This is a genomic window from Curtobacterium sp. MCBD17_026, from assembly GCF_003234895.2.
Lineage (GTDB): Bacteria > Actinomycetota > Actinomycetes > Actinomycetales > Microbacteriaceae > Curtobacterium > Curtobacterium flaccumfaciens.
In genome coordinates this window covers 1,880,175-2,110,860 of record NZ_CP126281.1, presented here as the reverse complement: position 1 = coordinate 2,110,860, position 230,686 = coordinate 1,880,175, and the positions used below count along the sequence as shown (strand labels likewise).

Sequence of the window (230,686 nt, the reverse complement as noted above, 5' to 3'; positions counted from 1 at the left end):
CGAGCGTCTTCCAGACGATCGCGAACGACGGTGTCCGGATCCCGCTGCACTTCGTCAAGGGCTGCACCACGGCGGACGGCAAGACGATCGACGCGCCCGACGTGCAGAAGCAGCGGGTCGTCTCCGCAGCCGCCGCCACGCAGGTCACCGGCATGCTGCAGAGCGTCGTCACGGGTGGCACGCTGGTGGGCATGAAGCCGATCTCCGGCTACAACATCGCCGCGAAGACGGGGACCGCCGAGGTGGCCGAGGGGTCGCAGGGATACGGCGGTCAGCGCATCACGTCGGTGGCCGGAATGGCACCCGCCGAAGACCCCCAGTATGTTGTCACGGTGACGTTCACGAAGCCGCAGACCAACAAGTGGTCCAGCGGAGCGGCTCCGGCGTTCCGCACACTCATGTCCCAGGTGCTCGAGAAGTACCGAGTAGCCCCCTCCGCGTCCGAGGCGAAGCTCTACCCGTCCACGTGGTGAGGAAGAAGGAACACTTGTCCGCACGGATCCCCCCGGTCCTCCGACCCGAACACCCGACCCCGAGGGCCGTCTCCGAACTCGCCAACGCGTTCGGTCTGCGAGTCGTCGGCTCGGTCGACAGCATCGAGACCGCCGGGGTCACCCTGAGCGCCACCGAGGTGCAGCCGGGTGACCTGTTCGTCGGCGTGCACGGTGCGAACCGGCACGGCGCACAGTTCGCGACGGAGGCCGCCGAGCGCGGCGCCGTCGCCGTCCTGACCGACCAGGACGGCGTCGCACTGGTCGAGCCGTCCGGGCTGCCGGTGCTCGTGGTCGACGACCCCCGCGCCGCCCTCGGTGACGTCGCGGCGTGGGTCTACCGCACCCACCCCGACGAGGCCACCGACCTGCCGCAGCTGTTCGCCGTCACCGGCACGAACGGCAAGACGAGCACGTCGTACATCCTCGAGGGCATCCTCAAGCAGCTCGGCCTGGTCACCGGCCTGAGCTCGACCGCGGAGCGCCACATCGGTTCGCTCAGCGTGACGAGCCGCCTGACCACGCCCGAGGCCAGCGAGATGCACGCGCTCCTCGCCCGCATGCGCGAGAGCGAGGTCCGTGCGGTCGCCGTCGAGGTCAGCGCCCAGGCCCTCAGCCGGCACCGCGTCGACGGCATCGTCTTCGACGTCGCAGCCTTCACGAACCTGTCGCACGACCACCTCGACGACTACGCCGACATGGAGGAGTACTACCAGGCGAAGCTCCCGCTGTTCCAGCCCGAGCACGCCCGTCGCGGCGTCGTCTCGCTGGACACTGACTGGGGCCACCGCGTGGTGCAGGACTCCCGCATCCCGGTCACCACGATCACGGTGCACCCCGACGTCGAGGCCGAGTGGCACGTCGACATCGTCGAGGCGCACGCCGCGTACACCGAGTTCCGCCTGACCGGCCCCGAGGGCCGCGAGCTGACCACCCGTGTGCCGCTGATCGGCTGGCACATGGCGGCGAACGCGGCACTCGCGATCGTCATGCTCGTCGAGGGCGGGTTCGAGCTCGGTGCCATCGCGCACGCGCTGGAGAGCAACCACCGCCGCTACCCCGACGAGGACGACGCGAGCGAGCGCGACGGCGAGACGCACCGCGTCTCCGCCATCGAGTGCTACCTGCCCGGCCGCACCGAGCGGGTCTCCGGCGAGCAGGGCCCGAGCGTCTACGTCGACTTCGGACACAGCGCCGACGCCTTCGAGAACACCCTCGCGGCGGTCCGGCAGTTCACCTCCGGCAAGGTCCTCATGCTGTTCGGCGCCGACGGCGACCGGGACACCACGAAGCGCGGGGACATGGCCCGCGTGGCTGCGGCCGGCAGCGACATCCTCGTCGTCACCGACCACCACCCGCGCTTCGAGGACGCCGCGTCGATCCGGAAGACCCTGGTCGACGCCGCACGTGCCGCCTACCCCGACCACGAGATCCACGAGGTCAGCCCGCCCGAGGCCGCGATCCGCACGGCCGTGGGCCTGGTCGGCGAGGGGGACTCGATCCTCTGGGCCGGTCCGGGGCACCAGGACTACCGCGACATCCAGGGCGTCCGCACCCCGTACTCCGCCCGCGACGAGGCCCGTGCGGCCCTGCGCGAGGCCGGCTGGGAGCCGAACTCCGGTCCGGCGGAGGACGTCCGATGATCGCCATGACCCTCGCCGAGATCGCCGCCGCGATCGGCGGCGAGCTGATCGGCGGCGCCCAGGCCACCGACGTCTCCGAGCCCGGCGACCTGGTCGTCGACGGCTCGGTCGAGACCGACTCGCGCCTGGTCCGCCCCGGCAGCGTCTTCTTCGCCCTGCCCGGCGAGGTCACCGACGGCCGACGCTTCGTGCCCGCGGCCGTCGACGCCGGGGCTGCCCTGGTCATCACGCCCGAGCGTGTGGACACCACCGCGCCGCAGATCGTCGTCACCGACGGGTACGAGGCCCTCGCCGCGCTCGCGCACGAGGTGGTCACGCGCGTCCGGATGAGCACCGCGGACCGCGTCGACGCCGACGGGCGCCCGGCACCCCTGCGGGTCGTCGGCATCACCGGCTCGAACGGCAAGACGAGCACGAAGAACATGCTCCGCACGATCCTCGAGCAGCACGGCGCGACCGTCGCGCCCGAGGGCTCGTTCAACAACCACGTCGGCGCACCGATCTCGATGCTCCGCGTGACGTACGACACCCGGTACCTGGTGGTCGAGATGGGCGCGAGCGGCGTCGGCCACATCGCCAAGCTCGTCTCGATCGCCGAGCCCGACGTCGGCGTCGTCCTCAAGGTGGGCCTCGCGCACGCCGGCGAGTTCGGCGGCATCGAGGCGACGCAGCGCGCGAAGTCCGAGATGGTCACCGACCTCCCCGCCTCCGTGACCGCCCTCCTCAACGTCGACGACGACCGGGTCGCGTCGATGCGCGACCTGACGGCCGCCCACGTGGTCGGCTTCGGCACGTCGGCGGACGCCGACTACCGCATCACCGGCATCGAGACGGACCGCAGCGGCACCCGCTTCACCCTCACCGCGCCTCCCGCCCGCACCGAAGGCGAGCGTCCGACGGACGCGAACCTGTCTGGAGGCCCGGATCACGTCGACGTCCGCCTCGCGATCCTGGGTGAGCACCACGCCATGAACGCGTCCGCCGCGCTCACGGTGGCCCACCTGTGGGGCGTCCCGCTCGCCGACGGCGCCGCGGCGCTCGCGTCGATGACGCGCGCCGAGCGCTGGCGCATGGAGCTGCTCCAGGGCGGCCCCGAGGGCGTCACCGTCATCAACGACGCGTACAACGCGTCGCCCGACTCCACCGCGGCGGCGCTGCGGACCCTGGCGCAGATCGTGCGCCCGGGGGAGCGGACCGTCGCGGTGCTCGGTGAGATGGCCGAGCTCGGTGAGTTCTCCGTCGAGGAGCACGACCGCATCGGTCGGCTCGTCGTCCGCCTCGGCATCGGACAGCTCGTGGTCGTCGGCCGCGGCGCGATGCCCATCCACCAGGCCGCCACCCTCGAGGGATCGTGGGACGGCGAGTCCGTGTACATCGAGGACGTCGACGACGCCGTCCGTGCCATGCAGGAGATGCTCCGCCCCGGCGACGTCGTCCTCGTCAAGTCCTCGAAGTCTGCCGAACTGCGATTCCTCGGCGACCGCCTCGGAGGTGTCACCGAATGATCGCGCTCCTCGTCGCCGGCGCCACGTCGCTGGTGTTCACGTTGCTGCTCACCCCGTTCTTCATCAAGCTCTTCCACCGTCTCGGGTGGGGGCAGTTCATCCGCGACGACGGTCCGCAGTCCCACCACACCAAGCGCGGGACCGCCACCATGGGCGGCATCGTCCTGATCATCGGTGCGGTGATCGGGTACTTCGTCGGCCACCTGGTCGGGCGTGACTCGATCACGCTGTCCGGGCTGCTCGTGCTGTTCCTGATGGTCGGACTCGGGTTCGTCGGCTTCATCGACGACTTCCTCAAGGTGCGGCGTCAGCGGAGCCTCGGGCTCGGCGGCTGGGCCAAGGTCCTCGGTCAGGTCATCGTCGGCGTCATCTTCGCCACGATCGCCCTGGTCGTGCCGACGTCGAACGGCAAGCCGCCGGCATCGACGATGATCTCGGCGATCCGCGACGTGCCGTGGCTCGACTTCATGGCGCTCGGCACGGTCATCGGCACCGTGCTGTTCCTCGCCTGGATCGTCCTGCTGACGGTGTCCACGTCGAACGGTGTGAACGTGGCCGACGGGCTCGACGGCCTGGCCACGGGGTCGAGCATCCTGGCGATCGGCTCGTACGTCATCATCGGGTTCTGGCAGTCGAACCAGATCTGCGGCGGCGCCCGGCTCGACTCGAGCACCGCACACGCCTGCTACACCGTGTCGAACCCGCTCGACCTCGCCGTGGTCGCGGCCGCGGTCTGCGGTGGACTCATCGGGTTCCTCTGGTACAACACCTCGCCCGCGCAGATCTTCCTCGGTGACACCGGTTCGCTCGGCCTCGGCGGTGCCCTGGCCGGCCTCGCGATCCTCAGCCGCACCGAGCTGCTGCTCATCCTCATCGGTGGTCTGTTCTTCATCGTCACCGGCTCCGTCATCCTGCAGCGTGCGTACTTCAAGATCACCCACGGCAAGCGCATCTTCCTGATGAGTCCGCTGCACCACCACTTCGAACTGAAGGGGTGGGCCGAGGTGACCGTCGTCGTCCGCTTCTGGATCATCGCCGGGCTCTTCGTCGCGGCGGGGGTCGGACTCTTCTACCTCGAATGGATCGCACGCGTTGGTTGACCCGGTGTCCTCGCCGTCCCGCCTGAACTCCCTCGACAGCTGGTACTCCGAGGGGTGGAAGGGGCTCAACGTCGCCGTCCTCGGCCTCGGTGCCACCGGCTTCTCGGTCGCCGACACGCTCGTGGAGCTCGGCAGCGAGGTGACGGTCTACTCGACCGACGCCCCCGCCGACAGCGTCGAGCTGCTCGACGTGATCGGTGCCCGGTTCCTGCAGACGCCGCTCGACACCGTCCCGGACGCACTCGTCCAGCAGGCACCCGACGTCGTCATCGTGTCGCCGGGGCTGCCCCCGCACAACGCCACCGTGCGGTGGTCGGCGACGAACAGCACCGTCTGGGGCGACATCGAGCTCGCTTGGCGCGTGCGCGACAAGGTCGTCCGCGGCCCGGTCGCGGCCCCCTGGATCACGATCACGGGCACGAACGGCAAGACCACGACGACACAGCTCACGACCGCGATGTACGAGGCCGGCGGCCTGCGTGCCGTCGCGTGCGGGAACATCGGCGTGCCGGTGCTCGACGTCGTCCGCGACCCGGTCGGCTACGACGTGCTCGTCGTCGAGCTCTCGAGCCACCAGCTGCACTACGCGGCGACGTCCGGCGACGGTGCCGTGGTGCCGCTCGCGAGCGCCTGCCTGAACATCGCCGACGACCACCTGGAGTGGCACGGCTCGGCCGAGGCGTACCGCGCGGCGAAGGCCAAGGTCTACGAGCGCACCGTGATGGCGTGCGTCTACAACACCTCGGACGAGGCCACCCGGCGGATGGTGCAGGAGGCCGACGTGGTGGAGGGCTGCCGTGCGGTCGGCTTCACCCCCGGCGTCCCCGCTCCCGGTGACGTCGGCATCGTCGAGGACGTCCTGTGCGACCGGGCGTTCAACGACGACCGCCGCAACAGCGCGCTCGAGCTGTCGACGCTCGCCGACCTCGAGGCCGCCGGGCTCGCCAGCCCGCACATGACCATGAACGTCCTGGCCGCCGCCGCGCTGGCCCGTGCCGGCACCGTCCAGCCGAGCGCCATCCGGTCGGCCGTCCGGGCGTTCCGCGCCGACCACCACCGCACCGAGCTCGTGGCCCGGGCGGACGGCATCACGTGGGTCGACGACTCCAAGGCCACGAACCCGCATGCCGCCACCGCGTCGCTCGCGTCGTTCGACACCGTCGTGTGGATCGTCGGCGGCCTGTTCAAGGGCGTCGACGTCGACGGTCTGGTCGAGCGCTTCGGCCCCGGCGTCCGCGCCGTCGTGGTGATCGGCACCGACCGGACCCCCGTCCTCGAGGCATTCGCGCGACACGCGTCCACGGTCCCGGTGCTCCAGGTGGAGACGACGGACACTGATCAGGTCATGCGCGAGGCGGTCCGGCATGCCGCATCGGTCGCGAGGCCGGGCGACACCGTCCTCCTCGCCCCGGCGGCGGCGTCGTTCGACCAGTTCGGCTCCTACGCCGACCGGGGGCAGCGTTTCGCGGCCGCGGTCAACGAGCACCTGGGAGGAGAAGTCGATGGCGACGACACCGACGGATCTTCCGAACAGCCGTAACGGCCGGACCGCGTCGACCCCACGACGGACGAACGGCGCGATCGTCGCCGTCAAGAACGTCTTCGTCGCGGAGTCCAGCACCTTCTACACGATCCTCGGCGTCACGCTGTTCCTCGTCGTCTTCGGCGTCGTGATGGTGCTGTCCTCGTCGAGCGTCGAGGAGTACGCGGCGACCCACGACTTCTTCGGGGCGGCGTCCCGCCAGGGCCTGTACGCCGTGCTCGGTGTGCCGCTCATGCTCATCGCCAGCCGGGTCCCGACCCGGGTCTGGCGGAAGTGGGCGATGCGGCTGCTCGGTGCTGCGCTCGTGCTGCAGCTGCTCGTGTTCACCCCGCTCGGCATCGACATCCAGGGCAACCGGAACTGGATCGAGCTCGGGTCGTTCACCGCGCAGCCGTCCGAGGTCGTGAAGCTCGGGCTGGTGCTCGGCATCGGCGCCATCATCTACGTCAAGCGGGACAAGCTCGACGACTGGAAAGAGGTGTTCATCCCGATCGGGATCGCCTCGATGCTCTCGCTCGGGCTCGTCGTCCTCGGTGGTGACCAGGGCACCGCGATGGTCATGCTCATCCTGGTGTTCGGCGCGCTGTACATCGGCGGCGTCCGCGCTCGGCACCTGCTCGTCGGCCTCGGTGCGTTCGCCGTGATGCTGCCCTTCGTGACGATGGCCTCGGCCTCGCGCTCGACCCGCATCAGCGCCTGGCTGTCCGGGTGCACCGACACCAGCCAGTACCAGGACATCTGCTGGCAGCCCGTGCACGGCATGTGGGCGCTCGCGTCCGGCGGCGTGTTCGGCGTCGGCCTCGGCAACTCGAAGGCGAAGTGGTCGTGGCTGCCTGAGGCGGACAACGACTACATCTTCGCGATCATCGGCGAGGAGCTCGGCCTGATCGGCGCCGTCGTGGTGCTCAGCCTGTTCGTGGTGCTCGCCGTCGGCATGATCAAGATCATCCGGCAGTCCCGCGACCCCTTCGTGAAGACGGTCACCGGTGGCATCCTCGCGTGGATCATCGGCCAGGCGCTCATCAACATCGCCGTCGTGCTCGGCCTGCTGCCCGTGCTCGGTGTGCCCCTGCCGCTCATCTCGGCCGGTGGTTCTGCCCTCATCATGACCCTGGTGGCGATCGGCGTCGTGCTCTCCTTCGCGCGTGACCTGCCCGGTAAGAACGACCCCGGCCTGACGAACGCCCCACTCGGCCGGACCTCCACGAACGGATCACTGCGGTGAGCAAGTACCTCTTCGCCGGCGGCGGCACCGCCGGCCACGTCAACCCCCTGCTCGCGGTCGCCGACCGGTTGACCGAGCGGGAGCCGGGCGCCGAGGTGCTCGTGCTGGGCACCGCCGAGGGGCTGGAGTCCCGCCTCGTCCCGATGCGCGGCTACGAGCTGCTGACGATCCCGCGCCTGCCGTTCCCCCGGAAGCTCAACGGCGCGGCCCTGCGCTTCCCGCAGCGCTTCGCGGCGGCGGTCAAGCGGACCGAGCAGATCATCCGCGACCACGAGATCGAGGTGGTCCTCGGCGTCGGTGGCTACGCGGCCGCTCCGGCGTACATCGCCGCGCGCCGCACCGGCACCCCGATCGTCGTGCACGAGCAGAACGCCAAGCCCGGGCTGGCGAACCGCCTCGCAGCGTTCCTCACCGAGCACGTCGGCCTGACCTTCTCGAACACGCGCCTGCGCCACGGCCGCGTTGTCGGCATGCCGCTCCGTCGCGAGATCGAGTCACTCGACCGCCGCGCTGTCCGGGCCGAGGGGCTCGCCGAGTTCGGGCTCGACCCGGACCAACCCGTGCTGCTCGTGACCGGCGGCTCCTCGGGTGCGCGGAGCATCAACCGGACGATCAACAAGTCCGCCGCCGCCATCGTGGGTGCCGGCTGGCAGGTCCTGCACGTCGTGGGTGCCGCCTCGGACATCGGCCCCAGCGACCTCGACGGCTACCACGTGCTGCCCTACTGCGACCGGATGGACCTGGCGTACGCGGCGAGTGACTTCGTCGTGTCGCGCTCCGGCGCCGGCATGGTGTGCGAGCTGACGGCCGTCGGGCTGCCGAGCGTGCTCGTGCCGTACCCGGTGGGCAACGGTGAGCAGCGTCACAACGCGAAGGACGTCGTCGACGCCGGGGGAGCCGTCCTGGTGGCCGACGGGGAATTCGACCAGGACTGGGTGACGTTCCAGCTGCTGAGCATCCTGCAGGACCGCTCCCGCATCGCGGACATGACCGTGCGGGCGGGCAGCGTCGGCCACCGCGACGGCGCCGACCGGATGACCGACCTGGTCCTCGACGCCGCGAAGCAGGCCCCCAGCACCACGGAGGAACGATGACCATCAAGCCGGACCTGACCCAGCCGATCCCGGACGACCTGGGCACGGTGCACTTCGTCGGCATCGGCGGCGCGGGCATGAGCGGGATCGCCCGGATGTTCCTCGCCGCCGGGCACCGCGTGACGGGCAGCGACTCCCGCGAGACGGAGACGACCGGCACGATGCGCGACCTCGGCGCGACCGTGCAGATCGGTCACGACGCTGCGAACGTCGGCCAGGCCGACACCATCGTCGTCACGAGCGCCCTCTGGCCCGACAACCCCGAGCTCCTCGAGGCGCAGCGCCGCGGTCTGCCGGTGCTCCACCGCTCGCAGGCCCTCGCCGCCCTGATCGCCGAGCACCGCCTCGTCGCGGTCGCCGGTGCGCACGGCAAGACCACCTCGACCGGCATGATCGTCACCGCGATGGTCGAGCTCGGCCTCGACCCGAGCTTCGTCAACGGCGGCGTCATCCAGTCCCTCGGCACGAGTTCGGCCCCGGGGTCGAGCGACCTGTTCGTGGTCGAGGCCGACGAGTCCGACGGCTCGTTCCTGCTCTACGACGTCGCCGTGGCCCTGGTCACCAACGTCGACGCCGACCACCTGGACCACTACGGCAGCGAGGAGGCCTTCACCGAGGCCTTCGTCGAGTTCGCCGCGAAGGCGAGCGAGCGCGTCGTGATCTCGAGCGACGACGCCGGTGCGAAGACGGTCACGGCCGGCATCCGCCAGCGCCCGGACGCGCCCGAGATCGTCACGTTCGGCGAGGCGGTCGACGCGGACGTCCGCATCGAGGGCATCACCGAGTCGGCCGGCGTCGAGGTCGACTTCCGTGCCGATGGTGAGGCGTACCACCTGACCCTCCGCGTGCCCGGCCGGCACAACGCGATCAACGCCGTCGGCGCCTTCGCGGTCCTCACCGGTCTCGGCGTCGCCCCGGCCGACGCGATCCGCGGGCTCGAGGCGTTCGGCGGCACCCAGCGCCGCTTTGAGCTGCACGGTGTCGAGCGCGGGGTCTCGGTCTACGACGACTACGCCCACCACCCGACCGAGGTCGCCGCGGCGCTCAAGGCCGCCCGCAACGTCGTCGGCGACGGCCGCATCATCGCGATTCACCAGCCGCACCTGTACTCACGCACCCGTCTGATGGCCGGCGACTTCGCCGAGGTGTACGAGGAACTCGCCGACCACACGGTCGTGCTCGACGTCTACGGCGCCCGCGAGGACCCGGAGCCCGGCGTGACCGGCGCCCTGGTGCAGGAGCGCTTCGCCGACCAGTCGCGCGTCGAGTTCCTGCCCGACTGGGACGAGGCCGCGGCACGCGCGGCCGCGGTCGCCCGTGACGGCGACATCATCATGACGCTCAGCTGCGGCGACGTGTACCGGATCATCCCGCAGGTGCTCGGGGCCCTGGGCGCCGATGGAGCGTCGTCCCGGTGAAGCGCCCCGAGGGGTTCGACGAGGGGGACGCCCGCAGGGACGCCCCGGCCGAGGCCGCGGAAGCGCCCCGGCAGCGTCGTGGTCCCTCGAAGCCGCGGCTGCCGTTCCGCGGACGCGTCGCCGACGACCGGGAGGCCCGTCCCACGTCCGCCCCGGAAGCCCCGGTCGACGGAACGGTCGACCCCAACCCCGCGGACCAGCCCGACGCCGACGCCTCCGGTTCCCAGCGGGACCGCGTCGGCGCCTTCGCCGGTGCGGCCGGACGCCGGTTCGGCGCCGGACTCTCCACCGTGGCGGATCGCCTGCGCGAGTACACGCCGAACGAGGACCACCGGGACCCGGAGGCCGACCGCCGCGACGCGGAACGCCGAGCCGCCACGAGCGGTGCAGCCGACCACGACGCGACCGTGACCGACGTGCTCGACGCGACCGGTGCCTCCCGGACCGACCAGCACGCCGAGGCGCCCATCGGGGCGCGGGTGCGCGCTGCCGAGACCGCGCGTGAGGCACGCATCGCGAAGCGTCGACGCCGGTTGCTCGAGCGTGCCGAGGTCCGCCGGTTCACCCGGCGCAGCCGGCACCGTCGCGCCGCGTGGATCACGGCGGCGAGCGTCGTCCTCGTGCTCGGGGTCTCGATCCTCGTCGCGGTGTTCTCACCGCTGATGGCGCTCCGCACGATCGAGATCAAGGGCACCAACCGCGTCGACGAGTCCGCGCTGCGCCAGGCGCTGTCCGACCAGATCGGCACGCCCCTGGCCCGGCTCGACTTCGACGCGGTCAAGCGGGACGTCGCCGGCTTCCCGCTCATCGAGAGCTACGTGACCGAAGAGGCCCCGCCGCACACGCTCGTCGTCACGGTGACCGAGCGCACGCCGGTGGTCGCGGTGCAGTCCGGCAGCACGTTCGACCTCGTCGACCCCGCGGGCATCGTCGTGCAGTCGTCGCCGAAGCGTCCCGCCACGATGCCGCTCGCCGACATCGGCCGGGCGCGCCTCGGTTCGGCGAGCTTCCGCACGATGACCGAGGTCGTGCTGGCGCTGCCGTCGACCGTGCGGTCCCAGGTGACACGTGTCGCCGGGTCGACGGCCGACGACGTCACCCTGACCCTCAAGGACGGCTCGACCGTCGTGTGGGGGAGCCCGGACGACTCGGACGCGAAGGCCGAACTGCTCGCCGCGCTGGTCAAGGACCACGCGGCCCGGAACCCGGGCGTCGTCGTCGAGTACGACGTCTCGGCACCGGACAACGGCGTCATCCGCGCCAAGGACTGAATTGCCGGACCTGATCGGCGACACGCGGCGTGGCGGGGCGACAGTGCGCCGAACGCACCCGTAGCGTCGAAGCCAGCACCACATCTACCAGCATTGCCCCTGAACTTCAAGTAGAGGTTGAGGGTTCGACCGGAGGCCTGACTGACGTGACCACGAACCACAACTACCTCGCCGTCATCAAGGTCGTCGGTGTCGGCGGCGGCGGCGTCAACGCCGTCAACCGCATGATCGAGCTCGGTCTCCGTGGCGTCGAGTTCATCGCGATCAACACCGACGCCCAGGCCCTGCTGCTCAGCGACGCCGACGTCAAGCTCGACGTCGGCCGCGAGATCACCCGCGGCCTCGGTGCCGGCGCCGACCCGGAGGTCGGCCGTCGCGCCGCCGAGGACCACGCCGAGGAGATCGAAGAGGCCCTGGCCGGCGCCGACATGGTGTTCGTCACCGCGGGCGAGGGCGGCGGCACCGGCACCGGTGGCGCACCGGTCGTCGCACGCATCGCGAAGTCCATCGGCGCACTGACCATCGGTGTCGTCACGAAGCCCTTCAGCTTCGAGGGCAAGCGCCGCCAGTCCCAGGCCGAGAACGGCGTCGCGGGCCTCAAGGACGAGGTCGACACGCTCATCGTCGTCCCGAACGACCGCCTGCTCGAGATCAGCGACCGCGGCATCTCCATGGTCGAGGCCTTCGCCACGGCCGACCAGGTGCTCCTGGCCGGTGTGCAGGGCATCACCGACCTCATCACCACCCCGGGCCTGATCAACCTCGACTTCGCCGACGTCAAGAGTGTCATGCAGGGTGCGGGTTCCGCGCTCATGGGCATCGGGTCGTCCCGCGGGGCCGACCGTGCGATCAAGGCGGCCGAACTCGCCGTCGCGTCGCCGCTGCTCGAGGCCTCGATCGACGGTGCGCACGGCGTGCTGCTGTCGATCCAGGGTGGGTCGAACCTCGGCATCTTCGAGATCAACGACGCCGCGCGCCTGGTGCAGGAAGCCGTGCACCCCGAGGCGAACATCATCTTCGGTGCGGTCATCGACGACACCCTGGGCGACGAGGTCCGCGTGACCGTCATCGCCGCGGGCTTCGACGGCGGCGAGCCGGCGCAGCAGCAGAAGGAACGTCGCTCGAGCTACGTCGACCCGGAGTCGAGCGCCGCGGCGCCCGTCGCCGCCTCGACCGGCGCGATCGAGGACTCCACCACGTCGAGCCCGTCCTGGGCCTCGCAGGAGCACCAGCCGCCGGTGCAGCGCGCCGCCGACCCGGCGTTCGACGACGACGACGAGCTCGACGTCCCCGACTTCCTGAAGTAACCCACCCTTGGTAGCCGACACGCGCCTCCAGGCCTCGTCTCACGACGACGGACTGGAGGCGCGCGTTGCGTCCGTCAGGGGCGGCATCGCCGACGCGGCGCGCGCCGCAGGGCGGTCACCGGACGAGCTGACGCTCGTCGTCGTGACGAAGTACCACCCAGCGTCGCTCGTCCGTGAGCTCGCCGCGCTCGGCGTGACCGACGTGGGGGAGAACCGCCACCAGGAGGCGCAGGCGAAGGCCGCGGAACTGGCGGACCTCGGCCTGACCTGGCACTTCGTCGGGCAGCTGCAGTCGAAGAAGGCCCGGCAGGCCCGGCGGTACGCCCACGTCGTGCAGTCGCTCGACCGTGGCTCCGTCGTCGACGCGTTCGCCCCGACCGAGGCCGAACCGGACCCGCCGGTGATCGACGGGTTCGTGCAGGTGAACCTCACCGACGACCCCGGACGTGGCGGGGTGCAGCCGGACGACGTCGACGCCATGGTGTCGCGTGTGCTGGCCACCGGGACGATCCGGCTGCGGGGTGTCATGGCGGTCGCACCCCTGGACGAGGAGCCCCGAGCCGCCTTCGCCCGACTCCGCTCGATCTCCGAACGGGTCGTGGCGCTCGAGCCCGCTGCGACCGACATCTCGGCCGGCATGAGCGGGGACTACGCCGAGGCGATCCTCGAGGGCGCGACACACCTGCGGATCGGCACCGCAATCACGGGAAACCGGCCGCCCGCACCCTAGCCTCGTTGCAGGGCACCACGAGCACGAACCCCGGAGGAACCATGGCCAACCCGCTGAAGAAGACGATGGTCTACCTCGGCCTCGCCGATGAGGAACTCGACTACGAGGACGAGCAGCAGCCCGAGCCCGCGCGCCAGCAGGCAGCCCCTGCCCGCCAGGCCGCAGCGGCTGCTCCGGCGCCCGCCGAACAGCAGGAGACCCCCGCCGCGGCAGCAGCCCCCGCGGCCGCTCCCGCAGCCGTCCCGGCTCCCACCAAGACGCACACCCACCAGCGCGGCGCCCAGGTCACTCCGCTCCGCCGCTCGCACACGACCGCACAGAAGGCGACCCCGGTCCAGGAAATGAACGAGATCCTCACCGTCCACCCGCGCGAGTACAAGGACGCCCAGTCCATCGCCGAGAGCTTCCGCGACGGCATCCCCGTCATCATCAACCTCTCGCAGATGACCGAGGGTGACGCCCGACGCATGATCGACTTCGCCTCGGGCCTGTCGCTCGGTCTGTTCGGCAAGATCGAGCGCGTCACGAACAAGGTCTTCCTCCTGTCGCCGGCGCACGTCGCAGTGAGCGGTGAGCCTGCTGAGGTAGAGTCCGACATCGAGGCGAACTTCTTCGCCCAGTCCTGAGCCGTACCCGGCACACCCGCCCCTGAGCGTCGTCTGACGACGCTCGCCCGAGACGAGCGAGCCCCATCGTGTCCGTGATCCTAGGGATCATCTCCCTCGCGTTGCTCCTGTACTTCTTCGTGATGTGGGGGCGTTTCGCGCTCGACCTCGTGCAGAGCTTCAACCGTTCCTGGCGTCCGCGCGGGGGCATGCTCGTGGTGTCCGAGTTTGTCTACACGATCACGGATCCGCCCATCCGAGCGGTGCGACGGGTGCTCCCGCCGCTCCGCCTGGGGCCGGTCGCGCTCGACTTCGGCTGGACGATCGTGATGCTCGTCGTCATCATCGCCCGGTTCGTGGTCGCCGCTCTGGCACGCGGTATCTGAGCGGACTCCCGTCCGCGACACGCGCCACGCCAGGCGCGCGGCACGGTTCCGCCCCATCGTCGGTGTACGGTGGTCGGGATCGATGCCCGCTCCGGTGGCGCATCCGCACCGCACGGTACGACTGGTACATTCGGTCGCACCGCACGCGGTTCCACACGTTCAGCAGTTCTATTGAGGTGACGGCAATGGCTTTGACGCCGGAAGACGTAGTCAACAAGCGGTTCCAGCCGACGAAGTTCCGCGAGGGCTACGACCAGGACGAGGTCGACGACTTCCTCGACGAGGTCGTGGTCGAGCTCCGTCGCCTGACCGCGGAGAACGACGAGCTCCGCCAGCGCCTGCAGGCGGCCGAGTCGGCCCCGCAGCCGGCGCAGGCCGAGCAGCCTGCTCCCGCAGCCGAGCCGGAGCCCACCCCGGCCCCGGTCGAGGCAGCACCGGAGCCCGCTCCGGTCGCCGCGGCGGCACCGACCACCACGGTCCCCGCCGACGAGGACACCGAGGGCACCACGAACCTCCTGACCCTGGCGCGTCGTCTCCACGAGGAGCACGTCCGCGAGGGCATCGAGAAGCGCGACGCGCTCATCGCCGAGGGCACGGCCCAGGCCGCTCGCCTGGTCTCCGAGGCCGAGGCGAAGCAGCGCCAGATCATCGCCGACACCGAGAACACGAACCGTCAGCGTGTTGCGGTGCTCGAGCAGGAGCAGCGCCAGCTCGAGGGCAAGATCGACGAGCTCCGGACCTTCGAGCGCGACTACCGTGCGCAGCTCAAGAGCTACATCCAGGGGCAGCTCTCCGAGCTCGACTCGGGCGAGCAGTCCGGTCTCACCCCGGCGCCGGCTTCGGCGCAGGGCTTCGGCAACTGACGTTGTCGCGACCAGCATCACGAGCGAAGGTCAGTGTCCGCGCGATCGCGGCACTGGCCTTCGCCGCTGTCGTGGTGGTGGCGGTCGACCAGGTCGCCAAGACGCTGGTCGTCGCGAACCTGCCGTACGGCACCCCCGTCCCGGTCCTCGGCGGGGCGTTGCAGTTCCTGTACGTCCGGAACCCCGGGGCAGCGTTCTCGTTCGCGGTGAACATGACCTGGGTCTTCTCGGTCATCTCGGCCGCGGTCGTCGTCGCGATCATCGTGTACTCGCGTCGCATCCGGTCGATGTGGTGGGCCATCGTGCTCGGCATGCTGCTCGGTGGCGCGCTGGGCAACCTGCTCGACCGGCTCTTCCGTGAGCCCGGCTTCGGTCGTGGCCACGTCGTGGACTTCATCTCGACGCCGTGGATGATGCCGGCGATCTACAACGTCGCCGACTCCTTCATCTGCATCAGCATGGTGGTCTTCGTGCTGCTCGTGATCCTCGGGGTGAACCTCGACGGCACCCGCACGCTCTCGGCCAAGCGCCAGGCGCAGCTCGACGCGGCGGAGCCGCTCGACGCGGCGCAGCCGCTCGACGCGGCGCAGCCGCTCGACGCGGCGCAGCCGCTCGACGGTGGGGCCGCGTTCTCGTCGGCTGACGCGGTTGTCGACGAGCCGACCCGCGCCTCCAGGCCGGAGGACCGCGACCGTCGCGACACGCTGGGCCACGACGCCACGTGACCGAATCGCGTTCTCTTCCCGTGCCCGACGGGCTCGCCGGTGAGCGCGTCGACGCCGCCATCGCGAAGCTCCTCGGCTTCAGCCGGTCGTTCGCGGCCGACGTCGTCGCTGCCGGGGGCGTCCGCGTCGACGGGGTGCCCGTCGACAAGTCGGACCGTCTGCACGCCGACTCCTGGCTCGAGGTCGAGTGGACCCCGAAGGAGCCGCCGCGCATCGTTCCGGCGGCCGTGCCGGGCATGACGATCGTGCACGACGACGAGGACATCGTCGTCGTGGACAAGCCCGTCGGCGTCGCGGCGCACCCCTCGCCGGGCTGGGACGGGCCGACCGTGCCCGGGGGCCTCGCTGCCGCCGGCTTCACGATCGCGACGTCCGGCGCCGCTGAACGCGCCGGGATCGTGCACCGCCTCGACGTCGGGACCTCGGGACTGATGGTGGTCGCGAAGACCGAGCTTGCGTACACACACCTCAAGCGGGCGTTCAAGGAGCGCACGGTCGAGAAGGTCTACCACGCACTCGCCCAGGGCCACCCGGACCCGACCTCGGGCACGATCGACGCGCCGATCGGGCGGCACCCGTCGAGCGACTGGAAGTTCGCGGTGACGTCGGAGGGCAAGCCGAGCGTCACCCACTACGAGACGCTCGAGGCCTTCCGCGCCGCCACCCTGCTCGAGGTGCACCTGGAGACCGGGCGCACCCACCAGATCCGGGTGCACATGGCGGCGACACGCCACCCGCTCGTCGGGGACACGATGTACGGCGCCGACCCGGTGCTCGCGGCCGAGCTCGGACTCACGCGTCAGTGGCTCGACGCCGTCCGGCTGGGCTTCGACCACCCCCGCACGGGCGAGTGGGTGTCGTTCGAGGCGCAGTACCCGGACGACCTGCAGGCCGCGCTGGGGCAGATCCGGAGCGCGTCGCGCTGACGCGCCCGGCTGCTTGTGCCGAGGGGTCACGAACTGTCGGCTGCGAGGCCGCCAGGCGACGGGTTCTGTACCCGCGGCGGCCCGCGTGCGGCGTGTCCCGCCCGCTCGGCGGCGCGCCCCGCGCGTGTCGCGACCCGGGGCCGGTCTGGAGGCGCGGTGCGGCCCCGCCACGCGCCTCCAGGCCGCAGCGCCCGGTCGCTTGCGCCGAGGGGTCGCGAACTGTCGGCTGCGAGGCCGCCAGTCGACACTTTCCGCACCCGCGGCGGCTCGCCTGCGGCGTGTCCTGCCCCCTCGGCGGCGCGCCCCGAGCGTGTCGCGACCCGCTGCCGGTCTGGAGGCGCGGTGCGGGCCGGCCACGCGCCTCCAGGCCGCAGCCCCCGGTCGCTTGCGCCGAGGGGTCACGAACTGTCGGCTGGGAGGCCGCCAGGCGACGCTTCCCGCACCCGCGGCGGTCGGCCTGCGGGGTGTCCCGCCCCCTCAGCGGCGCGCCCCGAGCGCGTCGCGACCCGGTGCCGGTCTGGAGGCGCGGTGCGGCCCCCGCCACGCGCCTCCAGGCTGCCGCGCCCGGCTGCTTGTGCCGAGGGGTCGCGAACTGTCGGCTGCGAGGCCGCCAGGCGACGCTTTCCGCACCCGCGGCGGTCGGCCTGCGGCGTGTCCTGCCCCCTCGGCGGCGCGCCGAGCGCGTCGCGACCTGGGGCCGGTCTGGAGGCGCGGTGGGGCCCGCCCCGCGCCTCCAGGCTGCCGCGCCCAGCGGCTTGCGCCGAGGGGTCGCGAACTGTCGGCTGCGAGGCCGCCAGGCGACGCTTCCCGCACCCGCGGCGGCTCGCGGGCGGCGTGTCCTGCCCGCTCGGCGGCGCGCCCCGCGCGTGCCGCGACCCGCTGCCGGTCTGGAGGCGCGGTGCGGCCCCGCCACGCGCCTGGCGTCCGCCCCGACGCGCGCGGGAATGTGGGCGGCCGCGGTTAGGCTGTTCCCACCCCGCAGCACACCGTACGAACCGGAGGTTCCGTGTCGGATTCCGACTCCTTCGTCCACCTGCACGTGCACAGCGAGTACTCGATGCTCGACGGTGCCGCCAGGCTCTCCGACCTCGTGGCGGAGACCGCCGCGCAGGGGATGCCCGCCGTGGCGGTGACCGACCACGGCAACATGTTCGGCGCCTTCGAGTTCTGGAAGGCCGCGAAGGCCGGTGGCGTCAAACCGATCATCGGGACCGAGGCGTACATCACGCCCCGCACACACCGCTCGGACAAGACCCGGGTGCGCTGGGGTGACGGTGGTGGCGACGACGTGTCCGGTGCCGGCTCGTACACGCACATGACGATGTTCGCCGAGAACACGACGGGCATGCACAACCTGTTCCGTCTGTCGTCCAAGGCGTCGCTCGAGGGCTACTACTTCAAGCCCCGCATGGACATCGAGCTCCTGCAGGAGTACCACGAGGGCATCATCGCCACGACGGGCTGCCCCTCGGGGGAGATCCAGACGCGCCTGCGTCTCGGCCAGTACGACGAAGCAGTGCAGGCGGCCGCCGACTACCGCGACATCTTCGGCAAGGAGAACTACTTCGCCGAGGTCATGGACCACGGCCTCGAGATCGAACGCCGGATCATGAGCGACCTGATCCGCCTGGCGAAGGACCTCGACATCCCGCTGGTCGGCACGAACGACCTGCACTACACGCACGCCCACGACGCCAAGTCGCACGCGGCACTACTCTGCGTGCAGTCCGGCTCGACCCTGAACGACCCGAACCGCTTCAAGTTCGACGCCGACGAGTTCTACCTGAAGACCCCGGCGCAGATGCGGCACGTCTTCCGCGACAACCTCGAGGCCTGCGACAACACGCTGCTCATCGCGGAACGCTGCAACGTCGAGTTCGACACCTCGGCCAACTACATGCCGAAGTTCCCGGTGCCCGAGGGCGAGACCGAGCACTCCTGGTTCGAGAAAGAGGTCGCGAAGGGGCTGGACTACCGGTACCCGGACGGCATCTCGAAAGAGGTCCAGGACCGCGCCGACTACGAGGTCGGCATCATCAACCAGATGGGGTTCCCCGGCTACTTCCTGGTGGTCGCGGACTTCATCAACTGGTCCAAGAACAACGGCATCCGCGTCGGTCCGGGGCGTGGCTCCGGTGCCGGATCGATGGTCGCGTACGCGATGCGCATCACCGACCTCGACCCGATCCGGCACGGCCTGATCTTCGAGCGCTTCCTCAACCCGGACCGAGTCTCGATGCCCGACTTCGACGTCGACTTCGACGACCGGCGCCGCGGTGAGGCGATCAAGTACGTCACCGAGAAGTACGGGTCGGAGCGCGTCGCGCAGATCGTCACGTACGGCACGATCAAGGCGAAGCAGGCACTCAAGGACTCCTCGCGCGTCCTCGGGTTCCCGTTCGGCATGGGCGAGAAGCTCACGAAGGCGATGCCGCCGCCCGTGATGGGCAAGGACATCCCGCTCACCGGGATCTTCGACAAGGACCACCCGCGCTACAAGGAAGCCGTCGACGTCCGCACCGTGGTCGAGACCGACCCCGAGGCGAAGACCGTCTTCGACACCGCACTCGGGCTCGAGGGGCTGAAGCGTCAGTGGGGCGTGCACGCGGCCGGCGTCATCATGTCGAGCGACCCGCTCATCGACATCATCCCGATCATGAAGCGGGAGCAGGACGGCCAGATCGTCACGCAGTTCGACTACCCGGCAGCGGAATCGCTCGGCCTGATCAAGATGGACTTCCTGGGGCTCCGCAACCTCACGATCATCAGTGACGCCCTCGACAACATCAAGACGAACCGTGGGATCGAGCTCGACCTCGAGAACATGGGTCTGGAAGACCCCGAGGCGTACGCGCTCCTGCAGCGCGGCGACACCCTCGGCGTGTTCCAGCTCGACGGCGGGCCGATGCGCGGCCTGCTGCGCCTGATGAAGCCCGACAACTTCGAGGACATCTCCGCGCTCATCGCCCTGTACCGCCCGGGGCCCATGGGAGCGAACTCGCACACGAACTACGCGCTCCGCAAGAACGGCGAGCAGCCGATCACGCCGATCCACCCGGAGCTCGAAGAGCCCCTCAAGGACATCATCGGCACGACCTACGGCCTGATCATCTACCAAGAGCAAGTGATGGCCATCGCGCAGAAGGTCGCCGGGTTCTCCCTCGGCCAGGCGGACATCCTCCGCCGCGCGATGGGTAAGAAGAAGAAGTCCGAGCTCGACAAGCAGTACGCGGGCTTCCAGCAGGGCATGAAGGACAACGGGTACTCCGACGCGGCGATCAAGACGCTGTGGGACATCCTGCTGCCCTTCTCCGACTACGCGTTCAACAAGGCGCACTCCGCCGCCTACGGTGTGGTGTCCTTCTGGACCGCCTACCTCAAGGCGCACTACCCGGCCGAGTACATGGCCGCCCTGCTGACCTCGGTCGGCGACGCCCGCGACAAGCTCGCCCTGTACCTGAACGAGTGCCGCCGGATGGGCATCAAGGTGATGCCGCCGGACGTCAACGAGTCGATCGGCTTCTTCGCCGCAGTCGGCGACGACATCCGATTCGGCATGGGTGCCATCCGCAACGTCGGGTTCAACGTCGTCGACGACATCGTCAAGGCCCGGACCGAGAAGGGCGCCTTCGAGTCGTTCCACGACTTCCTGCGCAAGATCCCGATCTCGTCGGCGAACAAGCGCACGGTGGAGTCGCTCATCAAGGCCGGTGCCTTCGACGAGTTCGGCGACACCCGACGCGCCCTGGTGGAGATCCACGAGGGCGCGGTCGAAGGTGCGGTCAAGGTCAAGCGCGACGAGGCCCACGGCAACGTCGGGTTCGACTTCGACTCGCTCTTCGCCGAGGCAGCCGAGGACGCCCCGAGCGCCGCGGTGTCGCAGGTGCCGGACCGCCCGGAGTGGTCCAAGCGCGACAAGCTCGCGTTCGAGCGGGACATGCTCGGGCTCTACGTGTCCGACCACCCGCTCGCCGGGCTCGAGATCGAGCTCGCGAAGCACCAGTCGATCACCATCGCCGACCTGCTGACCGCCGACGACTCGATCGAGGGCGAGACGGTGACCGTCGCGGGCCTGCTGACGAGCGTGCAGCACCGGGTGGCGAAGACGAGCGGCAACCCGTACGGCATCGTCGACATCGAGGACTTCGGCGGCCAGATCGGCGTGATGTTCCTGGGCAAGACGTACCAGGAGTTCGGCCCGTCGCTGGTGCCCGACTCGATCGTCGTGCTTCGTGGCCGCGTCAACGTGCGCGACGACGGCAAGGCCCTGCACGCGGTGAGCATGTTCCAGCCGAACGTCGGCGACGCGATGGGGTCCGGCCCGCTCACCCTGTCCCTGCCGGAACGACAGGCCACGACGACCACGGTGACGGAGCTCGCCGCCGTGCTCGGCCGCCACCAGGGTGACACCGAGGTCCGGCTGAAGCTGCTCAAGGACGACGTCGCGCGCACCTTCGAGTTGCCGTTCCCGGTGAACCTGACCCCCGACCTGTTCGGCGAGCTGAAGAGCCTGCTCGGACCCCGCTGCCTGGTGTAGGAGCGTCGACCATGGCCGGTCACCGGATCTTCGGGACGCCCGTCGCGGACGTCTACGGGCACTACCTGGCGAAGGTGGAGCGGAAGGGCCACACGAAGGCGGAACTCGACACCGTCATCGAGTGGCTGACCGGCTTCGACGACCTGGCGCTCGCGCAGCACCTGGCCGACCGGACCACGTTCGAGGACTTCTTCGCCAGCGCGCACCTCAACCCGAACGCCCCGCTCATCACCGGGGTGATCTGCGGGGTGCGGATCGAGGAGCTCGACGACCCGCTCATGCGGCAGATCCGGTACCTCGACAAGCTCGTCGACGAGGTCGCCACGGGCCGGCCGATGGTGAAGATCCTGCGGACCGCGTGACCGACGGCCAGCCGGCACCGCACGTCCTCCGGGCGTTCGGCGTGCACGACCGGCCGCTCGAGCGCCTGGGCGGCGGGCGCGGACTCACGTGGCGCGCCGGGGACGTCGTCCTCCGCCCGTCCGGTGACCGCCTGGAGGCCCGGTGGCGGTCCGCCACACTGGCGCGGCTGGTCCACACGGCCGGGTTCCGGACGCCGCGCCCCGTCGCCGCCACGTCCGGGGACTGGGTCGTGGACGCCCGCGCCGACGCCGGCACCGGCGTCAGCACCGGCGACGACGGTTGGGAGGCCTGGCGGTGGGTCGACGGTCGGACCGACCCGACTCGCGTGGACGACGTGATCGCCGCGGGTGCAGCGTTCCACCGCGCGATCGCCCATCTGCCACGCCCCGACTTCCTCGACCACCGCGGAGAGCCCTGGAGCCGGGCGGACCGCATGGCCTGGGGCGGAACAGCCCTGCCCGATGACCCGACGCTGGATCGCCTGGCCGCGACGTTCCGGCCGGTGACGTCCCCGTCGCAGCTCGTCCACGGCGACCTGCTCGGCAACGTGCTCTTCACGCCGGGGGAGCCGCCGACGGTGTTCGACTGGGCACCCTACTGGCGCCCGCCGGGCCTCGGCGCCGCGATCGCCGCGGTCGACGCCGTGTGCTGGCACGGGGTCGCCGTCGGTCGGCTCGGCGTGCTCGGCACCGGCGTCCCCGAGTGGCCGCAGCTGCTCGTCCGTGCGCTGGCCTTCCGGATCGCCACGCTGCACCTGCTCGACGCGTGGGATGCCGACCAGACCGCCCGCCACCGGCCCGTGGTCGACGCCGTCGTGCAGCACGCCGCCGGTACGCTGGAGGCCTCATGATGCAGCGAATCGACCTCCGCGGCGGCCTCCCCGCCCGTGCCGAACTCCTCCGACTCATGCCCCGTGCCGCGGGTGACGTGTCGCACGCCGTCGATGCCGCGCGCGAGTTGATCGAGGACGTCCGACACCGTGGGGCCGCGGCCCTGCACGACCAGGCCGAGCGCTTCGACGGCGGAGCTCCTGCGAACGTACGGGTGTCCGCTGCCGAGATCACCGCCGCCGTGGCCGGGCTCACCCCCGAGGTCCGAGCAGCACTCGACGAGGCCATCCGCCGCGTCCGGGCCGCGAGTGCCGCGCAGATCCCCGCCCCGGCCGTGACGACCCTGGCCGGCGGCGCCGAGGTCCACCAGCGCTGGCAGCCGATGCGCCGTGTGGGGCTCTACGTGCCCGGTGGCAAGGCCGTCTACCCGTCCAGCGTGGTGATGAACGTCGTCGCGGCCCAGGTCGCAGGCGTGCCCTCGATCGCCCTCGTGTCACCGCCGCAGCGCGACCACGGCGGCGCGGTGCACCCGACGATCCTCGCCGCGGCGGGGCTGCTCGGCATCGACGAGGTCTACGCGATGGGCGGCGCCGGAGCCGTCGGCGCGCTGGCGTACGGCGTCGCCGAGATCGACCTCGAGCCGGTCGACCTGGTCACGGGGCCTGGCAACAACTACGTCGCCGCCGCCAAACGTCTGGTGCGCGGGGTGGTGGGCATCGACTCCGAGGCCGGGGCGACCGAGATCCTCGTGATCGCGGACGACACCGCCGACGCCGGGTTCGTGGCCGCCGACCTCATCAGCCAGGCCGAGCACGACGAGCAGGCCGGCAGCGTGCTGGTGACGACGTCCGCGACGTTCGCCGACGCGGTGGAGGCCGCGATCCCGGAACGCACCGCGGTGCTCGGGACGGCTGCGCGCCTCCAGGCCGCCCTGGACGGACCGCAGTCCGCGATCGTCCTGGTGGACTCGCTGACCGACGCGGCGACCGTGAGCAACGCGTACGGGCCGGAGCACCTCGAGATCCAGACGGTCGACGACGACGCGGTGCTGGCCGACATCGACGCCGCCGGTGCGGTGTTCGTCGGGCCGAGCACGCCGGTGAGCCTGGGGGACTACCTGGCCGGGTCGAACCACGTGCTGCCGACCGGCGGCCAGGCCCGGTTCGGGTCCGGGTTGTCCGCGTCGACGTTCCTGCGGCCCCAGCAGATCGTCCGGTACACGCCGGAGGCCCTGGCCGAGGTCGCGCCGCACATCGTCGCGCTGTCCACCGAGGAGCAGCTCCCCGCGCACGGGGCCGCCGTGACGGAGCGCACGAACCGATAGCCTGGGGAACGACATGTTCTGCCCCTTCTGCCGCCACCCGGACTCCCGCGTCGTCGACTCACGGACGAGCGACGACGGAACCTCCATCCGCCGCCGTCGTCAGTGCCCCAACTGCGGTCGACGGTTCTCGACCACCGAGACCGCATCGCTCAACGTGGTGAAGCGCAACGGTGTCACCGAGCCGTTCAGCCGCGACAAGATCGTCTCCGGCGTGCGCAAGGCGTGCCAGGGACGCCCGGTCACCGACGGCGACCTGGCCGTGCTCGCCCAGCGCGTCGAGGAGACCGTACGGTCCTCCGGATCCAGCCAGATCGACGCGAACGACATCGGCCTCGCGATCCTCGCGCCCCTGCGGGAGCTCGACGAGGTCGCCTACCTGCGGTTCGCGAGCGTCTACCAGGCGTTCGACTCGCTCGAGGACTTCGAGGACGCCATCGGCCAGCTCCGCCGCGACCACCACGGGGCATCCGACGCGGCCGCCGAGTCGTCCGCACCGTCCGGCACGCGCGCGTGAGCGGCATCGCCGAACGGATCGTGCGCGGCGGGTACCGCGTCGTGTTCCGCTCCGTGTTCGCGAACATGGACCCGGAGCGCGCCCACCACCTCGCGTTCGCCGTCATCGCGGGGCTGCCCCGCGTGCCGTTCCTGAGCGGCGTCGTCGAGCGGTACTGCCGTCCGGCGGCGGCCGACGGCGTCACCACGATGGGCATCCACTTCCCGTCGCGCTTCGGCCTGGCGGCCGGGTTCGACAAGGACGCCCGCGGCATCGCCGGTCTCGGCCTGCTCGGCTTCGGCCACGTCGAGGTCGGCACCATCACCGCCAAGCCGCAGCCCGGCAACGAGCGCCCGCGCCTGTTCCGGCTGATCGGCGACCGCGCCCTCATCAACCGCATGGGCTTCAACAACCACGGCGCCGCAGCGGCCGCCCGACGCCTCGAGCGCGCCCGCCGCAACCCCGGCCGACCGGTCATCGGCGTGAACATCGGCAAGAGCCGGGTCGTCGCCGTCGAGGACGCCATCGACGACTACCTCGAGTCCACCCGTCGGCTCGCCACGTTCGCGGACTACCTGGCGGTCAACGTCAGCTCGCCGAACACGCCCGGCCTGCGCGGACTGCAGGAACTCGACCAGCTCCGACCGCTGCTGTCCGCGGTGCGTGACGCCGCCGGCCGGACGCCGGTGCTCGTCAAGATCGCACCGGACCTGACCGACGAGCAGATCGACGCGATCGCGGGCCTCGCGGTCGAGGTCGGACTGTCCGGGGTGATCGCGAACAACACGACGATCTCCCGCGACGGCCTGACGGCCGATCCGTCCGACGTCGAGGCGATGGGTGCCGGGGGCCTCTCCGGTGCGCCGGTCGCCGCTCGCTCGCTCGAGGTCCTGCGACGCGTCCGCGCCGCGGTGCCCTCCGACTTCTGCGTCATCGCCGTCGGTGGTGTGACCACCGAGCAGGACGTGCAGGACCGCATCGACGCGGGAGCCACGCTCGTGCAGGGCTACACGGCGTTCCTCTACGAGGGACCGACCTGGGCCGCGCGCATCAACCGGCTGCGCCGCCGGCGGCTGCGTCTCGCCGCGCGGTAGACGCGACCACCTGACGGACTGGAGGCCCGTGGCGACACCGCCACGGGCCTCCAGTCCGTCGTGTGGGTGCGGGAACGACGGAGTGGAAACGACGAAGCGCCGCCCGGCATGCCGGGCGGCGCTTCGTCATGTGTGTGTGGCTAGAGCGTGGGGTACTGCCCACGCCGGACCTGGGGCTTCGGCAGCCGCAGGAAGCGCAGCTGCCAAGCCCGCGTGAGGATGTAGAGGAACGTGCCGCGCTGGAACTCGCCGAACTTGGTGGTGAGCTTGCGGCGGAGCGACAGCCACAGCACCACGCAGTCGATGATGAACAGGGCCACGAACGCCCACACCAGCAGGAGCGAGTAGGACGCGATCACGGTCTGCGCGGCCGCGAACCCGACGATCAGGAACAGCACGAGCACGGGCATCATGACCTCGCCGACGTTCCAGCGGGCGTCGATCCAGTCGCGGACGAAGCGTCGCTGCTCACCGCGGTCCTTCGCCGGCAGGTAGCGCTCCTCGCCGTTGGCCATGCCGACCCGGGCACGCTCGCGCTCCGAGTTGAGACGAGCGCGGGCGGCCTTCTTGTCGACCGGCGTGTTGCCGACGAGGGGGCGGCGGTTCGCTGCCTCTCGCTCGCGGCGGGACGGCGTGGGGCGGCCCTTGCCCTGCTCGAGGAGCTCGGCCTCGGTCGGGTTGACGGTCGTGTTGGTCTTGGGGGCTGCCTTCGCCACGGTGCGTTCCTAACGGCGGTGTGCGTGCGGGATCTCCTCTAGATTACCGGGCATGACCGACAGCGAACAGCACAGCCCCGCGACCGACCCTGCGCTCCTCGACGCCCTGCGCGAACACGTGCAGGGGGCGCTGCCCACGACGATCGCCGACCTGTCCGCGCTGGTGCGCCTGCCGTCGGTGTCCTGGTCGGCCTTCGACCCGGCGAACGTGCGCGCGAGTGCCGAGGCCGTCGCGGACCTCGCCCGGTCGACCGGGGTGTTCGGCGCGGACGACGTCCGGATCGTGCGGTCCGCGGTGTCCGGCTCGACGGCCGACGTCGCCGAGGCCGACGCCGAGACCGAACTGGGCCAGCCCGCGGTGCTCGCGGTGCGCCCGGCGCGGAACGGCAAGCCGACGGTGATGCTCTACGCCCACCACGACGTGCAGCCGCAGGGCGACGAGGCCCTGTGGGAGACGCCGCCGTTCGAGCCGACCCTGCGCGGTGACCGCCTGTACGGCCGCGGGGCCTCGGACGACAAGGCGGGCGTGATGACGCACATCGCGTCGCTCCGCGCGGTGCACGCCCAGTTCGGTGACGACCTCGACCTCGGGATCGTGCTGTTCGTCGAGGGCGAGGAGGAGTTCGGCTCGCGCTCGTTCCGCACGTTCCTGCGCGAGCAGAAGGAGCACCTCGCCGCCGACGTCATCGTCGTGGCGGACAGTGACAACTGGTCGACCGAGGTGCCGTCGATCACGGTCTCACTGCGCGGCAACGTCACCTTCAAGCTCACCCTGACCACGCTCGAGCACGCCAGCCACAGCGGCATGTTCGGGGGAGCGGCCCCGGACGCGATGATCCCCATGGTGCAGCTGCTCGCCTCGCTGCACGACGCGGACGGTTCGGTCGCCGTCGACGGGCTGACCTCGTACGAGGCCGACGTGCCGGAGCGCACCGAGGACGAACTCGCCGTCGACGCCGCACTCGTCCCCGGTGTGCGCCCGATCGGCACCGGCGCCGTGCTGTCCCGCATGTGGTTCCAGCCGTCGATCACGGTGACCGGCATGGACGTGCCGAGCGTCGCGAACGCCTCGAACACCCTGCTGCCCACGGTCTCGGCACGGGTCTCGGTCCGCGTCGCCCCCGGCCAGGACGCCAGGCAGGCGTACGCGGCCGTCGAGCGGCACCTGCGCGAGCACGTCCCGTTCGGTGCACGGATGGAGATCACCGAGCCGGACAGCGGCGACGGGTTCCTCGTCGACACCGCTGGCTGGGCCGTCCAGGAGGCCCGCACGGCCATGCGCGAGGGGTGGGGTGCCGAGGCGGTCGAGCAGGGCATCGGCGGATCGATCCCGTTCGTGTCCGACCTCGCCGCGGAGTTCCCGGACGCGCAGATCCTGGTCACCGGCGTCGAGGACCCGGACACCCGTGCCCACAGCCCGAACGAGTCGCAGCACCTCGGTGTCCTGCACCGTGCCATCGCGTCGGAGACGATCCTGCTCGCCAGGCTCGCGACGCGCAGCTGAGGGTGCTTACAATCGACGCCAGGCGCGGTGACCAGCACCGCCCGGAGGGAGACGCGCGATGAGCGACACCATCACCGGAGCACCGGCGACTGAAACGCAGTCGCACGGCGTCCTCCTGAGCGACGCCGCTGCCGGCAAGGTGGCGAGCCTGCTCGAGCAGGAGGGCCGCGACGACCTGCGCCTGCGCCTCGCCGTCCAGCCCGGCGGCTGCTCGGGCCTGATCTACCAGCTGTACTTCGACGAGCGCCTGCTCGACGGCGACGTCACGGCCGAGTTCGACGGGGTCGAGGTCGTCGTCGACAAGATGAGCGTCCCGTACCTCGACGGCGCGACGATCGACTTCGAGGACACGATCCAGAAGCAGGGCTTCACGATCGACAACCCGAACGCGCAGGGCAGCTGCGCGTGTGGTGACAGCTTCCACTGATCATCAGCGATCCGACACGCGAGCGGGGAGCGACCGGAACGGTCGCTCCCCGCTCGCGTTCGTGTGACCGGACGTGGCGCGCCGGGGCGCGGCGCGACCGGGCGGAATCGGGCCCGCCGGCGTGCGGATCGAGGCCAGAACCGTGTCGTGTGTGCGCGAGCGGTACCGAGCTGCGAGTAAGCTAGGAGTGTTCCAATCAAGCTGGGAGCCAGCCATGCGCCGCCTTCGTGCGGCTCGCCGTCGGACTCGACGGGCTGACCTCCGAAGCTCACGTCTTTTGCGAGAGGTAACAGTGCGTTCGAATCGCCGTATACGTTGGGCGGCCGTCCCGGTGGCCGTCGGTCTGGTCATCGCACTGGCTGGCTGCACGCAGCAGCAGATGAACGGATGGCTCCCCGGCACGGAGGAGACGAAGAACGTCACCAACCACACGAGCCGCATCGTCGGCCTGTGGACCACCAGCTGGGTCGTTCTCCTCGCCGTCGGACTCATCGTCTGGGGCCTCGTCATCTGGGCAGCGATCGTCTACCGCCGCCGGAAGGGCCAGACCGGCCTGCCCGTGCAGATGCGGTACAACATGCCGCTCGAGATCTTCTACACGATCGTGCCGCTGATCCTCGTGCTCGGCTTCTTCGCCTTCACCGCGAAGGACCAGGCCGCGATCGAGAAGCCCTTCGCCGACCCCGACGCCACCGTGCACGTGTACGGCAAGCGCTGGGCGTGGGACTTCAACTACATCAACAAGGACAACCCCGAAGAGAGCGTCTACTACCAGGGCATCCAGGCCCAGGAAGAAGAGAACGCCAACGGGGCGATCGACGAGTCGCAGCTGCCGACCCTCTACCTGCCGAAGGGCAAGAAGGTCGCGATCGAGCTCTCATCGCGTGACGTCGACCACTCCTTCTGGGTCATCGACTTCCTCTACAAGAAGGACATGCTCCCGGGCAAGACCAACTGGGAGTACTTCATCCCGGAGAAGCTCGGCACGTACCAGGGCAAGTGCGCTGAGCTCTGCGGTGAGTACCACTCGCTGATGCTCTTCCAGGTGAAGGTCGTCACCCCGGCGCAGTACCAGGACTACCTCGACACCCTGAAGGACCAGGGCAAGGTCGGTCTGCTCGGTGACGAGTACAACACCAACTCCAACGAACCGAACAACAAGGCGCCGGTCGAGGCGTCCAGCGAGAACAAGTAGGGGCTCGTCAGATGACAACGTCACTCGTCGGCCAACCGACCCAGACCTCGTCGCCGGACTTCCAGGCGTCGAAGGTGGGTCGGAAGGGCAACATCGTCGTCCGGTGGATCACCTCCACCGACCACAAGACCATCGGGTACATGTACCTGATCGCGTCGTTCATCTTCTTCCTGCTCGCAGGTGTGATGGCGCTCGTGATCCGTGCCCAGCTCTTCGAACCCGGCCTGCACGTGGTCGCGACGAAGGAGCAGTACAACCAGCTGTTCACGATGCACGGCACGATCATGCTGCTGATGTTCGCGACGCCGCTGTTCTCCGGCTTCGCGAACGCGATCATGCCGCTGCAGATCGGTGCGCCCGACGTCGCCTTCCCGCGACTCAACGGCTTCGCCTTCTGGCTCTACCTGTTCGGCTCGCTCATCGCGGTCGGCGGCTTCCTCACCCCGCAGGGCGCAGCCTCGTTCGGGTGGTTCGCCTACGCGCCACTGAGTGACACGACGTTCACACCAGGGCTCGGCGGCACACTCTGGGTCTTCGGGCTCGGCATGACCGGCTTCTCGACGATCCTCGGCGCGGTGAACTTCATCACCACGATCATCACGATGCGTGCCCCGGGTCTGACCATGTTCCGCATGTCGATCTTCACGTGGAACACCCTCGTGACGGCGCTCCTCGTCCTGATGGCGTTCCCGGTCCTCGCGACGGCGCTCTTCGGCCTCGGGCTCGACCGCGTGTTCGACGCGCAGATCTTCAACCCGGCCAACGGCGGGGCCCTGCTCTGGCAGCACCTGTTCTGGTTCTTCGGGCACCCCGAGGTCTACATCATCGCGCTGCCGTTCTTCGGCATCGTCTCCGAGGTCTTCCCGGTGTTCAGCCGCAAGCCGATCTTCGGGTACAAGACCCTGGTCTACGCGACGATCTCCATCGCGGCCCTCTCGATCACGGTGTGGGCGCACCACATGTACGTCACCGGTGGCGTCCTGCTCCCGTGGTTCTCGCTCATGACGATGCTGATCGCGGTCCCGACCGGCGTGAAGATCTTCAACTGGGTCGGCACCATGTGGCGCGGTTCGGTCACGTTCGAGACCCCGCTCCTCTGGGCCCTCGGCTTCCTCATCACGTTCACCTTCGGTGGTCTCACCGGCGTGATCCTGGCGTCGCCGCCGCTCGACTTCCACGTGTCCGACTCGTACTTCGTCGTGGCGCACTTCCACTACGTGGTCTTCGGCACCGTCGTGTTCGCGATGTTCTCGGGCTTCTACTTCTGGTGGCCGAAGTGGACCGGCAAGATGCTCAACGAGCGACTCGGCAAGATCCACTTCTGGCTCCTGTTCATCGGGTTCCACACCACGTTCCTCATCCAGCACTGGCTGGGCGTCATCGGCATGCCGCGTCGTTACGCGACCTACCTGCCGAACGACGGTTTCACTTGGATGAACCAGCTGTCGACGATCGGCTCGATGATCCTCGCGATCTCGTTCCTGCCGTTCATCTTCAACGTCTACGTGACCGCCCGGAACGCACCGAAGGTCGCCGTGAACGACCCGTGGGGCTACGGCCGTTCGCTCGAGTGGGCGACCTCCTGCCCGCCGCCGCGCCACAACTTCACGTCGATCCCGCGCATCCGTTCGGAGTCCCCGGCCTTCGACCTGAACCACCCCGAGGCCGGTGTGCCGATCGGTGTCGGTCCCGCGAAGGACGCCCCCGATGCCCCGACCTACGACGCCGCGAAGGGCGAGGTGAAGTAAGGCCATGCGCGCGAACACCAACCTGTTCTGGATCCTCTTCGGGTTCTTCATCCTGGCGGACGCCGCCTACACGATCTGGGCGCTGATCTACTACGGCGAGCCCGAGTGGGTGGGCACCGTGGCGATCGGCCTCACCGGCCTGATGTCGGCGTTCATCGCCTTCTACCTCGGCAAGGTCATGTCGTCCCAGGGCGGGGTCCTGCCCGAGGACCGCCCCGACGCCAACATCGAGGACGGCGACGCCGAGCTTGGGCACTTCAGCCCGTGGTCCTGGTGGCCCATCCTGCTGGCCGCCGCGGTCGGCGTGTGCTTCCTCGGCGTGGCCGCCGGCCTGTGGATCGTCCCGATCGGGCTCGTCCTCGTGGCGATCACCCTGGTCGGTTGGGTCTACGAGTACTACCGCGGCAACTTCGGGCACTGACCCGGCGCTGCAGCGCACCTGACACTTCGGGCGGCACCAGAACGGTGCCGCCCGAAGTGCGTCCAGGAGACGAACTCCGGTCCCGATCCGGAACAAACGGGCCCGCCCGCGACTTGACTGGAGCGGACCTCCCACCACAGCGAAAGGAGTCACCTCAGGTGACCGACAAGCGCACCCTCATCATCTTCGGCGCGACGGGCGACCTCGCCTCCCGCCTGCTCCTGCCGGGCCTCGGCACGTTCCTGCAGAGCGGCCGTGCAGTCCCCGTGCAGCTGATCGGCACGGGCCGCAGCGAGCGCAGCCCCGAGAAGTGGAAGGACATCGTCACGCAGTCCTTCGCGTCGCAGGACGTCAAGGGGCCGGAGGTCGACGCGACCATCGAGTCGACGCAGTTCATCCAGGGCGACCCCACCGACCCGAAGCACCTCGAGGCGCTCCTGGCCGCGGCCGAATCCGAGCCGATCCTGTACTTCGCCCTCCCGCCGCAGATCGCCTCCGACATCTGCGAGGCGCTCGAGCACGTCGAGCTCCCCGAGGGCACGACCCTGGCCTTCGAGAAGCCCTTCGGCACCGACGTCGCCAGCGCCCAAGCCCTCAACGAGACCGTGCTCAAGCTCGTCCCCGAGGACCGCGTGCACCGCACCGACCACTTCCTCGGCCGCACCACCGTGCTGAACATCATCGGTCTGCGCTTCGCGAACCGCCTGTTCGAGCCCATCTGGAACGCCGAGAACATCGAGAAGGTCGACATCTTCTACGACGAGACCCTCGGTCTCGAGAACCGCGCCCAGTACTACGACGAGGCCGGCGCGATGGTCGACATGATTCAGTCGCACCTGCTGCAGATCCTCGGCCTGGTCACGATGGACGCCCCGGCCGCGATCGACGCGGTCGAGTTCCGCTCGTCGCTCGCCCGGGTCCTGCGCTCCACCCGCCTCAAGGGCGACGACGCGAAGATCGCCTCGCGCCGCGCGGTCTACACGGCCGGCACCATCGACGGCAAGGAACTGCCGTCGTACCAGGAAGAGGACGGCGTCGACCCGTCGCGCAAGACGGAGACCCTCGCCGAGATCTCGGTCGAGGTCGACACCGCCCGCTGGGCCGGCGTCCCCTTCACGCTGCGCTCCGGCAAGGCCCTCGGCGCCAGCCGGAAAGAGGTCCTGATCACCTTCAAGCCGGTCACGCGCCTGCCCTCCGGTCTGAGCGGTCGCCCGAAGACCGACACCCTGCGCATCGTCCTGAACCCGGACGAGATCGAGCTGTCGGTGTCGGCCAACGGCGGTGGCAACCCGTTCGAGATGGGACAGGTCACCCTGTCGTCGTCGTTCAGCGACGGCGAGCTCACCCCGTACGGCGAGGTCCTGAACGGCATCTTCCACGACGACCCGCTGCTCTCAATCCGCGGTGACGTGGCCGAGCGCTGCTGGGAGATCGTGGAGCCGGTCGTCGCCGCCTGGAAGGCGGACGAGGTCCCGCTCGAGGAGTACCGCGCCGGTTCGCGCGGCCCGGCGGACTGGGAGTCGTCGTCCTGACGGACGCGTTCCCGACGTCCTGAACGGACGCACGGACGGACGGGAGGCCCGGTGCCAGCTGGCACCGGGCCTCCCGTCCGTCGTGGGGTCGCCTTCAGGGCATCGCAAGACGCCGTCGTGTCATCGTGACGCCGCCGGATCCTGCGGCGTCTCGGCGGCTTCGAGGCGTCGCGCGAAGACGACGGCGTCTTCAGGGCGTCGAGCGGGACGTCAGGCGGGGGAGCCGGCGCGCTCACCCTCGCCCGTCCACGACCGCGTGCCACCGTCGTGGACGGGCAACCGCGTGCGGTGCCCGACGGTCGCGCCACGTGCGCGCTCGATGGCGTCCGCTGCCGACACGAGCGTCAGGTGCGACAGCACCTGCGGGGTGTTGCCGATGTGGTGCCCGGTGGCGACGTCGATCTCCTCGGAGAGCATGCCGACGTCGTTCGCGTACCCGACGAGCACGTCCATCAGGCGTTCCGCGTCCTCGACCCGGCCCGAGGCGGCGTACTGCTCCACCAACCAGAACGAGCACGCCAGGAACGGGTGCTCGGCGCCGGACAGCCCGTCGAAGCCGGCCGTCGTGCGGTAGCGGAGCACGAGGCCGTCGTCCCCGACGCGCAGGTCCTCCTCGATGGCGCGCACGGTGCCCGTCATCCGGGGGTCGTCGGCGCGGCAGAACCCGACCTGCGGCAGGACGAGCAGGCTCGCGTCGACCTCGTCGGTGTCGTAGTGCTGGCGGAACGAACCGCGCGCGGCGTTCCAGCCGTGCTCCTCGATCTCGGCGCGGACGGTGTCGCGCAGGGTGCGCCAGCGGTCGACGGGGCCCGCGAGGCCGAACTCCTCGACCGCGGCGACCCCGCGGTCGAACGCGGCCCAGATCATCACCCGCGAGTGGGTGAAGCTGCGCCGCGGGCCGCGCATCTCCCAGATGCCGTTGTCCGGCTCCTGCCAGTGCTCCTCGACGTAGCCGAGCAGCGCCCGCTGCAGCGCCCAGGAGTCGGCGTTCTCCTCGACACCGAGCTCGCGGGCGTCGTGCAGTGCCGCGAGCACCTCGCCGAAGACGTCTCCCTGGTACTGCGTCGAGGCCCCGTTGCCGACGCGCACGGGCGTCGACCCGAGGTACCCGGGCAGGTCGGGCAGTTCCCGTTCGGGCAGCTCGCGTTCGCCGGCGATGCCGTACATGATCTGCACGTCGGCGGGGTCACCCGCGATCGCGCGCAGCAGCCAGCCACGCCAGTGCGTGGCCTCGTCGCGGTAGCCGTGGGCGATGAGCGACGCGAGCGCGAGGGAGGCGTCGCGTAGCCACACGTAGCGGTAGTCCCAGTTGCGTTCGCCGCCGGGGTCTTCCGGCAGGCCCGTGGTCGCGGCTGCGACGACGCCACCGGTCTCGCCGTGGGTCATCGCGCGGAGGAACACCAGCGACCGTCGTGCGGCGTCGGCGTACCGACCGGTGGTCTGCGCTGGGGCGGTCCACGCCGTCCACCACTCCACCGTGTGGGCGAGGGCCGCGTCGACGTCGAGCGGCTCCGGAGGTTCGCGATGCGAGGGGTACCACGTGAGCACCGTGTCGAGCACGTCGCCGTCGTGGACCGTCGTGACGGCGGTGTGCCGGTGGTCGTCGGCGCGGAACTGCGGCCCCCGGACGATCACCGAGCCCGGACCGGCCGTCGCGAGCAGCGCCGGTTCGTCGTCGTCTCCGATCTGCCGGATCCACGGCAGGGCCCGCGAGTAGTCGAACCGGATCCGGAGCGTCTGCCGGAGCTCGACGGTGCCGCGGAGCCCACGCACCCGCCGCACGATCGAGGGGCGGTGCGCTCCGACGGGCATGAACTCGGTGACCTCGACCACGCCGTCACGGGTGGTCCAGACGGTCGAGAGCACCAGGGTGTCGCCCTGGTACCGCCACTCGGCGGTGGCGTCACCGTCGACGGGCCGCAGCGTCCAGTGCCCGTGGTCCTCGATGCCGAGCAGCGAGGCGAAGGTGGACGAGCTGTCGAAGCGCGGCAGGCACGCCCAGTCGATGGTCCCGTCGCGGCCGACCAGGGCAGCGGTGCCGGTGTCGCCGATCAGGGCGTGGTCCTCGATGCGGTTCGGCGGTGTGTGTGGTGCGGCTGGGGGTGGTGCGGCCGGCTCGGTGCTCATGGACCGATCGAACACCCGATGCCCGAGCACTGCGGTCGGACGAAGGGACTCCGGGCCGAGATCGTGATGAAGGGTCGCTCAGGCCGGGTCGGAGGCGTCGGACTCGATGATGCCGACGCGCGCGAGCTCGCTCCACAGGCCGGCGCCGTCCGGCGCGTACACCCAGGGCGCCGACGAGTCACGGGAGCGTTCCTGCGCCCGCGATCGACCACCGGCCAGGACCGCTTCGCTCGTGGACAGCTGCCGGATGGCGACGCCCGCGACGTTGTCCGGGTGCTCCCGCGAGAAGTCGCCGTAGAGGGTCTCGTCGTGCTGTCCGTCGTCGCCGACCAAGAGCCAGCGGATGTCCGGGAAGTCCTTGGCGAGCCGCCGCAGGTTCTCCTGCTTGTGCAGTTGACCGCTGCGGAAGAACCGGTCGTGGGTGGGACCCCAGTCGGTGAGCAGGAGCGTGCCGGACGGGTACATGTTGCGCGACAGGAAGCGCTGCAGCGTCGGGGCGACGTTCCACGCTCCGGTCGACAGGTAGACCGTCGGGGAACCGGGGTGCTGCGCGAGGATCCGCTCGTACAGCACGGACATGCCCGGCACCGGGCGGCGGGCGTGCTCGGTCAGGACGAACGAGTTCCAGGCGGCGAGCATGGGGCGGGGGAGCGAGGTCACCATGACGGTGTCGTCGATGTCGGACAGCAGCCCGAAGCGGGTGTCCGGGTGCACGACGAACACGTCGGCCTCGACATCGCGCCCACCGCCTGCCGACAGCCGCACTGTGCGCCAGCCGGGCTCGAGGTCGATCGGGACGATGGTGTCGACGACGCCGCCACGGTCGGTCTTCACCACGTGGGAGACGCCGCCGGCGGTGACGGTGACCTCGGCGTGGTCGACGGCGACGCTCGTGAAGCTCTTCCAGCCGCGGACGCCGGCGTAGGAGACGTCGGAGGCGAGACCGCGGCGCGTCAGCAGCACACGGCAGAGGATGCGCACCCAACCGGGCGCGCCGTAGCCGGTGTACGGGACCACCGTGGGCACCAGTCCGCGACGGCGTGCACGGTGCTCGCGGAACTCCTGGACGGCGTCCTCGATGCGGGCCGCGCGGTGCAGGAGCGGCTCGGCCAACGACGGCTCGTGGGGCGTCGGGTCGGGCATGGCGTCATCATCCCATGGACGGCTGACGAATCCGCGCGCTGGGCGGAACTGGTGAGTCGCAGCCACGTTCCAGGCGGGTTCTGCGAAAGTTGTCCCCGTCACACCAACCAACCGCGCTGGAGCGCAAGAGGAGAACACGTGCTCGTCACCGAGGTAACGAACGCTCTGCCGGGGGGATCATCACTGCTCAGGAACGAGCCGGTCCAAGCCCGCAGTTCGGCGCGCCTCGCCGGCCTCCTCGACGCCGCAGCCGCGGTGATCGACGAGATCGGGTTCGAACGGCTCACGACCGCCATGGTCGCCGAGCGCGCGGGGGCGTCGATCGGCACCGTCTACCGGTACTTCCCGGACCGCATCGCCGTGGTCGAGGCACTCGCGATCCGCTGCACCCAGCGGCTCGCCTCCCGCTTCGTCGAGGTGCTCGACGCCAGCGGCGCCGAGACCTGGCAGGACGCCAACGACGCGCTCATCGACATGACCGCCGAGATGTACCGCACCGAGCCCGGCTTCCGGGCCATCCGCTTCGGCGATCCGGCGGACACCGGCACGGGCGATGCCGAGGACCGCATGGGCGCGCTCGGCGCGACCGTCGGCCAGATCATGCGAGACCGCTTCGGCCTGCCGGACGACGAGCGCATCGCCCGTGCCTGGGTCGTCCTCGCGGAGTCCGGTCACGCGGTGCTGGCGCGGGCGCACCGCGACCGCGAACACCCCGACACGGAGCTGATCGAGGAGTACCGCCGGATGAACCGAGCGCACCTGGAATCGGTGATCGCCGCGTCCTGACCACCCAGTCAGCCGGCGCGACACGCCGGTGACCGATCCGATCCGCCCGCGCCTCCGAACACCGAGGCGCGGGCGTCGTCGTCCCCACCGAACCCGTCGAGCCCGTCGGCATCCCCGCCGCCCTGCACACCGCCGCGGGTCCGTCACGGATCGTCACAGCGAACCGATGTTGGCACCCCCGGGTACTCTCATCCGGAGTCGGGCTACCTCCGAACAGAAGGGCACCCCATGATCGAGTTCCGCTCGGTGCGCAAGACCTACCCGGACGGCACGACTGCGGTCGAGCACTTCGATCTGGTCATCCCGTCCCGGACCACCACCGTCTTCGTCGGATCCAGCGGCTGTGGCAAGACCACGCTGCTCCGCATGATCAACCGCATGGTCGACCCCACCTCCGGAACCGTCGAGATCGACGGCTCGGACGTCGCCGGGATCAACCCCGTCGAGCTCCGTCGCCACATCGGGTACGTCATGCAGAACTCCGGACTGCTGCCGCACCGCAAGGTCGTCGACAACATCGCGACCGTCCCGCTGCTGACCGGCGTCTCCAAGGCCGACGCGCGGAAGCGCGCCCTCGAGCTCATGGACACCGTCGGGCTCGACCGTGCCTTCGCCGACCGCTACCCGTCACAGCTCTCCGGCGGCCAGCAGCAGCGCGTCGGTGTGGCCCGCGGGCTGGCCGTCGACCCGAACATCCTGCTCATGGACGAGCCGTTCGGTGCGGTGGACCCCCTGGTGCGGAACGACCTGCAGGACGAGCTCATCCGCCTGCAGCGTGAACTCGGCAAGACCGTCGTGTTCGTGACGCACGACATCGACGAGGCGTTCAAGCTCGGCGACCAGGTCGTCATCCTCAAGAAGGGCGGCGAGATCGCCCAGCAGGGGACGCCGGCCGAGATCCTCGCCGCGCCCGCTGACGACTTCGTCGCCACGTTCATCGGCGCCGGCCGCGGGCGCCGCGCACTCCGTGTCGAGCAGACGCCGACGGGTCCGATCGTCGTCGACGGTGAAGGCCGCGCGGCCGGCGTACTGACGGGTCCCGTCGGGGTCGTCGACGCCGCCGAGGCCGTGCCGCAGTCCGACGCTCGAGCAGCAGAGGCCGGAGCGTCGCACGACGCACCGGGTGCTCCGGCGCAGGGTGGGGGCACCCGGTGAATTGGGTGCTGGCGAACCTCGACACGATCTGGGACAACACCCTCTCCCACCTCGCGATCGCGATCCCGCCGATCATCGTCGCGTTCCTGCTGTCGATCCCGATCGGGTGGCTGGTGGTCCGGCTGCAGCGGCCCGGCGGGTCGCGCTTCGCATCGGGTGTGGGCAGCAGCATCGTGACCCTCGCCGGTCTGCTCTACGCCATCCCGTCGCTCGCCCTGTTCGTCGCGCTGCCGAGCATCATCGGCACGGACCTGCAGAGCCCGATCAACGTCGTCATCGGCCTGACGCTGTACGGCCTCGCACTGATGGTCCGGTCCACGGTCGACGGGCTGACCTCGGTCGACTCCGAGACCAAGTCCGCCTCGACCGCGATGGGCTACTCACCGGCGCAGCGGTTCTTCCGTGTGGAGCTCCCGCTCGCCGGTCCGGTCCTGCTGGCCGGGCTCCGGGTGGTGTCGGTCTCCACGATCTCGCTGACCACGGTCGGCGCGGTCCTCGGCATCCCGAGCCTCGGCCTCCTGTTCACCGACGGCCTGGGGCGCGGGATCTACGAGGAGATCCTCTCCGGCATCGTGATGGTGCTCGTGCTCGCCTTCGCCCTCGACGGCCTCCTCGTGCTGCTCGGGCGCCTGGTCATGCCGTGGACCCGGACGAACTCGGTGTCACGCCGACAGGCCCGCCGGGTCCTGCAAGCAGCGGAGGTCTCCTCGTGATCATCGGACAGGCCTTCGCGTGGGTGTTCGACTCCGCGAACTACGGCGGCTACAACGGCATCCCCCAGCGCCTCTGGGAGCACGTCTGGATCACCCTGCTCGCGGTGCTCATCGCCGCCGTCATCGCCGTGCCGGTCGGGTACGCGATCGGCCACACGCGCCGTGCTCGTGGCTTCTCGATCGCCGTGTCCGGCGGGGTGCGGGCGCTCCCGACGCTCGGCGTGCTCTCGCTGTTCGGGCTGCTGCTCGGCATCGGGCTGCAGGCTCCCTTGCTCGCCCTCGTCATCCTGGCGATCCCGTCGGTGCTCGCAGGTGCGTACTCCGGCATCGAGTCCGTCGACCCGGTGGTCGTCGACGCCGCGAAGGCCCAGGGCATGACCGGCTGGCAGATCCTGTGGAAGGTCGAGATCCCGCTCGGGCTCCCGCTCCTGATCGGCGGCATCCGTGCCGCTGTGCTGCAGGTCGTCGCGACGGCCACGCTCGCCGCGTACGTCGGGGCCGGTGGCCTCGGCGGGTACTTCTTCCTCGGCCTGAAGACCCAGGACTACGCCGAGATGCTCGGCGCCTCCATCCTCGTGATCGCCCTCGCGATCGCGTTCGAGATCGTGTTCGCCGTGCTGCAGCGGGCGGCGGTGCCGAAGGGCACCGCGGACCCGTCGGCCCGACAGCGTCAGGGGTCGCGTGAGCGAGCCCGCAATCCACTCCCGGAAGGAAATCCCTCGTGATCACAGCACCCAAGATCCGCGCCGGTGTCGCCGCCGCGATGGCGGTGGGCGTCGTCGCCGCCCTCGCCGGCTGCGCGTCGAGCGACCCGCTCGACAACGGCTCCAGCGACTCGTCCGACTCGAAGACCATCGTCGTCGGATCGCAGCAGTACTACTCGAACGAGATCATCGCCGAGCTCTACGCCCAGGTCCTCGAGAAGGACGGCTTCGACGTGAAGCGCAACTTCAACATCGGGCAGCGTGAGGTCTACATCCCGCAGCTCGAGAAGGGCGCCATCGACGTCATGCCCGAGTACAGCGGCAACCTGCTGCAGTACTTCGACAAGGACTCGGACGCGAAGACCGCCGACCAGATCGACGACGGGCTCGACAAGGCCCTGCCGAAGGGCCTCCGGGTCCTCGACGAGGCCGACGCGACCGACCAGGACAGCTACACCGTCACGAAGAAGTTCTCCGAGGACAACGACGTCACGAGCCTCGCCGACCTGAAGAACGTCGACGAGAAGCTCACCGTGGGGGCCAACTCCGAGAACCAGACGCGGCCGTACGGGCCGAAGGGGCTCAAGTCGGTCTACGGCGTCGACGTCGACTTCAAGGCGATCGAGGACGGTGGTGGCGCCCTGACGGTCAAGGCGCTCAAGGACGACACCGTCCAGCTGGCGGACATCTACACGGCCGACCCGAGCATCAAGGCGAACGGCTTCGTCACGCTGAAGGACCCGGAGAACCTGATCCTGCCGCAGAACGTCGTGCCGGTCGTCTCGAAGAAGGTCGACGAGAAGGCTGCGGACGCGATCGACTCGGTCAACGAGAAGCTCACGACCGAGGCTCTGATCGAGCTCAACACCAAGAGCACGGCCGACAAGGAGAAGGCGTCCACCATCGCCGAGGACTGGCTCAAGGCCGAGGGTCTGCTCTAGCACCTGGCGGAAAGTAAAACGACAGGCGTCGGGTATCTACCCGGCGCCTGTCGTCGTTCACGGAGTGGCCAGCGCGAACATCGGTTCCGCACGGTTGTGCCGTGCAGAGGCTGTGCACGTTTGTGCACAGGGCGGTTCTACAAGTTGTCGAACTGGGGCGCGGCGCGATAGCGTTTGTGGTGTCCCAAGGGCTGTGACACCTGATGTATCCGTTCCACAGGAAGCAACTGACGTGCACGAACAGCGCGCGGCCACCCGTCTCGGAATCGCCGCATGAACGACCTCCTCGATCCGCTCCTCCTGTCGCGGTGGCAGTTCGGTCTGACGACCATCTACCACTTCCTCTTCGTCCCGCTGACGATCGGCATGGCAGCCGTGGTGGCCGTGTTCCAGACCGCCTGGTACCGGACCGGCCGCGCGCACTACCTGCAGCTGACGCGGTTCTTCGGGCGGATCTTCCTGATCAACTTCGCGATGGGTGTCGTGACGGGCATCGTGCAGGAGTTCCAGTTCGGCATGAACTGGTCGAACTACTCGCGCTTCGTCGGTGACGTCTTCGGCGCACCGCTCGCGCTCGAGGGGATCCTGGCGTTCTTCTTCGAGGCGGCGTTCATCGGCATCTGGATCTTCGGCTGGGACCGCCTGCCCAAGGGCCTGCACCTGGCGAGCATCTGGTGCGTCAGCGCCGGCACGATCATGTCCGCGTACTTCATCATCGCCGCGAACGCGTTCATGCAGCACCCGGTCGGCTTCGCGATGAACGAGGCCAAGGGTCGTGCGGAGCTCACCGACATCTGGGCGGTGCTCGGCAACAAGGTCGCCCTGGCCGCGTTCCCGCACACGCTCTTCGCCTGCTTCATGGTCGCCGCGGCGGTCATCATCTCGGTCGCGGCCTACCACCTGGCCCGCAACCAGAACCTCGAGACGATGATGCCGGCGCTCAAGTTCGGCATGTGGACGATGCTCGCGGCCGGCGCGCTGACCGTCCTGACCGGCGACCAGCTCGGACTGACGATGGTCGACACGCAGCCGATGAAGATGGCGGCGGCCGAGGCGCTGTACAACACCGCGACCGGTAAGGACGCCTCGTTCTCGATCTTCACGCTCGGTACCCCCGACGGTGTGCACGAGCTGTTCTCGATCCGGGTGCCGTACCTGCTGTCGTTCCTGTCGACGCACACGTTCAACGGCACGGTCGAGGGCATCAACGACCTGCAGGCGCAGTACACGCAGGTGTACGGCCCCGGCGACTACAAGCCGATCATCTGGGTCACCTACTGGTCGTTCCGCTGGATGATCGCCCTCGGCGTCGGCGCGGTCATGGTCTCGCTGGTCGGGCTGTGGCTGACCCGCAAGGGCCGGTTCCCGACGCAGCGCTGGGTGTGGCGCATCGCCACCTGGACCGTGCCGCTGCCGATGGCCGCGATGATCGTCGGCTGGGTCTTCACCGAGATGGGCCGCCAGCCGTGGCTCGTGTTCGGGCTGCTCCAGACGAAGGACGGTGTGTCGCCGAACGTGACCGGGCTCGAGGTCCTCATCTCGCTGCTGGTCTTCACCCTGATCTACGGCTCGCTGGCCGTCGTCGAGTTCAAGCTCATCAAGAAGGTCGCGCAAGAGGGGCCCGCCGACCCGGACGAGGTCGACGAGGAGACCGGCGAGGTCAAGCACGAAGTGACGGTCTACTAGAAATGGACGCTGCCTGATGGATCTCCCCGTTCTCTGGTTCGCGATCGTCGGCGTCTTCTTCGTCGGCTACTTCGTCCTCGACGGATTCGACTTCGGTGTCGGTATGTCCCTGCCGTTCCTCGGCAAGGACGACACCGACCGTCGGGTCCTGATCAACACCATCGGCCCGGTCTGGGACCTCAACGAGACCTGGGTCATCGTCGCCGGGGCCTGCCTGTTCGCGGCGTTCCCGGAGTGGTACGCCACGATGTTCTCCGGGTTCTACCTGGCGCTGCTGCTCATCCTCGCTGCACTCATCGTCCGAGGGGTGTCATTCGAGTACCGGCACCAGAACAAGCACCTCGAGTGGAAGCGCCGCTTCGACCTGATGATCATCGTCGGCAGTGCCGTGCCGTCGTTCCTGTGGGGCGTCGCGTTCGGCAACGTCGTCCGTGGCATCCCGATGGACGCCGGGCACAACTACACCGGCACGATCCTCGACCTGCTCAACCCGTTCGCGCTGCTGACCGGTGCCGCGACGCTGCTGGTGTTCTTCACCCACGGGGTCGTCTTCGTCGCGCTGAAGACCGAGGGCGAGATCCGCGTCCGCGCCAAGCGGCTGGCGACCCGGGCCGGCATCGTCACGATCGTCGTCGGAGCCGCGTTCCTGGTGTCGATGGCCTTCGTCCGGGCCACCCCGGCCTCGCTGGTGCTCTCCGTGGTCGCCGCCCTCGCCCTGGTCCTCGCGGTGCTCTGCAACGCCTGGGGCAAGGAGGGGCGCGCCTTCACGCTGATGGCGGTCACCATCGCCGCGATCGTGCTCGCGATGTTCACGGCGATCTTCCCCGACGTCATGCCGGCGTCGAACGACGTCGCCAACAGCCTGAACGTGTACAACGCCTCGTCCGGGGCGTACACGCTGACCGTGATGAGCTGGGTCGCGCTGATCTTCGTGCCCCTGGTCTTCGCGTACCAGGCCTGGACCTACTGGGTGTTCCGCAAGCGCGTCTCCCGCGCCCAGGTCACCGCGGCCGCGCACTAGGCGGACGACGATGAAGCCCCTCGACCCCCGACTCCTGCGGTTGTCCCGGACGGCGCGCGGCTTCATCGTCGCTGCCGCCGGCACCGGCGTCCTCCGCACGCTCGCGACCATCGCGATCGCGTGGGGGATCGCCGCGGCCGTCACCCTCGGGGTCGACGCCGTCGGCGACGGTACGGTCCCGGCGGCGTTCGGGCAGGCGCTCGCACTGCTCGGCGGCGCGTTCGTCCTGCGCGCGGTGGCCGCCTGGGCGACCGACGACCTGGCGGCACGCGCTGCTGCGAAGGTGAAGAGCGAGATGCGCACGACGGTGCTCGCCCGCGCCGCCGAGCGTGGTCCGTCGTGGCTGGCCGGCCGGTCGAGCGCCGGCTTCGCCACCACGCTCGGCCCCGGGCTCGACGCACTCGACGCCTACTTCGGCCGGTACCTGCCGCAGCTCGCGCTCACCGCGATCGCGACGCCGATGCTCCTGGTCGCGATCGGCCTGGGCGACCTGACGAGCGAGCTGATCATCCTGTTCGCCCTGCCGGTGATCCCGGTCTTCATGATCCTGATCGGCCTGGCGACGCAGTCCCTGCAGCGGAAGCAGTCGGACGCCCTCGCGAAGCTCGGTGGCGCCTTCACCGAAGCCGTCGAGGGGCTCGCCACGCTCAAGGTCTTCGGCCGTGCGCGCCGCCAGGTCGGTCGCATCGGGGCGGTCACCGACGAGTACCGCCGCGGCACGATCGGCGTGCTCCGGCTGTCGTTCGTGAGCGGCTTCGCGCTCGAGCTCGCCGCGAGCCTGTCCGTCGCACTGGTCGCCGTCTCGATCGGCATCCGCCTGGTCGACGGCTCGCTCGGCCTCGGCGCCGCGATGTTCGTGCTCGTCCTGGCCCCGGAGGCCTTCGCCCCCATCCGCCAGGTCGGCGCCGACTTCCACGCCGCCCAGGACGGCGTCGAGGCCTCGGCCGCGGTGCTCGACGTGCTGGCCCACGACGAGACCGCATCGCCGTCCGCGACCGGCAGCAGCGGCGGCAGCCGGACCGACACGGACACCGCAGCACCCGCCACCGCCCTGGACGTCCGCGGGCTCACCGTCCGCCGACCCGACGTCGTGATCGGACCGTTCGACCTGCACGCCGAGCCCGGCACCGTCGTCGTGCTCGCCGGCCCGAGCGGCTCCGGCAAGTCGAGCATCATCGCGGCGCTCCGCGGTGTCCTGCCGCACGACGGTGCCGTCACCGTGCCCGGCCCGGCCGGTGCCTCCGTCGCCGAGCGCACCACGTGGGCCGACCAGCGGCCGCGTCTCGTCCGCGGGACGATCGCCGAGAACGTCGCGCTCAGCGCGACCCCCGAGGACGCCGACGTGCGCACCGCCCTGGGCGACGCGGGGCTGGGACTCGACCCGGGCCTCCAGGTCGGTGCCGGTGGCAGCGGACTGTCCGGCGGCCAGGCACAGCGTGTCGCCGTCGCCCGCGCGCTGTACCGCGCGCGCCGCGCAGCCACGCCCCTCGTGCTGCTCGACGAGCCGACGTCCGCGCTGGACGCCGAGGCCGAGGCGCGGGTGGTCGCGGCCGCCCGTGGCCTGGCGGCCGACGGCGCGGTCGTCGTGGTCGCCAGCCACCGACCGGCGGTCGTCGCCGCGGCCGACGTCCGCGTGGACGTCCGCGTCGGCGGTTCCGTGACGGTCCGCAGGGGGGTGCGCGCATGAGCCGGGAGGCCCGTGGCCGCTCGGTCCTGCGGCTCGCGATGCCGCACGGGTCCGGTTGGGCGAAGGCGGTCGCCGCCGGGTCGCTCAGCGCGGTCTGCGCCGTCGCGCTCCTCGCCGCGAGCGGCTACCTGATCACCCGTGCCGCCGAGCACCCGCCGATCCTGTACCTGACGCTCGTGATGGTCGGCGTGCGCGCCTTCGCTCTCGGGCGGGCCGTGCTGCGGTACGTCGACCGGCTCGCCGGGCACGATGCGTCCTTCCGGCAACTGGCCGTGGTGCGGACGGAGATGTACCGGCGGCTGGCGTCGATCGCGCCCGCCGGACTCGGGCGGACCGGACGCGGCGACCTCATGACGCGCCTGGTCACCGACACCGATCGGCTGCAGGACCTGCCGATCCGCGTCGTCGGTCCGCTCGTCTCCGCCGGGGTCGTCGCGGTGCTGTCGGTCATCGCCGTGGCGCTCGTGTCGGTGCCGGCGGCGATCGTGCTCCTCCTCGCGCTGGCGGTCGCGGCCCTGGTCGGCACCGTCGTCACCCGGTCGATCGCCGAGCGCTCCGACCGCGAGACCGCCGCCGACCGGGGTCGCGTCGCGGACCTCGTGCTCGACACCGTCCGGACGCTCGACGTCTTCGCCGCCTACGGCACCCTCGACGAGCGGCTCGCGCACATCGCCCGGCTCGACGCCGGCGTCACCCGGGCCGTCCGTCGCCGTGGCTCGGTCGAGTCGCTCGTCGGGGCCCTGGTCGGCCTGGTCGGTGGCGGTGCGGTGATCGGGATCCTCGCCGTCGGTGCCCCCGCCGTGGTGTCCGGTGCGCTCGACGGTCCGCTCTGGGCACTGGCGGTCTTCGTGCCGCTGGCGCTCTTCGAGGTCGTCGGGACCGTCCCGCTCGCCGTCCTGACACTCCGCCGGGTGCGTGCCGCGGCGGAACGGGTCGAGCAGGTCGTGCCCGCCGAGGTGCCCGCCGGCATCGTCCCAGAGCCCGACGAGGACGCCGATCCAGCGTCGCTGGTGGTCGAGGGTGCGGTCACACTCGCCGTCCACGACCTGACGATCCGCTGGCCGGGGGCGGCCGAGCCCGCGGTCGACGGGGTCTCGTTCACGCTCGCGCCCGGCGAGGTCGTCGTGCTCCAGGGGCCGAGCGGTGCCGGCAAGTCGACCCTGGTCGACGCGCTCGTCCGGTTCGTGGAGCACGAGGGCTCCTACACGCTCGACGGCGTCGAGGCGAAGGCGATGCACCCGGACGCGGTGCGGGCGCGGGTCGGCCTGATCGAACAGGACCCGTTCGTGTTCGACCAGTCGGTGCGGCAGAACCTGCTCTTCGCCCGCGAGACCGCGACCGACGACGAACTGCTCGCCGTGCTCGACCGGGTCGGCCTGGGGGACTGGGTCGTCCGACGGGGCGGGCTGGACGCCTCGGTCGGGGAACGCGGCGTGCTCGTGTCCGGCGGCCAGGCGCACCGGCTCGCGCTCGCCCGCGCACTGCTGCACGCGTTCCCGGTGCTGGTGCTCGACGAACCGACCGCCGACGTCGACCCGGACCTCGGTGACGCCGTGCTGCGTGACCTCGTCACCACGGCCCGCGCAGCGGGTCGGACGGTCGTCATCGTGTCGCACGTCCCGGTGGCGCCGGACCTGGTCGACCGCACCCTGCGGATGCGGGACGGACGCCTGCTCGCCGGGTGAGCCGACAGACGGACGCGGGACGGGCCTCCCGGCTTGTATCGTTGACGACCGTGACCACCGAGCAGCACGCCGAGGACCCGAACGCCTACGACTTCCGTCGTATCCAGGAGAAGTGGCAGCCCCGCTGGGAAGAGCTCGGGCTCTTCACCACCGACCTCGACGACACCCGTCCGCGCAAGTACATCCTCGAGATGTTCCCGTACCCGTCCGGCGACCTGCACATGGGACACGCCGAGAACTGGGCACTCGGGGACTTCGTCGCGCGCTACTGGCGTCAGCAGGGCTTCAACGTGCTGCACCCGATCGGCTGGGACTCCTTCGGGCTGCCGGCCGAGAACGCGGCGATCAAGCGCGGGGTGGACCCGAAGGACTGGACCTACGCGAACATCGAGCAGCAGAAGGCGTCCTTCAAGCGCTACGCGCCGTCGTTCGACTGGACCACCGAGATCCACACCTCGGACCCCGAGTACTACAAGTGGAACCAGTGGCTGTTCCTGAAGATGTACGAGAAGGGCCTGGCGTACCGCAAGGACAGCTGGGTGAACTGGGACCCGGTGGACCAGACCGTGCTCGCCAACGAGCAGGTCCTGCCCGACGGCACCTCGGACCGCTCCGGCGCCGTCGTCGTGAAGAAGAAGCTCACGCAGTGGTACTTCAAGATCACCGAGTACGCCGACCGGCTGCTCGACGACCTGAACCAGCTCGAGGGGCGGTGGCCGGCGAAGGTCATCGCGCAGCAGCGCAACTGGATCGGCCGCTCGGTCGGTGCCGACGTCGACTTCGTGATCGAGGGCCGCGACGAGCCGGTCACGGTCTTCACCACCCGTCCGGACACGATCCACGGGGCGACGTTCCTGGTCGTCGCGCCGGACTCCGACCTGGCGGCTGAGCTCGTCTCGTCTGCTCCGGACGACGTCCGTGCTGCGTTCGATTCCTACCTGGTCGCCACCCAGAAGACCTCGGAGATCGACCGGCAGAACGCCGATCGCCCAAAGACCGGCGTGCCGCTCGGCCGGTCCGCGATCCACCCGCTCACGGGGGAACGCCTGCCGATCTGGGCCGCCGACTACGTGCTCGCCGACTACGGCCACGGCGCCGTGATGGCCGTGCCCGCGCACGACCAGCGCGACCTCGACTTCGCGCGGGCGTTCGACCTGCCCGTCAAGGTGGTCGTCGACACGAACGCCGCCGTCACCGGGGCGATCCCCGTCATCCCCGAGGGCGCGACGCTCGACGACTTCGACGTGCCGACCCTCGACCCGGTCGCCACCGGCGAAGCGCTGACGGGCCAGGGCCGGATGATCAACTCCGGGCCGCTCGACGGCATGTCGAAGCAGCACGCCATCACCGCGGCGATCGCGCTGCTCGAGGAACGCGGGACCGGCCGTGCCGCCAAGACCTACCGCCTGCGCGACTGGCTCATCTCGCGCCAGCGCTTCTGGGGCACCCCGATCCCGATCATCCACGGTGCCGACGGCACCGAGCACCCGGTGCCCGAGGACCAGCTGCCGATCGTGCTGCCGGACACCGAGGGGCTCGACCTCAAGCCGAAGGGCACGTCCCCGCTCGGTGGCGCGACCGACTGGGTGAACGTCCCGAACCCCGTCGACGGCACCCCGGCGATCCGCGACACCGACACGATGGACACCTTCGTCGACTCGTCGTGGTACTTCCTGCGGTTCCTGTCGGCGAACGACGACACCCAGGCGTTCGACCCGGCAGCCGCGCGCCGCTGGGCTCCCGTCGACCAGTACATCGGCGGCATCGAGCACGCGATCCTGCACCTGCTGTACGCCCGCTTCGTCACCAAGGTGCTGTTCGACCTCGGGTACCTCGACTTCACCGAGCCGTTCTCGGCGCTGCTCAACCAGGGCATGGTGCTGTCCGGTGGCTCGAAGATGTCGAAGTCGAAGGGCGGCGTCTCGCTCGGCGACGAGCTCGACGCGAACGGCGTCGACGCCATCCGCCTGGTGATGGGCTTCGCCGGCCCGCCCGAGGACGACATCAACTGGGAGGACGTCTCACCGTCCGCCTCGGCTCGGTTCCTGGCGCGGGCGTACCGCCTGGCGCTCGACGTCACGTCCGCACGGGACGCCGTGTGGGCCGACGGCGACCGGGCACTCCGCCAGGTCACGCACCGGTTCCTCGCCGACGCCCCCGGGATGATGGAGTCGTTCAAGTTCAACGTCGTGATCGCGCGACTGATGGACCTGGTCAACGTCACCCGCAAGGCGATCGACAGCGGGCCCGGCGCCGGTGACCCCGCCGTGCGCGAGGCCGTCGAGACCATCGCGCTCGGCCTGAGCGTCTTCGCGCCGTACACCGGCGAGGAGATGTGGGAGAAGCTGGGCTACGAGGCCACCGTCGCCACGTACGGCTGGCGGAAGGCCGACCCGACGCTGCTCGTGCAGGAGACCCTGACGGCCGTCGTGCAGGTCAACGGCAAGGTGCGTGATTCGTTCGAGGTGTCGAAGTCGATCGAGCCGGACGAGCTCGAGCAGCTCGCGCGGTCGTCGGCCAACGTGCAGCGGTACATCGGTGACCGCGAGATCGTGAAGGTGATCGTCCGGGCGCCGAAGCTCGTGAACATCGCCATCAAGGGGTAGCGACCGTCCCTGGCGTCGTCCCTCCACAGCAGGGGCGTTCGCGGCACCCGTCCACGGGTGTGACCTCCGGAGCCCGGCCGATCGGCCGGGCTCCGTAGCGTTCCGCACATGTCGTCCCCGTCGTCTCCCGGACCCTGGTGGTCCCGTCTCGCGTTGTCCCCACGGGCCGCCGTGGTGCTGGCGGCGGTCGTGGTGGTGGTCGCCGTCGTGGTGGTCCTCGTCGGGGCGCTCGTGTCGGGTGGTGGCGAGGGCGCCGGGGGCACGGGTGGCATCGTCGTGCGTGGCGCGCCGACGGCCGGTGCGGGTGGGGCGTCGGGCGCGCCGTCGCCGTCGCCGTCGGCCCCTGCTGGTGCCGGTGCCGGTGTCGGGGCTTCGTCTGCTCCGGGTGTCGGCGCGGACACGGGTGCCGGGCGGGTCGTGGTGCACGTGCTCGGGGCGGTGCGGCGGAGCGGTGTGGTCGAGTTGCCGACATCGAGCCGGGTCGGGGACGCGCTCGAACGTGCCGGTGGCGCCACCGACGACGCCGACCTCGACCGCCTGAACCTGGCCCGGGTGCTGACGGACGGCGAGCGGTTGTACGTGCCGCGCCTCGGGCAACAGGAGGTGCCCGAGGCGCTCGGGCTGATGGCAGACGGTGCTGCCGCCGGGCCGACTGCCGCTGCCGGGGCAGGGGGCAGCGGTGGCACTGCGGGCACCGGGGCCGAGGGGTCCACCGTCGTCGACCTGAACACCGCCGACCAAACCGCGCTCGAGACCCTGCCCGGGATCGGACCCGGGCTGGCCGGGCGGATCATCGCCTGGCGTGACGAGCACGGCCGGTTCACCGCGGTCGAGGACCTGCTCGACGTCAGCGGCATCGGCGACGTGCGGTTCGCCGAGCTCCGCGGTCGCGTGCGGGTCTGAGGGGCGACGGTGCAGCTCGCACCGAGTGCGATCGACCTGCGGGTCGCGGTGCCGGTGGCGGTCGCCTGGATCGCGACCGCCCTGCTCGTCGGCGTGCCCGACGTGGCACCCGTGGTCGGTGGGGCCACAGCGCTCCTGACCGGCGTCAGCGGCAGCGTGCTCCGGTGGCGTCGGGGCGCCGGGGTCGTGCCGGTCGTCGCCGGACTGCTGCTCGTCGCGGGGTCCCTGACGACACTGCTCGCGGTGTCGGTCCTCGTGGGGGAGTCCCGGCGGGCCCCGGAACCGCTGCGTGCGCTCGTCGCCGGTCCGGGGGCGGGGCACGTCGACGTCGAGGCGGTGCTGACCCGCGACCTCGTGCCGGGGGACCGCTCCGTCACCGCGAAGCTGGTGCGCGCGGACGATCTCGACGGGCTCCGGGTGCCGGTCCGGCTCGTCCCCGACCAGCACGGCGACGCACCGGGCGCCGTGCTGGCGGCTGGTGCCCGGGTCACCGTGACCGCCGCCGTGCAGCCGGACGAACCCGGTTCCGCAACCGCGTTCGTGGCGTTCCTGCGCGGGACGCCGTCGTCGGTGCCGCCCGACGGGCTGCTCGGCGCCACCGACACCGCGCGGCAGGCGTTCGTCCGGGCCACGGCCGACCTGCCGCAGCCCGGAGCGGCGCTGCTGCGCGGACTCGCGATCGGGGACCGCTCCGGCCTCGATCCGACGACCGAGGCGGCGATGGAGACCTCGGCGCTGACGCACCTGACGGCGGTGTCCGGGGCGAACTGCGCCGTGGTGGTCGGACTCGTCGTGGTCCTCGGCCGCGCCTGTGGTCTGGCACGAGGCCTGCGGGCCGCGGCGGCCGTCGCCGTGCTCCTGGTGTTCGTCGTGCTCGTGCGGCCCGGCCCCTCGATCGTCCGGGCGACGGTGATGGCGATCGTGGTGCTCGTCGTGCACCTGGCCGGTCGACCGGTGCGGGGCGTACCGCTCATCGCCCTCGCCGCGGTCGGCATGCTCGTGGTCGACCCCTGGTTCGCACGGTCGTTCGCGTTCGCCCTGTCCGTGCTCGCCACGAGCGGGATCGTGGTGCTCGGCCCGCCGCTCACCGAGCTCCTGGCACGTCGTGTGTGGCCGCCGGTCGCCGCCGCACTCGCGATCCCGGTCGCAGCGCAGGTGGCCTGCTGGCCGGTGACGATCCCGCTGTCGGCGGCGCTCCCGACCTACGCGGTGCCGGCGAACCTGCTGGCGGAGCCGTTCGCGCCGGTCGTCACGGTGATCGGGCTCGCCGCGTGTGGCGTCGCTCCGGTGTGGCCGGTGGGTGCGCAGGGGCTCGCGGCCGTCGCGTGGGTCCCGGCCGCCGCCGTCGGGGGCATCGCGCACGGGGCGGCGGCCCTGCCCTACGCCTCGGCACCCTGGCCGGCCGGGGTGCTCGGTGTGGCCGCCGCCGTGCTGGTGTGCGGCTGCATCGCGGTCGCCGTGCTGGTCCGGGGGCGGCTGGGCTCCCGGTTGCTGCTCGCCGCAGGGGTGGTGGTCGTGGTCGGTGTCGCAGCGGTCACCGTCCCGGTGCTCGTCGTCCGGGGATCGGTGCCGGGCGACTGGTCGGTCGCCGCGTGTGACGTCGGGCAGGGGGACGGCGTGCTGCTCCGTGGCGACGATGCCGTCGCGCTGGTGGACACCGGCGACGACGAGGAACGGCTCCGGGCGTGTCTGGACCTGCTGGGGGTCACCCGGATCGACCTGCTCGTCCTGACGCACTTCGACCGTGACCACGTCGGCGCGGTGAACGCTGTGGTCGGCACCGTCGACACCGCGTTGGTCGGACCCGTGGGCCGCGAGTCGGACGAGCGGGTGGTCGACGACCTCCGGCGTGCCGGTGTCGACGTCCGGACGGCGGACGACCGGGTCTCCGGCACCCTCGGGCCGCTCACCTGGCGCGTGGTGTGGCCCCCGGGCGACGACCGTGCCGCCGGCAACGACGCGAGCATCGTGCTGGTCACGGGGCCGGCCGACGGAGGCTCCTGTGCGACGTGCCTGACCGGGGTCTTCCTCGGCGACCTGGGGGAGTCGTCGCAACGTCGGCTGCGCAACGCCGGTGGTCTGCCGACGGGGCCGATCGACGTCGTGAAAGTGGCGCACCACGGCTCCGCGGACCAGGACCCGCAGCTCTACCGAGGGCTCGCCGCGCGGGTCGGGCTCATCGGGGTCGGCGCGGACAACACCTACGGGCATCCGACGCCGTCCGCGCTCGGCATGCTCGAGGCGGCGGGCACGCTGCCGCTCCGCACCGACGAACGTGGGACCGTGGTGCTCGCCCGATCCGGCAGCGACGAGGTGCGGGTGTGGACGGAGCGCTCGTCGTCGGCGGCCGCCCGTAGGATCGTCGGTGCACCACTCGACCCGGCACCGTCCGGGCCGGCACCACCGGAAGGACCACATGGCCGCCAAGAAGCCCGCGCGCGCCGCAGCGAAGATCGACCAGGTGCCCTGGTCGGGGATCCGTCCGGCGCCCGTCGTGCTCATCACCGGGCCCGAAGCGTTCCTCGCCGACCGCGCCCGCGGTGTGCTGAAGGACCTGCTGCAGGGCGAGGACCCCGCGCTCGAGGTGCACGACCTCGAAGCCGACCAGTACGCCCCCGGGCTCCTCGCCACCCTCGCCAGCCCGTCGCTGTTCGGCGAGCCGCGACTCGTGCAGGTCACGAACGTCGAGAAGTGCACCGACGCGTTCATCACCGAGACGATCTCGTACCTGCAGGCCCCCGCGGACGACGTCACCCTGGTGCTCCGGCACGGGGGTGGCGTGCGCGGCAAGAAGCTCCTCGACACGATCCGCAGCGGTGTCGGCGGCGGGGTCGAGGTGCTGTGCGACGAGCTCAAGCGCGAGACCGACCGCATCGACTTCGTGAACGCCGAGTTCCGCGCCGCACGACGCCGCATCGCTCCCTCCGCCGTCCGAACCCTGGTGACCGCGTTCGCCGACGACCTCGCCGAACTCGCCGCCGCGTGCCGACAACTCCTGGCGGACGAGGCCGAGGAGATCACCGACAAGGTCGTCGACAAGTACTACGGCGGTCGCGTCGAGACGAACGCGTTCAAGGTCGCCGACATCGCCCTCGCGGGTCGGTCGGCACCGGCGATCGTCGAGCTGCGGCACGCCCTGGCCACCGGCGAGGCACCCGTGCCGATCGTCGCCGCGTTCGCGAGCAAGATCCGCACGATGGCGAAGGTCAGCGCCTTCCGGGGTCCCAGCGGGCAGGCGGCCTCGGCGCTCGGCATGGCGCCGTGGCAGGTGCAGCGCGCGCAGCGTGACGTCGCCGGATGGAGCGAGTCCGGGCTGGCGAACGCGATCATCAGCATCGCCGAGGCGGACACCGCGGTGAAGGGTGGCTCGCGCGACGCGCACTACGCGCTCGAGGTCATGGTCCGCACCATCGCCCGACGCGGCGAACCCCGCTGAGGCGAGTCGGGTCTCCCGGCCGTCCCGGCCGTCCCGCGTCGTCGAGTGAGCAGAAGACGACGTGTGATCCCCGGTGACCCGTCGTCTTCTGCTCACTCGAGAGCCCACGCAGCCCACGCAGCCCACACACGACGAAGGCCCCGCACCAACGGTGCGGGGCCTTCGGACCAGAAGGGTCAGGACGTCAGAGCGACGAGACCTTCTTCGCGATGGCCGACTTGCGGTTCGCGGCCTGGTTCTTGTGGATGACACCCTTGCTCACGGCCTTGTCGAGCTTCTTCGACGCGAGGGCCAGGGCGGCAACGGCCTTGTCCTTGTCACCGGCGGCGACGGCGTCGTTGGCACGACGGATGTGCGTCTTGAGCTCCGACTTGTAGGCCTTGTTGCGCTCGGTGGCCTTGAGGTTGGTCTTGATGCGCTTGATCTGCGACTTGATGTTCGCCATGAATTGCTCCTGCTCGTCTCGTACGGGTGGGCGCGACCGCAGGGTAGAGGGGCCCTTGGTCGCATCGCGTTCCACCCGTGGGCGGGGAACGCGGAAGCCAGCCACCAACACTACCAGGCAAGCGGGCTGCCACCAAAGCACGAAACACCGCCGGATCGGCGGAAGCCCGCGGTCGACCGCGCCGAAACCCCTCGGCAACACGCACCGGATACCGTGACGGACATGCCCTCCCTCGCACCGCGCATCGACACCGTGCCCGCCTCCGGCATCCGGAGGGTCTTCGAGCAGGCGGCCCTGCTGCAGTCGAGCGGCACGGACGTCACGATGCTCGTGATCGGTGAGCCGGACGTCCCGGTGGCGCCGCACATCGGTGAGGCGGCCCGTCGCGCCTGGACCGAGGACCGCACCGGGTACACGCCGAACGGCGGGATCGCGCCCCTCCGCGAAGCCGTCCGCGACAAGCTCCGCCGTGAGAACCGGATCGAGGCCGACCTCGAGCAGATCTGGATGACGATCGGTGCGACCCAGGCGCTCTTCCAGGCGATGACGCTGACCCTGAGCCCGGGTGACGAGGTGCTCGTGCCGGACCCCGGCTACACGACCTTCACGATGAACGCCCAGATCATCGGTGCGACCCCGGTGCCGTACCGGCTGGAGCCGCAGCACGGGTTCGAACCCGACCTGCAGGCCCTCGAGGCGAGCGTCACCGAACGCACCCGGGTACTGATCGTCAACTCGCCGTCGAACCCGCTCGGCTCGGTCTTCGGCGAGGAGACCCTCCGTGCGCTCCTGGCCTTCGCGAAGCGGCACGACCTCTGGGTCATCAGCGACGAGGTCTACGAGTACTTCACCTACGGCACCCGCCACGTGAGCCTGGCGGCGCTCGACGAGGACGACCGCGTGTTCTCGGCGTTCTCATTGAGCAAGACGTACGCCATGACCGGCGTCCGCGTCGGCTACCTCGTCACGCCGAAGGGGCTCGGCGCGACGATGCGGACCACGCAGGAGGCCATGATCAGCTGCGTCGCCGAACCCGACCAGTACGCGGCCCTCGCGGCGATCGTGGGGGACCACTCGGCGGTGCGCGACGCTCGGGAGCACTACCGCGCGAACCTCGAGGTCGCGAAGGCGACGCTCGACGCCGCCGGAATCCGGTACCTCGACCCGCGCGGGGCGTTCTACCTGTGGGTCGACATGTCGCACGCGTCCGACGGGGACATCGCCGAGTGGGCGCTCGGGTTCCTGCAGCGCGAGCGGGTCGCCGTCGCACCGGGCAGCGCCTTCGGACGCACCGGCGAGGGGTGGATCCGCGTGTGCCTCGCAGCCACCGCGGACGACCTCCGGCGCGGCCTGGGTGCCCTGCCGGCTCCGGCGCACGCGACGGTCTGACCGGCGGCCGACGCCCGCCTCGTCGACCGGACCACGGCCCTGGAGGCACGGCCCGCGTCCGTCAGGCACGTGGCGGACGCGCGCCGTGCCTCCAGGGCGGGTGAAGCGTGGGAGACTGTTGCGACCGTCCGACCCACCTGAGGAACCGTGAGCCCACAAGCATCCGCTCCGCTGGAGCCCGCAGCGACCCCGGCAGACGCGATCCGCAACTTCTGCATCATCGCGCACATCGACCACGGCAAGTCGACGCTGGCCGACCGCATGCTCTCGATCACCGGCATCGTGGAGGACCGTGCGATGCGTGCGCAGTACCTCGACCGCATGGACATCGAGCGCGAGCGCGGCATCACGATCAAGTCGCAGGCCGTGCGCATGCCGTGGGAACTCGACGGTGAGACCTTCGCGCTGAACATGATCGACACCCCCGGGCACGTCGACTTCTCGTACGAGGTCTCGCGCTCCCTGGCGGCGTGCGAGGGAGCGATCCTGCTCGTCGACGCCGCCCAGGGCATCGAGGCGCAGACGCTCGCGAACCTGTACCTGGCGCTCGAGAACGACCTCGAGATCATCCCGGTCCTCAACAAGATCGACCTCCCGGCGGCCGAACCGGACAAGTACGCGGCCGAGCTCGCGCAGCTCATCGGTGGCAAGCCGGAGGACGTCCTCCGGGTGTCCGGCAAGACCGGCGTCGGGGTGCCCGAGCTCCTCGACCTGGTGGTCCGTCGCGTGCCGGCCCCCGTCGGCGACGCCGAGGCAGCGCCCCGCGCGATGATCTTCGACTCGGTCTACGACAGCTACCGCGGCGTCGTCACCTACGTCCGCATGATCGACGGCACCATCTCGCCCCGCGAGAAGGTCCAGATGATGTCGACCAAGTCGACGCACGAGATCCTGGAGATCGGGGTCTCGAGCCCGGAGCCGAAGCCCACGAAGGGTCTGTCCGTCGGCGAGGTCGGCTACCTGATCACCGGCGTGAAGGACGTCCGCCAGTCCAAGGTCGGCGACACCGTCACGAGCGCGCAGAAGCCCGCGACCCAGGCGCTGCCCGGCTACACGGACCCGAAGCCGATGGTGTTCTCGGGCCTGTACCCGATCGACGGCAGCGACTACCCGGTGCTCCGCGAAGCGCTCGACAAGCTGAAGCTCTCCGACGCCGCACTGGTCTACGAGCCGGAGACCTCGGTCGCGCTCGGCTTCGGGTTCCGCTGCGGGTTCCTCGGGCTGCTGCACCTCGAGATCATCACCGAGCGGCTGTCCCGCGAGTTCGGTCTCGACCTCATCACGACGGCCCCGAGCGTGATCTACGAGGTCACGACCGAGGACAACTCCGTGACCGAGGTCACGAACCCCTCGGAGTTCCCGACCGGGCGCATCGTCGAGGTCCGCGAGCCGATGGTCCGCGCCGCGATCCTGGCCCCGAAGGACTACGTCGGCGCGATCATGGAGCTGTGCCAGCAGCGCCGCGGCTCCCTGCTCGGCATGGAGTACCTCGGCGAGGACCGCGTCGAGATCCGCTACGAGATGCCCCTCGGCGAGATCGTCTTCGACTTCTTCGACCAGCTGAAGAGCAAGACCCAGGGCTACGCGTCGCTCGACTACGAGCCCACCGGCGACCAGGCCGCCGACCTCGTCAAGGTCGACATCCTGCTGCAGGGGGACCAGGTCGACGCCTTCAGCGCGATCGTGCACCGCGACAAGGCGTACGCCTACGGCACGCTCATGACCGAGCGGCTGCGCAAGCTCATCCCGCGCCAGCAGTTCGAGGTGCCGATCCAGGCTGCCATCGGCGCCCGCATCATCGCCCGCGAGAGCATCCGCGCGATGCGCAAGGACGTCCTGGCGAAGTGCTACGGCGGCGACATCACCCGCAAGCGCAAGCTCCTCGAGAAGCAGAAGGAGGGCAAGAAGCGCATGAAGACCATCGGTCGGGTCGAGGTCCCGCAGGAAGCCTTCATCGCGGCGCTCTCCGGCGACGTCGAAGAGAAGAAGAAGTAGCGCCGGGCGCTCAGCGCGTTTCGCGCTGAGCGACCGCTCACGCACTGCGACCGACGTGATCTGTCGGTGAGCGCGAAAGCTCGGTGCGGGTCAGTCGGTACGGCGGGCGCGAGCACGCAGGGCGGCCAGGCAGAGGGCCGGGAGGCTCGCTGCGGCCAGTCCCGCCAGTGCGGTCCGCAGGATGGCCCAGTGGGCAGCCGCGTCGAAGTCGGTCTGCTCGCCGGAGGCCACCCCGGCGACCACGGCGCCGACGACCATCGCGAGCGTCACGACCGCGAGGACCAGCGGCAGCCGACGACCGCGCTCACGCCGGACCGCCGACACCAGTGCCGCACCGAAGAGCAGCACCCCGGCGCCGGCGCAGCTCGCCCCGACGGCGGCGATGACGTTCGCGGTGTCGAAGCCGTTCCACGCCTCCGGAGCGAGCGCGACGGTGGCGTACCGGGCGGGTGACGCCGCGGCCGACGTGGTCACGTCCACCAGCACCCGGGCGGTCGCCGCCACGCCGAACGCGACGAGCGCGAGCACGGCGAGGACGGCGGTCCGGCGGTCGACGGACCGCGGACGGACGGGGGTGGGGCGGGGCACCTGCTGACGATAGCCCCGGGGCGGGCGGTTGTCGGGCCTCCAGTTCGGGGTGCAGGGCGGGTGGGCCGATCCGACGGAGGTGAGCGCGGATCGGTTCGATCCGGGGCGGCCTGCCCAAGTAGCATGGCGGCATGAGCATCCGCGGGAGCTACCGGACCGCCCTGACGTACGGCGCGGTGGGGGCGACCCAGGCGTCGGACCTCATGACCTACCCGCCGGACGGCTTCACGCCGGCCGAGTCACGCGCGCGGATCGGACACGGCGACCAGCGGTTCGAGACCGCCGTCGTGCAGGCGCTCACGTGGCAGATCCAGGAGCGCAGCGGGGTCCGCGTGCACGTCGAGGAGCAGCCCGACGACGACGAGGTCCGGTACAACCCGGTCACCTTCGACGACGACGGCGTGCCGATCGCCCCCGCGTCCATCGGGACGCCCCGGGTCGAGAAGTTCGCACCCGACGGCACCCCGCTGCTGACGGCGGGCACCAGCGCGACGCTGACGATCCACGCGTTCGGGCAGACCGTGCTGGCACCGGTGCGCGTCGTGTCGATCATCGACGAGCACGACCGCAAGGGGTTCGCCTACGGCACGCTCGAGGGGCACCCGCTCTCCGGCGAGGAGTCGTTCGTCGTCGAGCGCACCCCGGACGGCTCGGTGTGGCTGCAGGTCCGGCAGTTCTCGCAGCCGGCGAGCCGGAAGTGGCGCTTCGTCGCGCCGTTCGTGCGACGGCAGCAGAAGGTCATGGCGGAGAAGTACCTGGCGGCGCTGCGGGGCGACTAGGCGGTCCTGATCGCGGTCGTGGTCGCTCCTGCTCCTGCACCCGCTCCAGCCCCCGCTCCCGCTCCCGCTCCAGCCCCCGCTCCCGCTCCTCAGCGGAGCGGCGGGAGTGCGGCGATCGCGTCCTCGATGAGGGCGGCGTCCTGCTGGCAGTCGCGTGCGACGGTCACGGCGTTCGTGTGGCGCAGCGCGTCGACGTCGTAGACACCGGTCGCCACGGCCAGGAAGGGGATGCCCGCGGCGTCCGCGGCCTCGCCGTCGCGCGGGGTGTCGCCGACGATGACCGCCCGCGTGCCGACCAGTTCGGCGGCGGCGCGCAGGGTGACCCCGGCCCGCTCGACCTCGGTGTCGCCGAAGTACGAGTGCTCCCAGTCGAAGACGTCGGGGTCGAACCCGGCGCCGGCGAGCTTCACCCGGGCGCGGTACTCGGAGTTGCCGGTGAGCAGGCCGTTGCGCCACCCGAGGTCGGCGAAGCGGGTCAGGAGCGCCTTCGCTCCGGGGACGGGACTGCGGTGGTCGCCGGAGGCGTGCCGTTCGGCCGTCAGATCGTGCAGGTGCCTGCTGACCGTGGGGATCAGGGTGTCCTCGAACGCGTGGGCATGCACGTGTTCGGCGATGAGCCCGGCGTCGGTCCGGCCGTGCTGGTGCCCGACCCGCAGGGTGAGGTCGCGGCCCACCGCCCGCTCGAGGGCGAGGTGGTAGAGGTTGCCCGGAGACGACGCGTTCATCACGAGGGTGCCGTCGATGTCCCACAGGACCGTGGTGGGGACGGGATGGTGCTCCATGACTCCATCATGACGGAGAATGGAGTCCATGCCGAGTGCTCTCCCGATCGCCGATCCAGCACCAGCGGACGGGCTGATCACCCCGTGGGCGGCAGCGGGCTCCGCTGCCGGGCCGGGGGCTGGTTCCGCCGCCGGTGACGTGCCCTTCGGCGTGTACGTGCACGTGCCGTTCTGCCGCGTGCGCTGCGGCTACTGCGACTTCAACACCTACACGGCGTCGGAGCTCCGCGGCGTCCGCCGTGACGACTACGCCGGGCACGCCGTGCGCGAGATCGAGTGGGCGGCGACCGTGCTCGACCGTTCCGGTGTGCCGCGGCGGCCGGTGTCCACCGTCTTCTTCGGCGGAGGCACCCCGACCATGCTGCCGGCGTCCGACCTGGCGATGATCCTCCGTGCGATCGACGACACCTGGGGCATCCTGCCCGGGGCCGAGGTCACCACCGAGGCGAACCCGGACTCCGTCGACGCGGCGTCGCTCGAGACCCTGCGGGCCGGCGGCTTCAACCGGATCAGCTACGGCATGCAGTCCGCCGTGCCGCACGTGCTCGCCACGCTCGACCGCACGCACGACCCGCTCCGGGTCCCAGTGGTCGTCGACCTCGCGAAGCAGCAGGGACTCGACGTCTCGCTCGACCTCATCTACTCGACCCCGGGGGAGTCCCTCGCCGACTGGCGGACCTCGCTCGACGCCGCGATCGCCTGCGAGCCCGACCACGTGTCGGCGTACTCGCTCATCGTCGAGGACGGCACCGCGATGGGCCGCATGGTCGCCCGCGGCGAGCTCCCCGCCCCCGACGACGACCTGGCCGCCGACATGTACGAGCTCGCAGACCAGGTGCTCGGCGACGCCGGCTACTCCTGGTACGAGGTGTCGAACTGGGCACGCGGTGACGCGCACGCGAGTCGCCACAACCTGTCCTACTGGAAGGGCCACGACTGGTGGGGCGTCGGACCCGGCGCGCACTCCGCCGTCGCCGGCACGCGCTGGTGGAACGTCAAGCACCCGGCCGCGTACGCGAACCGGGTGCTGTCGGGGGAGTCGCCGGCCGCCGGCCGCGAGACCATCGACGACGAGACGCGGTACGTCGAGCGACTGCTGCTGGCGGCGCGGGTCCGCGGGGAGCTCGCGACGAGCGAGATCCGCCAGGAGGCCCGTGGCCGGGTCGCCGGCCTCATCGCACGCGGACTCGTGGACGGGTCGGCCGCGGTGCGGGGACGGATCGACCTGACCCTGCAGGGCCGCCTGCTCGCCGACGCGGTGGTGCGGGAGCTGCTCGACTGAGCGGCGTGCGCCGCTCGGTCGGGCTCGTGGGGGCGCTACTGCTTGATGAACTCGATCGAGAGCGGGTAGCGGTAGAACTGTCCCTGGTTCGCGGCGATCGCGGCCATGATGCTGAAGATCAGCGACACGATGCCCGCTGCCAGCACGATCAGGACCCCGACGCCGAACACCGACGTGAGCGAACCGACCACGTAGGCGATGCCCATCGTGATGTGGAAGTTCAGCGCGACGCGGGTGTGCTCGCGGACGAAGCCGCCGCGGTCGCGGAGGACCAGGTAGGCGACCAACGGCGCGATGAAGTTGAAGAAGATGCCGCCGATGTGCGTCAGCGTGGCCCACAGGCGCTGGTCCTCGGGGCTCATCGGCCGGGGCGGGGTGTAGCCGGCGGGGTACTGCGGTCCGCCGGGGTACTGCGGTCCGCCGGGCTGCTGGGGGCCACCGGGGCCGTGGCCGTACGGGCCGCCGGGCTGCTCGGGTCCGTGGCCGTCGGGCTGCTGTCCGTTGGTCATGGCGGAAGCGTATCGGCCGACCGCCCGGAAGTCCCGGGCCGTCAGCGGTCGGGCGTAGGATCAGCAGTCGACACGTCCGAGTGCCAGGTCGATCGGGAAAGGAGGCGCTCGTGGTCAGTGAACGCAGCCTCGAGGTCCTCAAGGCCATCGTGCGCGACTACGTGGCGTCGCGTGAACCCGTCGGGTCGAAGACCATCGTCGAGCGGCACGCCTTCGGGGTCAGCGCCGCGACGATCCGCAACGACATGGCCCTGCTCGAGGACGAGCAGCTGATCGCCGCACCGCACACCTCGTCCGGCCGGGTGCCGACCGACAAGGGGTACCGCGTCTTCGTGGACCACCTGGCGGGTGCCCGTCCGCTCTCCAGCGCGCAGCGGCACGCCATCGAGACCTTCCTCGGCGCCCCGAACGACCTCGACGAGGTCCTCGGGCGCACCGTCCGGCTGCTCAGCCAGCTCACCAACCAGGTCGCCCTGGTGCAGTACCCCTCGATGGTGCGCGCCCGGGTGCAGCACGTCGAGCTCGTCCGGCTCGGTGACGCCCGGTTGATGGTGGTGCTCATCACCGACACCGCTCGCGTCGAACAGCGCGTGGTCGAGACCGACGTCCCGCTCGACGAAGGCTCGCTGGGCGAACTCCGCACCGTGGTGAACGGCGCGACGGTGGGCCTCCTGCTGCAGGACGTCCCGACCGCGCTCCGAGCCGTGCCGCAGCAGCTCCGCCCCGACGCCCAGACGCTCGGCGGGGTCGTCGTCGCCACGCTCATCGAGCAGGTCGCGGCGAACCGGCAGGACCGCCTGCTGATGGCCGGTGCGGCCAACCTGGCGAAGAGCGAGCAGGACTTCTCCGGCGGGCTCTTCCCGGTGCTCGAAGCGATCGAGGAACAAGTCACCCTGCTCCGGTTGTTCGGGGAGATGCAGGTGGACGACATCGCGGTGGCGGCCAGCATCGGCGTCGAGAACGCCGAGTACGGGCTCGACGCCACGAGCATCGTCGCCGGCGGCTACCTGGCCGGTGGCGAGGTGGCCCGCCTGGGCGTCCTCGGACCGACCCGCATGGACTACGGCACGAACATGGCGGCCGTCCGCGCCGTCGCCCGGTACCTGTCCAAGCTCCTGGGCGAACACTGACCAACCGACCGAACCCAACCGACTGAGGGATACGTGGCAGACCACTACGACGTCCTCGGCGTCCAGCGAGACGCCTCCGATGCCGACATCAAGAAGGCCTACCGCCGCCTGGCGCGTGAGCTCCACCCGGACGTGAACCCGGCACCCGACGCCGCCGAGCGCTTCAAGGACGTGACGCACGCGTACGACGTGCTGAGCGACCCCGAGCAGCGGCGCCGGTACGACGCCGGGCCGCAGGCCGACAGCCCCTTCGGTGGTGGCGCCGGTGGCTTCAGCGACATCTTCGACGCCTTCTTCGGCGGCGGCGGTGGTGGCGGCGGCCGGGGGTCGGGCCCGCGCAGCCGTGCCGAGCGCGGACAGGACGCCCTGCTCCGCATCGAGGTCGACCTCGACGAGGTCGTCTTCGGCACCCACAAGGACGTCGAGGTCGACACGGCGGTGCTGTGCGAGACCTGCCACGGCTCCTGCTGTGCGCCGGGCACCAGCCCCCGCACGTGCGACATCTGCGGTGGCTCCGGGCACATCCAGCGCCAGGTCCGTTCGCTCCTCGGCAACGTGGTGACGAGCGCACCGTGCGGCACGTGCCGCGGGTACGGCACCGTCATCCCGAGCCCCTGCCCGACCTGCCAGGGTCAGGGCCGCGTCCGCGCGCGTCGCACCGTGCCGGTGGACGTCCCCGCCGGCGTCGACTCCGGTCTCCGACTTCAGATGCCCGGCCAGGGCGAGGTCGGTCCGGCCGGCGGCCCGTCCGGCGACCTGTACCTCGAGATCCGCGTGCGCCACGACGACGTCTTCAGCCGTGACGGCGACGACCTGCTGGCGACGCTCGAGGTCGGCATGACCGACGCCGTCCTCGGCACGACCACCACGATCGACGGCCTCGACGGTCCGGTCGAGCTCGAGATCCGACCCGGTGTGCAGAGTGCCGACGTCCTCGTCATCAAGGACCGCGGCATCACGAAGCTGCGCGGGAACGGCCGCGGTGACCTGCGGGTCGGCGTGCAGGTCGTCACGCCGACCAAGCTGTCCCACAAGGAGCGGCAGCTGGTGGAGCAGCTCGCGAAGTCGCACAAGACCACCGCCCCGCAGCTCGCCCGGTTCCAGCAGGGCATGTTCGGCAAGCTCCGCGACCGGTTCTTCAACCACTGATGGCGTCGCTGTACCTCGTCGACTCGCTGGACGGCGTCACCGTCGGTGACCCGGTGTCGCTCGACGGGGCCGAGGGCCGGCACGCGGTCTCCGTCGCGCGCGTCCGGGTCGGCGAGGTCCTGCGGATCGCCGACGGTCGGGGCACGGTGGTCTCCGGTCCGGTGACGGCACTCGGCAAGGACACGCTGGAGCTCGCGGTCCACACCGTCGAGCACCAGGACGCACCGCGCCCGTCGCTGACGCTCGTGCAGGCCCTGGCCAAGGGCGGTCGTGACGAGATGGCCGTGCAGGCGGCGACCGAGATCGGGGTCGACCGGGTCGTGCCGTGGTCGGCCGCACGCAGCGTCTCCCGGTGGGACGGCGCGAAGGTCGAGAAGGGCCGCGCGCGGTGGGCCGCGATCGCGCACGAGGCCGCGAAGCAGGCGATCCGTCCGCGTGTGCCCGTCGTCGCGCCGCTGGTGACGACCGGACAACTCGTGTCCGCGCTCGGTGAGGGGACCACCCTCGTCCTGCTCGACCCGACCGCGACCGTGCGGCTCGCCACCTGGGAACCCCCGACGGGCGCCGAGGACATCGCCCTCGTCGTCGGCCCCGAAGGAGGCATCGACGGCGCGGAGCTCGACCGGCTCGAGGCCGCGGGCGCCGTGCGGGTCCGGCTCGGCGACAGCGTGCTCCGCACGTCCACCGCCGGACCGGCGGCACTCGCTGTCCTGCAGGCGCGACTGGGTCGCTGGTGAGCCGGACCACGCCGTCGGGCGCGTCCTACGATGGAGCCATGAGCACCAGCACGCCCAGCGTCTTCTCCAAGATCATCGCGCGCGAGATCCCGGCGACCATCGTCGCCGAGGACGACCGTGTGATCGCGATCGAGGACATCGCTCCGAAGGCTCCCGTCCACGTGCTCGTCGTCCCCAAGACCGAGCAGTACGCGAACGTCGGCGAACTCGCGGCGGGTGACCCCGACCTGCTGGCCCACGTCGTCGCCACCGCGCAGCGCATCGCCGACGAGCGCGCCGACGGCCAGTTCCGACTCGTCTTCAACACCGGCGAAGCCGCCGGTCAGACCGTGTTCCACGTGCACGCGCACGTACTCGCAGGTGAACTGCAGGAAGGCACCCTTGCCGGTTAACGAACCAGTACAGCCCACCGCCGCCGACGACGAGCCCGTCTCGGTCTCGCTCCAGGTCGACGGCATCGCCATGGTGCAGCTGCTCGGCCCCCAGGACCGGCTGCTCAAGACCGTCGAGCGCCAGTACCCCGGCGTCCGGGTCGTCGTGCGCGGCAACGAGGTCACGCTGACCGGGCCCGAGCGCGACGTCGCCCGCGCGAAGGCGCTCGTCGACGAGCTCGTCGGCATGGTCAGGCGCGGGCAGGAGATCGGCCCGGCCGACATCCCGATGTCCGCACGCATCCTCGACGACGACCGCAAGCCCTCCGACACCTTCGGCACCCCGATCGTGTCGAGCCGCGGCAAGTCCGTCCGGCCGAAGACCGACGGGCAGCGTGCCTACGTCGACGCCATCGACGAGCACACCATCACGTTCGGCATCGGTCCGGCCGGTACCGGCAAGACGTACCTGGCGATGGCCAAGGCCGTGCAGGCGCTGCAGCGGCGCGAGGTCAACCGGATCATCCTCACCCGTCCCGCGGTCGAGGCCGGCGAGCGGCTCGGCTTCCTGCCGGGCACGCTCACCGACAAGATCGACCCCTACCTGCGCCCGCTGTACGACGCCCTCAACGAGATGATGGACCCGGAGCTGGTCCCGAAGCTCCTGGCCGCCGGCACCGTCGAGGTCGCCCCGCTGGCGTACATGCGTGGCCGGACCCTCAACGACTCCTTCGTGGTGCTCGACGAGGCGCAGAACACCACGCCCGAGCAGATGAAGATGTTCCTGACCCGGCTCGGGTTCGGCTCGAAGATGGTCATCACGGGTGACATCACCCAGGTCGACCTGCCGGGCAACGTCTCCGGTCTGCGGCTCGTGACCCGCATCCTCGACCAGGTCGAGGACATCCACTTCGCCCGTCTCGGCAGCGAGGACGTGGTCCGCCACACCCTCGTCGGCCGGATCGTCGACGCGTACACGGTCTACGACGAGGAGCGCCTCGCCGAGCAGGCCGGGCAGCGCCCCGGTGGCCGTGGCACCGCCCCGGTCGGCAACCCCGACGGTGCCAACCGCGCCGAACGCCGTGGGCGCCCGCCGCAGGACCGCGCACGACCCCCGTACCCCCAGAACGACGCCCGAGGAGGCAACCGGTGAGCATCGAGCTCAACAACGAGTCGGGCGTCGAGGTGGACGAGGCCGCGATCCAGCGGCTCGCGGCCTTCGCCCTGGACGCGATGCACGTCCACGCCGATGCCGAGCTCGCGATCGTGCTGGTCGACGAGGGCGCGATGGAGCAGCTGCACGTCCGGTGGATGGACGAGCCCGGCCCGACGGACGTCCTGAGCTTCCCGATGGACGAACTGCGCCCCGGCACCGAGGACGACCCCACGCCGGCCGGGCTGCTGGGCGACATCGTGCTCTGCCCGCAGGTGGCCGAGGAACAGGCGAAGACCGCCGGGCACTCGAGCACCGACGAGATGCTGCTGCTCACCTGCCACGGCATCCTGCACCTGCTCGGCTTCGACCACGCCGAGCCCGACGAGAAGGCCGAGATGTTCGGCATCCAGGGCGAGATCCTGACCGCCTTCGCCGCCCAGCACCGAGGGCGGTAGCCGGTGGTCGTCGTCGCCGGACTCCTCGCGGTGGCGCTGGGGCTCGTCGTGCTCGGCGGGCTCCTCGCCGCGAGCGACGCCGCACTCTCGGTGGTCTCCCGTGCCGACCTCGAGGAGATCGCCAGGGGCAACAAGCGCCGCCGCGCCATCGAGGCGATCGCTGACGACGTCGGGGCGCACGTCAACGCGCTGAACTTCTTCCGGGTCCTCGCCGAGACCGCGGCCGCGGTGCTCGTGACGATCGCCCTCGTGCGCGCCTTCGACAGCTGGTGGATCGCACTCGTCGTCTCCGCCGCGATCATGACCGCGGTGTCGTTCGTGCTGGTCGGGTCGAGCCCGCGCAGCGTCGGACGCGCCCACGCCGAGCGGCTGATCGGTGCGACCGGCGGCATCGTCCGTGGGGTCCGCATCGTGCTCGGTCCGCTGGCCGGACTGCTCGTCCGGATCGGCGACCGGGTCACCCCCGGCCGCGGCCGGAGCGCCTCCACCGTGTCGAGCGAGGAGCAGCTGCTCTCGCTCGTCGACGAGGCCACCGAGAGCAACGTGCTCGAGGACGAGGACCGCGAACTCATCCACTCGGTGTTCGAGTTCAGCGACACCCTGGTGCGCGAGGTCATGGTGCCCCGCACGGACATGCTCACCGTCGACGGTGCGGAGACGCTGGCCGCGGCCATGGAGCAGTTCCTGGCCGCCGGGGTGTCCCGGATGCCGGTGACGGGCAAGGACAGCGACGACGTGCGGGGTGTGCTCTACCTGCGCGACGTCGCGCGGTCGCTGTACGAACGGCCGGCATCCCGCACTGAACGGGTCAGCCGGCTGCTGCGGCCCGCCGAGTTCGTGCCGGAGTCGAAGCACGCCGACGACACCCTGCGGCACATGCAGGTCGCCAAGAACCACCTGGTGCTGGTGGTCGACGAGTACGGCGGTGTCGCCGGGCTCGTGACCATGGAGGACCTCATCGAAGAACTCGTCGGCGACATCTCCGACGAGTACGACCGCGCCGTCGTCGACCGGACCGAGGTCGAACCGGGCATCTGGCGGATCTCCGCCCGGCTGCCGATCGACGAGCTCGGCGACCTGTTCGGCATCGAGCTCGACGACGACGACGTCGACACCGCCGGTGGCCTGCTCACCAAGGAGCTCGGACACCTGGCCGTCTCCGGCGACACCGTCACGGTGTCCGGGGTCGTCCTGACCGCCGACCGGGTCGAGGGCAAGCGCCGCCACCTCATCACCGTGCTCGCCGAGCGCACCCACGCCCTGGCCGACGTCGAGGACGCCTTCGACGACGCCGAACCCACCACGACGGGAACCACGCACGCATGACCGACCCCGACACCACCCAGGCCGGCTCGGAGAAGCCCTACCGCGCGGGCTTCGTCTCGTTCGTCGGCCGTCCGAACGTCGGCAAGTCGACGCTGACCAACGCCCTGGTGGGCGAGAAGGTCGCCATCACCTCGTCGAAGCCGCAGACCACCAGGCGCGCCATCCGCGGGATCGTGCACCGGCCCGACGGTCAGGTGATCATCGTCGACACCCCGGGCGTGCACCGTCCGCGCACCCTGCTCGGCGAACGGCTCAACGACCTCGTGCAGTCCACCCTCGGCGACGTCGACGTGATCGGTTTCTGCGTGCCGGCGAACGAGCCCGTCGGTCCCGGCGACCGGTTCATCAACGACACGCTCGACCAGTACCCGCGCGCCAAGAAGATCGCGATCGTCACGAAGATCGACAGCACCTCCAAGGACCGCGTCGGTGAGCAGCTGCTGGCCGTCTCGAAGCTCCGCGACTGGGACGCCGTGGTGCCGACCTCGGGCACCAGGGGCATGCAGCTCGACGACCTGCTCGGCGTGATCACCGCCCTGCTCCCCGAGTCGCCGCAGCTGTACGACTCGAGCGCGGTGACCGAGGAGACCGACGAGGAGCGCATCGGCGAGCTCATCCGCGAGGCTGCGCTCGAGGGCGTCCGTGACGAGCTGCCGCACTCGCTCGCCGTGGTCATCGAGGACATCGTCGAGCCCGATGCCGACGACGACGCCGACGGCCCCCTGCGCATCTTCGCGAACCTGTTCGTCGAGCGGGACAGCCAGAAGGCGATCGTCATCGGACACAAGGGCGAGCGCCTGAAGGACGTCGGTTCGCGGGCCCGCGTCGAGATCGAGTCGCTGCTCGGCGGCCGGCACGTCTACCTGAACATCCGCGTGAAGGTGGCCAAGGAGTGGCAGCGTGACCCGAAGCAGCTCGGACGCCTCGGCTTCTGACCGTCCGCCGCTCGCACCCCGGGTCATCCGGGCGAGGGACGCGGGGACGAGCGGCCCGCCGTACCGTGGACGGGTGTTCCGTCCCATGCTGCGCGCGCAGGTCATCACCGACCTGCTGATCGCCGTGCTGCTCGGCGGCCTCGTGCTGGTCGCCAGCGGGCGCGGGCTCGACGGGCCGCTGTCCGTGGTCACCGTCGTCGGGATGACCGCCGCCCTGGCACTCCGACGACTGTCACCCGGGCTCGCCCTGGCCGTGGCGTGGGTGTTCGCGGTCTTCGAGATGGTCACCCTGCAGGTGCCGGACGTGTCGAACGCGTTCATCGCCGGCGTCATGTACACGACGAGTGCGTACGGCAGCCGCCGTGTGCGGCTGGCCGGGCTCGTGTCGGCGATCCTCGGGTCCGTGGCGGCGGCGGCGTACATGGGCTTCGACGACTACCGGAACCGCTTGACCTACGAGACCACCTCGACGTCGGTGCCGGAGTCGCTGCAGGTCATCCTGTCGTTCTTCGCCGTCGTCCTGCTCCTGCTGCTGCTGCCGTGGCTCGCCGGACTCGTGGTCCGGACCCGTCGCTCGGCGAGCATGAGTCGCGAGGCCCAGCTGCTGGCCGAGCGTGACGCCGCGCGGGCCGACCGGGCCGTCGCGGTCGAGCAGGAGCGCGTGCGGATCGCCCGCGACATGCACGACATCGTCGCGCACTCGCTCGCGGTCGTCATCGCGCAGTCCGACGGTGCCCGGTACGCCCTGAAGGCCGACCCCGCGGTGGCCGACCAGGCCCTCAGTACCATCTCGACCACGGCCCGCCGGGCCCTCGGCGACGTGCGCGAACTCCTCGGCGCGCTCCGGCACGAGCAGGGGACCGCGCCGACGCCCGAGATCGACGACATCGACCGGCTCGTCGACGAGATGCGGCAGCTCGGGCTCGACGTGCGGGTGGAACGCGAGGGCGACCCCGCCGGGCTGCCCACCACCACGCAGCTCGCTGTCTACCGGATCGTGCAGGAGAGCCTGACGAACGCGTACAAGCACGGAGAGCCCGGCAGCCCGGTGCGTGCCGCCCTGACCTACCGGCCGGACACCGTCGAGATCGCCGTCGTGAACCGACGTGCCGACGACGGGGTCCGCGGCCCCGGCACAGGCCACGGCCTGGTCGGCATGCGCGAGCGCGCCGTGATGACCGGCGGCACCATGACCGCCGGGGCCCGAGGGGACGACTTCGCGGTCGCCGTCCGGATGCCGACCGTCCCGGCCAGCGGGCAGATGCCCCGCGGCCGGATCACCCCCACCGAGCAGGAGCGCACCGCCCGATGACCACGATTCCGACCGACGAGCACCGGATCCGTGTCGCCCTCGTCGACGACCAGGCGCTGTTCCGCACCGGCATCCGGATGCTCATCGACTCGCAGCCCGACCTGCGGTTCGTCGGCGAGGCGGGCGACGGTGCCGATGGGGTCGAACTCGTCCGACGGACCCGTCCCGACGTGGTGCTGATGGACGTGCGGATGCCCGTGATGGACGGCATCACGGCGACCGGCCACATCGTCGAACAGTCCGGAACCGACGGCGCGAAGGTCCTCGTGCTGACCACGTTCGACTTCGACGAGGCCGCCGCCAAGGCCATCCGCGCCGGCGCGAGCGGGTTCGTGCTCAAGGACGCCGACCCCGAGTTCCTGCTCGCGGCGGTCCGGACCGTGCACGCCGGCACCGCGGTGTTCGCCGCGTCGGCCACGCGGGAGCTCCTGCGACGGTACGACGACTCGGTCGGACGCGCCGCCGCAGTCCCCGCGGCGTTCGCCGACCTCACGCCACGCGAGCGCGAGATCTTCGACCTGGCCGCCCGTGGGTTCAGCAACAGCGAGATCGCCCAGCACGAGTACGTCAGCGAGGCGACCGTGAAGACGCACATCTCGCGGGTCCTGACGAAGCTCGAACTCCGCGACCGGGTGCGACTCGTCGTCTTCGCCCACGAACACGGGCTCGTCACCAAGGCCGACTGATGCCGGGTCATCCGCGGGGATGACCCCTCCACAGGCAACCGAGCCGAGCGGACGATCCACAGGAGCCGAGCGGGCGACGCGGACGGGTCCGCTGACCGCCATCGTGGATGCATGACCACGAGCCACGCCCCGATCATCCGCCTCGACCACGTGTCCAAGCACTACGGCGACGACGCCCGACGTGTGACCGCGCTCGACGACGTCAGCGTCGACATCGGCGCCGGGGAGTTCACCGCGGTGATGGGCCCGTCCGGGTCCGGCAAGTCGACGCTCATGCACGTCGCCGCCGGCCTCGACGCCGTGTCCGCCGGCCGGATCCAGATCGACGGCGTCGACATCACGGCCCTGGGCGACAAGGACCTCACCGAGCTGCGTCGTCGGCGGCTGGGCTTCGTGTTCCAGTCGTTCAACCTCGTCCCGACGCTCGACGTCAGCGAGAACATCCGGCTGCCGTTCCTGCTCGGTGGGCACAAGCCCTCGCACGAGGAGACCGCCTGGATCGACCGGCTGGTCGAGATGCTCGGGCTCGGCAACCGGCTGACGCACCGGCCGCACCAGCTCTCCGGCGGGCAGCAGCAGCGCGTCGCCATCGCACGGGCGCTCGCTTCGCGGCCGGCGGTGGTCGTCGCCGACGAACCGACCGGCGCGCTCGACTCCCGCACCGGACGCTACGTGCTCGCGATGCTCCGCGGTGCCGTCCAGGAATGGGGCCAGAGCGTCGTCATGGTGACGCACGACCCGGTGGCGGCCGCGAACGCCGACCGCATCCTGTTCCTGGCGGACGGCCGGATCGTCGCCGACCGCCCCGCGATGGACGCCGGCGCGATCTCCACGACGATGCTCGGGATGGAGGCAGCAGCGTGAACGGCGTCCGCTCCTTCGCCCCCACCGTCCTGGTCGCCGCCCTCGGCACCACGTTCGGCTCCGCCCTCGTCATCGCACCGGGGATCGTGACCGAGGCGCTCCGAGCCGCCGGGGTCGCCGACCTCGGTCCGATCAAGGCGATCCTGTCGGTGGTCGGGTGGCTGTTCCTCGGTATCGCGCTCTACGTCGGCGCGATCGTCACCGCGAACACCTGCGCCACCCTGATCGCCGGGCAGACCCGGATCATCGCCCTGCAGCGGCTCGTCGGCGCGACCGGTGCGACCCTCCGTGCGCGGATCACCCGCACCGGCCTGGTCGTCGGCGTGCTCGGCGGGGTCGTCGGCGCCGTCGTGGGGACCGCGCTCTCGGCCCTGTTCGTCGTCGTCCTGCGGGGCAACGGGGTCCTGCCCGAGGCCGAGTACACGTACGTGCCGTGGGAGCTCGTCCTGCCGGTCGTGGCCGTCGTCCTCGCCACCTGGGGTGCCTTCGCTGCCGGGTCGCGCCGCGTGCTCACCGTCACACCACTCGAAGCGCTGTCGTCGTCCGTCGAGCCGAGCCACGACGACGTCCGGTCCGGCACGGCCCGCAAGGTCTGGGCGATCGTGCTCATGGCCGGTGGCGCGGTGCTGATGCTGCTCGGGCTCGCGGTGAGCTCGCTGTCCCCGGTCGCGGTCCTGCCGGCAGCGCTCGGCGGGTTCGTGTCCTTCGCGGGGGTCGCCGTCGGGGCGACGATCGTGATGCCGCCCGTGCTGCAGCTCATCGGCCGCATCGGCTCGCACGACCCCGTCGTCCTGCTCGCCGGACGGAACGCGATGCGGGCGCCGGGGCGGTCCTCGCGGGCGACCATCGGGCTCGTCATCGGTGTCACCCTGCTCGTGACCTTCGCGGTGGCGCTCGGGATCATGCAGCACGTGCTCGAGACCGAGATGCGCGCCATGAGCGCGGGGGCTGCCACGCCCGAGATGATCGAGGCGCAGCGGGACCTCTTCGTGCAGATCAACGCGGTCGTCAGCGTGATCGTCGGGTTCTCCGCCGTGATCGCCGCCGTCGGGGTCGTGAACGCCCTGGCGCTCGGGGTGCTCCAGCGTCGACGCGAACTCGGGCTGCTGCGGGTGCTCGGCCTGACCGGTGCGCAGGTCCGACGGATGATCGTGACCGAGGCCGTGCAGATGGTCGTCGCGGCCGTCGTCTCGGGGCTCGCACTCGGCACGGTGTACGGCTGGGTCGGCGGGCAGACGCTGCTCGGCTCGCTCGGGACGCCCGTGGCACCGGTGCTGCCGCCGCTGACCATCGGCATCGTGGTGATCGGCGCGCTGGTCCTGGCGGTCGTCGCCACCATCGCCCCGGTGCGGCGCGCGATGCGCGTCCCGCCGACCGAGGCGCTCGCGGTCGACTGACCCGTCGCCCTGGTCGCACCACACGACGACACGGGAGGCCCGTTGCCAGCTGGCACCGGGCCTCCCGTGTCGTCGTGTGGGCGCGCCGACGTGCCCTGGCCGGCCCCGCCGCGCCGCTCACGTCCGCCGAGGTGTCACGAACCGTCGTCCGGACGCGGCCCGGGCGACAGAACGCGACCTCTCGGCGACCGGCCCGTGGCAGGTCTCGACCACTCGGCACCTCACTCGGCAACCCCGTTCGACGGCGCCGGGCGGTCCCGCGTCACACGCTTGCGCCAGCCTGGTACACCGGTGCTACCGTGGGTCCCGATGTACTCGGCACTCCTCCTCCTTCGCTGCCGCGACGAGGCCTGACACTCCGGCCCACCTCGTCGCGGAGTCCGTCGTGGCCGCACCACAAGAGCTCACGAACACGCGACGAAAGCGAAGAACGATGCAGAACACCCAGCAGCCCTCCGGGATGCCGATCCACAAGTACGTCCCGTTCCACGAGCAGATCAGCGTCGACCTGCCGGACCGCACCTGGCCCACGAAGCGCATCGACAAGGCGCCGCGCTGGTGTGCCGTCGACCTGCGTGACGGCAACCAGGCGCTCATCGACCCGATGGACGCCGAGCGCAAGCGGGCGATGTTCGACCTCCTCGTGCGGATGGGCTACAAGGAGATCGAGGTCGGGTTCCCGAGCGCCTCGCAGACTGACTTCGACTTCGTCCGGTCGCTGATCGACGAGGGCGCGATCCCCGACGACGTGACCATCCAGGTGCTGACCCAGGCGCGCGAGCACCTCATCCAGCGCACCTACGAGGCGATCGACGGCGCGAAGCAGGCCATCGTCCACCTGTACAACTCCACGAGCATCGTGCAGCGCGAGGTCGTCTTCCGCACCGACGTGCAGGGCGTGGTGGACATCGCGGTCACCGGTGCGAAGCTCTGCAAGGCCGCCGAGGCGACGCTGCAGCACGACACGACGATCTACTACGAGTACTCGCCGGAGTCCTACACGGGCACCGAGCTCGAGGTCGCACTGGAGATCTGCAACGCCGTCCTCGAGGTCTTCGAGCCGACGCCCGAGCGCAAGGTCATCATCAACCTGCCCGCCACCGTCGAGATGGCCACACCGAACGTCTACGCCGACTCGATCGAGTGGATGTCACGCCGCCTCGCCCACCGCGACGACGTCATCCTGTCGCTGCACCCGCACAACGACCGCGGCACCGCGGTCGCGGCCGCCGAGCTCGGCTACATGGCCGGCGCCGACCGCATCGAGGGCTGCCTGTTCGGCAACGGTGAGCGCACCGGCAACGTGGACCTGGTCGCCCTCGGGATGAACCTGTTCACGCAGGGCATCGACCCGGAGATCTCGTTCGCCGACATCGACCAGGTGAAGCGCACCGTCGAGTACTGCAACCAGCTGCCGGTGCCCGAGCGCCAGCCGTGGGCGGGCGACCTCGTGTACACGGCGTTCAGCGGCTCGCACCAGGACGCCATCAACAAGGGGTTCGAGGCGATGAAGGCCAAGGCCGCCGCCGCGGGCAAGGACATCGACGAGATCGAGTGGGCGGTGCCGTACCTGCCCGTCGACCCGAAGGACATCGGCCGGTCGTACGAGGCCGTCATCCGCGTCAACTCGCAGTCCGGCAAGGGCGGTGTGGCGTACCTGCTCAAGACCGACCACGCCCTCGACCTGCCCCGCAAGCTGCAGATCGAGTTCTCCGGCGTCGTGCAGCGGCACACCGACACCGAGGGCGGCGAGTTCTCGTCGCAGCGCATCTGGGACGTGTTCCAGGACGAGTACCTGCCCGCGTCGATCGACGACGAGAAGTGGGGCCGGTACGAGCTCACCAAGACGGCGACGTCGAGCGACTTCGAGGGCACGACCTCGCTGTCCGTGGCACTCCGGGTCGACGAGGGCGCGGTCACGGCCGAGGCCGTCGGCACCGGTCCCATCGACGCGTTCCTGAAGGTGCTCGCCGAGCAGGGCGTCCAGGTCACGCTGTACGACTACTCGGAGCACACTATGAGCGCCTCCGGTGACGCGAAGGCCGCGTCCTACGTCGAGCTCGACGTCGACGGCGTGCGTCTCTGGGGCGTCGGCATCGACGCCGACATCTCGACGGCGTCGCTCAAGGCGATCGTGTCCGCGGTGAACCGCGCGGTGCGCGCGGGTGCCGCGGCCGGCGCACCGGAGCTCGTCTCCGCCTGAGACGCGACCAGGCCGGGAGGCTCCCCACCGGGCACGGCCTGATCGCCGCTGGCGCGTCGACCAGGTACCGGCCGGTGTGGGCCCAGGTGCGGGTCCGTCCAGCACCGCGCCTCCCGTCTGTGCCCGGTCTTTCCCCCGTCACACGCGATGGCAGGTCGGATCGGCGTACCTGGTCGTTTCTTCCGACCAGGTACGCCCGATTCCACTCGGTACCCCGACCCCCCCCCCCCCGGGCCGCCCGCCCCGCACCGCACGCGGCTGTCGGCGGGGCGGGGGATACTGGGGGCATGCCGCTGTACCGGGACGAGTGCGTCGTGTTGCGCACGCACAAGCTCGGCGAAGCCGACCGCATCGTCACGATGCTCTCGCGGCAGCACGGCAAGATCCGCGCCGTGGCCAAGGGCGTGCGGCGGACCGCGTCGAAGTTCGGCAGCCGGCTCGAGCCGTTCATGGTCGTCGACGCCCAGTTCTACGAGGGCCGGTCGCTCGACATCGTCACCCAGGCGGAGTCCCTCGGCGCGTACGGGGCCCAGATCGTCGCCGACTACGGGGCGTACACCGCGGCCAGCGCCATGGTCGAGACCGCCGACCGACTGAGCGAGGCCGATGCCGGGCTGCAGCAGTACCTGCTCCTCGTCGGGGCGCTCCGGTCGTTGTCGCGCGGTGAGCACCAGTCCAGCGCGACCCTCGACTCGTACCTGCTCCGCGCGATGAGCATCGCGGGATGGGCCCCCTCGTTCAGTGACTGTGCGGTGACGGGGGAGCCCGGCCCGCACTCGGCGTTCGTGGTGCAGCTCGGTGGTGTCGTCGCCGACCGTGCGGCGCCCCCGGGGACGCCGCGGCTCGACCCGGCGACGCTCGGGGTGCTCGGCTCCCTGCTCGCCGGTGACTGGGCGACGGTCGACGCCACCGACGAGCGGACGCGTTCGCGGGCCTCCGGCGTGGTCGCGGCCTACGCCCAGTGGCACCTGGAACGATCGCTCCGGTCCCTGCCGCACGTCGACCGCTCCGAGCACCCGCTGCCGGTGCCGCAGACCCACGGCGGACCCGAGGCGACGGCGCGCGCGGTGGCCTCGACCCCGGCACCCGCCGTGCCCGAGCCCGACCCTGATCCCGCTGTCGAAGGAGCCCCCACCGCATGAGCCCCCGCCGCCCCGACGACGTCGAACCGTTCCGCCCGATCGACTGGACCGGCGAGACGCCCCCGGCGATCCCGGCCCGGTTCGTGCCGGAGCACGTGGCCATCGTCATGGACGGCAACGGCCGGTGGGCGAACGGCCGCGGCCTGACCCGGATCGAGGGGCACAAGGCGGGCGAGGCCTCGCTGCTCGACGTCGTCGCCGGGGCGATCCAGATCGGCGTCGGGCACGTGTCCGCGTACGCGTTCTCGACGGAGAACTGGAAGCGCTCCCCGGAAGAGGTCCGGTTCCTGATGGGCTTCAACCGCGACGTCATCCGCCGTCGCCGTGACCAGCTGCACCAGTGGGGCGTCAAGGTGCGGTGGGCGGGTCGGCGTCCGAGGCTGTGGCGGAGCGTCATCGACGAGCTCGAGACCGCCGAGCGGATGACGGCGGGCAACGACGTCCTCACACTGACGATGTGCGTGAACTACGGCGGCCGGAACGAGATCGTCGACGCCGTGCGGGGCATGGCCGAGGACGTCGCCGCCGGACGCCTGAAGCCGAGCCAGGTCACCGAGAAGGCGCTGGCGAAGCGGCTGTACGTGCCCGAGATGCCCGACGTCGACCTGTTCCTCCGGAGCTCGGGGGAGCAGCGCACGAGCAACTTCCTGCTGTGGCAGTCCGCCTACGCCGAGATGGTGTTCCTCGACCGGCTCTGGCCGGACTTCCGTCGCACCGACCTGTGGGGTGCGATCGAGGAGTACGCCAGCCGCGACCGACGCTACGGCGGCGCGGTCGACACCCCGAAGGCCTAGCCCCGGCCGCTGCGGCCGCGGCCCGGCCGCCCGGCCGCCGGGCCGCTCGGCCGCCGGGCCGCCGGGCCGCCGGGCCGAGACCGAGTCTCGGTTCCGCGGACAGCTTGCGCCGTCTGGCCGGCGCGGAGTGTCCGTGCAGCCGAGACTCGGCGCGCGCCCCGGCTCAGCCCGGCAGCGGCCCCTCGAGCAGGTGGGCCGCGGAGCGCACCGCGTCGAGTGCCGCACGGATGCTCGGCACACGGTCGGCACCACGGGCGACGACCACCTCGACACGCCGGGCGAGCTCGTCGTCCACGGGGTCGATCGCGACACCGGCGGGGATGACCGTCGTCGCGAGTGCCAGCCGGGGGAGCAGCGCCACCCCGAGCCCTGCGGCGACGAGTCCCACCACCGCGGCCGCGTTGTCCGTCTCCAGCACGATGTCCGGCGTGAACCCCGCGCTCGCGCACGAGGCGAGCAGGTGCCCACGGCAGCGCAGGCAGCCCCCGATCCACCGGGCGTCGTGGTGGGACGCGAGGTCCACGACGGTGGAGCCGGCGGGGCGGAGTCGCTCCGCGCCTCCCGGCTCGACCGGCGTCACCAGCGCGAGCGGGTCACGACCGAGTGCCCGGGTGACGAGGCCCGGGTCCGGGGTGGTCCCGACCTCGTCGCCGACGTAGGTGAAGGTGAGGGCGACGTCCACCTCGCCGCCGCGCAGCAGGTCGAGTGCCTCAGGAGGCTCCACCTCGACGTACGAGGTCGTCACGCCGGGCGCCGTCGCGGCGAGCCGGGCGAGCACCGCGGGCACGAGGGCGGAGGACGCGCTCGGGAACCCGGCGAGTCGCACCCGGCCACGGCTGAGTCCGCCGACGGCGTCGAGGTCCTCGCGAGCCGCGGTCAGCGCGGCCTGGACGTGCAGGGCGTGGTCGGCGAGCACCTGCCCCGCATGCGTGAGGGTCGCGCCCCGTCCGCCGCGCAGGACCAGCGCGTGGCCGAGACGCTGCTCGGCCCGGGCCAGCAGCTGGCTGACGGCCGGCTGGCTCGACCCGAGCGCGGCGGCGGCGCGGGTGATCGACCCACCGTCGGCCACGGCGCGCAGGACCCGGAGCAACTGGGGATCGATCTCGTCCATCACCCGATGTTATCGGTGGCACAACGAACCGGCTCTGGTGTGATGGGACGGGAACGAGGACGCTGTCCGCATGGACTCCTTCCCCGCCGGCCGCGGCTACCTGGCGGCGTGCACCGCGGGCCTGCCGACCCGCGGCACCCTCGCCGCCCAGCGGGCCGACCTCGACGCGTGGTCCCGGGCCGAGACGTCGCCCGCCCGGTACGGCGCGCTGGTCGAGCAGGGACGTGCGCTCTTCGCCGCGCTGGTCGGCGTCCCGGCTGAGCGCGTCGCGACGGGATCGCAGACCTCGGTGATGGCCGCGGTCGTCGCCGACGCGCTGCCGGACGGCGCCGAGGTGGTCGTCCCCGACGGCGACTTCAGCTCGGTCGTCTTCCCGTTCCTCGCCCAGGCGCACCGCGGCGTCCGGGTCCGGAGCGTCCCGCTCGAGCGGCTCGCCGCCTCGGTCGGGCCCGGGACCGCCCTGGTCGCGTGGTCCGCGGTGCAGTCCGCGACCGGCGTGGTCACCGACCCCGACCCGGTCGTGGCCGCCGCCCGTCGCGTCGGCGCCCTGACCCTCTGTGACCTCACGCAGGCCGCCGGCGTGCTGCCCGTCGACGCCGCAGCGTTCGACGTGACGCTCACGCACACCTACAAGTGGCTCTGCGCTCCGCGCGGCGTCGCCTTCATGACGCTCTCCGACACCGCCCTCGGCCGGCTCCGCCCGGTGCAGGCCGGCTGGTACGCGGGCCAGGACGTCTGGTCCTCCTGCTACGGCCCCGCCATGCACCTGGCCGACGACGCGCGTCGCTTCGACGTCTCGCCGGCCTGGCAGGCGTGGCCCGGTGCCGTGGCCGCGCTCGAGCCGCGGTCGCGCTCGACCAGCGGGCGGTCTGGAGGCACGCCACCGGTCTCGCGGATCGGCTGTGCGATGCCCTCGGGTCGCCTCGGCAGGGCGACGGGCAGGCGATCGTGACGTTCGCGGACGCCGACGGGGCGGCCCTCCGGGCACTCACCGCCGCAGGCGTCACCGCCTCGGGGCGTGCCGGGCGACTGCGCATCGCGTTCCACCTGTGGAACGACGAGTCCGACGTGACCGACGTCGTGGCCGCGCTGGGTGGGGTGGGGCCGGGCACGTCGGCAAGGTGAGCGTGGAGGGCGGACCCGTGGCGGGCCTCCCGGGCCTCGATCGCCGGTAGTCTTGCCCGGACCGTTTCCGCACCGAGCACCCAGCTCGGCGACCTCTGGAGCACCCTTTGGCACAGCCCTCCCGTCTCGACAGCGTCATCGCCCTGGCCAAGCGCCGCGGCTTCGTCTTCCAGTCGGGTGAGATCTACGGAGGCTCCCGCTCCGCATGGGACTACGGGCCCCTCGGTGTGGAGCTCAAGGAGAACATCAAGCGCCAGTGGTGGCAGCGGTTCGTCCGCGGCCGTGGGGACATGGTCGGCCTCGACTCCGCGGTGATCCTGCCCCGCAAGGTGTGGGAGGCCTCCGGGCACGTCGCGACCTTCACCGACCCGCTGGTCGAGTGCCTGCACTGCCACCACCGGTTCCGCGAGGACCACCTGCTCGAGGCGTTCGAGGCGAAGAAGGGCCGCGCCCCCGAGGGTGGCATGGCCGAGGTCGCCTGCCCGAACTGCGGCACCCGCGGCGAGTGGACCGAGCCCCGCGAGTTCTCCGGGATGCTCAAGACCTACCTCGGCCCGGTCGAGTCGGAAGAGGGCCTGAACTTCCTGCGCCCCGAGACGGCGCAGGGCATCTTCGTCGACTTCGCGCAGGTCGTCACGACGAGCCGCATGAAGCCCCCGTTCGGCATCGGTCAGGTCGGCAAGGCGTTCCGCAACGAGATCACGCCCGGCAACTTCATCTTTCGCACGCGCGAGTTCGAGCAGATGGAGATCGAGTACTTCGTGCCGCCGACCTCCGCCCAGGAGCACTACGAGCAGTGGATCGCCGACTCGGTGGCGTTCTACACCGACCTCGGCATCGACCCGGAGAACCTGCGTCGCTTCGACGTGCCGGACGGCGAGCGGGCGCACTACTCCGACGCCACCGCCGATATCGAGTACCGTTTCGGCTTCACCGGCTCGGAGTGGGGCGAGCTGATGGGCGTCGCGAACCGCACCGACTTCGACCTGAACAACCACATCGAGGCGTCCGGCCAGGACCTCCGCTTCTTCGACCAGGCCGCCAACGAGAAGTACGTGCCGTACGTCATCGAGCCGTCGTTCGGTCTGACCCGTGCGCTCATGGCGTTCCTGCTCGACTCCTACCACGAGGACGAGGCGCCGAACGCGAAGGGCGGTGTCGACAAGCGCACGGTCCTGCGCCTCGACCCGCGCCTGGCCCCGGTGAAGGCCGCCGTCCTGCCCCTGTCGCGCAACGAGCAGCTCTCGCCCGTCGCCCGCGGTCTGGCCGACGACCTGCGCAAGAACTGGAACGTGGACTTCGACGACGCCGGTGCGATCGGCCGTCGCTACCGTCGCCACGACGAGATCGGCACGCCGTTCTGCATCACGGTCGACTTCGACACGCTCGAGGACAAGGCCGTGACGGTGCGCGAGCGCGACACCATGGGCCAGGAGCGCGTCTCGCTCGACCAGCTGCAGGGGTACCTGGCGCAGCGGTTGCTCGGCGCGTAGGGGGTCGTCCTTCCGCAAGACACCGGTGTTCGTGCGTTGCACACCCGCAGTCGGGTGTTCGACCTGCGAACACCGGTGTCTTGCTGCCGGCCCGGGAATGCGCGCGCACGCCGCGCGTTGGGCTGAGCATGAACGACTCCGTGAAGGTCGATGTCTGGTCGGACATCGCCTGCCCCTGGTGCTACATCGGCAAGCGCAAGTTCGAGGCCGGCGTCGCCGCGTTCGGCGCCTCGAGCGAGGGCCGCCCCGTCGAGGTCGAGTACCACTCCTTCGAGCTGAGCCCCGACACCCCCGTCGACTTCGAGGGCACCGAGGCCGAGTTCCTCTCGGGCCACAAGGGCATGCCCGTCGACCAGGCGCAGCAGATGCTCGACCAGGTCACCGCCATCGCCGCGGGCGTCGGCCTCAGCTACGACTTCGAGGCCATGCACCACACCAACACGGTGAAGGCCCACCAGGTCATCCACCTCGCCAAGCAGCACGGCAAGCAGCTCGAGATGGTCGAGCGCCTGTTCACCGCCTACTTCGAGCGCGGCGAGCACGTCGGACAGGAGTCCTCGCTCGCCGACCTGGCGGCGGAGATCGGCCTCGACCGCGACGAGGTCCTCAGCACCCTGCGCGACGACGCCCAGCTCGCTGCGGTCCGCGCCGACCAGGCCCAGGCGCAGGCGTACGGGATCAACGGCGTGCCGTTCTTCGTCATCGACGGCAAGTACGGCGTCTCCGGCGCCCAGGACCCCACGGCGTTCGAGCAGGTGCTCCGCCAGGTGGTCGCGCTCCGCGAGACCACGCCGGAGGAGGTCGCCTCGGCGGCCGAGCGCGCTGCGGACGACGCGAGCGCTGACGTGGCGGTGACCCGATGACGGACATGACCATCAGCGACCAGGGTGCGGTGCGCCTCCAGGCCGTGACGTCGGTGCCGTCCGTACCGGACGCGCTCACGGGGCTGCCGGGCGTCTCCGGTTCTCCCGGCGTTCCCGGCCTGGAGGCCCGTCCCGCGTTGTTGACGCTCGTCACGCCCGGCGGTGCGCCGGTCTGCGAGGGCGACGCGTGCCTGATCGACGCCGGCTCGTTCGCCGGCGCCGAGGGCGACTGGTCCGAGGTGCCGGACTGACGGCTGCGTCAGCCGCGCTGCGGTTCCTCGTCGGTGATGTCGGCGACGGTCGCGCCGTAGGCGGCAACGAGCTCGTCGGCGTCGACGAAGGCGCTCGCACCGTGCCGGCCGGCGCCCAGGGCGACCCGGCGGCCGGCGATGCGTTCGTCGGCGTACACCGGCAGGTCGCCCGTGGCACCGATCGGCGTGATGGTGCCGCGCTCGTAGCCGGACGCCTCGAGCGCGGTGGCGGCGTCGGGCATCGAGAGCTTGTTGACGCCGACGACCGTGCGGAGCTTCTTCCAGGCGATGCTGCGGCCACCGGGCACCAGGGCGAGCAGGAACCCGCCGTCGTGGCGCTTCACCACCAGGGTCTTGACGATGTCGCCGGGCTCGATGCCGAGCAGTTCGGCGGCCTCGTGCAGGGAGTTCGCGGCCGGGCGCTCGACCACTTCGACCGGCAGGCCACGGGCCCGGGCGTCGGCGTCGAACCGGGTGCTGGCGTCGGTCGTCATGTGGAGAACGCTACCGGCGCGCACCGACGTGGGAAGATGGGACAGGTATGACGATCACACAAGCACCCGCCTCGCGAGTCGGCGGCCCCCTGCGCATCGGCCCGATCGAGGTCGACGTGCCGGTGGTGCTCGCGCCGATGGCCGGGATCACGAACATGGCGTACCGCCGGCTGTGCCGCGAGTACGGCGCCGGGCTCTACGTGTGCGAGATGATCACCTCACGGGCGCTGGTCGAACGGACCCCCGTGTCGATGCAGCTCATCCAGCACCACGAGTCCGAGACCCCGCGATCGATCCAGCTGTACGGCGTCGAGCCGAACACCGTGGCCGAAGCGGCGTCGATCCTGGTGGGCGAGGACCGTGCCGACCACATCGACCTGAACTTCGGGTGCCCGGTGCCCAAGGTCACCCGCAAGGGCGGCGGTGCGGCCCTGCCCTGGAAACTCGACCTGTTCCGCGAACTCGTCACCAAGACCGTGCGTGCCGCGGGCGACGTCCCCGTCACGGTGAAGATGCGCAAGGGCATCGACGAGGACCACCTGACCTACCTCGACGCCGCACGCATCGCGCGCGACGCCGGTGTCGCCGCGGTGTCGCTGCACGCCCGCACCGCGAACGAGCACTACTCCGGCCACGCCGACTGGTCCGCGATCGCCACGCTGAAGGAGACCGTCACCGACATCCCGATCCTCGGCAACGGCGACATCTGGTCGGCCGCCGACGCGCTCCGGATGATCGACGAGACCGGTGCCGACGGCGTGGTCGTCGGGCGTGGCTGCCTCGGCCGTCCGTGGCTGTTCGGTGACCTGGCCGCGGCGTTCCGTGGCGAGGGGCTCCGGTACATGCCGTCCCTGGGCGAGGTCGCCGACGGGTTCCGCCGGCACGCCGAGCTGCTCGTCGAGTTCTTCGGCGACGAAGAACACGCCTGCCGCGACATCCGCAAGCACGTGGCCTGGTACTTCAAGGGGTACCCGATCGGCAGCGACGTCCGGGCCGGACTGGCGATGGCGTCGAGCCTGCAGGAGATCGACGACTTCCTCGGCCAGCTCGACCACGACGCGCCGTATCCGGGTGCGGACGCCGAGGGGCCGCGCGGTCGTGCCGGGCACCCGAAGCGCACCGCGCTGCCCGACCGCTGGCTCGAGAGCCGCGACGTCGACTCCGAGTTCCGCAAGGTCCTGGCCGCCGCCGAGCTGCACCACAGCGGCGGATGAGCGCCACCGCCTCGTACGGCCCGGCCGACGCCGAGCGCTGGCTCCCCGAAGAACACGGCAACCGCCGCTCGGACTTCGCCCGTGACCGTGCCCGACTGCTGCACTCCAGTGCCCTCCGGCGTCTGGCCGCCAAGACCCAGGTGCTCAGCCCGACGGCGGGGCTCGACTTCGCCCGCAACCGGCTGACCCACTCGCTCGAGGTCGCGCAGGTCGGCCGCGAGCTCGCCGACTCGCTCGGGCTCGATCCCGACGTGGTCGACACCGCGTGCCTGGCGCACGACATCGGGCACCCGCCGTTCGGGCACAACGGCGAGACCGCCGTGAACGCCTGGGCCACCGGCATCGGGGGCTTCGAGGGCAACGCGCAGACGCTCCGGCTGCTGACGCGGCTCGAGCCGAAGGTCTACGGCGTCCGGCCGGGCTCCGACGTCGACCGTCCGTACGGGCTCAACCTGACCCGCGCGTCGTTGGACGCCAGTTGCAAGTACCCGTGGCCGGCGGCGCAAGGGGTCTCGGAGTCGTCCTCCGGACGCACCAAGTTCGGCTTCTACGACGACGACCACGACGCCTTCGAGTGGCTCCGCGCCGGCGCCCCGCGTCGCCAGCGCTGCATCGAAGCGCAGGTCATGGACCTCGCCGACGACATCGCGTACTCCGTGCACGACTTCGAGGACGCCGTCGTCGCCGGGTTCATCGACGTCGCGGCGCTGGGTGACCGCGTCGGCGAGAACGACATCGTGACCGCCATGCACGCCTGGGTCGGTGACGACCTGAGCCGCGACGAGCTGCTCGAGGCGTTCGACCGCCTGCGCGAGTTGCCGCTCTGGATGACCGCGTACGACGGCTCCCGACGCGATGCCGCACGCCTGAAGAACCTGACGTCGCAACTGATCGGACGCTTCGCGCGCACCGCCACGACGGCCACCCGCGAGTCCTACGCCTCGGGGTCGCTCGTGCGGTTCGCCGCGTCGGTCGTCACCCCGCCCGAGATCATCGGCGAGATCGCGGTGCTCAAGGGCATCGTCGCGGCCTTCGTGATGACCCACGGCGACCGCCAGCCCGTGTACGAAGACCAGCGCCGCGTGCTCACCGAACTGCTCGACGCGCTGGCGGCGACGGGTGCGTCCGACCTCGAGCCCGGCTTCGCCGCCGACTGGCACGCCGCGGGCGACGACGCCGGCCGACTGCGTGCCGTCGTCGACCAGGTCGCGAGCCTGACCGACCAGGGCGCACTCGCGTGGCACCGACGTCTGGTGGTGGGCGACCGTGACCCGGTCCACATCGCCGTCTGACCGGTCCGCCGACGTCGGTCCCACGAACTAGGATCGAGGGGTGGCTGGCAGGATCGCGCGGAACGACATCGACGAGGTCCGCTCGCGTGTCAACATCGCCGACGTCGTGGGCGACTACGTCACGCTGAAGCACGCGGGCGTCGGGTCGATGAAGGGCCTCTGCCCCTTCCACGACGAACGCTCGCCGTCGTTCCACGTCCGACCCCAGGTCGGCCGCTACCACTGCTTCGGCTGCGGCGAGGACGGCGACGTCTTCAGCTTCATCATGGCGCAGGACCACACCACCTTCGCCGAGGCCGTCGAGCGCATGGCCGCGAAGATCGGCTTCACCCTGCACTACGAAGAGGGCGACGGGCCGCGCACCGACTACAACACCCGGGCCCGGCTGATCGCCGCGAACGAAGCCGCGCTCGAGTACTTCACGGGGCAGCTCACCACCGCTGCCGCCGACCCCGCCCGCCGGTTCCTGGGGGAGCGCGGGTTCGACCCCTCGGCCGCCCAGCACTTCGGCGTCGGGTTCGCGCCGAAGTCTTACGACATGCTCAAGGACCACCTGCGCGGGCGCGGCTTCACGATGGAAGAACTCGTGTCCGCCGGCCTCGTCAGCCAGGGCGACCGCTCGCCGTACGACCGGTTCCGCGGGCGTCTGATGTGGCCGATCCGCGACGTCACCGGGGCGACCATCGGCTTCGGCGCGCGCCGCCTGCTCGAGGACGACAAGGGTCCCAAGTACCTCAACACGCCCGAGACCCCGATCTACCACAAGAGCCAGGTGCTCTACGGGCTCGACCTGGCCCGTCGCGACATCTCGAAGCAGAAGCAGGTCGTCATCGTCGAGGGCTACACCGACGTGATGGCGTGCCACGTCGCGGGCGTCACGACCGCCGTCGCCACCTGCGGCACGTCGTTCGGCGTCGACCACATCAAGGTGCTGCGCCCGATGCTCGGTGACCTGGCCGGCGCCGACCCGAACGCCAACGGTGAGGTCGTGTTCACGTTCGACCCCGACGAGGCCGGGCAGCGTGCCGCCTCGCGTGCCTTCGCGGAAGAACAGCGCTTCGCGGCCCAGACCTACGTCGCCGTGGCGCCCGGCGGGCTCGACCCGTGCGACCTCCGGCTCGCCCGCGGTGACGACGCCATCCGCCGACTGGTCACGAACAAGCGCCCGATGTTCGAGTTCATGATCCGCCGCACCCTGGACGGCCACGACCTCGAGACCGTCGAGGGTCGCGTCGGGGCGCTCCGCGCGGCTGCGCCTGTACTCGCGGGCATCCGCGACCGCTCACTGACGCAGGGGTACGTCCGCGAACTCGCCGGCTGGCTCGGCATGGAGATCCCCGAGGTCCGTCGGTCGGTCGAGACCGCCCGGCGCCGTGCGGGCTCCGCCGGCCAGGACGACCGGTCCGCAGGCACGGGGCGTGACGGCCGTGCCGGCACCGGCACCGACGGGGCCGACACCCCCGACGAGCCCGTCGCCGGGATCCGCTCGCTGCCGAACGACCCGATCAGCCGCATGGAGCGCGACGCCGTGATGGCGATGGTGCAGCAGCCCACGTCCGTCGGAGCACCGATGCTCGGGCTCGCCGCGTCGGCCACGTTCTCGACGCCGATGCTCGCCGCCGTGCGGGACGCCGTGGTCGCCAACGTCGACGTCATCGGCGCGGGGGACTGGCTCGACCGGCTGCTCGCCGACGTGCCGGCGCCCCTCCGCACCCTGACGCACGAACTCGCCCTCGCACCGATCCCCGCACGCAACGCGGAGGACCTGGCGGCCTACTGCCGGAGCATCGTCGTGGCCCTGGTCGAGCGCGACCTGCTCGCCCGCAAGGCCTCGTTGCTCGGACAGCTGCAGCGCGCCGACCCGCACGAGCAGGCCGAGCGTCGCGCCGAGATCCAGCGGCAGCTCGTCGACATCGACGGGCAGCGGATGCGGTTGCGCGCCGACGCGGAGGCGTCCTAGCCCTCTTCGCGCGGCCGGTGCCGGACGTGCACGAGGTCGCACGACGCGCCGTGTGCGTCTCGCCGGGGTCGCGCGAACTGTTGCCCGGTGGGGCTGCGAGCGGCAGTTCGTGTGTTTTCGGGGGTGCGTGAGTGGTCGTGACGCGTCGCGTGTGGGGCGTCGAGTGGTCGCAGACCGTCGGCTGGGCGGGGTCCGGCCGACGGGACGTGACCGCTCGGGGTGTGGCGGGCGGGGAGTCGTGACCAGTCGGCCGGGGGCGCCGGGCGGGGCGGACGGACGTGGGGCGGGCCTCCAGGCCGGGGTGTGCGAGGTCGCACGACGCGCCGCCAGCGCACCACCGAGGTGGCACGAACCGTCGGCTGGCGGCCCGTCGGACGGCAGTTCGGGCGCTCTGGGGGCGGGCACGACCGGGAACGAGCGCCCGACGACCCAGGTTGCACCACGCAACATTCGTGCGTGACGCGCCGCTCGACTCCGGCGGAATCATGCATCACGCGACGGGCCCGTGCATTACAGCGGTGTAAACAAATCGCCCCCGGTTCGTTCTGTTCCGTGACAGGGTGATACCAATGAGCGTTCCTGGCCGGGCACACAGACGTACCACCCTCCGGCTCAGGACTCTTGCAATCATGACCAGAGAGGCAGCGGACATGGCATCCGTGACCAAGTGGGGCAAGCGCGGCATCGCGCTCGGCGCCGGTGCAGCAGCGACGGCGCTGGTGCTGACCGGCTGCGCGAGCAGCAGCGTGAGTGACACCGAACTGAACGGCCTGAGCATCGGGACGACGGACAAGATCACGTCCCTCGACCCGGCCGGTTCCTACGACAACGGCTCCTTCGCCGTGCAGAACCAGGTGTTCCCGTTCCTGATGAACACGCCCGTGGGGAGTCCGGACGTCGAGCCGGACATCGCCACGAAGGCGGAGTTCACGAACCCGACCACCTACGAGGTCACCCTCAAGGACGGGCTCGAGTTCGCGAACGGCAACAAGCTCACGTCGAGCGACGTGAAGTTCTCGTTCGACCGCGAGCTGAAGATCAACAACGAGAACGGTCCGCAGTCGCTGCTGGCCAACCTCAAGAGCATCGACACCCCGGACGACACCACCGTGGTGTTCAACCTCGACCACGCCGACCAGACCTGGCCGCAGGTGCTCTCGAGCCCCGCGGGTCCGATCGTCGACGAGGACGTCTTCAGCGCGACGAAGCTCACCAGCGCCGACGACATCGTCAAGGGCAAGGCCTTCGCCGGCCAGTACCAGATCAGCTCCTACAAGGAGAACGACACGATCCAGTACAAGACGAACCCGAAGTACGACGGCCTGCTCGGCAAGGCGAAGACCGACGAGGTCACCGCCAGCTACTACACCAAGGAGACCGACCTCAAGCTCGCCGTGCAGAAGGGCGACGTCGACGTGGCGTACCGCTCCCTGACGCCGACCGACATCTCGGACCTGCGCAAGGACGACTCCCTCAAGGTCACCGACGGCCCCGGCGGCGAGATCCGCTACGTGGTCTTCAACTTCAAGACCCAGCCGTTCGGCACCGGGCAGGACGACGCCGACGAGGCGAAGGCCCTGGCCGTGCGTCAGGCCGCTGCCGACGTCGTCGACCGTGCCCAGCTCGCGAAGGAGGTCTACAACGACACCTTCACCCCGCTGTACTCGATGGTCCCGGACGGCCTGACCGGCGCGGTCCAGCCGTTCAAGGAGATGTACGGCGACGGCGACGGCGGCGCGGACGTGTCCAAGGCGAAGAAGACGCTGTCCGACGCCGGCGTCACGGGCAAGGTGCAGCTCGACATCCAGTACGCGCCCGACCACTACGGTTCGGCCTCGGACGACGAGTACGCGCTGCTCAAGCAGCAGCTCGAGGACTCCGGTCTGTTCACCGTCAACATCCAGTCGACGGTCTACACGACCTACGCGCAGGAGCGCACCAAGGACGCCTACCCCGTGTACCAGCTCGGCTGGTTCCCGGACTTCTCCGACGCCGACAACTACCTGTCGCCGTTCTTCACCAAGGAGAACTTCGTCCAGAACCACTACGACGACCCGGAGATCCAGGACCTCATCGCGAAGGAGCAGGCCGAGTCCGACACGGACAAGCGTGCTGACCTGATCGAGCAGGCCCAGGAGCGCGAGGCCACCCAGATCTCGACGCTGCCGCTGCTGCAGGGCAAGTCCGTCGCGGTCGCCGGCAAGGACGTCAAGGGCCTGACCCTCGACGCCTCGTTCAAGTTCCGGTACGCCACCCTGAGCAAGTAGCACCAAGCCCCACGTGCAGGCCGCGGGCGTTCCCACGAGGAACGCCCGCGTGCCTGTGCAACGGCGACGAAAGGCACACACCCCGTGACCCTCAGCACTCCCGAGGCGACGCAGGACGTGAACGGCACCGATCCCACCAAGCCACAGGCACAACGCAGTGCCAAGAACAGTGGCGGCGGACTCGGCCGGTACATCCTCGTCAGGTTCCTCCTCATCATCCCGACCGTCTTCATCCTGGTGACGCTCGTGTTCTTCCTGATGCGCGTCATCGGGAACCCGATCACCGCATCGGTCGGCGGTCGTCTCACGCCGAGCCAGCTGCAGGAACGCCTGCACGCCGCCGGGTACGACCGGCCGGTGCTCGTGCAGTACTTCGAGTACCTCGGCAACATCCTGCGCGGTGACTTCGGCACCTCGTCGACGGACAACCGTCCGATCACCGACATCATCGTCACGTACGGCGGCGCGACCGCGGAGCTCGTGTTCTACGCGCTCATCGTCGCGCTCGTGCTCGGCATCCCGCTCGGCATGCTCGCCGCGTACACGCGCGACAAGTGGCCGGACGTGCTGCTCCGTGCGCTCGCGATCCTGACCTACGCCACGCCGGTGTTCTTCGGTGGTCTGCTGCTCAAGCTCGTCTTCTCGGTGTGGCTCGGCTGGCTGCCCCTCGGCGACCGTGCCTCGACCCGCGTGTCGCTCATCCTCGACGGCATCCCGGGCGCGAGCGGCATCTACATCATCGACGCGCTCCGCACCGGCAACGCCGCGGTCATCGGCGACGTGCTGCAGCACGCCGTCCTGCCCGCGCTGACGCTCGGTCTGCTGACGGCGGGCATCTTCCTGCGCCTGGTGCGCGCGAACATGATCGGGTCGCTCGGCTCGGAGTACGTCGACGCCGCCCGGTCCCGCGGCGTGCGCGAATCGCGGCTCGTCCGCACCCACGCGTTCCGTCCGGCCCTCGTGCCGATCATCACCGTGATGGGGCTGCAGATCGCGATGCTCCTGGGCGGCTCGGTGCTCACCGAGACGACCTTCGGGTGGCGCGGCCTGGGCTTCGAGCTCAACCAGTACCTGTCGGCCCGTGACTTCGTCGCGGTGCAGGGCATCGTCGCGATGCTGGCGGTGATCGTCGCGGTGACCAACTTCATCGTCGACGTCGTCGCCGCCCTGATCGACCCGAGAGTGAGGTTCTGACGATGGTCGACACCACCCTCGTCGACCGCCACGAGCCGCTCTGGAAGCGGCTCCCCGTGGTGGTCCAGCTCCGCCGGAGCACCGGCTGGCAGCGCGCCATGCTCATCGTCGGCGTGGTCATCTGCGCCCTCTACCTGCTCGTCGCGGTCTTCGCACCGCTCCTCGCCCCGTACGGCTTCGGCCAGCTGCAGGGCGCGGACGGGCAGAGCTTCCCGCGCACGGGCGCACCGAGTGCCGAGCACATCTGGGGCACCACGGTCGGCGGCTTCGACGTGTTCAGCCGCGTGCTCTACGGAGCCCGCACGGCCGTGCTCGTCGTCATCGTCGCCGTGATCGTCTCGATCATCGTCGGCGTCCTGCTCGGCATGGTCTCCGGGTACCTGGGCGGCTGGCTCGACCGCGTCCTGGTGGTCGTGGCCGACGCCATCTACGCGTTCCCGTCGCTGCTGCTCGCGATCATCGTGTCCATCGTCATCTCCGGCGGCAACTCGAGCTACTCGGGCGGCATCATCGCGGCGGCGATCTCGATCACCGTCGTCTACGTGCCGCAGTACTTCCGCGTGGTCCGTGCCGAGGCCGTCCGGCTGAAGAACGACGCGTTCGTCGAGTCGGCGCGCGTGATGGGCACGAACCCGTGGCGCATCATGACGCGGCACGTCCTGCGGAACTCGACCCGTTCCCTGCCGCTCATCCTGACGCTCAACGCGAGCGACGCGATCCTGACCCTGGCCGGCCTCGGCTTCCTCGGGTTCGGCATCGGCCCGACGTCCGGCGCCGAGTGGGGCTACGACCTGAGCCGCGCGCTCTCGGACGTCGCGAGCGGCGTCTGGTGGACCGGTGTCTACCCGGGTGTCGCGATCGTGGTGCTCGTGCTCGGTGTGACCTTCATCGGCGAGAGCCTGAACGACATCTCCGATCCCCGCCTGCGTGCACGCCGACGCCTGAAGCAACTCGTGTCCACGAGAGAAACGCGGGAAACACGCGACGCGCGCGACGCCGAGGCACCGCGCAACGCCGGGAACGACACGGAAGGGACGGGCGCATGACCCCGACCACCCGCCTGCAACCGGGCGACACCACCACCGAGCCCGTCGTCGTCGTGGACGACCTGACCGTCACGTTCGCGACCGACGGCGGCGCCGTCGACGCGGTCAAGGGCGTCAGCCTCGACGTGCGCCCCGGCGAGGTGCTCGCCCTCGTCGGCGAGTCCGGCTCGGGCAAGTCCGTCACGGCGCGCAGCATGCTGCGGCTCATGCCGGAGACGGCGACGCTCGGCGGCGCGGTGCTGCTCGAGGGCACCGACGTGGTGAGCGTCGGTGCGCAGAAGCTCCGCAGCCTGCGCGGAACGGCCGGGGCGATGGTGTTCCAGGAACCGTCGACCGCGCTCAACCCGGTCTTCACCGTCGGGTGGCAGATCGCCGAGGGGCTCCGCGCCCACGGCGGCATGTCGAAGAAGGAGGCACGGGCGAAGGCCATCGACTACCTCGGTCGCGTCGGCATCCCCGACCCCGAGACCCGCGTCGACCACTACCCGCACCAGTTCTCCGGCGGGCAGAAGCAGCGCGTGGTCATCGCGAGCGCGCTGGCCCTGGAGCCGAGCGTCATCATCGCGGACGAGCCGACGACGGCGCTCGACGTGACGGTGCAGGCCGAGATCCTCGACCTGCTGCGCCGCTGCCGTGACGAGTTCGGTACCGCGATCGTCGTCATCACGCACAACATGGGCGTGGTCGCCGACCTGGCCGACCGCGTCGCCGTGATGTACCAGGGCGAGATCGTCGAAGAGGCCACGGCGACGGCGCTGTTCGCGACGCCGCAGGCCGACTACACCAGGCGGCTGCTCGCGGCGGTGCCCCGGCTCGAGGCGTCCACCGGGGTGGCCCGACGCGCCGCGATCTCCGAGGACGTCACACCGCTGGTCGAGGCGAAGGGGCTCGAGATCGAGTACCCCGGGCGGCTCGGATCGCCGGCGTTCAAGGCCGTCAAGGGCGTCGACCTGGCGATCCGCCCGGGAGAGGTCCTCGGCCTGGTGGGGGAGTCCGGCTCCGGCAAGACCACGATCGGCCGGGCCATGGCGGGCCTGACGAAGGTCACCGGCGGCTCGCTCAAGGTCCTCGGCGCCGAGATGCTCGGGTACCGCGAACGCGACTTCAAGCACCTGCGGAAGGACATCGGGTTCGTGTTCCAGGACCCGGCGACCTCGTTCAACCCGCTGCTGACGATCGCGGAGTGCGTCGCCGAGCCGTTGGTCGTGCACAAGGAGGTCTCGAGCCCCCGTGCCGCGCGCAAGCGGGTCGACGAGCTGCTCGAGGCCGTGCAGCTGCCGGCCGCGTACGGCGACCGCTACCCGCACGAGCTCTCCGGTGGGCAGCGCCAGCGCGCGTCGCTCGCCCGGTCGCTCGCGCTCCGGCCGAAGCTGCTCATCGCCGACGAGCCGACGAGTGCGCTCGACGTGTCCGTGCAGGCGCGCGTGCTCGAGCTCTTCCTCGAGCTCCAGCAGGACCTCGGCTTCGCCTCGCTGTTCATCAGCCACGACCTCGCGGTCGTCGGCGCGCTGTCCGACCGGATCGCGGTGCTGTACCGCGGCGACCTGGTCGAGACGGGCACGACGGCGCAGGTCCTCGGCGCGCCGCAGCACCCCTACACGCAGCGGCTCCTCGCGTCGCTGCCGGTGCCGGATCCAGCGGAGCAGGCGGAGCGACGGCGTACGCTGGAGCGACTGGAGCACGCCGGGTCCTGACCCGGGGCGACCCACCCTGGAGGCCCGGCCAGCGTCGTCGACGCACGCCGGGCCTCCAGGGTGGTCGGCTCCACTGCTGTACGCACGACGGACCTGCCAGGGCGGTCCGTCGCGAACCGCCGCCAGGGGGCGGCGTGGAAGGGGACCCATGATCGCGGTCAACGGACCGGCGGTCGTCGCGGACGACGTGTCGATCGAGTACCGGGGCGGACGCGGGGGCGAGTCCATCCGGGCCGTCGACGGCGTGAGCCTCACGGTCCGGCAGGGGGAGATCCTCGCCCTGCTCGGTGAGTCGGGCTCGGGCAAGTCGACCTTCGCCGCCGCCATCGCCGGCCAGCTCGGATCCCACGGCGAGGGCGAGGGGGCCCTCCGTCGGCACATCGTCGGCGGCGAGCTGACCGTGCTCGGCCAGAAGACCCGGGGCCTCCGTCCCTCGTCGCGCAAGCTCGAACGGCTGAGCGGTCGGATCGGCTACCTGCCGCAGGACGGCGCCGACCGGCTCAGCCCGGACCTGACCGTGGGCGAGGCCGTCGCCGAACCGATCTACGCACGCGACCGCCGGTTCGACCGGCGCGAGGCCGGGCTCATCGTGGCCCGGCTGCTCGACGCGGTGCACCTGCCGCTCGGGGCGATGCGCCTGAACACGTGGGAGCTCTCGAGCGGTCAGCGCCAGCGTGTCGCCCTGGCGAAGGCGCTCGTGCTCGAGCCCCAGCTGCTGGTCGCGGACGAACCGGCACGCGGCGTCGACGTGCTCGTGCGGCAGTCCGTGCTCGAGGCCCTGGCGACCCTGCAGCGCGGCCGGCAGTTCTCGGCCGTCGTCGTGTCCAGCGACCTGCGCGAGGCCCGCGCCCTCGCCGACCGCGTCGCCGTGATGGCCGATGCCCGGCTCGTCGGGCTCGGCACCTTCGACGAGGTCCTCGACAACCCCGTCGACCCCTACGTGAAGACCCTCGCCTCGACCGCGGCCCGCGGGGTGAAGCGTCGTCCGGCACCGAGCACGTCCCGCCGTTCGTCGGCGCCGCGCCGTCCGCTCGCCGCCGGCACCGGCCCGCGCACCGACCGTCAGGAGAACGCATGAGCACCCCGGACCAGGGCCCACGGGGTCACCGCGCCGTCGTCCCCACGTCGGGTGCACCGCTGCCGATCGAGGCCCCGCAGCCCGGGCCCGTCGCCGTGCTGCCGGAGCCGACGGACCTGCACGTGGACGCCGTGACCGAGGCCGGGGGCACCGTCGCGCCGCTCGACGCCGACACCCGCGGGGTCGTCTGGCTCGACCCCCGCGACCCGTCCGGTCTCGCCGACGCCCTGTCGTCCGCACCCGGGGTGGGCTGGGTGCAGCTGCCGTTCGCCGGCGTCGACGCCTTCGCACACCTGATCCAGGAGCACGGCGACCGCGTGCTGTTCACCTCGGCCAAGGGTGCGTACGCGGAGCCGGTCGCCGAGCACGCGCTGGCGTTGACCCTCGGCACGCTCCGGGTCCTGCAGAAGCGCGCCCGTGCGTCGTCGTGGGCGACCGAGCCCGAGGGTGTCTCGCTGTACGGGCGGAACGTCGTCGTGATCGGTGCCGGCGGGATCGCGCTCGAGTACCTCCGGCTGCTCGCGCCGTTCGACGTCGACGTCACCGTCGTGCGCCGCTCGCCCGACCCCGTCCCGGGAGCCGCGCGGACCGTCACCACCGACGAGCTCGACCGGGTCCTGCCCGACGCCGACGTCGTGATGATCGCGGCGGCGATGACCTCGGGCACCGCGAAGCTCTTCGGCGAGCGGCAGTTCCGGATCATGAAACCCTCCGCCCGGCTCGTGAACATCGCGCGCGGCGGACTCGTCGACACCGACGCCCTGGTCGACGCCCTGCGCACGGGGGAGATCGCCGCGGCCGGCCTCGACGTCACCGACCCCGAACCGCTGCCCGACGGTCACCCGCTGTGGTCCGAGACCGGCGCGGTCATCACCCCGCACCAGGCCGACACCCCGGACATGGTCGCGCCCCTGCTCGCCGAGCGCGTCCGGCTGAACGCCGCGGCGTTCCTCAGGGGCGACGGCGAGGGCTTCGTCGGCGTCGTCGACCCGGACGCCGGGTACTGACACGGGGGCTCCACGTCGCGGCGCGCCCGGGCGGCGTGTCCGATGCGGTGGAGGGCGCCAGGGTCCTGCTATGCTGTTACCCGTTGTTCGCACGTCATTCGCCAGCGAACAGTGATCCTCGATAGCTCAATTGGCAGAGCAGCCGGCTGTTAACCGGCAGGTTGTTGGTTCGAGTCCAACTCGGGGAGCGACAGGTCCTCATCCTTCGGGGTGGGGGCCTTTTGCGTTCCCGACGATCCGGCGCCCTCGTCAGGCTCGGCGGAGCCCACTGCCGGCCTGAGCCAGCGCACCGGGATCGACGATCGCGCGGCTCACGCCAGGTCGATGCTGTTAGCGTTCTCAGGTGCACCGTTCTCGTTCGCCTCGACTCGCGCTCCTGGGCGTCGTCGTCGCCGTGACGGCGGTGCTCACCGGCTGCAGCAGTGTCGGCCCCGACACCGATGCGTCCGAGGACCCGACGAGCTCGGACACGGGGCTGGGCTCGGGAGCGTCGCCGGTGGTCTTCGCGTTCGTCTGCAACAGCGACGGATCGGACAGTGCGACCTACACGACCTACTCGGCGGTGTGGGAGGCCGAGCGCGCCGACTGCTCGGCGAAGCGCCTGACCGGCTCGGTGCCGTCCAGCCAGCAGCAGGCCGCGGTGACGGCGGCGCGTGGCGACGCGACCCTGGTCGAGCTCGCGAGCGCCTGCGCCGTGCGTGGCTCGGACCCGTGGACGTCGGCGGTCGCCGACGAGCGCGGTGCGCACGTGGCCGCAGGCCTCCTGCGGTACTGCCCCGGGCACCCGGAGACCGACCACCTGCGGGACGCACTGGCGGCCTACCGGGGCTGAGCCGGGCCTCCAGGCCGACCGCCGCACCGGCGCCGGGCCGGCGGCGGCGGGACGGGCGTCAGCCCTCGGGGTGGTCGCGACCCGGCAACCAGGACTGGCCGGGCCCGCCCCAGCTGCTCTTGCGGATCGCCTTGGCGACCTGCTTGCCGTAGGGGTGCACCAGGCGGTCGGCGTAGAGCCAGCCGTCCAGGTGGTCGAACTCGTGCTGGAAGATCCGGGCCAGCCAGCCGTGCGCCTCGACCTCGAACGGGGTGCCGTGCTCGTCGAACGCGCGCAGCAGGGCGCTCTCGGAGCGGCGGAGCGGGAACCGCTCGCCCGGGATCGACAGGCAGCCCTCGGACTCCTCGTCCTCGTCGAGTTCCTCGACGGACTCGGGGACCGGGGGCGTGATCCACAGCACGGGGTTGACGGCGGCGCCCCGGTGCAGGACGTCGTCGTCATCGGTGTAGGAGTAGACGAACAGGCGCTTGCCGACGCCCACCTGCGGTCCGGCCAGGCCGACGCCGGGGGCCAGGTCCATGGTCTCGAGCATGTCGGCGACGAGCGTGCGGAGGTCGTCATCGAACGCGGTGACCTCGGCTGCACGCTCGTGCAGGACGGGTTCGCCGGTGATGCGGATCGGGAGAACGGCCATTCACCCAGGTTATCCGGCGGGGGACGGTAGCCTCGACGCGTGACGACGGACCTCCAGCTGCCGGACGCCGTGAGCAACCTCACGCCGTTCCAGGCGCTGATGATCCCGGTGGCCCTGATCGGTGCGGTGTTCCTGTCGCTCGGGGCACAGTTCCAGAGCCGCGGGGTGCAGCGGGTCGAGGCGCGTCTCGGGCGGCAGTCGAAGGGGCTGAGCGTCCGGCACGTGGTCGGACTCGTCTCGAGCGGCTACTGGGTGCTCGGCACGCTCATGCTCGGCATCGCGGTGGTGCTGCAGCTGGTCAGCATCACGTTCGCGCCCCTGATCGTCGTGCAGCCCCTGGGTGCCGTGGCGCTGGTCATCACGACGTGGTTCTCGTCACGGTCGTCGGGCGTACCGCTCGGTCGACGTGCCCGGCGGGCCGTGTGGACGTGCATCATCGGTGTCGGCATCTTCGTCGGGATCGCGGCGTTCGTCGGGCACGAGAGCGCGATCACCCGCCAGCAGCTCGTCACCGTGCTGGTGATCCTGGCGGTCGTGCTGGTGCTCGTGCTGGTGTCGTTCCGCCTGGTGGCCAAGCGTCGCAGCGCGCTCTACTACATCGTCGGGGCGGGGGTGCTCTACGGGTTCGTGGCGACACTGGCCAAGGTCGTGCTGAACCGGTTCGTGAACGGCACCTTCGACTGGCTGACCGTGCTCGCCATCGCCGGCGTGGTCGTGGCGGCGTCGCTCGGCGGGTACTTCGTGCAGAACGCGTACTCGAGCGGTTCGGCCGACCTCGTGATCGCGGGGCTGACGGTGATCGACCCGATCGTCGCGGTCGGCATCGGCGTCATCGTGCTCGGCGAGGCCTCGGGGGCGCCGTGGTTCGCGGTGGCGGGGTTCGTGGTCGCCGCGGGCATCGCCATCACCGGGGTGTTCCTGCTCGCCAAGCACCACCCGCAGACCCGGGCCTGACGCCGGCCGACGCGGGCGACCGGCGCGCACCCGGCGGTGCACTCGCCGCGCAACCGGTGGTGCACTCGCTGCGCGCCGGAGGTCGCCGCCCTCATCCGCGCGGCTGACGCGACCGTCGATCCTGGTGCGATAGCGTCACTGCCGACCAGCCATCGCCCACGAGAGGACGACCTCAGCCGTGTCAGGAGACGCCACCACCGCCACCGCCGGACCGACGGGTGCGACGGGCGGTCACCGACCGTTGCGCGTGCTGATCGCAGCGGACACCTTCGCCCCGGACGTCAACGGCGCCGCCACCTTCGCCGAGCAGCTCGCCGTCGGACTTGCCGAGCGCGGGCACGAGGTGCACGTCGTGGCCCCGGCCTCGAGCCGCCAGTACGGCACCTTCGACGAGGAGCACCACGGCGTCACGCTCGTCGTGCACCGCCTGAAGTCGTACAAGTGGCCGCTGCACCCGTGGCTGCGCTTCGTGTGGCCGTGGAGCGTCCGGAAGTGGACCGGCCCGATCCTCGACGCCGTCAAGCCCGACGTGCTGCACATCCAGTCGCACGTGGTCATCGGCCGCGGGATCGTGCACGAGGCGAACGACCGCGGCATCCGGGTCATCGCGACCAACCACTTCATGCCGGAGAACCTGCTCGAGTACACGCCGTTCGGCAAGTGGACGCTGCCCCTCGCGCTGAAGATCGCGTGGAGCGACGCCGCCAAGACCTACCGGCTGGCCGACACCATCACGACGCCGACGAACCTGGCCGCCGACTACCTGCGGAAGGCCATCGCCGGGCAGCAGGTCCTCGCGATCTCGTGCGGCATCGACGCGTCCCGGTACGTGGCGCGCGAGGGACGCCCGGTCAACAACGACATCGTGTTCGTCGGTCGTGTGGCCCCCGAGAAGAACCTCGACGTGCTGGTCCGCGCGGTGGCGCTGCTGCCCGCCGAGCTGTCCGCGACGCTGACCATCGTCGGCGACGGCGAGATGATCCCGAAGCTCACCGCGTTGGCGAAGGAACTCGGGCTCGAGGACCGCGTGCGGTTCCTGGGCTTCGTCTCCGACGAGCGCAAGCAGGAGGCCCTGACCAACGCGACGGTGTTCGCGATGCCGTCCACGGCGGAACTGCAGAGCATCTCCTCGCTCGAGGGGATGGCCTCGGGTCTGCCCGTCGTCGCCGCCGACTCGATGGCGCTGCCGCACCTGATCGACGGCAACGGGTACCTGTTCACCCCGGGCGACGTGGACGACCTGGCGGCGAAGCTCACGACGGTGCTCACCGCGCCCGAGTCGGCGTACGTGGCGATGCGGGAACGCAGTCTGGCCATGATCGAGGCACACGACATCAACCGCACGCTGTCGACGTTCGAGTCGCTGTATCGTGGTGAGCCGGTGGCCTGAGGGTCTCCGGCGAGGGGCGGTAGCCAAGCTGGTCAAGGCAGTCGGCTCATAACCGAACGATCCGCGGGTTCGAGTCCCGCCCGCCCTACGTGCACATGCCAAGGAAGCGCGACACGTCGCAGGACGACCACGCACCGACACCGAACGTCACCTTCGAGGTGACCCGTGGCGGTACCGGCGTGCGCGTGAACGCCTTCCGCATCGGGTTCATGGGCGCGATCGGGGTGCTCGTCGCGCTGCTCGCCGGGTCGATCATCAACGAGCTGAGCACGGTCCTGGTCTACATCGGGGTCGCGCTGTTCCTGGCGCTCGGCATCGACCCCCTCGTGTCGTTCCTGGAGCGGATCATCCCGCGCTGGTCCGCCATCACGATCGTCGTCGTGGTCGTCCTCGGGGCCTTCGCCGGCATCGTCTTCGCCGTCGTCCCGATCCTGGTGGAGCAGACCTCGAACCTGGTCCAGAACTTCCCCGAGATCGTGCAGGACATCTCGCAGCAGCCGTGGGTGCAGGACCTGTCGAAGCAGTTCGCCGGGTCGTTCGACATCGACCACGCGCTGCAGTCGCTGCAGTCCTTCGTCGAGAAGCCGGGCAACCTGCTCAGCGTCGGCGGCGGGATCCTGGCGGTCGGCAGCGGGATCCTGTCCGGGGTCACCGGGGCGCTCATCGTCATCATCCTGATGCTGTACTTCCTCGCGTCGATGCGGGGCATGAAGCGCGCGGCCTACCGGTTCGTCCCGGCGTCGCGTCGCCAGAACTTCATCGACGTGAGCGAGCAGATCACGCAGGCGGTCGGCCGGTACGTCGTCGGGCAGGTGTCGCAGGCGCTCATCAACGGCATCCTGAGCTTCATCTTCCTGCTCATCATCGGTGCGCCGCTGCCCGTGCTGCTCGCGTTCATCGCGTTCCTCGGCTCGCTGATCCCGCTGGTCGGCACGCTGGCCGCCGCGATCGTGATCTCGCTCCTCTGCTTCTTCGCGTCGCCGGCCACCGCCCTGTTCTCGGGCATCTACTACCTGGTCTACATGCAGGTCGAGGCCTACCTGATCTCGCCGCGCATCATGTCGCGGGCCGTCCAGGTGCCCGGCGCCCTCGTGGTCATCGCAGCGGTCGCGGGCGGCACGATCGGCGGCGTGCTCGGCGCGCTCGTGGCGCTGCCCGTCGCGGCGTCGGTCATCATCATCGTGCAGAAGGTCATCTACCCCCGCCAGGAGCAGGCGTGACGAGCGGCACCGGCACACCTGACGACGCGGTCGTCGCCGCCTTCGCCGAGCACGTCCACGACCGTGACCGCTGGGCGCGCAGTGCCCGTGGGCCGCTCGCCCTGGTGAACGCCCAGCACGTCGACCACCCGCAGCCGGTCTGGCCGGTCCCCGGGACGTGGGCCCCGGCCGTCGGCGGACTCACCGTGACCGCCGAGGCACCGGACGGCGTCGTCGTCGACGGCGTCCCGGTCGACGGCACGGTCCTGGTGGCCGGGGACACCGCCGTCGTGCCGTCGACCGTCGCGCTGCCGGACGGCTTCGCCGGCACCGTCAGCGGCGACACCCTGCGCGTCTGGGACCCGTCGTCCGAGGCGATCGCCCGCTTCGCGCAGATCGCGCGCTTCGCGTGGTCCGGCGACTGGGTGACGTCCGGTACGTACGTCCCGCTGGTCGGGGACGCCCCGGAGGCCCGTGGCAGCGTCCGTGACGCCGCCGGCGACGCCCTGCCGGTCGCCGGACACGTCGAGACCGTCGTGGGTGGTGCCACGGTGCGCTTCGTCGCCGTCCGGTCGGCTGCCCACCGCGGAGCCGCGCGGCTGCAGCTCATCGTGCAGGACGCCACGAGTGCCCTGCCCGAGGACGACCCGGGCAGCACCTACTCGATGGGGCGGTTCCTGTACCTCGACGACCCCGGCGCCGAGGGCACGGTCGAGCTCGACTGGAACCGGCTGGTCCTGCCGCCGTGCGCGTTCTCGTACCAGTACGCGTGTCCGATCCCACCGGAGGACAACCGCGTCCCGGTACCGATCACGGCGGGGGAGCGGCACCCGGTCGACGCGAGCGGTGCCGTTCTGCACTGACGGGTCGTCGTGGCACTGATCTGTTCGGGTCCTTGCCGTTCCCAGGCGTGGCGCTGCATAATGGGCGTGTCCCGTCGGGACATCACAATCGCATACCGATGGTTCCGTGGCCCCCGGGTCAGGATCCTCCGCACCAGGTCGATGGGGAAGTCGCACCTGACGTATCGGAGGAACCGTGAACGGAACGACGACAGGAGTGCTCTACGTGCACTCCTCACCCCGCGCGCTCTGCCCGCACGTCGAATGGGCAGCAGGTCGCGCGATGAACCGCGCCGTGAACTTCTCGTGGCTCGACCAGCCCGCACAGGACGGTGCGCGCCGGACCGAGTACACGTGGACCGGTGCGGTGGGTGCCGGTGCCGCGATCGCATCGGCCCTGCGCGGGTGGGAACACCTGCGGTACGAGGTCACCGAGGAGCCGACGAGCGCCTCGGACGGCGGCCGCTGGATGCACACGCCCGACCTCGGTGTGTTCTACGCACAGACCGACGTCACGGGCAACATGGTCATCCCCGAGGACCGGGTGCGCTACGCGATGGAGGTCGCGGGCAGCAACGCCCTCGAGCTGCACCGTGAGCTCCGACTCGCCCTCGGTCAGGCCTGGGACGACGAGCTCGAGCCCTTCCGCCACGCGGCCGAGGGCAACCCGGTCGTCTGGCTGCACCGCGTCGGCTGACCCGACCACCCGAACGACGCCAGGCCCGCCCCGACGACGCGGGACGGGCCTCCTGACAGGGTGCGACGGATCAGACGCTGCGGAACGCGACCACGGCGTTGTGGCCGCCGAAGCCGAACGAGTTGCTGACCGCGAGCAAGTCGCCCTCGGGCAGCGCACGCGGCTCGCGGGCCACGTCCATGACGATCTCCGGGTCCTGGTCGTGCAGGTTGATCGTCGGCGGGGCGACGCGGTTGTGCAGTGCGAGGACGGTGAAGACCGCCTCGATCGCTCCGGCACCACCGAGCAGGTGCCCGGTGGACGCCTTGGTCGCGGACACCACGACGTCGTCCAGGTGGTCGCCGAAGACCCGACGCATCGCGTGGTACTCGGCGACGTCGCCGACGGGCGTCGAGGTGGCGTGCGCGTTGACGTGCACGACGTCCTCGCGGCTGGCGTCGGCGTGCTCGAGTGCCTGCAGGACCGCACGGGCGGCGGCACTGCCCTCGGGGTCCGGCGCGGTGATGTGGAAGGCGTCCGAGGTGATGCCGGCACCGGCGACCTCGGCGTAGATGGTCGCGCCGCGGGCTTCCGCGTGCTCCTTCGACTCGAGGATGAGCGCCGCGGCACCGTCACCGAGCACGAAGCCGTCACGCGTGACGTCGTACGGACGCGAGGCGGTTTCGGGGGAGTCGTTGCGGCGCGACAGGGCCTGCATCGCGGCGAACGCGGCCAGCGGGAGCGGGTGCAGCGCGGCTTCGGCGCCACCGGTGATGACGATGTCGGCGTCGCCGTCGGCGATGTGCCGGTACGCCTCGGCCAGCGACTCGGTCGAGGACGCGCAGGCGGACAGGTAGGTACGGGCACCGCCACGGGCACCGAACTCCATCTCGATGGCGGCGGCGGGGCCGTTCGCCATGAGCATGGGGACCGTCATCGGCAGGACGCGACGCGGGCCCTTCTCGCGCAGGGTGTCCCAGGCGTCGAGCAGCGTGTTCACGCCGCCGATGCCGGTCGCCCAGTCGACGATCAGGCGCTCGGGCACGACCGACTCGTCGTCGATCCCGGCGTCGGCCCAGGCCTCGCGCGCCGCGACGAGCGACAGCTGCGACGAGGGGTCGAGGCGCTTCGACTCGGGGCGGGTGAGCTGGTCGGTGAGGAACCGGCGCGCCTGGCCGGCGAACTCCACGGGGAGTTCGAGCTCGGCGTAGCGGGGGTCCTCGATGCGGGTGATGCCGGACTTGCCGGCGAGCAGCGCGTCCCAGGTGTCCGGGGCGGTCGCGGCGAGGGGTGAGATCGCACCGATCCCGGTGACGACGACGGTCTTCTTGGTCATGGGACGACGTGTTCTTTCGTTGGGGTGAACAAGATGAGCGCCGTGGCCCGCAGGGGTCCGCGGGCCGCGGCGCTCAGGAAGCTCGTGTCAGGCCTGGGCCTTGACGATGTAGTCGACCGCGTTGCCCACGGTCTTGAGGTTCTTGACCTCTTCGTCCGGGATCTTCACGTCGAACTTCTCCTCGGCGTTGACCACGATGGTCATCATCGAGATGGAGTCGATGTCGAGGTCGTCCGTGAAGGACTTGTCGGCGGCGACGGTGTCGGTGGCGATACCGGTCTCGTCGTTGATCAGCTCGGCCAGGCCGGCGAGGACTTCTTCGTTGGACAGGGCCATGAGTGTTCTCCTTGAAGGGGGGTGTCGTTTGACCGTTGACCAGCCTAGGGCACGCGGGGTCCGGGTGCGCGGAGGCTCGTCGGGATGGGGACCGGGCGCGCGGTTGCGCGACCGGGCGGGGATCAGGGGAGGACGACCACCTGCGCGCCGAAGACGAGTCCGGCGCCGAAACCGATCTGCAGGGCGAGGCCGCCCGACAGGTCCGGGTGCTCCTCGAGCAGGCGGTGCGTGGCGAGCGGGATGCTCGCGGCGGAGGTGTTGCCGGTGGTGGTGATGTCGCGGGCGATCGTCACGGTCTCGGGCAGGCCGAGCTGCTTGGCGAACTCGTCGATGATGCGGATGTTCGCCTGGTGCGGCACGAAGGCGGCGAGGTCCTCGGGGCGGACCCCGGCGGTCTCGAGCGCCTGGCGGGCGACCTTGACCATCTCCCAGACGGCCCAGCGGAACACCGTCTGCCCGGCCTGGCGCATCGTCGGACGGGGGGCCCCGGCCTCCCACTCGTTGTAGGTCGCGGTCATGCCGATGGCGTCCCACTTCGAGCCGTCGGAACCCCAGATGGTGGGGGCGATGCCCGGGAAGTCGCTCGGGCCGACCACGGCGGCGCCGGCACCGTCCCCGAGCAGGAACGAGATCGAGCGGTCGGTCGGGTCGACGACGTCGCTGAGCTTCTCGGCCCCGACGACCAGCACGTGGTCGGCGAGCCCGGACTTGATGAACGAGTCGGCCTGGGCGATGCCGTAGGCGTACCCGGCGCAGGCGGCGCTGATGTCGTACGCGGCGGCCGGGGTGGCGCCGATGCGCTCGGCGAGCAGCGACGCCATCGACGGGGTCGCGACCGTGTGCGTGACGGTGCTCACGAGCACGACGCCGATCTGGGACGGCTCGATGCCGGCCTTCTCGATGGCCTCGCGCGCGGCGGCCTCGGCGAGGTCGACGGCCTCGACGTCCTTGCCGGCGCGCTTGCGGGTGATGATGCCGGTGCGCTGCCGGATCCACTCGTCGGACGAGTCGATCGGGCCGACGAGGTCGTCGTTCGGCACGACGTTCTCGCCGCGGGCGGCGCCGAACGCCAGGATCCGTGTGAACTCGTGGCCGCGGCGCTGCTGCAGCAGCGGGCGCGCGGACCCGGTCGGGAGGCCCGTGGGCGCGTCCGTCGGGGTGGTCGGGTCGGTCATGCGGTTGCGTCTGCTTCCTGGCCCGCGCGCTGCAGCAGGTCGATCGCCGCAGGCAGGTCGTCGGGGGTCTTGATGGCGACGGTCGGCGTGCCGCGGAGGCCGCGCTTCGCGAGGCCGACGAGGGCACCGGCGGGTGCGAGCTCGATGATGCCGGTCACGCCGGCGGTGGAGAAGGACTCCATGACCGCGTCCCAGTGCACGGGGTTCGCGATCTGCTGGACCATCAGGTCGACGAAGCGGCGACCGTCGTCGACCCGGGAGCCGTCGGCGTTCGTCCAGATCGGCAGGGTCGGGTCCTGCACCGTGGCGGTCGCCGCGACCGGGGAGACCCGCTCGACGGCGGGGGCCATGTACCGCGTGTGGAACGCACCGGCCACGGCGAGCGGGATCACACGGGCCTTGGCGGGCGGGTCGGCGGCGAGGGCCGCGATGGCGTCGGCCGCACCGGCGACGACGGTCTGGCCGCCACCGTTGTGGTTCGCGGGCACCAGGCCGTGCTCGGCGAGGGCTGCGGTCACGGCGTCGGCGTCGCCACCGAGGACGGCGGCCATCGAGGTGGGCTCGAGCGCTGCGGCGTCGGCCATGGCCCGGCCGCGCTCGGCGACCAGGGCGACGGCGTCGGTCGGCTCGAGGATCCCGGCGACCGCGGCGGCGGTGAACTCGCCCACCGAGTGTCCGGCGACCCCGCCCACCAGGGCACGACGGCCCTCGGCGAGCAGCGCGTCGGCGGTCACCAGGCCGGCGGCGACGATGAGGGGCTGTGCGAGCGCGGTGTCCTTGATGGTGTCCGCGTCGGAGTTCGTGCCGTGCTCGGCGAGGTCGACGCCGATCGACTCCGACCACTGCCCGACTCGTTCACGAACGGCGGCGTCCTCGAGCCAGGGGGCGAGGAAGCCGGGGGTCTGGGAGCCCTGTCCGGGCGCGACGACGACGATCACCGGACAATCCTCGCGTTCTCGTCCCGCGAGGCCCGTGTGGACTTCCCACACGAATCCCCGCGCGACATTGTCGGGTCTCTACCGTCCGCCGGGTTCGGCCGGCTGGCGTTCTGCCGCGGGGTGCTCCAGCGCCGGGGTGCGCCACCGCCGTGGGGTGCTCCAGCGCCGGGGTGCGCTACCGCCGTGGGGTGCTCCAGCGCCGGGGCGCGCTACCGCCGTGGGGTGATGCGGCGGCGTCCGGTCGCGGACTCGGACATCGCGCCGAGGATGAGCGCCGATTGCACGATCAGGGCGTCGCGCGCGTGCGTGGCGTCCCACCCGATGATGTCGGCGACCCGGCGCAGGCGGTAGCGCACGGTGTTCGGGTGCACGAAGAGCTCGCGCGCCGTGGCCTCGAGCGAGCGGCCGGTGTCCAGGTAGCACCACAGCGTCTGCAGGAGCTCGGTGGACTGGTCCTTGAGCGGGACGTAGATGCGCTGCACCAGGGCCGACCGGGCGAGCGGGTCGCCGGCCAGGGCTCGTTCGGGCAGCAGGTCGTCGGCCAGGGCCGGGCGGGGCACGCCGCGCCAGGCACGCGCGACGGCGAACCCGGCGAGGGCGGCCTTCGCGCTGGTCGACGCGTCGACGACGCCGGGGACCTCGTTGCCGAGCACCAGGTGGCCCTCGCCGAACAGCGGTTCGAGGGCCTGCGCGATGGTCGTGAAGGAGACGGGCTCCTCGCCCTCGGGGACGTCGTCGCGCGGGGTGGCGCGGCCGATCACCACGACGAGCCGCGATCCCTGGACCCCGACCAGCACGTCGGCGTCCATGTGCCGTGCGGTACGGCGGACCTGGTCGACCTCGAGCTGCTTCGGTGCGGTGCCGACGAGCACCGCGACCTCGCCGTGGCCGTGCCATCCGAGGGCGGCGATGCGGGACGGCAGTTCGTCGTCGTACTCGCCGGAGAGGATCGAGTCGACCACGAGCGCTTCGAGCCGGGCATCCCACAGGCCACGGGCCTCGGCCGCGCGGGCGTAGACGTCCGCGGCGGCGAACGCGATGTCGCGGGAGTACTTGAGGATCGCCTCCTGCAGCATCTCGTCGTCGGCGGCGCGTTCCTCGACCACGGTCACCACGACGCGGATGAGCTGCAGGGTCTGCTGCAGGCTCACCGAGCGCAGGAGTTCCCGCGGGGCGGACCCGAAGACGTCGGCTGCGGCGATCCACGGCGTCGACGCGGTGCCCTCGAGCCAGCTGATGAACGAGGTGATGCCGGCCTGGGCGACGAGACCCACGGCGGAGCGGCGCCCCGGTGGCATCTCGCTGTACCAGGGGAGCGTGTCCTCGAGCCGTTTGATCGTCGCGGTGGAGAGTTCTCCGGACACCTGACGGAGCCAGGAGAGCGCACGCTCGCGCGCGCTCTCCTGGCTCTCGTGGTCCGGGCGGACCGTCGTCACGGGTTGATCAGCTCTCGCCGCCCGCGCTGCCGGTGGTGCCGGCGGTCACGTCGTGCAGGCGGTACTTGTCGATCGCCTGCTGGACGAGCGCGCCGTCGACCTTGCCCTGGCGGGCGAGCTGCTGCAGCGTCCGCACGACGACCGAGGGGCCGTCGATGTGGAAGAAGCGGCGAGCGGCCGGACGGGTGTCCGAGAAGCCGAAGCCGTCGGCGCCGAGGGTGGCGTAGTCGGTCGGCACGAACGGGCGGATCTGCTCCTGCACCAGGTGCATGAAGTCGCTCACGGCGACGACCGGCCCCTCGGTGTCGAGCAGACGCTCGGTGACGAACGGCGTGCGGGCCGGCTCGTTCGGGTTGAGGAACGCCTGCTGCTCGGCGGCCACACCATCGCGGTACAGCTCACCCCAGCTCGTGACGCTCCAGACGTCGGCCGACACGCCCCAGTCCTCGGCGAGGAGCTGCTGCGCCTCGAGGATCCACGGCACGGCGACACCGGACGCGAGCAGCTGGGCCTTCGGCCCGTCGTGCTCGCTCGGCTTGAGCAGGTACATCCCCTTGAGGATGCCCTCGACGTCGACGCCCTCGGGCTCGGCCGGCTGGACCAGCGGCTCGTTGTAGACCGTCAGGTAGTACATGACGTTCGGGTCGGCGTGCTTCGGCGAGCCGTCCTCGTTCGTGCCGTACATGCGGTCGAGGCCGGCCTTGACGATGTGGCCGATCTCGTAGCCGTACGCCGGGTCGTACGAGACGACGGCCGGGTTCGTCGTGGCGAGGAGCGGCGAGTGGCCGTCCGCGTGCTGCAGACCTTCGCCCGTCAGCGTGGTGCGGCCGGCGGTCGCGCCGATCATGAAGCCACGGGTCATCTGGTCGCCAGCGGCCCAGATGGCGTCGCCGGTGCGCTGGAACCCGAACATCGAGTAGAAGACGTAGACCGGGATCAGCGGCTCGCCCTGTGTCGAGTACGAGGTACCGACCGCGGTGAACGCCGCGAGGGCGCCCGCCTCGTTGATGCCGACGTGGATGATCTGGCCCTGCGGGCTCTCCTTGTAGGCCAACAGGAGCTCGCGGTCGACCGACGTGTAGTGCTGGCCGTTCGGGTTGTAGATCTTCGCCGACGGGAAGTAGGCGTCCATGCCGAACGTGCGTGCTTCGTCCGGGATGATCGGGACCACGCGGTCACCGAAGTCGGGCGAGCGCAGCAGGTCCTTCAGCAGGCGCGCGAACGCCATGGTGGTGGCGACCTCCTGCTTGCCGGAGCCCTTCTTGACGACCTGGTACTTCGAGTCGTCCGGCAGCGTGAACTGCGTGTACTTCGTGCGACGTTCCGGCACGTAGCCACCGAGCGCGCGACGACGCTCGTGCATGTACTGGATCGCCTCGTCGTCGTTGCCCGGGTGGTAGTACGGCGGCGTGTAGGGGTTCTCTTCCAGCTGCGCGTCGGAGATCGGGATGCGCATCTCGTCGCGGAACTGCTTGAGGTTGTCGAGCGTGAGCTTCTTCATCTGGTGGGTCGCGTTGCGGCCCTCGAAGCTCGGGCCGAGGCCGTAGCCCTTGACCGTCTTCGCCAGGATGACGGTCGGCTGGCCCTTGTGCTCGGTCGCGGCCTTGAACGCGGCGTAGACCTTGCGGTAGTCGTGGCCACCGCGCTTGAGGTTCCAGATCTGGTCGTCGGTGTAGTCCTTGACGAGCTCGAGCGCCTTCGGGTCGCGCCCGAAGAAGTTCTCGCGCACGTAGGCACCGTTCTCGGCCTTGTACGTCTGGTAGTCGCCGTCCGGCGTCTGGTTCATCAGGTTGAGGAGCGCGCCCTCGGTGTCACGGGCGAGCAGGTCGTCCCACTCGCGGCCCCAGACGACCTTGATGACGTTCCAGCCCGCACCGCGGAAGAACGCCTCGAGCTCCTGGATGATCTTGCCGTTGCCACGGACCGGACCGTCGAGTCGCTGCAGGTTGCAGTTGATGACGAAGTTCAGGTTGTCGAGGCCGTCGTTCGCGGCGACCTGGAGCTGCCCGCGGGACTCGACCTCGTCCATCTCGCCGTCGCCCAGGAACGCCCAGACCTGCTGGTCCATGGCGTCCTTGATGCCGCGGTTCGACAGGTACTTGGCCTGCTGCGCCTGGTAGATCGCGTTGATCGGACCGATGCCCATCGACACCGTCGGGAACTGCCAGAAGTGCGGCATGAGGCGCGGGTGCGGGTACGACGACAGGCCGCCGCCGGCGTGCGACTTCTCCTGCCGGAACCCGTCGAGCTGGTCCTCGGAGAGGCGCCCTTCCATGTACGCGCGGGCGTACATGCCGGGGGACGCGTGGCCCTGGAAGAAGACCTGGTCGCCACCGGAGGGGTGGTCCTGCGCGCGGAAGAAGTGGTTGTAGCCGACCTCGTACATCGCGGCGCTCGACGCGTACGTCGAGATGTGCCCGCCGACCGCGATGCCGGGACGCTGCGCGCGGTGCACCGTGATGGCCGCGTTCCAGCGGATCCAGCGGCGGTACCGGCGCTCCAGCTCTTCGTCGCCGGGGAACTCCGGCTCGTTCTCCGGCGCGATGGTGTTCACGTAGTCCGTCGTCGGGACCATCGGCACACCGAGGTGCAGTTCCTTGGACCGCTTGAGCAGGCTCAGCATGATCTCGCGACCGCGCTGGTGTCCGTGGGTCTGGACCAGCCCGTCGAGGGACTCACGCCATTCGGCGGTCTCCTGCGGATCCTGGTCGTTCGCCCCGGTGCTGTACGGGTCCTGGTCGTTCACCGTCACCCTTGACCTCGTTCGTTCTCGTGGTGGTGGACATGGTGGCTCCGGTGGTCGGGTCGCGACCGGCTGGGGCCCCGTCCACTCTAGGCCCCAGGACCGACGCTGATGCTGATGGTGACGTGCAGGTGGACGGGTGCTTGCATTCGCGTGTCGTCGGCGTAGCATGGCCGATCGTGCACAAGCGATCTGCGGCGCACGGACCCGACGGGCACACCCCACGCCCGAGGAAGAAGCACACGTAGCGATGGCACTGGAGATCGGCTCACTCGCGCCGGACTTCGAGCTCCCGAACCAGTTCGGAGAGCACGTCCGACTCAGCGACTTCCGCGGCAACCGCCCGGTCGCACTCGTCTTCTTCCCGCTGGCGTTCTCGTCCGGCTGCACGAACGAGCTCTGCACCCTGCAGGACAACATCACGATGTTCCAGGACCAGCGCATCGAGCTCCTCGGCATCTCGGTCGACTCGAAGGCGACGCTCCGGTCGTTCGCCGAGACGAACGGCTACGACTTCGAGCTGCTCGCCGACTTCTGGCCGCACGGCGCGGTCTCGAAGGAGTACGGCGTGTTCCTCGAGAAGAAGGGCTTCGCCACGCGCGCGACCTTCGTCATCGACGTGCAGGGTCGGATCAAGGCCTCGATCATCACCGAGCCCGGTCTGCAGCGCGACGTCGCCGAGTACAAGGCGGCCCTCGACCGGCTCGCCGCCTGCTCGGCACCCGTCCCCGTCGGCTAGCGTTCCGAACCCCTCCTGACGGACGCGTCCGCGTCGACGGTCGGACAGGAGGCCCGGTGCACGCCATCGACACCGACCCACGTGGTCACGGCGTCGCCGCTGATGCGTACGCCCCGTACCCGGTGCGCGTCACGCCCGGCGCCTGGGGGCTGACCCGCACGGTCGTGGGGGCCCCGACCGGGCCCGTCGTGGTGCACCACCGCGCCGGCCCGGACCCCGTCCTGCTGCTGCACGGCGTCGCCGGCTCCTGGTCGACGTGGACGCCGCTGCTGCAGGCCGCACAGGGCGTCGGCGTCCGCGGGCTGGTGCTCGTGGACCTGCCGGGCTGGGGGTCCTCGCCGGCTCCGGACGGTCCGCTCGACCTCGACGTCGTCGCCGAGGCGCTGACGACCGTCCTCGACACGCTCGGGGTGCACCGCGTGGACGTCGTCGGGCACTCGCTGGGGGCGTTCGTCGGCATGCACCTCGCCGTCGTGGCGCCCGAGCGTGTCCGCTCCGTCGGCCTCGTGTCCGGCACCACGGTCGCGACCGCCGCCGCCGCCCGTCACCCGCTGCGGGGGCTCCGGACCCTGCCGGCGTTCACGCTCCTGCGCGCAGGACTCACCGTCACCGGTGAGGCCGCTGGGCGCATGCTCCGCGGACTCGCGCGGGTCGGGCTGCTGCCGCTCGTCGCCGCGCCGGTCTTCACGCACGTGCGCCGGCTCGACGCGAGTGTCCTCGACGCCTTCGTCGAGGAGCTCCGGCCGACCCGCTTCACCGACGCGGCGCGGGCGGCGGGCGGGTACGACCTCCAGCGCTGGCGGTCGGTGTCCTGTCCGGTCACCGCCATCGCCGGGCGCGACGACGTGTTCGCGCGGGTCTCGGACCTGGAGGCCCTGCGGGAGATCGTGCCGCAGGTCCGGACGGTGCTGCTCGACGACTGCGGGCACTTCGCCCACGTCGAGCACCCTGCCGCGGTCGCCAGGACACTCGCCCTCGTCTGACCCGCATTGCATGCGTGAGCATGTGGCGACAGACCACGAGTCGTTCGACACGTGGATCGTCGGAACATGCAGCCGCACGGACTGCCCGCCAGGCGGCCCTCGTCAGGTGTGGACGGGGAACGTCGCTGCGACGCGGGAGCGCACCTCGGTGACGACGGCCTCGCGCATCGTCGGGGAGAACAGCGCGTGGTCGCCGTCCTCGACGCGGACGACGGACACCGAGCCGCGACGGTCGTCACCGGGCCAGCGCCGGACGGCCTTCTGCCCGCCGAGCCGGTCGAACAGGGCTGCGTCCTCGGGAGCGACGATCACGACGACGTCGGTGCCGTGCTCGACGAGCGGGCGGACGTGGCCGACGACCCCGCCCATCCGGTCGCGACGGGCGATCCGGTCGCGGACGGCCTTCGGCACGAACCGGTTGTACCGCTCGCGCACCCACATCCGGGCGGGCGACGGGGCGTCGACAGCCCGGACCCCGTCGGCGTACGAGCCGGGCTCGGCCGGGACGCGACGGTAGTCGTTCGGGCTGATCTCGACGACGAGGCGCGGGGCCTCCTCGACGGCGCGGCCCGCGACCCAGGCGCCGGCGCACATGCCGACGAGCACGAGCCGGTCCGAGGGCGTGGCGAGGGCGGTGACGACGGCGGACTGGTCCTCGACCCACTCCTGCGCGAACAGGAAGCTCCGCTCGTCCTCGTGCACGCCGGTGCTCTCGCCGGTGGCACGGCGGTCGACCCGGACGACCCGGGCGCCGTCGCGGGCGAGGGCGCGGGCGAGTTCGACCTGGTAGTCGGTGGCGCCCACCCGGTGCTCGGCGCCGCCGCTGTGGAGCACGACGACGGGGGCGTCGTGGTGCTGGGCGGACGAGACGGTCTCGATCCCGAACAGCCCCTGATCGCCGAGGTGGACGATCCGCTCCGACACGCGGCCGTCGACGTCGAGGACCTCGTCGAGGACGGGCACGCGGACGGGCACCGCCGTCTCGGGTGCCCAGGTGTCGAGCCAGGCGACGACGGTGTCGACGGCGGCTCCGGGGATGCGGGCGTGGATGCTCGTGCCGTCGAGGAGCTCGGCGCTGCCGGTGACCTCGGTCACGTCGACGCCACCGAGGGGCTTCGGCGGCCGGGCACCCGGACGGACGAGCGCGACGGTGGGTCCGGTGCGCGGGGCGAAGGCGAGGTCCGAGAGTGCGGCGGCCTCGTCCGGCTCGACGTCGAACCCGATGAGGCTCTCGACGCCGTCGACCACGCGGTCGGCACCGATCGTGATGGTCGCGAGGGCGCGCTGCCGACGGAGCCACCCCTTGCCCGATGCCGGGGCGTCCCAGACGACGAGGCCGTCGGTGTCCGCGGCCGCGTTCGCCGCGACGAGGGCCGCCGAGGCCAGCCCGACGAAGGCGACGTGCTGCACCCCCGTCGTGCGGAGCACGGCGGCGGCGTGGCGCGCGGACCGGACCTGCGCGTCCGGCGTGGGGTCGGGGGCGCCGTCACCACGTCCGGACGGGTCGTAGCGCATCGAGGCGATGCCACGGGCCTCCAGGCGGTCGGCCAGCAGACGGAGCGTGCGGTACGCGATGACGCCCTCCTGCCCGAGCGGCGGGCAGATGACGACGCCGGCGCGCGCGGCGGCGGGGAGCTGGACCGCGGCGCGGATCGCCGGCGATCCGGACCAGCCGTGCAGCGTGGTCACAGGGCGAGGGCGGCGCGGGCGGACGCCGGCCAGGCGTCGAGGTCCGTGCCGTGGGCGGCGAACAGGGCGATGGTGATGCGCTCCAGGCCGAACGCGATGCAGGCGCTGTGCGCGACCTGTCCGTCCTCGGTGCGGAGGCCGAACGAGGTGCCGAAGTGGTCCTCGTGCAGGTTCGCGGAGCTGATCGCGGTGGCGTCGTGGTCGGGGCCGTAGACCTTCGTCACGAACTCGAACTTGAGCGCCTGCTCGACCTGGTTGCGGGCGAGCATCTGCCCGACGCGGCCGAAGAAGGGGTCGTTCGCGGGGACGACGTCGATCTCGAGCCCGAATGACTCGAGCAGCGCGCGCATCACCGGGATGCTGCCGTCCCGGTGGGCCGCCGCGGACGCGGGGGTGCCGACGTGCACGAACTCGTGCATGTGGAAGGCCTGCAGGCGCATCGGGTCGAGCGAGGGCTCACGGCGGAAGGAGTCGCCGAGGACGTCGAAGGCCCGGCCCTGCTGGGGCACGGTGTCGCCGATCAGGCCGTAGACCGGGTGGCAGACCGCGGGGGTGAGCATGAGGTCGGCCGGCTCGAGGAACCCCTCCCAGCGCTCACCGCGCTCACGGGCGGCGAGCAGTGCGCGGTGGGTGCGGTCGTCGCCGGTGAACCCGGAGATCGACGCGGCGAGGTCCGGGAACGACGCGATGTAGTCGGTGCGCTCGAACGACGCGAGCGGCTCGACCGGCGGGAAGCGCAGCACCTCGGCGCCGAGGTGCTGCTGGCTCCGCACCGCTGCGGCGTCGACCGCGGCGTACACGCGCTCGAAGACCCCGGTGCGCCCGTAGAGGCCGGGCGTGCCGAGGTCGAGGAGGACGCCGTCGGTGAGCAGGCGGGCGCGGAGGGCGGCGCGTGCGGCGTCGAGTGCGGCGGCGGTGTCCGCGGTGGTGGTGTCCGTGATGGTCACAGGATCACTCCCGTCATGATGGCCAGGTCGGCGTCGTTCTTGAGGAGACGGTCGTTGCTCACCATGACGGCGGCACCGTGGGCGTCTCGGAGGTGTCGGGCGATGCTCATCGGACCCGAGGCGGCGTAGCCCGCGATCCCGACGATGCGCAGCGCCTTCGTGACGATGTCGGTGACGCGCTCGGACGCACCGATCTTCAGGGCGTTCGCGGCGAGGGCGTACGCGCTCGAGGCCAGCACGTCCGGGTCGTCGGCGGCGGCGTCGAACCGTTCGGCGGCGTGGCGCACCGAGTCGGCCAGGGCCTGCAGGTCGACCAGGAGCTCGGCCAGCCGGAGGGCACCGGGCGGGGTCGTCCCGACGGCGGCGCGGGCCTGCTTGCGGACGGCGCTGCGGGCACGTTCGGCGGACGATACCGCGATGCCGAGCCAGACCGAGGCCCAGAGCACGTGCGACACCGGCAGGACGGTCTGGGCGGAGATCGTGGCGTAGTCGTCGCGGAACACCCGGTCGGTCGTCGTCTCGGTGTCGAGGATCCACCCGTTGCTGCACGTGCCGCGGAGCCCCATGGTGTCCCAGGTGGACGTCTGCGACAGGACCATCGTGTCGGTGCGGCAGATGAGCAGTCGCTGGTCCGACGCCGGGGCGTCCGGGTCGCGGCGGGCGGTGACGAACACCGCGTCGGCCTCGGTGGCGTACGAGATCACCGGCGCGTCCTTGCGCAGGCGGATCCGGCCGTCGTCGGTGGGCTCGATGGAACAGGTGGAACGCCGGGCGTCGCCGCCGACGCCGCGCTCGGTGGTGGCCGATGCGACGAGCGCCCCGTCACGGACGGCCCCGATGGTCTCGAGCACGCCGGCACCGTCGCCGCCGTGCCGCCAGAGCGCCATGACCTGGCCCTGGTGCATCGCGAACACCATGCCGGTCGCGGCACAGGCCCGGCCGAGTTCGGTCGCGATCGCGGAGAGCTCGGACACGGAGGCACCCTCGCCACCGTGCTCGGTCGGCACCGCTGCCGCGAGCAGGCCGTACTCCCGCATCGCGGCGATGGCCTCGCGCGGGGGCCGGGCGTCGCGGTCGACCTCGTCGGCGAACTGTGCGGCGACCTCGGCCACCGCGCTCGCACGCTCGGCGAAGCGGTCGATGACCGACGGTGCGGGCAGGACCAGGGTCACGAGGCGAGCTCCGCGGCGGCGGTGATCGACTCGACGCTCGCGAAGGTGGACCGGTTCAGCACGGAGTCGGGGAACTCGACGTCGAGGTCCGACTCCACCGCGAGCATCACGTTGACGGTGGCGTGCGAGGTCAGGCCGAGGGCGTAGAGGTCGGCGATCGACGCGACGTCCCACGCGTCGACCGTCAGTCGGCCGTGCTCGGCGAGGGCGCGACGGACGGCCCGGTCGGTGGCCGGGTCGGCGATCGTCGCGGTGGTGCTGGAGGGGTTCGGGTCCTGTTCCATGACGGCAACCATAAAGAGGAACGGCCCTCGGGAAACCGCCGTGCGGGTGCGGGAAACCGCACCCCTGTCCGGAGCACCGGGTCAGCGCTCCGAGAGGGCCACCGCCGTCGCCACCGCGAGCCCCCGTTCGTGTGCCAACGAGACCGCGATCGGGCCGCACCCGATCGACTCCGCCAGGGCCGCGGCCGCTCCGGACAGCTCGACCGTGGGGGCACCGCTCGCGTCGAGCACGACGGCGACGTCACGCAGCGGGATCGCCTGGTCCGGAGCCGGCCGGAGCAGCTTCACGACGGCCTCCTTGCCCGCGAACCGGGCAGCGAGCCGCTCCGGGTCGTCGCCGGTGTCGGTGCGCTCCCGAAGGGTGAACACCCGGTCCAGGTACCGCTCGCCGTGCGCCGTCACGGCGTCGACGACGTCCTCGACCGCGGCGAGGTCGGTGCCGGTGCGGATGGTCATCACGAGGAGCAGGCTACGCACGAGTTCTGCACAGCGCATTCCCCGAGGGGCATGGGGCGCCGAGGGGATTCGTATGATCGTCGCCAGGGACCACCGAGGGGGAACGATGGCATCACCGTGGACGGGCATCATCGAGGACGCGCGGCACTACCCGTCGCCGCACAACTCGCAACCGATCGTCGTGCGCGTCGAGGACGACCGCACCGCGACCGTGTTCTACGACCTGCGACGGGGGTTGCCGGCGGAGTCGTTCGGCATCCCGTTCGGGCACGTCTGCGCCGGGGTGTTCCTGGCCGGGCTCGACGTGGTGGCACGGGCGCACGGGTTCACCGTGCAGGAACGGCTCGACCACGCCGAGATGGACTTCGGTCGGCTCAGCGCGGGTCCGGGTGACGACGGTCCGGGGCACGACGGGACGGCGGACGACCACCTGCACCGGCTGGGCACGGTGACGTTGCGTCCGCACGTGGTCACCGCGGACGACCGGGAGGCCCTGGCCGGCTTCCTCGCACGGCGCACCTCGCGCAGGCCCTACGACGCGACGCTCGTCGACACCGACGCGATCGAGGCCGCGTCCGACATCGCGTCGGCAGCCGGGCAGCGCTTCCGGACCACCGACGACCGGGCCACCGTCGACGAGATCGTGCGCGTCAACCAGGAGACCCTGTTCGACGACCTGCAGCACGACGCCGTGCACCACGAGATCCTGCACTGGCTGCGGTTCTCGAAGCGACAGGCAGCGGCCACCGGCGACGGGCTGTCCGCCGAGACGATGCTCATGCCCGGCCCGGTGCTCCGGTTCGCCATGGAGCACCGCGGACTCTGGCAGGCCCCGGGCATCGGCGGGGTCTTCCGCAGGGTGTACCTGTCCACCATGCGGGGCGTCCGACAGCTCGCCTGGCTCGAGGGACCGTTCAGCACCCCGGCCGAGTACGTCGAAGCCGGACGGGTCTTCATGCGCATCTGGCTCGAGTTCTCCGCACGCGGCATCGCCGTGCACCCCTTCGGGACCGTGATCACCAACCCGCGGTCACACGCCGCGTTCGTGGAACGCGCGGGCGTCGACGAGTCCGACGGGCGGATGGCCTGGATGCTGTTCCGCTTCGGACACAGCGACCCGCCACCCCTGGCACACCGCCGACCCGCAGCAGCGATGACCGTCGGGCGGACCCGGTGAAGCGCGCCGCGGTGTTCTCGGTGGTGAGGATCGTCGAGACCTTCGTCGCGCTGTTCATGCCCCGCGTCGGCACCCACAAGCTCCTGCTCACACCGGGCATCGAGCCGCTCCGCTGGACCCTCGGACGCTGGCGCGCATGGCGAACCGCGGAACGGGCTGCGAAGCGGGTCCCCGCGTACCGCGCGTTCCTGGCGGAGTCCGGACGCGCCTCCCGGCTCGACACCCGTGGCGGGATCGCCGCGGCGATCTCGGGACTCCCCGAGATGGACAAGGACTCCTACGTCAAGCGCTGGAGCATCCCCGAGCGCTGCATCGACGGACGCCTGCCCCGACGCGGAGTCGTCGTCGACGAGTCCAGCGGGTCGAGCGGCACCCCGACCAGCTGGGTGCGCGGCCCCGACGAACGCCAGGCCACCCGACAGCTGCTGCAGCTCGGGTTCTCCCGCACCGCGAAGGACCTGTCGAAGCAGCCCTTCGTGCTCAACGCCTTCTCGCTCGGGGCATGGGCCACCGGGATGAACGTGACCGCCTCGCTCACCGAGTCCTCCATGATCAAGTCGATCGGCCCGGACCGCGACAAGATCGTGCAGACGATGCGCGAGTTCGGCACCGACTTCACCTACATCATCTGCAGCTACCCACCGTTCCTGAAGGCCCTGTTCGAGGACGACCGGCTCGACTGGAGCCGGTACACGATCGTCGCCGCGTTCGGGGGCGAGGGCATCAGCGAGAACATGCGCGCCCACATCGAGCAGTACGCGCAGGCCGTGCTCGGCTCCTACGGGGCGAGCGACCTCGAGATCAACCTCGGCATCGAGACACCGTTCAGCGTGCAGCTGCGCCGGGCGATCGCCGCGTCACCGGAACTCTCCGCCGCCCTGACCAAGCAGGGCGAGTACGGGGTGCTGCCGATGGTGTTCCAGTTCAACCCGTTCGGCTACCTGATCGAGACGAACGACCTCGGCGAACTCGTCGTCACCATCGCCCGCTCCGAGAACATCAGCCCACGCATCCGCTACAACATCCACGACCGCGGACACGTGGTGCGGATGAAGGAGCTGCGGTCCGTGCTGCGGGCGACCGGACACGCGGCGCTCGCCGCCGAGGCCGAGCTCGACCTGCCGTTGCTGTTCCACTACGGCCGGTCCGACCTGTCGGTCGACTACAACGGCGCCGTCGTCGCACCGGACGTGGTGCGGGACGTCGTGTACGGCGACCCGGAGCTGCTCGAGGCCGTCGAGAACCACCGGCTGATCAGCTACGAGGACGACCGCGGTGACCGGCAGCTGCACATCGCGTTCCAGCTCGCCTCGGGCGCTGGCGAGTTCGACGCGGATGCCGCCCGGGGCGACGTGATCGCGCAGCTGCGCCGGCTGAACAAGGACTTCTCGAACGCCATCCGCACGGCGCCGCCCGGCACGCTGCCGACGGTGGCGTTCTACCCGTACCGGACGGGGCCGTTCCGCGAGGACGGCAAGAAGCTCAAGAACGAGTACGTTTGGCAGCTGCCGGCCGGGTCGGTCGCGCAGTGGGACCTCGACCTGTCGTGGGTCGCGGCGAAGGAGGCCTGAGCCGAGCCGGTTCCGGCGCTAGTCGTACTGGGGCGGCCAGTCGAAGGGCGCCGGCAGGTGCGGGACCTCGCCGACGGTCGTGACGACGAGGACGATCTGGCGCAGGTCCGTCAGCTCGATCGAGCGCGGGTTGCCGATCCGCCGGTGCCCGTCGACCCACACCGTCAGTTCGCCGCGCAGGCCACCGACGTGCTCCGGACCGAGCGAGACGCCCCACTCGTCGAAGAACTGCCCGAGCGTGAACGTCTGCTCCGTCGGCGACTCGACGTGCACGATGCCCGACGTGTCGTGCGTGTGGATCTCCGCGGCGAACTTCCGGCTGTCCGAGTGCCCGACGTTCGCGGGGACGGTCACCGGTTCGTCGCCGTCCAGGATCGTCAGGTGCGTGTGCACGTGCTCGGCGAGTCGTTCGCCCCAGACGTTCCGGAGCCCGGCGGAATCCGCGCGACCCGTCAGGTCGGCGGGGCGTGGCCAGGGCGGAGCGTCGCGGGCGGTGACCTGTCCGGGTGCGGCACACCCGGACACCAGCAGGAGTGCGGCCGCCGCGACCGCGACACTCCGCAGGTTCACCAGCGGTCGTGGACGCTCGCGCGGAACCAGGTGTCGTACAGGTCGTGCACGGTGGCGTCCAGTCCCTCGATCGGCGGCAGGTCGCCGGCTGCGGCGTTCGACCGGGCCTGCTCCGGATTGCGGGCGCCGGGGATCGCCGCGGTGACGCCGTCCTGCGCGATGATCCACGCGAGCGCCGCCTGCGGGACCGAGACGGCGTCCGGCAGGGACGCCGCGAAGGTCTGCGCGGCGCGCACCCCGTCGTCGTAGTCGACGCCGCTGAAGGTCTCGCCCTGGTCGAAGGCCTCGCCGTGGCGGTTGTAGTTGCGGTGGTCGCCCTCGGCGAACGACGTGTCGGTCGTGTACTTGCCGGAGAGCAGCCCCGAGGCCAACGGGACGCGCGCGAGGATGCCGACCCCGGCCTCCAGGGCCGCCGGCAGCACGCGGTCGAGCGGCTTGAGCCGGAACGCGTTGAGGATGATCTGGACGCTCGCGACGCCGGGCCGGGCGATCGCCGTGAGCGCCTGGTCGGCGGTCTCGACGCTGACGCCGTAGGCGGCGACCGAGCCGTCGGCGACCAGCGCGTCGAGGGCGTCGTGGACGGCGTCGTCCTCGTAGACCGGGGTCGGCGGGCAGTGCAGCTGCACGAGGTCGAGGGTGTCCTGCCCGAGGTTGCGGCGCGAGCGGTCCACCCACTCGCGGAAGTTCGCGGCGACGTAGTTCTCGGGGACCTGGTCGGCGCGACGGCCCATCTTCGTGGTGATGGTCAGCGGCACGTCGGGGTTCGCGGCACGCCACGCGCCGATGAGCTGCTCGCTCCGGCCGTCGCCGTAGACGTCGGCGGTGTCGAACAGGGTGACGCCCGACTCGACGGAGGCGTCCATCACGGCGTTCGCGTCGGCTTCGGAGACGGGGCCCCAGTCACCGCCGAACTGCCAGGTGCCGAGACCGATGGGGGAGACGGAGCGGCCGGTGCGGCCGAGGGTGCGACTCTGCATGGGTCCGAGCGTAGTCAGGCGCGCGCGGGCGGGGTTCAGCCGGGCGGGGTTCAGCCGAGCGGGGTTCAGCCGATCGTGGAGACGCCGCGGCGCAGGAGCGCTCGCGCCGCCCGGGCGCGGGGGATGACCCACACGGCTGCCCACAGGGCCATCGCGCTCCACAGCAGGATGAGCATCGTCGTGATGAGCGTGCCGTGCTGGTCGCGCATCGACCAGGTCATCGCGATCCACAGCACGCCGAGGACGACCTTGCCCCAGCCGGCGCCTTCACGGTCGGCTTGGGCCTGGACGAGCGGGATCCACTGGTCCGCCGGGACGCCCGCGGGGACCTCGCCCTCGGCGATCCACTCGCGCACCGCGATCGAGCGTTCGTAGCCGCCCTCGGCGCGCCAGGCGCGGCGCTGCAGGACGACGGCGATCGCGGCACCAGCGACGGCGGTCGGGATGCCGACCGAGACCAGGACGGCGGTGGTCGCCTCGGTCCACGAGGACAGGACCAGCATGACCAGGACGACGGCGAAGGCCGCGCCCGTCACACCCGCACCGAGCAGGCGGAGCCGCCCGGCTTCGTCGAGGACACCGACTCCGACACCGTTCACGGGGGAGAGCGTACCTGCGGTGATCGGGGGCCGGGTGCGTTCGTCAGCCCAGTGCCAGCAACCAGCACATGCCTGCGGCGGCGAAGGCCATCGCCCAGCTCACCAGGCTGCCGATCAGGAAGTACTCGGCCTGGTACCCGGTCGTCTCGCGGCGGATCTCGGGGAAGCGGACGATCCCCTTCGCGGCGATCAGCGCGGCGACGACGGGGAAGGCGCCGGCCAGCGAGAACCCGGCCAACAGCAGGCGCTCGATCGGGCCGATCATGCGTCCGCCCTTGAGGGTGACCGTGCCGTCCGTGTCCGTGTCCGTGTCCGTGTCGGCGTCTGCGTTCCCGTCGGCTCCGCCTGCCCGGGTGGTGCGGCGCCAGCCGAAGCGCTTCCGGCGGGTCGGTTCGGCCGCCACCGCGCCGGGCCGTGCGTCGGGCGACAGCCCCGGCGGCAGCGCCTGGGCGACGACCACGTTGGCCGAGTCGACCAGGAACAGTGCGGAGCCGATGCCGGCGACGAGCGCCGCGAGCGGGACCGCCCCGACGAACGCCTGGCCGGCGTCACGGTGCCAGTCGACCACGAAGCCGGACGCGTCGGCAGTCGGCGCCCCGAGCAGCAGCACGGCGACGGCGACCGCGAGCAGGACGGCCGGCCAGGACCCGGAGCGGCGGAGCCAGGGGAGTGTCCGAGCGCCACTGCCGGGTGCGCCCCCGGACCGCACCGGGATCGTGGTCGCGCCCCACAGGGCTGCGAGGACGACCGCGACCAGCACCGACCAGACCGCGAGGCCGAGGCCGAGCACCGCCACAGCCGTCACGGCGGCCCAGAGCAGGACGATCACCGTGGTGGTCAGCACGCGCCGTGGTGCCGCGTCGGTCCCGGTCCGTGCGCGGACGACGTCGGCGAGCCCGACGAGGGTCAGGAGGACTCCGGCGAGCATCAGCGGCCCCCGTCCCCGAGGACGCGCAGGCCCTCGACCAGGGCGGCGACGCCCGACTTCTGCACGGACTGGGACACCGCCGACGGGGTGATCCCCTCGTCCGCGGCGATCTGCGCCTGCGTGCGGCCCTGGACCAGACCGAGTGCGATCCGGCGCGCGCGGGGTGCGAGTCGCGAGACGACGTGGTCGCGGCTGAGGAAGTAGGCGTTCACGAGTCGCTCCGTCGTTCCGTGGCGGTCGTCGGCGTCGTGGTACCAGGACCGCAGGAACGCGGTCCGGCCGTCCTCGCGCCGGTGGGTCTCGTTGATGGCGTCCCGCGCCGACCACCAGCCCGGACCGTCCTGCAGCGGCCCGGCGCCGCCGGTGCCGATCGTCCGGACCTGCCCCCGGCCGATGCCGAGGCGGATCTGCACGGTCGGGGGGAGTGCGAGGGTCGCGGCCGTCGTCGCCACGAGGGCGTCGGTGAGCGTGCCGTAGATGACCTGGAACTCGTCGCCGACGGTGGCGCGCAGGGGATCGAGCGCGGTGACCTCAGCGGTACTGTCGAACGCGCGCTCCACGTCGTGCTGGGCTGCGGAGCGGTCCTCGAGCGTGCGGGAGTCGACCAGGTCGACGATCACGGCGATCACGGGCTCGGACTGCATGGGTTAAGCGTAGAGCTTCATATCGTCGAAAGTAAGTCTGGGGCTAAACCTCATCGGCTGCCGTGACGCTCTAGGATCGTCGTGAGGGCCTTTAGCTCAGCTGGTAGAGCGCCACGTTTACACCGTGGATGTCGTCGGTTCGATCCCGGCAGGGCCCACCGAGAAGACCCGGGTTCAGCGCGTGGCCGGTCCGCCACCGGGACCGGCCGACGATCCGTCAGTCGCTGAGGGGGCGCGGCCAGTCGGCTTCGAGGTCGCCGCCGGCTCGTTGATCCTCGATGTGCTTGCCGTGCCGGTGGACAGCAGGATCAGCGCGCGCGCCGTTGCCGAGCCGGCCTCGCAGCCGTAGACGACGAGCTGCAGGCCGGGTGACCCCTGGACGGCGAAGGTGTGGGCGTCGAACTCCAGCCGCCCGACCTCCCCGTGCTCGAACCGCTTCGCCGTGGTCGTCTTGCGCTGTACCCGTTGCGTGCTCCACCGTTCGGCGAACTCCGGGCTGGCGTCGTTCACTTCCGCGACGAGACGAAGGAGGCGCGGGTCGCTCCCGAACTCCGCGCTCGCCGCCCGCAGGCTCGCGACGGTTGCGTCGGCGGCGCGGGCCCAGTCGGCGTGGAAGTGCCGCGCCGTCGGGTCGAGGAAGGTCATCCGCACGAGGTTGTCGAAGCGTCCGAAGGTCGCGTACACCGCACGGGCCAGGGCGTTCGCGGCGACGACCTCGTGCGCGGGGTCGATCACGAACGCGGGGTGTGTCGACCACGAGTCGAGCAGCTGCCCGAGAGCCGGCGTCACCGACGTCGCCACGCGGGGGACTCGCGGCGAAGCAACCAGCCCTGCCAACGAGAACAGGTGATCGCGCTCGTCGCCCTCGAGTTCGAGCCCGTCGGCGATGCCCTCGAGCACGGCGGCGCCGGGACTCACCTCCCGCCCTTGCTCGAGGCGCGTGTAGTAGTCGACGCTGAGGCCGCCCAGCACGGCGAGTTCCTCGCGGCGGAGCCCGGGCACGCGGCGGACACCTCCGCCTGGCAGTCCGAGCGACTCCGGGGCGAGTCGGCCGCGGACCGCGCGCAGGTACGCGGCGAGGGTGAGGTCGTCGGCGGGCATGGGCACGGGACCAGGGTAGGTGGCAGGAGCTCCGCCTCCCTGGTCCTGCCGCACCCCGGCAGGACAGGGCGATGGTCGGGGGCTGCACGGCGTCGAGGCTGGGAGCATGGACACCAGCAGCGCACCCCAACCCGTTCACCCCTACCTCGGCCTCTGGTTCACCGCCGATGGCCGCATCCGCCACGAGCTGCGGCCCGACGGCCGCTACGTGGAGGCACGAGGTGACCGTGAGGCGGCCTACGTGGGCACCTACGAGGTCGACGGAGACCACATCGACTACCGAGACGACACCGGCTTCACCGCGGACGGCGACTTCAGGGACGACGTCCTGCACCACGCGGGCATGGTGCTGCACCGACGGAAGGTCGTCCTCGTGACGGGCGCCTCGAGTGGCATCGGTCGCGCGACGGCGATCCGCCTCGCCGCGGCCGGCCACCCCGTCGTGCTCGGGGCCCGGCGCACCGACCGGCTCGACGAACTCGTCACCGAGATCGAGGGGGCGGGCGGTACGGCGATGGCAGTGCCGCTCGACGTCACCGCCCTCGCCTCGGTGCAGGAGTTCGCGGCTGCTGCCCGGGCACGCTTCGGGCGGATCGACGTGCTCGTCGCGAACGCCGGCGTGATGCCGTTGTCGCCCCTTGCCGCAGGCCTCGTCGACGAGTGGGACAGGATGATCGACGTCAACGTCCGCGGCCTCCTCCACAGCATCGCGGCGACACTGCCCACCATGCTCGCGCAGGGCACGGGCCACGTCGTGACGATAGCGTCCGTCGGCGCCTACGACGTCTCGCCCACGGCTGCCGTCTACTGCGGGACGAAGTTCGCAGCACGGGCGATCACCGAGGGGCTGCGCCAGGAGTCACCGCGTGGAATCCGTGTCACCACCGTGTCGCCCGGAGTGACCGAGTCCGAGCTCGCCGCAACGATCACCGACGCCTCCGCCGCCGCCGCGATGGTCGTCTACCGTGCCGAGTCGATCTCTGCCGACGCGATCGCCCGCGCCGTCTCCTACGCGGTGGCCGAGCGATCGGACGTCGACGTGAACGAGATCGTCGTGCGGCCTGCGGCCCAGCGTTGAGTTGCTCCCCAGTGTCGCCGCGAGCCGCCGGGCGCGGCCCGACGCGTTGCCGTCACCCCGGGAGGGCCATGTCTCGATCGGCGATCGTCATCGAACGCGAGAGGCTCTGCGTGTCCGGTAGGTCAGAGTGATCGCGGCGAGAGCGAGGACGACCGCTGCGGCTGCGGCAAGTCGGCCCACCTGCCGAGCGGCCAGCGCCAACTCGTACTGTCGTTTCGTCAGGACCACATCGGCACCCTCGGGGGTGGGCCAGAAGAACACCGGCGCAACCTGGCCGACCCGGCGTCGGACGCCGCGCGAGCGAACGCCCGGCACCGCGGATCACCCCGAGATCTGGTCGAGTTCCCGCACGTCGTCCTTCGACAGCGTGATCGCCGCACCGGCGATGTTCTCGCGCAGGTGCGCCACCGAGGACGTGCCCGGGATGAGCAGCACGTTCGGGGAGCGCTGCAGCAGCCAGGCGAGCGCGACGGACATCGACGTTGCTCCGAGCCGGGCGGCGACCCGTGCGAGTGCCTCGGACTGCAGCGGCGCGAAGCCGCCGAGGGGGAAGAACGGGATGTAGGCGATGCCGTCGGACGCGAGCCGGTCGATGAGTTCGTCGTCCTGGCGGTTCGCCAGGTTGTAGCCGTTCTGCACCGACACGATCGGGGCGATCGTCCGTGCTTCCGCGACCTGGTCGGCAGTCGCGTTGCTCATCCCGAGGTGCCGGACCACCCCCTGCTGCTGCAGGTCGACCAGCGTCTCGAAGGCCTCGGCGATCCGTTCCTCCACGGGTCCCTCCGCGTCACCTGCTCGCAGGTGCACGAGGTCGAGCACGTCGACTCCGAGGGTCTCGAGGTTGTCGTCGATCTGCGCCCGGATCTCGTCCGGCTTCCGGGCGGCCGGCCAGCCGCCCTGCGCGTCCCGTCGCCCGCCCGCCTTGGTCGCGATGAGCAGGTCGGGCCGGTAGGGGTGCAAGGCCTCGCGGATCAGGTCGTTCACGACCCGTGGGCCGTACGTCTCGGAGGTGTCGACGTGGGTGATGCCGCTTGCGACTGCTTCGCGGAGGGTCGCGATCGCGCCGTCGTGGTCCTTCGGCGGGCCGACGACCCAGGGGCCGGCGAGTTGCATCGCGCCGTACCCGAACCGGCTGACGACGCGATCGCCGAGTGTCCAGGTGCCGCCTGGGAGTCCCGCGGTGGTGGTGTTGGTCATGGGGTGCCCTTCACGGTCTTGTGGATCTGCGGTACGTGATCCACTCTGGGCAAGCTGCTTCCTGATGGGAAGGAGTTACCCAGAAGTGCGTAGGTACCCGGAGGACGCCATGGCGACGATGACCGCAGCGGAGAAGAAGGCCACGGCGAAGGCGGAGTACAACGCGTTCCTCGCGGCGTGCCCCAGTCAGCAGCTCCTCGGCAGGGTCTCCGGAAAGTGGGTCACCCTGGTGCTGTCCGCACTCGGGAGCGGTCCCGACTGCGACGGCGACCCGCGCCCGATGCGGTACTCCGAGCTCGCGCGGGTGCTCGCCGGGGTGAGCCCGAAGATGTTGACGCAGACGCTCCGGTCCCTCGAGCGCGACGGCCTCGTCGCACGGACCGCGATCGCGACGGTCCCCGTGTCCGTGACCTACGAGCTCACCGCACTCGGACTGTCGCTGCACGAGACCGTCCGCCAGCTCAAGCGCTGGTCGGAGGCCCACCGTGACGACGTCGCCGCGCACCAGGCACGGTTCGACGCCGACGAATGACCCGTGGTCACGTGGTGGCCGCAGTCCTGTGCACCCACCGCTCCTGACCCGTAGGCTTCCAGGCGGACCGACCGGTGCACGGGGCGCACGGTGGGATCCGAGGGGGAACCACATGTCCATCACATCCAGGATCACCACCGCGGGGACGGCGACCGTGATCGTCGTGCTCGCACTCTCCGGCTGCGCCGGAACCGGCACCACGGCACCGGGGACGGAGCGGGCCGCAACGCAGTCGCCGGCGCCGACACAAGCGCCGACACAGGCACCGACGGAGACGCCGACCGCGCCAGCCACCGCCGACTCCGCCACGAAGGACCTCACGTTCGAGGACGGCGACGCGCTCTCGGCGAGCATGCTGCCCGCGTTCGGGCTCCAGGTCTCGGCGCTCGACGGCTGGGAGCAGACCGGCGAGGACCCGACCACCGGGTCGCGGGAGTACACGAACGCAGAGGGCTCCGTGGCGACGATCACGCAGCAGCGGCTCACCGACCTCGACCCGACGATCGGGGACCGTGCAGCCACCGAGCAGCTGTTCACGGCCGCGGGGCTGCCGGCCGACCGGCTCGAGGAGCAGCTCCTGCCGACGATCACCGGCGGGACCGCGCAGTTCCTGTCGATCGCCGGGCACAACACGGACGGGTCCTGGTCGGCGACCGTGGCGCGGGCGTTCGCCAAGCCCGGCGCAGCACTCATCGTGAAGGTCCAGACGACCTCACAGGATGCGCTCCGTCCCGACCTGCACGACATCCTGGTCAACGCGCAGGTGGTCGTCGCCTGACGGAGCAGGAGACGGAAGACGACACGGACCGGAGGCCCGGTGCCAGCTGGCACCGGGCCTCCAGTCCCTGTCGTGCCGCCCCCAGGACGGTGGCCGGCCTGTCGAGTTCGTCGAGCCGGGCGAGCGGCAGCGTCGATCCGATGTGCTCGCGGGGGTCGCCACGGACGATGACCGCAGCGGGAGCCGCAGCGGATCCCGGTTCGGTCCCCGCGGCGGGTCGCCACACCACGTCGTCCAGGAGCTCGACCTCGTCGTCGATGCGGAACCAGCCGCCTTCGAAGCCGTCGACAGCGGCGTCGGGATCGGCGCGGCGCGTGGTCGTGGTCACGTCGGTCATCCCGGCAGCAACCGGGCGCGCATCGGCACCGCCGCTTCGGGGGCCGGTGCTGCACGTCGTGCGCTGGACGGTGCTGATCGGCGTGTCCCTGGCGCGTGGAGATCGCGCCGACGCGGACACCGGTTCGTCGGGAGCGGTACTGTTCCCCTTCGTGAGTGTTCGTCGCCGTGCTTCCCGTGTCGTCTCCATCGGGGTGGTCGCAGCCCTGGCAGCGTCGTTGACCGGGTGCGGCGAGGGAGCCGGCGTCGACAGCGACTACGCGAAGATCTGCCGCGACAACGCGACCGAGAAGCGGTTGCCGGACGACGACTGCAACAACCACGGCGGACACGCCGGCTGGTACTTCCTGCCGCTCTTCGCCAACCGTGCCACCAGGGTCCCCGGCGTGGGGGACGCGGTCTCCGGCGGCACGAGCGCCCTGCCCGCCGGGAAGACCGCGAAGGCCGGCGTCTCGTCCCGTGGGAGCTCCGTCACCAAGGGTGGCTTCGGCGGAGCCGGCGGACACGGTGGGTTCGGCGGCTGATGGAGCGCATCGAGTTCCCCGAGCGTCCGGACTGGCGGCGCCGGATCCAGCAGACGGGGCTGATCTACTCGCGGTCCGTCCGCGACGACGGCACGCCCGTCGAGTACTGGAACGAGACCGCCGCGTACGTCTTCACGCTGCCGGAGGTCGAGGCGCTCGAGCGGCAGACCGAGGAACTGCACCGGATGTGCCTCGAAGCCGCGCGGTACCTCGCCACCGGCGCCCTCGGCACGCTGGGCCTGACACGAGCCGGGTTCGACCTCGCCGCCTGGTCGCTCGAGCACGAGGAGCCCGACCTGTACGCGCGGTTCGACCTGGCCTACGCCGGAGACGGTTCACCCGCCAAGATGCTCGAGTACAACGGGGACACCCCGACCGGGTTGATCGAGGCATCGGTCACGCAGTGGCACTGGATGCAGGACCGGCTCGCGACCGGCGAACTGTCCGCCGGTACCGACCAGTGGAACGGCATCCACGAGGCGATGGTGGCGCGCTGGCGGACACTGCTGCACGAGTCCCTGCGCGCCGAGGACGGCGGCCGACTGTTCGTGGCGCACTCCGACCTCGACACGGCGGGCGAGGACTGGGACACGGTGGCCTACATGCGCGACCTGGCGGGGGAGGCCGGGTGGGAGCACACCGGCATCGAGATGAAGGACATCGGCTGGCACGCGACGGCCCGTCAGTTCGTCGGCGACCAGGAGCCGGCCGGTTCGTCTCGGAGCGTGTTCACGCTGCCGGGGGACGAGCCGGGGACCCAGTACCCGGTGATCCGCAACCTCTTCAAGCTGTACCCGTGGGAGGACCTCGTCTCCGGGGACGACCGGGCGCAGGGCGACCAGGAGTTCGGCGCCTTCCTGGTCAGCGACCGCGGGCGGCTCGGCCGCTGGTACGAGCCGGCGTGGAAGATGTTCCTGTCGAACAAGCTGCTGCTCGTCGCGCTCTGGCGCTTGTTCCCCGGCCACCCGAACCTGCTGCCGGCCTTCGCGGACGGTCCGAACGGCATGCGCGACTTCGTCGTGAAGCCCGTGTTCGGGCGCGAGGGCGACGGCATCGCGGTGCACCGGGCCGACGGTTCGGTCACGACGAACGGTCGCGAGTACCGGCGCGCCGGCACCGGGGCCGAACGGGTGTGGCAGCAGTACCACGAGCTCCCGGACTTCCCGGGGTCGAACGGGCACAACCACCCGGTGCTCGGGTCGTGGGTCGTCGGCGGCGAGTCCTTCGGCGTCGGCATCCGTGAGTCCGACGGGCCGATCACGGACTACTGGTGCCGGTTCGCCCCGAACGTCATCGCGGTCTGACGCCGGTCAGTCGACGATCTCGCCGCGTTCCTCGGGCGGGAGCGCGACGAGCCGTTCCCGCCACCGGCGCAACGCCTCCGGGGTGAGCCGCGTCCACTGGGTCTCCTCGCCGACCACACGGAGCGGGAGGGCGCTTCGGCCTGCTGCTGCCATGACGACAGCCGACGAACGGCTCAGCGACCGCGGCCGACCAGAGCCCGCCACCGCGGCTGTTCCGAGACGACGACGGCGATGCAGAGGACCGTGACGGCGATCGCGACCGCTGTCGGCCACACGGCCCAGGCCGCGACGACGGCCCCCACCAGGTGCGCGAGGACCGACCCGATCGTCACCGCTCCGGGTGCCGCGACGGGCGGGTCGCCGCCGGGGCGATCGCCCGGGGTGCCGAAGACCGCGGGCGGCACGACGAGGACCAGGACGGCGGCGATCGCGAGCACCGGCGAGTGGGGCCAGAGCGTCCACGGCACGGCCACCCACGCGACGAGCTCCGCCAGGAACCGCAGGCCGCCACGGAGCGGGTCGTGACCGACGGGCCTCGACGGGCGCGCCGCCGTGGTCACGGTCACGGTGTCGTCGCGGCACGGAACCCGCGATCCAGGAAGTCGACCATCCACGTGGCACTCGCGTCGACGTCCGTGTCCATCTGGAATCCGCCCGATGCCTCGATCGTGGCGAACCCGTGCAGCACGCTGCGGAGCACCCGGAGCGCGTGGACCTCGTCGCCCGGGTCGAGCGGGTAGTCGCGGAGCGCCGCGGCGAAGGACGCCAGGGTGCGGCCGAGTGCGACCGCCAGGGGGTCCTCGGCGCCGGTCGGCCGGATGCTGACGGCCGCCTGGTACCGCGCCGGGTGCTCCTGGACGCTCCGGCGCACGGTCTGCACCGCCGCCTCGAGGGCCCTGCGACCGCTGCGCCCCTGCATGGCGTCGCGGAGTGCGTCGCCGAGCTCGTTCGCGCCGAGGATCGCGATCCTGCGGGTGAGGTCGCCGAGTCCGTCGACGTGCTTGTACAGCGACGGCGCCTTCACCCCGAGGCGGTCGGCGACGACGCTCATGCTCAGCTGGGCCAGGCCGATCTCGTCGGCCAGCGTCGCCGCGGCCTCGGTGACGGTTGCCGGGTCGAGCCCCGCCCTAGGCAACGGGACCTGCGACGGGCAGCGTGCGGGCGAGGAACGGCAGCAGCAGGGTGAGGACCGCAGTCGGGGTCTCGGTGTGGGGGTAGTGGCCGGCACCGTCGATCACGGCGAGTTCCCCGAGGCCGTCCGGCAGGTCGGCGACGATCCGCTCGCCCTCGGCGCGGGGCACGGCCCAGTCCGGATCGGCACTGCCCTCGACGACCAGCACGGGGCACCGGACGGCGCCCAGCTGCTCGCCGGCGTCGGCGGGTGAGGTGCGGGTCATGGCACGGAGGACCGCCATCCTTTCCGGCTTCCGCAGGGTCGTTTCGATGCGGCTGCGCTCCGTCGCCCAGTCGGCGGGCTTGGTGGGGACCGCGATGTCGAGGTACGCGAGCCAGCCGGGCAGGCTGCCGTTCGTCATGACCCGCGCGAGCTGGACGGTGCCGGCGCGGTGTCGGCGGTTGCGCAGGAGTCCGCCCAGGTCGACGGACTGCTTGCGCGTGAACGGCGCCAGTTCGACGATGCCCGCCACCAGGTCCGGGGCGGTCGCCGCGGCGATCGTCGCCGCACCTCCGCTGATGGACTGCCCGACGACCACGGCCGGGCCACCGAGGTGACGGGCGACCGCGACGAGGTCGCGTGCGATGTCGGCGCGCTCGTAGCCGGCCCACCCGGTGCTCGAGTCGCCGCACCCGCGGAGGTCGACGTTCGCCACCCGGTAACCGGCCGCGACGAGCTCCGGCACGACGAAGCGGTAGGAGTGGCGGCTGTCGCCCATGCCGTGGGCGAGGACCACGAGCGGCCCTGATCCGGAGAGGTCGTAGGCGATCGTGCCGCCCTCGGTGTCCAGGTGTTCGAGCATGACGTGGCTCCTTCGGCTACGGGTAGTAACTCAAAGGCTAATAGCCGTAGCCAAAAAGTCAAGACCACCTCGTCGGCGGGAACGTGCCGGTCCTGATCACGGTGTTCCTGTTCAGGAGGGCAGGCGGACGGACGTGGATCAGTCGCGGACTCGGATGGTCGCGGCGCCGGACGGCAGGTCGCGCACCGCTTGGACGTCGTCGACGGCGCCGATCGGCACGATCCCCGGGAAGCTGCCGACGTCCGTGTAGTACAGGACGATCGACTGGTCCGGCACGTAGTAGGCGATGGTGCCCACCGGCGCATCGCTCGTGCTCGGGGCGCCGGTGGTGTCGAGCGGCGCGGGGAGCCGAGCGATCTGCTCCTGCCCGCCGTGGTCGGAGAACGTCAGCGTCGCCGGCAGCTGGGCGGCCAGCGCGCGCGCCGTCGCACTCTCGGTCAACCGGCCGGTGAGGGTCTCGCCGTCGAGTTCGATGGTGATGCGCACGGGGTCGGCCTCCGTCGGGGTGGTGATCGTGGGAGCTGTCGTCGTTGCCGACGCAGACGCAGGCGTCTCCGCGTGCTCGACGCCGCTGCACCCGGCGAGCGCCCCCACCACCAGCGCGAGCGGGCTCAGCGCGACCAGCGGACCCAGGGGGGTCCGGCGTCTGGTGCGGATGTGCATCGGGGCTCCCTTCGTTCGTGGACACCACCATCGAAGCTCCACCACCACCCGCGCAGTGAGGCTCCGGCGAAACGGGGTCCTGCAGAACCTCCCTGTCCGCCGGACGATGCCCCTACCGTCGGTCCGTGACCACGACGACCTCCGACCTCCCCACGACCGACCGGGCGACCGACGGCCGACTGCCCTGGTTCCCGCTCGCCCTGCTCGCCGCGATCGGGTTCCTCCTCGTCGCCATGGAGACGATGCCGGCCGGGCTGTTGCCCGCGATCGCCGACGGGATGGGCACGAGCGAGGGCACGGTCGGCCTGTTCGTCAGCGCGTACGCGATGGGCACGGTCATCGCCACGGTCCCGGCGATCGCCCTGACCCGCGGGTTCCGTCGCAAGCCGCTCATCGTGGCCGCCATCGCCGTGCTGCTCGTCGCGAACACCCTGACCGCGTTCGCGCCGAACGTCGCGGTCGCGCTGGTCACCCGGTTCGTCGCCGGCGCGATGTCGGGGACGATCTGGGGCATGTTCGCCACCTACGCCCGGCGGATCAGCCCGGCCCGCTTCGCCGGGGTGTCGCTCGCGATCGTCTCGACGGGCGCGCCGGTGGGGTTCGCGCTGGGCACCCCGCTCGGGTCCTTCATCGGCAACGCCCTGGGCTGGCGGTCGTCGTTCGTCGGGCTGAGCCTGGTCGGCGTGGTGGTCCTGGCGCTGATCGCGCTGTTCGTGCCGGATGCCCCGGGGCAGACGAGCGCCGCGAAGCTGTCCGTCGTGAAGGTGTTCCGGATCCGCGGCATCGCGGTCATCCTCGCGGTGATCGCGACGTGGATGGTGGCGCACAACACGATCTACACGTACATCTCGCCGTACCTGCGGGCGACCGGCACCGACCTGAGCGCCGGGCTGGTGCTGCTGGTCTACGGGATCGCCGCGATCCTCGGCGTCGTCGTCACCGGCGCCCTGCTCGACCGGCACCCCCGACCCCTGCTGCACGGCAGCGTCGGCCTGTTCGTCCTGGCCGGCGTGGTGCTGCTCGTGGGGCACACGTCGCCGGTCGCGGTCCTGGTGGCCGCGGGCCTGTGGGGCATCGGCTTCGGCGGTTCGTCGACGCAGCTGCAGGCCGCCCTGACGACCGCCGGCGGCGAGGACGCCGACGTCGCGAGCGCGTTCCTGCCGGTCGCGTTCAACATCGCGATCTTCGCGGCCGGTCTGTTCGGTGCCGCCCTGCTGACGGCCTTCGACGGGCTGGTGCTCGCCGTGGTGATGATCGTGTCCGGGGCGGTCGCGGCGCTCCTCACCGTCATCGGTCGCGGATCGGCGTTCCCCGCGAAGCTCTGACGCGCTCGACGAACGTGGCCGCGACCGCCGGCTGCGATCATGTCCGGGTGCAGCACCACGACGAGGACCACACCCGCCCGGACGTCACGACCGTCGAGGTCATCGGCAGCCCGGAACCGGTCACCGTGACCCTGCACCCCGCCGACAGCGGGTGGGCTGCGGTCTTCGCGGACCACCGGCGACGCATCCTGGAGGCCCTCCCCGGCTCCGGCGCGGACGCCCCGGTCGTCGAGCACATCGGATCCACGGCCGTCCCCGGCCTGGCCGCGAAACCGATCGTCGACATCGTGGTCGCCGTCGCGGACGTCACCGCCGAGGCCACGTACCTCGACCAGCTCCTCGCGACCGGGTACGAGCTCCGTGTCCGCGAGGCGGGCCACCGCCTGGTCCGGACGCCGGCCCGTGACGTCCACGTGCACGTCTACGAGCGGGGCGCGACGGCGGTCGACGAGTACCTGCTCCTCCGTGACCACCTGCGCGCCGACGCCTGTGACCGGGCGCTGTACGAGCGCACCAAGCGGGAGCTGCTCGGCCGGAGTTGGGACGACATGAACGCCTACGCCGACGCGAAGACGGCCGTCATCACCGCGATCAAGGAGCGGGCGCGTCGGAACCGCGCGTCCTGAGACGCGGGGTCGCCGCCGGTCAGGAGATCACCAGCCCAGCGAGCAGGTCCTGCACCCGCGCGCGCACGTCGTCGCGGATCGGCCGGACGGCGTCGAGGTCGAGCCCCGCGGGGTCGGTCAGCTCCCAGTCCTCGTAGCGCTTGCCCGGGAACACCGGACAGGCGTCCCCGCACCCCATCGTGATGACGACGTCGGCGGCCCGGACGGCATCGGTGCTGAGCCGGGCCGGCTGCTCGTTCCGGATGTCGATGCCCTCCTCGAGCATCGCCGCGACGACCACGGGGTTGAGCTGCTCGGCCGGTTCGGAGCCGGCGCTCCGGACGTCGACTCGGCCACCGGCCAGGTGCTGCAGGAAGCCGGCGGCCATCTGGGAACGGCCGGCGTTGTGGACGCAGACGAACAGGACGGTGGGCATGCGAGGTGCTCCGATCAGAGGACGACGGCGCCGAGCAGGCCGGCTCCGATGACGACCGCCCACGGGGGAGCGGACCAGCGGGTGAGGGCGATGAAGGCGGCCACGGCGAGCGCCAGTGCGGGTGCCGAGCGGACCCCCTCGGTGATGACCGGGTCCCAGAGTGCCGCGGCGAGGAGCCCGACGACCCCCGCGTTCACGCCGGCCAGCACGCGCCGGGCCCACGGCAGAGCGCGGAGCACGTGCCAGAACGGCAGTGCGCCGACCACCAGGAGCGCCGCCGGCAGGAAGATCGCGACGAGTGCCACCGCGGCGCCGACGAGCCCGCTCGGGCTGCCGTCGGCGACGGCGCCGAGGTACGCGGCGAAGGTGAACAGCGGCCCGGGCACGGCCTGTGCGGCGCCGTACCCGGCCAGGAAGTCCGCATGGCCCACCAGGTGGGTTGTCACGGTCTGCGACTCGAGCAGCGGCAGGACGACGTGGCCGCCGCCGAAGACGAGCGAACCCGCCTGTGCGAAGACCCCGAACAGGCGCACGGCCCCGGTGCCGCTCGCGGCGACGGGTGCCGCGACGAGCAGAGCGGCGAACGCGACGAGCGCCGACACCGCGACCCAGCGGGGGAGCCGCACGGCGACCTCGCTGACGGCGACGTCCTCGGCCGGGCCCACCACCCGGCCCAGCCACAGCACGCCGACCACGCCGCACGCCGCCATGACCGCGACCTGCGCCGCCGGGCCGGGGACGAGCAGCACCACGATCGCGGCGGCGGCCGCGATGGTCGCCCGACGGCGGTCCGGGGTGAGCGAGCGCGCCATGCCGAGCACCGCCTGCGCCACCACCGCGGCGGCAGCCGCCTGCAGCCCGAGCAGCCACCCGGCACCGGCCAGGTCGGGCGCGCCGGACACGAGCAGGGCGAACGCGACGAGCAGCACCGCGGACGGCAGGGTGAACCCGCACCACGCGGCGAGGAGTCCGAGCAGCCCGGCGCGCTGCAGCCCGAGTGCCATCCCGACCTGGCTCGACGCGGGTCCGGGCAGGAACTGGCACAGCGCGACGAGGTCGGCGTAGGCGTCGTCCCGCAGCCAGCGGCGACGCACCACGAAGGCCTCGCGGAAGTACCCGAGGTGCGCGACCGGCCCGCCGAACGAGGTCAGCCCGAGCCGCAGGAACACCAGGAACACCGATGCCGCGGACGACCGCAGGGGCTCGGGGCTCGTCGTCACCCGCTCATCTTGACGACGGCAGATGGTTCAGTCAACATTGAACCGATGAACACCCGGCGGCAGGACCTCGAGCGGCGTGCGGCGCAGCATGCCGCCCTCGGCGACGTCGCCCGCCTGGCGATCGTCGACCTGCTCGCCGCGTCCGACGCCAGCCCGAGCGAGGTGCGGGCCGCCCTCGGGCTCTCCGGGCCGCTCCTGGCGCACCACCTGCGCGTCCTCGAGCAGGCCGGTCTGGTCACGCGACGCCGCTCCGACGGCGACGGGCGACGCAGCTACCTGCACCTCGAGCCGAGCGGTGTCCCGCACGGTTCGGCGGCGGTGCCGGGCCCGGTGTCCCGCGTGCTGTTCGTCTGCACCGGCAACTCCGCGCGCTCCCCGCTGGCCGCGGGCGTCTGGACGCAGGTCAGCGAGATCGGCTCACTGTCGGGCGGGACGCGTCCCGCGGCCGCCATCGCACCCGGGGCGGCCGCCGTCGGCGAACGCCACGGCCTGGACCTCGGCCGCCACGTCCCGCGTGCCTTCCGCGACCTCGTCGCCGACGGCGACCTGGTCGTCACGGTCTGCGACCGCGCGCACGAGTCGATCGACGACGGCGACAGCCTGCACTGGTCGCTGCCGAACCCCTCGCGGGTCGGCACGGCGGACGCGTACGAGGCCACGTACGCGGACCTGAAGTCCCGCGCCACCGCGCTCGCTGCGCGCCTCGCCGCCTGACGCGGCCCACGAACGGAACGCCCCGATGAGATCCCCCCTCCTCATCGGGGCGTTCTCCTTGCTCCGCCGACTGCGGACGGGAGGCACGGGGCGGGCCTGCACCCAGCCTCCCGTCCGGTCCGTGGTGTGTGCACGGCGGCGCGCGCGTTCCTGGGAGCGCCGGAGGTGAGGGCGGTTCACCTTGTCGGCCAACGGGGCAGGCAGGGGCCCCGAGGGCGAAGACGGCCGCATGGCCTGGATCAGGGACACCGTGACGGCGCGAGAGCGCCACGGGGCCGCGGTGCTCGGTGTCGCCGCACTGCTCGTTCCGGCAGCCCTGGTGGTGCCGGCAGCCCTGCTCGTGTCCGAGCCGGCCGCGGCGGCCGACGTCCCGCCCGTCAACCCCGTCACCGTGCCGGTGGACGGGCACCCGGCGAACCAGGGGTTCCTGGTCTTCGTCGAGGGCGACGTCGAACTCGCAGCGGACGAGGCCGAGGGCACGCTCGCCGCCGGCGGTGACCTGGCCTTCGAGACCAGCTACAACATCGGTGCGGGCAACCCGCCCGCGAACGCCCTGACCCTGCCGGGGGAGAGCCGTCCCACGTTCCTGTACGTCGACGGTGGCATCCGGTTCCCGTCGGAGCAGTCGGCCGTCCTCCGCGTGCTGAACGGCGGGTACGCCCACGTCGGCGACACGGCGACCTACGACGCCTTCGACACCGACCAGAACGGCGCGACGATCGACTACCGGCTCGCTCCGGAGGGCACCACCGCCGAGACGTTCCCCCGCATCGAGGGGACCACCCGGCAGCCCGCGAGCTCCGTCCCGACGATGGCCGACCCGTCGGTGCTGGACTTCGCGTCGTCCTTCGCCCGCTACCGCTCCCTGTCCGCCGACCTCGGGACGTGCCCGGTGACGACCGTGCTCCACGACGCCGCAGGCGCGCCCCTGGCGACGCCGATCGCGCCGGGGACGGCCGCGTACGCCGACGTCCAGCCCGGCGTCACGAACGTGCTGACGGTGGCGGCCGAGGACCTCGACGCCCTCGACCTGCTGACCTTCGACGGTCTGCCCGGCCCCGGATCGCCGCTCGTCGTGAACGTCACCGGGACGACCTTCGACGGTTCCGTCCCGAACCTCGCGAACCTGACGAACGCGCACGCGCCGTTCGTGCTCTGGAACTTCCCGGACGCGATCACCGTGCACGTCACCGGTGCCGACGTCCTCGAGGGCACGATCTACGCTCCCCGGGCCGACCTGCGGTGGGACGTGACGCAGAACGTCGAGGGCAACGTCGTCGCGGCGTCGTTCACGCACGGGGTCCCGACCGCCGCCGGTCCGGTGCCTCGCGAGATCCACGGGTTCCCGTTCTCGACGACGGTGTCCTGCCTGTCGACCGACGCCGTCGAGGGGGACCTCACCCTGGTCAAGCAGGTCGTCGGCGGCGACGCGGACCCGGGCGACTGGACCCTGACCGCGACCGGACCGACCACGGTCTCCGGCACGTCGGGCAGCGACGCGGTGACGGGTCGACCGGTGCCGCCGGGGGACTACACGCTGACGGAGTCGGACGGGCCCGACGGCTACGAGGCGGGGGACTGGACCTGCACCGGCGCGCCGGTGACCGACGGGGTCGTCACGGTCGCGGACGGCGATGACGTGGTCTGCGCCGTCGTGAACACGGCGGTGCCGGACGACGGGGGCGGAGGCGACGGCGGTGGTCCTGGCACCGGCGACCCCGGTGACGGCGAGCCCGGTGGCGGTGGCGGTGGCGGCTCCGGCGGCCCGACCCCCGGACCGGGAGGGGTCGGCACGGGCGACCAGGGCGACGACGGAGGACCCGGCACGGACGGTGGCGTCGACACGGCGCCGAACGCCGGTGTCGAGCCCGGTGGCGGGACGGGCGCCCTGGCCGCCACGGGAGCCGATCCGCTGCCCGTCGCGGTGCTCGCCGTCGCGATGCTCACCGTCGGCGGGACGCTCGCGGTCGTGCGTCGGCGTGGACGGCGGATCGGTGCGCCGGACCCTCGTCGATGAGCGCGGCGACGGATCGGGACGGGTCGGTCCTGTCCGGTTCCGGCGGATGCTGTGCACGTCTGAGTCGTGGTCGTCGTACAGTCTCCGGAAGCTACCCCGCAGGACCCTACCGGCGGGTGCCCGACCCCCCGTTACCGGGCTGGCCTCGTCATGACCACCGCGTCGAACCCGACGGCGTCGTAGCGCGAGGACGTCTGCTCCTGACCCGAACTCGTGGCAGACGTCCTCGCACCTTCGACCGCGTCGTCCGCTCCGGTCAGCGGTGCCCGACACCGGGAGCCGCAGGCACCGACGGCGGCGACGACCACCACGTGGACGTGGAAGTGGCCGACCAGCCCGAGGGCTGATCGGCCACGTTACGTCGTCCGACGACTAGCGGTCGGACGCCTCGACGACGCAGCTCTCGACCTGCTCGGCGGCCTTCGAGTCGTCGGCGAACGGCGTCGGCGCGTCCGAGGTGGTGGTCGTCTCGTCGGCGACGGCCTGCTTGGCGATGTCGTTCACGGCGTACAGCGGGCCGTCGAAGTCGTCGGCCGTGGGGTCGGCGGTGGTCGCCCAGATGGTGACCTCGTCGTCGTTCGAGTCGTTGCTGTCCGCGGGGACGATCGCGGCACCGAGGTACCAGCCGCCGTCACCCTTCTGGATGTTCGCGAACTCGGTGGTGTCGTGCGACCCGACCGCCTTGTCGATCATGTCGACGGCGGCACTGGCGGCCACGTCGCACTGGGCCGACTGGGACTTCTCCTCGGAGCCGGGGACCTTGCCGACGGGGTTGATGTTCTGCGCTCCGCCGGGGTCGCAGGCGGTGAGCAGCAGGGCTACGGTGGCGGCGCCGAACAGCGCCGTGACGGTCTTCGCTCGCGTGGACATGGCCCTGAACGTAGGCCGCCCGCGGTGGGCGGCGATTCAGCCAGGAGCGTCCCCCGACGACGGACGGGAGGCCCGGCGCACGTCGTGCCCCGGGCCTCCCGCCCGTCACCTGGTCCCGTTGCCGGACCGGCGTCCCGTCACAGGATCGGGGTGCCGCCGGTGACGGCGACCCGCGCGCCGGAGACGTAGCTGCCGTCGTCACTGGCGAGCAGCACGTAGACGGGTGCGAGCTCGGCCGGTTGGCCGGGACGGCCGAGCGGCGACTGCTTGCCGAACTGCTCGACCTCCTCCGGCGGCATGGTCGACGGGATCAGCGGCGTCCAGATCGGCCCGGGGGCGACGCTGTTCACGCGGATCCCGCGGTCCCCGAGCAGCTGCGCGAGCGCTGCCGACAGGTTCGCGACGCCGGCCTTCGTGACGTCGTAGGGGGCGAGGTTCGGCTTCGGGTTGTCGGAGTTCACCGAGCTGGACCCGATGATCGACGACCCCGGGCCCAGGTGCGGCAGTGCAGCCTTGACGAGGTGGAAGTAGGCGCTGAGGTTCGTCGCGAGGGTGTGGTCCCACTCCTCGTCGCTGATCTCCTCGATCGTCTCGTGGGTCATCTGGTAGGCGGCGTTGTTCACGAGGACGTCGAGCCCGCCGAGCTCCGAGACCGCCTGGTCGATGACCGATCGGCAGTACGCGGGATCGCTCACGTCGCCCGGGAACAGCACGGCCTTCCGACCGGCTTCCTCGATCCAGCGCTTCGTGTCCTGCGCGTCGTCCTCTTCTTGCGGCAGGTAGCTGATCAGGACGTCCGCACCCTCGCGGGCGAACGCGATCGCGACGGCCTTCCCGATCCCGCTGTCCCCGCCGGTGATGACGGCACGCTTGCCGGTGAGCTTGCCGGAGCCGCGGTACGACTCCTCGCCGTGGTCGGCCTTCGGCGTGAGTTCCTGGTCGCTCCCCGGGGGCTGCTGCTGCTCGGTCATGTCTCTCCCTGTGGTCGGTTTCCCTGGACGTCCCCGATGGTCTGCGACCCTCACTGGGCACCGGCTCAGGCTCCGGGCGTACCCCGTCCGGAAAGCGAAGATGTGTGCCGCGCGCGACGGCGGCCTACCGTGGCACCGGATCAGGGAACCGTCACCGCGACGGATGCTCCTCTTCACCAGGGAGCAAGTGTGAAGTACGTGAACTACGCGGGCACCGTCCGTGTCCTGACGAGCGACACGATCGCGGAAGCGGTGATCCGGTACGCGGCCGCACTGCACCAGAGCCGGCTGAGCGACGTCGTGTCGATCCCGACCGCGGACGACTTCGGGGTGGCGAGCACCGTCGAGGTGCTGCTGGCCCCGGCGATCCCGGTCGCCGTGGAGCCCGCGCCGGACGACGTCCTCGAACCCGAGGGCGAGGCCTTCCTGCTCGAACTCGGTCGGCGTACCGAGGCCGTGCTCGCCGTCGACACCAACGCGTCGCCGCCGGACTTCGGGCGCTGAGCCGGCGCTGCGCAGGCGCTCCGCAGGGTTGCTCCCTACGCCACCGGCCCCTCGGTCAGGTCCGACCGGGTGTCCGCGTGGATCACCTCGTCGTGGTCGAACGTCAGCGCGGCGGCGCGCAGCCGCGCCACGAACACGGTGTCCTCACCCTCGAGTTCGTCCTCCTCGGCGTCCTCGACGACGAGCTGGCTCGACGGACCGATCAGCACCTTGGTGGTCGTCATGGTGCCGTCGGCGGCCACGGCAGGGATCGCCACGGTGTCCGCCCGGCTCCCCCCGGCCAGGGCAGCGGCGTACTCGATCACGGCGTCGGCCACGTCGTCGCTCGTCAGGATCGTCGAGCGGTCGTACTGGATGTACTTCATGTTCGACCTCCTGCAGCACAGCCAACAGCGCGCCGGCTGGTCGCCGTACAGGAACGCGGCGCGTCGCGCGTTGCGCAGACGCCGAGTTGTCGGGAGGATCGTCACGTGCCCGAGACGATGCACCGCATGCAGCGGGAGATCCAGACCGCCGAGCCGTCGGTCGCGGCCGAGGCGATGGCTCGGACGCACATCACCCACGGACTGTCGGTCGAACCGACGGACGCCGAGTTCGTGTTCGAGGAGCGCGTGCGCGGGACGGCACTGCTGTCGCTCGAGTCGACCCGCTGCACCGGGGTCCTGAGCGGCGCGATCGAGCCGGGCAGCGCGGTGATGATCTTCTGGATGAAGTCCGGGGTCGCGCAGCTCGACGAGAACCCCGTGAAGATCGGCCGCCCGACGCTCTTCCGCCAGGGCCCCCAGCGCTTCCGCTGGATCGCCTGCAACAAGGACGTCCTGCGCATCGACCGCTCGATCGTCGAGCAGGTCGCGGCCGAGCGCGGCGACTGGGCCCCCGGTCCCATCGAGTTCCGTCCGCGGCACGTCCCCGAGGGCGCGCCGCTCGCTGCCTGGTGGCTCATGGTCCGGTCCGTCGCACAAGAGGTGCTGGCCGGACCGGACGCCGTCCCGATCGAACGCGAGCGGGAACTCGCGCGCTTCGCCGCCGGTGGTCTGCTCACCGCGATCCCGCACTGGCCCGTCGGGCAGTACGAGCCGGCGATGGCCGCCACCGCCCGCTTCGCCCGTGCCGAGACCTTCCTGCTCGAGCACGCCACCGAGCCGATCACCGTCGACGACGTCGCCGAGGCCGCCGGCCTGAGCGTGCGCGGCGTGCAGGCGGCGTTCCAGCGGCACCACGGCATCACCCCGACCATGTACCTGCGCCGCATCCGGCTGCTGCTCGCCCGCGAACAGCTCGAGTCGGGCGACGGGCGGAGCATCGCCGAGATCGCCCGGGCCACCGGGTTCGCCCACCTCGGCCGGTTCGCGGGGAGCTACCGCGAGGAGTTCGGCGAGCTGCCCCGGCACACGGCGTCCACCGCGCGCGACGGCGCCCGCCCGTAGACGAGCAGCCGCGCGGCCCCGCAAGAATCCCGCAACCGCCCGCCGTCCGGCCGATCGCCGATGATCGTCGCCCTACGTTTGCGCTGCACGGACACGCAGCCACGACGGATCCGCGAGCTCGCCCCGTCCGCGCGACCGCCGGTGGTGGACCCCGCCGCGTGACGGACTGGAGGCGCGTGGCGGCGCCGCCACGCGCCTCCCGTCCGGCGTTGGTGCTGCTTCGGACACGCCGGCGTGTTGCTGCGACGCCGTGCCTTCGTCGAGACGCCGCCGAATGTGGAGGCGTCTCGACGACCTGGCGGCGCCGAAGGAAGACGACGGCGTCTCCTTCCGCGGCGACGCGCGCTCTGCCACGATGATCACGACGCGGGCGACGGCGCCCGCGCAGGACGAGGGAGACCGTCATGACCGTTCGCCTCAACCCCTACCTCGGGTTCCGGAGCGGCGCCCGCGAAGCGCTCGAGTTCTACCACTCGGTCTTCGGCGGCACGCTCACCATCGGCACGTTCGGTGAAGCCGGTATGAGCCAGGACCCCGCCGACGCCGACAAGGTGATGCACGGCCAGCTCGACGGCGACCAGGGCCTGCTCCTGATGGCCTCGGACGCGCCGTCCGGCATGCCCACGCCGGCCGAGAGCAGCATCTCGCTGTCCCTCAGCGGTGACGACCACGAACTGCTGACACGCTGGTGGAACGGCCTCGCCCAGGGCGCCACGATCGTCGAACCGATCACCGCGGCGCCCTGGGGTGACACGTTCGGGATGCTGACCGACCGCCACGGGGTGTCGTGGCTCGTCAACACCAGCGGCGCGACGAGCTGAGCGGCACCGAACCCACGCGCGCCGGCACCGGCCACCGCGGCACCCAGCACCGGACCTGCTCGGCGTAGCGGCGGAAGTCGTCGCCGAACCGTTCCTGAAGGTCGGATTCCTCGAGCGGGCGGACGATGCAGTTCCAGACCACGGAACCGGCGACCGCGTAGACGACGACCAGCCACGACGACAGCAGCAGGCCGACGGCGACCCCCTGTGTGATGCCGGCCAGGGCCATCGGGTTCCGCACCGACCGGTACGGCCCGGCGACCACCAGGCGGTTCGCGCTGGCCGAGGGCAGCGGCGTGCCCTCGCCCTTCGTCGACATCGCCGCTGCCGACGCGATGCCGAGCGCACTCGCCAACAGGAGCACGACCACACCGACGACGGTGAGGGCGGTGACGAAGGGTGTCGGCAGGTGCGGGTGCAGGCCCCAGCGGTGCTCGGCGAACGCGATCACCAGGGGGAACACCCCGAGGAACAGGCCCCAGAAGACGACGATCTGCAGCACGGTCGCGGCGACGTGCCGGGAACGCGGTGCCGCGGCGTCAGCGGTGCGGATCCGCAGCGGACCGCTCGTCACCCACTCCGTCGGGACCCGTCCGAGCAGGACGAGGGCGAGTGCGAGGGTCGAACCGATCGTGGCGGCCAGCATGACCAGCACGCCCCAGCCGGCCTCGCCGATCACGGTGGACCAGACGCTCAGGGCAACGAGCACCAGCGCGGTCCACGTCGTCGTGACCACCGCGGCGGTCCGGACTCCCGCGGCGGCGAGGGCCGAGGCGACGACGAACAGCGGGACGTCGAACACGGCGACCAGCACCGGGTCGAGCGAGCCGAGCGTCGCCGTGCGGATCCACGGCAGCGTCGCGACGGCGATCCACCAGGCCGCTCCGCCGACGGCTTGCAGCGCGTAGTACCGCCGGCCCCAGGACATGGGTGCACCGTAGCAGTGCGCGGCGAGGGTCCGGGCGGTGGGTGCCCTCGCTCCGCTGGTGGGTCAGTCGGTGTGGTTGATCTGGCCGAGCCAGCGGCCGAAGGACGGGGTGCGCTCGTCGTGCAGGCTGGGCAGGACGGGCTTCGGCAGGCAGGCGCGTTCGTCGGTGACGGTTCCGGCGCCGGTGCTCTTGTGGAGGTCGAGGCTCATGGTGGGCTCCTTCGTGGTCGGTGCAGAGTTCGACACCGGGCGGGGACGTTCCATTCCCACCCGGTGTCGTCGCGGTCCGGTGCAGCGCGTTCCGGTCAGGAGGTGCCGAGCTCGACCTTGATCCAGCCGGGTTCGCGCCGGTCGAACGCCTCGTAGGCACCGATCGCGTCGGTGATCGGCTCGTGCTCGGTGATCAGGGCCGTCGGGTCGAACTGTCCGGCGGCCACCATGTCGATCAGCGGCGGGGTGACGGAGTGGTGGTCGCAGTTCCCCATCCGCACGGTCAGGTTCTTGAGCATCGCCTCGCCGATCGGGTAGTGCTCGGCCGTGGGTCCGTACACCCCGATGATCCCGATGCGGCCGTACTTCGCCACGCTCGAGACCGCCCAGCGAGCCACCTGCGAGGGGCCGTCACCGGGCTTCCACTGCTGCTGCTCACCGAAGCCGTCGGGTGCGGCATCGGGCGCGACCGCGGCCACCTCGGCGTCGAACGCCTCCGCCTGGTCCTGGTCGACCGCCGCCGGGCCGCGCTTCGGGCGTTCGGCGTCCACGCCGACTGCGTCGATCACGCAGTCCGCGCCGATGCCGTCGGTCAGCGACATGATCGTCTCGACCGGGTCTTCGGCGTTGTAGTCGACGACCTCGCAGTGCTGGGCGAGCGCGGCGGCGAGCCGGGTCTCCTCGCCGTCGACGACGATGACGCGGGCCGCGCCCTGCTTGTACGCCGAGGCTGCCGCGAACTGTCCGACGATCCCGGCGCCGAACACCACCACGACGTCACCGCGCGTGACGCCCGCGAGCTCCGCGCCGAACCACCCCGTGGGGAAGATGTCGGACAGCAGGATCGCCTGCTCGTCGGAGACGGTGTCCGGGAGCGGGTGCATGGTGTTGCGGGCCCACGGGACGCGGACGTACTCCGCCTGCATGCCGTCGACCGGTCCGGTCGAGGCGGGGCCGCCGAAGAACGCGGTGCCCGCCTGCGGTCCGTTGCTGTTCGAGCGGTCGCACTGGGCGGTCCTGCCCATCCGGCAGTACCGGCAGGCACCGCAGGACACGGTGGAGTTGATCACGACGCGGTCGCCGGGGCTGAAGCCGCGCACCGCGTCCCCGACCTCGGTGACGACGCCGACGGCCTCGTGGCCGAGGATCGTGCCCTCGACCATCGGTGCCATGGTGCCGCGGACGAAGTGCAGATCGGTGCCGCAGATGGCACTGCGGGTGATCCGGACGATCGCGTCCTCCGGGTCCTGGATCGTCGGTTTCGGGACCTCGTCGAGCCGGATGTCGCCGATGCCGTGCCACACGACTGCGCGCATGTGATGCCTCTTCCTGTTCGGGTGCGGGGTTCGCAGGGTCAGGAAACGCGTGAGGGGCTGGGCACGGTCGGAGCCGCGTCCGTCCTGCGCAGTCGTCCAGCACCGCCGGGTTGGCTCGACCGCATGAGCGAGCACGACGACGAGCAGACCCGGGCCGACTTCGACGACGTGGTGAACATGACCGCCACCGAGCTGCGGAAGTGGCTCGACACCGACGAGTCGAAGGCCGTCGGGCAGAAGCCCTCCGGCGGGGGCGAATCGACCGGGCACGAGAGCGGTCGGCACATCATCCGGATACTCGAGAAGCACCGGGCCGACCGCACCGACGACGACCTGGCGCACATGCGGAAGGTCGTCGGCTACGTCGCCCGGCACTCGGAGCAGCGGCCCGAGGGCGACGTGCACGACACCCCCTGGCGGTACTCGCTCATGAACTGGGGCCACGACCCGGAGAAGCACTGACGGCATCGGGCAGAATGGGTGGCGTGAACGAGACGGGCATGCCGCGCTTCCGACGGATCTGGTCGACCGTGCAGGTCGGTGTCCTCGCGATCGCCGTCGCGTTCTGCGTCGTGATGCTCGTGATCGGGCAGGGCAAGCTCGACCGGGTCTACGCGGTCGCCGCGGTGTTCTTCGGACTCGCCCTGGTCGGGCACAGCACCTACCTGTGGCTCGTCGCCCGCGCGAACCGCCGTCCCTGACGCGGACGAGCGCGGCCTGACGGGGACGAGCCCGGTCACGGCGTGGGCGACCCGGCTAGCCGTTCTGGTGGACCCGCAGCCAGTCGACCGTCATCGGCTGCGGGAACCGCGTCGAGGCGTCGGGCGATCCCGGCCAGTTCCCGCCGACCGCGACGTTGAGGATCACGAAGAACGGCTTGTCGAACACCCACGGGTCGGAGCCGATGTCGGCCCGGGTGACCGTCCGGTACGCGACACCGTCGACCGTCCAGGTGATGGAGCCGGGGCGCCAGTCGACCCCGTACACGTGGAAGTCGTCGGCGAACGCTGCTCCGGACGGAGCCGTGTACGCCGCCGAGATGCCCTGTGCTCCTGAGTACCCGGGCCCGTGCACCGTGCCGTGCACGATCCCCGGCTCGTACCCGACGTTCTCCATCACGTCGATCTCCCCGCACGCCGGCCACCCGACCCGCCCGATGTCCGCGCCGAGCATCCAGAACGCCGGCCAGATGCCCTGGCCGCGGGGGATGCGGATCCGCGCCTCGATGCGGCCGTACTGCGCGGTGTAGGTGCTCTCGGACTTCAGCCGGGCCGACGAGAACGAGCCGTCGGCCTCGCGGCGTGCGGTGATGACGAGGTTGCCGGCACCGTCGAGCGCCGCGTTCCGCCGCGAGTCCGTGTAGGTCTGCAACTCGGCGTTGCCCCAGCCGCCGGCACCCAGGTCGTACCGCCAGATCCCCGGGTTCGGCGCGCTGCCGGCCGGGCCGTCGAACTCGTCGGCGGCGAGCAGCACGGGGGCGGCAGCCGCCGCCGTGGTCGCCGCCTGCGCCGACCCGTCCGCGCCGATCGCGGTCGCGCCGAGGGCGGTCGTCGCGGCTCCGGCGAGTCCGAGCGTCATGAAGCGCCGTCGATCGATGTGCTGGTCCATGTCGTGCTCCCTGCAGCGCGATGGTGGTGTGGTCGTCGGATCATGCACCATCCGGACGAGTCAGACCAGGGCCGCACCGTGATTGATCCGCCCCGCGCACACCGCAGCCGGCGCCGACGGACCCGTCAGCCGAAGCGCATCGCCAGCGGCACGAGCAGTCCCGCGACCCAGACGAGCACCATCACGAGGGCCCCGACCGCGATGAGTCGTCGGCGACGCCGCAGCTTCGGGCTCCGCTCCTCGCCCCACATCTGCGCACGGACCAGTACCCGGTTCGCCTGCTCGACGACCTTCCGCACCTCGGGGTCGTCGACGTCGAGGGCACCGGAGCGGGCGTGCTCGGCGATGACCGCGGCTTCGTCGACGGTCAGGTCGTCCTTGCGCATGCTCCATCTTCGCACCGCGTGCAGGGGTACGACCCGGCTGTGCGGGAACGGACCACGGCCGGGTACCAAGGACACATGGGACATCGGTACCGCGGGAAGATCGTCGTCATCACCGGAGCATCGAGCGGCATCGGGAGGGCCGCCGCACACGAGTTCGCTCGCCAGGGCGCCACGCTCGTGCTCGCCGCACGCGGGCAGGACTCGCTCGAGGCCGCAGCCGCCGAGTGCCGGAAGCTCGGCGCCGAGGCGACCGCGATCCCGACGGACGTCGCCGACGAGCACCAGGTCAAGGACCTCATCGGCACGGTGACGACCCGCTTCGGTCGCATCGACGTCTTCGTCGGCAACGCGGCCCTGTTCGTCTACGGCCTGTTCGAGCAGACCCCCACCGAGGCGTTCAAGCGCGTCGTCGACACGAACCTGTACGGGCACCTCAACGCCATCACGCACCTGCTGCCGCACTGGAAGCAGCGCGGGAAGGGCACCTACGTGCTCGTCGGCTCGATCCAGTCCCTGCTCTCGGCGCCCTACCAGTCGGCGTACGTGACGAGCAAGCACGCGGCCCTCGGCCTGGTCGACGTGCTCGGCGACGAGTTCGCGGGCACCGGCATCCGGTTCACCGCGCTGCTGCCGTCCACGATCGACACCCCGATCTACCAGAACGGTGCCAACTACACCGGCAAGACCTCGCACCCGCTGCCGCCCACCGTCTCGGTCGAGCGGGCCGGCCGTGCCGTCGTGCAGGCCGCCACGCACCCCAAGCGCTACCGCTTCGTCGGACGGATCCAGGCCTCGCTCGTGCCGCTGCAGTACGTGTTCCCGGGCCTGTTCCACAAGATCACGAAGCCGATGGTGGAGACGTTCGCGCTCCGTGGCGAGGGCGCCCCGACCGACGGGAACCTCTACGCCCCCGCCGACGCCGCGAACGCGACGAACGGCGGCTGGGTCGCGAAGCGTCGGCGCGTCACGCGCCCCGTGCTGTGGGCCGGAGCGCTCGTCGCGGTCGCGGCCGTCGCCCTGGGCCGACGCCGCTGACGGACGGGAGGCACGGTGCCAGCCCGCACCGTGCCTCCCGTCCGTCCGTGCGTGCGTTCCCGAACCGGGCGTACCTGCACGAAACGGGCGTACCTGCACGAAACGGGCGTACCTCCCCGAAACGGGCGTACCTCCCGTGTTCTTCGTGGCAGGTACGCCCGATCTCGCCAGGTATCGCAGCCGTTCTGGGAAGGAAGGGGCGGCTAGAACAGCTTCGCGCTCGCGCGCCGGGCACCCTCACCGAGGGACTCGAGCTTCGCCGCGGCGATCTGCGGGTGCACGCGGCCGCCGAGCCCGCAGTCGGTGCCGGCGATGACGCGCTCACGCCCGACCACCGAAGCGAACCGCTCGATGCGCTGCGCGACGAGGTCGGGGTGCTCGACGACGTTCGTCGCGTGGCCGACGACACCGGGGACGATGACCTTGCCCTCGGGCAGGGCGACGTCCTGCCAGACGGTCCACTCGTGCTCGTGGCGGGCGTTCGCGGCCTCGAACGAGTACGCGCCGGCGTCGATGTCCAGCATCAGGTCGACGATGTGGCGGAGTTCGATGTCGGTGGTGTGCGGGCCGTGCCAGGAACCCCAGCACAGGTGGAAGCGCACGCGGCTGGTGTCGAGGTCCCGCAGCGCGTGGTTGAGCGCCTCGACACGGATGCTGGTGAAGGCGCGGTAGTCCTCGATGCTCGGCTCGGGGTTGATCTGGTCCCAGTTCTCGGCGATCGAGGGGTCGTCGATCTGCAGCACGAGGCCGGCGTCGAGGATCGTCGTGTACTCCTCGCGCAGGGCATCGGCCCACGCCCAGATGTGTTCTTCCTCCGTCGCGTAGTACTCGTTCGCGATGCGGGCGGCGGAACCGGGGGAGAGCGCCGTGATGAAGCCGTTGTCCGCGCCGGCGGCCTCGACCGCGTGCTTGAGGTTCGCGGCGTCGGTGGCCGCGGCCTCGTGGCCGGTGTAGGTGATCGGACCGGTCGTGGTCGGGAACGCGGTGGCGTTCTTGCCGGTGCCGATGCCCGACTCGGGATCGGTGTAGGCGTCGTGGAAGATCGTCCAGTCGCGGCGGTCCGGGAAGCTCGTGAGCCGGATGTTCCCCGGGCTCGAGCGGACCGGCTGCTGCGAGAAGATGTTCTCGTCGGTCAGGCTCAGGCCGCTGACGCGCTGGAACGAGTACCCCCACCAGGCGCCGTAGTCGACGCTGTTCGACATCGCCTTGCCGAACTCGCCGTCGCCGGGCTGCGTGATGCCGAGCGCGGTCTGCCGGGCGACGACGTCGTCGACGGCCGCGCTCGTCAGTGCCCGGACCTCGTCGGTGGTCTCGAGCGTGAAGCCGTCGGCGCCCACGGGCCGCGCGGCGTTCGCGGCGATGAGCTCCGGGGTGCGGGGGAGCGATCCGGCGGTGGTGGCCTGGATGCGGTCGGTGTTCTCGAAGGGCATGCGCTGCCTTCCTCTCGATGGGTGCGGACTGTCGGGAGTCGGGGGCCGCGCGCGAGGCTTCGCGGTGCGCTGCAGTGCCACTCTCCCACGAGGGGTCGGACCCGTTACGTTCCGCGTCGCGCCCCCGGTCCGCGCGTCGTACGGTCGACCCATGAGCACGACGACCCCGGCGAACGCGACCACCCCGACCACCACGACCCCGACCACCCCGGCCGTACCGAACTTCGCCGGAGCGTGGACCGCCTGGCACGACGACCACGAGCAGGCCCGGGCGAGCGAGCACGGGTTCCTCGCGATCACGAGCATCCGCTGGCTCACCGCCACGCCGGAACGGTTCGACGACGCTCCGGGCAGCTGGTCGACGGACGAGCACGGCCCGGTGGTCGCACTGGCCGACGACGAGACGATCGAGGTCGACGGGCAGCCGGTCACCGGGACGCACCGGTTCGGCCCGCTGCCGGAGCGCTCGAGCACGAACGTGGTGTGGCGCGACGGCGACGAGACCGTGGTGATCGAGGTCGCCCGGCGCGGAGGCAGTGACCTGCTGCGCCCGCGGCACCCGTCGAACCCGACCCGCGTCGGCTACCGCGGCACCCCGGTGTACGCCCCCGTTGAACGGTTCGTCGTGGACGCGCACTTCGAGCCGTTCGACACCCCGCGCGAGGTCACCGTGGGCAGCGTCGTCGACGGTCTGCTGCACGTGTACGAGGCCCCCGGCGTCCTGACGTTCGACCTCGACGGGCCGCGGTCGCTCCTGGCGTTCAACGGGCACGCCCGTGGCCTGCACGTGCTCTTCACCGACCACACGAGCGGGGTCACGACGTACGCCGCGAACCGGAGTCTCGACATCGCCGCACCGGATGCCGACGGTGCCACCCGCATCGACTTCAACCGGTCCACGAACCTGCCGTGCGCGTACACCCCGCACGCGACCTGCCCGCTGCCGCCCGCCGAGAACCGGCTCGACGTGGCGATCGAGGCGGGCGAGCAACTGCCCGCAGCCTGACCGCGGAGCACGCACGGCCCCCGGGCGCGCACCGGGGCAGCCGACACGTCCGGAAGAATGGGGGAGCCATGCCACGACCCACCTCCCGCATCCCGCTCAACACCCTCGCCGTCCCGTTCGGCCTCGCCGGCTTCGCCGAGACGTGGTCGTACGCCGCCCCCGTGCTGCACCTGCCCGCCGTGGTGCCGCAGGTGTTCTGGGCGATCGCCGCCGTCGCGTGGGTGTGGCTGCTCGGGGCGCACGCCGTCCGGGGCGCACGCGTCGGGGAAACGGCTCGTCGACCAGCTCCGCCACCCGGCGCAGGGGCCGATCGCCGCGCTCGTGCCCGCGACCGCGATGCTGCTCGGCGTCGACCTGGCGCGGTTCGCCCCCGTCGCCGGGCAGGTCGTCGTGCTCGCCGCCGTGGCCACCGCGGCCGGGTTCGCCGCCTGGCTGCTGAGCACCTGGTTCGAGGGCCGGCTCGCCCTGGAGTCCGTGCACGGCGGCTACCTGCTGCCGACCGTCGCCGCGGCCCTGGTCGCCTCGGTCGCCACGCACGAGGTCGGCGTCGGTTGGCTCTCCTGGCCGGCCCTCGGCGTCGGTGTGTTCTTCTGGGGCGTCATGACCGGCCTGCTGCTCATCCGGCTGGCGTTCCGACCGGCGCTGCCGGGGCCGCTCGTGCCGACGATGGCGATCCTGGTCGCGCCGCCGGCGGTCGCCACCCTGTCGGTGTTCGCCCTCACCGACGGAGCGGTCACCCTGCCCGTGCAGGCCATCGCGGGGCTCGGCGTCCTGATGGTCCTCGTGCAGCTGGCCCTGCTGCCGCGGTACGTCCGCCTGGCGTTCTCGCTCGGGTTCTGGTCGTTCGTGTTCCCGGCCGCCGCGGTCGCCACCGCTTCGGTGGAGTGGTTCCGGGCACTCGCGCTGCCGTCCGCCTGGATCCCCACCGCCGTGTTGTTGGCGCTGCTGAGCGTGCTCGTCGCGGTCGTCGGTGCCCGTTCGATCGGCCTCGCCGTGCACCACCTGCTCGGACAGGCCGAGCGGACCCTGCACGACGCCGACGACGAGGACGCCGCCCCCGGCCCCGTGACGGGCGCGACGCGCGGGGTCTGACGAGCGGGGCGCTCGGGCCGCGCAGGCGACGGACGGGAGGCCCGTGGCGGCCCCGCCCCGCGCCTCCCGTCAGGTCGCGGGGACGCGTCTCCAGCCGCTGGTCGCCCGCCAGGCGGGCGCGTCGAAGCGGAAGACGCTGCCCATGCCGGGCTGGTCGAGGGCGCGCGTGATCGGGACGCCGCGCAGGTGGGCCAGGAGCAGCGCGCCGACCGCACCGTGCGACACGATCGTGACGTCGCCGGTGGCGCAGTGCCGGCGGACGGCCGCGACGATGCGCTCCTGGGCGTCGATCGCCCGCTCCCAGCCGCGGACCGACTGCTCGGGCTCGGCGAAGAACGCGTCGACGACGGCCTCGAACTCGGACGGCGGCAGGTAGCCGGTCGCGCTCCGGTCGATCTCGCCCAGCAGGGGGTCGTGCTCGACCGACAGCCCGACGGCGCTGGCGAGCAGGTCGGCGGTCTCGGCGGCCTTGCGCTCGGTGCTCGAGACGATCCGCCGGGAGCCCGGTGTCCATGCGAGCGGGTGGGCAGCGGCGGCCCGGACGCGGCCAACAGGCGACAGCCCCCACGACTCGATCGGGACCGCGGGGTCGACGATCACTTCAGCGTGGGTCAGGAACGACGAGACCATCCGGCGATCCTCGCACGGTGCGAGGTGCGCCCCTGCGGCCCGCCCCGCCGCGCGTCACACGGCGACACCGTCGGTCACGTTCCGCAACACCGCTTCGCAGCCCGGCCGAACCGTCCTAGCGTCGCCGCCATGACCGTGTCCGAACGCATCACCCTCGTCACCGCGCTGCAGGGAGCCGGCTGGCATCCCGCCGCCTGGCGCGTCGCCGGCCCGGCAGCACAGCGCCTCACGAGCCTCCGGCACTGGCGGGACGTCGTCGTCGAGCAGGACCGGCTCGGAGTCGACGCCGTCACCCTCGAGGACTCCTTCACCGCCGGCCCCACCGACCCCGACGGCGACCTCGACACGTCGACCGTCGTCGGCCGCCTGGACGCCCTCCTGGTCGCGAACGCGGTCGCCCCCGCGACCCGCGCGATCGGTCTGGTGCCGACCGTCTCGGTCACGCACACCGAACCGTTCCACGTCGCCACGGGCCTCCAGACCCTCGACCACGTCTCGCTGGGGCGGGCCGGATGGCGGATCCAGGTGAGTCCGACGACCCGCGAGGCCGCGCTGTTCGGCCGCCGACCCGGAGGCGACGACGCGGCCACGCTGTTCGACGAAGCCCGCGAGGCCGCCGAGGTCGTCTCCCGCCTCTGGGACAGCTGGGACGACGACGCGATCATCCGTGACGTCACGACCGGCCGCTTCATCGACCGCGACCGCATCCACGACGCGGCGTTCTCCGGTTCGTTCGTCTCGGTGCACGGCGCGTCGATCGTGCCGCGGTCCCCGCAGGGTCGACCGCCGGTGTTCGCGCTGGCACACCGCGCCGACGCGGCCGCGTTCGCCGTGGACGCTGCGGACGTCGTGCTGGTCACGCCCGGCTTCGACGGCAGGGAGGCGCGGGAAGCGTTGGCACTCGTCCGTGACGCCGAGCAGGCGGCCGGATCCGACCTCCGCCGTCCGGTCCTCGCCGACCTCGCCGTGCTCATCGGGTCGTCACCGGCCGCCGCCGCCGACGAGCTCGCCGCGCTCGACGCGGCCGCTGGCGCCCCGTACGCCGTCGGTACGGGGTCGGACACGTCCGTCCTCGCGACGACGGCGCCGGAACTCGTGTCGCTGATCGCGGACCTGCGGGCCCTCGGGTACGCCGGCGCCCGGCTCCGTCCACTGCGCATCCCGGTCGACAGCACCGCCATCGCGCGGCAGCTCGTCCCGGCGCTCGTCACCGCGGGGCTCCGCGCCGACGTGGCATCCCGTCCCACCGCCGACCTGCGCACGCGGCTCGGCATCGCGCCGGCGGTCAGCCGGTACTCGCGCCCTGCCGTCACCGGTGCCGGTGTCGGTTCCGTCTCCTCGGGGGTCTCAGCATGAGCGCCAAGCGTCAGGTCCACCTCGCCGCCCACTTCCCGGGCGTCAACAACACCACCGTCTGGAGCGACGACCGAGCCGAGAGCCAGATCGCGTTCTCGTCGTTCGAGCACTTCGCCCGGAACGCCGAGCGCGGGTTCTTCGACTTCCTGTTCCTCGCCGAGGGGCTGCGGTTGCGCGAGCAGAAGGGACGCATCCACGACCTCGACGTCGTCGGGCGCCCGAACACGCTCGCGATCCTCGCGGCGCTGGCCGGGGTCACCGACCACATCGGGCTCGTCGGCACCCTGCAGACGACGTTCAACGAGCCGGTGGAGCTCGCGAAGCAGCTCGCCACGCTCGACCACCTGACCGACGGTCGCGCCGGCTGGAACGTCGTGACGAGCTCGGACGCGTTCCACGGTGCGAACTTCCGCCGTGGCGGGTTCCTCGACCACGCCGACCGGTACACGCGCGCCGCCGAGTTCGTGGAGCTGTCCCGCGAGCTCTGGGACTCGTGGGAGCCAGGCGCGGTCGTGGCCTCGGCCGCCGGGTCGGGCGCCGCCGGGGCCCTGGCCGCCGGGGCCTTCGCCGACCGCTCCCGCATCCACGACGTCGACCACCACGGCCCGCAGTTCGACGTGACCGGCACGTTCCCGGTGCCGCGCAGTCCCCAGCGGCACCCGGTGATCGTGCAGGCCGGCGACTCCGACGAGGGCCGCGACCTCGCCGCCGCGAACGCCGAGGTCATCTTCTCGCTGCACACCGAGTTCGACGACGCACAGCGCTTCTACGGCGACGTCACCGAGCGCCTGGAGCGGGTCGGGCGGTCGAAGGACGAGCTGCTGATCCTGCCCGGCGCGACGTTCGTGCTCGGTGACACGGCGGACGAGGCTGAGGAACGTTCCCGGGCGATCCGCCGCGCACAGGTGAGTCCGGCGACCGCGATCGCGTTCCTCGAGCAGGTGTGGAACCGCGACCTGACGTCGTACGACGTCGACGGGCCGTTGCCCTCGGTCGACCCGGACCTCGAGGGCGCCGACATCACCCGTGGCCGCGTCCGTCACACCCGCGACGTGCCCGCGCTGGTGCAGTGGTGGCGCGACCTCGCCGCGGCCGAACACCTGTCGATCCGTGACCTGGTCATCCGGGTCTCGACCCGCGGCGGCTTCGTCGGCACGCCCGAGCACGTCGCGGCCGAGATCGACCGGTACGTGCAGGAGCGCGCCACCGACGGGTTCGTGGTCGTGCCGCACACCAACCCGTACGGCCTCGACGAGTTCGTCGACCGGGTCGTCCCACTGCTGCAGGAGCGCGGCGTCCACCGGCAGTCGTACGACGAGGGGGCGACGCTCCGGCAGACCCTGGGCCTGCCCGGACGGGTCCTCGACCGGCAGCGGGTGCCCGCATGAGCCCGGTGCCGCTCTCCGTCCTCGACCTCGTGCCGGTGAGCAGCGGGTCGACCCCCGCCGAGGCCCTGGCGAACACGGTCGACCTCGCGCAGCGTGCCGAACGTGCCGGGTACGTCCGGTACTGGCTGGCCGAGCACCACTTGAACCCCGGGGTCGCCGGCAGCGCACCGACGATCGTCATCGGTGCGGTCGCCGCCGCCACCTCGACCATCCGGGTCGGCAGCGCCGCGACCCTGGTCGGCAACACCCGCGGGCTGCAGATCGCCGAGACGTTCGGCACGCTCGCCGCGCTGTACGGTGCCCGGATCGACCTCGGGCTCGGACGGTCCGGCGCCCCGGCTCCCGGCACCCCGAAGCCGCCGTCGCTCGCCCCGCGGACCGACCAGGTCGTCGACGGCCTGCTCGTCCCCGCCCCCTTCGAGTTCCGCATCGCGCCGGGCAGCCGGTTCGCCCTGCAGGGGGAGCTGCTCGGCCGCGTGCCGGGCGACGTCGACCGGTTCGCGGGCGAACTCGACCTGATCCGCGGCCTGTTCGCGGGCACGTGGTCACGGGATGGTGCGGTGGTCGAGGCCCCGCCGTCCGCGGGCGCCGCCGTCGAGCTGTGGATCCACGGGTCCACCGGCGGCGAGAGCGCCCGGATCGCCGGTGCGCTCGGACTGCCGTACGGGGCGAACTACCACACATCGCCCGGCACGGTCCTGGCGTCGGTGCAGGCCTACCGCGATGCCTTCCGCCCCGGCGTGCTCGACGCCCCGCACGTCATCGTGTCGGCCGACGTGCTCGTGGCGCCGACCGCGGCCGAGGCGGAGGAGCTCGGGACCGGGTACGCCCAGTGGGTGCACTCGATCCGCTCCGGCGTCGGGGCGATCGAGTACCCCACCCCGGACCAGGCGCGAGCGGCGCGGCTGCCCGACGATGCCACCGCATCGGTGGCGGACCGGCTCGCGACCCGGTTCGTCGGCGATCCGGCACACGTCGCGGACCGGCTCGAGACGCTCCGGCGCGTCACCGGAGCGGACGAGTTGCTCGTCACGACGATCGCGCACGACCACGACGTCCGGGTGCGCTCCTACGAGCTGCTCGCCGCGGAGTGGGCGGCGCGTGTCGTCGAGGGGGAGTCCGCTCTGGCTGCGCGGTAGGTCTCTGCGTGTGCATGTTCCGACATCCCACCTGTCGTTCGACGGGTGGGATGTCGTTCGTTGCGCACACATCGGGTGCGTGTGCGAGAAACCGACGACACCCCCGCGACCACGACGGTCACGGGGGTGTCGCGGCACACCTCAGCTGTTGTCGAGCGGCAGACCCTCGGGGTTCACCTCGGACGTCTTCACGGCCTCGTTCGACAGGTTGTAGGCCGCGAGCCACTTCGCGTAGGTGCCGTCCTCGATGAGCTCGTTGATCGCGGCCGCGACGGGCTTCGCGATCCCGCTGCCCTGCTTCGTCGTCGCTGCGATGAGCCCCTGCAACGAGGAGCCGGCGCCGGAGTACGTGCCCGCGGTCTTCGTCGGCTTCGCGGTGCTCCCGCTCTGCGTGTTCTGGTAGGCGATCGTCGGGTTCGGGCCGAAGTAGGCGTCGATCTTGCCCGAGTCGAGCGCGAGCCTGACCGCGTTGCCGTCCGGGTAGTACTTAATCGTGAAGTCCTCGCCCTTCGCCCGGAGCTCCTCCTGCCACTCGAGCAGGATGTTCTCCTGGTTCGTGCCGGAACTCACGGACAGGGTCTTCCCGGCGAGCACGGACGGGTCGCCGTCGAAGCGCAGCGAGCTCGAGGCCAGCACCTGGAAGGCCAGGTTGTCCTGCCGGTACGAGGCGAAGTCGTACTTCTCCTTGCGCTGCTCGGTGACCGTGACGTTCGAGAAGCCGGCGTCGTACTTGCCGCTGTCGATGCCGACGAACAGGTTGTCCCACGTCGCGTTCTGCACGTCCGCGCGCAGCCCGAGCTTCGCGGCGACGAGTCGTCCGAGGTCGGGCTCCGAACCGGTGATCGTCTTCTGGTCGTCGCCCGTGAAGGCGAGCGGCGGGAACCCGGCGGGCAGGGCACCCACGCCGATGGTCAACTTGCCGGACTCCCGGACGGCGGCGGGGAGCGCGTCGTGCAGCTTCGTGTCCTCGGTGACCTCGAGGGTCGTCTCCTTCGCCGCACCGTTCGAGGCGGCGCCGATGGTGACGGAGCCGTCGGGTTCGCCGCTCGTGTCGGCGGAAGCGCCCGCCGAGCACCCGGCGAGGGCGACGACGACGCCGGCTGCGAGGACGAGGAAGCCGGCGCGGTTGCGCCAGCGGGACGGGGTGATCGTGGACATGGTTCTCCTTGGGGTGGGTGTGGGGTGCGTGCGGGGATCAGGGGTCAGCGGACACGGGACAGGAAGTCGCGCGTGCGGGTGTGCTGCGGGTGGTCGAGCACCTGGGCCGGCGGCCCCTGCTCGACGACCCGCCCGTGGTCGAGGAACACGACGTGGTCGGCGACCTCGCGGGCGAAGGCGATCTCGTGCGTGACGATGACGAGCGTCGTGCCCGTGTCCGCCAACCCCCGGATGACCCCGAGCACCTCGCCGACGAGCTCCGGGTCCAGCGCCGAGGTCGGCTCGTCGAGCAGGACCACCGACGGCTCGAGCGCCAGGGCCCGGGCGATGGCGACGCGCTGCTGCTGCCCGCCGGACAACTGCCGGGGGCGGACCGAGCCGCGGTCGCCGAGTCCGACCCGATCGAGCAGGGTCCGTGCCCGCGCTCGGGCCGTGGTGACGGGGACCCCGGCGGCGATCGGCCCCTCGGCGACGTTCTCGAGCGCGGTGAGGTGCGGGAACAGGTTGAAGTGCTGGAACACGAAGCCGATCCGTGACCGCTGCCGCAGGATGTGCCGCTCGGGCAGCTCCTTCCAGCGGGGGACACCGTCGCGGCCGGTGCGCAGGCGGACACCGATGGGCTCGTCGCCGACGGTGACGATCCCGCGATCGAGCGGTTCGAGGTGGTTGATCGCCCGGAGCAGCGTGGACTTGCCGGAACCGGAGGGGCCGAGGACGACGGTCACGCTGCCGGACGGCAGCGACAGGTCGATGCCGTCGATGACGACGCTGTCCCCGAACGCCTTGACGGCCCCGTGGATGCTGATCGCTGCGCTCATCAGATGGTCCTGTCGTCGATGGTGGAACCGGGGCCGGACGCGACCACGCGCGCTGCGGAGGCGGCCTGCCGGGGGTGATCCGGGCCTCCAGGCCGTCCCGACCCACGTCCGGAAGCGCGACGCACGGCGGTGCGCACCCGCTGCCAGGGTGTCGGCGGCAGCGCCCGGACCGAGCCTCGGGCGGTCCACCGCTCGACGTGGTACTGCACGATCGACACCGCGCTGGTGAGCACGAGGTACCAGATCGTGGCGACGACGAGCAGCGGGATGATGTCCGTCGGGTAGGTGCTCGACAGGTTCTGCACCACGCCGAACAGGTCGAGCAGCGAGACGTAGAACAGCAGCGAAGAGGCCTTCAGCAGTCCGACGACCTGGTTGACGAACGCCGGCACGATCGACCGCAGCGCCTGCGGCAGGATCACCCGCACGAACTGGCGGCGGCGGGGGAGCCCCAGTGCCTGTGCGGCCTCGTGCTGCCCGTGGTCGACGGCGAGCACGCCGGCGCGGACGATCTCCGACGCGTAGGCGATCTCGCTGAGGCTCAGCCCGATCACGCCGATCGCCAGGTCGCCGAGGACGTTGGCGGTCGGCACCTGGAACTGGGGCCCGAAGGGGATGCCGATGCCGATGGTCGGGTACAGCGACCCGAGGTTGTACAGGAAGACGAGCACCAGGATGAGCGGCACCGACCGGAACAGCCAGACGTACCCCCAGGCGAGCCCGGACAGCACGGGGTTCCGCGACAGCCGTGCGATCGCGACGACCACACCGCCGGCGAAACTGATCACCGCGCTCAGCGCCGTCGCCGTCAGCGTCAGCTGCAGTCCGGTCAGGACGGCGGGGCTGAACAGCCACTTGCCGACGGCGGGCCAGCCCCACTGCTCGTTGGTGAACAGCGTCTCGACGAAGTTCAGCAGCACCACGAGCACGAGGGCCGCGGCGATCCACCGCATCGGGTGGCGCAGCGGCACGACGGGGCGGTCGAGTGCGGCGTGTCCGGCCGCGACGATGGTCGCGGACGTCGGCCTGGAGGCGCGTCCCGCCTCGGGCGGTCGACCCCCGTCGTCGACGCTGGTCGCCTCCCGCTGCGGGGCCCTGGTGGTGTCGGTCATGTCGCGACCGTAGGAGGCCTGGGCGGCGCCGACAACGGGTCGCGCAACACCCCGCCACGCGACGCAACACCCGGCCATCCGGCGCAACGCGGCGTCACAGAACGGTGTCCTGGGAGACGTTCCGTGACGGCCGACGAAGCGCTACCGTTGCGCCATGACAGCGCATCGTGTGACCGCCCCGGCACCCCCGGCGGACGGCACCAAGGTGAAGGGTCCGGCGTCGTACTTCCCGCGCATCGAGACGACGTACGGCCGCCCGGTGCAGGAGTGGCTCGACCTGGTCGCCGACCGGCTCGACGACCACCAGCACATGGAGGTCGTCGGGTGGCTCAAGTCCGAGCACGGCCTCGGACACGGGCACGCGAACGCCCTGGTCGCCTACGTGAAGCACGCGCTGGCCTCCTGAGCGATCGCGGGTCCCTGCGTGGTGCGGCGGGTGTCGGTGGTCGTTCCTAGCGTGGTGGCGTGGCCGAACCCGTCGATGCGTGGTGGCGCCGCCGACAGTGGTCGCGCGGCGAAGCGGTGCCGTACGCCGTCGGACAGTTCCGCGCGGACTGGGCGCCGTACCCGGTGCTCATCAGGCAGTACCACCCCGACCTGAACCACGGCGTTGTCCTGACCCAGGTCCCCCCGGCGGCCGAGGTCCTGCTCACCTGGGAGTGCGACGTCGGGCACGTCTTCGTCGCGACCCCGTCCGAACAGCGGTCCCGCCCGGGTCGTGAGCGCCGCCGCTCCGTCTGGTGCCCCGAGTGCGCGGTGCAGGCCCAGCCGCAGCGGTGGCCGGTGCTGCCGTCGGACTGGCCCCAGGCGGTGCCCGTGCCGCAGCGGGTCGTCCGGAGTACCGGACGACAGACCCTGCCGGCGGCTCCGGTCCGCGGGGTCCCGGCCGGCGCCGTTGCGTCGAGCCGTGCCCGGTCCCGTCGGCCCGTCGCCGGGTCGGCCGCTGGGGCACCCCGTCGGGCCGCCCAGTCCGTTCCCCGCACGATCTGCCCGAAGACCCCGCGGCTGCCGTCGGGTGAGTCGTTCACGAGCGTCTGCGCCCCGGCGACGGCATCGGCGGTCGAAGCCGAACTCCGAGGCATGCTGTCCGACCGGTTCGCGTTCACCTACGACCACTCCGCGATCCGGCTCGACCGCCCGTTCTTCGACCACGTCGAGGCCTGGCCGGACATCATCCTGCCCGAGCTCCGCGTCGCGATCGAGTACGACTCCACCGGTCGGCACGGGCTCGAGCACGTCGGCCCCCGGCAGGAGACCGACCGCCGGAAGGACCGCGCCGTCCGTGCCGTGGGGTGGGAGGTCGTCCGCATCCGCACCGGACGGCTGCCGGCGCTCGGCCCCTACGACCTGCAGGTCTCGGGCATCTCCGGGCGGACCGTCGAGCGGCTTGCGGACACCCTGCGCGAGCTCCGGGGCGCGCTGTTCGTCGACGCGTACGCCCGGTGACGCCGCCGACCGGGGGACAGGCGCGGCGTGACGGGGTACGACCCGGCTGGGAGCGGTCGCGAGCGACGGGTAGGTATACATGGTGACCACCGTCTTCTGTCTCCATGCCCTCGGCGCGAGTTCCGAGGAGTTCGCGCTGCTGCGCGCCGAACTCGTCGGCGACCTCGACCTGATCGGCATCGACCTGCCCGGCTTCGGTCGCAGCCCGGCGTCGTCCGGCACCACCGTCGAGGAGATGGCCGTCCTGGTGGAGCGCGCGATCGGGGCGAGCGGCTCGACGGAGTGGATGCTCCTCGGGCACTCGATGGGCGGCAAGGTCGCCACGGTGGTGGCCGACCGCACGATCTCCGGCGCGAACGGCCTGTTCGGGCTGCGAGCCGTGGTGCTCCTCGCCGCGTCCCCGCTCGCTCCCGAGCCGATGGACGACGACCGCCGCTGGACGATGCTGGCGTGGGCTGCCGGTGGCCCGATCGGCGCCGAGGACGCCGAGGAGTTCGTCGCCGCCAACACCGCGGCACCCCTGGCGCCCTCGCGGCACAGCGCGGCGGTGCAGGACGTCGAGCGGACCGACCCGGCAGCCTGGACGGACTGGCTGTCCCGCGGCAGCCGCGAGGACTGGTCGGACGCCGCACCGAACCCGGTGCCCGCCCTGGTGCTCGCCGGCGCCGAGGACGGCGACCTCGATGCCGACGCCCAGCGCCGCCTGACCCTGCCGCACTGGCCGAACAGCGAGCTCCACGTCGTCGACGGCGCAGCCCACCTGCTGCCCTGGGAACAGCCCGAGGCCGTGGCCGAGCGCATCCGCGACTTCTGGCAGCGCCGGGTCACGGGGTCGCCGGTCGTCCCCGTGGAGCACGCCCGCGTGATCGCCTCACCGCGGGTCAGCGCCCGGACCCGAGGCCTGCTGGCCCAGCGGGCACTGCCCGACGACCCGGCGGCTGCACCCCACGCCCTGACGCCGACGCAGTTGGACACCCTGCGTGCGGTCGCGCGGATCGTCGTCCCGCAGCCCGGCACCGACCAGGTCGACCTGGCACTGCGGGTCGACGCGCAGCTGGCCGCCGGGCTCGGCGACGGCTGGCGGCCGGACGGCCTGCCGGTGGACGCCGAGGCCTACCGTGCCGCGCTCGACGTGCTCGCCGCACCCGCCCGCGACGGCGTGCTCGACCAGGCCCTCGAGTCCGTGGCTGCCGGGCGGTACCGCGCCGACGGCGATCTCGACGCCGAGCAGCTGCGCGCGTGGTTCGAGGACGCCAGCGTCGACCTCGTGAAGCACTGGCTCGCACACCCCGCCACCATGGCCGCCATCGACTTCGACGGCTACGCGAACGGCGGCGACGGCGTCCGCAAGCAGGGCTTCCAGCTGCTCGCGGCGGGCGAGCGCGAGGCCTGGGAACCCGAGGCCCCCGCCGGCCCCGGTACCGCCGGCACCGCCGGCACGATGGACACCGCACCGACGACCGGAGCTGCACGATGAGACTCGACGGACAACGCACGTACGGCATGGACGACGTCGTCGACGTGGTGGTGGTCGGCACCGGGGCCGGGGGAGCGCCGCTCCTCGCATCGCTGGCCCGCCGTGGCCTGACGGTCGTCGCGCTCGAGGCCGGTCGCAACACCGAGCCGGGCGACCACGTGCCGGACGAGGTCGCCGCCCCCGGTGACATCAACTGGATGGACGAGCGGCTGAGCGGCGGTGGGACCCCCACGGCCTTCGGCCCGAACAACAGCGGCACGGGCGTCGGCGGTTCGACGCTGCACTGGGGCGCGTTCACCCCGCGGCCGAGCGAGCACGACCTGCGGCTGCGGACCGAGAGCGGCGCGGGGCAGGACTGGCCGATCAGCCACGCCGAACTCACCGGCTGGATCGAGCAGGTCGAGCACGACGTCGGCGTCGCCGGCCCCGAGCACTACCCGTGGGACCCGTCCCGCCGTTACCGGATGCGCCCGCCGGCCCGGAACGCCTCGTCGGACATGATGATGCGCGGCACCGCGGCCGCCGGGATCACCGCGACCGACGCCCCCGTCGGCCTGACCACCGAGGACCGGCACCAGGAGCACCACGGGCTGCGTCAGGCCTGCGTGTCCTGCGGCTCGTGCCACCAGGGCTGCCGCAACGGCTCGAAGGTGTCGATGGACACGACCTACCTGCCCGCCGCCGTGGCGTTCGGTGCCGAGATCCGTCCGGAGTCCTTCGTGCACGGCATCGAGCTCGACGCGGCGGGACGGGTCGAGGCGGTCCTGTACACCGCCGACGGGCTCGAGCACCGCCAGCGCTGCCGGACCCTCGTCCTCGCCGCGGGCGGTGTCGAGACGCCGCGGCTGCTGCTGCACACCGGTGTCGCGAACGGCAGCGGACAGGTCGGCCGGAACTTCACCGCGCACGGAGCCACCCAGGTGTGGGCGCGCTTCGACGAGTCGATGCGCTCGTACCGCGGGTACCCGTCGTCGATCATCACCGAGGACTTCGTCCGACCGGCGGACGCCGACTTCGCGGGCGGCTACCTCATCCAGAGCCTGGGCGTGCAGCCGCAGACCTTCGCGACCTCGCTGGTCCGGGGCGGCGGACTCCGCGGCACCGAGCTCGTCCGGGCGCTGCAGGACTACCCGTTCTCGGCCGGCGTCGGCATCAACGCCGAGTGCCTGCCGTACGACGACAACCGGCTCGAGCTGACCGACGAACTCGACGAGCACGGCGTCCCGCGTGCCCGGGTCTCGTTCACCCCGGGCTCGAACGAAGAGGCGATCCGCCGCCACGCGGTCCGCACGATGACGACCATCGTCGAGGCTGCCGGTGGCCAGGACGTCCGGGTGCTCGAACGCACGGCGCACACCATCGGCACCGCGCGGATGGGCACGGACCGCGAGACCTCCGTCGTCGACCAGGACGGCCGCTCGTGGGACGTCCCGAACCTGTGGATCGCCGACAACTCGGTGTTCCCGAGCGCGGTCATCGCGAACCCGGCGCTGACGATCATGGCGCTCTCGCTCCGCACCGCCGACCGCATGCTGCAGGCCGCCTGAGCAGGTGCCCCGACGGCCTGGTCGCGCGTCAGCCCCGCAGCGCGAGCGCCTCGCTCGTCCACCGGGCGTGCAGGTCCCACGGGTCGTCGACCCCGGCGGCGACGGCGTCCACGTGGGCCAGGAGTTCCGGCGTCACCCGGAACCACTCGGTGCCCGGGTACCGGCTGGCGGCGAAGGCTGCGTGCCGGCGGCGTTCGAGGGTCCGGTCACCGCGCTCGAACGCCAGCAGGTCCTGGTGCGGGATCGCCGCGAGCCGCTGCCGAGGGTTCATCGTCGTGCCGATCTTGATGCGGTCGCCGAAGTCGTCGCGCATCCGCAGGTAGTAGACGACGTCGACCCGAGGGGGAGCGAGGTCGCCGTCCGGCACGTCACCCCAGCGCCACTCGCACCGGGCGCACACCGCACCCGAGGGGAACCGCACCCCGATCCGCGAACCGCACGCCGGGCACGGTCCGGGCAGGGTGTCCTCGATGCCGGAGTGTTCGGCGGCGAGGTCGGCGACGAACGCGACGTGCGCGCCGCACAGGGGGACGCCCGCGAGCCCGTCCGCGAGCACGCCCGCGCAACCCGGCACGCAGCACGACGAGGTGACCATGCGCCGAACGCTAGCCCGACCCACCGACGTGCCCCGGGCCTCCCGGCCGCTGCGCGCTGGGCGTACCGGGCGTACCTGGTCGAATCGGGCGTACCTGGTCGAATCGGGCGTATCTGGTCGAATCGGGCGTACCTGGCGTGTTCTTCCGACCAGGTACGCCCGTTTCCACCAGCCATCGCGCGCGTTCTGAGAAGGAACGGGCGTACCTACCGTGATCGGGCGTACCTGGTCGAATCGGGCGTACCTGGTCCGTTCTTCCCACCAGGTATGCCCGTTCCTACCAGCCATCGCACCCGTTCTGGGAAAGAGCGGGCGTACCTGCGGGAACCGGGCGTACCTGGTCGAACCGGGCGTACCTGCGCGAACCGGGCGTACCTGGTCGAACCGGGCGTACCTGGTCGAATCGGGCATACCTGGTCCGTTCTTCCGACCAGGTACGCCCGTTCCCACCAGCCATCGCGCCCGCCATGGGAAAGAACGGGCACGCAGGCCGCCGTCAGTCGGTGAAGATCACCCCGACGGGCTCGCGCTTCTCCTCCTGGAACTCGTCCTCACCGCGACCGAGCGCCCAGTACGCCGACAACGACATCTCGCGCTTCTCCAGCCCCCAGTCGTCCTGCAGCAGCCGACGGATCGCCTTCATCGCGGTCCGCTCGCCGTGCGCGAAGACCTGGACCGGCCTGGAGGCACGCGGCAGCCCGCGGGCCGCCTCCAGCAGGAGCGTGCCCGGCTGGGCGCCGGTGGCGTCCCGGTGAAGCCACCGCAGGTCGACCCCGGCCGGGTGCCGGATGTCCTGCTCGTCGGCGGGCCCGGCCACCTCGACCAGGGCGACGCCGACGGCGGAGCCGGGCATCGACTCGAGTGCGGCGCCGATCGCGGGCAGGGCGCTGTGGTCGCCGAGCAGCACGTGCGTGACCGCCGGGTCAGGGGTCGGCGCGTAGCCACCACCGGGCCCGGACAGGGCGAGTCGATCGCCGGGCTGCGCAGACGCTGCCCAGGGACCGGCGAGGCCCTCGTCGCCGTGCACGACGAAGTCGATCGCGATGGTCCGCGTGGTGTGGTCGACCGCGCGCACCGTGTAGGTGCGGCGGGCGGGCCGGTCGTGCTTCGGCAGGGTCTCGCGCAGGGCCTCGAGGTCGTACGGCGGCACGAGTCCGAGCGACGGCTTCGCGAGCAGGAGCTTGACGTACTTGTCGGTCGAGCCGAGCCGGTCGGGGTCGGCCTGGGCGACGAAGTCCTCGAAGGCCGAGCCGCCCAGGTGCACGCGCACCATGTGGGGCGAGAGCCGTTCGGTGCGGTCGACGACGAAGACGTGCTGGGGGCGTTTGGGTTTCGAGCTCATCGTGGGGGAGCTTCCTCTCGCGGGTTCGGCGCCACCTGGGTGATCCCTGCTTGACGCGCGCGGCACTAAGGTTAGCCTTACCTCATGGACTCGACCGTCATCCCGTTCTCCGAGTTGCTGCGGCGTCGCACGCGGCGCTCGCACGGTGCCTCGGCCACGAGCGGCTTCATGCAGGACCTGCTCGGCGGCGACTGCGACGTCGCCGACTACGCGGACCTGCTCGGACAGTACGCCTTCGTGTACGACGCGCTCGAGCGGGCGGCGGAACGCATGGCCGACCACCCCGTGGCGGCGCCGTTCGTCACCGCGCAGCTCACCCGGATGCCGGCGATCCGCGCCGACCTCGAGTACCTGATCGGCCCGGACTGGTCCGAGCTGGTGTGCCCGCTGCCCGCGACGACCGCGTACGTGCGACGCCTCAACGAGGTCGCGGCCGAGTGGCCCGGCGGCTTCGTGGCACACCACTACACGCGGTACCTCGGCGACGTGTCCGGCGGGCACGTGATCGGGCAGGTGCTGGCCGAGCGGTTCGGGTTCGACACGAACGGTGTCCTCTTCTACATCTTCGACCAGGTCGCCGACCCGAGCGACTTCGAGCACACCTACCGGGCCCAGCTCGACGCCGCGCCCTGGACGGCCGAGGAGCAGGAGCGGGTGATCGCCGAGGTCGAGCTCGCCTACGAGCTGAACCGTGGGCTGCTCGCCGGCCTCGACGCCCGCCGTGCTCCGTTCCGTCAGGAGCCGGGCGACACGTCGGTCGCCGCCGTCACGGCCTGACCGCACAGCGGCGGTCCCCGCGCAGGGCCCTCGGCCCCGGCCCCGGCCCCGGCCCCGGCCCCGGCCCCGCGTCCGTCCGGACGGTCGACGTCATGCGTCCCCGGGTGCCGATACGCTGCTGGGACCCGGGACCAGCCTCCCGGACGACCCGGAAAGGACTCCATGACGGCGATCGACGGATCTGCACGCCACGAGCGCGCGCGGGACGACGTCAGCGGTGCGGTCGACAGTGACCTGCGCGCCGACGTGCGGTACCTCGGCAACCTCCTCGGCCGGGTGCTGCGGGAGAACGGGGGCGACGAACTGCTCCACGACGTGGAGTCGTTGCGCGCCGCCGTGATCGACGCCTACGAAGGCGACCACGCCGAGGGCGCAGCGCGTGCCCAGGCGATCGTCTCTGGCATGTCGGCCGAACGCGCCGAGGCCGTGGCACAGGCGTTCACCACCTACTTCCACCTCACAAACCTGGCCGAGGAACACCACCGCGTGCGGGTCCTCCGGCAGCGTGGTGACGACGGCGGCGTGGCCGGCGACTCGTTCCCCGCCACCTACGCCGAGCTCGTCGCCGAGGTCGGCGAGGCCGAGGCCGCCGAGCGCCTCCGCACCCTGCGGTTCCACCCGGTGCTGACGGCCCACCCGACCGAGGCCCGCCGCCGCGCGGTCACCACGGGTGTCCGCCGCATCACGGACCTCATCGACGAGCGCGACCGTGCCCGCAACGCGATGGCCCGCGCCGAGAACGAGCGCCGCCTGCTCGAGGAGATCACGACCCTCCTGCGCACCTCGCCGCTCCGCACCACCCGGCCGACCCCGCTCGACGAGGTCCGCACCGCGATGAGCGTGTTCGACCAGACCCTGTTCGAGATCGTCCCGCAGGTCTACCGACTGCTCGACGACCGGCTGCAGGGCGACGACGCCGGCCGCGCTTCCGTGATCGCGCCCGCGTTCGTGCGGTTCGGCACCTGGATCGGCGGCGACCGCGACGGCAACCCGCACGTCACGGCCGACGTCACCCGCCAGGCCGCCGAGATCGCGGCGGAGCACATCCTGCTCGGCCTCGCCCGCGCGTCCACCCGCATCGGCAGCGCCCTGACCCTCGACGCGAGCGACACCCCCGCCGACGCCGGCCTCACCGCCCTCGTCGCCGCGCAGGAGTCCCTCGACCCGGGCATCGCCGAGCGCATCGGCGTCCGCGCACCGAACGAGACCCACCGTCGTGCCCTCCTGTTCGTCGCCGCCCGCATCGACGCCACCCGGACCGGCACCACGCCGCTGTCCTACGACGGCCCCGAGGCGCTGCTGGCCGACCTCCGCACCATCCAGGCGTCGCTCATCGCCGCCGGTGCCATCCGCCCGGCGAACGGCGAGCTGCAGAACCTCGTCTGGCAGGTCGAGACCTTCGGGTTCCACCTGGCCGAGCTCGAGGTCCGGCAGCACTCGCAGGTGCACCGAACGGCCCTCGCCGAGATCCGCGCCGGTGGCGAACTGAGCGAGACCACCGAAGAGGTCCTCGCCGTCTTCCGCACGATCGCCGGGTTGCAGTCCCGCTACGGCGTCCGTGCGGCGAACCGGTACATCGTGTCCTTCACGCAGTCCCCGGCGGACCTGGCGAACGTGCACGAACTCGCGGTCGCCGCGCTCGGTTCCGCCGAGGCCGCGCCGGTGCTCGACGTCATCCCGCTGTTCGAGACCTTCGCCGACCTGCACGCCAGCGTCGACATCCTCGACGAGGCCGTCCGCACCGAGGCGTTCCAGCGACGCCTCGCCGCGACCGGCCGTCGGCTCGAGGTCATGCTCGGCTACTCGGACTCGTCGAAGGACGTCGGCCCGGTGTCCGCGAACCTGGCGCTGTACGACGCCCAGGCCCGCATCGCCGACTGGGCCCGCGACAACGACATCGAGCTGACCCTGTTCCACGGCCGGGGCGGTTCGCTCGGCCGCGGTGGCGGTCCCGCCAACGAGGCGGTCCTCGCGCAGCCGCCGGGGTCGATCGACGGTCGCCTGAAGCTCACCGAGCAGGGTGAGGTCATCTTCGCCCAGTACGGCGACCAGGACATCGCCGCCCGCCACCTCGAGCAGATGGCCTCGGCGACGCTGTTCGCGTCGTCGCCGTCGAACGAGGCGCGCACCGCCGCCGCGGCCGCCCGGTTCGCCGACCTCGCCCAGCAGCTCGACGACGTCTCGCGCGTCGCCTTCTACGACCTGGTCAAGGCCGACGGCTTCGCGCCGTGGTTCGCCCGGGTCACCCCGATGGAGGAGATCGGCCTGCTGCCCCTCGGCTCCCGCCCGGCCCGTCGTGGCCTGTCGGTGGAGTCGCTGGAGGACCTCCGCGCCATCCCGTGGGTGTTCTCGTGGACGCAGGCGCGCATCAACCTCGCTGGCTGGTACGGGCTCGGCTCCGCGCTCGAGGCCGTCGGCGACGTCGACGTGCTCCGCGCCGCGTACGCCGAGTGGCCGCTCTTCGCCGCGATGATCAAGAACGTCGAGATGTCGCTCGCGAAGACCGACGAGCACATCGCCCGCCGGTACCTCGAGCTCGCCGACCGTGACGACCTCGCCGCGAAGGTGCTCGACGAGATGGTCCGCACCCGCGACTGGGTGCTCCGCGTCTCCGGCGGCAGCGACGTGCTCGAGGACCGACCCGTCCTCGCCCGCGCCGTGCGCCTCCGCAGCCCGTACGTCGACGCCCTGTCACACCTGCAGCTCCGCGCGCTGCGCGCCATCCGTACGTCCGGCAGCACGGACCCGACGGACGCCGACCACCGGCTCCTGCTGCTCACCGTCAACGGGATCGCGGCCGGCCTGCAGAACACGGGCTGACGCCCCCGACCGACGGACAGGTGGCCCGGTGCCAGCTGGCACCGGGCCTCCTGTCCGTCCGCGCGCGCGTCCCGGGTCGCGCCGCCGAGTGGTCACGAAGCGTCGGCTGCGCCGTCGCCGAGCGACCGGTTGCGACCACTCGGCGGACGTGAGCGGGGTGTCGTGACCACTCACGCGGCGCACGCCACCGCTCCGCCGAGTGGTCACGACACGTCGGGAGGTCCCGGCCGAGTGGTCACGAACCGCCGGCTGCGCCGTCGCCGAGCGACGGAACGCGACCACTCGACGGACGTGAGCGGGGTGTCGTGACCGCTCGTGCCGCACGCCGCCGCTCCGCCGAGTGGTCACGACACGTCGGGAGGTCCCGGCCGAGTGGTCACGAACCGTCGGCTGCGCCGTCGCCGAGCGACGGAACGCGACCACTCGGCGGACGTGAGCGGGGTGTCGTGACCACTCACGCGCCGCTCCGCCGAGTGGTCACGACACGTCGGGTGGCCCCGGCCGAGTGGTCACGACCCGTCGGCTGCGCCGTCGCCGAGCGACGGAACGCGACCACTCGGCGGACGTGAGCGGGGTGTCGTGACCGCTCACGCGCCGGACGGGAGGCCCGTGGCGGGGCCGCACCGGGCCTCCAGTCCGTCCGCGCGCACGTCGCAGGCCGCGTTTCGTGAGCAGCAACGGTCGCTTCCGGCACCGCGACCCGACCGTGGCTGCTCACGAAGTGCCTGTCGAATCGATTCGGGGACGCGTAGCGTGTCCGAGGTGACGACGGAGCGCAGGCTGGGACCGACGACGACCGTGCTGCCCCCGATCGTGCCGCTGGCGCTCATCGTCGGCGTGTCGCCGTTCGCCACGGACATGTACATCCCCGCACTCCCGGCCATCGCGCGCGACCTCGGCACCACGCCCGGCGCGGTGCAGCTGTCGCTCACGGCGTTCCTCGTGGCCTTCGCGGTCGGCCAGCTGCTCGTCGGACCGGTGAGTGACGGGATCGGTCGTCGGCCGATGCTCGTCGTCGGGACCGCACTGTTCGCCCTCGCGTCGGTCGGCTGCGCGCTCGCCCCCGACGTCGTGACGCTGGTGGTGGCCCGCGTTGCGCAGGGACTCGCCGGTGCCGCGGGCGCCGTGGCGGGCCGGGCGATGGTGTCCGACGTGACGAGCGGCACCCGGATGGCGAAGGTGTTCGGCACGCTCGCGGCCATCAACGCGATCGGACCCGTGGTGGCCCCGCTGGTCGGGGGAGCGGTGCTGACGGTCGGCACGTGGCGGCTCATGTTCGTCGTGCTGGCCGTGCTCGGCGCCGTGTTCTTCGTGGCCGTGGTGCTGCGGTTCCGCGAGACCCTGCCGCCGGAGCGTCGTGGTGGCGTCGGGTTCGCGGCCAACGGGCGGCGCATCCGCGAGCTCCTGGCGATCCCGCGGTTCCGGGCCTACGTGCTGAGCGGAGTGCTGTCGACGGTGGGGTTCTTCGCGTACATCGCGACGAGCTCGTTCGTGTTCCAGTCGGAGTTCGGGTTCTCCGAGGGCCTGTACACGCTGGTCTTCGCCACGAACGCGTCGATGATGATCGTCACGACGCTGCTGTTCGGTCGGCTCGTCGGACGGTTCACCGAAGACGCCCTGCTGACCCTGGGCCTGGTCGTCGGGACGGTCGGGGCCACGGCCGTGTTCGTGTCGGCGCTCCTCGGACTCGGGCCCGTGCCGGTGTGGTGCGCCCTCGCGGTCGTGACGGCCGCGTGGGGCTTCGTCCTGCCGGCGGCGATGACCCGCACCCAGCACGTCGGCGCGGCGCACCCGGGCACCGCGGCCGCCCTGCAGGGCGGGCTGACCTTCGGCATCGGCGGTCTCGGCACCCCGCTCGCCGGCGCGCTCGGCGGCACCGCGCTGGCCATGGGCGGGGTGATGGCAGCGCTGATGGCCGCGGCCGTGGTGGTCCAGGTGACGGCGACGCGGCGAAACCGGTCCCACAACTGAGGGTCTGAGCCGGTAGGTTGCTGGTTGCAAGGCGCACCGATCTGAGGAGACCCACCGAGATGGACATCGTCGTACACGAGGCGGAGACCGACACCGCCGTCCTGGAGTGCAGCGGCCGGCTCAACATGGTCTCCGCGCCCACGTTCCGCGAGACCGTCGCGCAGATCGTCGGCAACGGGCGTTCGCGGCTCGTGGTCGAGCTCTCCGGGGTCGAGTTCATGGACTCCTCCGGGCTCGGCGCCCTGGTCGGCAGCCTGAAGACCGCGCGGCAGGCCGGCGGCGACCTCCGCATCGCGGCACCGTCGGAACAGGTCCAGATGGTGCTCAAGCTCTCCAACATCGACAAGATCCTGCGGACGTACCCCGACGGGGACGCCGCGGTGACCGACTGGTGATGACCGCCCCCGTCGCCGAGCACATGCTCGCACTGGCGTGCCCCCCGGACGACGTGTCCGCCGTGCACGACTTCCTCGCGGGCGTGTGGCAGCACGAGCCGTCCGTCGCGACCGAGGACCGGATGGCGCTCGAACTCGCGCTCGTCGAACTCACCTCGAACGTCATCGAGCACGGCGCGCGTGCGGACGGTGTCTCGTGCGAGCTCCGGCTCGAGATCGGCGACGAGCGCTTCCAGGCGCTGCTGTCCGACGACGGGGTCGCGGCGACGGTGGATCCCGACGCCGCCGTGCTGCCCGACGACTTCGCCGAGGGCGGTCGCGGGCTCGCCCTCGTCCGGATGGTCGTCGACGACCTGCGGTACGAACGCGTCGCCGACCGGAACCGCTGGACGGTGCTGCGCTCCCGGCACTGAGCGGGAGCACGGCCGTCACGCATCTACGGATCCGCCCCGGTCGTCCGCCCAGCGCACTCCGTGGGCCGTAAACCGCAATGACGGATCGCCGATTGCCGCGCATCCTGGACACCGTGTCACGATTCGCGCGATGACTGTCGAGCCTGATCCCCGGATCCGGTTCGAGACGTCCGGCGCCGGACTCGACGCGGCCGTGCAACTGTACGAAGAGGCCTACGAGAGCACGGGGTTCTCGGCGTCCCGGACCGATCGTCCGTTCGCGTACCGGTTCCAGGTCGTCGGCGATGACACGATGACGTTCCGCTCCACCCGGTTCGACGGGCGGATGCAGGGCGAGGTCGAGGTCCCCGACGAGTACGTCGTGATGTGGACCTCCGACGGCGGTGGCCGCGTCGACGTCGGTCGCCAGGAGGTCGACTTCGCACCGGGGACGCCCCGCGTGTTCCCGACACGGCGCCCCTTCGCGTTCGACCTGCAGGACATCCGCCAGAGCCTCGTGCAGTTCGACCGCACGTACCTTGAGGGCGTCGCCGCCGAGGTGCACGGCACCCGGCCCGGCCCCCTGGTGTTCGACCACACCGCGGCGCCCCGGCCGGAGGGCCTCCGCGCCTGGAACGCCCGGGTGCAGCGTGCCGCAGCGATCGTGCTCGGCCCGGCACCGCTCACCGAGCTGGCCCTCGCCGAGACCGTGCGCGAGACCGCGCTGGCGTTCCTCGACACGTTCCCGCACGAGTCCATCGCCCCCGACGTCGGGCTGCCGCAGGGCGCCACGGGCCGCGTCCGCGAGGCCGTGGAGTTCATGCACGCCTTCGCCCACACGCCCGTGACCACGACCGACGTCGCCCTGCACGTCGGCCTGAGCGTCCGGGGGCTGCAGCAGGCGTTCCAGCGGCAGGTCGGCACAGCGCCGAACGCGTTGCTGCGGGGGATCCGCCTGGACCGCGTGCACGAGGAACTCCGGCGTGCGTCGGCGGGTGACCTGACGGTGGCGAGCGTGGCGCTGCGCTGGGGCTTCGCGCACCTCGGCCGGTTCTCGGCGGCGTACGCGTCGCGCTTCGGGCAGTACCCGCGCGACACGCTGCAGCAGCCCCGGGGCGCGGTCCCGCAGCCCTGACGCACGTCACACTCCGGATCGCGCCTCGCCGGTTCGTTACGCTGCCCGGGTGAGCAGACCGCGACCGTGGGTGATCGTCCCCGGCATCTGGAACTCGGAGCCGGACCACTGGCAGTCCGTCTGGGAGCGGGAGCGGGAGCAGCAGGACGAGCGCGACCGCCACCACCAGCTCCGCGCCGCCGTCCGCATCGCCCCCAGCTCCTGGAGCGACCCGGACCCCGACGACTGGCGCGCCGCGATCGCCACGGCCGTGGCCTCGTGCGCGGAGCCCCCGGTCCTCATCGCCCACAGCCTCGGCGTCCTGGCCGTCGCCGACTGGCTCGTCACCACGGTGGACGCTCCCGCGCTCGTCGACGGCGGCTTCCTCGTCGCCCCGCCCGACCCGCTCGGCGACGCGTTCCCGGCCGAGGCCGCGGGCTTCGTGGCACCGCGGCCGGTGCCCCCGGCCCAGCAGATCCCGACGCGCCTCGTCGTGAGCGACGACGACCCGTACTGCAGCGCTGACCGGGCCGTCGTGTTCGCCGACGCGATGGGCGCGGACGTCGTCCGTGTCGGTGCCCTCGGGCACGTGAACGTCACCAGTGGTGTCGGTGCCTGGTCCGCGGGACGGGAACTGCTGCGGGCGTTCGAGGACGGCCTCCGCCCACCCCGGTGAGCACGGGGCGCGACACGCCGCTCAACTCTGCTCCGATATGGCAGGCGGTACAGCGACACACCGCGGATGTCCCGCGTTTCGTCCCGCGCGATATTTATCCTTCGGACATGGAGACCCAGTCCGGCGCACGCACCCCGCTCGTGGACCCGTTCGGCCGCGAGCTCGAGGAGTGGCTCCGCGACGCACCGGCGACCCGTGCCCCGTACGTGCCGGACCTCGTCGTCCCGCCCGTCACCGGCCCCGTGCAGCGCCCCGGACACGCCGCGATCAGCACCTCGACCGCCGACGAAGCCACGGCCGCAGCGCAGACCGCCGACGAAGCGACGGCCGCAGCGCCGACCGCCGACGCGACAACCGCGACGACCGCCCCGGCGCACGCCGCCACCCTGGCACCGGCGCACGTCGCCACCCCGGCACCGGCCGACGAGACGACCCCGTCGGCGCCCGCCGCCCCCGCGTTCCGCCGCGACCGCGCCCGGCACGCCGCTGTCTGCGCCCCGTCCTTCCCGGAGCCGCCGGAGCGTCTGGCCCTCCGCATCGAGGACCTCGCCGTCGAGATGTCCTCGTCGACGGGCCGCAGCAGCATCGAGCGCATCGTCCTGCTCGAGGACGAGGTCCGCCGCCGTGACGAGGACCTCGCTCGCCTCGCCGCGTGGGAGGCCACCGTCGCCGACTCCGACGACCCCGAGGTGACGGCCGCCCGCGCCTTCGCTCACACCGTCTTCGCCGACCTGCTGACCGACGCCGCCGCCGAGGCGGACCGCCGTGACCGCGCCGCAGCCCGCCGCGCAGCGACCGCGCCCGTGACGCTCGTCACCCGACCGGCCCCGGTGCCGACCCGCGCAGCACGGAGCGTCCCCGCAGCAGAGCAGGCACCCGCACCGGAAGCCGCACCGGTGGTGGAACTCGTCACCCCGGAACGCGACGAACCCGTCCGGCCGGTGCTGGGCCTCCCGGCCGTGTCCCCGGTGTCCGCGGCCACGCGACCGACCCCGCTCGTCCTGCCCGCCACCGGGCCGACGGTCATCGACCGCGCGGCCTTCGCCGCCGCGCTCACCGCGGACCAGGGCGTCACCGCCAGCACGCCGGTCGTCCTGCCGGACGCCGTCGCCGCACCCGTCGTCCCGGCCCCCGTCGCGGACGCGGCAGAAGCCGACACCGACACGGCGGCAGAGCCGGCCGCGGCCGGCTGGTGGTCGCGACTCGTCGACCGGCTGCTCGGCCTGCTCGGTCGTCGCTGACGGCTTGCGGCCACGGCGCCGTCGGGTGCACCGCCTCCGGTCGCACCGCCTCCGGTCGCACCGCCTCCGGTCGCATCGCTCCGGGTCGCACTGCTTCCGGTCGTACTGCCTGGAGGCCCGGATCACCCCACACGGGCCGGCTGCCCCGTGCGGGGCGGTCGCCTCGGTACACTGACGGGATGCCGACGCTCCGCGAACTCCAGGCCGTGATCGAGGACCTGTGGCCCGCCGCCGGTGCCGAGTCGTGGGACTCCGTCGGGCTCGTCGCGGGTGACCCGGACGCCACCGTCGAGCGCGTGCACCTCGCCGTCGACGCGGTCCCGGCCACCGCCCGTGAAGCCGTCGAACTCGGCGCCGGGCTCCTGCTCACGCACCACCCGCTGCTGCTCCGCGGGGTGACGACGATCGCGGAGTCGACCTACAAGGGCAGCGTCCTCGCGACCCTCGTGCGTGGCGGCAGCGCCCTGCTCGCGGCGCACACCAACGCCGACGTCGTGACGACCGGCACCTCGGCCGTCCTCGCCGACCGCCTCGGGCTGACCGAGCAACGCCCGCTCGACGCCGGAGCCGACCCCGACACGGGCATCGGCCGAGTCGGGGTGCTGCCCGAGGGGACGACCCTCGGCGCCCTCGCCCGGAAGCTCGTCGACCTGCTGCCGCCCACCGCGACCGGCGTCCGCGTCTCCGGTGACTTCGACCGGCCCGTCCGCACCGTGGCGTTGTGCGCGGGTGCCGGCGACTCGCTGCTCGGCCACCCCGCCGTGCTCGACGCCGACGTCTACATCACGAGCGACCTGCGGCACCACCCGGCCTCGGAGTTCCGCGAACAGGCGCTGCTCGGCGGCGGGCCGGCGCTGATCGACACCTCGCACTGGGCCACCGAGTGGCTCTGGCTCGACGTCGCCGCGGAGCAGCTGCGCACCCGGGCCGGGGTCCGCGTCACCGTGAGCGACCTCCGCACCGACCCGTGGGACTTCGCCGTCCTGCCGGCCGCCGAACCCACCACCCCCACAGAAGGAGCCTGACCATGAAGGCAGCACCCGAGGACCAGGTCATCCTCCTCGACGTCCAGCGTCTCGACAACGACGTCACCCGCATCGCCCACCGCATCACGTCGTTGCAGAAAGGCGACCAGCTGACCGAGCTGAGCAAGCAGGCCGCGGCGCTCCGGAGTGAACTCGTCGCCGCCACCGGCGAGGTCGAGGACGCCGAGCGCGACCTCGCCCGCCTGGAGTCCGACACCGCCGTGGCACAGGCCCGTGTCGAACGTGACACCACGATGCTGCAGAACGTCGCGAACGCGAAGGACGCCGCCGGACTGCAGAGCGAGCTCGACTCGCTGCAGCGGCGCATCGGCGGCCTCGAGACCGCCGAGCTCGAGATCATGGAGAACCTCGACGGGCTCCGCGCCCGGGTCGGTGACGTCGAGGCCAAGCTCGCTGACGTCGAGGCCGCCCGCGGTGGCCTGGTCGCCGAGCGCGACGCGGAGATCGCCCGGCTCACGGCCGACCGAGAGTCCGCCGAGCAGGCCCGTGCCGACGTCGCCGCCAAGGTGCCGGCCGAGCTGCTCGCCCTGTACGACCGGCAGCGTGCGCGCTACGGCTTCGGTGCCTCGCTGCTGCAGGGCGGCGTGTCGACGGCCTCGGGCGTGGCGCTCAACAACTCCGACCTGCAGACCATCCGCCGGGCTGCGCCCGACGACGTGGTGCTGTGCCCCGACAGCGAGGCGATCCTGGTGCGGACGGCCGAGTCCGGGCTGTAGTCGCGAGCGACGTCCGGGCCGGAGGCGCGGTGCCGGCTGGCACCGCGCCTCCCATCCGTCGTGGGCTGGTCGCAACGCGTCGCGTGGGTGCCGTCGGCCGGTCACGAACTGTCGGCTGCGGCCGTGCCGGCCGACAGTTGGTGACCGCTCGGCGAACCTGAGCGGGGAGTCGTGACCGCGCGCGCCGCCCGATGGGAGGCCCGTGGCGGCGCCGCATCGCGCCTCCCGTCCGTCGTGGGCTGGTCGCAACGCGTCGCGTGGGTGCCGTCGGCCGGTCACGAACTGTCGGCTGCGGTCGTGTCGGCAGACAGTTGGCGACCGCTCGGCGAACCTGAGCGGGGAGTCGTGACCGCGCGCGCCGCCCGCGCGGGCCGACGCGGCACGGAGAAGGGGGGCGAATGGGCCGGCCGTACGCCGGGTTCTGTCCCGCCGGTTGCACGGCGGTGACGGCCATCTCTCTCGGACCGACGTTGCCGTCGGCCTCCAGCGGTCTACCCGAGGACTCGGCGAGCAGCCTCAACGTCCTCTGTCTGACCTTGCTCCGGGCGAGGTTTACCGAGCGGATCCGGTCACCCGGACCCCTGGTGGTCTCTTACACCACCGTTTCACCCTTACCGACGTCTCCGCCGGCGGTCTGCTTTCTGTGGCACTGTCTCGCGGATTGCTCCGGGTGGGTGTTACCCACCGCCCTGCTCTGTGGAGCCCGGACGTTCCTCGGCGCTCCCGGGGGAGCGACGCGACCGTCTCACCGACCCATTCGCTGGAGCGAGTCTACCCGGCTCCGCGATGCCCGATGCGAGGGGCGCCCCACCCACACTGCTACCTGATGAGAACGGGGTACCTGGTCGGAAGTTCCGACCAGGTACGCCCGATTCGACCAGGCACGCCCGCGACCAGGTACGCCCGATTCGACCAGGGACCCCCGCGACCAGGCACGCCCGCGACCAAGCACGCCCGCGACCAGGCACGCCGATCCGAACCGGACTAGACGCTGCGCGCCGCCAGGGTCGCGGCGCCGATGATGCCGGCGTTGTTGCGGAGCGTCGCGGGGATGATGTCGGCCTGCAGGTCGAGCAGCGGGAGGAACTCCTCGTACTGCTTCGAGACCCCGCCGCCGACGACGAAGAGCTCGGGGGAGAGCAGGGCCTCGAGCGTCGAGTAGTACTTCTGCAGGCGCTTCGCCCAGTGCTTCCACGACAGGTCGTCGCGCTCCTTGGCGGCGAACGAGGCGCGCGACTCGGCGTCGTGCCCCTCGATCTCCAGGTGCCCGAGCTCCGAGTTGACGATGAGCACGCCGTCGTTGATGAGCGCGGTGCCGATGCCGGTGCCGAGCGTCGTCACGATGACGAGGCCGTCCTTGCCCTTGGCCGCACCGAACTGCTGCTCAGCGAACCCGGCGGCGTCGGCGTCGTTGACGAAGTGGATGGAGCGGCCGAGTTCCTTCTCGAACAGCGCCTCGGCCTCGAAGCCGATCCACTTCTTCGACACGTTCGCGGCGGACATCGTCTTGCCGTCCCGCACGATGGCCGGGAAGCAGACGCCGACGGGCACGTCGTCACCGGGGGCGAGCTCGCCGATGATCTCCTTGACGACCGCCGTGATGTCCTGGGGCTTCCCGCCCTCGGGCGTGGCCTTCTTGATGCGGTCCGTGGTGAGGGCGCCGGACGCGACGTCGACGATCGCGCCCTTGATGCCCGTACCACCGATGTCGACGCCGACTGCGAGGGAGGTCATGAGGTTGTCGTGCCTTTCGGTTGCCTGCCGGAGGTGTCCGGTCAGGAGACGGTGAGGAGCTCCGCGCCGCGCTCGGTGACGACGAGGGTGTGCTCGAACTGCGCGGTCCACGACTTGTCGCGGGTCGAGACGGTCCAGTCGTCGGACCAGATGTCGGCTTCGATGCCGCCGAGCGTGAGCATGGGTTCGATGGTGAACACCATGCCGGGTTCGATCACCGTGTCGTACTGCGGTGCGTCGTAGTGGGGGATGATCAGGCCGGAGTGGAACGCCCGACCGACGCCGTGACCGGTGTAGTCGCGGACGACGCCGTAGCCGAAGCGCTTCGCGTACGCCTCGATGGCACGACCGATCACGTTGACCTGCCGGCCCGGGGCGACGGCCTTGATGCCGCGACGCAGTGCTTCTTCGGTCCGTGTCACCAGGTCCGACACCTCGGGCGCGGCCTGTCCGACGACGAACGTGCGGTTCGTGTCGCCGTGCATGCCGTCCTTGTAGGCGGTGATGTCGATGTTGACGAGGTCGCCCTCCTGCAGGACGGTGTCGTCGGGGATGCCGTGGCAGATGACCTCGTTGAGGCTCGAGCAGAGCGACTTCGGGTAGCCGCGGTAGCCGAGCGTGGAGGGGTAGGCGCCGTGGGCCACGACGAACTCGTGCCCGATGCGGTCCAGCTCGTCGGTGGTCACGCCGGGGCGGATCGCTTCGCCGACGGCGTCGATGGCCTGCGACGCGATGCGTCCGGCGACGCGGATGCGCTCGACCTCGTCCGGTGTGTAGGTGTCACCGAGACCGTGCTCGTGGGGCTCGACCTTCCCGACGTACTCCGGACGCTCGATGTCCTTCGGGACGGCGCGGTGCGGGGAGATGCGGCCGGCGGTCAGGTGTCCGTGTTGGTCCCGGGGCATGCGGACCACTCTAGCCGCGGCGCGACGCGCCGAACGCAACCGCCCCCCGGGTGCGGCCCGACGGCGTGAGCGTGACTGCCTGGAGGCCCGGTGCCGGTCCGCCGGACCGGCACCGGGCCTCCAGGGCGAGCCGAGTCTCGGACCGGCGGACAGATCCCGGAACGCGCGACCCGGAAGACGTCCGGAGAGCCGAGTCTCGGCGTGGAGCCACCGCGCCACCGGTCCGCCGGCACCGCGACGTGGGTACGGTGGGCCGCATGAGCGAAGACCGCATCGAGTCCCAGTGGTGGTTCAACGACAAGACCGGCCAGGTCGAGCAGGGCCCGCAGTCCCCGCAGCGCGACCGGATCGGCCCGTTCGCGACGCGAGAGGAGGCGCAGCACGCGCTCGACCGCATCGCCGCGAACAACGAGAAGTGGGATGCCGAGGACCGCTGAGCACCGCGGCCGGCACCGCGGCCGGCACCCCGACGGCGCCCCGTGCGACGCCCCGGTGACGGCGCGTCGCACGGCCCCGCGCACACCGCCGGACCACTAGCCTGGGACGAGGCCCGCCAGCGGCCACCCGATACACGGAAAGGTCGTGCATGGACAAGCAGACGGACTTCGTGCTCCGCACCATCGAGGAGCGCGGCATCAAGTTCATCCGACTCTGGTTCACGGACGTCATCGGGACGCTGAAGTCGGTGGCGATCGCCCCGGCCGAGGTCGAGGGCGCGTTCGCCGAGGGCATCGGGTTCGACGGCTCCGCGATCGAGGGCCTCACCCGTTCGTACGAGGCCGACGTCCTGGCGCACCCGGACCCCTCGACCTTCCAGATCCTGCCGTGGCGGGGCGAGATCGACCCCACCGCTCGGATGTTCTGCGACATCACGACACCGGACGGGCAGCCCGCCGTGGCCGACCCCCGCAACGTGCTGAAGCGCACCCTGGCGCGGGCGAGCGACCGCGGCTTCACGTTCTACACGCACCCCGAGATCGAGTTCTACCTGCTGAAGAGCCGCGAGTGGAAGGACGGCGGTCCGCAGCCCGTCGACCAGGCCGGCTACTTCGACAACGTGCCCGGCGGCAGCGCGCACGACTTCCGTCGCCGGTCGGTCCGGATGCTCGAGGACCTCGGCATCTCGGTCGAGTTCTCGCACCACGAGGCCGGCCCCGGGCAGAACGAGATCGACCTCCGCTACGCCGACGCACTGACGATGGCGGACAACATCATGACCTTCCGCACCGTGGTGAAGGAAGTGGCGATCGAGCAGGGCGTCTACGCGACGTTCATGCCGAAGCCGATCTCGGGCCAGCCTGGTTCCGGCATGCACACCCACGTCTCGCTGTTCGAGGGCGACCAGAACGCCTTCTACGAGGCCGGTGGCCAGTACCAGCTGTCGCAGACGGCCAAGCACTTCATCGCCGGGGTGCTCAAGCACGCGCCGGAGATCACCGCCGTGACGAACCAGTTCGTGAACTCGTACAAGCGGCTCTGGGGCGGCGACGAGGCCCCGTCCTTCGTGACCTGGGGCCACAACAACCGCTCGGCCCTGGTGCGCGTGCCGCTCTACAAGCCGAACAAGGGCCAGTCCTCGCGCATCGAGTACCGCGGCATCGACTCGGCGGCGAACCCGTACCTGGCGTACTCGCTGCTGCTCGCCGCCGGCCTCAAGGGCATCGAGGAAGAGTACGAGCTCCCCGCCGAGGCCGAGGACAACGTCTGGAGCCTCAGCGACTCGGAGCGCCGGGCCCTGGGCTACAGCCAGTTGCCCGCGAGCCTCGACCACGCCCTGAGCCTGATGGAGGACTCCGAGCTGGTGGCCGAGACCCTCGGCGAGCAGGTGTTCAACTTCGTGCTGCTCAACAAGCGGCAGGAGTGGAAGCGCTACCGCGACCAGGTCACCCCGTTCGAGCTCGACACCAACCTCGGCGCGCTCTAGAGCCGAGCGCCCTGACCCCTCGGGAGCACGTTCCACATGACCGGTCGGACGACGACGTCACGTTCGGAGCTGGCCCGTCTGGGGTTCGCGGAGCTGTCGGAGAGCCTCGAGCGGGCTGCCGACCTGGAGGCCCGGTTCGGCCCCGACGTGCCGCTGCCGGTCGCCGGGTCTGCCGCGCTCTGGGGCGGCACCGCTGATCCGGACGGCGCCCTGCGGATGCTCGAGCGGCTGCTCGAGCGCGCGCCGGACGAGCTCCGCCCCGTCCTGACGGACGACGCGGCGACCGAGCGCCTGGTCCGCCTGCTCGGCGCGTCGATCGGGCTCGGGGAGTTCCTGCACCGGCGTCCGGCGGAGCTCGCCCTGCTGCTGGAACCGGTCGGCGAACCGTGGTCGCAGGAGCGGTACACGGCGTCGCTGGCCGAGGCCGTCGACGGCGCCACGGGTGAGGACGCCCGGATGCGCCTGCGGGTGCGCTACCGCCGGCACCTGGCCCAGATCGCCCTGTTCGACGTGCTGCACCCCGTGCCGACGGATGCGTTCCCGGCCGTGGCTGCCGGCCTCGCCGACCTGGCGGGAGCCACCCTCGACGCCGCGGTCGACATCGCCCGGCGCGAGGTGCCGTTCCCCGCGGCCGACGTCGCGGCGACCCCGCTCGCGGTGATCGCGATGGGCAAGGCCGGTGCCCGCGAGCTCAACTACGTCAGCGACGTCGACGTCATCTTCGTCACCGAGCCCACCGACGAGGTCCCCACCGACCGGGCCGTGCTCGTCTCCACCCGCATCGCGATCGCCGCCATGCACGCGATCACCGACCTCGCCGCCGAGCCCGCCCTGTGGGAGGTCGACGCGAACCTCCGGCCCGAGGGCAAGGACGGCGCACTCGTCCGCACCCTCGACTCGCACGTGGCGTACTACGAGCGCTGGGCGAAGGGGTGGGAGTTCCAGGCGCTGCTCAAGGCCCGCCCGATCGCCGGGTCCGCCGACCTCGGTGCCCGGTACGCCGAGGCCGTCGCGTCGTTCGTGTGGAACTCCTCCACCCGGCCGGGGTTCGTCGAGTCGGTGCAGCGCATGCGCGAGCGGGTGACCGAGCACATCCCCGACGCCGACGTCGACCGCCAGCTCAAGCTCGGCCCCGGAGGCCTGCGGGACGTCGAGTTCACCGTGCAGCTCCTGCAGCTCGTGCACGGCCGTGACGACCCGTCCGTGCGGGTCCGGTCGACGCTCGAGGCGATGGACGCCCTGACCGACGCCGGGTACGTCGGCCGTGCCGAGGCCGCTCGGTTCGGGCCGGACTACGCCCTGCTCCGGGTGCTCGAGCACCGCATCCAGCTCCGGCGTCTGCAGCGGACGCACCTGATGCCCTCCGACGAGGAGGAGTTGCGGGTGCTCGCCCGGTCGAGCGGTGTCGCCGCGTCGGCCCCGGCGCTCGAGGCCCGCTGGCGTGCCGTGAAGCTCGAGGTCCGCGGGCTGCACGAGCGCCTGTTCTACCGGCCGCTGCTGTCCGCCGTGGCCTCCACCGAGGACGAGATCGTCCTGACCAATGACCAGGTCGTCGACCGGCTCGCCGGTGTCGGGTTCGTCGACCCCACCGGCGCCGTCGGGCACATCCGCGCCCTCACGCAGGGCACGAGTCGGCGTGCGGCGATCCAGCGGAACCTGCTCCCCGTGCTCCTGCGCTGGATGGCCGAGGGGCCGGCGCCGGACCGTGCCCTGCTGGCCTTCCGCCGGTTGAGCGACGGCCTGGGGGAGTCGAGCTGGTTCCTCCGCATGCTGCGCGACTCGTCCGGTGCCGCACACTCGCTCACCACGGTGCTGTCCGAGTCGGCCTTCCTGTCCGGGCTGCTCGAGCGGTTCCCCGAGGCGGTCGCCTGGCTCGACGAACCCGAGGCGCTCCTGCGTCCGCGGCCGATCGACGCCCTGCTCGCCGAGATGACCGCGACCACCGCCCGGCACGGCAACGACGTCGACGGCTCCGCGGCCCTGCTCCGGTCGGCTCGACGTCGGGAGACCCTGCGGCTCGGCATGGCCGCCGTGCTCGGCTCGCTCGACGTCGACGGCCTGGGCCCGGCCCTGAGCGACGTCACCGAGGCCACCCTGGCCGGTGCCCTCGCGCTCGCCCGTCGCGACGCCCCCGAGGGCTTCGAGTTCGGGATCATCGCGATGGGCCGGTACGGCGGGCGGGAGCTCGGCTTCGGCTCGGACGCCGACGTGCTGTACGTGTACCGCGCACCCGACCTGGCCCCCGAGGTCGCGTCCCGGACCGCCCAGACCATCGTGCGCGAGCTCAACCGGCTCACCGAGGACACGATCCACCCGCTCGACCTCGACATCGACCTGCGCCCCGAGGGCAAGAACGGTCCCGTCGTGCGGACGCTCGAGTCCTACGGCGCCTACTACGCCCGCTGGTCGCTCACGTGGGAGGCGCAGGCGCTCCTCCGCGCCCGCGGGGCCGTCGGCGACGCACAGCTCCTGCGCGACTTCGAGCACCTCGCCGACCGCACCCGGTACCCGGAGCGGATCGACGACCACCAGGTGCGTGAGGTCCGCCGCATCAAGGCCCGCGTGGAGTCGGAGCGGCTGCCCCGCGGCGCCGACCCCGCCCGGCACCTCAAGCTCGGCCGTGGATCGCTCAGCGACGTCGAGTGGTTCGTGCAGCTCCTGCAACTGCAGCACGCGCTCGAGATCCCGTCGCTCCGGACCACGTCGACGCTCGAGGCGCTCGACGCCGCGGTCGAAGCCGGACTGGTCGGCGCCGAGGACGGCGAGCGGCTCGGGGCCGCCTGGCGCTTCGCGTCGCGCACCCGCAGTGCCCTCGTGCTGTGGTCTGGGAAGACCACCGACGTCCTGCCCGTCGACCGCGTCCAGCTCGAGGGGGTCGCCCGTCTGATGGAGTACCCGCCGGGCTCCGCGAGCCGCCTCGAGGACGACTACCTCGGCGTCACACGGCGCGCCCGACAGGTGTTCGAGCGCGAGTTCTACGGCGCCTGACCCGCCCCCGACACGACGCTGCGTCGCCTGACCCGCCCCCGACACGACGCTGCGTCGCCTGCGACACCACGCAGAGCACCGCGCGACACGCCCGGACGTCTCCGGACGGACCCGACCTGAGCAGCCTTCGAAGGTTAATTCTCCGTGTCGCGCGGCGTCCCCCGGCGACATCCCGTTCGTACCCCTGTTCGAAACGGAGCCCGGCTCGTTACCGTGCCGTGACCGAACTCCCACCGGACCGCCAGGGGACCATTTCCGGTGCCCCCCGACACGCCACCTGACCACCTGCTGATCTGGGCTTTCCGTCTGGCCCGACCCGTGCCTCCAGGCCGCACCTGTCGCCCATCGGGGCCAGCCACCGCTGCCGCGCGGTCCGCAGGAGTGCTGTCAGCACGACGGGGGACCGCTCCGACCGGCGAAGAGGGGGACCAGTGTGTACCCCGTAACGCGCCCGTAACGCCCCCGGACGGGGGCCCCGTTGCGCGCGCGTTCAGGTTCTGCATCAATTGCATCACCCGAACCGGCCCTGATTCCCCGATGAAGCGGAATCTCCACCTCGAACGTTGAAGCAGGGATCAGTGTTCACCTTCATTCTGCAGATCAGGCAGATGGTCGAAGGGCACCCCGAGTTCTACCTGTTCGCCGTGTACTCCGCGGTGATCTGGTTGCTCTGGTTGCTCAAGGTCGTCATCTCCGCCCGCTACCGCCCCTTCACCGGCACCTTCGTCGGTACCACCAGCGTCGTCGTCCCCGTCGTGGACGAACCGCTCGACCTGTTCCGCGACGTCATCGGCCGCATGGTCGAGCAGCAGCCCGGCGAGATCATCGTCGTCATCAACGGTGCCCGCAACGAGGCACTCGAAGAGGTCTGCGACGAGTTCGCCCCGCTCGTCCGCTGGACCCACACGCCCATCCCGGGCAAGCGCAACGCCGTCAAGGTCGGCACCGAGATGTCCAACGGCGACATCACCGTGCTGGTCGACTCCGACACCGTCTGGACCCCCGGCGCGCTCGAGGAACTCCTCAGGCCGTTCGCCGACGAGTCCGTCGGTGGCGTGACCACCCGGCAGCGCATCCTCGAGCCGGAGCGCAGCTGGATCACCCGCTGGGCCGACTGGCTCGAGAACTCGCGCGCGCTCTACTCGATGCCGGCACAGAGTGTCCTCGGGCAGATCGGCTGCCTGCCCGGGCGCACCATCGCGTTCCGCCGGAGCATCCTCATGCGGGTGATGGACCGGTTCATGCACGAGAAGTTCATGGGCGTGTTCCTCGAGGTCTCCGACGACCGGACGCTGACGAACCTCACGCTCAAGGAGGGGTACCGGACCGTCTACCAGTACACGTCGCTGGTCTACACGGATGCCCCGCTGCAGGTGAAGAAGCTGTTCAAGCAGCAGCTCCGCTGGGCCCGCGGCTCGCAGTACAACACGCTGCGGATGCTGCCATGGATGCTCGGCCACGCCCCGATCCTGGCGGCGTTCTTCATCACCGACATCATCCTGCCGTTCATGCTCTTCGGCGTGATCGCAGGCTGGATCTACCGCGCCTTCACCGGCCAGGGCGAGAACCTGTACCAGGGCATCCTGTCGCAGTACGGCTTCTCGACCGGCTTCGTCTACGTCGCGGCGCTCATGGTGATCTCGAGCGTGCTGAGCATGGCGATCCGCCAGATGCGGCACCTGTCGGAGAAGCCGAGCGACTTCTTCCGCCTGCCGATGTTCATCATCGTGTCGACGTTCTTCCTGATGCCGATCCGCCTCATCGGCTTCTTCCGGCTGGCGCACGCGTCCGGCTGGGGGACCCGAGCCGGCGCCTACGCCGGTGGGCCGATGCAGGAGGCCCCGGCGGACGCCGTCCAGCCGCTGTCCTCCACCGCGCAGGTCCCGGTCAGCCCGATCGACGCCGAACGTGCCCGGATGACCGGCGCGGACGCAGGTTCCGCGGGCTCGGTTTCGGGCTCGTCCGCTCCGCTCGACACCGTCGACCAGGTGGCCGTCGACCGCGCGTTCGACGAGCTCTTCGGCGCCGACGCGGCGACCAACTCCACCACCACCGTCCTCGCCACCCGCCGCGAGGCCGCAGCCGCGGTCGCGCAGCAGGAGGCCCAGCGAGCAGCCGCGCCGGCCCCCGCCCGAGCCCGCCGGTACAACCCGTACGCAGCGATCCCGTACGTGATCGGCATCGCGATCTTCGCCCTGGAGGCGTTCCTCATTGTCTGACATCATCCGTTCCTCGAGTGCTTGGTGGGCGCAGTCCAGCAAGCACGCCCGCCGGACGGCCATCGGCACGACGGCGATCGTGCTGGCGCTCGGCCTCATCACCTGGTCGGTGTGGATCTCGCCCACCGGCCCCGTCTCGACCGCCGTGCACCAGGCGCTCGGCGTCGAGGCGCCGAAGGCCAAGAAGGTGTCCGCCGCCGAGCTGCAGACGCAGCTCGACGCCGCCCAGGAGCGAATCTGGTCGCTCGAGGGCAAGCTCGACTCCCGCACGGCCCAGGCCGGGTCGCGCGGCGAACAGATCTCGGAACTCAAGGCGCAGATCGCGTCGCTGCAGTCCCAGCTCGGTGCCGCGAAGGGCTCGGGAGGCTCGTCCAACGTCAACGCCGCGGGCTCCGGCAGCGGTGGCTCGGGTTCCGGCGGGTCCGGTGCCGGTTCCGCCGGCGGGTCCGGTTCGGGTTCGTCCGACAACGGGTCGGGCAGCGGTTCGGGTTCGGGCAACGGCGGTGGGTCGAAGCCGAACCCCGGCCCCTCGACCGACCCGGGTGCCACCCCGGTCGTCACGCCGACGAAGGCCGAGATCCTCGGCCAGCAGTCGCGCTGGTACGGCCTGTACACCGCGCAGTCCCCGTTCAACTGGGCCGAGTACGACGAGGTCTCCCGTCAGGTCGGCACCGCGTCGAACATGACCGGCTTCTTCCAGGGCTTCGACCAGGAGTTCAACGCCACCGCGGTGCAGCGCTCCTGGGCCAACGGCCGCGTCCCCCTCATGACGTGGGAGACGGTGCCGGCGCAGACCGGCAACGACCAGAAGTACGTCCCCGGGTACACCAACGACGACATCTCCGGCGGGTCGTTCGACGCCTACCTGACGAAGTACGCCAAGGCGCTGGCGGCCAACGGGCAGCCGATGGTCATCCGTCTCGACCACGAGATGAACGGCTCCTGGTACAACTGGGCCGAGGGTGACGCCCAGAAGAACCCCGTCGGCTCCTACAAGAAGATGTGGAAGCACGTGCACGACGTCTTCCAGGCGAACGGCGCGAACAAGTACGTCATCTGGGACTGGTCCCCGAGCCGCATCGACAAGCTCGGCAACACGAAGTACCAGACGCTCGACTACATGCAGCAGTACTACCCGGGTGCTGACTACGTGGACTGGGTCGGCATGAGCGGCTACTACCGGGACGCCACCGAGCAGCCGACGTTCGCCACGACCTTCGGAGCGACGCTCGCGCAGCTCCGGCAGATCGCGCCGGGCAAGGGCATCATGCTCAACGAGATCGGGGCGACCGAGACCGGCACCAGTGTCGGGAACCCGCAGAAGACGCAGTGGATCAACTCGCTCTTCGATGCGCTGGCCGACCCCGCCAACAAGGACATCGTCGGCTTCGCGTACTTCAGCGAGACCGCGACCACCATCGTCGACGGCAAGCGCACCACGAACGACTGGCGTCTCAACTCCCGCGCCGATTCCCTCAAGGCCTTCGCCGAGGGCATCAAGCGCAACGACATCGACTACGACCTGCAGGAGGTCACGCAATGAGCGAGTCCAAGAAGTCGACCGCATCGGCCGACACCCGTCCCGCACCCGTCATCAGCGTCATCGGCACCGGCTACCTCGGCGCCACCCACGCGGCCGCCATGGCCGAGATGGGCTTCGAGACCATCGGTGTCGACATCGACCCGTCGAAGCTCGCCGCACTGTCCGCCGGTGAGGTCCCGTTCTTCGAGCCCGGGCTGCCCGAGCTCATCACGAAGCACGTCGCCAGCGGTAAGCTCCGCTTCACGGCGGACATCGCCTCGGCCGTCGCCGCTGCGGACGTCCACTTCGTCTGCGTCGGCACCCCGCAGAAGGCCGGGTCGCACGCGGCGAACCTGGCCTACGTCGAGAGCGCCACCCGTGGCGTCGCCGAGAACCTCACCCACCCGGGCCTCATCGTCGGCAAGTCGACGGTCCCGGTCGGGACGGCATCGCGCCTCCGCGGCATCGTCCGCGAGTTCACCCCCGCCGGCATCGACGCGGAACTCATCTGGAACCCCGAGTTCCTGCGTGAGGGCAAGGCCGTCGAGGACACCCTGCACCCGGACCGTCTGGTCTGGGGCGGAGCCTCCGAGGCAGCCGACGCCGTGATCCGCGAGGTCTACGCCGCACCGATCAGCGAGGGCACCCCGGTCATCACCACCGACCTCGCCACCGCGGAGCTCGTCAAGGTGAGCGCCAACGCGTTCCTCGCCACGAAGATCTCGTTCATCAACGCGATCTCCGAGATGTGTGCGATCACCGGTGCCGACGTCTCCACGCTCGCCGACGCCCTCGGCCACGACGCCCGCATCGGCCGGAAGTTCCTCAACGCCGGCCTCGGCTTCGGCGGCGGCTGCCTGCCGAAGGACATCCGGGCGCTCATGTACCGCGCGAACGAGATCGGCGCGGGCCAGGTCGTCGGCCTCATGCAGCAGGTCGACGAGATCAACATGGGGCAGCGCCAGCGGGTCATCGACATGGCGATCGACTCGGCCGGGGGATCGGTGCTCAACCGCCGCGTGGCCGTCATCGGCGCCGCGTTCAAGCCCCTGACCGACGACGTCCGTGACTCCCCGGCGCTGAACGTCGCCGCTGCGCTGCACCTCCGCGGCGCCCAGGTGACGCTCTGGGACCCCGAGGCGATGGAGCCCGCGAAGCGCTCGTTCCCGACGCTGAGCTACGCCGCCTCGATGACGGACGCGATCGAGGGCGCCGACGTCGTCCTCGTGCTCACCGAGTGGGACGACATCATCACCGCCGACCCGGTCGCCCTCGGAGACCTCGTCGGGCGCCGCGTCGTCATCGACGCGCGCAACTGCCTCCCGGTCTCGGACTGGGTGAAAGCGGGGTGGACCGTCCGTTCCCTGGGACGTCCCACGCCGGTCACGGGTGCACCCGTGAGCGTCGCAGCGGGGACGAACGACGCGTTGGCCACGAGCCGCTAGTCACCGTTCGCGAGACGGGGTCCGTGCCGGGCGGCGCGGGCCCCGTTCCCGTGCGCCCGGGGCCGCCGGGCGGTTCCGGGCGTGCCTGGTCGATTCGGGCGTACCGGGTCGAATCGGGCGTACCTGGTCGAATCGGGCGTACCTGGTCGGAAGTTCTGACCAGGTACGCCCGATTCCGCTTTCCAGTCCAGCTGCGATGGGAAGGAACGTGCGTCGCGACCGCCTGGAGGCCCGGCGCCCGCCCGACGGACCGGCACCGGGCCACCAGTCGGTCGCGTCCGCACCCGCGCTCCCGGTGGCCGCGTCCTCTCGCGCTGGGCGACACCGCACGGGTTGGCGCAGCCCGTGAGGTGTCGCTCACCCCGAACCGTGGCCGGCACGCACGAAGGGCCCCGCACCTGACGGTGCGGGGCCCTTCGTCGGTCAGCGGGACTCAGACGCCGAAGTACAGCTCGTACTCGAACGGGTGCGGGCGCTGGGCCAGCGGGAGGATCTCGTTCTCGCGCTTGTAGTCGATCCAGGTCTGGATGAGGTCCTCGGTGAAGACGTTGCCCTTCGTGAGGAACTCGTGGTCCGCCTCGAGCGCGTCGAGCGCCTCGTCGAGGGAGCCGGGGACCTGGGGGATGCCCTTCGCCTCTTCCGGCGGGAGCTCGTAGAGGTCCTTGTCGACCGGCTCGTGCGGCTCGATGCGGTTCTGGATGCCGTCGAGGCCCGCCATCAGCTGCGCGGCGAATGCGAGGTACGGGTTGCCGGAGGCATCGGGCGCGCGGAACTCGATTCGCTTGGCCTTCGGGTTGGTGCCCGTGATCGGGATGCGGATCGCCGCCGAGCGGTTGCCGGCCGAGTAGACCAGGTTGACCGGGGCTTCGAAGCCCTTGACCAGACGGTGGTACGAGTTGATCGACGGGTTGGTGAAGGCGAGCAGTGCCGGGGCGTGCTTCAGGATGCCGCCGATGTACCAACGGGCGAGGTCCGACAGCCCGCCGTAGCCGTTCTCGTCGTAGAAGAGCGGCTTGCCGTCCGACCAGAGCGACTGGTGGGTGTGCATGCCCGAGCCGTTGTCGCCGAAGAGCGGCTTCGGCATGAACGTGGCGACCTTGCCCCACTGGTCAGCGGTGTTCTTGACGATGTACTTGAACTTCAGGATGTCGTCCGCGGCGTGGACCATCGTGTCGAACTTGTAGTTGATCTCCTGCTGGCCGCCCGTGCCCACCTCGTGGTGCGAGCGCTCGAGCTCGAAGCCGGCGTCGATCAGCTTCAGGGTGATGTCGTCGCGCAGGTCGGCGGTCTTGTCGACCGGCGAGACGGGAAAGTAGCCGCCCTTGTACGGGGTCTTGTTGGCGAGGTTGCCGCCCTCTTCGTCGCGACCGGTGTTCCAGGCGCCCTCTTCGGAGTCGACCGCGTAGAAGGACTCGTTCTGCGTGACCGAGTAGCGGACGTCGTCGAAGATGTAGAACTCGGCCTCGGGGGCGAAGAACGCGGTGTCCGCGATGCCCGTCGACGCGAGGTACTTCTCGGCCTTCTTCGCCACCTGGCGCGGGTCACGGCCGTAGATCTCGCCGTTCCGCGGGTTGTAGATGTCGAAGATCATGATGAGCGTGCGCTCGGCGCGGAACTGGTCGACGTACGCCGTGGTGACATCGGGGATCAGCTGCATGTCGGACTCGTGGATCGACGCGAACCCACGGATCGAGGAGCCGTCGAACAGCTGGCCGACCGAGAAGAAGTCCTCGTCGACGGTGGATGCCGGGATGTTGAAGTGCTGCTGCACACCGGGCAGGTCCGTGAAGCGGATGTCGAGGAACTTGACGTCGGTGTCCTTGATGAAGGCCAGGACCTCGGAGGAATCGCTGAACATGGGGCCGATCTCCAATGGGTTGGGTGATGTCGGAGGCACCGGTCAAGGCACCCTCCGACGAGGCTATTGACACGGGGTTTCCCGGACATGACTGGATTGTTTCGGGCGTGTTACGCCCGGGCCGTCGCCTACGCTGGAGACCATGGCCCGCAGCACCCCCAGCCCGTCCGCGCCCTCCGAGCACCCGGACGGGTGGCCGGGCAAGGACCTCGGACTGCCCGAGTCCGGGCCGCGGAGCGTCGGGCGGATCGGCCGGCGGGTCGTCGCGCTGCTGATCGACGGCGCGCTGGCTGACCTGGTCGCCTACGTGACCGGTGTGTGGTCGCCGGTCAACGGTTCCGGCGACATCGCGCACTCGTGGGTGCAGATCGCCATCTTCGCCGTGCTGCAGATCGTGTTCATTTGCCTGCTGTCCGGGTCGTTCGGGCACATCTGCGTCGGACTGCGGGTCGTCCCGATGCGCGGCGGCTACGTGGGGGTGTGGCGGCCGATCCTCCGGACGGTGCTGCTCTGCCTGGTGGTACCGGCGCTCATCATCGACCGCGACAGCCGGGGTGCGCACGACCGCATCGCCGGGACGGTGCTCGTCCGGCGCTGAGCCGGGGCCGTTCGGCTGGTGCGAGGTTCCGTACTCGGTGCGCGCCTGCTCTTCCCGCACCGAGTACGGAACCCCGCACCATGCAGGACTGGCTTCGAGCGAGATCGCACCCCCGCACGCGCGAGAACGCCCCCGACCATCTGGTCGGGGGCGTCCTCGTGGGTGGGGGGTCGTTCAGCGCGGCCGTCCGGCGCGGGCCCGCATCGGGTCCATGCCCTTCGGGATCGATGCTGCGGGGCTCTGCGTCAGCGAGTCGAGACGGTTCGCGACCGCCAGGACCTCGTTGCGGTTGAGCGACTTCTTGAGCTTGTTCATGGCACGGGGCAGCTTGTGCAGCGTCAGGCTCTCACCGGTCCCGTCACCCACGTGCAGCACGTGCACGGCGACGTTCGGGACGATGCGCTGGACCTTGCGGCGCTCCTCGCCGACCTGGCGGGTGAGGTTGCCGCGCTGGCCCTCGGTGATCAGGACGACACCCGGGCGACCCACGGCACGGTAGACCGCTGCCTGCGAGCGACCGTGCACCGCGACCGGCATCTCGCTCGAGCGCCACTGGCGACGGAGCGAGTTCGACAGCACGGCACCGACGGCGCCGGGCTGGCCTTCGATCTGCGAGTACGCGGCACGTTCGGCCAGACGACCGAGCACGATGAGGAAGAGCAGTACACCGAGCAGCACACCGGCGACGATCCACAGGACGATCGCGAGCCAGTTCTGCCCCGGCAGGAGCAGCGCCAGCAGGACACCGAGGACGACCGGACCGACGAAGGCGAGGGCGAACCACCAGACCGACGACGGGTCGGCCTTTCGGGTCATCTGGAAGACCTGGAACATCTGCTTGAGACGCCCCGGCTCCTTCGCCTTCTTGTCTGTGGAAGAGCTGCGTGCCATGCGAACAGGATACGGCCTCCGTGCGCCGGGGGAGACCGTCGCGTGTCCGGCTGTGCGCGAACACGTCCTGTCCACAGATGGTGTGGGAGAGCCTGGAGGCCCACCGCGCCACCGCCACGCTGGTCACCATGGAGATGAGCACCGACCACCACCCGGATCGCTGGATCGCGACCGACGACGAGCACGACGTGCTCACGTGGGTCGCCGACCGCTCCGCGGCCGCCGAGCGCCACCTCGTCCCGGTGGCCGCGGTCGGTCGGACCCCGACGGGGCGTCTCGTGGTCGAACTCGACCGGCCGACCGGTACGCCGCTCGTGCCGGCGCTCGACCGGCTCGGCACGCCGACCACCGGCGTCGCGGTGACCCTCACGGTCCCGCTCCTGGAACTCCTGGTGGCGGTGCACGACGGCGCGGTCCTGCTCGGTGTCGCCGGTGTCGACGACGTGCTGGTGGACGACGCCGGGGCGGTCGTGCTCTGCGACCGCCCGACGAACGCGACGAACACGACGACCCCGACGAACCAAACCAACGCGACGACCCCGACGCGCACCGCGCACCCGACGCGCACCGCGCACGCGACCGATGCGACCCGGACCCTCGTGCTCGCAGCCCGGACCGTGTGGGATCGGGTGGACGCGGCCGAGCTCGCCCAGGCCCCGGTGCTCGGGGCACTGCAGGACGCCCTCGACGGCGACGGGCCGAGCGCACGAGCAGCACTCGACGTCGTCCGTGCCGCCGCCGCGCCCCGGCCGTTCCGGTGGGCCCCCGTGCCGAGCGACCTCGTGTTCGCCGGACCTCCGACACCGAACGGGCAGGACGGACTGCTCGAGCGACTGCGGGACGTGGTCGAGCACGGCGCCCCACTCGGAGCCGGACGACGACTCCCGCTCCGCCGTGTGCTCGTGGGGCTCGTCGTCACCGTCGGGTCGGTGGTCGCCGCCCTGACCCTGCTCGGCGGCGGGTGATGCGCCGGGTGACGCCGTACCGAGGACGCACACGGCAACGGCCCCGGCTCCCACGAGGGGAACCGGGGCCGTCGGCCGTGCTGCTGGTGATCAGTACCCGAGGTTCGGGGCGAAGTTGCCCTCTTCGAGGCGGTTCTTCACCGCGACGAGGTACCGCGAGGCGTCCGCACCGTCGATGATCCGGTGGTCGTACGACAGCGCCAGGTAGACGAACGAGCGGATGGCGATGGCCTCCTGGCCGTCGACCTTCACGACCGCCGGGCGCTTCGTGACGATGCCGGTGCCGAGGATCGCCGACTGCGGCAGGAACACCACGGGGGTGTCGAACAGCGCGCCACGCGAACCGGTGTTGGTCAGCGTGAACGTGCCGCCGGCCAGCTCGTCGGGCTTCAGCTGGTTGTTCCGGGTGCGCTCGGCGAGGTCCGCGATGGACTTCGAGAACTGCGCCAGGTCCAGCGAGGCCGCGTCCTTGATGACCGGGGTCAGCAGGCCGCGCTCGGTGTCCACCGCGATGGAGACGTTCTCGGTCTCCGGGTAGACGATCTCGTCGCCCTCGACCGTGGAGTTGATCTTCGGGTGGGCCTTCAGCGCCTCGGACGCCGCGAGGGCGAAGAACGGCATGAAGGAGAGCTTCGAGCCGGTCTTCTCGAGGAACTCCGCCTTGTGGGCGTCGCGGAACTGCGCCACCTTCGTGACGTCGACCTCGACGACGCTCGTGAGCTGTGCGGTCGAGGTCATCGACTGCACGGCACGCTCGGCGACCACCTTGCGCAGGCGGGTCATCTTCTCGCGGGTTCCGCGCAGCGGCGAGACCTCGGCGACGAACGGGCCGGACGCGGTGGCGGGTGCTGCTGCAGCCGAGGCGGCCGGGGCCTTCGCGGCGGCGGCCAGGACGTCCTCCTTGCGGATGCGCCCCCCGACACCGGAACCCGTGACCGTGGACAGGTCGACACCCTGCTCGTTGGCGAGCTTGCGCACCAGCGGGGTGACGTAGCCCGAGGCCGCGCCGTCCTGGGTGGGGTTCGGCACCGCGGCGGCGGCCGTGGAGCTCGGCGCGGACGCCGGAGCCGGCGCGGCTGCCGGAGCGGCCTGGGCCGGCACGGCTGCCGGCGGTGCGGCTGCGGGCGGCGGGACCGGCGCGGCGGCCGGGACCGGCGCTGCCGCGGGCGGGGCGGACGGTGCCTGCGGGGCGGCGGGCTGCGTCTGACCGGCGGGGGCGGCCGACCGGTGGGCTCGGGTGCGGGGGTCTCGGCCTCCTGCTCCGTGCTCGGAGCGGCCTCGGGCTCCTCGGCGTCGGCAGCGGCGGCGTTCGCGTCGTCGGCGCCGGAGTCGGACGAGTCCGAACCGCCATCGGACGAGCCGGAGCCGTCACCGATCTTCACGAGGGCGGTGCCGACCTCGACGGTCTCGTCCTCCTGCACCAGGATCTCCTCGACGACACCGGCGATCGGCGACGGGATCTCGGTGTCGACCTTGTCGGTCGAGACCTCGAGCAGCGGCTCGTCGACCTCGACCCGGTCACCGACGTTCTTCAGCCATCGGGTCACCGTGCCCTCGGTGACGCTCTCGCCGAGCGCCGGGAGGTTGACGGATTCGCTCATCGGGTGGACTCCTCTTCGCGGGGGATTGCAGTGGTTGTTGGTGTCATTGTCACAGTGCGCGGACCGGTGCCGGTCACAGCGCGTGCAGCGGCTTGCCCGCGAGGTGCAGGAACGCCTCGCCGAGGGCTTCGTTCTGGGTCGGGTGACCGTGCACCAGGGGAGCGATGTCCTCCGGGTAGGCCTCCCAGTTCACGGCGAGCTGGGCTTCGCCGATGAGCTCGCCGACGCGGGCACCGATCATGCTGACCCCGACGACGGGGCCGTCCACGACGCGCACGACCTTGACGGAGCCGGAGGTCCCGATGATGTGGCTCTTGCCGTTGCCGGCCAGGTTGTACTCGTACGAGTCGACCTTGTCGGCGCCGTACTGCTCCTCGGCCTTGGCCTGCGAGAGCCCGACCGACGCGACCTCGGGGTCGGAGTAGGTGATCTTCGGGATGTTCTTGTCCTCGATGACCACCGGGTTGAGGCCGGCGATCTCCTCGGCGACGAAGATGCCCTGCTGGAAGCCGCGGTGCGCGAGCTGCAGGCCGGGGACGATGTCGCCGACGGCGTAGACGTTCGGGATGTTCGTGGCGAGACGCTCGTTCGTGGTGACGAACCCGCGGTCCATCGCCACGCCGACCTCGTCGTAGCCGACGTTCTGCGTGACCGGGCCACGGCCGACGGCGACGAGCAGGACGTCACCGTCGAAGGTCTTGCCGTCCTCCAGCGTGACGACGACGCCGTTCTCGTGCTGCTCGACGCCCTGGAACCGGACACCGAGCGAGAACTCGATGCCGCGCTTGCGGAACGCGCGCTCGAGCTGCTTCGACATCGACTCGTCCTCGGCGGGGACCAGGTGCGGCAGGCCCTCGACGATGGTGACCTCGGCGCCGAAGGACTTCCAGACGCTGGCGAACTCGACGCCGATGACGCCGCCGCCCAGGATGACGACCTTGTTCGGCACGTAGTCCATGCGGAGCGCGGTCTCGGAGGTGATCACGCGGCCGCCGATCTCGAGCCCGGGCAGGGACTTCGAGTAGGAGCCGGTCGCGAGCACGATGTTCTTGCCGGTGACGGTCTGGTCGCCGACCTGCACGGTGTTCTGCGAGGTCAGGCGACCCCAGCCCTCGACCACGGTGATGCCGCGGGCCTTGATCAGGCCCTGCAGGCCCTTGTACTTGGAGTTGATGACGCCCTGCTGGTAGTCGATCACCTTGGGCACGTCGACACCGGCGAACTCCGCGATGACGCCGTACTTCTCGGCGTCACGCGTGCCGTCGGCGATCTCGGCGGCGTGCAGCAGCGCCTTGGTCGGGATGCAGCCGCGGTGCAGGCACGTCCCTCCGAGCTTGTCGCCCTCGATGAGCGCGACGCTCATGCCGAGTTCGGCGGCCCGGAGCGCAGCGGCGTACCCACCACTCCCGCCACCGAGGACAACGACGTCGTAAGTCTGTTCCGTCACCTGGTGCAACTCCCTCGTGCGTGTCGGGCCGATCGGGCCCTACGTGGACACCGCGGAGGGCGGCGTCCGACGGTCGGACCGCGTGGTTCCGGTCCCGTCCCGTGCAGTACCGGTGGGAGGCGCGTCGGTGCGCCGTTCCCACCGGTACCAAACCTACTACTCGGACTGGAGGTCTTCTGCGAGAGCGATGAGCGTCCGGACCATCACGCCCGTCGCACCCTTGCCCAACCAGGCGTACCCGCCGCCCTTGTTCTCCGACGGACCCGCGATGTCGAGGTGCGCCCAGGGGACACCCTCGCCGGCGAAGCGCTCGAGGAACTTGCCCGCGAGCAGCATGCCGCCGGCCGGGTTGCCGACCGTGGCGTTGACGATGTCGGCGACGTCGCTGGACAGCCGGGCCTCGAGTTCCTCGGGCAGCGGCATCGGCCAGATCGGCTCCGCGACGCCCTCGGCGACGGCACGGACCTTCGCGACGAGGTCGTCGCTGCCCATCAGGCCGGTGGTGCGGTCGCCGAGCGCGACGACCTGGGCACCGGTCAGCGTGGCGACGTCGACGAGCGCGTCGGGCTGCTCGAGCGACGCGGCGGCCATCCCGTCGCCGAGCACCAGGCGGCCCTCGGCGTCGGTGTTCGTGACCTCGACCGTGGTGCCGTTCTTCAGCGTCAGGACGTCGCCCGGGCGGGTCGCGGTGCCGGAGGGCATGTTCTCGGCGAGGGCGAGCCACGCGGTCACGCGCACGTCCAGTCCCAGGCGGGCGGCGGCGACGGTCGCGGCGAGCACCGTGGCGGCACCGGTCATGTCGGTCTTCATGCCGAGCATCGACGCCGCGGGCTTGAGCGAGAGTCCGCCCGAGTCGAAGGTGATGCCCTTGCCCACGAGGGCGAGGTGCTTGGTGGCGGACTCGGGCGCGTACCGGACCACGACCAGGCGCGGGGGACGCGCCGAACCGCGGCCGACGCCGAGGATGCCGCCGAAGCCCTGCTCCTCGAGCGCCTGCTCGTCGAGGACCTCGACGGTGAGCGGCAGGTCCGAGGCGAACCCGGTCGCGACGTCGGCGACGTCCTGCGGCCCGAGGTCGCCCGCGGCGGTGTTCACGAGGTCGCGCACGAGCGACGCGGCGTCGGCGACGATCGCGGGGCGCACGGCGGCGTCGGCGGCGACGTCGGCGGGGGCGAGGACCTCGATGCGCTGGTCGCCGCGGGCCGGGGCCTTGGTGCCGGTGCCCTTGTGCCGTGTGAAGGCGTACGCGCCGAGCGCTGCGCCCTCGAGCGCGGCGTCGACGAGCTCGGCCGAGTCGGTCGGCAGGGCGAGCGTGATCGAGTCCACCCGGGGGAGCTGGCGGACGGCGCTGCCGGCGGCCGCGCGGATCGCCGCTGCACCCGTGGCGGACCCGAGCCCGATCAGCGCGACCGACTTCGCACCGACGCCGGTGGCGGGCAGGCGGACGAGCTGGTCCTTCGCCCCGGTGACCCCGATCGCGGCGAGGTCGAGGTCGGCGAGGGCGTCGATCGTCCCCAGCGCGGTGGGGGCGAGCACAGCGGCGCTGTCGGCCTCGCCGGACGAGCCCGGACGGACCCCGACGACGAGCACGTCGGCGGTGGTGGTCTCGGGGGGTGAACTGGTGGTGGAGAGCGTCGGTCGGACCATGCTCCAACCCTACCGACGGCCTGTTCGCTGTCGGCGTGGTCGTCGCGCACCGGGGACGTCGGAGGCCCCGCCTAGCATGGGGACGGTGAACCACCCCGAGGAGCTCTACACGTTCGACGCGGACGCACCGACCGTGCCGGCAGGGTTGCACCTGGTCGCCGGGCTGACCGGTTTCGCCGATGCCGGCTCGGCCGTCGCGCAGGTGACGAACTCGATCCTCGAGGACCTCGACACCGAGCTCGTCGCCGAGTTCGACCCCGACGTGCTGCTCGACTGGCGGGCCCGTCGCCCGGTCATCACCTTCGAGCACGACCACATCAGCGCCGTCGAGCCGCCCCGTCTGGCCCTGCACCTGGTGCGCGACGAGATCGGCCAGCCGTTCCTGTTCCTGTCGGGCTACGAGCCGGACTTCCAGTGGAACCGCTTCGTCCGCGCCGTCACCGGGCTCGCCGACGACCTGCAGGTGGCTGACACCACGTGGGTGCAGTCCATCCCGATGCCGGTCCCGCACACCCGTCCGATCAGCCTCACCGTCTCCGGCACCCGGGCCGACCTCGTCGAGCAGATGAGCGTCTGGAAGCCCGAGACCCAGGCGCCGGCGAACGTCCTGCACCTGGTCGAGCACCGCCTCGCCGAGACGGGTGCGCAGGTCACGGGGCTCGTGCTGCTCGTCCCCCACTACCTGTCCGACACCGAGTTCCCCGACGCCGCCGTCGCAGCGCTGTCCGGCATCGCCGCCGCGACCGGGCTCTTCTTCCCGACGGACGCCCTGCGCGAGTCGGGTCGCGAGTTCCTCACGCGCGTCGACGAGCAGGTCGCCGGCAACGCCGAGCTGCAGCGACTCGTCTCCGTGCTCGAGGAGCGGCACGACACCTACATGGAGGGCAACCCCGTCGCCTCGCCGCTCACCGGCGTCGACGGTGAGGTACCGACCGCGGACGCGATCGCGGCGGAGCTCGAGCGCTTCCTGGCCGACCGGCGCACCCAGGGCGACGCGACCGACTGACCGTCGCGGGATCCGGACGTCCCCTCAGGACGGCCTGGAGGCTCGTGGCGGCCCCGCACCGCGCCTCCAGGCCGTCCTCCGGTCGCCCGCACGACGTGACGCACGTCGACGACGCTCGTCGCGTATCGACGCGGGGACGCGTCGGTAGCCTGGTCCGGTGAACTCCCGTCGTGCCTTCCTGATCTGGGGTGTCGCGGTCCTCGCGTACGTCCTCGCCGTGGTGCAGCGGTCCTCGCTCGGGGTCTCCGGTGTCGATGCGCAGGACCGGTTCGCCGTCTCCGCCGCCGTCCTGTCGTCCCTCGCCGTGGTGCAGATCGCCGTCTACGCGGGGCTGCAGATCCCGGTGGGGATCGCCCTCGACCGCGTGGGCCCGCGCCGGCTGGTGCTCCTCGGAGCCGCGCTGCTGGTCGTCGGACAGGCGATCGTCGCCGTGTCCCCGTCGATCGGGCCGGCCGTCGCGGGGCGGGTGCTCGTCGGCGCCGGCGACGCGATGACCTTCATCTCGGTGATCCGACTGGTGCCGATGTGGTTCAGCGGCCGGATCCTGCCGCAGATCTCGCAGTGGACGGGCAACCTCGGGCAGATCGGCCAGATCCTGTCGGCGTTCCCGTTCGCGGTGCTCCTGCACACGGTGGGCTGGACCCCGGCGTTCGGCGTCGCGGCCGCGGCCAGCGCTGTCGGTCTGGTGCTCGCAGCGGTCTTCGTGCGGAACGGTCCCGTGCCGGTGCGGACGGACACGATCCCGCTGCCGCACTCGTGGGGTGCCGCGTTCAGCACGTTCGGGCACGCGCTCCGCCGCCCGGGCACACAGCTCGGGTTCTGGTCGCACTACGTCACGCAGTCCTCGGGCACGGTGTTCTCACTGCTGTGGGGTGTCCCGATGCTCCGGGGGCTCGGGTACTCCCCGGGTGCGGCGGCTGGGTTCCTCACGATCATCGTGGTCGTCGGGTTCGTCGCTGGTCCGGTGCTCGGCGTGCTCTGCGCGCGGTTCCCGATGCGCCGGTCGAACCTGGTGCTCGGCGTGGTCGTCCTGCTCGCGGTGCTCTGGACGGCGATCCTGCTCTGGCCCGGGCACCCACCGACGTGGTTGCTCGTGCTGCTCGTCGTCGCGATGGGGATCGGCGGGCCCGGCTCGCTCATCGGCTTCGACTTCGCCCGGACCTTCAACCCGGTCGGCTCGCTCGGCTCGGCGAACGGAGTGGTGAACGTCGGTGGGTTCCTGGCGGCCTTCGTGATGATGTACCTGATCGGCGTCGTGCTCGACGCGGCCGCACGGGCCACCGGCACCACGGTGTTCGCCTGGGAGAACTTCCGGATCGCCCTCACGGTGCAGTACGTCGTGGTCGGTTTCGGCGTCGGGATGCTCCTGCACGCCCGCCGTCGGACCCGCCGCGTGCTGCACTCGGAAGAGGGAATACGCGTCGGGCCACTCTGGGTTGCACTCGTTGCACGCCTGCGGAAGCGGCACGTGCAATAATGATCACGGACCCGTTCGGGACCCCTGTCTGTCGGAGCACTTCGGTGCGCCGGTGAACTCGGGGGACTTGACATGGGTCCTAGTGCTGCCCGGAACGGTAGGACTCGTACGACGCGGGGGACTGCGGCGCGGGACCTGGGCGGCGAGGGAGGCCACGACCCCACGAACGTGGCACGACGAGAGAGGTGATCGCATGGCTGCCCGGAGCACGACGATCGATCCCACGAAGGACACCGAGCCCGAGGGCGCTGTGGCAGAGGACGCCACGGACACCGAGGGCACCGCAGCGCCGAAGAAGCGCGCCACGAAGGCCCCCGCCAAGAAGGCGCCCGCCAAGAAGGCGGCGCCCAAGGCGAAGAAGACCGACGCCGTCGACGAGGCGATCGCCTCCGACGAGCCCGTCGAGGAGCCGACCGACGAGGCCGACGACACCGACGACAAGACGGCCAAGCCGGACGCCGCTGCAGCGGTCGCCGCCGGTGCGCTCGTCATCTCGCAGACCGACGACGACGAGGCGCCGGTCTACTCGACGACCATCACGGGTGCCACCGCCGACCCGGTGAAGGACTACCTGAAGCAGATCGGCAAGGTCGCCCTGCTCAACGCCGAGCAGGAGGTCGAGCTCGCGATGCGCATCGAGGCCGGCCTGTTCGCCGAGGACAAGCTGCAGCACGCGACGGGGCTCTCGAAGCCCGCCGAGCGTGAACTGCGCTGGGTCGCGCGAGACGGACAGCGTGCGAAGTCGCACCTGCTCGGCGCGAACCTCCGCCTGGTCGTCTCGCTCGCGAAGCGGTACACCGGTCGTGGCATGCAGTTCCTGGACCTCATCCAGGAGGGCAACCTGGGTCTGATCCGTGCGGTCGAGAAGTTCGACTACACCAAGGGCTTCAAGTTCTCGACCTACGCGACGTGGTGGATCCGTCAGGCCATCACCCGCGCCATGGCCGACCAGGCCCGCACCATCCGCATCCCGGTGCACATGGTCGAGGTCATCAACAAGCTCGCCCGCGTCCAGCGGCAGATGCTGCAGGACCTCGGTCGCGAACCCACTCCGGAAGAGCTCGCCCGCGAGCTCGACATGACCCCGGAGAAGGTCGTCGAGGTGCAGAAGTACGGCCGCGAGCCGATCTCGCTGCACACGCCCCTGGGCGAGGACGGCGACTCGGAGTTCGGTGACCTCATCGAAGACACCGAGGCGGTCGTACCGGCCGACGCGGTGGGCTTCACGATGCTGCAGAAGCAGCTCGAGAGCCTGCTCGACTCCCTGTCCGAGCGCGAGGCGGGCGTCATCCGCATGCGCTTCGGCCTCGGTGACGGCCAGCCGAAGACGCTCGACCAGATCGGTGACACGTTCGGCGTGACGCGTGAGCGCATCCGTCAGATCGAGTCCAAGACGATGGCGAAGCTCCGCCACCCCTCGCGGTCGCAGTCGCTGCGCGACTACCTCGAGTAAGCCGGCATGCGCTTCTTCATCCCGATCCTGATCGGGCGGATCCTCCGCGCCCTCGCCCGTGCGCGGGGCGGCGGGTCCGCCTACCCCGGGTACATCGTGCTCAAGCTCGTGCCGGACTTCCTGCAGCACGTGACGAAGCAGTTCCCGAACGGCGTCGTCTTCGTGCTCGGCTCGAACGGCAAGTCGACGACGACGCACATGATCTCCGACATCGTCCGGGCCCACGGGTTGCGGGTCTTCACGAACCCGTCCGGCGCCAACCTGCCGCAGGGCATCGCGTCGGCCCTGCTGTCCGAGGTCTCGCTGACCGGCCGGCTCAAGGCCGACATCGGCATCCTCGAGGTCGACGAGGCCTTCGCCGTCGAGCTCGCCGGCATCCTGTCGCCCTCGACGGTGACGATGCTCAACGTGCAGGTCGACCAGCTGTACCGGTTCTTCGAGACCGAGCGCGTGGCGACGATGATGCTCGACACCGCCGCTCTGTCGACGGCGAACATCATCACGAACCACGACGACCAGTTCCTCGACGGCTACACGGGCACCCCCGGGCAGCGCGTCCTGCGGTTCGGTGCGAGCGACGAGGTCATCGCCGCGGCGCCGAACGGCCTGCAGAACGCCGACTCGTTCGACGCCGGCGACCGTGCCCAGCACACCGCCGACGCCGAGGTCGTGGCCCACACGGGCGACGGCGCGACGATCCGCTTCGACGGTGCCGAGATCCCGGTCCGGCTGCCCGCCCGCGGCCTGCACTACGCGGTCGACGCCGCCGCGGCCACCGCGACGGCGAGTGCGGCCCTCGGCGCGCAGTTCCGCGCCGACGCCGTGACCAAGGCCTTCGGCACGATGAAGCCCGCGTACGGCCGTGGCGAGCGACTCCCCATCGCGGGTGAGTCCGCCGAGTTCACGATGTTCAAGAACGCCGCGAGCCTGCAGCTCAACCTCGACGCCCTGCCGGACCAGCCCGAACAGGTCCTCATGGCGATCGACGAGGGCACGCCCGACATCTCCTGGATCTACGACATCGACTTCTCGAAGCTCGACCACGTGGACGTCGTCTCCGGCGACAAGGCGTGGCAGATCGCGATCGCGCTCGAGCACGCCGGTGTCCGCATCGGCCGGGTCGAGCCCGACGTCGAAGCAGCGATCAAGCACATGGAGCAGCTCGGCTCGACGACCCGCGGGACGAAGAACTTCATCGTCAACTACGAGATCATGATGATCGCCCGCAAGGCCCTCGGCCACCCGGACATGGAGAAGACCGCATGACGGCCGACCGGTTGACCATCCTGCACGTCTACCCCCGGCAGATGGGCGTCTCGGGCGACCGTGGCAACGTCGCGGCCCTGGTCCGCCGTGCGGCCGCCGCGGGCATCGAGACACAGGTCCTCGAGTACGCGCCCGGTGACGAGCTTCCGACCACGGCGGACGTCGTCGTGATCGGCAACGGACCGCTCAGCGCGATGCGTTCCCTGGGCGACGACGTCACACGCATCGGCGGAACGCTCCGTGCGTTCGCGACCGAGGGTGTTCCGGTGCTCGCCGTCGGCGGTGGGTTCGACCTCGCGACGAACGAGGTCGTGCCGACCGAGGGCGTGCCGGTCGCGGGCTTCGGGGTGTTCGACGCCCGTGCCGTCCGCGGTGCCGAGCGCCGTGTGAACTACTTCGTGCTCGAGACCCGGTACCCGCTGCTCGCCGGAGCCTCGAACCGCCTGGCGGGCTTCGAGGACCACGCGACCCGCATCGAGCTCGCAGCCGGGATCACGCCCTTCGCCGATGTCGTCTCCGGCGGCGGCAACCAGGCCGGCTCCCCGGTCGAGGGCGCGATCGTCGGGAACTCCTTCGGCACGCACACCCAGGGCCCGGTCCTGCCGCTCAACCCGCAGTTGACCGACGGTGTGCTCGCCGCAGCGACCGCGCGGCTGGGCCGCGAGTACGCGCCGGACGCGGAGCAGACGGCGACGATCGACCGCTACGCCCGCGAAGCGCGCGCCACCGTCGACCGCTACGTCGACAAGGCGTTCAAGCGCATCGCCTGACGGCCGCTCGCTGCGGACGTCGAACGCGACCACGCAAAGACAGGAGGCGCGGTGCCAGCTGGCACCGCGCCTCCTGTCCGTGTGTCGGTCGCGACTACTTCGACTCGTAGAGTCGGCTGCTCTCGTCGTGCCACTCGATGGCGGTCGCCGCGAGCTTGTCCTTGAACTCGGCGCCGTGGTGGGCGCAGAAGTAGAGCTCGCCGCTCGACATGGTGGCTCGGATGTAGGCCTGCGCCCCGCAGCTGTCGCAACGGTCGGCGGCGGTCAGCTGGTGGTTGCTGACTTCGTCGATGGAGGGGTCCTGCACGGTCTGGGTCATTGCTGTGCTCCTCACGGATCGCAGGTGGTGCCGGGTGGTTGCACCATTTCAACACGTGATCCCTGAGAGCGACGCATTGTCGGGGCCTGTTTCGCTCAGCGCGGATCGCTTGGCCCCAGTGCGAGTGTCCACACGGTGCTGTCGGTGCCGCTCGGTAAACTCCGACGGTGAGCTCCGACTACTCCGCACGCCATCTCTCCGTCCTCGAAGGGCTCGAGGCGGTCCGGAAGCGGCCGGGCATGTACATCGGCTCGACGGACTCGCGGGGCCTCATGCACTGCCTGTGGGAGATCATCGACAACTCGGTCGACGAAGCCCTCGCGGGACACGGTGACGAGATCGGTGTCGTCCTGCACGCCGACGGCTCGGTCGAGGTCCGGGACACCGCCCGGGGCATCCCCGTCGACGTCGAACCGAAGACCGGCCTGACCGGGGTCGAGGTCGTGTTCACCAAGCTGCACGCCGGCGGCAAGTTCGGCTCGGGGTCCTACGCGGCCTCGGGCGGCCTGCACGGCGTCGGCGCCTCGGTCGTGAACGCGCTGTCGGAGCGCCTCGACGTCGAGGTCGACCGGGGCGGCAAGACCTACGCCATGTCGTTCCACCGGGGCGAGCCCGGCACCTTCGACGACAGCAAGGGCATCGGCCCGGACGCACCGTTCGCGCCCTTCACCTCGGGCAGCGAGCTGCGCGTCGTCGGCAAGGTCAAGAAGGGCGTCACCGGCTCCCGGATCCGCTACTGGGCGGACCGCCAGATCTTCACCGCCGACGCCCGCTTCAGCACCGACGACCTGGTGACCCGTGCACGGCAGACCGCGTTCCTCGTGCCCGGGCTCGGCATCACCATCACCGACGAGCGCGCGGCGTCGATCGACGCCGCAGCCGCCCGGGCCGAGGCGACGGGCACCACCGTGGCCGCCGGGCCGGTGGTGGAGCGCTTCCGGTACGAGGGCGGGATCGGCGAGTTCGTCGAGCACCTCGCCGTCGACAGCCCGCTCACCGACGTCTGGCGCGTGCAGGGGACCGGCACCTTCACCGAGACCGTGCCGATGCTCGACGACAAGGGCCACATGGTCTCCACCTCGGTCGAGCGCGAGTGCGAGGTCGACCTGGCGCTCCGCTGGGGCAGTGGCTACGAGACCGTGTTCCGCAGCTTCGTCAACATCATCGCGACGCCGAAGGGCGGCACCCACCAGGCCGGCTTCGAGTCGGGCGTCGTCAAGGCCGTCCGCGCCCAGGTCGAGGCGAACGCCCGCAAGCTCAAGGTCGGGCAGGACAAGCTCGACAAGGACGACGTCCTCGCCGGCATGACCGCCGTGCTGACCGTGCGGTTGCCCGAGCCGCAGTTCGAGGGGCAGACGAAGGAGATCCTCGGCACCCCGGCGGTCCGGAAGATCGTCGACCAGGTGGTGTCGAAGCGCATCACCGAGATCCTCACCTCCACGCAGCGCACCGAGAAGGCACAGTCGGCGGCCCTGCTCGAGAAGGTCGTGTCCGAGATGAAGACCCGCATCTCGGCGCGGGCACACAAGGAGACGCAACGCCGCAAGAACGCGCTCGAGAACTCCTCGCTGCCCACGAAGCTCGCCGACTGCCGCTCGCAGGAGACCGAGGGCACGGAGCTCTTCATCGTCGAGGGTGACTCGGCCCTGGGCACCGCGAAGCTCGCCCGCAACAGCGAGTACCAGGCGCTGCTGCCGATCCGCGGCAAGATCCTCAACGTGCAGAAGGCGTCCGTGTCGGACATGCTCTCGAACGTCGAGTGCGCGTCGATCATCCAGGTCATCGGCGCCGGTTCGGGCCGCACGTTCGACATCGACCAGGCCCGCTACGGCAAGATCATCATCATGTCGGACGCCGACGTCGACGGCGCCCACATCCGCACGCTGCTGCTCACGTTGTTCTTCCGGTACATGCGGCCGATGATCGAGCAGGGCCGGGTCTTCGCAGCCGTGCCGCCGCTGCACCGCGTCGTCGTGGTGAACCGCGGCAAGCCGAACGACACGCTCTACACGTACTCCGAACAGGAGCTGCAGACGGTGCTGAAGAAGCTCGAGAAGACGGGCAAGAAGTACCAGGAGCCGATCCAGCGGTACAAGGGCCTCGGCGAGATGGACGCGGACCAGCTGGCGGAGACCACGATGGACCGCGCGCACCGCACGCTGCGCCGGGTGAACGTGACCCATGCCGAGGGTGCCGCGAAGGTGTTCGAGCTGCTCATGGGCAACGACGTGGCGCCGCGCAAGGAGTTCATCCTGGCCGGCGAGGGCCTGGACCGCGACCGCATCGACGCGTAGCGCGCCTTCACGCCCGGGCCGCGCAGCGGCCTGGCGTGCTCACGCGCTGAGCGACAGTCCACGCGGCCGCCGGTCCGTGAGGTGTCGCTCAGCGCGAAACAGCGCCGCGTCCGCGACACTGTGACGGCGGACGGGAGGCCCGTGGCGGCGCCGCCCCGCGCCTCCAGGCCACGACGTCACGCGCTGAGCGACAGTCCACGCGGCCGCCGGTCCGTGAGGTGTCGCTCAGCGCGAAACGGCGCCGCGTCCGCGACACCTCGCGGACAGCGGGCCGCCGTCGCGGACGGCCGGTGGCGGACGCCGGCGCGCGCCTACGCCTCGCCGGCGGTGCCGTCGAGCGTCGCGGCGCTGCCGCCGATCGAGCCGATGACCGCTTCGAGCGGGGCACCCGACCCGTCACGCTTCGACAGCCAGTCGGGCAGGGTCCGTGCAGCGCCGTCGGTGCCGACGGCGTGCGGCGGCGCGATGCCCGCCCATCCCACTGTGAGCCCGTCCTCGCCCTTCAGGAACGCGTGCGCCCGGACACCCTGGGTGGCACGGCCCTTCGCCGGGAACTCCGACAGCGCGGAGACCTTGGCGCGACCGGCGTCGGTGCCGGGCAGCGCGGTCGAGGTGGTGGACACCGTGGCGACCACGGCGTCGTCGGAGCGTGCGACCGAGCCGAACCAGATCACCGAGGCGCCGTCGGCGAGGGCCATGCCGGCCACACCACCGGCGGGCAGCCCCTGCGCCCGGACGACGGACGCCGGGAACCGCAGCAGCTGCGCGTTGGAGCTGATGAACACGAGGTCGTCCGACTCCGGCGCCTGGGCCGCGCCGACCACGTGGTCGCCGGGCTTCAGGCCGATCGCGACGAACTCCGGCTTGTCGGGCCACGCACCCGGCACGACGCGCTTCACCACGCCGTGTGCGGTGCCGATCGCCAGCGAGTCCGACGACGCGCCGGACAGGTCGACGATCGCCACGACCGTCTCGCCCTTGGTGAGCGCCAGGAAGTCGGTGACCCGGACGCCGGCGTCGAGTCGGACCGCCGCGGGCGGCACGGCGGGGACGTCGACGGGGGAGAGCCGGAGGACCCGCCCGGTCGAGGTGATCGCGCCGATCTGCCCCCGCACCGTGCTCACCACGGCGGAGCGGACGGCGTCGTGCTTCGAGCGCTTCGGTACGCGGACGATGCCGAGCTCCGACGTCGGGATGTCGACCCGGATGAGCCGTCCGGTGGTCGAGAGCAGCACGCGGCAGGGGGAATCGGCGATCTGCAGGGACTCCGGGTCGACCGCGGCCTTCCGACCGCCCTTCACCGGGGCGTCGGCCTCGGTGAGCAGCGTGCGGCGCGGGGTGGCGAACCTGTCGGACACCTCGGTCAGCTCGAGGGCGACCTGCGCGCGGAGTCGCTCGTCGGACGCCAGCAGTTCTTCGAGGGCGGCGATGTCGGCGAGCAGCTGGTCGCGCTCGGCCTCGAGCTCCATCCGCGAGAACTTCGTCAGGCGGCGCAGGCGCAGCTCGAGGATGTACTCCGCCTGTACCTCGGACAGGTCGAAGACGTCACGCAGGCGGTTGCGCGCCGCCTCGGAGTCGTCGGAGGTGCGGATGACCTGGATGACCTCGTCGATGTCGAGGATCGCGATGAGTAGGCCCTCGACCAGGTGCAGCCGTTCCTTGCGCCGCGCCAACCGGTACTGCGACCGGCGGGTGACGACGTCGAGCCGGTGCTGCACGTAGACGTCGAGCAGCTCGCGCAGCCCGAGGGTGCGGGGCGACCCGCCGACCAGCGCGACGTTGTTGATGCCGAAGCCGTCCTCGAGCGGGGTGTGCTTGTACAGCTGCTCGAGCACGGCGGTGGGGTTGAACCCGCTCTTGATGCCGATGACGAGCCGGAGCCCGTGGTTGCGGTCGGTCAGGTCGTTGACGTCGGAGATGCCGACGAGCTTCTTGGACTGGACGCCGTCCTTGATCTTCTCGATCACACGCTCGGGGCCGACCAGGTAGGGCAGCTCGGTGACGACGAGCCCGACCTTGCGCGGGGTGAGGTTCTCGACGCTCACCTTCGCGCGGGTGCGGAACGAGCCGCGGCCGGTGGCGTAGGCGTCGCGGACCCCGGAGAGCCCGACGATCGTGCCGCCGGACGGCAGGTCGGGGCCGGGCACGAACTCCATGAGTTCTTCGAGGCTGGCCTGCGGGTTCATGAGCAGGTGCTTCGCGGCCTCGACCACTTCGCCGAGGTTGTGCGGCGCCATGTTCGTCGCCATGCCGACCGCGATGCCGGAGGCGCCGTTGACGAGCAGGTTCGGGAACGCCGCCGGCAGGACACCCGGCTGCATGATCTGGTTGTCGTAGTTCGGGACGAAGTCGACGACGTCCTCGCCCAGGCCCTCGGTCATCGCCATCGACGGTTCGGCCAGCCGGGCCTCGGTGTACCGGGCTGCTGCGGGACCGTCGTCGAGGGAGCCGAAGTTGCCGTGGCCGTCGACGAGCGGCACACGCATCGTGAACGGCTGGGCCATGCGGACCAACGCGTCGTAGATCGCGCCGTCGCCGTGCGGGTGCAGCTTGCCCATCACCTCGCCCGTGACGCGGGCGCTCTTGACGTGTCCGCGGTCGGGCCGCAGCCCCATCTCGGCCATCTGGTACAGGATGCGACGCTGCACCGGCTTCAGGCCGTCGCGGGCGTCGGGCAGCGCCCGCGAGTAGATGACGGAGTACGCGTACTCGAGGAAGGAGCCCTGCATCTCCTCGGAGACGTCGACGTCCTCGATGCGCTCACCGTCGGGCAGGCCGACTACGTCCGTGCGTGCCATGGCACCTTTCTGGAGAACCGGAGTCGTCTGGAAGACTCGTGGAATGGGAACAAGCGTACCGACGGCCCCCGACGCCGTCGCGAACCTCGCCGACGTCTTCCCGAGTTGCCTCGTGGCGCTCGGCGCTGCGGACGACGCGTGGTTGCGGAACGACGGCCTGGAGGCCCGGATCACCCTCCGCCCCGCCCGCTCGGCGATCGTCGTGCTGGTCGACGGCCTCGGTTCCGCCGCGCTGGCGGCGCGCGCCGGGCACGCTCGCTGGTTGACCGGTGCGAAGGGCACCGGCACCGCGAAGAAGCTGCGGAGCGGGTTCCCGACGACGACCGCGGCCGCCCTGAGCACCCTGACCACCGGCCGCTCGCCCGGCACCCACGGCGTCGTCGGCTACAGCGGCTGGAACCCGGACACCGGTGCCGTGATGAACCTGTTGGGCGGCTGGGACACCGAGGTCCCCGCGGACTGGTTCCTGACCCGGACCCTGTTCACCCGGGCCGCGGAGCTCGGGCTCGACCCCGTCGTCGTCGGGCCGGACCGGTACCGCTCGTCCGGGATGACCGCGAACGTGCTCGGCGGCGCTCGGTACGTGTCGGCGGACACCGTTCCGCAGCGCGTGGACGCCGCACTGGCCGAGACCACCACCGGCCGCTCGCTCGTCTACCTGTACGTGCCGGAGCTCGACTCGATCGGGCACAAGTACGGCTGGCAGTCCGACCGGTGGACGGCCGCCCTCGAGCTGCTCGACGGGGAACTCGCCCGGCTCGACGCCCGCGGCGCCGACGACGTCGGGGTCCTGGTGACGGCGGACCACGGTGTGCTCGACGTGCCTGACCACGCGAACATCGCCATCGACCCGCTGCTGCTCACCGACGTCGTCGGCATCGCGGGCGACCCGCGCTGCCGCCAGCTCACCGTCGCACCGGGCACCGACGTCCGCGCCCTCGTCGGCGCGTTCCGGGCGCGCTACGGCAAGAAGGCCTACGTCGCCAGCCGTGCCGAGGCGATCGAGGCCGGGTGGTTCGGGCACGTGTCCGACCAGGTGCTGCCGCGCATCGGTGACGTGCTCGTCGTGGCGCGCGGCTCGTGGGCGTTCAACGACGACCGTGCCCTGCGCGAGGACGAGACGCCGAAGCGCATGATCGGCCAGCACGGCGCGATGACCGACGAGGAGACGATCGTGCCGCTCCGGCTCGCCGGCGCGTTCGCCCTCTAGGACGTCTGCGCCGACGGTCGGCGGGCGTGCGGATCAGGCGGGGTCGTCGTCCGGACGGGTGCCGAAGACGATCTCGTCCCAGCTCGGCATCGAGCGGCGGTTGCGCTTCTTGCGTTCGCCACGGCTCTCGGACTCCGGCGCCGACGCCGGACGGGCGTCGGCGGACTGCGGTGCGGTGTCGTGCGCCCCGCCGTCCTCGAAGCCCTGCAGCGGGATGTCGACGACGCTGATGGAGGTACCGCGGGCGGGCTCGTCGCGCTGTTCGCCGAAGGACGCTGCTTCGCGCTCACCGCGGCGACGGCGCAGCGCCTCGAGCAGGTCGGCGGTCTCGTTGCCGGGAGCTCGCTCTTCTCCAGCGGCCTGACCGATGCGGGGCAGCGGTGCACGGAGCGGCGCGTGCTGGGACGGCTCGGGCTCGGCGGCCGGCTGCTCCGGCTCGTCGACGCGGAAGGCGCCGGAGTCGAAGCGGGTGCCGTCGTCGTCCTGCTGTTCGAACTCGACCGCACGCAGGCGCGGGGCGATGCCCTCGTCGTCGGTGTGTGACAGCCGGTGGGCGTCACCGTTGTCCGGCGCGAGGGTCGAGGTCTTCGGGTCGAAGTGCCACTGGGCGTCGTGCTCGACCTCGCCCGCGGTGTAGCGGACGCGGACCTGCCAACCGCTCTCCGGGTGCTTCCAGGAGCCCCAGGTGATCGCGGTGGCCTCTCCGGCCTCGAGCTTCGCGGTGATCGCGGGGCCGAAGGTGTCGGGGGACTCGTCGTCGACCGGGGTGACCGGCACGCGGTGCGAGGCGTCGAGGATGAAGGCGCGCTCGGCGAGGACCGGCCCCTCGAAGCGGCGGACGTACTCGACGTCGACGTCGAGCGCGGCGGCCACGTCGGCGGCGTCGGCGCCGCCACGGATGCGTGCCTGGACGTCCTTGGGGGAGACCCGCTTCTGCGGACCGGCGTCGGGGTTCGCCTGGCGCACCTGTCCTGCCAGCGACGACGTGACGGGCAACCGGAACTCGGTGCCGCCGTCGGTCGCCAGGAGGAGTGCGCCGGACTCGACTCCGATGACTCTCACGTCTTGCATGGTTCCGCCTTCCCAGCGTCGCGTACGGTCCTGCTGTCGTACCCCGTGAGTATGCAGGGGCGACGGGCGGTTTCCGGGGAGGCGCACGGGCGTGCCGCGGACATCCGCACGGCCGATCGCGAGGACGCGGCACTCCGGCAACGGGTGTCGGGAATGTCCGGTTCCGGTCGTGGGTTGCACAGCCAGCACGACCCGCCGCAGCACTCGGTTTGCGCTCTGGCGGGGCGTGGTGCAAACTGTCGCCGCCGATCACCCGGCGACGACCTCTCGATACGAGAAATGGATGGGCATGGCCACCGATTACGACGCCCCCCGGAAGACCGACGACAACTCCGACTCGGAGTCGATCGAGGCCCTCAAGGAGCGCGTTCCCGACAAGATGTCGGGGGTCGTCGACGATGATTCCGACAACCCCGGCAGTTTCGAACTCGCCGGGCAGGACCTCAGCGACGTCGACCTCGACGTCGTGGTGCTGCCCCCGCAGGTCGATGAGTTCACCTGCGTCGAGTGCTTCCTCGTGAAGCACCGCTCCCAGCTCGACCACGAGTCGAAGCTCGGACCGGTCTGCGCGGAGTGCGCTTCGCTCTAGACGCAACGATCAGCGAAGGCCCCGCATCCTCCAGGGATGCGGGGCCTTCGTCGTGTGCTGCGAGGCGGGGCCGAGCCGCGCCTCCAGGCCGTTGGTCGTGGTTCGTCAGGACCGCAGCGCCTCGACGACCTTGCCGGGGTGCCGGACGCTGACCAGCCAGTAGGGCGTCGGGTCGGCGTCGTCGCGCACCTCGACCTTGACGACGCCGCGGACGTAGCCGCGGAAGAGCGTCCACGCGCGGGCGTCGAGTGCCGGCCCGCGCTGCTCGGTGGCCGCTGCGCCCTCGAACGCCTCGGTCGTGCCGACGAGCGTGCGGGGGAGGTGGGCCTTGCCCGCGCGGAACTCGGTGTCGGTGACCTCGATGGTGGGTGCGAGTGCCCACAGGAGGACCAGGACCCCGAGCTCCATCCCGATCGCCACGAGGACGCCGGCCAGGACGCTGATGGGGAGGAAGACGAGCAGGGTGGCGGGGATGACGAGCGCCGTCGCCAGGTAGAGGGCGGGCGGGGCCCAGAGTCGTTCGCGGTACAGGGTCACGGGTCCATTCGATCACGAGCGAGCGAGGTCACGGAACGGTCACGGCTGCACTACCCTCGTCACGTGACCGAACCAGTCGACGTCCTCTGGACCGGGGAGCACGCTCCCGGCCACGCCCACCCCGGCGACGCGGGTGCCGATCTCGTCTCCACCGAGGCCTTCGTGCTGCAGCCGGGGGAGCGACACCTGGCCGCCACGGGTCTGCGCATCGCGCTGCCCGAGGGGTACGCCGCGTTCGTGGTCCCGCGGAGCGGCCTGGCGGCGAAGCACGGCATCACGATCGTGAACAGCCCCGGCACCGTCGACTCCGGCTACCGCGGGGAGATCAAGGTCGCCCTGCTGAACACCGACCAGACGGAACCGTACGAGGTGCACGTCGGCGACCGCATCGCCCAGTTGATCGTGATGCCGGTGCCGCAGGTGACCTACACCCGGGTCGACGACCTGCCGGACAGCGTCCGCGGACAGGGCGGGTTCGGCTCGTCGGGCTACGGTGACCGGAGCGACGCCGTGACCGGTGCCGCCGCAGACGCTCAGGAAGGAACGCGCGCATGAAGTTCGGCCGACGCAAGCGGGACGAGGTCGAGGTGGCGGACGCCGTCACCGACGACATCGAGGTCGCGGACACGTCCCCCGAGGTCGACATCGCGACGGATGCCGACGCGGACCTCGACGAGGTCGACGCGGTCGCCCCGACGGACAAGTCCGCTCCGGAGGACCGGGCCGAGAACGGCCCCCACGACGAGACCGAGGCGAACCTGGTCCGCCCCTACGTCGACCTGGGCGGGGTGAAGGTGCTCCCGCGCGAGGGCCTGCACCTGCGCCTCGAGGTCGAGGAGGGCTCGCAGCGCGTCGTCGCGGTCGGGCTCGACTACGACGAGTCCACGCTGCAGGTCCAGCCGTTCGCGGCGCCCCGGTCCACCGGCCTGTGGCACGAGATCCGCGCCCAGATCGCCGAGCAGATCGAGCGCCAGGGCGGTGTCGTGACCGAGGTCGACGGCCCGTTCGGTCCCGAGCTCCGCGCGTCCGTCCCGGTCGCCGTGGACGGCGACGGCGGCACCGCCGGCTCCCGCCCTGCCCGCTTCGTCGGCGTCGACGGCCCGCGCTGGTTCCTGCGCGGCGTGATCGCCGGCAAGGCCGCCGAGCAGCCCGACGACGCGAGCGAGATCGAGGAGCTGTTCCGCAGCGTCGTCGTCGTGCGCGGCACGACGCCGATGCCGCCGCGCGACCTCATCCCGCTGCACATGCCCAAGTCGACGCAGACCGCGATCTGACCGACTGACGACCAACCCCGCCTGGAGGCACGGTGCCGGACCACGACGACACCCCACTACCCGAGACGGCTGGCTCCCACCCCGCTGCACCGGCGGCTGAGCCGTCGGCGATGCCGGCTGCGGCACCGGCGGCCGAGCCGTCGGTGCCGCCGTCCTTCTCCGCGCAGTTCCGCGACGCCGTGCAGAACGCCGGCATCGCGCGCGTGGCACCCGGTGAGGCACCGTCCGGCCGGGCGCTGCTCGGCGCGGTCGGCGGGGTGCGCGGGCTCGCCGAGTCGGTGCTGCCCGGGTTCGCGTTCCTGGTCGTCTACGCGATCACCAAGGAGCTCGTGCCGAGCGTCGTGATCCCGGTGGCGGTCGGCCTGGTCTTCGTGGTGCTCCGGCTGCTGCAGCGGCAGTCGGTGACGATGTCGTTCGCGGGCATCCTCGGCGTCGCGGTCTCGGCCGGCCTCGCGCTCATCACCGGCCGCGCGGAGAGCAACTTCATCCCCGGGATCGTCATCAACGCCGTCTGGCTCGTCGGGCTGCTGATCACGCTGGCGATCCGCTGGCCGCTCATCGGGCTCGTCGTCGGCTTCCTGCTGCCGGCGAACGAGGACGGCTCGCACGTCGACTGGCGCGCCGACCCGGTGAAGCGCCGCGTGCTGACGGTCGCCACCTGGATCTGGGTCGGGCTGTTCGCGGTCCGGCTCGCGGTGGAGGTCCCGCTGTACCTGACGGCGCAGGTCGAACTGCTCGCCGGGCTGAAGCTCATCCTCGGCGTGCCGCTGTACGCGGCGGTGCTCTGGGTGACGTGGCTGCTGGTCCGCACCGTGTTCGTCCGACGCGACGACGTCGCCCCGGTGTAGAGTTCTCTCGACATCAAGATAGTTCTCGCAGGGCGCGCACGCGTTCTCGGGATTAGGTTTGCCTTGCTGGTGGGACGGTCCACGGCCCGCGAGGATGAGGGCAAACCGATCAGTAGGGAGGCGGCACGGTGGCTGCAGTCAATAGCTTCGGCTCGAAGGACACACTGTCGGTTGGGGGTGTCGACTACGCGATCCACCGGATCGACTCGGTTCCCGGGCACGAGAAGTTGCCCTACAGCCTGAAGGTGCTGCTCGAGAACCTCCTCCGCACCGAGGACGGCAAGAACGTCACCGAGGGACAGATCCGGGCGCTCGGTTCCTGGCGGCCCGACGCGGAGCCCGACACCGAGATCCAGTTCTCGCCGGCGCGCGTCGTCATGCAGGACTTCACGGGTGTGCCGTGCATCGTCGACCTCGCCACCATGCGCGAGGCCATGGCGGACATCGGCGGCGACCCGAACAAGATCAACCCGCTGTCCCCGGCCGAGATGGTGATCGACCACTCCGTCATCGCCGACCTGTTCGGCAGCACGGATGCCCTGCAGCGCAACACCGACCTCGAGTACGAGCGGAACGGTGAGCGCTACCAGTTCCTCCGCTGGGGCCAGACCGCGTTCGAGGACTTCAAGGTCGTCCCGCCGGGCACCGGCATCGTCCACCAGGTGAACATCGAGTACCTGGCGAAGGTCACCTACACGCGTGACTTCGACGGCGAGACCTACGCGTACCCGGACACCCTGGTCGGCACCGACTCGCACACCACGATGGTGAACGGCCTCGGCGTGCTCGGCTGGGGCGTCGGCGGCATCGAGGCCGAGGCCGCGATGCTCGGGCAGCCCGTGTCGATGCTCATCCCGAAGGTCGTCGGCTTCAAGCTCTCGGGTGAGATCCCGGCCGGCGTGACCGCGACCGACGTGGTGCTCACCATCACGCAGGAGCTCCGCAAGCACGGCGTCGTCGGCAAGTTCGTCGAGTTCTACGGCGAGGGCGTCGGCGCCGTCCCGCTCGCCAACCGCGCCACCATCGGCAACATGTCGCCCGAGTTCGGTTCGACGGCAGCGATCTTCCCGGTCGACGACGTCACGCTGGACTACCTGCGGCTGACCGGTCGCGACGAGGCGCAGATCGCCCTGGTCGAGGCGTACTCCAAGACCCAGGGGCTGTGGCACGACGCCTCGGTCGAGCCGAACTACTCCGAGTACATGGAGCTCGACCTCTCCACGGTCGTGCCGTCCATCTCGGGCCCGAAGCGTCCGCAGGACCGCATCGAGCTGTCGAAGGCCAAGGACCAGTTCGAGGTCGACCTCGCCAACTACGCGAGCATCGACCACAGCGAAGAGGACAAGGCCGTCGCCGACACGTTCCCGGCGTCCGACCCGGTGGCCGCGGGCCCCGGCGACGAGCACGCCGTGGACGACCTGCAGGACGCCCCCGGGTCCGAGGTACCCGTGCACGCATCGAGCGCGCCCGGCACCGTCTCGAAGCCGACCTCGGTCGCCATCGCCGACGGCGACCCGTTCACGATCGACCACGGTGCCGTCGCGATCGCCGCGATCACGTCGTGCACGAACACGTCGAACCCGTCGGTCATGATGGCCGCGGGCATCCTCGCCCGGAACGCCGCGAAGAAGGGCCTCACCGCGAAGCCCTGGGTGAAGACCACCCTCGCGCCCGGGTCGAAGGTCGTCACCGACTACTACGAGAAGGCCGGTCTGACCACCTACCTCGAGCAGCTCGGCTTCTACACGGTCGGCTACGGCTGCACCACCTGCATCGGCAACTCGGGCCCGCTGCCGGAAGAGATCTCGCAGGCCGTGCAGGACAACGACCTCGCCGTCACCGCGGTGCTCTCGGGCAACCGCAACTTCGAGGGCCGGATCAACCCCGACGTCAAGATGAACTACCTGGCGTCCCCGCCGCTGGTCATCGCCTACGCCCTCGCCGGGTCGATGCACTTCGACTTCGACAAGGACGCCCTCGGCACCGACCAGGACGGCAACGACGTCTACCTGACCGACATCTGGCCCGACGCGGCCGAGGTGCAGCAGGTCATCGACGAGTCGATCGACACCGAGATGTTCACCCACGAGTACGGCTCCGTGTTCGAGGGCGACGACCGCTGGAAGAACCTGCCGACCCCGACCGGCGACACCTTCGAGTGGGACCAGGAGTCGACCTACGTCCGGAAGCCCCCGTACTTCGAGGGCATGACGATGCAGCCCGACGCGGTGTCGGACATCTCCGGCGCCCGGGTGCTCGCGAAGCTCGGCGACTCGGTCACGACCGACCACATCTCGCCGGCCGGTTCGATCAAGGCCGACAGCCCCGCCGGCCAGTACCTCGCCGAGCACGGCGTCGACCGCAAGGACTTCAACTCCTACGGCTCGCGTCGCGGCAACCACGAGGTCATGATCCGCGGCACGTTCGCGAACATCCGTCTGCGCAACCAGCTGCTCGACGGCGTGGAGGGCGGCTACACCCGTGACTTCACGACGCCGGACGGTGCGCAGTCGTTCATCTACGACGCCTCGCAGCACTACCAGGAGCAGGGCATCCCGCTCGTCATCTTCGGTGGCAAGGAGTACGGCTCCGGTTCGTCCCGTGACTGGGCCGCCAAGGGCACGAACCTGCTCGGTGTCCGTGCGGTCATCACCGAGAGCTTCGAGCGGATCCACCGCTCGAACCTGATCGGCATGGGCGTCGTCCCGCTGCAGTTCCCGGCGGGCGAGACGGTCGAGTCCCTCGGGCTCGACGGCACCGAGGTCGTCTCGATCTCCGGGCTGACCGAGCTGAACGAGGGCCGCACCCCGAAGACGGTGCACGTCACCGCGACGCCGAGCGAGCACTCGCCGGCCGGCAAGCAGCCGATCGAGTTCGACGCGGTCGTCCGCATCGACACCCCCGGCGAGGCCGACTACTACCGCAACGGCGGCATCCTGCAGTACGTGCTCCGCTCGCTCGTCTGAGCGTCGTGCGCACGGGTCGCTGACGCGACCGACGACCGGCCTGGAGGCGCGGTGCCAGCTGGCACCGCGCCTCCCGTCCGTTGTCGGGTCCCCGGAATAGAGTGGCCCGACAGCCCCACGAAAGGAGCGCCCGTGAGCCTGCTCGCCAGCATCACGTCGCCGCGCGACCTGAAGCGTCTCTCCGACGCGCAGATGACCGACCTCGCCGCCGAGATCCGACGTTTCCTGGTCGCCGAGGTCGCGAAGACCGGTGGGCACCTCGGGCCGAACCTGGGCGTCGTGGAGCTGACGCTCGCGATGCACCGCGTGTTCGACTCGCCGAACGACCCGTTCGTCTTCGACACCGGGCACCAGTCGTACGTGCACAAGCTCGTCACGGGGCGCCAGGACTTCTCGAAGCTGCGCGAACGCGGCGGCATCGCCGGCTACCCGCAGCGGAGCGAGTCCGAGCACGACATCGTCGAGTCCTCGCACGCGTCGTCGTCGCTGTCGTGGGCCGACGGCATCTCCCGCGCGTTCGGGCAGACCGGGCAGATCGACCGCACCGTCGTCGCGGTGGTGGGGGACGGCGCCCTCACCGGCGGCATGACGTGGGAGGCGCTCAACAACATCTCCGACGACAACGACCGTCGCCTGGTCATCGTCGTCAACGACAACGGCCGCTCGTACGCCCCGACGATCGGTGGCATGGCGCGGTTCCTGAGCTCCGTGCGCACCCGCCGCGAGTACCGGGCCCTGTACGAGGGCACGCAGGCCGTGGCGGCACGGTTCGGCGCTCCGGGTCGTGCGGTGTACCGAGGCATGCGCGGGGGCCTGCACGGCTTCCTGTCGCGGCTGACGAACAACGAGGCGTTGTACTCGAACCTCGACATCAAGTACATCGGCCCGGTGAACGGGCACGATCAGCAGGCGATGGAGGCGGCGCTCCGGCAGGCCAAGGAGTACGGCGCTCCCGTGATCGTGCACGCGATCACCGAGAAGGGCCACGGCTTCGAGCCCGCCCTGCGCGACCAGGCCGACCAGTTCCACGCCGTCGGGCACATCGACCCGGAGACCGGGGAGTCGCTCGACGCGGCGTCGGGTCCGTCGTGGACCTCGGTGTTCGCGTCGACGCTGGCTTCGGTGGGAGCGGAGGACGAGCGCGTCGTCGCGATCACGGCGGCGATGCTCCGGCCGACCGGGCTGCACCTGTTCCAGGAGCAGCACCCCGGCCGGGTCTACGACGTCGGCATCGCCGAGCAGCACGCCGTGACGACCGCCGCGGGCCTGGCCTACGGGGGACTCCACCCGGTCGTGGCGCTCTACGCGACGTTCCTGAACCGTGCGTTCGACCAGGTGCTGATGGACGTCGCCCTGCACAAGGCCGGCGTGACGTTCGTGCTCGACCGCGCCGGCATCACCGGCCCGGACGGCCCCTCGCACCACGGCATGTGGGACCTCGCGCTGCTGCAGGTCGTACCGGGGATCCGGATCGCCGCGCCCCGCGATGCCTCGACGCTGCGCGAGGAGTTCCGCGAGGCGATCGCCGTCGACGACGCCCCCACCGTGCTGCGCTGGTCGAAGGGGCAGGTCGGACCGGACGTCCAAGCTGTCCGTCGTCTCTCCGATGGCGTGGACGTCCTGCACGCCGCCGCGGATGACGTCGAGGACGTGCTCTTCGTCGCCGTGGGGTCGATGGTGCCGGTGGCACTCGAGGCCGCGGCGCTGCTCGAGGCGCAGGGCATCGGCGTCACCGTCGTGGACCCGCGCTGGGTGGTGCCGATCCCGGTGTCGCTGATCGAGCTGTCGCGGACGCACCGGCTCGTGATCACCATCGAGGACGGCGTGCGGGTCGGCGGCGTCGGGACGCGGCTGCGGCAGGACCTGCGCGCTGCCGGGGTCGACACCGGGGTGAACGAGCTCGGGCTGCCCGACGCGTTCATCGACCACGCGACCCGGTCGCAGATCCTCGCCGACGCGGGGCTCACGGCGCAGGCCATCGCCCGCGACGTCATCGACCAGGTCGTCGGGACGAAGTTGCCGCAGGCGAAGCCCGCGCGGTCCCGCGAGTCGGCGGCGTCCGACCGCTGACGGCCCGGTCCGGTCCGGTCCGGTCCGGTCCGGTCAGCAAAACACCGGTGTTCGCGCTCCACGCCGCGGTTTGCGGGTGTTCGGTGCGCGAACACCGGTGTTTTGCGTGATGGCGCTAGCGGGAAGCGGGGCCGACGATCCGGGGCTGGTGGAACGTGCCGCCGAAGACACGCTCGGACGCACCGGAACGGTCGAGGTACGGGCTGATCCCACCGGCCTGGAACGGGTAGCCGGCGCCGAGGATGAGCCCGAGGTCGATCTCCTCGACGTGCTCGACGACCCGGTCCTCGAGCATGCGGTGCAACTCGTCGGCCAGGGCGTCCTCGAACCGGCGCTGCATCTCGGCGGCGTCGACCGGCTTCGCGTCCTTCTTGGACGGCGCGACGAGCTTCACGGCGGCGGGGTCGTACCCGGTCGCGTTGCCCTTCTTGTCGCGGGTCAGGATCGTCCCGTGCTCGGCGATCCTCTTCAGGCCGTCGCCGGGGTAGAAGCGCTCCGGCCAGGCCGCGTGGTGCGAGGCGAGCACGTGCGCGCCGACCGGCAGCCCGACGAGCTCGAGCAGCTCGAACGGTGACATCGGCAGGCCGAGCGGTGCGGCACCCTGCGCGACGGTGTCGAACGAGGTGCCCTCTTCCACGCCGCGCATCGCCTCGCCGAGCACCCGCGCGAGCACGCGGTTGACGACGAAGCCCGGCTGGTCCGCGGTGATGATCGCGGTCTTCTTCAGGGTCTTCGCGACGGCGAGGGCGGTGACGAGGGCCTCGTCCGAGGTCTTCGCCGCGCGCACCACCTCGAGCAGCGGCATCACCGCGACCGGGTTGAAGAAGTGGAAGCCGACGAGTCGCTCCGGGTTGGTGAGGACCGATGCCATCTCGTCGACGGAGAGCGACGACGTGTTCGTGGCGAGGATCGCGTCGGGTGCGATGACCTGCTCGATCTTCCGGAAGACCTCCTGCTTGACGGTCATCTCCTCGAAGACCGCCTCGATCACCCAGTCAGCGTCGGCGAAGGCGTCGTAGGACACCGACCCGCTGACGAGCGCGGTGATGCGGTTCGCGTCGTCGGGGGAGATCCGGCCCTTGTCGAGCAGCTTCGCGACCTCGCCGCGGATCCGCTCGACGCCGGCGTCGACGCGCGACTGGTCGACGTCGGTGATGACGACGGGGACGCCCAGGCGTCGGGCGAACAGCAGCGCGAACTGCGAAGCCATCAGCCCGGCGCCGAGGACGCCGACCTTCGTGATCTTCTTCGGATCGACACCCTCGGGAGCGCCGACGGGCTTCTTCGCACGCTTCTGCACGAGGTCGAAGGCGTACATCGACGCGGCGAACTGGTCGCCCGAGATGAGGTCGGCGAGGGCCTCGTCCTCGTCGGCGAAGCGTTCGTCGAGCGAACCCGACTTGGCGGCGGCGACGAGGTCGAGCGCCCGGAACGGCGACTTCGGCACGGTGCCGATCTTCGACGCGACCTGGCCGCGGGCGACCTTGACGACGGTGCCCCAGGCGGCCTTCTCGAGCATGCCCGGCTCGTTCTTCCGCACCACCTTGGTCGTTCCGGTGATGACGCCGTCCGCCCACGCCACCGCCGAGGGCAGGAACGTGACGGACGGGACGAGCACGTCACCGATGCCGATCTCGACCGCGGCCGGACCGTCCATCAGGCGGTTGTTCTTGAGCGGGTTCTCGACGATGACGCGGAGCGCGCGCTCCGGGCCGATCAGGCGGGGGAGCAGCGTCGCGCCGCCCCAGCCGGGGATGATGCCGAGGAACACCTCGGGGAGCCCGATGCCCTGCGCCGCGGACGAGAACGCCCGGTAGGTGCAGTGCAGGGCGATCTCGAGCCCACCCCCGAGCGCCAGGGTGTTCACGAACGCGAACGACGGCACCCCGAGGTCGGAGAACTTGCGGAGCGTGGCGTGCCCGAGGGCGGCCAGGTCATGGGCGGCCTCGCGCGACGGGACCGCCGCTGCCTGGGACAGGTCGGCCCCGGCGGCGAAGCAGTACTCCTTGCCGGTGATCGCGACGCCCTGGATCGTGCCGGCTGCGGCCTCGGTCTTGAGGGTGTCGAGCACGCCGGACAGCTCACGGAGCGTGCGCGGCCCGAGGGTGTTCGGCCGCTTGTAGTCCTTGCCGTTGTCGAGCGTGATGAGCGCCAGTGTGCCACCCGAGGGCGTCGTGACGTGCTTGACGAACGAGTGCGTGACGACCTCGTCCTCGCTGAGTTCGGCCAGTCGGTCGTTGTCGACGATGGTCATGGTCACGCCCCCTTCCGAGCCGAACGCTCGGCCGACTTGCTGTGGTTCGGGTTCTCCCAGATGACGGTGCCGCCCTGGCCGAGCCCGATGCACATCGTGGTGATGCCGTACTTGACGTCCGGTCGCTCGGCGAACTGTGCGGCGAGCTGGTTCATCAGCCGGACACCACTCGACGCGAGCGGGTGGCCGACGGCGATCGCGCCGCCCCAGGCGTTCACGTTCGGGGAGTCCTGGGCGATGCCGTAGTTGTCGAGGAACGCGAGCACCTGGACGGCGAACGCCTCGTTGATCTCGAACAGGCCGATGTCGTCGATCGACAGGCCGGCCTTCGACAGGGCCTTGTCGGTCGCGGGGACCGGGCCGACGCCCATGACCTCGGGCTCGACGCCGGCGAAGGCGAACGAGACCATGCGCATCTTCGTCGACAGTCCGTGCTGCTTCGCGCCGTCCTCGGACGCGAGCAGGCTCATGGTGGCGCCGTCGTTCAGACCGGCGGCGTTGCCGGCGGTGACCCGTCCGTGGGGCCGGAACGGCGTCTTCAACGCGGCCAGCGCCTCCAGGGTCGTCCCCGGCCGCGGCGGCTCGTCGGTGCTGACGACGTCCCAGCCGTCGCCCTTGTTGACCTCGACCGGGATCACGTCCGGCTGGAGCTTGCCGTTCGCCCAAGCGGCGGCGTAGCGCTGCTGGGACTGGACGGCGTAGGCGTCCGTGCGGTCCTTCGTGATCGCGGGGAAGCGGTCGTGCAGACGCTCGGCGGTGGCGCCCATGACGAGGGCGTCGCTCGAGACCATGCGCTCCGCGACGAAACGCGGGTTCGGGTCGGCGTTGAAGCCCATCGGGTGCCGGCCCATGTGCTCGACACCACCGGCGATCGCGACGTCGGCGGCACCGAAGGCGATGGCGCCGGCGAGCGTCGTGACGCTCGTCATGGCACCGGCGCACATGCGGTCGATCGCGTAACCGGGCACCGACTTCGGCAGACCCGCGAGCATGCCGACCGTGCGCCCGAGCGTCAGCCCCTGGTCACCCTGCTGCGTGGTCGCCGCGACGGCGACGTCGTCCACCGCTGCGGTGTCGAAGGTGTTCCGGTCGAGCAGTCCGCGCATCGCGTGCACCGCGAGGTCGTCCGACCGGGTCTTCCAGAACACCCCCTTCTCGCCGGCTCGTCCGAACGGTGTGCGAACGCCGTCCACGAACACGACGTCTGATGCCTTTGGCAATCCGGGCCTCCCAGATCCTCATCGATCGGGCCGGAACGCAGGTCGCTCCGGCCTGGCCGGGCCTCGCCCGGCGACCCTCCCGACGCTATGCCCCCAGCCTGGGCGGCCGCATGCCGGTTGGGCAGTTCCTACGACTCGTCGTCGTCCGTCGCCGCGGGCCGCTGTGCAGCAGCGACAAAGGCCGACGCGATGATCGACGCGAGTTCCTCGACCTGCCACGGGCGGGCGTCGTGCTCGGCGAGGGCCGCTCCGACCAGCTCGGTCGACGGCGGCGACGGCGGGGCCCACGACACGAGCCGGAGCGTCTCCGGCGTGAGCAGGTTCTCGAGTGGGATGTCGAGTTCCTCGGCACGCTTCGTGACCGCGGCGCGCGCGGCCTTGTACCGGCGGTCGGCGGCCGGGTTGCGGTCCGCCCAGGCGCGGGGCGGCGGGAGCGTCGCCTCGCCGGCACCGCGCAGGCGGGGGAGGTCCTCGGTGGTGCGGCCCTCCTCGACGGCGGCCCACCAACGGTCGAGCTCGGAACGGCTGGCGCGGCCCGTGAAGGTCTTCAGCGCACCGAGTTCGGCGCGGGACTCGGGTGCGGCGGCCGCCGCGGCGACGACCGCCGAGTCGGGGATCGTGCGCCCGGGGGCGATGTCCGCCTGTCGGGCGTACTCGTCACGGGCGAGCCAGAGCGACCGGGCGATCGCCAGTGCTCGCGCACCACGGAGCGCGTGCATGCCGGACAGCCGACGCCAGGGCTCGGCCCGGGCGGGCTTCGGCGCGCGGTGCAGGACCGCGTCGAACTCCTCTTGAGCGATCCGGGTCTTGCCGGCCTCGTCGAGCTTCTCGGCGAGGGCGTCGCGGAGGTCGGGCAGCAGCTCGACGTCGAGCGACGCGTAGACGAGCCACGACTGCGGCAGGGGACGGGTCGACCAGTCGGCGGCCGAGTGCGCCTTCGCCAGGGTGATGCCGAGCAGCTGCTCGACGACGGCGCCGAGGCCGACACGGGGGAAGCCGGCGATGCGGGCGCCGAGCTCGGTGTCGAAGATGCGCGTCGGGACGAGGCCGACCTCCTGCAGGCACGGCAGGTCCTGCGAGGCGGCGTGGAACAGCCACTCTTCGTCGACGATGGCGGCCTGCAGCTCGGAGAAGTCGCCGATCGGGATCGGGTCGAACAGGAACGCGCCGGCACCGCGGCGGAACACCTGGATCAGGTAGGCGCGCTGCGAGTACCGGTAACCGCTGGCGCGCTCGGCGTCGACCGCGACGGGGCCGTGGCCGGCGGCGATGGCGGCGACCGCCTCGAGGTAGTCCTCGCGCGTGTCGATGACCTTGACGGCGTCGTGCGATGCCTCGAAGGCGGGGCTGGCGGCGGCGGCCGGAGCGGCCGAGCCAGCAGCGGCGCCAGCGGCGTCCTGGGGAGTGGGGTCGGTCACTTGGCGAGCCTCCTCGGGGCCAGCAGGGTCACGCCGTCCGAAGCGGGAGGCAGACCGGCGAGCATGGCGACGATGTCCTGCCAGGCCCGGACGTGTGCGGTGAGGTCGTCGCCGCGTGGTGTCCACGACGCGCGGAGTTCCAGCTGTGCGCCGTCGCCCTGTGCGGCGAGGTCGCCGTACCCGCGCGAGATGATCTTGGTGGCCGTGCCCGAGGCGTGGTCGTACGTCGCGCCGTGCGACTCGAGCGCGTCGACGAGCCAGCTCCAGGTGACGTCGGCGACGAACTCGTCGACGCCGATCTCCGGCTCGAGCGGCGCCTGAGCGAACGAGACGACACGGAACGGGCCGCCCCAGCCCTCGGGTTCTTCGGGGTCGTACAAGGCGATGAAGCGGCCGGTGCCCAGGTCCGACTCGACCCCGTGCGCGGTACCGGACACGTCCGCCGCCAGGGCGATCGAGAACGGTGCGATCCGGGTCGGCGACGGGATCTCGGTGACGGTGGTCTCGGCACGGCCGCTGCCGCCGGACACGAACGCGCGGAGCCGCGCGAAGGCGTCGGGCTCTCGGGTTTCGGACACACATGCAGACTAGGCTCCGGGCCATGTCCCGATCCGCGCGACCCGCCGAGGACGTCGTCCAGGAGACCGCTCGATCGGCCGGGTTGATCGCACTCGGCGCCGGTCTGGCAGCAGCCGCGGTGGGGACGGCCGTGATCGGTGGCTTCGTCGCCGCCGTCGCCCGCGCCGTCGTCACCCCCGACCGGAAGCGCAACGAACGCGTCCCGATCCACGCCGTCGATCCGGTCCGGAAGACCGTCACGATCGAGCGCACCGCGGACACCGAGTTGCAGGGCCGCTACTCACTCTGGTTCGGTGGCGGCACCGGACACATGCGCGTCGGCGAGGTGCTCGGCACGACCGACACCACCGTCACGCGGCGCATCATCGCGATCGACGCCGGCGACCCCACCGCCGCCCGTCGCGGACGCTGGGGCGGCTGGTTCTACCTGACCCCCGGCGAACTTGACGTGCCCGTCGAGGACGTCGACATCCCCACCCCGAACGGCCCGGCGCCCGCCTGGGTCGTCCGCGCCGACGACCCGGCAGCGCCCTGGGCCGTCCTGGTGCACGGCCGTGGCGTCACGCGCGCCGAGACGATCCGCGCCGTCCCCGTCTTCCGCGCCGCCGGGTACTCGGTCGTGCTCGCCTCGTGGCGGAACGACGGTGTCGCCCCGCCGAGCGTCGACGGTCGCTACGGCCTCGGCAGCACCGAGTGGGAGGACGTCGACTCCGTCCTCCGCTGGCTCTCCGCGCAGGACGCCCAGAGCGTCGTTCTGATGGGCTGGTCGATGGGTGGCGCCGTCGTGCTGCAGACCCTGCTGCGCTCGCGCTTCGCCGGCCTGGTCGACGGGGTGGTGCTGGAGTCCCCGGTGGTCGACTGGCACGCGGTGCTGAAGTCGCAGAGCCAGCTCCTGCGACTGCCGCGTCCGGTGCGCAAGGTCGCGCAGCGCCTGCTCCGCACGCCGGTGCTGCACCGGCTCGCCGGGCTCCAGGCCCCTGTGGACCTGCGCGAGCTCGACATGGTCACGCGCTCCGACGAGCTCACGGTGCCGATCCTGCTGCTGCACAGCGACGACGACGGATTCGTGCCGTCCTCGGCCTCGCACGACCTGGCCCGCGCGCGGCCCGATCTGGTGCGGCTCGAGATCCAGACCACGGCCCGGCACACCAAGCTCTGGAACCACGACGCCGACTGGTTCGACGCCCGGATCCTCGCGTGGCTGACCGAGGTGGTCCAGCGGCGCGGGGCGACCAGCGCGCGGTAGACGCGACCGAAGGGCGGACGGGAGGCGCGGTGTCAGCTGGCACCGCGCCTCCCGTCCGTCGATGCGTCGGTTCGGTCGCTTCGTGAGCAGAAATGGTCGGGTCACCGTCGCGCACTCGACCCGTTCCGCTCACGAAGCGGGTGGCGCGGCATTCGTTCCGTTCGTCGTCTGCTGGCGTGGCCCGAACTCCTCGAGACGAGTCGCCGGTCGGCCGGGCTGCGCTGGGCCGTGCGTCCGGTCGAAGGCATCGCTCATCGTCGTGAGCGGCGGTCGGACCGTCACGGTCCATTCGCCACTGTCGAACGCGTCGATCCGGACGACCAGGTTCGACTCGTCGGTCAGGTCCGAGCCGGGGAGGTAGCCGAGGAACTCGCCGTCGATGAGCTGCCGCATGCTGTCAGCGATCTCCATCGCCTCGGCATGGCTCAGCATGAGCCCGGGTTCTGCCGCCGCGTCGACGCGGCGTTCGAGTGGGAGCGCTTGGACCGGCTTGTCAGGGGACGTGACGGCGTACAGGGTCGTGAGGACCCAGACGAGCTCTGGTGAATCGAGCTCTGGTGTTTCGAGCTCTGAGAAGAACTGCACCAGGTCGGGCAGCACAATGCGAGCAGCGGGGATCCGGTAGGTGACCATCCCGAGGTCGCCCGGCACTGTCGTGGTCATCCGTTCTCCTCGGTCGTCTCGGTCTGGGGCGAGAGGCCGCCGACGCTCATCGCAGCGAGGACGTCGGTCCTGCCGGGCGTAAACGCCGTGATTCCGACCGAGATGTCAGCCTGCACGATGCAGAACCCCGGCTGCTCGTCGCCGAGCGGCACGAGCGCACGGGCGAACCCGTCGAGTCCGCGGACGTCGAAGCCCTTCTCCGCGGCCATCGTGTACTTCGTCAGGAAGGTCCGTGCCGTCGCCAGCGCGCCCTGCTCGAAGATGCGGACCCGTTCCTCGGTCGGACACTGCGATGCCACCTCGAGCGCCAGTTCGGCCCCCGGAGCGTCTGATGCGCGGAGGCGCGCGCACAGCTCCTGGACGGTGATGTGGACGACCCCGACGGAACGGTCGATCGCCGTGGCTGCCACGAGCGTTCGGTCCGTCGCGCGCAACACGACCGTCACGAGTTCATCGCCGTGCTCGACCTGACAGATCAGGACGAGCTCGTCCCCGAGGGCTTGGAGTGGGTCGATGAACGGTACGAGGTTCGGCTGCTTTGTCGAATAGCTCCTCCGGATGACCGCTGCGAACGAGCGTGCGGACACGTCGGAGACGAGCACATCCGTGTCCGGCCCGACAGTGGCGAGGACCTCGACGACACGGTCCGGGAGCTCCACGGTCGATTCATCGGTGACCGCTCGGAGATGGTGGATCGAGATGGCCGGGGGCGCGTCCGTCACCGTCGGATCTCCGCGGACGACGGGCCCTGTCGGTACCGGACCTCGCCGTCGGGCAGGACGTCGATGTCGACCCGTGCGCGCCCCGGTTCGCTGGAGTGCCAGGACGGACCTCGGCGGTTCGACCAGCCCTCGAGCAACTCACCCGAGGCGAACCGGATGGCGATCCGCGCGCCCGTGACTGCACCGTCCGAGACGACCTTGTTGTGCAGGGCAAGGAGGTCGAGCAGGGACGGTTTGTCGCCGGGATCGAGGAACGCGTGCTCCCCGTCAGAGCCTGTCAGCGCGAAGTCGGTCTCGAACCGGAGCGACGCACCGCTCGAGAAGCGGATCGTCACGTCTGGTCCGATGCTGATGAGGTCAACGGTGTCGCCGGCGATGCCCAGCGCGAAGGGCTGGCGCGGAACGCCGCTCATCCTCGATCTCCTTCCGTGCCCGTGCTCGTGCTTCCGGTCGGCGGCTCGGTGCGGGCCGGGCGACCCTTCGGCCCGGAGACCTGCCAGGACTCGAACTCGGCATCGGGACCGGCGACGAGGGTGTCCCCGCCGTCGAAGATCAGCGTCAGTACGCCGTTCTCGGTCGAACTCCGAACGAGCTCGGCACCGAACAGCCGCAGGACCGGGAGCAGTGAGTCCTTGCGGTCGGGATCGACGACCGCGGTGCTTCCGGACCGGTCGGTGACGGTGCACTCGGATTCGAGCTGGACGCGGTAGCCGTTGCCGAACCCCAGCTCAAGCCGGAAGTCGACGCCTATGAGGTCGAGCGTGCCCGCGCGCTCGACGGTCATCGCGCCCCCGGTGGGGTCTGCCGTGTCACGGGTCACGATCGTTCACTCGTCCGAAATCTGCGCGGAGCCGACGACAGAGGGCCGGCGGAGTTCATTCCGCGTCGCATCTGTGAACCCCGGAAGTTCAAGACGGTCGACGTTCCTCTTCCTCATCCAGATCATGATCTCCCTGGTTGATTTAGGATCGTCGTTCACGGACTGCTAGTCGCCGAACAATTCGGACGACGTAGGAGTTGGACGATATCGAACTTCGTCGTAGGCCGGGAGCCACGGTTCCAGACCGAAGTGAGCACGAACCGCCTTCTCGAGGACGATCGGGGAATCGATCGTGAGCCGCGGGACCTGGGTAGCCTCCTGTCCCGTTGCCCGGCGCATTCTCGTTCCGTCGAAGTTCGTCACCCGGACTCCGTCGTAGTCGTCTGATCCGAAGCTGTAGGCGGGCAGGAAACGTGCCTGATCCGGAGCGCGGTTGCCCACTATCTGCCACATCCCCGGTCGGAATCGGGCGTCGAACGTCATCCGGGCCAGGAGTGGCGGAGTTGCGGCCACCTCGCTGAGGTCGAGGCTCTGAACTGCATCTTCAGGAACGACCAGATCGAAGACGACGACGTAGAACGAACTCTTGTACTTGCCGATCACTTGTCCGAGGGCAGCCCTGCCGTCGCCGAGGGGCACTGTGAAGATGTCGCCGATCGAGACCCTGTAGACCTGCTGTTTCGTACTCAATACGGGCTTCCTCCTGCCGCGTCGTAACGCTTGTCGCTCATCTGGTGGCGCTTGTTGGACAGGCCGCCATCCGGGTTGCCCTTGTTCGTGGGTCCGCCTTCGTTGCGAATGTGGAACTCTTCTCGACGGTCCAGGTCGACTCCTGGGTGCCCCCTGTCGATCCTCTCAAATCTGAACGCCGCATCCGGGTGTTCTCGTGCGTGAGCGGCCTGGCGCAGGAGGAAGTGGTCTTCACTCTTGGTCTGTCCGATGTAGGGCTTCAGGCCGTCGGTGATGTCCGTGCGCCGGTAGATGATGCCCGGTGGTACCGGCGTCTCGTCGCCGAGCTTCGCCACGGACGTCGGCAGGTGGACCTTCGACATCGTGCCGCCGGTGGCCGCCGACGTCGCGGCACCCTCGGCAGCGTTCCGGAGCAGGCCACCGGGGGTCACCGGCTGGCCGCTCACGGCGTAGTTCGCGACGTTC

At 71.3% G+C, this 230,686-nt stretch carries 210 protein-coding genes, 3 tRNA genes, 1 other RNA gene and 2 pseudogenes (2 of these 216 only partly in view); 143 read left to right on the top strand and 73 right to left on the bottom strand.

Annotation, left to right across the window (positions count from 1 at the left end):
- From DEI85_RS09940 to DEI85_RS09835, 22 genes are all read left to right on the top strand, one after another.
- A protein-coding gene (locus DEI85_RS09940) for a peptidoglycan D,D-transpeptidase FtsI family protein (RefSeq protein ID WP_110860141.1) crosses the window boundary here: on the top strand, positions 1-473 show its 3' end. Its footprint begins 1,297 nt before the window's first position; the window shows 473 of its 1,770 coding nt (coding positions 1,298-1,770); its start codon lies off the left edge, out of view; the stop codon is at positions 471-473.
- A gap of 14 nt (positions 474-487) precedes the next feature.
- Positions 488-2,134 (top strand): Mur ligase family protein, encoded by a 1,647-nt coding sequence (locus tag DEI85_RS09935; RefSeq protein WP_111123946.1) that lies wholly within the window; start codon positions 488-490, stop codon positions 2,132-2,134.
- Entirely contained in the window at positions 2,131-3,639 is a 1,509-nt protein-coding gene (locus DEI85_RS09930; protein WP_111123947.1) for a UDP-N-acetylmuramoyl-tripeptide--D-alanyl-D-alanine ligase, read from the top strand. Before DEI85_RS09935 ends, DEI85_RS09930 begins: the two co-directional genes overlap by 4 nt.
- Entirely contained in the window at positions 3,636-4,739 is a 1,104-nt protein-coding gene (gene mraY / locus DEI85_RS09925; protein WP_110860147.1) for a phospho-N-acetylmuramoyl-pentapeptide-transferase, read from the top strand. The genes DEI85_RS09930 and mraY overlap by 4 nt, the downstream gene beginning before the upstream one ends.
- 4 nt (positions 4,740-4,743) lie before the next feature.
- A complete protein-coding gene (gene murD / locus DEI85_RS09920) occupies positions 4,744-6,279 on the top strand; it encodes a UDP-N-acetylmuramoyl-L-alanine--D-glutamate ligase (RefSeq protein WP_110860149.1) in 1,536 nt (511 codons plus the stop codon).
- Positions 6,242-7,507, top strand: a complete 1,266-nt coding sequence (gene ftsW / locus DEI85_RS09915; protein ID WP_111123948.1) for a putative lipid II flippase FtsW — start codon at positions 6,242-6,244, stop codon at positions 7,505-7,507. Before murD ends, ftsW begins: the two co-directional genes overlap by 38 nt.
- Positions 7,504-8,601 carry an undecaprenyldiphospho-muramoylpentapeptide beta-N-acetylglucosaminyltransferase gene (gene murG, locus DEI85_RS09910; protein WP_111123949.1) on the top strand — a complete coding sequence of 366 codons (1,098 nt, stop codon included), beginning with the start codon at positions 7,504-7,506 and terminating at the stop codon, positions 8,599-8,601. The genes ftsW and murG overlap by 4 nt, the downstream gene beginning before the upstream one ends.
- Complete coding sequence (murC, locus tag DEI85_RS09905; protein ID WP_111091086.1) at positions 8,598-10,019, top strand: UDP-N-acetylmuramate--L-alanine ligase; 1,422 nt, start codon at positions 8,598-8,600, stop codon at positions 10,017-10,019. Before murG ends, murC begins: the two co-directional genes overlap by 4 nt.
- Positions 10,016-11,290, top strand: a complete 1,275-nt coding sequence (locus tag DEI85_RS09900) for a cell division protein FtsQ/DivIB (protein ID WP_111123950.1) — start codon at positions 10,016-10,018, stop codon at positions 11,288-11,290. Before murC ends, DEI85_RS09900 begins: the two co-directional genes overlap by 4 nt.
- 146 nt (positions 11,291-11,436) lie before the next feature.
- Positions 11,437-12,597 carry a cell division protein FtsZ gene (gene ftsZ / locus DEI85_RS09895; RefSeq protein WP_027465251.1) on the top strand — a complete coding sequence of 387 codons (1,161 nt, stop codon included), beginning with the start codon at positions 11,437-11,439 and terminating at the stop codon, positions 12,595-12,597.
- A 7-nt stretch (positions 12,598-12,604) separates the two neighbouring features.
- On the top strand, positions 12,605-13,327 hold the full coding sequence (locus tag DEI85_RS09890; protein WP_111091088.1) for a YggS family pyridoxal phosphate-dependent enzyme: 723 nt from the start codon (positions 12,605-12,607) through the stop codon (positions 13,325-13,327).
- Between the two features lie 41 nt (positions 13,328-13,368).
- Complete coding sequence (locus tag DEI85_RS09885; RefSeq protein ID WP_111123951.1) at positions 13,369-13,953, top strand: cell division protein SepF; 585 nt, start codon at positions 13,369-13,371, stop codon at positions 13,951-13,953.
- Positions 13,954-14,021: 68 nt separating this feature from the next.
- On the top strand, positions 14,022-14,318 hold the full coding sequence (locus DEI85_RS09880) for a YggT family protein (protein ID WP_017886631.1): 297 nt from the start codon (positions 14,022-14,024) through the stop codon (positions 14,316-14,318).
- Between the two features lie 185 nt (positions 14,319-14,503).
- Entirely contained in the window at positions 14,504-15,181 is a 678-nt protein-coding gene (locus DEI85_RS09875) for a DivIVA domain-containing protein (protein WP_181420046.1), read from the top strand.
- Between the two features lie 2 nt (positions 15,182-15,183).
- Positions 15,184-15,906 carry a signal peptidase II gene (gene lspA, locus DEI85_RS09870; protein WP_258376378.1) on the top strand — a complete coding sequence of 241 codons (723 nt, stop codon included), beginning with the start codon at positions 15,184-15,186 and terminating at the stop codon, positions 15,904-15,906.
- Positions 15,903-16,832, top strand: coding sequence for an RluA family pseudouridine synthase (locus DEI85_RS09865; protein ID WP_111123952.1), 930 nt, complete (start codon positions 15,903-15,905; stop codon positions 16,830-16,832). The genes lspA and DEI85_RS09865 overlap by 4 nt, the downstream gene beginning before the upstream one ends.
- Positions 16,833-17,889: 1,057 nt before the next feature.
- Positions 17,890-21,369, top strand: a complete 3,480-nt coding sequence (gene dnaE, locus DEI85_RS09860; protein ID WP_375231872.1) for a DNA polymerase III subunit alpha — start codon at positions 17,890-17,892, stop codon at positions 21,367-21,369.
- A gap of 11 nt (positions 21,370-21,380) precedes the next feature.
- A complete protein-coding gene (locus DEI85_RS09855; protein WP_110860168.1) occupies positions 21,381-21,731 on the top strand; it encodes a DUF2200 domain-containing protein in 351 nt (116 codons plus the stop codon).
- Positions 21,728-22,582 carry a hypothetical protein gene (locus DEI85_RS09850; RefSeq protein WP_110860170.1) on the top strand — a complete coding sequence of 285 codons (855 nt, stop codon included), beginning with the start codon at positions 21,728-21,730 and terminating at the stop codon, positions 22,580-22,582. The genes DEI85_RS09855 and DEI85_RS09850 overlap by 4 nt, the downstream gene beginning before the upstream one ends.
- The gene (gene hisD / locus DEI85_RS09845) at positions 22,579-23,886 is read left to right on the top strand and encodes a histidinol dehydrogenase (protein WP_111091090.1); all 1,308 of its coding nucleotides are present in this window, start codon (positions 22,579-22,581) and stop codon (positions 23,884-23,886) included. Before DEI85_RS09850 ends, hisD begins: the two co-directional genes overlap by 4 nt.
- Positions 23,887-23,899: 13 nt before the next feature.
- Positions 23,900-24,400, top strand: coding sequence for a transcriptional regulator NrdR (nrdR, locus tag DEI85_RS09840; RefSeq protein WP_111123953.1), 501 nt, complete (start codon positions 23,900-23,902; stop codon positions 24,398-24,400).
- Complete coding sequence (locus DEI85_RS09835; RefSeq protein WP_111123954.1) at positions 24,397-25,473, top strand: quinone-dependent dihydroorotate dehydrogenase; 1,077 nt, start codon at positions 24,397-24,399, stop codon at positions 25,471-25,473. The genes nrdR and DEI85_RS09835 overlap by 4 nt, the downstream gene beginning before the upstream one ends.
- A gap of 140 nt (positions 25,474-25,613) precedes the next feature.
- Here DEI85_RS09835 and DEI85_RS09830 read toward each other — a convergent pair whose 3' ends face one another.
- On the bottom strand, positions 25,614-26,189 hold the full coding sequence (locus DEI85_RS09830) for a DUF3043 domain-containing protein (protein WP_110860179.1): 576 nt from the start codon (positions 26,187-26,189) through the stop codon (positions 25,614-25,616).
- 52 nt (positions 26,190-26,241) lie between these two features.
- Between DEI85_RS09830 and DEI85_RS09825 the strand changes: the two genes are divergently transcribed.
- The 6 genes from DEI85_RS09825 (at position 26,242) to DEI85_RS09800 (ending at position 33,016) form a co-directional block, all read left to right on the top strand.
- Positions 26,242-27,693: a dipeptidase gene (locus tag DEI85_RS09825; protein ID WP_111123955.1), complete on the top strand. Its 1,452-nt coding sequence runs from the start codon at positions 26,242-26,244 to the stop codon at positions 27,691-27,693.
- Between the two features lie 58 nt (positions 27,694-27,751).
- A complete protein-coding gene (locus DEI85_RS09820) occupies positions 27,752-28,120 on the top strand; it encodes a HesB/IscA family protein (protein ID WP_110860183.1) in 369 nt (122 codons plus the stop codon).
- Positions 28,121-28,412: 292 nt separating this feature from the next.
- Positions 28,413-29,315: an aa3-type cytochrome oxidase subunit II gene (gene ctaC, locus DEI85_RS09815; protein WP_110860185.1), complete on the top strand. Its 903-nt coding sequence runs from the start codon at positions 28,413-28,415 to the stop codon at positions 29,313-29,315.
- Positions 29,316-29,326: 11 nt separating this feature from the next.
- A complete protein-coding gene (gene ctaD / locus DEI85_RS09810) occupies positions 29,327-31,063 on the top strand; it encodes an aa3-type cytochrome oxidase subunit I (RefSeq protein WP_250893043.1) in 1,737 nt (578 codons plus the stop codon).
- 4 nt (positions 31,064-31,067) lie between these two features.
- Entirely contained in the window at positions 31,068-31,484 is a 417-nt protein-coding gene (locus tag DEI85_RS09805; protein ID WP_110860187.1) for a cytochrome c oxidase subunit 4, read from the top strand.
- Positions 31,485-31,642: 158 nt separating this feature from the next.
- Positions 31,643-33,016, top strand: coding sequence for a glucose-6-phosphate dehydrogenase (locus tag DEI85_RS09800; RefSeq protein ID WP_110860189.1), 1,374 nt, complete (start codon positions 31,643-31,645; stop codon positions 33,014-33,016).
- A gap of 210 nt (positions 33,017-33,226) precedes the next feature.
- On the opposite strand, the gene DEI85_RS09795 is transcribed toward DEI85_RS09800, so the two are convergent.
- Positions 33,227-35,143, bottom strand: a complete 1,917-nt coding sequence (locus tag DEI85_RS09795) for a glycoside hydrolase family 15 protein (RefSeq protein ID WP_111123956.1) — start codon at positions 35,141-35,143, stop codon at positions 33,227-33,229.
- A gap of 78 nt (positions 35,144-35,221) precedes the next feature.
- Entirely contained in the window at positions 35,222-36,286 is a 1,065-nt protein-coding gene (locus DEI85_RS09790; RefSeq protein WP_111091094.1) for an App1 family protein phosphatidate phosphatase, read from the bottom strand.
- Positions 36,287-36,424: 138 nt separating this feature from the next.
- Here DEI85_RS09790 and DEI85_RS09785 point away from each other — a divergent pair, with 138 nt between their 5' ends.
- The 13 genes and pseudogenes from DEI85_RS09785 (at position 36,425) to holA (ending at position 53,609) form a co-directional block, all read left to right on the top strand.
- Positions 36,425-37,072 carry a TetR/AcrR family transcriptional regulator gene (locus tag DEI85_RS09785; RefSeq protein ID WP_111091095.1) on the top strand — a complete coding sequence of 216 codons (648 nt, stop codon included), beginning with the start codon at positions 36,425-36,427 and terminating at the stop codon, positions 37,070-37,072.
- Positions 37,073-37,300: 228 nt separating this feature from the next.
- Positions 37,301-38,227, top strand: coding sequence for an ABC transporter ATP-binding protein (locus DEI85_RS09780; RefSeq protein ID WP_071248155.1), 927 nt, complete (start codon positions 37,301-37,303; stop codon positions 38,225-38,227).
- Positions 38,224-38,940 carry an ABC transporter permease gene (locus DEI85_RS09775; protein WP_111123957.1) on the top strand — a complete coding sequence of 239 codons (717 nt, stop codon included), beginning with the start codon at positions 38,224-38,226 and terminating at the stop codon, positions 38,938-38,940. The genes DEI85_RS09780 and DEI85_RS09775 overlap by 4 nt, the downstream gene beginning before the upstream one ends.
- Positions 38,937-39,665: an ABC transporter permease gene (locus DEI85_RS09770; protein WP_111123958.1), complete on the top strand. Its 729-nt coding sequence runs from the start codon at positions 38,937-38,939 to the stop codon at positions 39,663-39,665. The genes DEI85_RS09775 and DEI85_RS09770 overlap by 4 nt, the downstream gene beginning before the upstream one ends.
- Positions 39,662-40,585 (top strand): ABC transporter substrate-binding protein, encoded by a 924-nt coding sequence (locus DEI85_RS09765; protein WP_111123959.1) that lies wholly within the window; start codon positions 39,662-39,664, stop codon positions 40,583-40,585. The genes DEI85_RS09770 and DEI85_RS09765 overlap by 4 nt, the downstream gene beginning before the upstream one ends.
- Before the next feature lie 273 nt (positions 40,586-40,858).
- Positions 40,859-42,271: a cytochrome ubiquinol oxidase subunit I gene (locus DEI85_RS09760; RefSeq protein WP_027465275.1), complete on the top strand. Its 1,413-nt coding sequence runs from the start codon at positions 40,859-40,861 to the stop codon at positions 42,269-42,271.
- Between the two features lie 16 nt (positions 42,272-42,287).
- Entirely contained in the window at positions 42,288-43,292 is a 1,005-nt protein-coding gene (gene cydB, locus DEI85_RS09755) for a cytochrome d ubiquinol oxidase subunit II (RefSeq protein ID WP_111123960.1), read from the top strand.
- Positions 43,293-43,302: 10 nt separating this feature from the next.
- Complete coding sequence (gene cydD / locus DEI85_RS09750; RefSeq protein ID WP_111123961.1) at positions 43,303-44,979, top strand: thiol reductant ABC exporter subunit CydD; 1,677 nt, start codon at positions 43,303-43,305, stop codon at positions 44,977-44,979.
- On the top strand, positions 44,976-46,664 hold the full coding sequence (gene cydC / locus DEI85_RS09745) for a thiol reductant ABC exporter subunit CydC (RefSeq protein WP_111123962.1): 1,689 nt from the start codon (positions 44,976-44,978) through the stop codon (positions 46,662-46,664). Before cydD ends, cydC begins: the two co-directional genes overlap by 4 nt.
- Before the next feature lie 50 nt (positions 46,665-46,714).
- Entirely contained in the window at positions 46,715-49,270 is a 2,556-nt protein-coding gene (leuS, locus tag DEI85_RS09740) for a leucine--tRNA ligase (RefSeq protein WP_111123970.1), read from the top strand.
- A gap of 108 nt (positions 49,271-49,378) precedes the next feature.
- Positions 49,379-50,173, top strand: coding sequence for a ComEA family DNA-binding protein (locus tag DEI85_RS09735; RefSeq protein ID WP_110860207.1), 795 nt, complete (start codon positions 49,379-49,381; stop codon positions 50,171-50,173).
- Between the two features lie 9 nt (positions 50,174-50,182).
- Positions 50,183-51,976: pseudogene (locus DEI85_RS17600) on the top strand (ComEC/Rec2 family competence protein); the annotation flags it as partial.
- Between the two features lie 613 nt (positions 51,977-52,589).
- Positions 52,590-53,609: a DNA polymerase III subunit delta gene (holA, locus tag DEI85_RS09730; protein ID WP_027465301.1), complete on the top strand. Its 1,020-nt coding sequence runs from the start codon at positions 52,590-52,592 to the stop codon at positions 53,607-53,609.
- A 184-nt stretch (positions 53,610-53,793) separates the two neighbouring features.
- Here holA and rpsT read toward each other — a convergent pair whose 3' ends face one another.
- A complete protein-coding gene (rpsT, locus tag DEI85_RS09725) occupies positions 53,794-54,054 on the bottom strand; it encodes a 30S ribosomal protein S20 (protein ID WP_017886662.1) in 261 nt (86 codons plus the stop codon).
- Between the two features lie 222 nt (positions 54,055-54,276).
- Between rpsT and DEI85_RS09720 the strand changes: the two genes are divergently transcribed.
- Positions 54,277-55,443 (top strand): pyridoxal phosphate-dependent aminotransferase, encoded by a 1,167-nt coding sequence (locus DEI85_RS09720; RefSeq protein ID WP_110860401.1) that lies wholly within the window; start codon positions 54,277-54,279, stop codon positions 55,441-55,443.
- A gap of 147 nt (positions 55,444-55,590) precedes the next feature.
- Positions 55,591-57,438 (top strand): translation elongation factor 4, encoded by a 1,848-nt coding sequence (lepA, locus tag DEI85_RS09715; protein ID WP_110860403.1) that lies wholly within the window; start codon positions 55,591-55,593, stop codon positions 57,436-57,438.
- Between the two features lie 90 nt (positions 57,439-57,528).
- Here lepA and DEI85_RS09710 read toward each other — a convergent pair whose 3' ends face one another.
- Positions 57,529-58,026, bottom strand: coding sequence for a hypothetical protein (locus DEI85_RS09710; RefSeq protein WP_110860405.1), 498 nt, complete (start codon positions 58,024-58,026; stop codon positions 57,529-57,531).
- A gap of 131 nt (positions 58,027-58,157) precedes the next feature.
- Here DEI85_RS09710 and DEI85_RS09705 point away from each other — a divergent pair, with 131 nt between their 5' ends.
- On the top strand, positions 58,158-58,805 hold the full coding sequence (locus DEI85_RS09705; RefSeq protein ID WP_110860407.1) for a DUF1990 domain-containing protein: 648 nt from the start codon (positions 58,158-58,160) through the stop codon (positions 58,803-58,805).
- A gap of 89 nt (positions 58,806-58,894) precedes the next feature.
- On the opposite strand, the gene DEI85_RS09700 is transcribed toward DEI85_RS09705, so the two are convergent.
- Positions 58,895-59,587: an HAD family hydrolase gene (locus tag DEI85_RS09700; RefSeq protein ID WP_181420059.1), complete on the bottom strand. Its 693-nt coding sequence runs from the start codon at positions 59,585-59,587 to the stop codon at positions 58,895-58,897.
- A gap of 28 nt (positions 59,588-59,615) precedes the next feature.
- On the opposite strand from DEI85_RS09700, the gene hemW reads away from it, so the two are divergent.
- Entirely contained in the window at positions 59,616-60,869 is a 1,254-nt protein-coding gene (gene hemW / locus DEI85_RS09695; protein WP_110860411.1) for a radical SAM family heme chaperone HemW, read from the top strand.
- A gap of 35 nt (positions 60,870-60,904) precedes the next feature.
- On the opposite strand, the gene DEI85_RS09690 is transcribed toward hemW, so the two are convergent.
- Positions 60,905-61,378 carry a DUF4870 domain-containing protein gene (locus DEI85_RS09690; RefSeq protein WP_349815115.1) on the bottom strand — a complete coding sequence of 158 codons (474 nt, stop codon included), beginning with the start codon at positions 61,376-61,378 and terminating at the stop codon, positions 60,905-60,907.
- Between the two features lie 110 nt (positions 61,379-61,488).
- Between DEI85_RS09690 and hrcA the strand changes: the two genes are divergently transcribed.
- From hrcA to DEI85_RS09615, 15 genes are all read left to right on the top strand, one after another.
- Positions 61,489-62,508: a heat-inducible transcriptional repressor HrcA gene (gene hrcA, locus DEI85_RS09685; RefSeq protein WP_110860413.1), complete on the top strand. Its 1,020-nt coding sequence runs from the start codon at positions 61,489-61,491 to the stop codon at positions 62,506-62,508.
- Positions 62,509-62,541: 33 nt separating this feature from the next.
- Complete coding sequence (dnaJ, locus tag DEI85_RS09680; RefSeq protein WP_110860415.1) at positions 62,542-63,657, top strand: molecular chaperone DnaJ; 1,116 nt, start codon at positions 62,542-62,544, stop codon at positions 63,655-63,657.
- On the top strand, positions 63,657-64,394 hold the full coding sequence (locus DEI85_RS09675; RefSeq protein WP_110860417.1) for a 16S rRNA (uracil(1498)-N(3))-methyltransferase: 738 nt from the start codon (positions 63,657-63,659) through the stop codon (positions 64,392-64,394). Before dnaJ ends, DEI85_RS09675 begins: the two co-directional genes overlap by 1 nt.
- Positions 64,395-64,432: 38 nt before the next feature.
- Positions 64,433-64,786 (top strand): histidine triad nucleotide-binding protein, encoded by a 354-nt coding sequence (locus tag DEI85_RS09670; RefSeq protein WP_110860419.1) that lies wholly within the window; start codon positions 64,433-64,435, stop codon positions 64,784-64,786.
- On the top strand, positions 64,776-65,918 hold the full coding sequence (locus tag DEI85_RS09665) for a PhoH family protein (protein ID WP_110860422.1): 1,143 nt from the start codon (positions 64,776-64,778) through the stop codon (positions 65,916-65,918). The genes DEI85_RS09670 and DEI85_RS09665 overlap by 11 nt, the downstream gene beginning before the upstream one ends.
- Positions 65,915-66,376 (top strand): rRNA maturation RNase YbeY, encoded by a 462-nt coding sequence (ybeY, locus tag DEI85_RS09660; RefSeq protein WP_017886675.1) that lies wholly within the window; start codon positions 65,915-65,917, stop codon positions 66,374-66,376. Before DEI85_RS09665 ends, ybeY begins: the two co-directional genes overlap by 4 nt.
- 3 nt (positions 66,377-66,379) lie before the next feature.
- Positions 66,380-67,702 carry a hemolysin family protein gene (locus tag DEI85_RS09655; RefSeq protein ID WP_111091533.1) on the top strand — a complete coding sequence of 441 codons (1,323 nt, stop codon included), beginning with the start codon at positions 66,380-66,382 and terminating at the stop codon, positions 67,700-67,702.
- Complete coding sequence (era, locus tag DEI85_RS09650; protein WP_110860426.1) at positions 67,699-68,637, top strand: GTPase Era; 939 nt, start codon at positions 67,699-67,701, stop codon at positions 68,635-68,637. Before DEI85_RS09655 ends, era begins: the two co-directional genes overlap by 4 nt.
- Positions 68,638-68,710: 73 nt before the next feature.
- Positions 68,711-69,949, top strand: coding sequence for a sensor histidine kinase (locus DEI85_RS09645; RefSeq protein WP_220032941.1), 1,239 nt, complete (start codon positions 68,711-68,713; stop codon positions 69,947-69,949).
- Positions 69,946-70,635 carry a response regulator gene (locus DEI85_RS09640; RefSeq protein WP_110860430.1) on the top strand — a complete coding sequence of 230 codons (690 nt, stop codon included), beginning with the start codon at positions 69,946-69,948 and terminating at the stop codon, positions 70,633-70,635. Before DEI85_RS09645 ends, DEI85_RS09640 begins: the two co-directional genes overlap by 4 nt.
- A 111-nt stretch (positions 70,636-70,746) precedes the next feature.
- The gene (locus DEI85_RS09635; RefSeq protein ID WP_111124434.1) at positions 70,747-71,499 is read left to right on the top strand and encodes an ABC transporter ATP-binding protein; all 753 of its coding nucleotides are present in this window, start codon (positions 70,747-70,749) and stop codon (positions 71,497-71,499) included.
- The gene (locus DEI85_RS09630) at positions 71,496-72,896 is read left to right on the top strand and encodes an ABC transporter permease (RefSeq protein ID WP_111124433.1); all 1,401 of its coding nucleotides are present in this window, start codon (positions 71,496-71,498) and stop codon (positions 72,894-72,896) included. The genes DEI85_RS09635 and DEI85_RS09630 overlap by 4 nt, the downstream gene beginning before the upstream one ends.
- A 433-nt stretch (positions 72,897-73,329) precedes the next feature.
- Positions 73,330-75,099, top strand: a complete 1,770-nt coding sequence (gene leuA, locus DEI85_RS09625) for a 2-isopropylmalate synthase (RefSeq protein WP_111091537.1) — start codon at positions 73,330-73,332, stop codon at positions 75,097-75,099.
- Positions 75,100-75,386: 287 nt separating this feature from the next.
- A complete protein-coding gene (gene recO / locus DEI85_RS09620; protein ID WP_110860438.1) occupies positions 75,387-76,241 on the top strand; it encodes a DNA repair protein RecO in 855 nt (284 codons plus the stop codon).
- Positions 76,238-77,035, top strand: a complete 798-nt coding sequence (locus tag DEI85_RS09615; RefSeq protein ID WP_111124011.1) for an isoprenyl transferase — start codon at positions 76,238-76,240, stop codon at positions 77,033-77,035. Before recO ends, DEI85_RS09615 begins: the two co-directional genes overlap by 4 nt.
- Before the next feature lie 163 nt (positions 77,036-77,198).
- Here the strand turns inward: DEI85_RS09615 and DEI85_RS09610 are convergent, their stop codons facing one another.
- Positions 77,199-78,146, bottom strand: a complete 948-nt coding sequence (locus DEI85_RS09610; RefSeq protein WP_111124010.1) for a LysR family transcriptional regulator — start codon at positions 78,144-78,146, stop codon at positions 77,199-77,201.
- Positions 78,147-78,216: 70 nt separating this feature from the next.
- Between DEI85_RS09610 and DEI85_RS09605 the strand changes: the two genes are divergently transcribed.
- The 5 genes from DEI85_RS09605 to DEI85_RS09590 all read left to right on the top strand — a co-directional run bounded on the left by DEI85_RS09605 (position 78,217) and on the right by DEI85_RS09590 (position 81,878).
- Positions 78,217-79,098, top strand: a complete 882-nt coding sequence (locus DEI85_RS09605; RefSeq protein ID WP_349815114.1) for an aminotransferase class V-fold PLP-dependent enzyme — start codon at positions 78,217-78,219, stop codon at positions 79,096-79,098.
- Positions 79,095-79,271, top strand: a complete 177-nt coding sequence (locus DEI85_RS17595) for a hypothetical protein (protein ID WP_349815113.1) — start codon at positions 79,095-79,097, stop codon at positions 79,269-79,271. The genes DEI85_RS09605 and DEI85_RS17595 overlap by 4 nt, the downstream gene beginning before the upstream one ends.
- A gap of 107 nt (positions 79,272-79,378) precedes the next feature.
- Positions 79,379-80,764 carry a glycine--tRNA ligase gene (locus DEI85_RS09600; protein WP_110860447.1) on the top strand — a complete coding sequence of 462 codons (1,386 nt, stop codon included), beginning with the start codon at positions 79,379-79,381 and terminating at the stop codon, positions 80,762-80,764.
- A 128-nt stretch (positions 80,765-80,892) separates the two neighbouring features.
- Positions 80,893-81,627: a DsbA family oxidoreductase gene (locus DEI85_RS09595; protein WP_111124009.1), complete on the top strand. Its 735-nt coding sequence runs from the start codon at positions 80,893-80,895 to the stop codon at positions 81,625-81,627.
- Positions 81,624-81,878 (top strand): hypothetical protein, encoded by a 255-nt coding sequence (locus DEI85_RS09590; RefSeq protein ID WP_110860451.1) that lies wholly within the window; start codon positions 81,624-81,626, stop codon positions 81,876-81,878. The genes DEI85_RS09595 and DEI85_RS09590 overlap by 4 nt, the downstream gene beginning before the upstream one ends.
- 8 nt (positions 81,879-81,886) lie before the next feature.
- Here the strand turns inward: DEI85_RS09590 and DEI85_RS09585 are convergent, their stop codons facing one another.
- Entirely contained in the window at positions 81,887-82,372 is a 486-nt protein-coding gene (locus DEI85_RS09585; protein WP_110860453.1) for an aminoacyl-tRNA deacylase, read from the bottom strand.
- Between the two features lie 47 nt (positions 82,373-82,419).
- On the opposite strand from DEI85_RS09585, the gene dusB reads away from it, so the two are divergent.
- The 11 genes from dusB to DEI85_RS09530 all read left to right on the top strand — a co-directional run bounded on the left by dusB (position 82,420) and on the right by DEI85_RS09530 (position 95,956).
- Complete coding sequence (dusB, locus tag DEI85_RS09580; protein ID WP_110860455.1) at positions 82,420-83,586, top strand: tRNA dihydrouridine synthase DusB; 1,167 nt, start codon at positions 82,420-82,422, stop codon at positions 83,584-83,586.
- On the top strand, positions 83,583-84,878 hold the full coding sequence (locus DEI85_RS09575) for a deoxyguanosinetriphosphate triphosphohydrolase (protein ID WP_110860457.1): 1,296 nt from the start codon (positions 83,583-83,585) through the stop codon (positions 84,876-84,878). Before dusB ends, DEI85_RS09575 begins: the two co-directional genes overlap by 4 nt.
- Positions 84,879-84,918: 40 nt before the next feature.
- Positions 84,919-86,838: a DNA primase gene (dnaG, locus tag DEI85_RS09570; protein ID WP_110860459.1), complete on the top strand. Its 1,920-nt coding sequence runs from the start codon at positions 84,919-84,921 to the stop codon at positions 86,836-86,838.
- A gap of 650 nt (positions 86,839-87,488) precedes the next feature.
- Positions 87,489-89,105, top strand: coding sequence for an ABC transporter substrate-binding protein (locus tag DEI85_RS09565; RefSeq protein ID WP_111091405.1), 1,617 nt, complete (start codon positions 87,489-87,491; stop codon positions 89,103-89,105).
- Between the two features lie 117 nt (positions 89,106-89,222).
- Positions 89,223-90,299 carry an ABC transporter permease gene (locus tag DEI85_RS09560; protein WP_083404423.1) on the top strand — a complete coding sequence of 359 codons (1,077 nt, stop codon included), beginning with the start codon at positions 89,223-89,225 and terminating at the stop codon, positions 90,297-90,299.
- A gap of 2 nt (positions 90,300-90,301) precedes the next feature.
- Complete coding sequence (locus DEI85_RS09555; RefSeq protein ID WP_110862085.1) at positions 90,302-91,345, top strand: ABC transporter permease; 1,044 nt, start codon at positions 90,302-90,304, stop codon at positions 91,343-91,345.
- Positions 91,342-93,039, top strand: a complete 1,698-nt coding sequence (locus DEI85_RS09550; protein WP_111124008.1) for an ABC transporter ATP-binding protein — start codon at positions 91,342-91,344, stop codon at positions 93,037-93,039. Before DEI85_RS09555 ends, DEI85_RS09550 begins: the two co-directional genes overlap by 4 nt.
- A 148-nt stretch (positions 93,040-93,187) precedes the next feature.
- Positions 93,188-94,117 carry an ATP-binding cassette domain-containing protein gene (locus DEI85_RS09545; protein ID WP_110862089.1) on the top strand — a complete coding sequence of 310 codons (930 nt, stop codon included), beginning with the start codon at positions 93,188-93,190 and terminating at the stop codon, positions 94,115-94,117.
- Positions 94,114-95,124, top strand: a complete 1,011-nt coding sequence (locus tag DEI85_RS09540) for a D-isomer specific 2-hydroxyacid dehydrogenase family protein (RefSeq protein WP_258376384.1) — start codon at positions 94,114-94,116, stop codon at positions 95,122-95,124. Before DEI85_RS09545 ends, DEI85_RS09540 begins: the two co-directional genes overlap by 4 nt.
- 115 nt (positions 95,125-95,239) lie before the next feature.
- A tRNA-Asn gene (locus tag DEI85_RS09535) sits at positions 95,240-95,312 on the top strand.
- 155 nt (positions 95,313-95,467) lie between these two features.
- Positions 95,468-95,956, top strand: a complete 489-nt coding sequence (locus tag DEI85_RS09530) for a hypothetical protein (protein ID WP_111124007.1) — start codon at positions 95,468-95,470, stop codon at positions 95,954-95,956.
- Positions 95,957-96,014: 58 nt separating this feature from the next.
- Here the strand turns inward: DEI85_RS09530 and def are convergent, their stop codons facing one another.
- Positions 96,015-96,590 carry a peptide deformylase gene (def, locus tag DEI85_RS09525; RefSeq protein WP_111124006.1) on the bottom strand — a complete coding sequence of 192 codons (576 nt, stop codon included), beginning with the start codon at positions 96,588-96,590 and terminating at the stop codon, positions 96,015-96,017.
- A 39-nt stretch (positions 96,591-96,629) separates the two neighbouring features.
- On the opposite strand from def, the gene DEI85_RS09520 reads away from it, so the two are divergent.
- From DEI85_RS09520 to DEI85_RS09495, 6 genes are all read left to right on the top strand, one after another.
- Positions 96,630-97,544 (top strand): DMT family transporter, encoded by a 915-nt coding sequence (locus DEI85_RS09520; protein WP_181420136.1) that lies wholly within the window; start codon positions 96,630-96,632, stop codon positions 97,542-97,544.
- Between the two features lie 178 nt (positions 97,545-97,722).
- Complete coding sequence (locus tag DEI85_RS09515) at positions 97,723-98,934, top strand: glycosyltransferase (RefSeq protein ID WP_110862095.1); 1,212 nt, start codon at positions 97,723-97,725, stop codon at positions 98,932-98,934.
- Positions 98,935-98,947: 13 nt separating this feature from the next.
- Positions 98,948-99,022 (top strand) — tRNA-Ile (locus DEI85_RS09510).
- Positions 99,023-99,029: 7 nt separating this feature from the next.
- Complete coding sequence (locus DEI85_RS09505; RefSeq protein ID WP_173033412.1) at positions 99,030-100,154, top strand: AI-2E family transporter; 1,125 nt, start codon at positions 99,030-99,032, stop codon at positions 100,152-100,154.
- Positions 100,151-100,996: a DUF1684 domain-containing protein gene (locus DEI85_RS09500; RefSeq protein ID WP_111124005.1), complete on the top strand. Its 846-nt coding sequence runs from the start codon at positions 100,151-100,153 to the stop codon at positions 100,994-100,996. Before DEI85_RS09505 ends, DEI85_RS09500 begins: the two co-directional genes overlap by 4 nt.
- Before the next feature lie 175 nt (positions 100,997-101,171).
- On the top strand, positions 101,172-101,672 hold the full coding sequence (locus DEI85_RS09495; protein ID WP_027465337.1) for a DUF3145 domain-containing protein: 501 nt from the start codon (positions 101,172-101,174) through the stop codon (positions 101,670-101,672).
- Between the two features lie 70 nt (positions 101,673-101,742).
- Here DEI85_RS09495 and DEI85_RS09490 read toward each other — a convergent pair whose 3' ends face one another.
- The 6 genes from DEI85_RS09490 to aceE form a co-directional block, all read right to left on the bottom strand.
- Positions 101,743-102,987 carry a beta-ketoacyl-[acyl-carrier-protein] synthase family protein gene (locus tag DEI85_RS09490; RefSeq protein WP_110862099.1) on the bottom strand — a complete coding sequence of 415 codons (1,245 nt, stop codon included), beginning with the start codon at positions 102,985-102,987 and terminating at the stop codon, positions 101,743-101,745.
- An 87-nt stretch (positions 102,988-103,074) separates the two neighbouring features.
- Positions 103,075-103,323, bottom strand: coding sequence for an acyl carrier protein (locus DEI85_RS09485; RefSeq protein ID WP_017886710.1), 249 nt, complete (start codon positions 103,321-103,323; stop codon positions 103,075-103,077).
- Positions 103,324-103,445: 122 nt separating this feature from the next.
- The gene (locus DEI85_RS09480) at positions 103,446-104,498 is read right to left on the bottom strand and encodes a beta-ketoacyl-ACP synthase III (RefSeq protein WP_258370377.1); all 1,053 of its coding nucleotides are present in this window, start codon (positions 104,496-104,498) and stop codon (positions 103,446-103,448) included.
- Complete coding sequence (locus DEI85_RS09475; RefSeq protein ID WP_111124004.1) at positions 104,495-105,436, bottom strand: ACP S-malonyltransferase; 942 nt, start codon at positions 105,434-105,436, stop codon at positions 104,495-104,497. Before DEI85_RS09475 ends, DEI85_RS09480 begins: the two co-directional genes overlap by 4 nt.
- Positions 105,437-105,645: 209 nt before the next feature.
- Positions 105,646-106,872 (bottom strand): PucR family transcriptional regulator, encoded by a 1,227-nt coding sequence (locus DEI85_RS09470; RefSeq protein ID WP_027465341.1) that lies wholly within the window; start codon positions 106,870-106,872, stop codon positions 105,646-105,648.
- Positions 106,873-106,879: 7 nt separating this feature from the next.
- Positions 106,880-109,624: a pyruvate dehydrogenase (acetyl-transferring), homodimeric type gene (gene aceE, locus DEI85_RS09465; protein ID WP_110862103.1), complete on the bottom strand. Its 2,745-nt coding sequence runs from the start codon at positions 109,622-109,624 to the stop codon at positions 106,880-106,882.
- Positions 109,625-109,865: 241 nt separating this feature from the next.
- Here aceE and DEI85_RS09460 point away from each other — a divergent pair, with 241 nt between their 5' ends.
- The gene (locus DEI85_RS09460) at positions 109,866-110,354 is read left to right on the top strand and encodes a peroxiredoxin (RefSeq protein WP_110862105.1); all 489 of its coding nucleotides are present in this window, start codon (positions 109,866-109,868) and stop codon (positions 110,352-110,354) included.
- 56 nt (positions 110,355-110,410) lie between these two features.
- Entirely contained in the window at positions 110,411-111,337 is a 927-nt protein-coding gene (locus DEI85_RS09455; protein WP_181436420.1) for an alpha/beta fold hydrolase, read from the top strand.
- A 102-nt stretch (positions 111,338-111,439) separates the two neighbouring features.
- Here the strand turns inward: DEI85_RS09455 and DEI85_RS09450 are convergent, their stop codons facing one another.
- The 5 genes from DEI85_RS09450 to DEI85_RS09430 all read right to left on the bottom strand — a co-directional run bounded on the left by DEI85_RS09450 (position 111,440) and on the right by DEI85_RS09430 (position 115,885).
- On the bottom strand, positions 111,440-113,026 hold the full coding sequence (locus DEI85_RS09450) for an alpha/beta fold hydrolase (protein WP_111124002.1): 1,587 nt from the start codon (positions 113,024-113,026) through the stop codon (positions 111,440-111,442).
- Positions 113,023-113,973 (bottom strand): amino acid--[acyl-carrier-protein] ligase, encoded by a 951-nt coding sequence (locus DEI85_RS09445; protein WP_111124001.1) that lies wholly within the window; start codon positions 113,971-113,973, stop codon positions 113,023-113,025. The genes DEI85_RS09450 and DEI85_RS09445 overlap by 4 nt, the downstream gene beginning before the upstream one ends.
- On the bottom strand, positions 113,970-115,145 hold the full coding sequence (locus DEI85_RS09440; protein WP_111124000.1) for an acyl-CoA dehydrogenase family protein: 1,176 nt from the start codon (positions 115,143-115,145) through the stop codon (positions 113,970-113,972). The genes DEI85_RS09445 and DEI85_RS09440 overlap by 4 nt, the downstream gene beginning before the upstream one ends.
- Positions 115,142-115,429: an acyl carrier protein gene (locus DEI85_RS09435; protein WP_051596691.1), complete on the bottom strand. Its 288-nt coding sequence runs from the start codon at positions 115,427-115,429 to the stop codon at positions 115,142-115,144. Before DEI85_RS09435 ends, DEI85_RS09440 begins: the two co-directional genes overlap by 4 nt.
- Before the next feature lie 81 nt (positions 115,430-115,510).
- Entirely contained in the window at positions 115,511-115,885 is a 375-nt protein-coding gene (locus DEI85_RS09430) for a holo-ACP synthase (protein WP_181435584.1), read from the bottom strand.
- A 106-nt stretch (positions 115,886-115,991) separates the two neighbouring features.
- Between DEI85_RS09430 and DEI85_RS09425 the strand changes: the two genes are divergently transcribed.
- Together DEI85_RS09425 and DEI85_RS09420 are read left to right on the top strand one after the other, a co-directional pair.
- Positions 115,992-117,062, top strand: coding sequence for a nitroreductase family protein (locus DEI85_RS09425; RefSeq protein WP_110862255.1), 1,071 nt, complete (start codon positions 115,992-115,994; stop codon positions 117,060-117,062).
- Positions 117,059-118,633, top strand: a complete 1,575-nt coding sequence (locus tag DEI85_RS09420) for a phenylacetate--CoA ligase family protein (protein WP_258376383.1) — start codon at positions 117,059-117,061, stop codon at positions 118,631-118,633. The genes DEI85_RS09425 and DEI85_RS09420 overlap by 4 nt, the downstream gene beginning before the upstream one ends.
- Before the next feature lie 18 nt (positions 118,634-118,651).
- Here the strand turns inward: DEI85_RS09420 and DEI85_RS09415 are convergent, their stop codons facing one another.
- From DEI85_RS09415 to DEI85_RS09395, 5 genes are all read right to left on the bottom strand, one after another.
- Complete coding sequence (locus DEI85_RS09415) at positions 118,652-119,203, bottom strand: hypothetical protein (RefSeq protein WP_111123999.1); 552 nt, start codon at positions 119,201-119,203, stop codon at positions 118,652-118,654.
- A complete protein-coding gene (locus DEI85_RS09410) occupies positions 119,200-120,180 on the bottom strand; it encodes an aldo/keto reductase (protein WP_111123998.1) in 981 nt (326 codons plus the stop codon). Before DEI85_RS09410 ends, DEI85_RS09415 begins: the two co-directional genes overlap by 4 nt.
- A 65-nt stretch (positions 120,181-120,245) precedes the next feature.
- Entirely contained in the window at positions 120,246-120,779 is a 534-nt protein-coding gene (locus tag DEI85_RS09405) for a hypothetical protein (protein WP_111091396.1), read from the bottom strand.
- Positions 120,780-120,822: 43 nt separating this feature from the next.
- On the bottom strand, positions 120,823-121,707 hold the full coding sequence (locus DEI85_RS09400) for a hypothetical protein (RefSeq protein WP_111123997.1): 885 nt from the start codon (positions 121,705-121,707) through the stop codon (positions 120,823-120,825).
- Positions 121,707-122,351: a SatD family protein gene (locus DEI85_RS09395; protein WP_111091394.1), complete on the bottom strand. Its 645-nt coding sequence runs from the start codon at positions 122,349-122,351 to the stop codon at positions 121,707-121,709. Before DEI85_RS09395 ends, DEI85_RS09400 begins: the two co-directional genes overlap by 1 nt.
- An 85-nt stretch (positions 122,352-122,436) precedes the next feature.
- Here DEI85_RS09395 and DEI85_RS09390 point away from each other — a divergent pair.
- A tRNA-Val gene (locus DEI85_RS09390) sits at positions 122,437-122,509 on the top strand.
- Positions 122,510-122,525: 16 nt separating this feature from the next.
- Here DEI85_RS09390 and DEI85_RS09385 read toward each other — a convergent pair.
- The gene (locus tag DEI85_RS09385) at positions 122,526-123,452 is read right to left on the bottom strand and encodes a helix-turn-helix transcriptional regulator (protein ID WP_111091393.1); all 927 of its coding nucleotides are present in this window, start codon (positions 123,450-123,452) and stop codon (positions 122,526-122,528) included.
- 106 nt (positions 123,453-123,558) lie between these two features.
- On the opposite strand from DEI85_RS09385, the gene DEI85_RS09380 reads away from it, so the two are divergent.
- Entirely contained in the window at positions 123,559-124,530 is a 972-nt protein-coding gene (locus tag DEI85_RS09380; protein WP_111123996.1) for an SDR family NAD(P)-dependent oxidoreductase, read from the top strand.
- A 321-nt stretch (positions 124,531-124,851) separates the two neighbouring features.
- On the opposite strand, the gene DEI85_RS09375 is transcribed toward DEI85_RS09380, so the two are convergent.
- Positions 124,852-125,727 (bottom strand): oxidoreductase, encoded by an 876-nt coding sequence (locus tag DEI85_RS09375; RefSeq protein WP_111123995.1) that lies wholly within the window; start codon positions 125,725-125,727, stop codon positions 124,852-124,854.
- An 85-nt stretch (positions 125,728-125,812) separates the two neighbouring features.
- Between DEI85_RS09375 and DEI85_RS09370 the strand changes: the two genes are divergently transcribed.
- Positions 125,813-126,259, top strand: a complete 447-nt coding sequence (locus DEI85_RS09370) for a winged helix-turn-helix transcriptional regulator (RefSeq protein ID WP_258376382.1) — start codon at positions 125,813-125,815, stop codon at positions 126,257-126,259.
- A 112-nt stretch (positions 126,260-126,371) separates the two neighbouring features.
- On the top strand, positions 126,372-127,037 hold the full coding sequence (locus tag DEI85_RS09365; protein ID WP_111123993.1) for a hypothetical protein: 666 nt from the start codon (positions 126,372-126,374) through the stop codon (positions 127,035-127,037).
- Here DEI85_RS09365 and DEI85_RS09360 read toward each other — a convergent pair.
- A complete protein-coding gene (locus DEI85_RS09360) occupies positions 127,012-127,365 on the bottom strand; it encodes a hypothetical protein (protein ID WP_146249015.1) in 354 nt (117 codons plus the stop codon). The two genes, DEI85_RS09365 and DEI85_RS09360, sit on opposite strands and share 26 nt — an antisense overlap.
- A gap of 160 nt (positions 127,366-127,525) precedes the next feature.
- Between DEI85_RS09360 and DEI85_RS09355 the strand changes: the two genes are divergently transcribed.
- On the top strand, positions 127,526-127,897 hold the full coding sequence (locus DEI85_RS09355; protein WP_152377983.1) for a tRNA-dihydrouridine synthase: 372 nt from the start codon (positions 127,526-127,528) through the stop codon (positions 127,895-127,897).
- Entirely contained in the window at positions 127,897-129,201 is a 1,305-nt protein-coding gene (locus DEI85_RS09350) for a glutathionylspermidine synthase family protein (protein ID WP_111091388.1), read from the top strand. The genes DEI85_RS09355 and DEI85_RS09350 overlap by 1 nt, the downstream gene beginning before the upstream one ends.
- Positions 129,202-129,207: 6 nt before the next feature.
- On the opposite strand, the gene DEI85_RS09345 is transcribed toward DEI85_RS09350, so the two are convergent.
- From DEI85_RS09345 to DEI85_RS09325, 5 genes are all read right to left on the bottom strand, one after another.
- Positions 129,208-129,354, bottom strand: coding sequence for a rifampin ADP-ribosyl transferase (locus DEI85_RS09345; RefSeq protein WP_110862143.1), 147 nt, complete (start codon positions 129,352-129,354; stop codon positions 129,208-129,210).
- 20 nt (positions 129,355-129,374) lie between these two features.
- Positions 129,375-129,767 (bottom strand): hypothetical protein, encoded by a 393-nt coding sequence (locus DEI85_RS09340; protein ID WP_111091387.1) that lies wholly within the window; start codon positions 129,765-129,767, stop codon positions 129,375-129,377.
- Positions 129,764-130,336, bottom strand: a complete 573-nt coding sequence (locus DEI85_RS09335; protein ID WP_111091386.1) for a TetR/AcrR family transcriptional regulator — start codon at positions 130,334-130,336, stop codon at positions 129,764-129,766. The genes DEI85_RS09340 and DEI85_RS09335 overlap by 4 nt, the downstream gene beginning before the upstream one ends.
- Positions 130,329-131,177: an alpha/beta fold hydrolase gene (locus DEI85_RS09330; RefSeq protein WP_110862150.1), complete on the bottom strand. Its 849-nt coding sequence runs from the start codon at positions 131,175-131,177 to the stop codon at positions 130,329-130,331. Before DEI85_RS09330 ends, DEI85_RS09335 begins: the two co-directional genes overlap by 8 nt.
- A 138-nt stretch (positions 131,178-131,315) precedes the next feature.
- Positions 131,316-131,840 (bottom strand): cyclophilin-like fold protein, encoded by a 525-nt coding sequence (locus tag DEI85_RS09325; RefSeq protein ID WP_111123991.1) that lies wholly within the window; start codon positions 131,838-131,840, stop codon positions 131,316-131,318.
- 125 nt (positions 131,841-131,965) lie between these two features.
- Between DEI85_RS09325 and DEI85_RS09320 the strand changes: the two genes are divergently transcribed.
- A complete protein-coding gene (locus tag DEI85_RS09320; RefSeq protein WP_258376381.1) occupies positions 131,966-133,165 on the top strand; it encodes an MFS transporter in 1,200 nt (399 codons plus the stop codon).
- Positions 133,166-133,212: 47 nt separating this feature from the next.
- Positions 133,213-133,791 (top strand): GrpB family protein, encoded by a 579-nt coding sequence (locus tag DEI85_RS09315; RefSeq protein WP_111123989.1) that lies wholly within the window; start codon positions 133,213-133,215, stop codon positions 133,789-133,791.
- A 19-nt stretch (positions 133,792-133,810) separates the two neighbouring features.
- Here the strand turns inward: DEI85_RS09315 and DEI85_RS09310 are convergent, their stop codons facing one another.
- Complete coding sequence (locus tag DEI85_RS09310) at positions 133,811-134,206, bottom strand: arsenate reductase ArsC (RefSeq protein WP_111123988.1); 396 nt, start codon at positions 134,204-134,206, stop codon at positions 133,811-133,813.
- Between the two features lie 14 nt (positions 134,207-134,220).
- Entirely contained in the window at positions 134,221-135,426 is a 1,206-nt protein-coding gene (chrA, locus tag DEI85_RS09305; protein WP_111123987.1) for a chromate efflux transporter, read from the bottom strand.
- Positions 135,427-135,471: 45 nt separating this feature from the next.
- On the opposite strand from chrA, the gene DEI85_RS09300 reads away from it, so the two are divergent.
- Both DEI85_RS09300 and DEI85_RS09295 read left to right on the top strand, forming a co-directional pair.
- Entirely contained in the window at positions 135,472-136,140 is a 669-nt protein-coding gene (locus DEI85_RS09300) for an arsenate reductase/protein-tyrosine-phosphatase family protein (protein ID WP_111091380.1), read from the top strand.
- A 229-nt stretch (positions 136,141-136,369) separates the two neighbouring features.
- Positions 136,370-138,157 (top strand): collagen-binding domain-containing protein, encoded by a 1,788-nt coding sequence (locus DEI85_RS09295; RefSeq protein ID WP_111123986.1) that lies wholly within the window; start codon positions 136,370-136,372, stop codon positions 138,155-138,157.
- A 372-nt stretch (positions 138,158-138,529) separates the two neighbouring features.
- Here DEI85_RS09295 and DEI85_RS09290 read toward each other — a convergent pair whose 3' ends face one another.
- Together DEI85_RS09290 and DEI85_RS09285 are read right to left on the bottom strand one after the other, a co-directional pair.
- Positions 138,530-139,027, bottom strand: coding sequence for a hypothetical protein (locus DEI85_RS09290; RefSeq protein WP_110862165.1), 498 nt, complete (start codon positions 139,025-139,027; stop codon positions 138,530-138,532).
- Between the two features lie 137 nt (positions 139,028-139,164).
- Positions 139,165-139,998, bottom strand: coding sequence for an SDR family oxidoreductase (locus DEI85_RS09285; protein WP_111123985.1), 834 nt, complete (start codon positions 139,996-139,998; stop codon positions 139,165-139,167).
- A gap of 189 nt (positions 139,999-140,187) precedes the next feature.
- On the opposite strand from DEI85_RS09285, the gene DEI85_RS09280 reads away from it, so the two are divergent.
- Positions 140,188-140,502 (top strand): hypothetical protein, encoded by a 315-nt coding sequence (locus tag DEI85_RS09280; protein WP_110862170.1) that lies wholly within the window; start codon positions 140,188-140,190, stop codon positions 140,500-140,502.
- Between the two features lie 35 nt (positions 140,503-140,537).
- Here the strand turns inward: DEI85_RS09280 and DEI85_RS09275 are convergent, their stop codons facing one another.
- Positions 140,538-140,867, bottom strand: coding sequence for a hypothetical protein (locus DEI85_RS09275; RefSeq protein WP_110862172.1), 330 nt, complete (start codon positions 140,865-140,867; stop codon positions 140,538-140,540).
- Between the two features lie 105 nt (positions 140,868-140,972).
- Here DEI85_RS09275 and DEI85_RS09270 point away from each other — a divergent pair, with 105 nt between their 5' ends.
- Both DEI85_RS09270 and DEI85_RS09265 read left to right on the top strand, forming a co-directional pair.
- Positions 140,973-141,929 carry an AraC family transcriptional regulator gene (locus DEI85_RS09270; RefSeq protein WP_110862174.1) on the top strand — a complete coding sequence of 319 codons (957 nt, stop codon included), beginning with the start codon at positions 140,973-140,975 and terminating at the stop codon, positions 141,927-141,929.
- Positions 141,930-142,333: 404 nt separating this feature from the next.
- A complete protein-coding gene (locus DEI85_RS09265; RefSeq protein WP_111123984.1) occupies positions 142,334-142,750 on the top strand; it encodes a VOC family protein in 417 nt (138 codons plus the stop codon).
- Here the strand turns inward: DEI85_RS09265 and DEI85_RS09260 are convergent.
- The 3 genes from DEI85_RS09260 to DEI85_RS09250 all read right to left on the bottom strand — a co-directional run bounded on the left by DEI85_RS09260 (position 142,725) and on the right by DEI85_RS09250 (position 145,204).
- The gene (locus tag DEI85_RS09260) at positions 142,725-143,678 is read right to left on the bottom strand and encodes a methyltransferase family protein (protein WP_111123983.1); all 954 of its coding nucleotides are present in this window, start codon (positions 143,676-143,678) and stop codon (positions 142,725-142,727) included. The two genes, DEI85_RS09265 and DEI85_RS09260, sit on opposite strands and share 26 nt — an antisense overlap.
- Positions 143,679-143,741: 63 nt before the next feature.
- Positions 143,742-143,888: a hypothetical protein gene (locus DEI85_RS09255; RefSeq protein ID WP_181420139.1), complete on the bottom strand. Its 147-nt coding sequence runs from the start codon at positions 143,886-143,888 to the stop codon at positions 143,742-143,744.
- A gap of 95 nt (positions 143,889-143,983) precedes the next feature.
- A complete protein-coding gene (locus DEI85_RS09250; RefSeq protein WP_110862186.1) occupies positions 143,984-145,204 on the bottom strand; it encodes an alcohol dehydrogenase catalytic domain-containing protein in 1,221 nt (406 codons plus the stop codon).
- A 123-nt stretch (positions 145,205-145,327) separates the two neighbouring features.
- Between DEI85_RS09250 and DEI85_RS09245 the strand changes: the two genes are divergently transcribed.
- A complete protein-coding gene (locus DEI85_RS09245) occupies positions 145,328-145,666 on the top strand; it encodes a DUF3140 domain-containing protein (protein WP_110862188.1) in 339 nt (112 codons plus the stop codon).
- Between the two features lie 23 nt (positions 145,667-145,689).
- Positions 145,690-145,905, top strand: a complete 216-nt coding sequence (locus tag DEI85_RS09240; protein WP_138803199.1) for a hypothetical protein — start codon at positions 145,690-145,692, stop codon at positions 145,903-145,905.
- Between the two features lie 55 nt (positions 145,906-145,960).
- On the opposite strand, the gene DEI85_RS09235 is transcribed toward DEI85_RS09240, so the two are convergent.
- Together DEI85_RS09235 and DEI85_RS09230 are read right to left on the bottom strand one after the other, a co-directional pair.
- The gene (locus tag DEI85_RS09235; RefSeq protein WP_181420140.1) at positions 145,961-146,812 is read right to left on the bottom strand and encodes a glycoside hydrolase family 16 protein; all 852 of its coding nucleotides are present in this window, start codon (positions 146,810-146,812) and stop codon (positions 145,961-145,963) included.
- A gap of 125 nt (positions 146,813-146,937) precedes the next feature.
- Positions 146,938-147,198: a hypothetical protein gene (locus tag DEI85_RS09230; protein WP_110862190.1), complete on the bottom strand. Its 261-nt coding sequence runs from the start codon at positions 147,196-147,198 to the stop codon at positions 146,938-146,940.
- Between the two features lie 75 nt (positions 147,199-147,273).
- On the opposite strand from DEI85_RS09230, the gene DEI85_RS09225 reads away from it, so the two are divergent.
- Entirely contained in the window at positions 147,274-148,233 is a 960-nt protein-coding gene (locus DEI85_RS09225; protein ID WP_110862192.1) for an SDR family NAD(P)-dependent oxidoreductase, read from the top strand.
- Between the two features lie 203 nt (positions 148,234-148,436).
- Here DEI85_RS09225 and DEI85_RS09220 read toward each other — a convergent pair whose 3' ends face one another.
- A complete protein-coding gene (locus DEI85_RS09220; protein ID WP_111123982.1) occupies positions 148,437-149,663 on the bottom strand; it encodes a cobalamin-independent methionine synthase II family protein in 1,227 nt (408 codons plus the stop codon).
- Between the two features lie 151 nt (positions 149,664-149,814).
- Between DEI85_RS09220 and DEI85_RS09215 the strand changes: the two genes are divergently transcribed.
- Together DEI85_RS09215 and DEI85_RS09210 are read left to right on the top strand one after the other, a co-directional pair.
- Positions 149,815-150,669: a DUF1684 domain-containing protein gene (locus DEI85_RS09215; RefSeq protein WP_258376380.1), complete on the top strand. Its 855-nt coding sequence runs from the start codon at positions 149,815-149,817 to the stop codon at positions 150,667-150,669.
- Between the two features lie 321 nt (positions 150,670-150,990).
- A complete protein-coding gene (locus tag DEI85_RS09210; protein WP_258376379.1) occupies positions 150,991-151,761 on the top strand; it encodes an SLAC1 family transporter in 771 nt (256 codons plus the stop codon).
- Between the two features lie 69 nt (positions 151,762-151,830).
- Here the strand turns inward: DEI85_RS09210 and DEI85_RS09205 are convergent, their stop codons facing one another.
- Complete coding sequence (locus tag DEI85_RS09205; RefSeq protein ID WP_111123980.1) at positions 151,831-152,391, bottom strand: histidine phosphatase family protein; 561 nt, start codon at positions 152,389-152,391, stop codon at positions 151,831-151,833.
- Between the two features lie 129 nt (positions 152,392-152,520).
- On the opposite strand from DEI85_RS09205, the gene DEI85_RS09200 reads away from it, so the two are divergent.
- The 3 genes from DEI85_RS09200 to DEI85_RS09190 are packed head-to-tail and all read left to right on the top strand — an operon-like array spanning position 152,521 to position 156,274.
- On the top strand, positions 152,521-153,747 hold the full coding sequence (locus DEI85_RS09200; RefSeq protein ID WP_111123979.1) for an LLM class flavin-dependent oxidoreductase: 1,227 nt from the start codon (positions 152,521-152,523) through the stop codon (positions 153,745-153,747).
- Positions 153,744-155,135 (top strand): NtaA/DmoA family FMN-dependent monooxygenase, encoded by a 1,392-nt coding sequence (locus tag DEI85_RS09195; RefSeq protein ID WP_111123978.1) that lies wholly within the window; start codon positions 153,744-153,746, stop codon positions 155,133-155,135. The genes DEI85_RS09200 and DEI85_RS09195 overlap by 4 nt, the downstream gene beginning before the upstream one ends.
- Positions 155,132-156,274, top strand: a complete 1,143-nt coding sequence (locus DEI85_RS09190; protein WP_111123977.1) for an LLM class flavin-dependent oxidoreductase — start codon at positions 155,132-155,134, stop codon at positions 156,272-156,274. The genes DEI85_RS09195 and DEI85_RS09190 overlap by 4 nt, the downstream gene beginning before the upstream one ends.
- Before the next feature lie 141 nt (positions 156,275-156,415).
- Here the strand turns inward: DEI85_RS09190 and DEI85_RS09185 are convergent, their stop codons facing one another.
- The 3 genes from DEI85_RS09185 to DEI85_RS09175 are packed head-to-tail and all read right to left on the bottom strand — an operon-like array spanning position 156,416 to position 159,362.
- Positions 156,416-157,432: a transporter substrate-binding domain-containing protein gene (locus DEI85_RS09185; RefSeq protein WP_110862207.1), complete on the bottom strand. Its 1,017-nt coding sequence runs from the start codon at positions 157,430-157,432 to the stop codon at positions 156,416-156,418.
- 44 nt (positions 157,433-157,476) lie between these two features.
- The gene (locus DEI85_RS09180; RefSeq protein ID WP_111123976.1) at positions 157,477-158,250 is read right to left on the bottom strand and encodes an amino acid ABC transporter ATP-binding protein; all 774 of its coding nucleotides are present in this window, start codon (positions 158,248-158,250) and stop codon (positions 157,477-157,479) included.
- Positions 158,250-159,362, bottom strand: a complete 1,113-nt coding sequence (locus DEI85_RS09175) for an amino acid ABC transporter permease (protein WP_110862211.1) — start codon at positions 159,360-159,362, stop codon at positions 158,250-158,252. Before DEI85_RS09175 ends, DEI85_RS09180 begins: the two co-directional genes overlap by 1 nt.
- Before the next feature lie 154 nt (positions 159,363-159,516).
- Between DEI85_RS09175 and DEI85_RS09170 the strand changes: the two genes are divergently transcribed.
- The 4 genes from DEI85_RS09170 (at position 159,517) to DEI85_RS09155 (ending at position 163,832) form a co-directional block, all read left to right on the top strand.
- On the top strand, positions 159,517-159,768 hold the full coding sequence (locus DEI85_RS09170) for a DUF4287 domain-containing protein (protein WP_111123975.1): 252 nt from the start codon (positions 159,517-159,519) through the stop codon (positions 159,766-159,768).
- Positions 159,769-159,827: 59 nt separating this feature from the next.
- The gene (locus DEI85_RS09165; protein WP_111123974.1) at positions 159,828-160,808 is read left to right on the top strand and encodes a putative endonuclease domain-containing protein; all 981 of its coding nucleotides are present in this window, start codon (positions 159,828-159,830) and stop codon (positions 160,806-160,808) included.
- 82 nt (positions 160,809-160,890) lie between these two features.
- On the top strand, positions 160,891-162,285 hold the full coding sequence (locus DEI85_RS09160) for an alpha/beta fold hydrolase (RefSeq protein ID WP_181436419.1): 1,395 nt from the start codon (positions 160,891-160,893) through the stop codon (positions 162,283-162,285).
- Positions 162,282-163,832, top strand: coding sequence for a GMC family oxidoreductase (locus DEI85_RS09155; RefSeq protein WP_111123972.1), 1,551 nt, complete (start codon positions 162,282-162,284; stop codon positions 163,830-163,832). Before DEI85_RS09160 ends, DEI85_RS09155 begins: the two co-directional genes overlap by 4 nt.
- A 28-nt stretch (positions 163,833-163,860) precedes the next feature.
- Here the strand turns inward: DEI85_RS09155 and DEI85_RS09150 are convergent, their stop codons facing one another.
- Both DEI85_RS09150 and DEI85_RS09145 read right to left on the bottom strand, forming a co-directional pair.
- On the bottom strand, positions 163,861-164,427 hold the full coding sequence (locus tag DEI85_RS09150; RefSeq protein WP_110862220.1) for a GIY-YIG nuclease family protein: 567 nt from the start codon (positions 164,425-164,427) through the stop codon (positions 163,861-163,863).
- Between the two features lie 496 nt (positions 164,428-164,923).
- Complete coding sequence (locus DEI85_RS09145; RefSeq protein ID WP_111123971.1) at positions 164,924-165,769, bottom strand: siderophore-interacting protein; 846 nt, start codon at positions 165,767-165,769, stop codon at positions 164,924-164,926.
- An 84-nt stretch (positions 165,770-165,853) separates the two neighbouring features.
- Here DEI85_RS09145 and DEI85_RS09140 point away from each other — a divergent pair, with 84 nt between their 5' ends.
- The 10 genes from DEI85_RS09140 (at position 165,854) to DEI85_RS09095 (ending at position 176,917) form a co-directional block, all read left to right on the top strand.
- Positions 165,854-166,546: a biliverdin-producing heme oxygenase gene (locus tag DEI85_RS09140; protein ID WP_110862225.1), complete on the top strand. Its 693-nt coding sequence runs from the start codon at positions 165,854-165,856 to the stop codon at positions 166,544-166,546.
- 162 nt (positions 166,547-166,708) lie between these two features.
- A complete protein-coding gene (locus tag DEI85_RS09135) occupies positions 166,709-169,366 on the top strand; it encodes a phosphoenolpyruvate carboxylase (protein WP_111123060.1) in 2,658 nt (885 codons plus the stop codon).
- Between the two features lie 762 nt (positions 169,367-170,128).
- Positions 170,129-171,337, top strand: coding sequence for a multidrug effflux MFS transporter (locus tag DEI85_RS09130; RefSeq protein WP_258376244.1), 1,209 nt, complete (start codon positions 170,129-170,131; stop codon positions 171,335-171,337).
- A gap of 59 nt (positions 171,338-171,396) precedes the next feature.
- A complete protein-coding gene (locus DEI85_RS09125; RefSeq protein ID WP_017886068.1) occupies positions 171,397-171,732 on the top strand; it encodes an STAS domain-containing protein in 336 nt (111 codons plus the stop codon).
- Positions 171,732-172,145 carry an ATP-binding protein gene (locus DEI85_RS09120; protein WP_110862231.1) on the top strand — a complete coding sequence of 138 codons (414 nt, stop codon included), beginning with the start codon at positions 171,732-171,734 and terminating at the stop codon, positions 172,143-172,145. Before DEI85_RS09125 ends, DEI85_RS09120 begins: the two co-directional genes overlap by 1 nt.
- Before the next feature lie 130 nt (positions 172,146-172,275).
- Positions 172,276-173,259: a helix-turn-helix transcriptional regulator gene (locus DEI85_RS09115; protein WP_111123058.1), complete on the top strand. Its 984-nt coding sequence runs from the start codon at positions 172,276-172,278 to the stop codon at positions 173,257-173,259.
- Between the two features lie 49 nt (positions 173,260-173,308).
- Positions 173,309-173,914, top strand: coding sequence for an RBBP9/YdeN family alpha/beta hydrolase (locus DEI85_RS09110; protein ID WP_111123057.1), 606 nt, complete (start codon positions 173,309-173,311; stop codon positions 173,912-173,914).
- A gap of 107 nt (positions 173,915-174,021) precedes the next feature.
- Positions 174,022-175,155: a hypothetical protein gene (locus DEI85_RS09105; protein WP_111123056.1), complete on the top strand. Its 1,134-nt coding sequence runs from the start codon at positions 174,022-174,024 to the stop codon at positions 175,153-175,155.
- A 179-nt stretch (positions 175,156-175,334) separates the two neighbouring features.
- A complete protein-coding gene (locus DEI85_RS09100; RefSeq protein WP_111123055.1) occupies positions 175,335-176,180 on the top strand; it encodes a Nif3-like dinuclear metal center hexameric protein in 846 nt (281 codons plus the stop codon).
- Between the two features lie 2 nt (positions 176,181-176,182).
- Positions 176,183-176,917 (top strand): zinc ribbon domain-containing protein, encoded by a 735-nt coding sequence (locus DEI85_RS09095; protein ID WP_110862241.1) that lies wholly within the window; start codon positions 176,183-176,185, stop codon positions 176,915-176,917.
- Positions 176,918-177,312: 395 nt separating this feature from the next.
- Here DEI85_RS09095 and rnpB read toward each other — a convergent pair.
- The 3 genes from rnpB to map form a co-directional block, all read right to left on the bottom strand.
- An RNA gene (gene rnpB, locus DEI85_RS09090) (RNase P RNA component class A) lies at positions 177,313-177,673 on the bottom strand.
- 228 nt (positions 177,674-177,901) lie between these two features.
- Positions 177,902-178,651, bottom strand: coding sequence for a polyphosphate--glucose phosphotransferase (gene ppgK / locus DEI85_RS09085; protein ID WP_027465446.1), 750 nt, complete (start codon positions 178,649-178,651; stop codon positions 177,902-177,904).
- A 41-nt stretch (positions 178,652-178,692) separates the two neighbouring features.
- Entirely contained in the window at positions 178,693-179,556 is an 864-nt protein-coding gene (gene map / locus DEI85_RS09080) for a type I methionyl aminopeptidase (RefSeq protein ID WP_111123054.1), read from the bottom strand.
- Between the two features lie 257 nt (positions 179,557-179,813).
- On the opposite strand from map, the gene DEI85_RS09075 reads away from it, so the two are divergent.
- The 6 genes from DEI85_RS09075 (at position 179,814) to DEI85_RS09050 (ending at position 189,654) form a co-directional block, all read left to right on the top strand.
- Positions 179,814-179,993: an SPOR domain-containing protein gene (locus tag DEI85_RS09075; RefSeq protein ID WP_027465448.1), complete on the top strand. Its 180-nt coding sequence runs from the start codon at positions 179,814-179,816 to the stop codon at positions 179,991-179,993.
- A gap of 149 nt (positions 179,994-180,142) precedes the next feature.
- Positions 180,143-181,480: a type I glutamate--ammonia ligase gene (glnA, locus tag DEI85_RS09070; protein WP_027465449.1), complete on the top strand. Its 1,338-nt coding sequence runs from the start codon at positions 180,143-180,145 to the stop codon at positions 181,478-181,480.
- 36 nt (positions 181,481-181,516) lie between these two features.
- Entirely contained in the window at positions 181,517-184,468 is a 2,952-nt protein-coding gene (locus tag DEI85_RS09065; RefSeq protein ID WP_110862243.1) for a bifunctional [glutamine synthetase] adenylyltransferase/[glutamine synthetase]-adenylyl-L-tyrosine phosphorylase, read from the top strand.
- Positions 184,469-185,046: 578 nt separating this feature from the next.
- Complete coding sequence (locus DEI85_RS09060; protein ID WP_111123053.1) at positions 185,047-186,687, top strand: glycosyltransferase family 2 protein; 1,641 nt, start codon at positions 185,047-185,049, stop codon at positions 186,685-186,687.
- Positions 186,680-188,230: a glycosyl hydrolase gene (locus DEI85_RS09055; protein ID WP_110862246.1), complete on the top strand. Its 1,551-nt coding sequence runs from the start codon at positions 186,680-186,682 to the stop codon at positions 188,228-188,230. The genes DEI85_RS09060 and DEI85_RS09055 overlap by 8 nt, the downstream gene beginning before the upstream one ends.
- Complete coding sequence (locus DEI85_RS09050; protein ID WP_110862247.1) at positions 188,227-189,654, top strand: UDP-glucose dehydrogenase family protein; 1,428 nt, start codon at positions 188,227-188,229, stop codon at positions 189,652-189,654. Before DEI85_RS09055 ends, DEI85_RS09050 begins: the two co-directional genes overlap by 4 nt.
- Before the next feature lie 433 nt (positions 189,655-190,087).
- Here the strand turns inward: DEI85_RS09050 and glnA (DEI85_RS09045) are convergent, their stop codons facing one another.
- Complete coding sequence (gene glnA / locus DEI85_RS09045) at positions 190,088-191,512, bottom strand: type I glutamate--ammonia ligase (RefSeq protein WP_017886082.1); 1,425 nt, start codon at positions 191,510-191,512, stop codon at positions 190,088-190,090.
- A gap of 142 nt (positions 191,513-191,654) precedes the next feature.
- Between glnA (DEI85_RS09045) and DEI85_RS09040 the strand changes: the two genes are divergently transcribed.
- Positions 191,655-192,110 carry an RDD family protein gene (locus tag DEI85_RS09040; protein ID WP_071244549.1) on the top strand — a complete coding sequence of 152 codons (456 nt, stop codon included), beginning with the start codon at positions 191,655-191,657 and terminating at the stop codon, positions 192,108-192,110.
- Positions 192,111-192,284: 174 nt separating this feature from the next.
- On the opposite strand, the gene DEI85_RS09035 is transcribed toward DEI85_RS09040, so the two are convergent.
- Positions 192,285-193,001 carry a DUF4191 domain-containing protein gene (locus DEI85_RS09035; RefSeq protein ID WP_110862249.1) on the bottom strand — a complete coding sequence of 239 codons (717 nt, stop codon included), beginning with the start codon at positions 192,999-193,001 and terminating at the stop codon, positions 192,285-192,287.
- Between the two features lie 128 nt (positions 193,002-193,129).
- Between DEI85_RS09035 and DEI85_RS09030 the strand changes: the two genes are divergently transcribed.
- Positions 193,130-193,966 (top strand): hypothetical protein, encoded by an 837-nt coding sequence (locus DEI85_RS09030; protein ID WP_146248971.1) that lies wholly within the window; start codon positions 193,130-193,132, stop codon positions 193,964-193,966.
- 90 nt (positions 193,967-194,056) lie between these two features.
- Here DEI85_RS09030 and sucB read toward each other — a convergent pair.
- From sucB to DEI85_RS09015, 3 genes and pseudogenes are all read right to left on the bottom strand, one after another.
- Positions 194,057-195,567: pseudogene (gene sucB / locus DEI85_RS09025) on the bottom strand (2-oxoglutarate dehydrogenase, E2 component, dihydrolipoamide succinyltransferase).
- A 73-nt stretch (positions 195,568-195,640) separates the two neighbouring features.
- Positions 195,641-197,014 carry a dihydrolipoyl dehydrogenase gene (gene lpdA, locus DEI85_RS09020; protein ID WP_027465458.1) on the bottom strand — a complete coding sequence of 458 codons (1,374 nt, stop codon included), beginning with the start codon at positions 197,012-197,014 and terminating at the stop codon, positions 195,641-195,643.
- Positions 197,015-197,170: 156 nt separating this feature from the next.
- Positions 197,171-198,661 carry a leucyl aminopeptidase gene (locus tag DEI85_RS09015; RefSeq protein WP_110859573.1) on the bottom strand — a complete coding sequence of 497 codons (1,491 nt, stop codon included), beginning with the start codon at positions 198,659-198,661 and terminating at the stop codon, positions 197,171-197,173.
- A gap of 76 nt (positions 198,662-198,737) precedes the next feature.
- Between DEI85_RS09015 and DEI85_RS09010 the strand changes: the two genes are divergently transcribed.
- The 5 genes from DEI85_RS09010 (at position 198,738) to DEI85_RS08990 (ending at position 204,633) form a co-directional block, all read left to right on the top strand.
- A complete protein-coding gene (locus DEI85_RS09010; protein WP_110859574.1) occupies positions 198,738-199,667 on the top strand; it encodes a proteasome assembly chaperone family protein in 930 nt (309 codons plus the stop codon).
- 157 nt (positions 199,668-199,824) lie between these two features.
- Entirely contained in the window at positions 199,825-201,144 is a 1,320-nt protein-coding gene (locus DEI85_RS09005) for an MFS transporter (protein WP_110859575.1), read from the top strand.
- Between the two features lie 193 nt (positions 201,145-201,337).
- Positions 201,338-202,597 carry an RNA polymerase sigma factor gene (locus DEI85_RS09000; RefSeq protein ID WP_027465462.1) on the top strand — a complete coding sequence of 420 codons (1,260 nt, stop codon included), beginning with the start codon at positions 201,338-201,340 and terminating at the stop codon, positions 202,595-202,597.
- 6 nt (positions 202,598-202,603) lie between these two features.
- Complete coding sequence (locus DEI85_RS08995) at positions 202,604-203,863, top strand: MurT ligase domain-containing protein (protein WP_110859576.1); 1,260 nt, start codon at positions 202,604-202,606, stop codon at positions 203,861-203,863.
- The gene (locus tag DEI85_RS08990; RefSeq protein ID WP_110859577.1) at positions 203,860-204,633 is read left to right on the top strand and encodes a type 1 glutamine amidotransferase; all 774 of its coding nucleotides are present in this window, start codon (positions 203,860-203,862) and stop codon (positions 204,631-204,633) included. Before DEI85_RS08995 ends, DEI85_RS08990 begins: the two co-directional genes overlap by 4 nt.
- Before the next feature lie 94 nt (positions 204,634-204,727).
- Here the strand turns inward: DEI85_RS08990 and DEI85_RS08985 are convergent, their stop codons facing one another.
- Positions 204,728-204,952, bottom strand: coding sequence for a DUF7455 domain-containing protein (locus DEI85_RS08985; protein ID WP_017886093.1), 225 nt, complete (start codon positions 204,950-204,952; stop codon positions 204,728-204,730).
- 167 nt (positions 204,953-205,119) lie between these two features.
- On the opposite strand from DEI85_RS08985, the gene DEI85_RS08980 reads away from it, so the two are divergent.
- The gene (locus tag DEI85_RS08980; protein ID WP_110859578.1) at positions 205,120-207,246 is read left to right on the top strand and encodes a DNA gyrase/topoisomerase IV subunit B; all 2,127 of its coding nucleotides are present in this window, start codon (positions 205,120-205,122) and stop codon (positions 207,244-207,246) included.
- Positions 207,247-207,557: 311 nt separating this feature from the next.
- On the opposite strand, the gene DEI85_RS08975 is transcribed toward DEI85_RS08980, so the two are convergent.
- Entirely contained in the window at positions 207,558-210,044 is a 2,487-nt protein-coding gene (locus DEI85_RS08975) for a DNA gyrase/topoisomerase IV subunit A (RefSeq protein WP_110859579.1), read from the bottom strand.
- 43 nt (positions 210,045-210,087) lie between these two features.
- Between DEI85_RS08975 and DEI85_RS08970 the strand changes: the two genes are divergently transcribed.
- On the top strand, positions 210,088-211,254 hold the full coding sequence (locus tag DEI85_RS08970) for an alkaline phosphatase family protein (RefSeq protein WP_181420028.1): 1,167 nt from the start codon (positions 210,088-210,090) through the stop codon (positions 211,252-211,254).
- Positions 211,255-211,287: 33 nt separating this feature from the next.
- Here DEI85_RS08970 and sepH read toward each other — a convergent pair whose 3' ends face one another.
- Positions 211,288-212,316: a septation protein SepH gene (sepH, locus tag DEI85_RS08965; RefSeq protein ID WP_181420029.1), complete on the bottom strand. Its 1,029-nt coding sequence runs from the start codon at positions 212,314-212,316 to the stop codon at positions 211,288-211,290.
- Between the two features lie 298 nt (positions 212,317-212,614).
- Between sepH and DEI85_RS08960 the strand changes: the two genes are divergently transcribed.
- Positions 212,615-212,914 carry a DUF4193 domain-containing protein gene (locus DEI85_RS08960; protein WP_017886098.1) on the top strand — a complete coding sequence of 100 codons (300 nt, stop codon included), beginning with the start codon at positions 212,615-212,617 and terminating at the stop codon, positions 212,912-212,914.
- A gap of 105 nt (positions 212,915-213,019) precedes the next feature.
- Here the strand turns inward: DEI85_RS08960 and DEI85_RS08955 are convergent, their stop codons facing one another.
- Positions 213,020-213,451 (bottom strand): DUF3093 domain-containing protein, encoded by a 432-nt coding sequence (locus DEI85_RS08955; RefSeq protein WP_110859581.1) that lies wholly within the window; start codon positions 213,449-213,451, stop codon positions 213,020-213,022.
- A 63-nt stretch (positions 213,452-213,514) separates the two neighbouring features.
- On the opposite strand from DEI85_RS08955, the gene dut reads away from it, so the two are divergent.
- The 5 genes from dut to dxs all read left to right on the top strand — a co-directional run bounded on the left by dut (position 213,515) and on the right by dxs (position 220,609).
- Entirely contained in the window at positions 213,515-214,006 is a 492-nt protein-coding gene (dut, locus tag DEI85_RS08950) for a dUTP diphosphatase (protein ID WP_071403948.1), read from the top strand.
- Positions 214,003-214,725, top strand: a complete 723-nt coding sequence (locus tag DEI85_RS08945) for a DUF3710 domain-containing protein (protein ID WP_232536646.1) — start codon at positions 214,003-214,005, stop codon at positions 214,723-214,725. Before dut ends, DEI85_RS08945 begins: the two co-directional genes overlap by 4 nt.
- Positions 214,726-214,835: 110 nt before the next feature.
- Complete coding sequence (locus DEI85_RS08940; protein WP_258370337.1) at positions 214,836-215,573, top strand: DUF3159 domain-containing protein; 738 nt, start codon at positions 214,836-214,838, stop codon at positions 215,571-215,573.
- A gap of 128 nt (positions 215,574-215,701) precedes the next feature.
- Entirely contained in the window at positions 215,702-218,539 is a 2,838-nt protein-coding gene (locus tag DEI85_RS08935) for an aconitate hydratase (RefSeq protein ID WP_111090880.1), read from the top strand.
- Positions 218,540-218,671: 132 nt separating this feature from the next.
- Positions 218,672-220,609 (top strand): 1-deoxy-D-xylulose-5-phosphate synthase, encoded by a 1,938-nt coding sequence (gene dxs / locus DEI85_RS08930; RefSeq protein WP_111123049.1) that lies wholly within the window; start codon positions 218,672-218,674, stop codon positions 220,607-220,609.
- A gap of 115 nt (positions 220,610-220,724) precedes the next feature.
- On the opposite strand, the gene DEI85_RS08925 is transcribed toward dxs, so the two are convergent.
- From DEI85_RS08925 to DEI85_RS08910, 4 genes are all read right to left on the bottom strand, one after another.
- Complete coding sequence (locus tag DEI85_RS08925) at positions 220,725-222,863, bottom strand: 3-hydroxyacyl-CoA dehydrogenase NAD-binding domain-containing protein (protein ID WP_111123048.1); 2,139 nt, start codon at positions 222,861-222,863, stop codon at positions 220,725-220,727.
- 2 nt (positions 222,864-222,865) lie between these two features.
- Positions 222,866-224,083: a thiolase family protein gene (locus tag DEI85_RS08920; RefSeq protein WP_110859586.1), complete on the bottom strand. Its 1,218-nt coding sequence runs from the start codon at positions 224,081-224,083 to the stop codon at positions 222,866-222,868.
- A 128-nt stretch (positions 224,084-224,211) separates the two neighbouring features.
- Positions 224,212-225,501 carry an HRDC domain-containing protein gene (locus DEI85_RS08915; protein WP_375342436.1) on the bottom strand — a complete coding sequence of 430 codons (1,290 nt, stop codon included), beginning with the start codon at positions 225,499-225,501 and terminating at the stop codon, positions 224,212-224,214.
- A complete protein-coding gene (locus DEI85_RS08910; protein WP_181421239.1) occupies positions 225,498-226,079 on the bottom strand; it encodes a DUF3000 domain-containing protein in 582 nt (193 codons plus the stop codon). The genes DEI85_RS08915 and DEI85_RS08910 overlap by 4 nt, the downstream gene beginning before the upstream one ends.
- Positions 226,080-226,102: 23 nt before the next feature.
- Here DEI85_RS08910 and DEI85_RS08905 point away from each other — a divergent pair, with 23 nt between their 5' ends.
- Positions 226,103-227,326, top strand: a complete 1,224-nt coding sequence (locus DEI85_RS08905; protein WP_181435539.1) for an alpha/beta fold hydrolase — start codon at positions 226,103-226,105, stop codon at positions 227,324-227,326.
- A 129-nt stretch (positions 227,327-227,455) separates the two neighbouring features.
- Here the strand turns inward: DEI85_RS08905 and DEI85_RS08900 are convergent, their stop codons facing one another.
- The 6 genes from DEI85_RS08900 to DEI85_RS08875 all read right to left on the bottom strand — a co-directional run.
- Positions 227,456-227,989, bottom strand: a complete 534-nt coding sequence (locus DEI85_RS08900; protein WP_111090877.1) for a hypothetical protein — start codon at positions 227,987-227,989, stop codon at positions 227,456-227,458.
- Complete coding sequence (locus DEI85_RS08895) at positions 227,986-228,711, bottom strand: hypothetical protein (protein WP_111123046.1); 726 nt, start codon at positions 228,709-228,711, stop codon at positions 227,986-227,988. Before DEI85_RS08895 ends, DEI85_RS08900 begins: the two co-directional genes overlap by 4 nt.
- Positions 228,708-229,124: a DUF6188 family protein gene (locus tag DEI85_RS08890; RefSeq protein WP_111123045.1), complete on the bottom strand. Its 417-nt coding sequence runs from the start codon at positions 229,122-229,124 to the stop codon at positions 228,708-228,710. The genes DEI85_RS08895 and DEI85_RS08890 overlap by 4 nt, the downstream gene beginning before the upstream one ends.
- Entirely contained in the window at positions 229,121-229,531 is a 411-nt protein-coding gene (locus tag DEI85_RS08885) for a DUF6188 family protein (protein ID WP_110859591.1), read from the bottom strand. The genes DEI85_RS08890 and DEI85_RS08885 overlap by 4 nt, the downstream gene beginning before the upstream one ends.
- A 165-nt stretch (positions 229,532-229,696) precedes the next feature.
- Entirely contained in the window at positions 229,697-230,221 is a 525-nt protein-coding gene (locus tag DEI85_RS08880; protein WP_110859592.1) for an Imm26 family immunity protein, read from the bottom strand.
- Positions 230,218-230,686, bottom strand: the end of a protein-coding gene (locus DEI85_RS08875) for a DUF6531 domain-containing protein (protein ID WP_146248969.1). It continues 4,880 nt past the right edge of the window; 469 of the gene's 5,349 nt are visible here — the last part of the coding sequence; its start codon lies beyond the right edge, outside the window — the gene reads right to left on this strand; its stop codon occupies positions 230,218-230,220. Before DEI85_RS08875 ends, DEI85_RS08880 begins: the two co-directional genes overlap by 4 nt.

Bases quoted from the DNA above. Each gene is read 5' to 3' on its own strand.
- DEI85_RS09930 (WP_111123947.1), top strand. From the start codon at position 2,131: ATGATCGCCATGACCCTCGCCGAGATCGCCGCCGCGATCGGCGGCGAG.
- mraY (WP_110860147.1), top strand. From the start codon at position 3,636: ATGATCGCGCTCCTCGTCGCCGGCGCCACGTCGCTGGTGTTCACGTTG.
- ftsW (WP_111123948.1), top strand. From the start codon at position 6,242: ATGGCGACGACACCGACGGATCTTCCGAACAGCCGTAACGGCCGGACC.
- murC (WP_111091086.1), top strand. From the start codon at position 8,598: ATGACCATCAAGCCGGACCTGACCCAGCCGATCCCGGACGACCTGGGC.
- DEI85_RS09885 (WP_111123951.1), top strand. From the start codon at position 13,369: ATGGCCAACCCGCTGAAGAAGACGATGGTCTACCTCGGCCTCGCCGAT.
- DEI85_RS09875 (WP_181420046.1), top strand. From the start codon at position 14,504: ATGGCTTTGACGCCGGAAGACGTAGTCAACAAGCGGTTCCAGCCGACG.
- dnaE (WP_375231872.1), top strand. From the start codon at position 17,890: ATGCTCGACGGTGCCGCCAGGCTCTCCGACCTCGTGGCGGAGACCGCC.
- DEI85_RS09855 (WP_110860168.1), top strand. From the start codon at position 21,381: ATGGCCGGTCACCGGATCTTCGGGACGCCCGTCGCGGACGTCTACGGG.
- hisD (WP_111091090.1), top strand. From the start codon at position 22,579: ATGATGCAGCGAATCGACCTCCGCGGCGGCCTCCCCGCCCGTGCCGAA.
- nrdR (WP_111123953.1), top strand. From the start codon at position 23,900: ATGTTCTGCCCCTTCTGCCGCCACCCGGACTCCCGCGTCGTCGACTCA.
- DEI85_RS09825 (WP_111123955.1), top strand. From the start codon at position 26,242: ATGACCGACAGCGAACAGCACAGCCCCGCGACCGACCCTGCGCTCCTC.
- DEI85_RS09820 (WP_110860183.1), top strand. From the start codon at position 27,752: ATGAGCGACACCATCACCGGAGCACCGGCGACTGAAACGCAGTCGCAC.
- ctaD (WP_250893043.1), top strand. From the start codon at position 29,327: ATGACAACGTCACTCGTCGGCCAACCGACCCAGACCTCGTCGCCGGAC.
- DEI85_RS09805 (WP_110860187.1), top strand. From the start codon at position 31,068: ATGCGCGCGAACACCAACCTGTTCTGGATCCTCTTCGGGTTCTTCATC.
- DEI85_RS09795 (WP_111123956.1), bottom strand. From the start codon at position 35,143: ATGAGCACCGAGCCGGCCGCACCACCCCCAGCCGCACCACACACACCG.
- DEI85_RS09790 (WP_111091094.1), bottom strand. From the start codon at position 36,286: ATGCCCGACCCGACGCCCCACGAGCCGTCGTTGGCCGAGCCGCTCCTG.
- DEI85_RS09780 (WP_071248155.1), top strand. From the start codon at position 37,301: ATGATCGAGTTCCGCTCGGTGCGCAAGACCTACCCGGACGGCACGACT.
- DEI85_RS09760 (WP_027465275.1), top strand. From the start codon at position 40,859: ATGAACGACCTCCTCGATCCGCTCCTCCTGTCGCGGTGGCAGTTCGGT.
- cydB (WP_111123960.1), top strand. From the start codon at position 42,288: ATGGATCTCCCCGTTCTCTGGTTCGCGATCGTCGGCGTCTTCTTCGTC.
- cydD (WP_111123961.1), top strand. From the start codon at position 43,303: ATGAAGCCCCTCGACCCCCGACTCCTGCGGTTGTCCCGGACGGCGCGC.
- cydC (WP_111123962.1), top strand. From the start codon at position 44,976: ATGAGCCGGGAGGCCCGTGGCCGCTCGGTCCTGCGGCTCGCGATGCCG.
- DEI85_RS09735 (WP_110860207.1), top strand. From the start codon at position 49,379: ATGTCGTCCCCGTCGTCTCCCGGACCCTGGTGGTCCCGTCTCGCGTTG.
- holA (WP_027465301.1), top strand. From the start codon at position 52,590: ATGGCCGCCAAGAAGCCCGCGCGCGCCGCAGCGAAGATCGACCAGGTG.
- rpsT (WP_017886662.1), bottom strand. From the start codon at position 54,054: ATGGCGAACATCAAGTCGCAGATCAAGCGCATCAAGACCAACCTCAAG.
- DEI85_RS09720 (WP_110860401.1), top strand. From the start codon at position 54,277: ATGCCCTCCCTCGCACCGCGCATCGACACCGTGCCCGCCTCCGGCATC.
- DEI85_RS09705 (WP_110860407.1), top strand. From the start codon at position 58,158: ATGAGCATCCGCGGGAGCTACCGGACCGCCCTGACGTACGGCGCGGTG.
- DEI85_RS09700 (WP_181420059.1), bottom strand. From the start codon at position 59,587: ATGGAGCACCATCCCGTCCCCACCACGGTCCTGTGGGACATCGACGGC.
- hemW (WP_110860411.1), top strand. From the start codon at position 59,616: ATGCCGAGTGCTCTCCCGATCGCCGATCCAGCACCAGCGGACGGGCTG.
- DEI85_RS09690 (WP_349815115.1), bottom strand. From the start codon at position 61,378: ATGACCAACGGACAGCAGCCCGACGGCCACGGACCCGAGCAGCCCGGC.
- DEI85_RS09675 (WP_110860417.1), top strand. From the start codon at position 63,657: ATGGCGTCGCTGTACCTCGTCGACTCGCTGGACGGCGTCACCGTCGGT.
- DEI85_RS09670 (WP_110860419.1), top strand. From the start codon at position 64,433: ATGAGCACCAGCACGCCCAGCGTCTTCTCCAAGATCATCGCGCGCGAG.
- era (WP_110860426.1), top strand. From the start codon at position 67,699: ATGACCGACCCCGACACCACCCAGGCCGGCTCGGAGAAGCCCTACCGC.
- DEI85_RS09640 (WP_110860430.1), top strand. From the start codon at position 69,946: ATGACCACGATTCCGACCGACGAGCACCGGATCCGTGTCGCCCTCGTC.
- DEI85_RS09635 (WP_111124434.1), top strand. From the start codon at position 70,747: ATGACCACGAGCCACGCCCCGATCATCCGCCTCGACCACGTGTCCAAG.
- leuA (WP_111091537.1), top strand. From the start codon at position 73,330: ATGCAGAACACCCAGCAGCCCTCCGGGATGCCGATCCACAAGTACGTC.
- recO (WP_110860438.1), top strand. From the start codon at position 75,387: ATGCCGCTGTACCGGGACGAGTGCGTCGTGTTGCGCACGCACAAGCTC.
- DEI85_RS09615 (WP_111124011.1), top strand. From the start codon at position 76,238: ATGAGCCCCCGCCGCCCCGACGACGTCGAACCGTTCCGCCCGATCGAC.
- DEI85_RS09610 (WP_111124010.1), bottom strand. From the start codon at position 78,146: ATGGACGAGATCGATCCCCAGTTGCTCCGGGTCCTGCGCGCCGTGGCC.
- DEI85_RS09605 (WP_349815114.1), top strand. From the start codon at position 78,217: ATGGACTCCTTCCCCGCCGGCCGCGGCTACCTGGCGGCGTGCACCGCG.
- DEI85_RS09595 (WP_111124009.1), top strand. From the start codon at position 80,893: ATGAACGACTCCGTGAAGGTCGATGTCTGGTCGGACATCGCCTGCCCC.
- DEI85_RS09590 (WP_110860451.1), top strand. From the start codon at position 81,624: ATGACGGACATGACCATCAGCGACCAGGGTGCGGTGCGCCTCCAGGCC.
- DEI85_RS09585 (WP_110860453.1), bottom strand. From the start codon at position 82,372: ATGACGACCGACGCCAGCACCCGGTTCGACGCCGACGCCCGGGCCCGT.
- dusB (WP_110860455.1), top strand. From the start codon at position 82,420: ATGACGATCACACAAGCACCCGCCTCGCGAGTCGGCGGCCCCCTGCGC.
- DEI85_RS09575 (WP_110860457.1), top strand. From the start codon at position 83,583: ATGAGCGCCACCGCCTCGTACGGCCCGGCCGACGCCGAGCGCTGGCTC.
- DEI85_RS09565 (WP_111091405.1), top strand. From the start codon at position 87,489: ATGGCATCCGTGACCAAGTGGGGCAAGCGCGGCATCGCGCTCGGCGCC.
- DEI85_RS09555 (WP_110862085.1), top strand. From the start codon at position 90,302: ATGGTCGACACCACCCTCGTCGACCGCCACGAGCCGCTCTGGAAGCGG.
- DEI85_RS09550 (WP_111124008.1), top strand. From the start codon at position 91,342: ATGACCCCGACCACCCGCCTGCAACCGGGCGACACCACCACCGAGCCC.
- DEI85_RS09545 (WP_110862089.1), top strand. From the start codon at position 93,188: ATGATCGCGGTCAACGGACCGGCGGTCGTCGCGGACGACGTGTCGATC.
- DEI85_RS09540 (WP_258376384.1), top strand. From the start codon at position 94,114: ATGAGCACCCCGGACCAGGGCCCACGGGGTCACCGCGCCGTCGTCCCC.
- def (WP_111124006.1), bottom strand. From the start codon at position 96,590: ATGGCCGTTCTCCCGATCCGCATCACCGGCGAACCCGTCCTGCACGAG.
- DEI85_RS09505 (WP_173033412.1), top strand. From the start codon at position 99,030: ATGCCAAGGAAGCGCGACACGTCGCAGGACGACCACGCACCGACACCG.
- DEI85_RS09490 (WP_110862099.1), bottom strand. From the start codon at position 102,987: ATGACCAAGAAGACCGTCGTCGTCACCGGGATCGGTGCGATCTCACCC.
- DEI85_RS09485 (WP_017886710.1), bottom strand. From the start codon at position 103,323: ATGGCCCTGTCCAACGAAGAAGTCCTCGCCGGCCTGGCCGAGCTGATC.
- DEI85_RS09480 (WP_258370377.1), bottom strand. From the start codon at position 104,498: ATGACCGACCCGACCACCCCGACGGACGCGCCCACGGGCCTCCCGACC.
- DEI85_RS09460 (WP_110862105.1), top strand. From the start codon at position 109,866: ATGGCACTGGAGATCGGCTCACTCGCGCCGGACTTCGAGCTCCCGAAC.
- DEI85_RS09435 (WP_051596691.1), bottom strand. From the start codon at position 115,429: ATGGAACAGGACCCGAACCCCTCCAGCACCACCGCGACGATCGCCGAC.
- DEI85_RS09430 (WP_181435584.1), bottom strand. From the start codon at position 115,885: ATGACCATCCGCACCGGCACCGACCTCGCCGCGGTCGAGGACGTCGTC.
- DEI85_RS09425 (WP_110862255.1), top strand. From the start codon at position 115,992: ATGGCATCACCGTGGACGGGCATCATCGAGGACGCGCGGCACTACCCG.
- DEI85_RS09410 (WP_111123998.1), bottom strand. From the start codon at position 120,180: ATGCAGAGTCGCACCCTCGGCCGCACCGGCCGCTCCGTCTCCCCCATC.
- DEI85_RS09400 (WP_111123997.1), bottom strand. From the start codon at position 121,707: ATGCTCGCCGGAGTCCTCCTGACCCTCGTCGGGCTCGCCGACGTCGTC.
- DEI85_RS09395 (WP_111091394.1), bottom strand. From the start codon at position 122,351: ATGCAGTCCGAGCCCGTGATCGCCGTGATCGTCGACCTGGTCGACTCC.
- DEI85_RS09385 (WP_111091393.1), bottom strand. From the start codon at position 123,452: ATGCCCGCCGACGACCTCACCCTCGCCGCGTACCTGCGCGCGGTCCGC.
- DEI85_RS09380 (WP_111123996.1), top strand. From the start codon at position 123,559: ATGGACACCAGCAGCGCACCCCAACCCGTTCACCCCTACCTCGGCCTC.
- DEI85_RS09375 (WP_111123995.1), bottom strand. From the start codon at position 125,727: ATGACCAACACCACCACCGCGGGACTCCCAGGCGGCACCTGGACACTC.
- DEI85_RS09365 (WP_111123993.1), top strand. From the start codon at position 126,372: ATGTCCATCACATCCAGGATCACCACCGCGGGGACGGCGACCGTGATC.
- DEI85_RS09350 (WP_111091388.1), top strand. From the start codon at position 127,897: ATGGAGCGCATCGAGTTCCCCGAGCGTCCGGACTGGCGGCGCCGGATC.
- DEI85_RS09345 (WP_110862143.1), bottom strand. From the start codon at position 129,354: ATGGCAGCAGCAGGCCGAAGCGCCCTCCCGCTCCGTGTGGTCGGCGAG.
- DEI85_RS09330 (WP_110862150.1), bottom strand. From the start codon at position 131,177: ATGCTCGAACACCTGGACACCGAGGGCGGCACGATCGCCTACGACCTC.
- DEI85_RS09325 (WP_111123991.1), bottom strand. From the start codon at position 131,840: ATGCACATCCGCACCAGACGCCGGACCCCCCTGGGTCCGCTGGTCGCG.
- DEI85_RS09310 (WP_111123988.1), bottom strand. From the start codon at position 134,206: ATGCCCACCGTCCTGTTCGTCTGCGTCCACAACGCCGGCCGTTCCCAG.
- DEI85_RS09300 (WP_111091380.1), top strand. From the start codon at position 135,472: ATGAACACCCGGCGGCAGGACCTCGAGCGGCGTGCGGCGCAGCATGCC.
- DEI85_RS09295 (WP_111123986.1), top strand. From the start codon at position 136,370: ATGGCCTGGATCAGGGACACCGTGACGGCGCGAGAGCGCCACGGGGCC.
- DEI85_RS09290 (WP_110862165.1), bottom strand. From the start codon at position 139,027: ATGTCCACGCGAGCGAAGACCGTCACGGCGCTGTTCGGCGCCGCCACC.
- DEI85_RS09285 (WP_111123985.1), bottom strand. From the start codon at position 139,998: ATGACCGAGCAGCAGCAGCCCCCGGGGAGCGACCAGGAACTCACGCCG.
- DEI85_RS09275 (WP_110862172.1), bottom strand. From the start codon at position 140,867: ATGAAGTACATCCAGTACGACCGCTCGACGATCCTGACGAGCGACGAC.
- DEI85_RS09265 (WP_111123984.1), top strand. From the start codon at position 142,334: ATGACCGTTCGCCTCAACCCCTACCTCGGGTTCCGGAGCGGCGCCCGC.
- DEI85_RS09260 (WP_111123983.1), bottom strand. From the start codon at position 143,678: ATGTCCTGGGGCCGGCGGTACTACGCGCTGCAAGCCGTCGGCGGAGCG.
- DEI85_RS09255 (WP_181420139.1), bottom strand. From the start codon at position 143,888: ATGAGCCTCGACCTCCACAAGAGCACCGGCGCCGGAACCGTCACCGAC.
- DEI85_RS09250 (WP_110862186.1), bottom strand. From the start codon at position 145,204: ATGCGCGCAGTCGTGTGGCACGGCATCGGCGACATCCGGCTCGACGAG.
- DEI85_RS09245 (WP_110862188.1), top strand. From the start codon at position 145,328: ATGAGCGAGCACGACGACGAGCAGACCCGGGCCGACTTCGACGACGTG.
- DEI85_RS09235 (WP_181420140.1), bottom strand. From the start codon at position 146,812: ATGGACCAGCACATCGATCGACGGCGCTTCATGACGCTCGGACTCGCC.
- DEI85_RS09230 (WP_110862190.1), bottom strand. From the start codon at position 147,198: ATGCGCAAGGACGACCTGACCGTCGACGAAGCCGCGGTCATCGCCGAG.
- DEI85_RS09225 (WP_110862192.1), top strand. From the start codon at position 147,274: ATGGGACATCGGTACCGCGGGAAGATCGTCGTCATCACCGGAGCATCG.
- DEI85_RS09220 (WP_111123982.1), bottom strand. From the start codon at position 149,663: ATGCCCTTCGAGAACACCGACCGCATCCAGGCCACCACCGCCGGATCG.
- DEI85_RS09215 (WP_258376380.1), top strand. From the start codon at position 149,815: ATGAGCACGACGACCCCGGCGAACGCGACCACCCCGACCACCACGACC.
- DEI85_RS09205 (WP_111123980.1), bottom strand. From the start codon at position 152,391: ATGGTCTCGTCGTTCCTGACCCACGCTGAAGTGATCGTCGACCCCGCG.
- DEI85_RS09200 (WP_111123979.1), top strand. From the start codon at position 152,521: ATGACCGTGTCCGAACGCATCACCCTCGTCACCGCGCTGCAGGGAGCC.
- DEI85_RS09195 (WP_111123978.1), top strand. From the start codon at position 153,744: ATGAGCGCCAAGCGTCAGGTCCACCTCGCCGCCCACTTCCCGGGCGTC.
- DEI85_RS09190 (WP_111123977.1), top strand. From the start codon at position 155,132: ATGAGCCCGGTGCCGCTCTCCGTCCTCGACCTCGTGCCGGTGAGCAGC.
- DEI85_RS09185 (WP_110862207.1), bottom strand. From the start codon at position 157,432: ATGTCCACGATCACCCCGTCCCGCTGGCGCAACCGCGCCGGCTTCCTC.
- DEI85_RS09180 (WP_111123976.1), bottom strand. From the start codon at position 158,250: ATGAGCGCAGCGATCAGCATCCACGGGGCCGTCAAGGCGTTCGGGGAC.
- DEI85_RS09175 (WP_110862211.1), bottom strand. From the start codon at position 159,362: ATGACCGACACCACCAGGGCCCCGCAGCGGGAGGCGACCAGCGTCGAC.
- DEI85_RS09170 (WP_111123975.1), top strand. From the start codon at position 159,517: ATGACAGCGCATCGTGTGACCGCCCCGGCACCCCCGGCGGACGGCACC.
- DEI85_RS09155 (WP_111123972.1), top strand. From the start codon at position 162,282: ATGAGACTCGACGGACAACGCACGTACGGCATGGACGACGTCGTCGAC.
- DEI85_RS09150 (WP_110862220.1), bottom strand. From the start codon at position 164,427: ATGGTCACCTCGTCGTGCTGCGTGCCGGGTTGCGCGGGCGTGCTCGCG.
- DEI85_RS09145 (WP_111123971.1), bottom strand. From the start codon at position 165,769: ATGAGCTCGAAACCCAAACGCCCCCAGCACGTCTTCGTCGTCGACCGC.
- DEI85_RS09140 (WP_110862225.1), top strand. From the start codon at position 165,854: ATGGACTCGACCGTCATCCCGTTCTCCGAGTTGCTGCGGCGTCGCACG.
- DEI85_RS09135 (WP_111123060.1), top strand. From the start codon at position 166,709: ATGACGGCGATCGACGGATCTGCACGCCACGAGCGCGCGCGGGACGAC.
- DEI85_RS09125 (WP_017886068.1), top strand. From the start codon at position 171,397: ATGGACATCGTCGTACACGAGGCGGAGACCGACACCGCCGTCCTGGAG.
- DEI85_RS09120 (WP_110862231.1), top strand. From the start codon at position 171,732: ATGACCGCCCCCGTCGCCGAGCACATGCTCGCACTGGCGTGCCCCCCG.
- DEI85_RS09115 (WP_111123058.1), top strand. From the start codon at position 172,276: ATGACTGTCGAGCCTGATCCCCGGATCCGGTTCGAGACGTCCGGCGCC.
- DEI85_RS09105 (WP_111123056.1), top strand. From the start codon at position 174,022: ATGGAGACCCAGTCCGGCGCACGCACCCCGCTCGTGGACCCGTTCGGC.
- DEI85_RS09100 (WP_111123055.1), top strand. From the start codon at position 175,335: ATGCCGACGCTCCGCGAACTCCAGGCCGTGATCGAGGACCTGTGGCCC.
- DEI85_RS09095 (WP_110862241.1), top strand. From the start codon at position 176,183: ATGAAGGCAGCACCCGAGGACCAGGTCATCCTCCTCGACGTCCAGCGT.
- ppgK (WP_027465446.1), bottom strand. From the start codon at position 178,651: ATGACCTCCCTCGCAGTCGGCGTCGACATCGGTGGTACGGGCATCAAG.
- map (WP_111123054.1), bottom strand. From the start codon at position 179,556: ATGCCCCGGGACCAACACGGACACCTGACCGCCGGCCGCATCTCCCCG.
- DEI85_RS09075 (WP_027465448.1), top strand. From the start codon at position 179,814: ATGAGCGAAGACCGCATCGAGTCCCAGTGGTGGTTCAACGACAAGACC.
- glnA (WP_027465449.1), top strand. From the start codon at position 180,143: ATGGACAAGCAGACGGACTTCGTGCTCCGCACCATCGAGGAGCGCGGC.
- DEI85_RS09065 (WP_110862243.1), top strand. From the start codon at position 181,517: ATGACCGGTCGGACGACGACGTCACGTTCGGAGCTGGCCCGTCTGGGG.
- DEI85_RS09050 (WP_110862247.1), top strand. From the start codon at position 188,227: ATGAGCGAGTCCAAGAAGTCGACCGCATCGGCCGACACCCGTCCCGCA.
- glnA (WP_017886082.1), bottom strand. From the start codon at position 191,512: ATGTTCAGCGATTCCTCCGAGGTCCTGGCCTTCATCAAGGACACCGAC.
- DEI85_RS09040 (WP_071244549.1), top strand. From the start codon at position 191,655: ATGGCCCGCAGCACCCCCAGCCCGTCCGCGCCCTCCGAGCACCCGGAC.
- DEI85_RS09035 (WP_110862249.1), bottom strand. From the start codon at position 193,001: ATGGCACGCAGCTCTTCCACAGACAAGAAGGCGAAGGAGCCGGGGCGT.
- DEI85_RS09030 (WP_146248971.1), top strand. From the start codon at position 193,130: ATGGAGATGAGCACCGACCACCACCCGGATCGCTGGATCGCGACCGAC.
- DEI85_RS09015 (WP_110859573.1), bottom strand. From the start codon at position 198,661: ATGGTCCGACCGACGCTCTCCACCACCAGTTCACCCCCCGAGACCACC.
- DEI85_RS09010 (WP_110859574.1), top strand. From the start codon at position 198,738: ATGGGGACGGTGAACCACCCCGAGGAGCTCTACACGTTCGACGCGGAC.
- DEI85_RS09000 (WP_027465462.1), top strand. From the start codon at position 201,338: ATGGCTGCCCGGAGCACGACGATCGATCCCACGAAGGACACCGAGCCC.
- DEI85_RS08995 (WP_110859576.1), top strand. From the start codon at position 202,604: ATGCGCTTCTTCATCCCGATCCTGATCGGGCGGATCCTCCGCGCCCTC.
- DEI85_RS08990 (WP_110859577.1), top strand. From the start codon at position 203,860: ATGACGGCCGACCGGTTGACCATCCTGCACGTCTACCCCCGGCAGATG.
- DEI85_RS08985 (WP_017886093.1), bottom strand. From the start codon at position 204,952: ATGACCCAGACCGTGCAGGACCCCTCCATCGACGAAGTCAGCAACCAC.
- DEI85_RS08975 (WP_110859579.1), bottom strand. From the start codon at position 210,044: ATGGCACGCACGGACGTAGTCGGCCTGCCCGACGGTGAGCGCATCGAG.
- DEI85_RS08970 (WP_181420028.1), top strand. From the start codon at position 210,088: ATGGGAACAAGCGTACCGACGGCCCCCGACGCCGTCGCGAACCTCGCC.
- DEI85_RS08960 (WP_017886098.1), top strand. From the start codon at position 212,615: ATGGCCACCGATTACGACGCCCCCCGGAAGACCGACGACAACTCCGAC.
- DEI85_RS08945 (WP_232536646.1), top strand. From the start codon at position 214,003: ATGAAGTTCGGCCGACGCAAGCGGGACGAGGTCGAGGTGGCGGACGCC.
- DEI85_RS08940 (WP_258370337.1), top strand. From the start codon at position 214,836: ATGCCGGCTGCGGCACCGGCGGCCGAGCCGTCGGTGCCGCCGTCCTTC.
- DEI85_RS08925 (WP_111123048.1), bottom strand. From the start codon at position 222,863: ATGACCATCGTCGACAACGACCGACTGGCCGAACTCAGCGAGGACGAG.
- DEI85_RS08905 (WP_181435539.1), top strand. From the start codon at position 226,103: ATGTCCCGATCCGCGCGACCCGCCGAGGACGTCGTCCAGGAGACCGCT.
- DEI85_RS08900 (WP_111090877.1), bottom strand. From the start codon at position 227,989: ATGACCACGACAGTGCCGGGCGACCTCGGGATGGTCACCTACCGGATC.
- DEI85_RS08890 (WP_111123045.1), bottom strand. From the start codon at position 229,124: ATGAGCGGCGTTCCGCGCCAGCCCTTCGCGCTGGGCATCGCCGGCGAC.